This window comes from Corynebacterium sp. KPL4072, assembly GCF_037908395.1.
Taxonomy (GTDB): domain Bacteria; phylum Actinomycetota; class Actinomycetes; order Mycobacteriales; family Mycobacteriaceae; genus Corynebacterium; species Corynebacterium kefirresidentii.
Genome location: NZ_JBBMGE010000006.1, coordinates 1 through 200,710, shown reverse-complemented (window position 1 = coordinate 200,710; position 200,710 = coordinate 1). Strand labels below are relative to the sequence as shown.

Below are 200,710 nucleotides of genomic sequence, written 5' to 3'. Positions count from 1 at the left end.
GACTTAGCCCCCTCCCGCCCCGCCCTTCGCGCTCACCGGCGCGCGAATGGACGTCTCTTTTCGTCTCCCAGTGAGCGCGAGGGGGTGAGGTGCCCTACGCTCCGCCCGCCGCGCTCACGGGGAACGAATGGGGACGTCGGAAAGCTCTGCCGGTGAGCGCAAAGGGCGACGGCCTTTTCTACCGCTCCCGTCGCGCTCACCGTGAACACGGATCTCTGCCAAAGGGTGGCTGCCGGTGAGCGCGTGGGGCGGTTATCCACAGCGCTCCAGCCCCAGCGGCGGAAAATCGAGCCCCGTCCCTGAGTTATCCACAGGTTGCAGCGGGAAGCGTAGCCATCACGCACTGCGGCTGTTTACGTTTATTCCCATGGGGGAATGGACAACCGCGGAACTTCACGAGCAAGGTTTAAGCAAAGAGGCGATTCGCCGCAAGGTGCGTGAGAGGAAGCTGTATCGCGTGCATCGGGGGATTTATACCGATACGTGGACGCCCCTGGCGGTAGCGCGGGCCTTGGCGCATGGGCTCAGCCGAATCCATTTCACCGGAAAGACCGCGCAGGAGATTTATCTGGGCCGGCCAATAACATTTCCGTTGGAAGCAGAGGGACCCCGCACGTTGAAGGGAAAATGCTTCCGCGTGTCGCACTCGCGCCTCCGGGCCACACACAAGGTCAACGGCCTACCGGTGGTGCAACCGCTATGGGCTGCACGCAGAATTTCGCGTGCATGCAGGCCTTTATTGGAAGACTACTACCAAGGAAAGCACGGGCCCGGCCGCCTCGAAGAGGACCGTCGGCGAATGAGGCGCGTCCCGAAGCCTCTTAGAGAGGCGATACGACACGCTGCTATAGGCGCAGATAGCCCGCCGGAACGCACACTAAGTAGGCAGCTTCGCGCAGAAGGAATCTACCCCAAGCACAATGTTCTCATCGCCGGCTACCGCTTTGACCTGAAGATTGGCAAGTTGCTGGTGGAAGTTGACAGCTGGGAATACCACAAGCACAGTGTGGCCTTTCAAGCTGACCGTACCAAGCAGAACGCGGCTGTAGCTCACGGTTATACCGTTTTGCGTTTTACTGCCGATGACATCATCCACCACCTCAGCCAGGCCGTTTTGCTCGTCAAGGCCACGTTGGAGGTGCTAAAAGGTGGGAATCCGCAGCTCCCCACTTCAGCCACTGTGCCCTATTGGCGGTGGCACCTGTGCGTATACCCCTTGCCTTAGTGACAACTTTCCTTTACACTCGGTAATGTAAGAACGACAGCCCGTAAAGGAGAACAGGTGGCCGAGCACCCCAACATGGTCCGCAAATGGCGCCGCTGGCTCGAATTATCACAAGCTGAACTCGCCAGAAGAGTTGGCGTCTCCCGCCAAACCATCGCCAATATCGAACGCGGCAACTACTCGCCCTCCGTGCACCTCGCACTGGATATTTGCCACGAACTAGGAAAAACCGTCGAAGAAATTTTTGGAGCTGAACAACATGATTAACGCCATCGCCAATTACTCCCTCAAGGAAATCGATCGCGCGACTCGCGATGAATTCGAACGCGACACTCTTTACAAGGCCTGCGCAATCGGAATGACCCCAATCCCGTTCCTCGAACTCGTCGTCGCCGCAATTCTCGCCTGGGTCCTTCCTGGCCAAATGTCCATGCTGTGCTTCCTCGCGCTCGTGCCGTCCATCGTGGGCAACTCCATCGGTTCTGCTTGGATGCGCCAGCGCGTGGCCACCCCAATTGTTAGCCGCAATTGGACGGCTATCGCTGTCTACCTCATCCCTCTTATAGTCATGTTCGCCGGCATTGCCTATAACGCCTATGCGCCAGCCGACGGCCACGACCCCGTCTCCTACCTCATCGGTACCGCAGTCGGCGCCATTGCCGTGCTCGCCCTGACCCCCTTCATTCGTCGCCGCCAGCACCGCCGCGACCAAGCTCGCCTCGATGCCGAGTTAGAAGACTAGTTTCACTCCGGCACCTCACCCCGCCCTTCGCGCTCACCGCGGACGGCGGGTTTTCTTTGTTTTCGTTCCCCGTGAGCGCGGCGGGAGGTACTGTCCCCTTCGCGCTCACTGAGAGAAAGAAAAATCTCCGCCAGCCTGCGCTGGTGAGCGCGGGGGCGGAGAGGAAGGAAATACGGGACCTAGCTAGGCCGGCTCGGTTTCCTCGACAAGTTGAGGCGTCTTCGGCTGCGAGCGGAAGGTCCACAGCTTGTTCAAGATAAAGTTAATCGGCATAGCGACAATGATAGAAATGGCCGATGCCCAGTACACCTTTGTACGCAAACCGGTCGAATCATCCAGAATGTCTGTGGGCAAGTGCAGCGGCGAAGTCGGATTCATTAAGAGTGTCGCCACAACTTGACTTACGATAAAAGCTCCAATTCCAGCGAGAAGGAATGGGAAGAAACCGCGCAGCCAAGACACCTTCGCCACCGATCGGAAAGTCCACATGCGATTCAGCTGGTAGTTCCAAGTGTTGGCGACCAAGAACGCAATGGTCAAAAACACATGGTACCAACGGATATGGAAAACAGAGCCGAAGAGATTGATGAAGGGATCGTCCGCCTCGATGCCGCCAGACCACCAAGTAATCTTTCTGCACAAATAGACCACAAAGAGATTAACCGCGGCACCGGAGCCGCCAACAATTCCGAATTTGATAAACTGCCCAAAATTGGACACAAAGCGCGCGACGCTGAGGTCTGCCATGGGCCGCCTTTCTAGCCAGTGAATATATAACTATTCAATTGTAGTGCTTAAGACTTGCGAACTGAAAAATTGACGCTCGGATTGTGATAGAGGATCTATAAAAGAGATAGCCTCATGGAGTAGAGAGAGCGGGGCGCGAAAATCATACAGGTCGAGCTCGCGCGGAGCGGGATACGTGTCTTCCCCGAGAAGCGGGTGCCCCAGATGATTAAGCAGCACGCGCAGTTGGTGGGTATGGCCGGTGCGCGGCCACATGGTCACCTCCCGGCCGGCGGCGCGCACATACGTAGAGGTGGGCGTGCCATCGGAAGCAACGAGCACCCGGCGCGAGCCGCGGGGCTTGTGCATGTGCAGGGTGATTTCCCGGTCCACATAAAGCGGCCGCTTAACGACGCCCCGATACCTCTTCACTGCACTCCCCTCCCCAAAGATGCGCTGGTAAGCGGCGCGAGTGGCGGGATTGCGGGAACACAGCACAAGGCCGGCGGTCAAGCGGTCTAGGCGGTGCAGCGGCACGATATCGTCTTCACCGAAGTCCACGCGCAGCCGGGTTTGCAGAGTTTCGCGTTGCAGTCGGCCGTTGGTGGTCGTCGGCAGGAAGTGCGGCTTATCGGCCACGATGAGGTCGCGGTCGGCGTAGATGACTGAGTAGTCGAAAGGAATGGGGCGCTCGGCAGGCACAGTGGGGTGATACCAGGCGGGCACGGGACGCGGCAGCGCGGCCCCAGCCGGCAGCTGAGTCCCAGGCGGATAGGGGGAATCGCCGGCGCGGGCGGCGAAGTACTCCCCTTTTTCGGGCACGTAGCCGCGCAGGACCGTCTTGCGCGGGGATATGCCCTCGCGTGCGGGAGGCCTGCCGGAATTAGGCACCGGCGAGGCGGTCTACTGCAGCATCGATGCGCTCATCGGTGCCGTTGAGACCAATGCGCACGTGCTTCTCGCCAGCTGGGCCATAGAAGTCACCAGGGGCGGCGAGGATACCTCGCTCGGCAAGCCAGTCGATGGTCTCGCGGCAATTCTCGCCGCGGGTGGCCCAGAGGTACATGCCGGCATCGGAGTGGTCGATGGTAAAGCCGGCGTCGATAAGCGCGTGCATGAGCACCGCGCGACGGGAGGCGTAGCGGTTGCGCTGAAGCGTCTCGGTGTCGTCGTCGTTAAGCGCGGCGACCATGGCGGCCTGAATGGGCCCTGGAACGATGAGGCCGGCGTGCTTGCGCAGCAGCAGCAGCTCGTCGATGAGGTCGTTATCGCCCGCGAAGAAGCCAGCGCGGTAGGAAGCCATATTCGCGGTCTTGGATAGCGAATGCATGGCAATGAGCCCGGTGTTATCGCCATCGGTCACGCGCGGATCGAGGATGGACACCGGCGGATTATCGTCATTCCAGCCCAAGCTCATATAGCACTCATCGGAGGCAATGATGGCGTCGTTCTCGCGCGCCCACGCCACGATGCGGCGCAGCTCCTCTACCCCGAGCACACGGCCCGTGGGATTGGAAGGCGAATTCAAAAAGACTAAAGAGGCGTCTTGGAAATCGGAATCCGCACGCAGCGGAGTGGCTCCGGCGAGTAGTGCGCCTACCTCGTAGGTGGGATAGGCCACCGAGGGGAAGGCGACGGTCTCGCCGCGCATGCCCAAAAGTGTGGGCAGCCAGGCGATGGCTTCCTTGGTACCAACCACCGGCAGTACGCGATCGACCTGCATATTGTAGCGGCGGGTCAGCGCGGCGGCGATGGCCTCGCGCAGCTCCGGGGTGCCGGCGGTCTGCGGGTAGCCGGAGGCCTGCGCGGCTGCGGTCAACGCAAGCTGCACGCCTGGGGCTACTGGGTCAACGGGGTTGCCCACCGAGAGGTCAACGATTCCACCTGGATGGGCCTGGGCCTTCTTCTTGGCGCCGGCCAGCGAATCCCAGGGGAAGTCTGGAAGCGTCTTTCCTAGCGGTGTGCGTGCCATGTCTTACTCCTGATTCTGTGGTGGAAGCGCGGCAATCATCGGGACGTCAAAGTCCTGTGGCCCAAGGGCCGCCGCTCCGCCTGGGGAGCCCAAGTCATCGAAGAAGGCTGCGTTGGCGTCGTTGTAGTCCAGCCACTCATCGGGAACGTCATCCTCGTAGAAGATGGCCTCGACCGGGCAAGCCGGCTCGCAGGCGCCGCAGTCCACGCACTCATCCGGGTGGATGTAGAGCATGCGCTTGCCCTCGTAGATGCAATCAACAGGGCATTCCTCAACGCAGCCGCGGTCCATTACGTCAACGCAAGGCTGTGCGATCGTATAAGTCATGGAGATTCCTTGAAACTTCCTGATGTCTAGGATTTGGGGTGATTAATAGTATGTCACTTCTGCTTGAAAAATGGCCAAACGCCGCCGCCTATTCCCGCCAAAAGCAGGAGCAGACTGAGAATATTATTGGCCAAGAGCATGTCTCCAGTCATTGGCACCATCAGCATGAAGGCGAAAAAGCCCAAGCACCATACGATGAGCGGGATGGCGCTGACTACCGGCGTGCGGCTCCACAAGCGGGCGGTGCGGGTAAGCACGGAGTTGAACCACCACGCGATCACAATCGTAATGGGAAAGGCTACGCTCGCCCCATTGGATAGCGGGATGCGGGCGGTGAGATAAATGACCTCGAGAAATACCGAAAGCAACGCGCCAATAGCCAACCACACCAGGCCGGTTACCTGCTCGCCGCGGCTAAAATCCGTGCGCATCACAGCCCACCGAGCAAATCATCGGCCGGCTCGCCTTGACCCAGTTGGAAGTATTCGGCAGGCAGCAGCGGCATAACTAGCAGATTGGACAGGCCAAAGGCGCCGGGCACGCGCTCAGGTTCATGGAGCGCGGCCACAGCGGACGCGGGATTGGTGCGGGTGGTGGAGCCATCGGCCAACCAAATTTGGGAGGCGTGAGCGCGCATGGCGCGGCCTTTGGCGTCCAAGGCGGCGTCAGAAAGAGCGACAGTGACATCAGCACCCTCGTTGGTGAAATTGTCCAAGTACTCCTGGCTGGGCTTGGTCCATCCAGCTGGGGCATCGAGGGTTTCCAGGCCGCCGTAGTTAGCGGCGCGTTCAAAAATGCCGTACCAAATGCGTGTGCTTGGCGACGCCGCCTTCATTACCGCCTTATGCACCGCAATGTGGTCCGGGTGGCCGTAACCGCCATCAGGCCCGTAGGTCAAGATGACGTGGGGCTTAATCGTCTCGAGCTCGTCGCTCAGGAAATCGGCCGCCTCCTCGATGCGATTGACCAGCGCGCGCGAATCTTCGTGGGAGGGTGAGCCCGCCATGCCGGAGTCACGGAAGTGACCGAAGCCGCCGAGCTGGATTCCCTTTACTCCAAGAGCCTCCAGTGCGTTAGCCAATTCGCGAGCGCGAAAGCCGCCGAGCTGATCATGGTCGGCCAGGCCCTGGTAGGGCTCACCAATAACCTCGCCGTCCTCGCCCAAGGTGAGCGTAATAACGGTGACCTCGGCGCCGCGTGCGGCGAGGCTCGCCAGGGTACCGCCCATAAAAAGGGTTTCATCATCCGGGTGGGCATGGACTGCCACCACGCGATAGCCGGTTAAATCCTTAGTCTTCATCTATCCTCCAGCGGGGCGCGGTGATAAGACCCCCGTCCCAATCATCAATGCTTTGGCCGGGGCCTACAATACCCTTCCCGAGCGCGTGGATACGCGTCTCATCCATCAACGGCACGTAGAGCGCTTCTTTAGAGTTCACTTCTCGAATGCGGCCGAGCGCCTCCTTCGGGCTCATGGTCCCGGACAAGATTTCCTCGCGAATCTCGTCCGCATTCTCCGGACAGATTCCGGACAAATCGCCTGCCAGTGGTTGTTTATTATCGCAGCTAAAGATATTTGCCGCGGCCAACGAGTTCAAGGAGATATCTTCCCAAGTAACCACGGCATCCACATCGCCTTCTGGCAAAAGCTTGGAGGTTATTGTGGTCAGGCGCTCGGAAACCACCTCGGCATCTATCCCGTGGGCTTCCAGGACATCGTAGAGGGTATTTGCCGCGGCCAAGGCAGTGGGGCTAGTAGGGTCTACCGCAAAGCGAATCGGTTTTTTGCTGGCGCGTGCGCGCAACGCAGTAAGATCCGTGTCTTTGCTTATAGGGTTATGTCCGGGCTCCAGATTGGAAGCGCGGCCGGTGGCCAAGCGGGCGACCTGATCCGTATCAATCAGTGAGGCTAATCCGCGGCGCTCTGCCCTTTCTTCCAATGCGCCTTCTGCAGTAGACATATGCAGGCGCAATTGGCGTGGGCGAGTAAGTGCTTTTTCAGAGACATGTCCTAAAAGACCCAACGCCTCCTCTGAGGTTTGGTCCGGAGTAAAGTCCGCGAATCCGATCTGTCCGGAGCGCAGCATATTCAGCGCTTGGGTGCTATCGCGCACCTCACTGAGCTGGATGACATCCACTTGGGCCGGATTAGCGCCCCAGAACCTATCGTTTCGGTTCAAGGTAATGACTCCGCGTCCCCGGTCCACGCTATCGACAAGGAAGCGTCCGGCCGATGCCGGAATCTTATCCGCTAATGCGGAGCCGAAATTATCATCTTGCAATAAGTGCGAAGGCAGTAGGTTATGGAAGAGCAGGTGCCAGTCCTTAACCTTCTGGGAAAAATCCACCGTGACTACGCGACCACCATCAGAGGTATTCACGGCCGAGATGGCGTGGTAGCCAGCGGGATCTCGTACACCGGCGGTCGTGGTCATCTGCTTCCACAAGTAGCTAAAGTCCGCGCCAGAGATAGGCGTACCATCTGACCACTGCGCAGGTGAAGCAATAACGTAGCGCACTCGCTGCGCTACCCCCTTGGGGGCATTTACCTCGGCGGCGGATTCCAGGATATCGGCGTCCCTCTGACCGCCGTGGAAGGTTGAAGGCAACACCAGTTCCGCAATCTGGTCCACCAGCTCGGAATTATTGGCCACCAAGTGCGGGTTTAATCCCGCGCGCAAGGGATCTACGCCCACTGAGATAGTAGGACGCTTGGCGGAATCGGTGTCTTGGGGTGGCTCTTCTTGCTGTTTTGCAGTGGTGGTGGCCTGATCCTCTTGCAGCGCGGAGGCATTATCCTCCACCACCGGTGGAGGGCCAGGGTTAGCCGCGCAAGCGCTTAAGAAAACAAGGCTAGCGGCGCTCAGCACCGCCGCCATTGCCGACGCCGCGCGCCTTGTTGAAGCCGGATTCTTTTTCATCGCGGACTACTTTAGTCCCTCTACCCCGCCGGAACGAAGATATTCGGCGCTAGACTCAGGCTCAGACCGCAACTTTGAGGGAGGCACCATGCTGATTTGCCAAGAAATGTTCCTGCTATTAACTAAAGACAATGGCAAGAAAGAAGACTGGGTGTCCAATAATGAGGCCGCCCTACGCGCTACCGTCCTCGCGGACCTACTGCTGGGCGGGCACGTCGAACTTGCGGAAAAGAAAAAGGTAGTAACTACCACCCAGCGCCCGAAGAACCCAGTTTTGGCCTGGGCCTGGGAGGAGTTACAGCAGCGCAAGACCGCCAGTACGAAGGAGCTCTTGGAAGCTTCTTGGTTTACCCCACGGGAAATCATCGCCTTGGATTTCCACGCGAATGGCCAGCTCGACATAGAAAAAGCCAAGTGGTGGCAATGGGGCGGCGACCGCTACATCATGACGGACTTGGAATTAGAGCACCAACTGCGCGAGCGGCTGGTCGCGGTGCTGGAAGCACAACGTCCAGCCGAGGTTAATGACGTCATCATCCTCGATATCCTCCGCGAAGTCTCCGGTGCCTATACTCTGCTCAAAAATGATGCGGAGGGTATGAAGCGACGGGAAATGCGGGCACGCATTCAGGAGATCAAAAAGGAGGTGACATATGACAAAACCGCCTCCTCAGCGGTTAAGGCCGTAGTAGAGGAGGCGGCAGCAGTAGCGGCAGTGGTTGCCACTTCAGCGGCAATCACTACCACCTAAGGCGGTGCTCACTACTTATTCATCTGCTTCGCGCGAGCAGCCGCACGCTTGCGGTCGGTAGCGGAAAGCTCTACCTTGCGCACGCGCAGGACGTCCGGGGCGACCTCGACGCACTCGTCGTTGCCACAGAATTCCAGTGCTTCTTCCAAGGAAAGGGTGTGTGCCTTGGCCAGGGTGACCGTGGCCTCCGCAGTAGCGGAGCGCATATTGGTCAGCTTCTTTTCCTTGGTGATGTTGATGTCAATATCCTCATCACGGTTATTGGCGCCAACGACCATGCCCTCATAAGCCTCGGCGCCCGGCTCGACGAAGAAATTGCCGCGGTCAGCCAACTGCGTCAGCGCGTACTGGGTGATCTGGCCGGTGCGGTCAGCCACCAGGGAACCGGTCGGGCGGGACTTGATATCGCCGGCCCAGACATCCAGGCCGTCAGAGATGGAGTTAGCGATACCGGCACCGCGGGTCTCGGTCATGAACTGGGTGCGGAAGCCGATGAGGCCACGGGCAGGAACGCGGAAGATCATGCGTACCCAGTCGCCCTCGCGCACATCCATGGCCTGCATCTGGCCCTTGCGGGCGGCCAGCAGCTGGGTGATAGCACCTTGGTGCTCGGACGGGGAGTCAATGGTGAGGATCTCGTATGGCTCGTAGGTCTTGCCGTCGATTTCCTTGGTCACAACCTGCGGCTTGCCAATCGTCAGCTCGAAGCCTTCGCGGCGCATGGACTCAATCAGCACGGACAGCGCCATCTCGCCACGGCCCTGTACCTCCCAAGCGTCGGGGCGCTCGGTGGGCAGCACGCGCAGGGAAACGTTACCGATGAGCTCTTGCTCCAAGCGGGCCTTGACCATACGCGCGGTGAGCTTATCGCCGCCGCCCTGGCCTGCCATCGGGGAGGTGTTCACGCCGATGGTCATGGAGATGGCCGGCTCGTCTACGGTGATGCGCGGCAAAGCCTCAGGGTGCTCCGGATCGGCGATGGTGTCACCAATCATGACGTCAGAAATGCCGGAGATAGCCACGATGTCACCGGCGATGGCTTCCTCGGCCGGCTGACGCTCGAAGCCGACGGTGCGCAGCAGCTCGGCGACCTTCACGGTCTTGGTGTGCTGGTTGCCATCCTCGTCGTAGTGGATCCAGGCCACCTGCTGGCCCTTCTTAATGCGGCCGGCGTAGATACGCAGCAGCGCGATACGGCCTAGGAAGTCGGAGGCGTCCAGGTTGGTCACGTGCGCCTGCAGTGGGGCGTCGACGGTAGCGGAAGGCTCTGGGAGGACGTTATAGATGACGTCGAAAAGCGGCTGCAGATCCTCGCCCGCAGGGACGTTGCCATCGCCTGGGTTCTCGGTGGAGGCAACGCCGGCGCGGCCGGAAGCGTAGAGAACCGGCAGGTCCAGCAGCTCCTCGGCGGCGGCTGCAGCTTCCTCATCCTCCAGGCCGGCGGCGATTTCCAGCAGGAGGTCCTGGGACTCGGAGACAACCTCGTCGATGCGGGCATCCGGGCGGTCAGTCTTGTTCACGCAGATGATAACCGGCAGCTTGGCTTCCAGTGCCTTGGTGAGCACGAAGCGGGTCTGCGGCAGCGGTCCCTCGGAGGCATCGACGAGCAAGACGACGCCATCCACCATGGAAATACCGCGCTCGACCTCGCCACCGAAGTCGGCGTGGCCTGGGGTGTCGATGACGTTAATAATCAGGTCCTGGCCGTCCTTGCCTAGGCCCTTGCGGTGAATGGCCGTGTTCTTGGCCAGAATGGTAATGCCGCGCTCGCGCTCCTGATCATTGGAGTCCATGACGCGGTCCGTGTGTTCACCGTGGTCACCAAAGGCGCCGGACTGCTCCAGCATGCCGTTGACCAGGGTGGTCTTGCCATGGTCAACGTGCGCGACGATGGCAACATTACGGAACTCGGTATTACTCACTAGTGGGGTTCTCCTTCGGAGGATCTACAGCGCTTGCGCGCGCGAATTTGATCTTGAACGAGCTCCCACGATACCCCCTTAAAGGGCCAAGTGCAGCATTGGGGTTGGCTTTACCCGGTAACGCACCGTATAGGGCGAGCGAAGATTCTTATAGATCGCAAACACACTTGACACCTCCCTAGCTATCACTATCGTTACTTTAGGTACTATTGTTACGATTGTGACTAATGGGGTTTGAATGCCCTGACCGAGACCGCACCCAAGGAATTGATAACGTGAGCAACGCCCGCACCACCTGGCGCCTATCCGGCCGCATCGGTTATATTACCGCCGCCACGGCCGCGCTCATCGGCCTCGCCTCCCCACTCGTCGCCCCAGCGCAAGCATCTGCACCAGACCTTTCTACCCTGGTGCAGCAGGCTTCTTCCCATAGCCCCCTCGACGAGCTAGGCCGCCCCAATCAGGAAACCCAAGATCGCATCCGCGCTTTTGCGGCACAACCTTGGATTCCCGAGGATGTTCGCAACGCTATTCTCTCGGGCCTCGCGTTCTTCGCCGGCGGCGGCGATGGCAAGGGCGGCGTGGCTATGCCGGAGGGCAATAACCCGAATTTCCGCCAGTTTTATTGGCCCACCGTCTCCGCACATTGCATCGGCGGCACCAGCGATGCCATGGGCTCGGCCATTGCCGTACCTGGCCCCACGGAAATGCCAGCACCTGGTGCACAACCCGGCGAGACCGTCTTCCTCTTTACCGCTCTTGGCACCCCTCCGGCCGCGCGCGAGCAGGGCGGAATGAATGTGCAGTGGTTCAACCTAGATACCCTGCGCAGCGGCATCACCCCGCTGAATAACAACGGCATCAACCAGGATGGCCCCACTACCTTGTCCGGCACCGCCCAGACCGGCAAGGGTACCGTCATCGCGCTGCTATCCGGCGGCGTTAATACCCAAGAGTCCCACTGCAATTTCGCCCCCACTGCCGCTTTCCTTGAGGTGAAGTAAATGGCGGCGGACCTCCATCCGGTCAAGCGCGAGACCTTTAATACCGCCGATTACACCAACACCGACCCCAAAGGTTTCCTGCGCGAGGTCGATACCTACACCGAAACCGAGTTTGGTCTGTACATGGCCCGCGGCGCCGATCACCCACGCTTTGGTTACCTAGAATCGTGGCTGCTACCCGGCCTTAACCTGCGTGCCAATATCTTTCACTTCCGTCCGGGCGTAGACGTCCACCAAGATTTTTATATCGACGTTGCCGAAATCCAGCGCGATGGTGCGCTCTGGACCACCCGCGATCTTTATGTGGACCTGGTCGCAACGCGCGACGAGCCCATTTCCGTGCTCGACATTGATGAGCTCTCTGCCGCCACCTCCGCTGGTTTGATTACTGCCGAGGATGCAGAAAAAGCGATCGACACCACCCTAACCGCCGTAGAAGGCATTACTCGCAGGGGTGACGATGCGATGGCTTGGTTGGCACATCAAGGGATAAACTTGACGTGGTCCGATGACATTACCCTAGCCCCAGAAGGATAATTTATGGCCGGTGGCCTATTTGCACTGCTTGACGACGTCGCCTTGATCGCCCGCTCCGCTGCTTCCAGCGTTGACGATGTGGCCGCCCTCGCGGGCAAAACCTCGGTAAAGGCCGCAGGTGTAGTGGTCGACGATGCTGCCGTAACCCCGCAATACGTGGAAGGTATTAAGCCGCAGCGCGAGCTGCCGATGATTTGGCGCATCACCAAGGGCTCACTTATCAATAAGCTCGTCATCATCTTGCCCATCGCGATGATCCTTTCTTGGATCGCCCCGTGGGCACTCACGCCTATCTTGATGTGCGGCGGTACCTACCTTTGCTTCGAGGGTGCCGAGAAAATCTTGCACCACCTTCTTCCCCACCAAGAGAAAGAAACCGAGTCGGTGCAAGAAAAGGGTGCCGACGCCGAAGACAGCTTGGTCAAGTCCGCGATTACCACTGACCTCATCTTGTCGTCTGAAATCATGGTCATTTCCTTGAACGAGGTCATCGACCAGCCGTTCTGGATGCGACTCGGGGCCCTCATTTTCGTCGGCATCTTATTGACCTTGGGTGTCTACGGCGCCGTGGGCCTATTGGTCAAGATGGACGATATTGGCATGGCTTTAAATGAGCGCCACAATGGCAAGTCCACGGTGGGCAACGCGCTTGTCAAAGGCATGCCCATTGTGCTCGATATTATCGGCATCATCGGCACCGCCGCGATGCTATGGGTCGGCGGCCATATCGTGGTCAAGGGCTTGCACGAATTCGGCATGAATCAGCCGCACGAATTCATCGCTTCCGTGACCGAAAAGATTTCTAATGGCGCCCTGGCTTGGCTGGCAGAGACCGGCATGTCTATGGTTTGCGGCCTGGTTCTCGGCACGGTCATCGCCACCATCGTCATGGCAGTCAAAGCTTCCTTTGGCAAGTCCTCGAGCACCTCTTCCACGCCGGCAGAGGCTTAGGCTTCAAGCACAGTAGGCCTGCTACATAAATAGCATCAGCGAAACCGCCATTACGGCCATGCCGGCGATCAGGCCATAAATGGCGTGGTGATGCTCGCCGGTTTCTTCGGCGGTGGGCAAAAGCTCATCCAGTGAGATAAAGACCATGATGCCGGCGATGGCGGCGAAGCTGATTCCCATCGTGGCCGGCCCAATCACCGGCATGAGAATGCCGAAACCAATGAGTGCGCCAATCGGCTCCGCCAGCCCAGACAAGGTGGCCCACCAAAAGGCCTTCGTGCGTGATCCGGTTGCCTCCCGCAGCGGGACGGCCACCGCGATGCCTTCCGGGATATTGTGAATGGCGATTGCCACCGCCACCGGCACCGCGATTTCCTTAGACTCTAGGCCGGATAAGAAGGTGGCGAATCCTTCCGGAAAATTGTGCAGCCCCAGCGCGCAGGCGGTAAATACGCCAGTTTTCATCAGCTTTTTGCGGCGGGCCTCTTCGGCCGTCGTAGCCGGCTCATGGGGATTGATCTCTTCCGGCACGAGCCGGTCAATGATGGCGATAACGGCAATGCCAGCAAAGAAGGCACCGACGGCGGCCCAGGTGCCAGGGGTTTCTCCCCCGAGGGCGTCGGAAAGCTGGGAGGTGCCCTCAGGGAGAATCTCCATGAAGGAGACGTAGAGCATCACACCGGCCGAAAGACCTAGAGCTGCAGCCATGAAAGCCGGGCCCGGCTGGCGCTTTCCCACCGCCAAGGCTCCGCCAATCGAGGTCGATAGCCCCGAAAGCAGCACCAAGGCGAAGGCGAAAACAAAGGTACTAAGAGTCATAGCTGGCACCCTACCTGATAATAATTATCAGGTATTAACCCTCATCTTTGTCCTCAGGCACAGGAGAGATAAATTCGCCATTCTTGATAGAAGGATCATTATCCACGTACTCGCCTGTCTCGTAGTCATAGCCCACAGCGTGGCCTTCCTCGTCCGTGCGCGCGTACCAATCGGTCACCTCTGCTGCAGTGGAGTTAAAGTGCGCGCCCGTTGCATAGTCCCCCTCCGTCGGTTCAATGGACAAGGCAAAATTATCGCCATAATCGCGCACGCCACGCACAATCGCATTAGAAACCGCCTCATCCTCGTAGAAGTGACGGATAGAGATTGGATCATGGCGCAGCTCGCGCACCAGCGCGATACACATAAGCACAATGATGACCGCAAATGGCAGAGAGGTAATCGTAATAAGATTCTGCAGGCCCTGCAGCGCATTGCGTCCGCCAGCGAGCAAAATGACCACGGCGATGCCGGCCATGCACACCACCCAAAAGACGGTAACAATAGGGTTTGGCTTGGGGTTACCCCGCTGCGTGAGCTGCGAGTTCACAATGGATGCGGAGTCCGCCGTGGTAATGAAGAAGACAACCAGCATGAGAATGACAATGGGTGCCATCCACTCCGCACCTGGGAAATGGTCCAAGACCTTAAAGAAGATATCTTCTGCCGCCGGCATAGAGTCAATAGTGCCGTCCGGGGCGATATCGCCATCGCGGCGCTGCAGCCAAATGGTGGTGCCACCAAGAATGGTAAAGGCAGCAACAATGATGGCCGATGGAATAAGCAGCACGCCAAGCACGAACTGGCGGATGGTACGCCCGCGCGAAATCTTGGCTACGAAAACACCCACAAACGGTGACCACGATACCCACCAAGCCCAGTAGAAGGTGGTCCATGAGGAGAGGAATGCCACCATATCTTCGCCTTCGCCCATATTGGCAGAGAGCATCTGCGGCATCTCATCAAGATACTCAATCACCACTGCCGGCAACATGTTGATCAAGAAAGCGGTGGGACCTACCACGAAGAAGAACAGCGCCAGCGCAAGCGCTAGCACCAGGTTGATATTTGAGAGCCAACGAATGCCCTTAGCCACGCCCGAAACGGCCGAAAAAATCGTGCCGATAGACAACACCACGATAATGACCAGCGCCGCAGTATTGCCGGTGGTGGACCAGCCGCTAACCAATTCCACGCCGCGGCCGATCTGCAGCGCACCAATGCCCAAGGTCGCGGCGGTACCAAAGAGCGTGGCAATAATGGCCAGGCCGTCGATGATGCGCGCCGGCAGGGAATCCGTAGAACGATTGCCAAAAAGCGGCATCAAAATGGAACTCATCAGGGGAACGCGGCCGCGGCGGAAAGACACATAGGCCACGCACAAGCCCACGATGGCATAGATTGCCCAAGCATTAAATCCCCAGTGCATTGCGGCCTGAGCCATTGCCCCAAGCACGGCTTCATCGCTAGCCGCCTCGTACGCGCCCGGGCGCGGCGAAAGGTAGTAGCTCAGCGGTTCGAAGGGGCCGAAGAAAATAATGCCGATACCAATGCCAGCACCAAAGAGCATCGCAGCCCAGCTCACCGTGGAAAACTCTGGCTTCTCCCCATCGAGCCCCAGTGGAATCTTGCCGTACTTGGAAAAGGCCAAGATGAGGAGCAAAAACATCAGGAACGTAGCCAAGGCAGTAAAAATCCAACCCAAGTTGCGCATTACCCAATCCAGCGCGGCCGAAGAGGCATCAAAGACTTGCTCGGGCGCAACCACACCCCAAATGACGAAGGCCATGACCAGGCCGCCGACCGCCACAAGGATCGGCTTATCCACTCCATATTTAACCTTCTGATCCTCAATGGAAACGCCCGGCACCAGCGCAGGGTGGATATTATGCGGGTACATAATGTCTTTGAGAATGCGCTTGGCGTTACGGGTGCGTTTTTTACTTTCTTCCGAGCTATTTACCCCGCGCACAGGGCGGGATGAAGAAGACGGTGAAGAAGAGATGGTTCTACTCCTATTCTATTTTCAGGCGTCACTTTGAAAGAGCTGTCTACACATTAATAAAAACTCGCTGGATATAAAGCTGGCATCAGCCTTACCCCCATATGCGTAAAATGGGCTCAGCATTGTTTACCGGCCTTTAACCTTGGGAGTGACTTTCTATGGCGCTTTACCCGCTCGCGACTAGTTACTTCGGCGTGGAGCATGTCGCAGTCCTTGAGCACCCCGTGCTGGGCACCGCGTTGAGTATCCCCGGCGTGTCCGAGCACGCAGCGCTTGTCGATGTCTCCCTAGAACCCGATACCTACACCAACGGCTGGCGCATCCGCTCAGACTTCGGCTTCCTAGGTTTTTTGGACGAGGTCGAAGCCGCGGAATATCCCGCCCTAGAGCGTTTGAAAAACTCGTTTGCCCAGCCACAGACTATTGCCACAGTGGAAGTAGTTGACGGCGAGGTGGAGGTTGCCGTGTCCCTTGGCTTGTGGCCTTGGATGGTTCCGGTCAATGACCAGCCCCAAGGAACCGCGCTGCTAGCCGGTGGACGAGGCGTGCTTATCGACGTCGCCGCTGGCGACCTTTCCTCCCCCCAGCTGCAACGCATGGGTACGCAACAATTCTTCGTTACCCTGGAAGACCTTTCCGACACGGCTGTAGCTACCTGCGACGATATGGTTCTCGGCCCCTGCGGCGATATCGCCTCGCTGCCTGGTCTGCGTGCCGCATTCGAGGCTGCTAGTGCCTCCGGAGCGGGGCTGTCCGCCCGTGCCTACACGAGCCATGGCATGCTTGCAGTCGATATCCCCGCCGATACCGCCACCCCCGAGGAAATCTTCTCCCCCGCCGTCCCACCATTGCGCGTGCCTGCTCCCCAACCTGCGATTCCTGCCGCCGCGCCCGCATCCATGCCCACGCCGCCCGAAGTCTGGGATCACACAGTATCCGGCGAGACCATCGTCACTGCACTTCCCACGGGCTCGCGTCGTCCGCAAGGACCGCACGCGCAGCCAGCCGCACCCGCTGCGCCTTCCCAGACGGCTTCGCCACAACAAACTGCTCACTCGGCCACGCCGCCTAAAGCCAGCGCCAAGCTTGCAGAATTGGTCTCCTCTGTCCCAGGCGAGCAGAGTTTTAGTTGGCGCGTGCTCCCGGTAGCCGAGGAACCAGGCCGTTATTCTTCCGAATCCGCGCGCGTGCGGGCTCGGCGCGTAGCACGCGAGACTTCCCACCACCGCGGAGGAAACCACCGCAAATAGCTACCGGCCCCGCCAAAGTGTCCTTGCTAGCGCAAGGTTCTGCAGCCTCCCTCCCCCCGGCGAGTAATCCGCTGGGCATCTAAATATTCCAGGAGCGGAATGGCTACCCGTCGCGTCGTCCCCAAGGCCCGGCGGGCAGCAGAAAGCGTGAAGGGCTGTTCCAGCTCGGCCAAGTACCGACGCGCTTCCTCTGGTGCCGAGGGCAAAAGCACGATGCTGTGCTGAAGACGCAACAGGCGCCCGGCGCGCTCAGCGGCAGCAAGCTCCTTGGTACCCAGACCCAGCTCCGCTAAATCATCTGCCTCTGGTGCCGCAAAGGGTGACGCTTTAAGTCTCTTCTCGATAACAGCAATGCCCTGCTCAGCCGCGCCGAGATCCACCCGTTGCCCAGGCAGACGAAGCACTCCCTCACTGCTTTCTGCCTTCGCAGCGGCGATCGCAAGCCCTAGCAATCCTTCGTCGCGCATGCCGAGGGCATCCATGGCCGCCTTGCGAGGCATTCCCGGCGCCAAGGGATGTGCGGCAGCGTGGGCATGCAGAGCATCGTTGAGTGCTTCCTTCCACCGTGTTACCTGGGAAGCGGCTATCCACCACTCGCGGAAGGCGATGATGCCTGCGGGTGGCGCGGCAGTATCGAAGCCATCGCGGGCGAGGTCATCCAAGCGGGCGTAGCCGACGCGCCACAGATAGGATGCAGGATCCCTAAATGACTCCTGCGCGCTGAGTTCTTCTGCGCGACGGCGAGCGGCACCGCGACGGTTAAGCTCCGGCGGGCGGAGATCTACTGTTTCTACCCCGGCGACGACGTGGCGACCGCCGGGGCTGCGGACGACGAAGCGGTCGAGGAGCTGAAGGGGCAGCGGATGAGCCAAGCTAAGGCGCGCGAAATCGGGCGAAAGGGGCCGCAAGTGGCCCTCTACCCCGGCGGTACCGGTGTGGACGACGAGGTTATCTGGCAGCCCATCGAGCTCGGCGCCAAAGGTGCGGTGAATATCGAGGTGCTCCACCAGTCGCCATGCGCCTGGGCTCAGCACTACGTCGCCGCGGTGTATCTCGGCGGCATCTACTCCCCGCAGGTTGACGGCAGCGCGGGTGACAGGGCCAAGGGATTCCTGTGCGCTATTTTCGCTGTGCAGTCCCCGAATTTCCACCGTCTTTTCGCCCTCAGCTGTCACCACCTGCAGGCTATCGCCTACGCGCAAGCTGCCCGCGGCGAGTGTTCCGGTGACCACGGTGCCCGCTCCCTTCACGCTAAACGCCCGGTCGACCCACAGGCGCACTGGGGCTGTCGGATCGGGAGCAGGTACTTCAGCAAGCACATCATCCAGCGCCCGCCGCAGCTCTGCAATGCCTTCGCCGGTGGGGGCGGAGACGGGGATAATGGGGGCGTCGGCAAGCGGGGTATCTGCCAACTCCGCACGGATCTCGGCGGTGCGATCTACGGTGGCGCGGTCGCTGCGGGTAAGTGCGATAATTCCATGCTCTACGCCCAGGGCGCGCAAGGCATCGCGATGATCGGTGGACTGGGCTTGCCACCCCTCATCAGCTGCCACCACGAAAAGGACCACTGGGGCTGGGCCCACGCCGGCAAGCATATTGCCCAAGAATTTTTCATGGCCGGGCACGTCCACGAAAGCCACATCTGCACCAGAGGGCAAGGTGGTCCAGGCAAATCCTAGGTCAATGGTGAGCCCGCGGCGCTTCTCTTCTTCCCACCGGTCCGGGTCCATCTCCGTAAGTGCGCGCACCAAGGTGGACTTGCCATGGTCTACATGGCCGGCGGTAGCAACGACGTACACCTAGCCCACCGCCTTAATCGCGGCAATGACCACGGCGTCTTGGTCTGCGGGAACGCAGCGTATATCCACTAAGCAGTTGCCCTGATGCACCCGGGCTACCACCGGTGGTTCGTGGTGGCGAAGCGCGTCCGCAAAGTGTTCTGGCAGGCTAACCGCATAACCGGGTAGCGGGTATTCGGGCGCCCCGCCACCGCCTACGCGGCCATCGTGGGGCACTACGCGCGCACCGACTGCCTCCGCTATCGCTTCCGTGCGCGCGCGATGGGTCTCCCTGTCCAGATGCAGTGCATCTTGCACCGCATTCGAAGGCGTGGAAATGGCAGCCTCCAAGGCGTTGAGGCGCAGCTTGTCTATACGCACGGCGCGCGCAAGTGGGTGCTTTTTCACCGCAGCTATCGCCTCCTTGGTACCGAGCAAAATTCCTGCCTGCGGGCCGCCGAGTAGCTTATCGCCGGAGGCAATGACGATATCGGCGCCGGCGCGCAGCTGGGCCTGAATATCTGGTTCCTCTGGCAGCGCGGGATCATGATTTAGTAAACCAGAACCCAGGTCCACAATGAGCCGCGTATGGTGCTGCGCTGCTAGGCGGTGCAGCTCATCCACGCCGACTGCGGAGGTAAAGCCCTCAATGCGGAAGTTAGAAGGGTGCACCTTCAAAATGGCGCCGGTATTTTCCCCCAGCGCGCGCTCATAATCGGCCAGATGCGTGCGATTAGTCGCGCCGACTTCCTTGAGGCGCGTGGCCGTAGACTCGATGAGCTCCGGCAAACGAAAGCCCGCACCGATCTCAATAAGTTCGCCGCGCGAAATGATGACGTCTTTGCCCGGGGCGAGTGCGGCAGTGGCCAAGAGCAAGGCACTGGCGCCGTTATTGACCACGAGGGCATCTTCTGCACCGGGACAGGCCGCAAGCAGCGCAGCCGTGGCGCCAGCTCCGCGGTTTTTCGAGCGCTTGCCAGAATCAAGGTCCATTTCCACGTCGGTATAAGAGGCGGCGTCATGAAGGGCCTCTACTGCGGCTCCCGGAAGAGGGGCGCGCCCTAAGTTGGTATGGATGATGACGCCGGAGGCGTTGATGACCGGCCGCAGGGAATGCACCCTCTGCTGCCCCAGGCGTTGCGCAATTTCTGTGGGGATATCGTTGATAGGCAGCTCGCCGCGGCGTGCTTGGGCAACTGTGCGCTGAACAATTGCACGAATGGTGTGCTCGGCAAGGCGCTGTCGCGCGGTTTCTACTTCTGGCAGCTGGATCAGCTCATCCATGCGGGGAATATTCCGACGGGGATCGGGGCTGGCTGCAGGGGTGGGCGTGGGCACTGTGGCATTCCTCCTTGCGCGCGAATGGCGGAGACGGACAGGAATCGAACCTGCCAAACCGAGATGCTCGGCCTCACCGGTTTTGAAGACCGGGGCGCCCACCAGGACACGTACGCCTCCGTGTGCTCACCTTACACGCGCATTCCCCGGCGCCAATACACCTGTCATCCCTACGTCCACCAAGCCCCTCGAAGGCGAAACCTCGGCGCCCTCTGTCCTATCGCCACACGCCGCCGCAAGCGGGTTCCCGCCCTAGCTTTGCAGCCAGATACTCTCTGGAGATGAGTAAAATGGCGCTATGACCGAAGAAATTAAGCTCACCTCTTTCGCCGCAGGCGGCGGTTGCGCCTGCAAGATTCCCGCTGGCCAGCTTGAGTCTGCCGTCGAGGGCCTGGTAGGCAAGGCCGACCCTAATGTACTGGTGGGCCTAGATGATGGCGATGATGCTGCGGCAGTCAAAATCCAGGATGGTCTAGCAGTTATTTCCACCGCGGATTTTTTCACCCCGATGCTCAATGACCCCTACGATTGGGGGCGAGTGGCTGCGGCCAACGCGCTTTCTGATGTCTATGCCATGGGCGGCACCCCCGTTACCGCCATCAACCTCGTAGGCTGGCCCAATGAAAAGCTCGGACTGGACGTACTACGCGTGGTCCTGCGCGGCGGCATGGACGTAGCCACCGAAGCCGGCATCTCTGTTACCGGCGGCCATTCCATTACCGCCCCTGAACCACTCTATGGCATGGCCGCCACCGGTATCGTCGCGCCCGAAAAGCTCATGCGCAACGACGCCGCCGAGCCCGGCCTGCCCATTACCCTCACCAAGCCCATCGGCGTAGGCATCCTCAACAATAAACACAAGGCCACCGGCGAGGTATCCCAAGCCGCAGTCGATTCCATGACCACCTTGAATCGCGAGGCCGCCCGTGCCGCGGTGGAGGCGGGCGTGCGTGCGGCTACCGATGTCACCGGCTTCGGCCTGCTCGGCCACCTTTATAAGATGTGCCGCGCCTCTGGCATCGCCGCGGAGCTCGACTTTTCCGCCGTGCCCACCATCGACGGCGCGAAGGAGGCCTTGGCGGAAGGATTCATCCCCGGTGGCTCCCGCCGCAACCTCGACTGGGTACGCCCACACCTGGAAACCTCCTTGAGCGAGGAAGAGCTGGTGCTGCTTGCCGACGCCCAAACTTCCGGCGGACTCCTCCTCATCGGCGAGGTCCCCGGCTACCCCGTCATCGGCCACACCACCGAGCGCACGGGCGATGCTTATATCAAGGCCTAAATTTTCTCCTCCCCAGCGCCCCTAGCCGCGCTGGGGTTGATGGGGTGTGCAACCGAGGGGGCATCGCCAAGCGCATGCTCCCCTCCCCTTCGGGTCCACCGACCGGCACTTTTATTGCTCCGCAGCCGAGCAACAACGCAGGGAAGATATCGGCGCGGAACTCGCTCCCGCCCTACAGGAGGTGGACTAGTCCGAGCTCACCACATCGTGGTCGAGACCCTGCTCGCGCCGGCGCTTTTCCGCCCGGCGCTTTTGCGGGCCGATGGTAGTCTCCGGATTTTTCACTGCTTCTAGGCCGGCGTTGAGCACACCAAAGCGGGTGCACGCCGATCCTGCCAATAGCGATAGCCCCGCGGCCACCGATACCGCGCGGGACTTTGTGGCCGCAGCCAGCATGCTTCCCACGCCACCGGCCGCAATGAGGTATTCCGAAGCCTTCATCAGCGTGCCCGGCTTTCCCTCGTGCAGAGCCTGGCGCGGCTCCGGCTCCATGCCTTCTTCCAAGACCTTGGTCGCCGCTAGATCGCTGGCCGCGGCGGCCATGCCCGACACGCGGGCAGGACCTGCGTGCTCGACCGGGGTGGTCACCATAGCCATTCCTGATGACGCCGCCGCTGCCGAGGAAACAAAGACATACGGCAGGTGCTTTTTCATGTCATTCCACACCGGATTCGAGGTATTCGACAGCAATACCGCGGTATATCCCGCCAGCGGACCGCCGAGCACTCCCGCGACTGCGCCTGCCGGTCCAGCAGCTTTCTGCAGCGCCGTGCGCACGAACTTAGGCAGGGGCAGCTTATGTCCAGTCGCTGCATCCACTTCCGCTGCGGCCGGCAGCGCGGCCGCGCTCGCGAAGCCCGACAGGATCCACGATCCCAGAGACATCGGCGAGGTCACCTTGAAGACGCGGAACATATTCAGCGCGCGCTCCGGGCGGCCCAAATCCAGAATCAAAAAGACTGATCCTGCGGCCGCCGCGCCAAAGGCAGAAAGGCGGGTGGTACGACGCAGCGGTGCATTGCCCACGGCCTGTGCGCCGGCGGCCAAAAGCCCTGATCCGCCACTGACGCCGCCCAAGAAGAGATACGCACCGATTGGCCATTCCCACGGCGGCGCCTTAACCACTGGCCGGCCGTAGTAGGACGAGAACTCGAAATCCTGCGCCATGCGCTCTTCTTTGGAACCATCCTGCGCGCCCGCGCCTGGGCGCTTGCGCTTCTTTTTAGGCTTGGTGCCATCAAATTTCCGGTAGCGGTTACGACGCTCCGGCTGCGGCGGGCGGTACTCATCAAAGTTGCTCATTTACGTCCCCCAATCAGGAAGGAACCGGCCACGGCCAGCGCCATACCGCCGATAGCCTTCACTGCGGTCTTATACATCTGCGGCAAATCCGCCGTCGGCACGCGTGGATCAGGCGGAAGCCCATAGACCTCTGGCGAATCCAAAAGCAAGAAGATGGATCCGGTTCCACCGACACCATCGTCTTGATTAGCACCATAAAGCCGGGCCTCGGTAATCCCCTGCTCGTGCAGTACCCGCACGCGTTCCTTGGCGGCTGCCACCATCTCCTCATAAGGGCCAAACTGGATGGAATCGGTCGGGCAGGTCTTAGAACACGCTGGCTGCTCGCCCTGCTTCAAGCGGTCATAGCACATAGTGCACTTCTGGGCCACGCCCAAGTTCTTGATCGGCATCGCCTCGCCCGGTGTATGGTCCGGGCCTTGCGGGGCAAGCTGCTTGAGCTTTTTCAACACGTTGACGCCAGCATGGGAATTATCGACGTAATCCACCGTGGCGGTCTTGTCATATTTCAGCGCCACACCGCCATCATCGCGGCGTTCAATGACACCGAACGGGCAACCGGCTACGCATGTCCCGCAGCCATTGCACACGTCATCTTGCACTACCACAGTGCCAAATTCGGTGCGAAACAGTGCGCCGGTAGGACAGACATCAAGGCAACCTGCATGCGTGCAGTGCTTGCAGACATCCGAGGACATCAGCCACCGGAAGGTATCGGTATCTGGCGGAGTGGTATCAACTTCTTGCGGCTGCGCCCCGACCGAAGGCATGCCCAAAGAAATGAGCTTCTTTCCCTCCTCGCGGGCGTGCTCGATACGGTCATTATTTTGTTCCACGAAGGCCACGTGCCGCCAAGTATTAGCGCCCAGCGCACCGGTGTTGTCATAGGAATCACCGGTGACGTCATAGCCTTCTACCGGATTGCGGTTCCACTCCTTGCACGCCACCTCGCAGGCCTTACAACCAATACAAATGGAGGTATCGGTAAAAAAGGCCATGCGGCGGTACTTATCGTAGCCGTGCCGGCTCGCGTTCTCGGTCAGTAGATTTGTCATTTACTTACCTTCTTCGCTTTCCTCGCCCTTCTCGCCGGGCGTGTCCGCATCCACGGGCTGCTGCGGCTCTGGGTTATAAGTGAAGGAATCATCCACAGTGAGCAGATCATTACCGGAATCCAGATTCAGGTGCGCACGCTTCTGGTACTCCTTGAGCATCTCCACACGGGCCTCACCACGAGGACGACGCCCCGGCTGGATATCGCAGGCGCCAATCTTGGAATTCTGAATGAATACGTTCGGCTCCAGCGTGAGGCCCAGCAAATCATTGGCACCATCGCCAGCTACGGCTGTGGAATCGGACTCGCCATAGTGATACGGCAAACCGATTTGGTGGAACTCCTCACCATTGATCTTCATCATCTGCATGCGGTCAGTGACCAAGACCTGCGCCTCAATCACGCCGCGAGGCGAGACGATCGTGGCCCACTGACCATTTTCTAGCCCACGCTTTTCTGCCAAGGCCTTATCAACCTCGCAGAATAGGCCTGGCTGCAGTTCCGCCAGATACGGCAAACGGCGTGACATCGCACCCGAGGTATACATCTCCGTGAGGCGATACGTAGAAAAGACGAACGGGAAAACCTCCGCGCCCGGCTCGCCCGGCTCTGGACGCGACAGGTTATCTGGACGCTTAATAGTCAGACGCGTCGGCGACTGCTGCTGCTTGTACAGCACATTGTGTACCGGGGACTCGTGCGGCTCATAGTGGGTGGGCAAAGGGCCGTCGGAAAGCCCGGTCGGTGCAAAGAGCCAACCGCGGCCATCAGCCTGCATGATGAAGGCATCGGTGCCATCGAGGGCGTCCGGCCCCACGGCGTCGACCGGAGCCTTGTAGTCAGGGGCCTTAGTAACCGGGAAGTCCGGCACGTCATCGCCAACCCACTTTCCTTTGTCAGCATCCCACCACACATACTTCTTGCGCTCCGACCACGGAGTGCCATCCGGCTTCGCCGAAGCGCGGTTGTAGAGCAGGCGGCGGTTTGCCGGCCACACCCAGCCCCACTCCGGAGCAACCTCATTTTGCTCCGAACCAGGAACCTTGCGGGCGGACTGATTAATACCATCCTTAAACACGCCAGTGTAGATCCAGCAGCCACCCGAGGTGCTGCCATCATTTTTCATCTCCACGAAGGCAGGCAAAAGCTCGCCCTTCTTCGGGCCCTCAAGGTAATAACCATTGATCTCCTTGAGGACGTCCTCAGAATTCGGCTCACCTTCCTCGGTTTCCACATAATCCCACGTGACCTTCTGCAAAGGCAGATCTCGCGGATCAGTGGAATCGCGCAGACGCTCCTTAATCTTCTTGCCCAACTGGTAGAAGAACCACAGGTCACTCTTGGCATCACCTGGCGGCGGTGCCGCCTGGAAACGCCATTGCAACATGCGCTGGGTTTGGGTGAAGGTACCGGCCTTTTCCACGTGGGTTGCCGCCGGCATCAAGAAAACCTCGGTACCGATATCTTCGGTCTTGAGCTCGCCGTTTTTAATCTCCGGCGAATCCTTCCAGAACGAGGCAGTCTCAATCTCCTGGAAATCGCGCACAACCAGCCACTTTAGCGCCGCCAAACCACGGCGCTGCATGCCGCCATTAGACTGCGCCACTGCCGGATTCTGGCCGAAGACAAAATAGCCTTCCACCTGCTCATCCAGCATTGCCATGAGCGTTTCATAGGTCGAATGCGCACCAGAAATACGCGGCATGAGGTCATAACCCCACCCGTTTTCCTTGGTCGCTGCATCGCCCCAGTAGGACTTCATCAGCGAGACCGCATAGTTCTCTCCGATCTGCCAGAAGCCCTTCTGCGACTCATTGCGGATGCCATCTACATACTCAGGCCAGCTTTGCTTGTCGACGCCCGGCATAGGCAAATACCCCGGCAGCGAATGGAACAGCGTCGGAATATCGGTAGACCCCTGAATAGACGCGTGTCCACGCAACGCCATAATGCCCGAGCCGGGTCGGCCCACATTACCGGTCAGCAGCTGCAAAATTGCCGCGGTACGAATGAACTGCGCACCCAGAGTGTGCTGAGTAAAGCCCAAAGCATAAGCAAAGCACGTGGTGCGATCCGGCGTGGAATTCTGCGCAATCGACTCCGCAAGGTAGTAAAAGTCCTCTTGCGCAATACCGCAGGTCTCCTCCACTATCTCAGGCGTATAGCGTGCGTAATGGCGCTTGAGAATCTGGAAAACCGAATTGGGATGCTCCAGCGATTCATCGCGTTCCACATTCCACGACGCACCCTCGGGCTTCTGCACGTACTGCCACGAATCCGTGACGTATTTTCCGGTCTCTGGGTCATAGCCAGAAAACAAACCATCTAGATCCTCGGTGTCTTGGTAGTCCTCCGAGATAATCATCGGCGCATTGGTATACGCCACCACATAGTCATGGAAGTACAGCTCATTTTCCAGCAGATAATTAATCACTGCACCCAATAGCACTACATCCGTGCCACCGCGAATACCAATGTGGCGATTCGCAAACGCGGACGTACGCGTATAGCGCGGATCCACGTGAATGATGCGTGCCCCACGCTTCTTGGCTTCCACCACCCACTGGAATCCCACTGGGTGGCACTCGGCCATATTAGAACCCTCAATGACGATGCAGTCCGCATTCGCCATATCCTGCAGCGGTTGGGTTGCGCCGCCGCGGCCAAACGAAGTTCCTAGACTAGGAACGGTGGCAGAGTGTCATATGCGAGCCTGGTTCTCAAGCTGTATCGCACCAGCGGCGGTAAATAGCTTCTTGATGAGGTAATTTTCCTCATTATCCAAGGTCGCACCGCCCAAACCGGCGATGCCCATCGTGCGATTGAGGGTGCGGCCCTCATCGTCGACATCCTGCCAACCGTTGCGACGCGCCTCCAAGAAACGATCCGCAATCATCTCCATCGCGGTATCTTCATCAAGGTCCTGCCACTGCGAAGAATAAGGCGCGCGATATTTAATCTTGGTCAGGCGCGTAGCGGAGTTAATGAGCTGCTCCGACGCAGATCCCTTCGGGCACAATCGCCCACGAGAAATGGGCGAATCCGGATCACCCTCTACCTGGATGACACGGTCATCTTTGACATACACGCGCTGCGAGCAACCGACCGCGCAGTACGGGCACACTGACTGCACCACGCGGTCCGCTTCCACGGTGCGTCCATGTTTATCCTTGCTCTTTTGAGACTGCGTATTGACGTCCCTGCCAAAGGGATCGCCGCTGCGCAGCTGGCGCACAACCGGCCAGTTGAGAGGGCTAAAGCGAGACATATCCATAAATCTATATTTCGCTGGTTCAAAAAGCCACAAAGGCTACCCTAACTAGCCTGCACCGCCCAGAGTGCCTGCTTTATCCCCTCGACTATCTCAGCTAGCGCCATCATGGGCTTATCCGCTTTGTTCTGCTCCTGAATATAGGGAACATGCACAAATCCCGCGCGCACTTCCGTCCCCGCGAAGTGATGCAGGAGACCATACAGGAGCTGATTGCACACGAAAGTCCCCGCCGTATTCGACACCCGCGCCGGACAATCATCCATCGCCGCGACCATTTCCTTTACCGGTAGCGTGGAAAAATACGCCGCTGGGCCACCCTCCACGACCGGTACATCCACTGGCTGATAACCCGCGTTATCAGGAATCTCGGCATCCATCACATTAATGGCGACTCGCTCCGGGGTGATATGTTTCCGGCCGCCTGCCTGTCCCAAGCACACAATTGCATCGACTGATGATTCCTCTGCGAGTGCAATTACTCGGCGCAGGGATTCCCCAAACTTGGTCGGAATCACCGTCTTGACAAGCTCCGCTCCCCCAACCTCCTCTGGTAATAGCTCCAGCGCTTGTTCTGTAGGGTTAATGCTTTCTCCGCCGAAGGCGTCAAATGCAGTCACGAGGATTTTCATGCCGCCAGTATTCCAGAAATCGCAGCCCCTCCTCGCTCTGCACCTCGCGCTCCGCCCTTCCCCCCCTCCGCCCTTCGCGCTCACCAGCAGCGTAAAGGTGATGCTTCCACCCCGCTCTGGTGAGCGCCGAGGGCGCACACCGCAATTCCTCCTCCCCCTCGCGCTCAGTGGGAAAAGAACCCCAGGTATTAAGAAGCCACCCGGTGAGCGCGAAGGATGAGGTCGCAGCCACGGGAGAATCCCCACGTCTTGTGCCTAAAGACGTCGAAGGAATAAACTGAGCGAAGTTGAAGTTGAACAGGACAGTATCTGAAAACTAGTCCGATCTGTCCATTTTTATTTTCAAAGGAACCTTTATGTCTCAACAGGAATCTCCGCGCTCTAGGCTCCCAGGCTGGGCCACAGGATTCGGCGCGCAAGTTATTGGCGGCCTTATCATCGGCCTCATCTTGGGTTTCATCGCCTCCGGCATGGATACCGACCCAGACAATCCCGGTTGGTTGACCACCCTGCTCACGGGAGTCGGTAGCGCCTACGTCCAGCTGCTCAAGGTGATGATCCCGCCGCTGATCTTCGCCGCTGTTGTTACCTCTGTCGCCAATTTGCGCAAGGTAGCTAACGCTGCTTCCCTGGCGATTTCCACACTGGTGTGGTTCGCCATTACCGCATTCTTCTCTGTCTTGATGGGCATTTTCGTTGCCGTCATTATGAAGCCGGGCGTCGGCACGAGCGTCGATGCCGCCACTGCACAGGATCCTTCCCACGTCGGCTCGTGGACCGCGTTCTTTGAGCAGCTTCTGCCGCAGAACTTCGTAGGCCTTTCTGCCTCGCTTTCCGACGGCGAAGTATCCCTCAGCTTTGGCGCGCTACAACTGCTTGTCATTTCCCTGGCCATCGGTATCGCCGCGGTCAAGACCGGCAAGTCCGCCGAGCCATTCCTGCACTTTACCGAGTCCTTCCTCAAGGTCATCCAGGTCATCTTGTGGTGGATCATCCGCCTTGCACCGATTGGCACCGCCGCCCTTATCGGTAAGGCAGTAGCAACCTACGGCTGGGACGCCTTGGGCTCGCTGGGCAAGTTTGTGCTGGCCATGTACGTGGGCCTTGGTCTGGTTTTTGTCGTGGTCTACCCCGCCGTACTGAAGTTCAACAAGATTCCAGTCATGGGCTTTTATAAGCGCGTTTGGCCGGTCACCTCGCTGGGCTTTGTTACCCGTTCTTCCATGGGTGTCATGCCAGCTACCGAGCGCTTTAGCGAAAAGGCCATGGGTGTTCCTTCTGAATACGCTTCCTTTGCCGTTCCGCTAGGAGCAACCACCAAGATGGACGGCTGCGCCTCCGTATACCCGGCCATCGCAGCCATCTTTGTTGCCCAGTTCTACGACATTAACCTCGACTTCACCCAATACCTGCTCATCATCTTTGTTTCCGTCATTGGTTCCGCTGCTACCGCAGGCACCACAGGCGCAACGGTTATGCTCACGCTGACGCTATCTACACTTGGCCTTCCGCTGGCTGGTGTCGGTCTCCTGCTGGCCATTGAGCCGATTATTGACATGGGACGCACTGCACTCAACGTCACCGGACAGGTACTGTGCGCCACCGTCGTTGCTAAACGTGCCGGCATCCAAGACAAGGCAACCTGGGACGCAGCAGAAAGCGGCGTCAAAGACATTATGGATTCTGACTCGGCCGCAGCCATCGGTGCCAAGGCTTAAATAAGCCCTCAAACATAATAAACGCCCGCAAGGAAAACCTTGCGGGCGTTTAGCTATGCGCTTTTACTTCTTGAGGCCATCAACACCATCGGTGTCGATCTGCTCCTTGCGCAGCTCCTCGGTGTGAGTCTCGGTGTCGCGAACGGTGTCCTTCTTCAGGTTGATCTTCTCAACCGGAACGGTTTCCTTGTTCACGTTAACCTGCTCCTCGTGCAGGGTGACGGAAGCTTCCTCAGTGTCACCGGAGATGGTGCCGTTGTAGTTCTTGGCATCTTCAGCGCTGATCGGAGTGCGCTCAACGCTGACCTCTTCGCGCTCAACCGGAACCTCAACGGTCTCGGTGTCGGTTACAACGTACTTGCGCAGGCGAGCCTCGCCGGTAGCCACACGCTCCTTATTGACGTTCATCTGCTCCTCAGAACGGATGAGCTCGCCGTCATTGTTGGTGTGCGCAGCTGCGGTGTTCTTGGAAGCAGCGTTATCGGCAACGCCAGCCTTACGCTCAGCAGCAGCCGCATCAGTGGTGTGGGTAGCTTCCTTCTTCTCGTTAGCGTGTGCACCAGCAGCGCCTGCACCAGCGCCAGCAACGCCGGCACCTGCGGCCAAGTTGTGGTCCTTGTCAGCGCCAGCCTGAACGTCGCGCTTGGAGTCCAGGTTGGAGTCCTTGTAATCGGTAACGTCCTGTGCATTATCCAGGCCGTAGTGCTTGAAGATATCGGACTGTGCCTCTGGGGTCAGCGGCTTATCGGAATCGAAGTCTGGGGCGTCCTTGATGCGGTCCTTGGAGAAGCCCAGCTTCAGGTCATCGCCGGAGAAGTCGTGACCGCGCAGCGGAACGAGGCTGGAGTTCATACCGAACAGGCCGTGGTTAACCTCAACGAAGGTAGGCTGACCGGACTGGTCATCAACGAATACCTCGTTAACGTTGCCCAGCTTCTCGCCGTCCTTGTCGTATGCGGTTGCGTTAAACAGATCCTTAATGTTCTTACCCATTGTCAGTAAATCCTTTCTGCTATTGGTATAGCTCTCTTCAGCCAATCAAAAGGACATATTCTTGCCCCCACATGTGGAATGCGGGGGTGAGAATCGCTATTTGCTTGGTGTGACAACCACCATACGGAGAATTCAAAATTTTTCGACCGCCAGCAAGAAATTTTTGCCGTTTTATTCACCCAGAGAAGACTTCATGCAGCTCAGAGCAATCAATAACATTTTCATAACGTTAAGAATTCTGCACCATAAATGGCCCGAATCTAAAAAATAGATGTCGTTTCACGACCCCGCAGCGCCCTAGTCAACACCCTCGACTTTCTCCAAATCATTCAAGACTTACCCCACCCCCAAAAGGCGGTGCCACTAAACCCACAGAGTCCTTTCAGAAGGGTGTATGCTTTCTGCGGAAAAGCACAGGTTATGTACAGGCCCTATTCACTCGAACGGGTCTACACACATGTCGGTCTAAAAAATCAGCCACAGTGACCGCCCGAAAACTTAGAAAATTAAGGCCTAGCGAAATAGGTACGGGCGGCGGTTTTCCACGTCCGCCGGCTCCACGTGAATGAACGCACTGCAGCCTGGATACAGCTCATCTAGGGCGATTTCCACGGCGTCAGCAACCTCGTGGGAATGCATAACGCTCCACTCTCCTGGCACCTCCATGGTCAGGTAGACCAAGCGCTGACGGCCGGAAGCGACAGTACGCCGGTCCGTGAAGGTAACCGATTGCTCCTTTTCCAACCGGGCCAGCAGCTGGCGAATCTGCTGGCGCTCATCCGCGGGAAGTGCTTCAGAAAGCAAACTGCTCACGGAATCGCGCAGGAGGGTGTAACCAGTCCACAAGATATTGATACCCACAGCGAGGGCTACTACAGGGTCTAGCCACATCCAGCCAGTTAAATAAACGGCGGCGATACCGACAAGGACGCCGACGGAAGTCCAGACGTCGGTAAGCAGGTGATGCCCATCCGCATCCAAGGTGGCAGAACGGTAGCGCTTGCCGGCGCGGATGAGCGCGATACCCACCGCCAGGTTAAGCACAGACGAAAGCGTAGATAATGCCAAGCCCCAGCCTGCCTCAGCAATCGGCTGCGGAATAAAGAAGCGCTGGATAGCCGTATAGATGATCATGCCGGCCGCAATGAAAATCATCGCGCCCTCCACCAAGGCGGAGACGTACTCCGCTTTGCCATGGCCAAACTGGTGGTTATCATCGGCCGGCTTGGCAGCAATCCGGAGGGCATAAAAACCGGCGAAGGCCGCCACGAGGTTCACTACGGATTCGAGAGCATCAGATAGGAAGCCCACCGAGCCGGTAAGCCACGCCGCCAAAGCCTTGAGAACGATGGTGGCTAAGGCGGCAGCGATGGAAAGCTGCATGAAGCGCTCAAGAATGCGCTGCTCTGAGCCCATGGAGGACATAGTCACTTCTCCCTTCGGTGCGGTTGCTGACCGAAGGTCTCGTTCACGGCCGCGGGCACTGCGGGCGCTGGCTGGCCGGGCTAAACGCCAGTATGTCGACCAGTCATCTCGGAATTAACCGAGGGAACTACTCCCCTTCAAGAAATCCTAACTTTATAGGGCATGTGACACCGGCGCAAGATCGAAAAAGCCACGGGAAACTCCCGTGGCTTAAATTGTGGAGCCTTAGTGCTGGCCCTCTGCAAACTCTTCTACCAGCTTGGCGTTAAAGGCTGGCAGGTCATCTGGAGTGCGGGAGGATACCAAGCCCTGGTCACAGTGAACTTCCTCATCTACCCACGTGGCGCCCGCATTGCGCAGGTCGGTCTGCAAGGAGGGGAAGGACGTCAAGGTACGACCCTTAAGAGCTTCAGCATCGGCCAAGATCCATGCACCGTGGCAGATAGCACCAAGCGGGAGATCCTTGCTCATGTGGTTGCGCACGATTTCTACTGCGGCCTTGTCCAAGCGCAACAGGTCGGCATTGTCGGTACCGCCAGGCAAGATAATGCCATCGAAAGACTCGCCGGTTGAGTCAGCGGTAACGGCGTCAACGGAAATCTCCGTGCCCTTCTTGCCGGTAATAGTACCGGCCTTAGGGGCGATAACGCGCACGGTGGCGCCAGCGTTCTTCACGGCCTCCAGCGGAGAAGTCAGCTCAGAGTCTTCGAAACCATCGGTAGCGATAACAGCAATAATCTTGTTGTCTAGTTCAGCCATAATGTGACCTCCTATTATTTGAGTATGCCGCCCACAATAACGCGGAAGATTCTCAATCGCTACAATTTCTCCGCCTGCGCGGGCAGTGCCTTCTCCGTTAGGAGGCCCAAGACTTAGAAGACGCGGAATTAACCGCCGATCTTAAAGTCGCACACGTCGCCGTCTTGCATGATGTAGTCCTTGCCTTCTTGGCGGACCTTGCCGTGAGCGCGAGCTTCGGCCATAGAGCCAGCGGCTACTAGGTCATCATAGGAAACGATTTCGGCCTTGATGAACTTCTTTTCAAAGTCAGTGTGGATAACGCCGGCAGCTTGCGGGGCGGCAGAGCCCTGCTTGATGGTCCACGCGCGGGCTTCCTTCTCACCGGCGGTGAGATAGGTCTGCAGGCCCAGCGTGGCAAAACCCGCCTTGGCCAAAGTAGCCAACCCCGGCTCATCTTGGCCCACGGACTCAAGCAATTCGCGCGCTTCGTCTACTTCCAGCTCAAGCAGCTCAGTTTCTGTCTGGGCGTCAAGGAACACGGCCTCGGCCGGGGCGACGAGCTGGCGAAGCTCTTCCTTCTTTGCGTCGTCGGTAAGCACGGCCTCGTCCGAGTTAAAGACATAGAGGAAAGGCTTTGCCGTCATCAAGTGCAGATCGCGCACGAGCGAGAGGTCAATCTCGCCCTCCTTAGCTGCTGCGAAGAGGGTGCGGTCATCTTCTAGAATCTCCTGCGCCTTCTTGGTGGCTTCCACCTCAGCAGCCAGGTCCTTATTCTTGCGCGCATCTTTTTCAAGGCGCGGCAGAGCCTTTTCGATGGTTTGGAGGTCCGCGAGGATGAGCTCGGTATTAATAACGGAGATGTCATTGCGCGGGTCAACTTTGCCATCAACGTGGATGACATTGTCATCGGAAAAAGCGCGCACCACCTGGCAGATGGCATCTGCCTCACGGATATTGGCTAGGAAGGCGTTACCCATGCCTTCACCCTGCGAAGCGCCAGAGACGATACCGGCAATATCCACGAAGGACACGGTAGCGGGCAGGATACGCTCCGAGTTAAACATTTCCGCCAGGTGGGTCAGGCGGGAGTCCGGCAGCTCCACCAGGCCCACGTTGGGCTCGATGGTGGCAAACGGGTAGTTCGCCGCCAGGATCTCGGAACGGGTCAGGGCATTAAACAATGTGGACTTGCCCACGTTGGGCAGGCCGACGATTCCTAGTGTAAGACTCACGGGGCCAATCCTAACTCACCCACCTTCTTTTAAGGCAAGATGGTGGGGTGAGTTCTGATAACCAACCGCTGCCCGAGGCTCCCAAGACGGGCCTGGGCGATAAGTTTGATGAAAGCTTCGATACCAGCAAGCTGGAGGATGTATCGCCACATCCGCCGGGCGATCAGGTAGATCGCTCTGTCATTGCCGGCGAGGTAGTTAAGTCTGCGTCCCTATGGGCGGTCCGCCTGCTCATCATCTGCGTTTTCCTCTACGCCCTCTACCGCTTGCTCGGCAATTTCTGGCAGGGCATCTTGCCAGTGCTTTTGGCCCTCATCATCTGCACCGTCCTAGCCCCAGTGGCTAAGAAGTTGCGCAGCATTGGCCTCCCCGCCGCGTTGGCGGCTGCCGTAACCATTTTGGTTTCTTTCACGGCAGTGGGTGGACTCATTTCCTTCGTTGCCCCGGACTTCATGCGCCAATCCCGCTCTTTGTACTTGCAGACGGTCTCCGGCATCCAAAGCCTGCAGCTCTGGGCACAGGGCCCACCCCTTAACCTCGATAGCGAGGATATGAGCAGCTACATCGATGAAGCGGCTTCCTGGCTGCAGCAGCGCGCTGGCGCCATCGCGGGTTCCGTCTTTACCGGTATCGGCACCGCTACCTCCATCTTGGTCACCCTCTTCATTGTGTTGGTGCTGACCTTCTTCTTCCTCAAGGACGGCGCCAAGTTCCTCCCCTGGCTGCGCGATGCCACCGGCAAACGCGCCGGCTGGCACCTTACTGAGCTACTCACCCGCGCATGGACCACGCTTGGAGGCTTTATTCGTGCGCAGGCAGTTGTCTCGCTTGTCGACGCCGTCTTTATCGGCATCGGCCTCGCCCTCATCGGCGTCCCCCTGGCCATGGCTTTGGCAATCATCACCTTCATCGCCGGCTTTATCCCCTTCGTCGGTGCAATTGTGGCCGGTGCCCTTTCCGTCACCATCGCACTGGTGTCCCTTGGTATTACCAAGGCCTTGCTCGTTCTTGGACTGGTCTTGCTGGTCCAACAGCTGGAGGGAAATGTCCTTTCCCCTTGGCTGCAGTCCAAGGCCATGGACCTGCACCCCGTCATCGTCTTGGTTTCTGTGACCGTAGGCTCTGCGCTATTTGGCCTGGTGGGAGGTTTCCTCGCGGTTCCGGCAGCCGCGATGTTCGCGGTGGCCTATCGCTACAGCCAAGATATGATGAAGCTCCAGTCGGGCGAAAAGACCGCCGCGGAGCTGGACTTTTCCACCGTAGCTGGCTACCTCATCGGCCGTTATACGGAGGAACAAGGGCGCTATAAGCGCGAGGCGTGGCTTAAAATGCCGGACTACGCAGCCCCAGAAGGCGCAGTGGCGGACGTAGCCGCGGACGGCAACTCCAATTCCCTCGACGCTGCCCTCAACGTGGAATCCACCCCGAAAGAGCATGAGAAGCCCGGCGTGCGCTCCAACCTGCGCCGTGCCCGCGATGCCTTCGAGGGCCTTTTGAACGGAGATTCGAAAAAATAGTGGGCTGTGTCGGCTGTACGTGCCATGCTGGGTTCCATGACTTCCACATTGCCCGTGCTGCTACTTTTTATCGGCCTCACCCTCGGCGCGGTAATGGGTTGGTTGGCCCATTCCTACTCCGCTGCTCGTTCGGCGCCAAGTGCCGAACACCGCGCGCTGCAAGAATCGCAGCGTCGCCAAGCTGAGCTCCAGCCGCTGGAAAAGGCCATGGACCGCTTGGGGTTTCAGCTCCAAGAAATTGAGGAAGACCGCACCGCGCTGCTCGCTTCCCTTTCTAGCCAGGTCCAGGCGGTAACCCGTACCTCCTCTCGTCTGACTGAACGCACTGACAAACTTGTTAGTGCCTTGCGCTCGCCCAATACCCGCGGTCGTTGGGGCGAGGTGCAATTGGAGCGGGTGGTTGAAATAGGCGGCATGACCAAACATGTGGACTTTGACTGCCAGGTTTCTGCTCCGCTGGGTGGTCGCATCGTTCGCCCAGACATGGTTATCAAGTTGGCTGGTGGCCGCCATATCATTGTCGATGCCAAGGTGCCTTTTACTTCTTACCTCGACGCGCTGGAGACCGATGACCCAGAAGAACACGCCGGCTTCTTGCGCCGCCACGCACACTTGATGCGTGGCCACGTCCAAGCACTATCGCACAAAGACTATATTGAAGCGTTTCAACCTACACCCGAATTCGTCATCCTGTTTGTCCCTGCAGATCCTTTCCTCGATGCTGCATTGTCAGTGGACCCAGAACTCATCGAGTATGCCTTTGAACGCAATGTAGTAATTGCCACCCCCAGCTCGCTTTTCGCCCTCCTGCGCACGGTGGCTATGGGGTGGCACCAAGAAGACATCTCAGCCAAGGCAAAGGAGGTTCAGCGCCTAGGGCGCGAACTGTACACGCGCCTGAATACACTTTCTGATCACTATGGCAGGGTGGGCCACAACTTGGAAAAGGCAGTCGAAGCCTACAATGCCACACTGTCCTCGCTAGATTCCCGTGTCGGCGTCACCGCCCGCAAATTGCACGAGATGGATATCCCAGGCCGCACGGACCGCACGCCACGGGAGCCCATAGCCATCGATACGTGGCCGCGCGGGCATTCGCCACTATAAATCCGGCGACTTAGTGCGTGGAAATAGCCATGGGCAGGCACGAACCGGTAGGATCTTCCGACGTGTCACAAGCCAAGCAAAGAAAGTCTTCCGCCGCCCAAAGCTCTGGACTCCCCAGCATCACGCTGGGCACGGGCCTTGGGCTGCTCGCGGCAATTTTGCTCACCGGCGCGTTGATTTCCATCCTGATGGGTACCATCGGGTGGGCTTACCTCGCCTTCCTCGTCATCGGTTCGCTGCTGGTGGCGCTCATCGTAGAAGAACGCGGCCTCTTCCTCACGGTGGCTTCCATCCCCATCTTGTATGCCATCACGGTGGTACTGGCCGGATTCTTTATTACCAAGGCCAACTTGCCAGAGGGAGCATCACCGTTTTCCAAGACGGCTACCGTAACCGCAGCTTTCCCCCTTGTCCAAAGCTTTCTCTGGCTCCTCATCGCTTTAGTAGGCGCAGGAATCATCGGCTGGTTGCGATGGGTCCGCTACCGTAAGACGGCACGTCGCACCGCTAAAATGGAAACTTCCTCCCGCCGTTCCGATGCTGAGCAAGACCGCCGCAATCGCGCTGAGCGTTTATCGGTCGCTGACTTGATGGCGCGCGATAGGCTGGCAAAGGAACCTACTAAAACTCCAGCCACTCCGCAGCGCGCCCGCGCTTCTCACACGTTAAAGAAGTCCCGCCCCACGCCCAAAGATCGCCTGCGTGGGCGCGACCGAGAGGAACGCCGCCGCCTCCAGCAAGAGGAACGCGCAAATCCAATGCGCCCGGATCCAACCCGGCGCGCCGGCGATTCGGTACCGGCGTCTAAGGAGCACAAGCAAGCGCCCAAGCAAGGTTGGGACGATAACCTCTATGACGAGGACTAAAACAAAAGAAAGGCCCGGAAACGGGCCTTTCTTTTGTTTTAGATGTAGTTTAAGCGCGCGCCTGTTTAAGTGCGTGCTGGGCGCAGGTCGCGCGGCAGGGCGAAGGTAATCGTCTCCGTAGAGGTAGTTACCTGTTCTACGTCGCTATAGCCACGCGCATCGAGAAATTCCAATACCTCGCGTACCAGCAATTCTGGTACAGATGCACCACAGGTGACTCCGACGGTGCGCACGCCTTCCAGCCAGGCATCGTCGATCTCCTTGGCAAAATCTACGAGGTGTGAAGCCTTAGCACCAGCCTCGAGCGCGACTTCGACCAGGCGCACCGAGTTAGAGGAGTTTTTAGACCCCACCACAATCATCAGGTCGCACTTGGGGGCAATGGCTTTGACGGATTCTTGGCGGTTTTGGGTGGCGTAGCAAATATCGTCTGAAGGCGGATTTTCCAGATGCGGGAAACGCTCGCGCAGTTTATTGACGATGGTGATCGTCTCATCCACCGAGAGCGTGGTTTGGGACAGCCAAATAAGCTTCTCGTCCTGCAGGAAATCCGGCAGCTTGGCAACGCCCTCGACGCCGTCCACGAGGTGGGTAACCTCCGGTGCTTCGCCGGCGGTTCCTTCCACTTCCTCATGTCCTTCGTGGCCAACCAAGAGGATGTGATAGCCATCGCGCTGGAAGCGCTGGGCTTCCTTATGCACCTTGGTTACCAATGGGCACGTGGCGTCCAACGTTAGTTGCTTGCGCTGCGTTGCCTCTGCCCGAACGGCCGGGGAAATACCATGAGCGGAAAAGACTAGGTGGGCACCTTCTGGGGCCTCAGAGGCCTCGTCAACAAAGATGACGCCGCGTTCTGCCAAAGACTCTACGACGTAGCGATTGTGCACGATTTGCTTGCGTACATAAATGGGCGCGCCGTACTTTTCCAGCGCCTTTTCTACGGTTTCAACCGCGCGATCTACGCCTGCGCAGTATCCGCGCGGCGCCGCGAGGAGAACATTTTTACCTTCAGTCATGGCTCCCAGAGTATCGAAACAGCACCCAAAACAATAGTGGGGCCCACCGCCACCATTCCGGCTACCCCGAGCGGGGCAATCATCTGCGCTGGCCCCTAAACTAGGCGGAAGAATACGGCAGACTGAAGAAAGGGAGGCTGTGTGAATCAACCGGCAAATACTCCGGATACTCCCTGGCCCGTTGGTAAAGTCAACGACCAAGTCAAGGGCTGGATCGAGCGCCTGGGCTACCTGTGGGTAGAGGGTCAATTAACCCAAATTAATTTCAAACCCACCTGGAAGCTGTCCTATCTCACGCTGCGTGATGTACAGCAGGAAAAGTCCGTGCAGCTGACCTGCCCATCATCAATGTTGCAGTCATTGTCAGCACCGCTAAAAGACGGCGACCGCGTCATTGTCCATGGCAAGCCGGCTTTTTATGCCGGCCGCGGTTCTTTTTCACTGTGGACCACGGAGATTCGTCATGTGGGCATAGGTGATCTACTCGCGCGCATTGAGAAATTGCGCCAGCAGCTTTCGGCAGAGGGACTTTTTGATCCTGCTCGCAAGCGGCCACTGCCTTACCTACCGCACAAAATCGGGCTGATTACCGGCCGCGGTTCGGCCGCGGAGCGAGATGTGATGGCGGTAGCTCATGATCGCTGGCCAGCGGTACAATTCCGAGTTCTCAATACCGCGGTTCAAGGTGCGAATACCGTTCCAGAGGTTATCGATGCCCTCCAGCAGCTAGATGCGGATCCAGAGGTAGACGTCATCATCATCGCCCGCGGTGGTGGCTCTGTAGAAGACCTGCTTCCCTTCTCAGAAGAAGCGCTGCAACGCGCGGTCGCGGCTGCTGGCACTCCGGTGGTCTCCGCCATCGGCCATGAGCCGGATAGCCCGGTGCTCGATAACGTCGCGGATCTGCGCGCTGCCACGCCTACCGACGCCGCAAAGCGCGTCGTCCCCTCCGTGGCCGAGGAGCGTGCCGTTATCGCAGAGGCACGCTCCCGGATGGCTGCCGCCTTGCGCGGCTGGGTGGAAAGGGAGCGACGCGGCCTGGACAATATTCGTTCCCGGCCCGTCATGGCAGACCCCATGACCCCCATTCGTACGCGCCGCGAGGAAATAGAGCGGACTCGTGCCACCATGCGCCGGGAAATTGAGGTCATGGTAGAACGCGAGACCCGCCACGTGGAGTCGCTGCGTGCTCGCGTTTCAGCTTTGGGACCTTCAGCTACTCTCGCCCGCGGGTATTCCATCGTCCAAGTGGTACCCAAAGATGGCTCCGGCCCCGAAGTTGTCACCTCTTATGAGCAATCCCCTCCCGGCGCGCAACTGCGCATCCGCGTGGGCGATGGATCTATTACCGCTGTTTCTATGGCCTCCCAGGCCGCCGATTAACCACCAAACGAGGAGAAAATTATGTCAGATGACACCATTGGCACCGGTCAGCCAGGCCAGGATGCTTTTACCCCAGTAGAAGAATTGAGTTATGAGCAAGCCCGAGATGAGCTCATTGAAACTGTAAAGATCTTAGAGCTCGGGCAGATGGGTTTGGATGAGTCACTGAAGTATTGGGAACGCGGCGAAGCCCTTGCCCGTACGTGCGAGGCACATCTCGACGGCGCGGCAAAGCGCGTTGAAGCAGCGCTCGAGAGGGCCGAAGCAGCAGACGCAGAAGGAGACGAGTAGTGCAGATTTATGGGTATCCAGGTGAGCGGGTGGATTTTGTGTCGAAGTCTGCGGCCGCCGGTTCCATCATGGCGGGAGACTCCCGGGAATTCGTAGAGGAATTCTTTGGTCCAGCGCATACCCGCGATGATGACGAGGTAAGCTATTTTTCCCAATCCGTGGTGCTGCGCTTTACAGGCGATAAGGTACGCGAAATCGCTATTTATCCGCAGCGTTCCCAGCGTGAGCGCATCGATGTTTTTGTGGGAAAGACGCGCCTCAGCGGCTTAGATGAAAAATCCCTCGCAGAGGTCATTGCCCAGGCCGGCGATGGTCTTAGCGCCACCACTGCGGCAGAAGGATTGGGCGAGGTTATTTTTCGGCTATAGGTGCGGCGTCGATAAACGCAGCGGTAGCAGCCTCAAAATCGCTATCGTCTGCGGCACCGGAGATAATGAGGCGGGCGTCGCCCAAATCTGTCACCCACAGGCGGCGCACGGAGTCGTCATCACTTTCTAGTACCCGCACTTGGTGCCCTTTGACCTCACGGGCAGATTCGATGCCGCGGTAGTTGGCGTCGTATTCCTTACCCGCATCATCGGCCGCCACCTGTGTCTGAGTAGACTCCACAAACCCTTGGTCAGCGGTCACCCAGCTGACCACGGTGGCGTTTTCTCCTCCCATATCAACGCGGCGGGCAGCATTAGCCTCCCAGCCCTCTGGCATATCAGGATTGCGAATAGCGCCAATTCCTGCGCGAGCTTGGGTTTCAAGGAAGGTTTGTTCATCCACTTCCTGCACCGCTCCCTGTTGAGTTTCGGAATTGATCGAGCATAGGCCGGTCGCTCCTACGGCCAGCAGCATCATGATCACCACGACGGCGAGGGACAGGGAGATATCCTTCGCGCCTTCAAAAATCTTTGGTCTTTCTTCTGCAGCCACGCGCCTTAGTATCGCACGGTGTGCTTCCAAAAAGCCACACGGCCCATTCTCCCCCGAAAGTTTGATGAATCCCCCACAAATGGGGCGCAAAATCAGACCCATTAGAGCAAAAAAGTGCGAGAATGGAAAGGTAGAGCATCAAGGGGAACACCCCTCGATGAGAAAACTATGGAAGGCAACCACTACACATGTCCGAAAATACGTCTTATCTTCCTGACCGCAACCTGGCGATGGAACTGGTCCGTGTCACTGAGGCAGCAGCGCTCGCATCCGGCCGTTGGGTAGGCCGCGGCCAGAAGAATGAGGGCGATGGCGCGGCGGTCGACGCAATGCGCAAGCTCATCAATTCCGTAGCCATGAACGGCGTCGTTGTCATTGGTGAGGGCGAAAAAGATGAGGCCCCTATGCTATTTAACGGCGAAGAGGTAGGCACCGGCGAGGGCGCCGCCATGGATATCGCCGTGGACCCCGTTGACGGAACTCGTTTGATGGCAGAAGGCCGCCCCAACGCTATCTCCGTCATCGCGGCCGCAGAGCGCGGAACCATGTATGACCCTTCCGCAGTCTTCTACATGGAAAAGATTGCTGTTGGCCCAGAAGCAGTCGGCGCTATCGACATCAACGAGTCAGTGGAATGGAACATCAACTCCGTGGCCAAGGCGAAGAATATCCGCCCGGAAGATCTGACCGTCGTGGTCCTTGACCGCCCGCGCCACGAGCAGCTCATCTCTGAAATTCGCGCCGCCGGCGCAAAGGTGCGCCTCATTATGGATGGCGACGTTGCAGGCGCCATCGCCACCTGCCAGGATTCCAATTCCATCGACATGATGATGGGCATCGGCGGCACCCCAGAAGGCATCATCACCGCCTGCGCTATGCGCTGCATGGGCGGCGAAATCCAGGGCAAGCTGTGGCCAAAGGATGAAGAGGAAGCAGAAAAGGCCCGCGCAGCAGGCCACGATTTGGACCGCGTCCTTAAGACCACTGACTTGGTCTCCTCCGAAAACTGCTACTTCGCTGCCACCGGCGTGACCAATGGTGACATGCTGCGCGGTGTTTCCTACCGCAATTCCGGCGCTACTACCCGCTCACTGGTTATGCGTTCCAAGTCCGGCACCATCCGCTACATCGACTCCATCCATAAGCTATCCAAGCTGCAGGAATATTCCGTAGTGGATTACACCACCCCGACCAAAAACTAGGGGGCACCCCCGAAGGCGGCCCTCCTGGTAGATCTCCGCCATACTGGAAAGCACACACTACCCAATTAACTGAGGTGATCTTCACATGACTGAATACCGCATCGAACATGACACCATGGGCGAAGTAAAGGTTCCTGCAGATGCCCTGTGGCGCGCACAGACCCAGCGCGCAGTGGACAACTTCCCTATTTCCGGCCGTGGCCTCGAAAATGCGCAGATTCGCGCACTTGGCCTCCTTAAGGCAGCTTGTGCTCAGGTAAATAAGGATTCCGGCAAGTTGGACGAGGACAAGGCCGATGCCATTATCGCCGCCGCTACTGAAATCGCCGAGGGCAAGCACAATGATGCTTTCCCTATCGACGTTTTCCAGACTGGTTCGGGCACCTCGTCCAATATGAATACCAATGAGGTTATCGCCTCCTTGGCACACCAGAATGGCGTGGAGATTCACCCGAATGACCACGTGAATATGGGCCAGTCCTCTAATGACACTTTCCCCACCGCCACCCACGTTGCCGCTACTGAGGCCGCCGTTAATGACCTCATTCCGGGCTTGAAGGTTCTGCACGAGTCCCTGAGCAAGAAGGCCAAGGAATTCGCCGACGTGGTCAAGGCGGGCCGTACCCACTTGATGGACGCCACCCCGGTTACCCTCGGTCAAGAATTCGGTGGCTACGCCCGCCAGATTGAGCTGGGCATCGAGCGGATCGAGGCCACCCTGCCACGCTTGGGCGAGCTGGCCATCGGCGGTACCGCCACCGGCACCGGCCTGAATACCTCTGCGGACTTTGGCGCTAAGGTCACCGAAGAGCTCAAGAAGCTCACCGGTGTTGCGGAACTAAAGGAAGCAGAGAACCACTTTGAGGCACAGGCCGCACGCGATGGCTTGGTGGAGTTCTCCGGCGCCATGCGCGCGGTTGCTGTGTCCCTTAATAAGATTGCTAATGACCTCCGCATGATGGGCTCTGGCCCACTGACCGGCCTGGCAGAGATTCACCTGAAGGACCTGCAGCCAGGTTCCTCCATCATGCCGGGTAAGGTCAACCCGGTCATTCCGGAGGCCGTCACCATGGTTGCCGGCCAGGTGGTGGGCGATGACGCCGCAGTCGCCTTCGGCGGTGCCCAGGGCCACTTCGAGCTCAATGTCTTCATCCCGATGATGGCACGCAACGTGCTCGAGTCTGCTCGCCTGCTATCCAATGCCTCCCGCGTCTTCGCCGATAAGTGCATCGATCACATCGAGGCCAACGAGGAGCGCATGAAGCACTTTGCGGAGTCTTCCACTTCCATCGTGACCCCGCTCAACTCTGCTATTGGTTACGAGAACGCGGCCAAGGCCGCCAAGCATGCCTTGCATGAGAAGATCACTGTTCGCCAGGCCGTCATTGATTTGGGCTTTGTCGATGGCGAAAACCTCACCGAGGAAGAGCTGGATAAGCGCCTCGATGTGCTGAGCATGACTAACCGCGACCGCGATAACTTCTAAGTATCCGCCGCACCGCTACCCCGCCCGGGCAGGACCCGGGCGGGGTTTCGCATGCCTGGGGTAAGGGGGACGTCGGCAAGAGCAATGGCACATCTCACATAAAGAAGGATGCACCTCTAAAATCACCCTTTTTGCACTTGGTGCAAGTTTGCACCGAGTGTAAAGTTGCATGACGTGCAAGAAGAACTATCACTACGCGAGCAGAAACGTCTCGAGACGCGCCTGCGCATAGAGGATGCCGCCACAAAACTGGTGGATGAACAGTCCTTTAGCGCAGTCACCATTGAGCGGATCTGCGAAGTAGCCGGTATTTCTCGGCGCACCTTCTTCAATTACTTCGATTCCAAGGAATCCGCCGTTTTGGGCGCTCCAAGCACCGAGTTTACGGAAGAGATGCGGGAACTCTTCCTTAATGAGCCAACGACCAGCATGGTAGACCTCGTCCTTCAGTTGGTCAGACGGCATATGGAAGGCCACCACATCAACCCGACTATCCGGGATCGCCGCAAACGCATCTCCAATGATCCAGATGCAGCTGCGGCGGCAATAAGCCGGAAGCGAGCAAAATCCATTGAGCTCATCGATCTCATTGAAGAGCGCCTTAACAAAGAACCGGAGCTTCGCGTCCTTGACAGCTGCTCTTCTAGCACCGAGGCGATGCTCATCGTCGGCCTCGTCCGTGAGGCACTTTGGTTGGCGATGGCATCCCCGGATGCAGATTGCAGCCTAGACCTCGGCGCGCGTCTCGATACTTCCCTCACGCTAATAACAGACTTTATGAAAGGAATGCGATGGTAGATACGGCTGCTAAGGCCCCCTCACAGGGCCAGTCCCGCGCCGATAACCTCGGGCTTATTTTCTCGGCCCTAATGCTCACCATGCTGATGAGCTCCTTGGGCCAAATGATCTTCTCTTCTGCTCTTCCAACCATCGTTGGTGAGCTCGGCGGCGTCGACCACATGAGTTGGGTCATCTCCGCCTTCCTTGTCACCATGACCATCGCCATGCCTATCTCCGGCAAGCTGGGTGACATGTTGGGCCGCAAGTGGCTCTACATTGGGGGTATCGCCACCTTCGTCGTGGGATCCACCCTCGGTGGCTTTGCCAACTCCATGTCGCTGCTGATTATCGCCCGCGCCGTGCAAGGCTTTGGCGCTGGATTCATGATGATCTCTTCGCAATCCATCATCGCCGAGGTCACCTCCTCCCGTGAGCGCGGCAAGTTCATGGGCATCATGGGCGGCGTCTTTGGCCTGTCTTCCGTCCTCGGCCCCGTCCTCGGCGGCTGGTTCACCGATGGCCCAGGTTGGCGCTGGGGCATGTGGATGAACATCCCGCTTGGCATCCTCGCCATCATCGTGTGCACCTTGGTGCTACACCTGCGCGTCGGTGAGGCCGACATGAAGCGCTTTGACTGGCTCGGCGCAACCTTCATCGCCATCACCACCGCTTCCCTTATTCTCATGACCACCTGGGGCGGCACCGAGTACGAGTGGGGCTCGTCCATGATCCTCACCTTAGGTGCCATCACCATCATTGGCGCCATCATCACCATCCTGGTGGAGCTGCGCGCCAAGGAACCACTCATTCCAGTTCGCCTATTCAAAAACCGCAACATGGCCCTTACTACCCTGTCCGGCGTGGTACTGGGCCTGGCAATGTTCGGTGTTCTGGGCTACATGCCTACTTACTTGCAGATGGTGCACACCCTGACCCCAACCAAGGCGGGTCTGATGATGATCCCGATGATGGTGGGTCTTATCGGCACCTCCACTGGCGTGGGCTTCATCATTGCCCGCACCGGCCACTACAAGGTCTACCCCATCATCGGCCTAGCCATTACCGCTGGTGCATTGTTCTGGATGTCTCACCTGACCGTAGAGACTTCCCTGAAGCAGCTGGGCTGCGAGTTCTTGGTCTTCGGCATCGGCCTGGGCATGGTTATCCAGGTCCTCGTGCTCATCGTCCAGAACTCCTTCCCACTGTCCCAGGTGGGTACCGCTACCGCGGCGAATAACTTCTTCCGCCAAATCGGTTCCGCACTGGGTGCTTCCCTGGTTGGCTCCATGTTCATCCACAATATGAAGGATGAGATGGCCACCCGCATGCCAGAAGCCTTCCAAAAGATGGGCCCTGAGGGCGCCGCCTATGCAGAAAAGTTTGGCAATGCCGACGGCGGTGCCAATAGCCTCACCCCAGATTTGGTCGCGTCCTTCCCCAAGCCAATCGAGGAAGCAATCCTCAATTCCTATAATGACGGCCTGACCCCGGTCATCACCCTGATGGTTCCGTTGGTCATCGTCGCGCTCCTTCTCCTCCTGCCTCTGCGCGAGGAGCGACTGAAGGAAACCATTGACTAATGTCGCTCACACCTGCAGAAACTGAGGCTACAAGCCAAGAGCTGCATGCCTTGCGCGATGCACTCCCGCTTGCCGACGCCCCCATTGAATCCGCCCTCGGCTATGCTCCTGGCGGCCTGCAGGCGGCATTGAATGTCCAAGCCAACCCCATCGAGGTATGGCGCACTAGGGACTATCTAGTTTCCTTAGCCCGCGCACACGGTATCCCGATCCCGCGCTTTAGCCGCTTGAGCGATAACATGCGCTCATCGGCGCAGCGCTGGTTCGGCCCCTGGGACGTTCCTACGATGTAGCGGCCCCCACACCCCGCCCTTGGCGGGGTGTTTTTATTGCCAGAAACCCATCTGCCGCAAAACTTGGGCCCCAATTCCCAAAATGGCAACGATGGCGGCAATGATGCCGATCGCCGCGCCGGCGCTCGATCCTCCGCCACTGCCGCTTATCGCTGGCTTTTTGGTGACCGCTACCGTCTGGTTCAGTGCTTCTCCAGCCGGGCGAGTTTCCTCGTTGCGCAGCAGGTATGGAGTAATACGCACCTCGGCCGTGCCTTCCTGCAAAACCTCATATGTGCCGTCAGGATGCACCGCAAGAACCTCCGGATCGGACGAGGTTAGCGATGACCCCGGCACCCCTAACCGGGCACCGTCCCATCCCGCAATGCTTACGCCAATGCTGCCGGAATCGCCCACATGGGTACCGCCGCTAAAACGTATAGCCGCGCTTGCCAGAGCGGCTTCCGGTACCGCAATGGGAAATGCGTGCCGTCCTTCGAGGCGCTCTGGGGCGCCCGACGCCGCGTGCTCGGAATAATGGCCGGCCGTCGTGCTGCCAACCTGTGCCTGGGCAAATTAGTGGTTGGCTGGGTTAAGCAAGCTGTAAATATGCCCCGCACCGCCAGAATAGGAACCGTTAGAGCGAATGAGCTGATTCCACTCGCTGCCAGAACCGCCATCAGTAGACCAGTTAGCAATGGCGCGTTCCATCGGTGAAGAAGTGAGGTTTTCTGCGAAAAAGGCGCCGGACTTTACCGTTCACGGCTCCTCCCCGTCTCCACGGCGATGATCAAAATCGTAGTTTTCCTCCGCAGCGCGCTGCATCGCGGAGTGTTCCAATCCCCTGCTCCAGGATATGCCGTTGATATATGCGGTGCGGTCCGGTGCGACGTCGCGAAGCCTAGCACCAGCAAACGGAAGATTGGCATCCCAGGCCTTGGCGCGCAACTCATGCAACTGGCGGGTCACCGTCTCGATATGGGACTGTAGCTCAGGAGTGGCAAACACATAGGCCACACCACCATCAACCTGGGTGATGTCCAACTGGGCAACAGGCACCGAGCCTGCGGAGGGATAGGACAGCTCCCGCTGTAGGAACAGAAAGCGCCCCTGCCGTCATAGCCGCAACGGTGGACAAAGCAAGGGCACGAGTACGCACAGACATTTAAAAGCCTTAGAGAGATAGCGTACGAATACTCTCTTAACTTTATTCCTGTGCGCTGGGAAAAGCTAACGCTTCTTTTCCTCCGGCTTGGGCAAAAGCAGCTCGTATACATCAGTATCGCGCCACTGGCCCGCAAGCTCGCCGTAGGTCATCTTCGCCATGTGAGAGTAAGTGCCCACCTTCACGAATCCACGGGACTTATGCAGCCCCGCAGAACCGGCGTTTTCAGGGAAGATCCACGAGTGGATAGCCCACTTGTGCAGGTCCTTACATACCTCAATCAAGCGATCCAAAAGTGCGCCGCCGATGCCGCGGCCCTGCGCCTCGGAGCCCAAGTAAATAGAATCCTCCACTACTCCGTGGAAGACGGTGCGGGTAGATACCGGCGCCGCAGACACCCATCCCAAGACCTTCGAATCATCATCGGCTTCAACAGCCACATGCACCGAGGGCATGATTTTGCCGGCTTTGAATTCTTCAAAGGTCAGGGATCGGGTCTCGTAGGTGGCGTGCCCAGTATTGAGTCCCTGTTCATAGATCTCTCGCATCTGGGGATAGTCCGCCGCGGTAAAGGGGCGGATGCGGAAATCTTTCTTCTTTTCGTCCGAAGACGTCTGCTTGGCGTTATCGCTCATATGCCACATTATTACTAGGCAATGCCCAGCTTCGCCACGCTGTACACATCACGATCGCCATACGCGAACATGTCTGGCCTAATCGCCACCTTCCAGCAGGTCGGTGACGAGCTCCGCAATGGCGGAACGCTCAGAGCGCTGGAGCGTAATATGCGCAAATAGCTCGTGCCCCTTGAGCTTTTCAATCACTGCCTGGACGCCATCGTGGCGGCCCACGCGCAGGTTATCGCGCTGCGCTACGTCATGGGTGAGCACCACCCGTGAGCCCTTGCCTAGCCGAGAAAGCACGGTGAGCAAAACATTGCGCTCCAAGGACTGTGCCTCGTCCACAATAACGAAGGCATCATGCAGGGAGCGGCCGCGAATATGCGTCAAGGGCAAGACCTCAATCAGGCCGCGCTCATGTACTTCTTCCATCACGTTTTCAGACACCAAGCCTTCCAAGGTGTCATAGACTGCCTGCGCCCACGGGTTCATCTTGTCTGATTCGGTGCCCGGAAGGTATCCCAACGACTGCCCACCTACCGCATACATCGGGCGGAAGACTACGATACGGCGGTGTTCGCCGCGCTCGAGTACAGCTTCCAATCCGGCGCACAGGGCGAGTGCCGATTTACCAGTGCCGGCGCGTCCGCCAATGGAGACGATTCCGATATTTGGATCCATCAGCAAGTCCAAAGCTATGCGCTGCTCCGCGGAGCGTCCTTGCAGGCCGAAGGCATTGCTATCGCCGCGCACGAGCTCCACCACACCTTCCGCGGTGATGCGCCCCAGCGCGGACTGCGCTCCCGCTACTAGGGTAAGTCCGCAATGGACTGGTAGCTCCTCCACGGCAGTGCCCTTTTCAGTGTGAATGCCGTCTAGCATGACTTCCCCATCACGGTAGAGGGCGTCGATGACATCCGAGCTGGTTTGCACGGTTGCCATTCCGGTATAGCCGGTCAGAACCACATCCTGGGCGTGGTACTCATCCGCCTGTACACCCACTGCGCCGGCTTTCACGCGCAGTGGCACGTCCTTGGTGACTAGCACGGTATCTTTACCTTCGTGTGCAAGGTTGAGGGCGCAGGCCAGGATACGGTGGTCCCCCTCTGGGCCACGGAAGGCAGAGGGCAACAAGGATTGGTCTTGATGGTTCAATTCCACGCGCAGGGTGCCGCCATCTACGTTCACGGGGACCGGCTGGTCTAGCGCCTCATAGGTAGCGCGCAGTTCCTCCAAAAAGCGAAGAGCTTGGCGGGCGAACCAGCCAAGCTCTGGGTGATGACGTTTTCCTTCCAGTTCAGAGATAACCACAACGGGAAGGACCACATCGTGCTCTGCGAATTTGCGCAGAGCCCAAGGGTCAGAAAGCAGGACCGAGGTATCCACTACATAAGTCTTGGTAGCGACGGTGTTATCGGTTGTGGCAAGCGGAGTAGAAAGTACAGAGGGACGAGTCATGGTGGCAGGGTTCTCCCTTGAAATGCGGTAGATCAAACTTCTTCCGTATAGCCCCAAATTCCGGGGTTGCCACCCAACGTAGGCACCGAAGGTTGAAATTACATGGGTGCAAGATGAACTTTAAGAAAACGAAAAATCCCTCCGCAGCAGATGCTGCGAAGGGATTACCTCAAAAAGAGCTTTTTACTTCTCTACGGAAGAGGTGAACTTGCCGCTCTCATCCTGGAGCCAGGAGATAACGCCATTGTCGAACTGCTGGGTCCAGCCCTTGCCCTCAGTAGCCTTCTCCTCGGCAGCCTTAGGCAAGCCTACCTCTGCATCCAGACCGCCCTGCTCCTTCCAGGTTTCAGCGATCTTGCCGACGATTGGCTGAGCCTCATCGCCATCCTTAGCCATAGCCAGCAGGTTGCCGCCATCGAAGGTTGCCAAAGAGCCCTTATCGGAGGACTCTACGCTCTGTACGTCGCCCCACTCAGCCTTCTTCTCCTCGATGGCAGACGCCAGAGCTGCCGGAACCTCCTGGTCGCCATTGGCGGTGGAGACGGTCTTGGTGTCGCCGTCCTTGGAATCAGCATCCTCAGACTCGGAACCATCCGCATCCTCAGACTCGGAGGATTCCGCGTCCTTATCCTTTTCGGAGGTAGCTTCATCAACGGCGGAGCCAGCAGCGTCGGAAGCATCAGCTGCTACGGAACCGGCGGTGTCCTTAGCGTCGTTAGCTGCATCCTCGGCATCGGAGCAAGCTACGAGAGCAACGGACAGGGTTGCGGCAGCAAAGCCACCTACGATACGACGAGTCATCTTCTGCATTTCTGCATCATCCTTTCATCAAGAAAGTAAGTTAATTCTAATTTTTATTAAATCGCCCTTCATGACGAACGAAACCCACCGTAATGACACCACCCAGCGGGCGCCACCCACACGGACAGGAAGCAGACAGCAAATACTAAAGTACTACCTCCGTTTGCGCTGCTTAAAAGCCTTCTTTTTATTTTGTAACGAATTGTTAACGTTTCTTCGCGCTTGCTTAGCCCTCGCCTTTTCCCTGGCGCTTCGCTTCGGTTTCTCCTGCCGTGAGGACCGTGCGGTGCGGCCCTTGGCGACGCCCACGAAGTCCTGAATTGCCTCTCCGTCATCCTCCTTGCGCCATACCAGCGCAATCTCCGTCACCGGCACGGACTCATCCTTTAGCCCGAGTGGCACCACCTGTTTCTTGCTGAGCACCTTGAGCAGGGGGCGCGGTGCAATCGCGATTCCCACATTGGCTGCCACCACTTGGAGGGCATCGCGGACCGCGGGGACATCAACGAGCCCGGAATCGGCGAGGCGGTAGTTGAGGTGTTCATCTGCGACGTCGGCAAGCGTGAGTTCCTCGCCTACTTCGGCATAGACCGAGTCCTTCGGAACCGCAATTCCTGGAGCCTCTTTATAAAGGCGCACCACATGAAAGGAGTCATCCACGCGGGCATCCGGCAGACGCGCGAGGGCCACATCCACCTCTCCACCTAGCAGCGGAGCTAGCGCATCGTCTGCATCAACGGTGTATAAACCACCATGAGCAGTATTTTCTTCGAATCGGCGGAACCACTTTCCAGGCTCCGTACCGGTGGCAAAAGCTAAGCGCAGCATAGAGGACAGTCTACTGAAAGTGCTACGGTAATTACGTGACTGAAGAACATAAGCAACCATCCGGCACCGCCATGCGTGCCCAGACCGCAGCGAAGAAGCTTGGCATCTACCTGCCCGCTGCGCCGGACGAGTTTCAAAATAGTGCCATTAGCCACGAAGAGCTGCGCGAATTGCAGCATAACCCGCCCGAGTGGCTGCAGACCTTGCGTCGCGAGGGTCCTCACCCCCGCCCGGAAGTCGCCCATAAGCTGGGCATCTCCGTTACCGCGCTCAAGAAAAACGATATGGATAAGCCGCTAACCACAGCGGAAATCAATCAGCTCCTCCAAGAGCAACCAAAATGGCTCCAGCAGGCCCGCGCCACCATGGCGCAGGCCCGTGGGCATGAGGTAAAGGACTAGACCAGCTTCCAGTCCTCGAGGCCCTCATATAGTGGGTAGTGCTGGGCAATCTTATCCACGCGTGCGCGGAGGGCCTCCACATCGGCGTTCTTGCCCTGTACCAAGGCGGTGCCGATGATATCTGCGACCTCGGTAAAGGCCTCAGCATCCAGACCGCGGGTTGCCAGCGCAGAGGTACCAATGCGCAGGCCAGAGGTGACCATCGGCGGACGAGGGTCATTCGGGACGGCATTGCGGTTAACTGTGATGCCTACTTCATGCAGCAGATCCTCTGCCTGCTGGCCGTCCAACTCGGAATTTCGCAGGTCAGCCAAGACCAAGTGCACGTCGGTGCCGCCGGTGAGCACGTCCACGCCAGCCGCCTTGGCATCCTCCGCGGTAAGGCGCTCCGCCAGAATGCGAGCGCCCTCCAAGGTGCGCTCCTGGCGCTCCTTAAACTCCGCGGTCGCGGCAATCTTCATGGCGATGGCCTTTGCAGCGACTACGTGCATCAGCGGTCCGCCCTGCTGCCCTGGGAAGACGTTGGAATTGATCTTCTTGGCATACTCCTGCTTGGCCAAAATCATGCCGGAGCGTGGGCCACCCAGGGTTTTGTGCACGGTGGTGGACACGATATCAGCGTGCGGCACCGGGCTCGGGTGCAGGCCGGCGGCCACGAGGCCAGCGAAGTGAGCCATATCTACCCATAGGTAAGCGCCGACCTCATCAGCAATTTCACGGAAGGCCGCAAAATCCATGGTGCGCGGGTAAGCAGACCAGCCACCAATGATAACCTTCGGCTTCTCCTTCAGCGCTTGCTCCCGCAGCTTATCCATGTCCACGCGCATGGTCTCTGGGTCCACCTCGTAGGCGGCGACATCATAAAGCTTGCCGGAGAAGTTCAACTTCATGCCGTGAGTCAGGTGACCGCCGTGAGCGAGGGACAAGCCCAAAATCTTGTCTCCTGGCTCAGCAATGGTGGACAGCACCGCAGCGTTCGCCTGCGCACCGGAGTGGGGCTGAACATTGGCAAATTCCGCGCCAAAAAGCTCCTTCGCGCGGTTACGAGCCAGGTCCTCCACGACGTCGACATGCTCGCAGCCTCCGTAGTAGCGGCGGCCTGGGTAGCCTTCAGCGTACTTATTGGTGAGCACGGAGCCCTGCGCCTGGAGCACAGCGCGAGGCACAAAGTTCTCAGAAGCGATCATTTCCAGAGTTTCGCGCTGGCGGGAAATCTCTCCCTGGATAGCGCCGAATACGTCCGGGTCAAGGTCGCGGAGGTCAGAGGTAAAAGAAGCCATAAAGTGTGGTCCCCTTCTCAATATCAAGCGGTATGGGTTGCTGCATATCTTATCGTGCCCAGCACCCGAAGGGGGCATACTTTTACCCATGGATTAGGCAAGTGCGACAATAGAGCCATGGCGCGCACATTGGATTCGAGTCCCTACCTAGATTTTGACCGCGAGACCTGGCGTGGTTTGCGTAAATCCATGCCCCAGGTGCTCACGGAGACCGAGGTTGAAAAACTTCGCGGCCTAGGAGACCGCATTGACCTAGATGAGGTGGCTGATGTCTACCTCCCTCTCTCCCGCCTTATCCACATGCAGGTCACAGCGCGCCAGCAGCTCACCTCAGCTACTGAATCCTTCTTAGGAAATCCTCCAACGCACGTTCCGTTTGTCATCGGCGTGGCAGGTTCGGTGGCGGTAGGAAAATCCACCACTGCCCGTCTTCTACAGGTGCTTCTGCAGCGTTGGGATTCTCACCCCGAGGTCGCGCTCGTTACTACCGACGGCTTTCTCTTCCCCACCAAGACCTTAAAAGAACGCGGCCTCATGCAGCGCAAAGGCTTTCCGGAATCCTATGACCGGCGGGCATTGCTCCGCTTTGTCACCGACGTAAAATCAGGAAAGCCATTGGTCAAGGCGCCACTATATTCGCATATCAGCTATGACATCGTGGACGGAAAATACCAGGAAGTCCATCAACCTGACATCCTGATCCTAGAGGGGCTCAATGTGTTGCAAACAAGCCCTACGCTCACCGTGGCGGATCTCTTTGACTTTTCGGTCTACGTTGATGCCCGCACCGATGATATCGAGCAGTGGTATATTAATCGCTTCCTCACCCTGCGCCACACCGCTTTCCGCGAACCTAATGCCCACTTCTCTGCCTTTGCAGATATGGACGATGAGGAAGCGCGCGCCCAAGCCCGTGAAATTTGGCAGTCCATCAACCTGCCCAACCTCGTAGAAAATATCCTGCCCACCCGCATACGAGCCTCCCTCGTACTCAAAAAGGGCTCGCATCACTTGGTGGAACAAGTGCGGATGCGCAAGCTCTAGCGCTTATTTACCAAAGCGGCGCGAACGTTGGGAATAGTCCCGCAGGGCACGGAGAAAATCCACCTTTCGGAATGCCGGCCAGTAGGTATCTGTAAACCAGATCTCCGAGTACGCGGCCTGCCATAGGAGAAAGCCCGAAAGTCGTTGTTCACCAGAGGTACGGATAACCAGGTCTGGGTCCGGAAGCCCCTTAGTGTACAGGTGCTCACCAATAGATTCTGCGGTGACGCGATCCACCATCTCCGCAGCAGAGGTTCCTTTCTCGGCTTCCGCGCGCACCAAGTTCTGCACTGCGTCTACGATTTCTTGGCGTCCGCCATATCCCACTGCCACATTGACGATGACTCCGGTATTGTCCTTAGTTTCCGCTGCCGCCGCCACCATGCGCTGGCAAATATCATCCGGGAGCAGATCAAGGTGGCCGACAAGGCGGACTTGGCAACCGACATCGCTGTGGGATAGGTGCGTAACCACATCCGAGATGATGTCAAAGAGCAGCTCTACTTCTTGTTCGCTGCGCTTTAGATTCTCCGTGGACAGCAAATAGATGGTGACTACTTCGATATCGGTATCGCTGCACCATGAGATCATCTCTCCAATTTTCTTCGCGCCTTGGCGGTGACCGTGGCTGATATCGGTAAAACCAGCCTCGCGCGCCCACCGGCGATTGCCATCGGCCATGATGGCAATGTGTTTGGGCTGCGGCTTGCCTTTAATAAGGCGCGCCAGACGCGCTTCATAAGCCGGGTAAGCCAGCTGTTTGAGAGAACTCACGCTCATTAGTCTATCCGCCTAGAAAATGGACTTTTTGCGGTTATCGTAAATGCCAGCTTCTTTCATCGCCTCATCCACGGCTTCCTCATCAAATGGATCGATACCGTGGTCTTCCGCAAACATCATGCGGCGGCGGAAGCGTGAGTAACGGCGGTGAAAATTCCATCCCGCGATTAACACTGCAACTCCCATTAGGGCCAAGATCAGCAAGCCGATGGGCGAAGCTTTGCCAAATTCAGGACCCATTGGACCGCCTTCGGCGCCCTGGGTGCCTTGAGCAAGTACAAATGCATCATTTGCGGCTAGAACGAAAGAGCCATACACGCTCATGTCTTAAGCCTCCTCTTTTTCTTCGATGCCTGCAAAAAGGTTGGTTTCTGGCAAGGAGGTAGAAACGCGGGTTTTCGCCAGCTCAAACTCCTCGGTGGGCCACAGGCGTTGCTGTACCTCCACTGACGTCGCCAAGAAAGCACCAGCCGGATCAATCTGCGTGGCATGCGCACGCAGAGCCTCCTCGCGATTGCTGAAATAGTCTGCGCATTCCACCTGGGTCGTTACACGCGCCATGATATCTCCAAACGCGGTGTCCCAGCGCGCTAGCATCGGCCCATAGGGGCTAGTTTTGCCCTCCTCCAAGAGCAAATCATGGAATATCTTCATGCGCTGATAGACGAAGCCATGCGAGTAGTACAGCTTTAGCGGCGTCCACGCCTGACCCAACTCTGGGTGATACTCGGCATCGCCGGCCTTTTCCCACGCAATCATCGAGGCCCGATGCACCATCAAATGATCTGGGTGCGGATACCCGCCATTTTCGTCATAGGTGATGATGACGTGTGGGCGAAACTCGCGGATCACCTGGACAAATTCCTGCGCAACGGTGTCGTCTCCCTGCAACGCGAAGCAGCCCTCCGGTAGCAGCTCTTCCATAGACTTGCCTTCAACCGGATCCGGCAAACCGGAGTCGACGTAGCCCAGCCAGCGATGGTGCACGCCTAGCGCACGCGCAGCTTTAGCCATTTCTTCCCGACGAACCTCGCCCATATGTTCCTTGATCCCAGGGCGGTCCATGGCGGGGTTAATCACATCGCCGCGCTCGCCGCCGGTACAGGTCAGCACCAAAACCTCGTTGCCTTCTGCGGCATAGCGCGCGGTGGTTGCAGCCCCCTTGGAAGACTCATCGTCCGGGTGCGCGTGGATAGCTAGTAGGCGAAAATCGCTCACTGAAAATCCATCCCCTTATAAATCTAGGTTCTTTGAACAGATGATTATCCTAGTAGATAATTGGAAAACAGTGGTCCTCGGCTAGAGTGGGAAGCATGACTTCCGCCGGAAAATCTCGCTCAGCCGCCCGCTATGGCTCTCGGGGGCCTTCTGAAAAGAACTCAGGTAGCTGGACTAATAAGGCGCTGGTGCTGATCTTTATCGCCATTTTTATCGCGCTCATCTTCTTTGGCTTCCGGTACTTTCAACAAAAGGAGCGCGTGAACGCGCAGGTTTCCATCGTGACCCAAGAGGTTTTGAGCGATGACACCACCCGCGTCTGGGTCGACGTCACCCGTAACCACACCGATGAAGAGGCTTATTGCATTGTCCAAGCCTTTGATTATTCCAAGTCCGAAGTAGGCCGACGCGAGTTTCCTGTTCCCGCTGGCGGAAATGAAACCCAGCGTATCGCTGTTGACGTCCCGACCAACGCCCGCGCCGTCGCTGGCGGCGCTTATGGTTGCTCTGGCAATATCCCCGAATACTTGGATATGGATAACCCTGACTACGCGGAAAGCCGCTAGCCGCGTGTGCTAGGATTTGTAGCGCCTAGAACTGGGCATTTGCCTAGTTCCACTTTTACTTATGGCCCCAGGGACAACTAGGGGCTTTGACCACAATTCCTATCTACGGAAGGTTGCAGAATGGCTGAGCAGCAAAAGCAGTACATCACCCCAGAAACCAAGGCGAAGCTCGAGGCCGAGCTGCAGGAGCTTATCGATCATCGCCCAGTAGTCGCGGCTGAGATCAACGAGCGCCGTGAGGAAGGCGACCTCAAGGAGAACGCCGGTTACGATGCTGCTCGTGAAATGCAGGACCAGGAAGAGGCCCGCATCAAGCAGATCTCTGAGGTCCTCGCGAATGCCACCACCGAGCGCGGTGCTGTTCAGGAGGGTGTAGCCCACACTGGTTCCGTAGTTCACGTTTACTACAACGGTGACAAGGACGATAAGGAGACCTTCCTCATCGGTACCCGCGCCGCTGCTTCTGACAACAAGGATTTGGAAACCTATTCGGAGCAGTCGCCACTGGGCGCTGCCATCCTCGGCGCGCAGGAAGGTGAGACCCGCGAGTACACCGCTCCGAATGGCAAGACCATTTCCGTCACCATCGAATCCGCTGCGCCGTATGATTCTGCTAAGGCCGCTACTCCGCGCGAGTCCTAAACTTTAAGCCAATTACCACTTTGGAGAAAGAGCATATCCCCATGAAGAAGTTCTCCCGTTACGCTGCCGCTGGTCTCGTCTTCACCGCCGGCCTCTCCCTCGCTGCTTGCCACCCACCCAACCAGCAGGACTCTGATTCCAAGGTAGAAAATGCTTCTACCTTCACTGGTGAGGCCCCAATGCAAAAGGACGCTGACACCAGCTCTTCCGCACCTGAGTCCGTTGTTCAAGAGCAGCAGCCTGTAGTTGAGTCCGGTGTCCCTGAGGAGCCAGCACAGCCGCACCTGAATGGTACCGCCACCGAGCTGCCGCAGCAGTAAAAAGACGGAAGGGCCGAGGGTTTCCTCGGCCCTTTTTTCATGTTATTTTTCCACGTTTACTTCCCGCACCCAGTCCCCGATTACGCCGGGCACTACAGCGGGCGGCTCGCCTAATAGGTCGCGTTTATTGGGGTCCCTTTCGACCTGCGTAGTCACGGACTTTACGCGCTTTTTCTCACTATCCTTACCGCGCATCCCCATCATCGGGCCATAAGCCCGCGCCCCGCCAGTAGAACGACCGGCATTGCCCCCGCGCGTTGCCGCGCTGCTTTCGCCGCTTCCGGTTCCAAGACCAAGGCTGCCGCCCGCACCGGCACGCATACCGGGTCCTCCTACGGTTCCTGTACTGGCGCCAAGACCTGCGCGCGAACCAACTCCAGCGTAGGGAATTGCCGCGCCAGTTCCGCGTCCAAGGCTTTGGCCCAGTTGCGCACCTCTTCCGGCATGCCTTATATCGGCGCTACTGCTTAAGATTTCCGGGCCGGCTCCGAACCCACCTCGCAGCGGCTGTTGCTTGCCAAGGGCACCGCGACCGGCATCTGCAGGCCTTCCGGATGCCATCATTGGTGCCATACTCCCGCTCGCAGAATGTGCATTAACTGATGGCGCAACCGGGCCGCTACCGTTGAGCGCCCCCGTGCTCACTCCAGCACCAACGGGATGTGCTGTGCCACTAGGAACCTGCCCCATCACCCCATTCGCTGCGACAGCCCCCGGCATCGATGCCCCTTGGGTGGAAACTTCGTTACCCCCAATGGTTACTTGTTCTCCTAGCCCCAGCCTTTCCAGTGCATTCCTGCCACTGGTATGCATTTGTTGGTGAAACTCGCTGATTTCCTGCGGGCTCATCCCCACAGCATCCAACCCGTTTACGTTTCCATTGACAACGTCAAAGTTTCCGGGGCCCAAATCGCCTCGCGCAATCGCCTCCGCAATCTTTTTCGGCCACACCACTTCTTCGGTAGGGTAGCGCTGACCATCACCTTCCACTCCGGCAAGTCCCGCATCGACGCCTCCGCCTCCCGACGCCGGCGATTGCTCCATCAATGCATGCTGGTAAGGCATGGCCTCTATGGCGAATCGCTGCAGGTCTGGTTGCAGCATGGCCAATGCGGCCTTTTCCGCAATTTCACGCTCCACCGGTTCTGGGATTGCCATCACTTCCATAGCCATAGCCATCGCCGCCGGCTGCATCCCCATGAGCTTGGCATGGAATCCGGTTAGCTTCTCCCCCATGACCTTTGCATTTGCCACAAAATGGCTTCCCGACGCCGCCACCTCCCGAATCTTCGCCGCAGCCCGCGACGTAGCCTCGCTGTCATTCTCACTTTCCAAAGACCCGGCTGCTTCTTCTAACCCGCTGACAATATCGTCGACTTCCGACGCCAATGAGCTCCACCGCGCATTTGCCTCCGACACATTCCAAATCTGTGTCGACATCAGGTCCGTCGCGAGCTTCACGATGTCTGTACCCACATTCACCACCGGCATAGAAAACCCGAAGGGACTGTACCCTGGCTCCGGCTGGTTCATAATCGGCATAGTCTCAATGCCTATGTCCCCACCCGCATCCGCAATCTCCATTCCCCTGCTATTCGCGTCCTCCTGCGCCTGAAAGCCACGTGCTTCCCTCCCCAAAGAATCAAACAGCCACTCGACTTGCTCTGCATAGTTCAATAGCGACACCCTCGCTGATCCTGGATCACTATCCAACACTCGTTGGTGAATCCCACCAACGTGGTCTATGCCAGACACTGATGAAAAGCTAGAATTTAACGGGCTATCGGCTTTACTCCTCAATTCCTGCGCTCTGCGAAAAAGATCCCCGATGCTGCTCGTCGTTCTGCGTACGTTTGAAACATTTACGTGCATAATTCCCCCAATTATCAACTAAGCTGCTTTATTAATGAAGCTGTAAGATTGCACCGGTCTTCAGTGGTTGACTGCAGGCCAATGTCATTTACGCTGACTATAAGTGTTCCCCGTTTAGTAGACACGTATCCATCACACTGAGTGTTTTCGAAAATTTCTGATCGATAAATCTGTATTGGATTCTCTTCCTCCCCACCACTTTGTTGCAGTAATTCTTCTTTCAGATTCAAAGCATCTATTGAATTTGAGTCACTGGCCAGCGAAACCAGAACACCGTCCGGTAGAGCTGTCCCATTTGATTCAAAGTTGCAGAACGTGCTCCCCGAATCTCTTCGATAATCAAGTGCCTTCGGTCTCAATCCAATATTTTCTATCTTGTCACCAGAGATCTCTGTACACGGATCGAAAAGTTCAAAACTCGGATCAGTGGCATCAAATTCCCCCAGTGGCGGTAGGACACCGGATGATTCTCCCGGCCCCGTGGCGCCGGCCTCCCCCGGTTGGCCGGCGCCTTGCACATTTTCCTCGCCGTCGGTGCGTGCCGATTCCCCCCGATTGCTGTCCGCGTCATCCCCCAGGTCCCCGTTGGTTCCCCCTGCACCGTCGGCCGAACTAATGCCGCCAGTCTCGTCCACATTCGTGGTTTCCTCTGACGCGCTCCTCGTACCGATGTCCGCAACGCAGCTACCCAGCACAACGGAGCTACTGACCATCAACGTTGCTACGGTTACCTGACGCTTCACAACAATCCTTCGCGCACTCACTTTTCTGACGAGAGGAACAAGATAGTGAAGAAGAGAACTCTTCACTTCGTTTTCCTGTTCCGGTACACAGCATGCACGGAACTCCACGAATTTTCTACGCAACCAAGAAGGTTAACGGCGATTTAACAAAATTATTCGCCCCATATGTCACATCCATAACGCCTAAAAGGCGAAGTTTCCTGCTTATTAGCTGTACTACTCCTGAGACCACCCTTCTAGACCAAATAAAGCCTAAACCCTCACTTTATCCCCCGAACTACCCCACTAATTACACGCTTGTAAGCGTTTTATGGCAGCAAAAAGGCCCGCATCTCAGTGCGGGCCTACGTGAAAAGTTGATTAGTCTCGCTGGAAATAGCTCAAGAGACGAAGAATCTCAGTGTAGAGCCAGACCAAGGTCACAGCGAGGCCGAGAGCTACGCCCCAAGCATTGCTAGCGGGAGCGCCGGCACGGATCATACGGTCAGCCTGATCAAAGTCAGTCAGGAAGGACAGCGCACCAAGAACGATGCAAACAAGTGAAAAGATAATGGCAATCGGGCCGCCATCACGCAAAGGGTTGAAGTCGAAGAAGATTGCGCCCAAGAAGTTAACCAACGCCATGACAGCAACTCCGGCGACCAAGCCGAAGAGGATCTTGGTGAATTTCGGGGTCACCTTAACTGCACCGGTCTTGTACACGATCAACATGCCGATGAATACACCAATGGTTCCAACGATTGCCTGGCCGATGATTGCCATTCCGCCTTCACCTTGGAAGTTCACATTGGCAAACATGAAGGAGAAGCCACCAACGAATAGTCCCTCAAATACGGCGTAAATCAGTGTGACCGCAGCAGAACCCCACTTCTTGCCAAAAGAAGCAACCAGCACAGTAATGAAGCCACCGATGCCACCGACCAGAGTCAATGCCATGGCAATACCTGGATTTACCATTCCCAGCCCAAAATTGATGGCTGCGGCGACGATGATGACGCCGAGGGTGATGCCTGTCTTGGTGACGACGTCATCCACGGTCATTGGACGAGCAGCTTCGTCCCCGTATCCAGAATTTTGGCGGGTACTATTTTCGGTCAGAGAACTCATTACCGGATTGCTTGAACGCACGGTTGTCCTTTCTAAGAGAGGTGCAATTTAGCTATCTCAACCTGTTCAACGAGACACCGCCCTATAAAGTTCCGCAGTCTTTCCATGTAGCTAAAAGTTTTGCGAACAGTTTCCGCATAAAGGCTGTGGAGACTTACCAAAACAAAATCTCGAGACACCATAGGAACGATGTCTCGAGACTTCACACGGTGCCCCCAGTGGGACTCGAACCCACACTGAATCGATTTTAAGTCGACTGCCTCTGCCGATTGGGCTATGGGGGCAAGGCAAGGAATATTTTAGGCTACCTTCCCCCGCAAGAGTTAACGAGGGGTACCCTCTGCAGCAAGACCTGCAATAATGCCGTCGAGAATGTCCTTTTCACTAATGAAGAAACTACGCGCAGCGCAATTTCGCTCGATTAGTTGCATGATACCTTCCACGGCTACTGCCCCACCACCGATGACATCGGCACGGCCGGGGTGAATGACGGGGTTGAGGGCGCGGACGTCGGAAGGCAGGGCAATAAGCTGCTGCAAGAGCACGCGCAGGGCACCGAAACGGAGCTCAGAGCCGTGAATGGCATCGGCATCGTAACGCTCGAGGCCTTGCGCCAGTGCGGACAGTGTGGTGAAAGTGCCCGCACAGCCGACGATGGTACGAGCCTTAGAAATAGGTACTATGTCCTCGACCTCGGCTGTTCGCTCACCGACGTACTCCGAAGCGATCTCGATCTCCGATTCGGTAGGTGGATCGGTGCGCATGATGCGCTCGGTCAGCCTGACGCACCCCATGCGCGCCGAATGAGTACCCAAGATTTCGCCATCCGCCGTTCCTACAACGAACTCAGTCGAGCCGCCACCCAGATCAATCACGCAAAATGGACCGCGGTCCGGCTCTAAATCGGCCACAGCGCCATTAAAGGACAACAGGGCCTCTTCCTCGCCCGAAACAACTTCTGCCTGAGCACCTGGCTGGATTTGGCCGAGCAGCTCAGCGGTCATATCGAAGAATTCCTGCTGATTCTTGGCATCGCGAGTAGCAGAGGTAGCGACCATCCGCACCCGGGAGACCTTTTCAAACTTCATTTGGCGAACATAGCCCTCCAGGGCCACGCGTGCACGGTCAAGAGCCGCAGGGGCGATTTCACCTGTGGCATCCACGCCCTCTCCCAGACGGATGATTTCCATCGTACGAGTAATATCGCGGACCTTGCCATCATCTTGAACTTCAGAGATGAGCAGACGAATCGAATTTGTTCCGCAATCAATCGCAGCAACGCGAGTCATAGCATTCCTCCTATTCCGCGTTAGAAAACTCGAACTGCGCTAGGTCAATTCCCAAATCTTCTACCGTGGGCCAATCCTGGGGGATGGCACTTCCTCGAAGCTTGCCATGGTCGGCGGCCATAGCTACCGCTTCAGTTCCCAACCGGAAATGCTGCGGCCCCTCAGCCAGGGCGTAGGCAATGAGCACGTGCAGGCACTTCACGCGATCCGGCATACCTCCACCGGAGAAATCGGTGCCGAGATCTTCGATGTCATTGCGCTTGGACAAAAAGTATTCATGTGCACGCTGGTAATCAGCAGCCAAGTCCTCATCCTCACGCAGTCGGGATTCCATCCACTTCATGACGTGGGCAACTTCCAAGCGTGAAGCTTCGGCCGTAAGCCGTGGGTCAGTGAGGTAATAGAGGGTGGGGAATGGAGTGCCGTCGGCAAGCTTGGGCGCTGTCTTAATCACCGCAGGCCGGCCATCTGGCGTGCGATAAAAAACCTCCAGCACTCCGCGCGGAGTGCGGCCCAATTGCTCAGTTACTACAGCGATGTCTGCATCAGTGACGGTCATGCGGACAATTATCGCACATCCGCTTTCTCTTCCGGTGCCGGCTCAATCGGAAGATGATTTACCTGCTCGGATGGCGCTTCTTCTTTAGGGGGTTCAGCCACGGAATCCCACAAGACCTCATACCAGTCGCGGGAATCTTCTTCCTTCTGACCGTCTGTGGTGAGCTGGTCTTCCGGCTTAATCTGCGGGTCAATGATGCGATAGGCAGTTTCGCCCTCATCAACAACCCCGAATCGGCGCCGCGCCTCCTGCTTGATGTACTCATCGGATTTATATTTATCAATCTTTTCCAGCAAAGCAGCTTTTTCATCTTGCTTGGCAGCGATTGACTCATTCAAGCGGGCAATTTCGGACCGGCCATGATAGTAATTGCGCAGGGGAACAGCGATAACCAGCAATACAACCAGCACGATAGCCATGATCACGCCTACTCCGGCGATACTCATCCGGTCTGGCTTTTGCTTCTGCTTTAGTTGTGCGCGCTGAGCTTTACGGACATCTGCAGCACGCGAGGCTACCGGAACCCTAGTGCGGCTCCGGTTTCGCTGCATCTTTCTTTCGCGTGCCATAGGTTTCCAATCCTAGCGTCGTCACTCCCGTAACAGAGACTTGGCACGCGCATTTTGGGTACACTAAAAGAAATTCTCCCTCCCAGTAAGGAATTTTTATGTCCCTCAAGCGCCTCCTACCCGTACTTACCGCAAGCCTATTTCTCGCCAGCTGCAGTCCCTCTGCCCAAGACGGTGAGTATCCCGTCTACGGCGACGATTACGATCTAAGCACCCAAGACGGCATGGCCGACTACCTCAAGGAATATAAGACCCTGCCAGATGATTACATCGACCACGATGCTAAGGAGCTAGGCGGGAACGATAAGCCGGAGAGCTTTGAAGCCAACGCAGCGTCCGTCAAGAAGGCCGGCGAAGTTACCTGTAAGAATGACGAACTGCTGCAAATCGCAAAGGACTTCTTCCAAGGCGATACGGACAAGCTAGGTAAAGCTGTAACGTCAGCAGGCGGACCCGATGAAAAATATGGTGACGTTTTTGAGGCCCTCGACATCCCCGATGACGCACCTGATAATGACAAGTATATGGCCGCAGCGATGACCCCGCTGGGGGCTGTTATGTCCTGTGGCGATGAGTTCAGCGATGAAGAACTGGAAAAGGTCGCGGCGTCCATGCACACGAGCTAAAGGCTCGAATCATATTCCCCTCACTTAAGGAATAGTCATGCCCCTCAAGCGCCTTCTTCTACTAGTAGCCGTCGGCACTCTACTGAGCGCCTGCAGCATTTCCGACCAAGAGGAAGAATCTACCGCCCAGACTAAATCCTCCACGCCCAACAGCACTACCAGCAGCGAGGTTCCCACCACCACAAGCAGAAGCTACGATCTCAATACCAAGAGCGGCTTCATCTACCACATCAAAGAGCATGGGACGATTCCGGACTACTATTTGAATGTGTTCGCCTCCGGAGCTTCCGAGGCCGAAGAAGGCCCCACCAGCTACGAGGTCAATGCCACGACCCTGAAGAAGGCGGGTGCTGTTGCTTGCAACAATGATCAGATCCTGGACGACGCCAAGTATTTGCTAACCCATGGCGAAGGCGCACTTGCGGAGCTTGCCGCCAAGCCCGAAGAGTTTGATCAGAAATACGCCCCCGTCTACGAAGCGCTTGATATATCAGCCGATGCCCCTCCTGAAGACAGGCTATTCAGCCTATACATGGCCAGTGTTGGCTCTCTGGCAACATGCGGTGATAAATACACCGATAAAGAACTCGAAGCAGTCGCTGACGCTATCTTCAGCCTCTAGCCCTCCCCTGCAATTTCGCACACAATTTCGCTTTTGGCCTTGCAGGACTCGAATGAGTGTTTTAGACTAAGGGACGTAAATTCGATTAGGTGTGCGATTTATTTCAGGGGGACTATTTTGTGACAGCTACCGACACACCGTCAAAGAAGGCCTATTTTTCCACCAATAACCTCGACGACACCGTCTGCCTCCTGGCCTTGCTCCAGCGCATTCAATCTTGGCAGTTGTACCAATCTGTGCTTCCACGATTAGAGGACGATGTCGAATGCACCACCGCCGCTCTATCTAAGCGTGTGGGTCTGAGTTACTGGCGAGTTCTATCCGCGCTCCGCTCCCACCTACGCATGCAGGAATTGCCATTGACCACAGCGGTGCAAACCGAACATTGGATCCTAGACCTCCCGCGGCTGCACGTAATTGATGCCGAACTTGCCCCGCTTGGCGACGACGCAGAAAGCATCCAACTAGTCGATGCCGCCCTCGCGGACTTCCTTACCCCAAAGGAACCTGCTCAGCATGTCCCCACAGAATCCGAAATCCGGAGGTTCTTGCGTGACTATATCGACGGGATACTCATGCCAGATATTGAAAAGGAAATCGAGCGATCCGTTTCCATCTCCTATTCCAAAGGCCAAGCCACCATCACATTAAAAACGGATAAAGCCACCGCCAGCGCTATATCCCGCCATATCGACAAAGCAGCGCGAAAGAAAAACATCACCAAACCAGAGGCTTTGGAGGCGTTAATCTTTAACCGAACCCAGACAAAGGTAGTAATTAATACTTATGCATCTGGCGATGATGCATCTCGGGTGTATATCCCTTCGGCGGGGTGGTGCGTACTTACGGAGCAATTAAATAGTTACTCCATGACTCGTGAGCTGTGCCCGCAAGAAACTTCTTCTTACGTTCCCACCGAACAAATCAGAACATGGGTCCACGGTCGCGATGCCACATGTCGCTGGCCAGGGTGCTCAATGCCAGCGCATTATTGCCAGCTCGATCATCGAGTGGAGTATGCCGACGGTGGACCGACGAGCGTCGATAATTTGGTAACGCTGTGTCAGCACCACCACAACGTGAAGACCGATGGAAGAGCGCAGTACATCATGGATCCGATCACTGGGGACGTCGTCTGGCTCTTTTCGGACGGCACCTTCGAGATTGATCGCGCCCAAGGACCTTTGGCACCGCGCACCGTGAATTGGAAGCAAACTTGGCAACAATATCTGGACATGCGAAAGCGCCCCCGCAGTAATACGAGGGCGCTACACAAGGAGGCGATTAAGCCTTAAAGCGTGGGAATGCGGAGCGGCCAGCATAGACTGCGCCGTCGCCCAGCTCCTGCTCGATGCGCAGCAGCTGGTTGTACTTAGCTACGCGCTCCGAGCGGGCTGGAGCACCGGTCTTGATCTGACCACAATTCAGTGCGACAGCCAGATCAGCGATGGTGGTGTCCTCGGTTTCACCGGAGCGGTGGGACATCATGGTGCGGTAACCATTGCGGTGAGCCAGCTCGACAGCATCGAAGGTCTCGGTCAGGGTACCGATCTGGTTTACCTTCACCAGCAGTGCGTTGGCAGCCTTCTTCTCAATACCTTCCTGCAGACGGGCAGGGTTAGTAACGAAGAAGTCATCGCCAACAATCTGTACCTTTTCGCCAATGGCGGCGGTAAGGGCGGTGTAGCCGTCCCAATCGTCTTCTTGCAGAGGATCCTCGATGGAGACAATCGGGTACTCATCGATGAGTTCCTCATAAACCTTGGACATTTCTTCAGCGGTATGCTCGCCGCCTTCGAAGTGGTACTTACCGTCCTTGAAGAACTCGGAGGAAGCAACATCGAGCGCGAGGGCTACGTCCTTGCCCGGCTCGTAGCCAGCCTTCTTAATGGCGTCAACGATGACGTCCAGAGCAGCCTTGGTGGAATCAACGGAAGGAGCGAAGCCACCCTCGTCACCCAGACCAGTAGACAGGCCCTTGTCCTTCAGCACTGCCTTCAGTGCGTGGTAGACCTCGGCACCCATGCGCAGAGCTTCAGCGAAGGACTCAGCACCAATCGGGGCAATCATGAATTCCTGGACGTCAACGCCGGAGTCAGCGTGTGCGCCACCGTTGAGGATATTCATCATCGGCACTGGCAGTACGTGAGCATTGGGGCCACCGATGTAGCGGTACAGCGGCAGTGCAGCGGACTCTGCGGCGGCCTTGGCTACGGCGATGGAAACGCCCAGGATAGCGTTAGCGCCCAGCTCAGACTTGTTATCGGTACCGTCCAGCCTAATCAATGCTTCGTCAATGAGGCGCTGATCGTCAGCTTCGAAGCCAGCAATCTCATCGGAAATCTTCTCATTGATATTCTCAACAGCCTTCAAAACACCCTTGCCCAGGTAGCGCTCGCCGCCGTCGCGCAGCTCGTGGGCCTCGTGCACGCCGGTAGAGGCACCGGAAGGAACGCCTGCTACGCCGCGGGCGCCATCGTCAAGGAATACCTCTGCCTCAACGGTTGGGTTGCCACGGGAATCGAGAATCTCGCGGGCGAAAGTGTGGATGATATCAGCCATGCTGTTCTTCACTCCTCATCAAAATGTTCGCTCTGGACCAGCCGGCCCAGCCACGTTCTCAATTGTTGCAGAAAACGTAGCCGTGTGACACTACTTGGCACTTTGTGGAACTGAGTAAGCATTGGCGGCGTGCGCAACCTTATGCAAATAGTCGCTGGACTGATTGTAATTTAGGATTGCTTCCTTCCACTGATCTGGGTTAGAGAGATCTCTGTCACCGAAGCACAAAAGTCCGGCCGCCCCAACAGCGGCGTCATCGATTTGGTTGGGATCAGCCTTCCCATCACCATTGGCATCAGCGCCCACCGCTTCCCACGTGGTGGGGATAAATTGCATTGGGCCTACGGCGCGATCGTATTCGGAGTCTCCATCGATTTCGCCGTTATCGGTGTCTGGGGTGTGGGCCGTGTTGTTCAGGCCATCGAGGGCGATGCCGTTGATGGGGGGTTGGGGGTAGCCGGCGTCGTCAAGCTTGGAGTGCTTAAACCAATTGCCGTTATAGGTACCGTGGCGTGTTTCTACATAGCCCAAGCCGGCAAGGGTATTCCAACGCAGGTGGCAATTGGGCCACTTTTGCTGAGCAATGAGCTCAGCATTGCCATAGGCACGCAGGGCGGCCGGCGGGATGCCAGTGCGATCAGCTAAGTCAGAGGCCCAGTAGGTGAGTTTATCTGCGGTGCGCCCGGGCGCATTGACGTCAATGTGCGCGACCGCTTTACCTTCAACGGGCGGGATGTTTTCAGGTACGGGCTGCTGAGAAGTACCGTGCCCAGTCAATAGCCATGCTACTAGCGCGATGATCACGACTACGACTACCCCGCAGCCCCCGAATATCTGCAGCAGCCTCTTCATGGGAAGCTATCCTACATCTCCTTTGCCTGCGCGCCACAGCCGCTCTTGCGTGTCAACATCGACTATCTCAGTGGTGCCATCAAAAAGGTAAGGGGCGCGGGCGCGCATTTTGGTGACGAAGCTTTGGGCGACGTCGTCAAGCGAAAAGGCAGAGATTTCCGCATGGAAAAGGACCTGCAGGAAGATATCGCCCAGTTCCTTGAGAATCTCGCTTTCCGGCTCACGATTGCGCACGGCCGCGGCGAATTCGGCGGATTCTTCCTCAAGGTAGGGCAAAAGGGAGGCATGGGTTTGTTCACGCTCCCATTCACCAATGCGCCGCGCAGTGGCCATAGTCTGGCGCGCCTGCATGACGGGATCCGCGAGGGATTCGGCCCGGATGACCGACTCCCCAGTAGCTATGCGAGCGCGGGTTTCAGGATCACATTCGTCGGTGCTGACTAAGGTTCCGATGGAATCTTCCCCTACGAGGAGATCGGAAAAGTTCCACCGCACGGAAACCGGAACTTCACCGGTGAAGTAAACGGGGCCGCGTAGCTTCCCGTGTGCTTGCATGGGGATCATGGTGGGCCAGCGTTCATCGAGCAACAGCACAGTCATGTGCACAAAGTCTAGCCCGAGTTCCCATTATGGGGCTATTCAAGGTATTTTAAGCCAATGACCTCCAGCCAGAATAAATCCCACTCCGTGACGTTGTGGACCCTCGTCGCGCTCATTATCGGTTCCACCGTTGGCGCGGGTATTTTCTCGCTGCCGCAAAACATTGCCTCCGTTGCCGGCCCAGGCGCGATGCTCATTGGCTGGCTGGTAGCGGGCGTCGGCATGCTCTCTGTGGCTTTTGTGTTCCAGATTTTGGCCCGCCGCAAGCCGCACCTTGATTCTGGCGTCTATTCCTATGTGCGCGCCGGCCTCGGCGATTTTATTGGTTTTACCTCGGGCTGGGGTTACTGGCTGGGCTCCGTTATGGCGCAGGTGGGATATGCCACCCTCTTTTTCAATACGCTGGGCCATTACCTGCCGCTTTTCGACGCCGACCATTACTGGTCCTCCGCCATCGCCGTCTCCCTTTTGTCGTGGGGAATTTTCGCGGTACTCGCCCGCGGCATCAAGCAGGCCGCCTTCATGAACCTCATCACCACGATTGCCAAGATCGTGCCCATCTTGGCTTTCGTGGTGCTCATTGCTTTCCTCGGGTTCAGCTGGGATAAATTCACCGTGGATTTCTGGGGACGTGCTTCCGAGGCCAGCGTCTTCGAGCAAGTCCAAGGAATCATGCTCTTTACCGTGTGGGTCTTCATTGGCGTGGAGGGAGCATCCGTGTATTCCAAGCAAGCCTCCAAGCGCACCGATGTCGGCCGCGCGACCGTGATCGGCTTCTTTTCCGTGCTGGCACTGTTGGTCTCTGTGTCCACCTTGAGCTTTGGCGTCATGAGCAAGGAAGAATTGGCCGCGCTGCCAGATAATTCCATGGCCTCCGTGCTGACCGAAGTCACCGGCCCCTGGGGCGGCGCCCTCATCTCCATCGGACTGTGCTTGTCCGTTCTGGGCGCCTACGTGTCCTGGCAAATGTTGTGCGCCGAGCCCATCGTGATGATGGCCATCGACGGCCTCATTCCCCGGCGCATCGGCACCATCAACGTGGCGGGCGCGCCGTGGGTAGCGCAGCTGATTTCCACGATGTCTATCCAGCTGTTCATCATCGTCTTCTACCTCAACGAGGCGTCCTATAACGCCATGGTGCAGCTAGCGACCATCATGTATCTGCTGCCGTATATCTTTTCTTCCCTGTACCTATTGCTTCTGACGTTGCGTGGCAAGGGGCTGTCTCACCCGCAGGCGGGCATCAAGTTCGATCTTTCCGGACCAGAGGTAAGCCGTAAGGACAATCGCAAGCACTTGATGATCTCTTTGCTCGCGTTCATCTATTCCCTGTGGCTGATTTACGCGGCCGACCCCGTCTACGTCCTGCTCGGCGCGCTGGCCGTAGTACCCGGCCTTATCCCCTATGTCGGTACCCGTTTGTGGAAGAAGGAACGCATTTTTAACACGTTCGAGTGGTGCGTGGTGGCCATTGTCTTGGCCGGTGCCGCCGCCGCCATTTGGGGCTTGAGCACCGGCTGGCTCACGCTCTAGCTACTCCCCTACGCTCACCACGTTCGAGGAAGCGGGCTGGGCGCCGCTGACGTTGACGGGAGCGACGTCGAAAAGCGCGCTTAGGAAATCCGCCGCCCACTGAATGAGCTCGGTATCGCGCAGCTTCGGCGAGGTAACATTGCGCCCCGCCTTGGGGAATGGCACATTGATGGCCTTCGCCGCCGCGCGGAAGCTGGATCCTGGATACAAACGCTTGAGGCGCACCTGCTTGGAATCCGGCAGCTCCACTGGGTGGAACTTGATACGGGTGCCCTGCACAGTGATATCCGATACACCGGCGCGGCGCGCTTGGTGACGCAGGCGGGCGACGGACAGTAAGCGTAAGACCTCCTGTGGCAGCGGGCCAAAGCGGTCTTCCATTTCCTCAATGACGGCCTTGAGGTCATCGTTATCTTGCGAGGCTGCAAGCTTGCGGTAGACCTCCAGGCGCAGGCGCTCGGAATCGATATAAGCCTCCGGGATATGCGCGTCCACGGGGAGATCGATACGGATTTCTTTCGGTCCCTCATCCGTCACGGTAGGAGCTTCGCCGCGAGCGAGAGATTTGAAGGTTTCTACCGCCTCGCCAACAAGGCGGACGTAAAGGTCGAAGCCCACGCCGGCAATGTGGCCAGACTGCTGGGCACCGAGCACGTTACCGGCACCACGCATCTCCAAGTCCTTCATGGCTACTGCCATGCCTGCACCAAGGTCATTATTCTGAGCGATGGTGGCAAGGCGGTCATAAGAGGTTTCCGTAAGCGTAGCGCCCTTCGGATACAGGAAGTAGGCATAGCCGCGCTCACGGGAACGACCCACGCGCCCACGCAGCTGGTGCAGCTGGGACAGGCCCATATGGTGAGCGTTTTCCACAATGAGGGTATTGGCATTAGCAATGTCCAGGCCGGTTTCCACGATGGTGGTACACACCAGAACGTCATACTCGCGGTCCCAGAAGCCTTGGACGGTCTGCTCCAGCACTTCCTCGTTCATCTGGCCGTGCGCGACGACGACGCGAGCCTCAGGTACCAAGTCACGCAGCTCGCGGGCCTTCTTTTCAATATCAGAGACCTTATTGTGGATGAAGAAGGTTTGACCATCGCGCAGCAGCTCGCGGCGGATGGCCGCGGCGACCTGCTTGTCTTCATAGGCACCGACGTAGGTCAGCACGGGGTGGCGGTCTTCCGGCGGGGTAAGGATGGTAGACATCTCGCGAATGCCCGCCATGGACATCTCCAAGGTGCGCGGAATAGGTGTAGCGGACATGGTGAGCACGTCCACGCTGGCTTTAAGAGCCTTGATATGTTCCTTGTGTTCCACACCAAAGCGCTGCTCTTCGTCTACGACGATGAGACCAAGGTCCTTCCAGTGCACACCGGTCTGCAGGAGGCGATGCGTGCCGACGACGATATCGACGCTGCCATCGGCCAAGCCCTTAAAGATGTCTTTGGCTTCTTTCTTCGAGGTAAAGCGCGAGAGCACCTCGATCTTGACGGGGAAGCCGGTCATGCGCTCGCTGAACGTATCAAAGTGCTGCTGGGCTAGCAGCGTAGTGGGCACCAAAACGGCCACCTGCATGCCGTCTTGTACGGCCTTGAAAGCAGCGCGGATGGCCACCTCGGTCTTGCCATAGCCCACATCGCCGACGACGACGCGGTCCATCGGCACCGTAGATTCCATGTCTTGTTTGACGGCGTCGATTGCAAGCATCTGGTCTTCGGTTTCGACGAAGGGGAAATTATCCTCCATCTCCGCCTGCCACGGATTGTCAGGGGCGAATTGGTGGCCGGGTGCTGCTTGTCGCTTGGCATAAAGCTCAACGAGTTCGCCCGCAATTTCGCGTACTGCGGCGCGCGCCTTCTTCTTGGTGTTCTTCCAATCGGAGCCGCCCATCTTAGACAGGTGGGGCGATTCGCCGCCGGTGTACTTGCTCAGCAAATCCAGAGAGTCCATGGGGACCCAGAGCTGGTCGGCGGGCTGGCCACGTTTCGAGGGTGCGTATTCGAGCACGATATATTCGCGGCGGCTGGTCTCATCGCCGGACTGGATGGTGCGTTCGGCCATCTTTAAGAATTTGCCAATGCCGTGGGTTTCGTGCACCACAAAATCGCCCTGTTTTAGGGCAAGCGGATCGACCTTATTGCGGCGCTTGGCGGGGCGCCGCTTCGCTTCGGCGATATCGCCTACGCGGTTGCCGGTCAGATCGGTTTCGGTGACGACAACCAGCGGGAGGGCCTCGGCGTCCTTGGGCTTTTTCACCTTGGGGAACACCAATCCAGCATGGCTTAGCGCCTGATAGAGGGTGACTTCTCCGGCGGTGGGCTCCCAGCCAGGGGTAGCAACCTTAGTGCGGATGCCCTTTTCCGCGAAGCGATCCACCATGCGCTTGATAGCGCCCTGTGCCGGAGCGATGAAGGCCGCACGGCCCCCGGCGTTGGTATGCGCGAGGAGTTGGGCCATCATGGCATCGATTTCTTCGATATTGCCGCGCGGGGTGGGCCCTGGCTCGAATTCGAGTGGGAGGGTCTCTTCTTCTGGGGCGGCAAGCATTCCCGGTGGGGAAAAAGTCCACAGCGGCAGGTCGGACTCGCCGATGGAAACCTCGAGCGATTCATAGGAGCGGTAGCTCGAGGCCTCGGTATCGAGGCCTTCGGTGGCCAATGGGCCATCAGCACCCATAGCCGCGGCTTCCCAGCCAGCGGCGAGGAACTCAGCATCGGTCTTTTCTAAATCCGCGACGCGGCGGCGAATCTTCTCCGGGCCGACCATCACCACGTGAGTGGTGGGGCGGAGGAATTCGGGGAGGGTGATCATGGGGGCGTCGGAAAGCACGGGCAAAAGCGCCTCCATGCCTTCGGCCGGAATGTGCTCGCTCACCTTGGTCAAAAGCTCCACCAAGGCGGGATTACCGGGGTGCTTGACGGCAAGGTCGGCCGCACGCTGAGCAATAGCATCCGTAATAGGAAGCTCGCGGGCAGGGAAAATATCTACGCGGCCGACCTCGATTTCCGGGATGGTGCGCTGGTCAGCTACGGAAAATTGGCGGATATCGGTAATCTCATCGCCCCAAAACTCAACGCGGACCGGATAGTCCAACGTGGTGGGGAAAATATCGATAATGCCACCTCGGGTGGCGTACTCGCCGCGCTTGGCCACCATGTCTACGTGTTTATAGGCGCGGAACTCAAGCTCACGGACCACCTCATCGAAGTCATACTCATGGTCTTCTTCGAGGTGAATGGGAGCACGACCTTCCACTTCCTTGAGGATAGGCTGGGACAGCCCGCGGGCAGCGGTGACGATGACCTGCGCATTGTCCAAGTTGTGCAAAACCTGGGCGCGGCGGCCGATGATGTCGACGCCAGGGCTCAAACGCTCGTGCGGCAGTGTCTCCCATGCCGGAAACATGGCCACCTTTTCCCCCAGCATCGCCGTAAGCTCTGCGCTAAGGTCTTCCGCCTCGCGGCTGGTGGCGGTCACCACCAGCACCGGGGCGTGATGGGCCAAAGTTCCCAAGGCCCACGGCCGAGACTGATCCAAACCTGTGATGTGGAGGTCTTCCCCCACATGAGAAATCATGCCCTTAAGCTTGGGGTCCGAGGCTGCTACCTTGAGCAAGCCGGCCAGCATTGGGGTCGCCATCTATTTGCCTCCTAGCTTGGGCTTTAGTTCCATACCGGACAAACCATTCCAGCATAGATTGACAATATGCGTGGCGACGACTTCCTTGTCCGGGTTGCGCTCATCTAACCACCATTGCGCCGTGGTAGATACCATTCCTACCAGCGCTTGGCCATAAATATCCGCCAAATCCGGCTGGATACCACGGTGTTCAAACGCTTCTCGCAAAATATAAGACACCTGGCCTACCGCGGAATTTAACAGCGTGGAGAAACTGCGTTCATCGCCCGGCTTGGCATCGCGCACCAGAATGAGAAATCCATCGGTTTCTTCCTCAACATAGGTCAAGATGGCCATCACGGCCTGCTCGATGCGCTCGCGCCAGCTGCCGTTTTCCAAAGAATCAGTAATGACCTTTTCCAGTGCCAACATCTCGCGGTCAACAACGACCGCATAGAGGCCTTCCTTACCCCCAAAGTGCTCATAGACAACGGGCTTGGATACCCCGGCGCGAGCCGCGATCTCTTCGACACTGGCCCCTTCAACCCCTAGTTCCGCAAATGCGGTGCGTCCGATGGAAATGAGTTGTTCGCGCCGTTCTCGGCCGGTCATCCTTTGTCGAGCCATACCTTCTACCCTATCCCTCGCCCCGCAATTTGTGATTTACCCGGGTGCGTCAGGTACGCTATGCCTACAGCAATTTGCTGTGTTTCCCCATGGTGTAATCGGCAACACTACGGTTTTTGGTACCGTCATTCTAGGTTCGAGTCCTGGTGGGGAAGCTTTTTTAGTTTTTCTTCCTGCCGCGTCGAAAGCCTTTGAGCTCGGCTTTCTTCGCAATCGCCGCCACTTGGGCAGCGGTGTAGTTAACGGGGGCTACACCAGCGCGGGGCAACACCCAGCCGCGCCAATAAGACAAGATGGCCATGCCGCTTCCGACGATGGGGGAAATGATCATGCCGAGGGCAAATTGCCCGTTGTGGGCGAAGGTCACCATAACGATGCCGGTCAGGATGGACGGCACGGCATAAAGAGGGCTGCCGCCGAAGATAGAGGGGATTTGCCCAGAAGCTACGTCGCGAACCATTCCGCCGCCCACCGCGGTAAGCACGCCAAGGAAAACGCAGGGAATAAGTGGCATGCCGTGCGTGAGTGCTTTGACGCAACCGGTAGTGGACCAGACGCCGAGGATGATGGCATCACCATGTTCGCGGAAAAGCTCCCATGCCTTGCCCTTAAGATCGATAAGAAACGCAACGAGGGCTCCTCCACAGGCGAGTCCGAGGTACCACGGATCTGAAATCGCAGCCGCTGCCCCATCTGCGATGAGCATGTCACGAATCATGCCACCGGCCAGCCCAGAAAAGAGGGCGAGGAATACAAAACCCACGATGTCGAATTCGCGGCGGCGGGCAATGGTGCCACCAATGATGCCGTTTAGCACCACGCCAAGGAGGTCAAAGGCTTGATAGAGGGAATTGATGAGGGGATCAACATCATGCATGATTCTTAGGCCTCCTGCCCCACGGGTAGAATTTCAGCGTGACTGCGGCCGTGTTTTAGTCTCCGGCGTGTCAACATGGCTTTAATTTAACCAACTCGTTTCTCTGAAAGATCGAATTTCTCATGTCTCAATCCAATGCCCGGTATTTCATCTGGTCCAATGGCCTGCAAAATTTGGGTGATCAGATTGTGGCGGCCAAGACGGTGCTGCCAGCGCTTTTTAGTGCAGCCGGCGTGCCTGCGTTCTTTACCGGTTTGCTCACCCCTATTCGCGAATCTGGTTCTATGCTGCCGCAGGCGGCGCTGACCCCGTGGGTGACTACGCATAGGGCCCGTAAGCGCCTGTGGATTATCGGTTCGCTGGGCCAAGCGATATCCGCCGCGGTCATCGCGCTAGCAGCATTCTTCCTTCGTGGGACGGCACTGGGAGTAGTAACACTGGTGGCCCTAGCGGCGCTTTCGCTTTTCCGCGCACTGTGCTCGATTGCGGGCAAGGACGTACAGGCGCGCACGATTTCCAAAGGCGCGCGTGGCCGAGTAACCGGCAGCGCGGCAGCACTCGGAGGCGGCGCCACCCTGCTTACCGGAATTATCCTCTATTTTTTGGGTGAGCTCAGTATCCCCATGATGGGCACGGTCCTCGGCGTTGGCGCGGCCACGTGGGCCATTGCCGCGTGGGTATTTTCGGGCGTGGATGAGCCGGTGCCAGAGGAAACCGAAGGGGGCATCGATAAGCAGTGGTGGAAAGATACCTGGCAGCTTTTTACTAGCGACGGACAATTTCGTAACTTCGTCATCGTCCGCGCGCTTCTTTTGGTGTCGGCGCTTTCAACTTCTTTTATCGTGCTGCTCAGCAGCAACCTTTCCGGGCTGTACGGATTCGTGCTTGCCTCGGGCCTGGCCTCGTTGGTGGGCGGACGGATCTCCGGGGTGTATTCGGATAAATCCTCCAAAAACACCATGGCTGTAGGAGCGGCCGTGGCTTCCATCGTGCTGGTGCTCTTGGTCGCCAGCTCACATTGGGCCCCAGATGGGGTCAATGCCTGGGTCATGCCGATTGGTTTCTTCGCCGTGAATCTGGCGCACACGGCCATTCGAGTGGCGCGAAAGACCTACGTGGTGGATATGGCCGGTGGCGATAAGCGCACCCAGTATGTAGGTGCCGCCAATACGATGATGGGCATCATCTTGCTCATCGTCGGTGGCATTTCCTCCGTGGTGGCGCTGGCCGGGCCAGAGGCGGCCCTGCTATTCCTCGCCCTCATCGGCTTTCTCGGGGTGTGGCGCGCCCGCGGCCTGAAAGAGGTTTCTCACACATAAATCGCACTCGGGCTATAGGATGTAGTCCGGATAAGAATCAGACTCGACCCCCCAGGAGCTCAATAACCCGTGGTAGCAACAACCCCGTGTGCCGTAGTCGTCCTTGCGGCTGGTGCCGGCACCCGCATGAAATCCACCAAGCAAAAGACCTTGCACGAGATTGGCGGGCGCAGCTTGCTCGGCCACGCTCTGCATGCCGCGGCCGGGATTAATCCGGAACGCATTGTCACGGTGGTAGGCCACCAACGCGACCAGGTCTCCCCCGCTGTGGATGCCATCTCCCAGGAGCTGGACTGCGAGGTGCTGAAGGCAGTACAGGAAGAACAGCTGGGCACCGGCCACGCAGTGGCCTGCGGCTTGGAGCCGATTCCGGAGTTTGAGGGCACCATCATCGTCACTAATGGCGACGTACCGCTACTTACCCCAGAGACCATCGAGGGCCTGCGCGCTACCCACACCGAGCAGGGCAATGCGGTAACGGTGCTATCCATGCGCTTAGAGGATCCCACCGGCTACGGCCGTATCATCCGCGCTGAGGACGGCAGCGTGTCCGCCATCGTCGAGCAAAAGGACGCCTCCGAAGAGCAGCGCCGAGTCGATGAGGTCAACTCCGGCGTCTTCGCTTTTGACGGCCGCGTGCTTGCCGACGCCCTCCAGAAGCTCGACTCCAATAACGCCCAAGGCGAGCTATACATCACCGATGTGCTCGAGATCGCCCGCACCGCTGGACACGGCGTCGGCGCGCATGTGGCAGCGGATCCGGCCGAACTGGCGGGCGTCAATGACCGCGTGCAGCTCGCCGCTGCCGGCCGCGAGCTCAACCGACGCATGGTGGAAAAGGCGATGCGCGGCGGAGCCACCATCGTAGATCCGGAGACCACCTGGATTGGTGTCAATGTCACCGTGGGCTCCGATGTCATCATTCACCCCGGCACCCAGCTGTGGGGAGCGACCAGCATCGCCGATAATGCCGAGATTGGCCCCGATACCACCCTGACCAATATGCAAGTGGGCGAAGGTGCTTCCGTCGTGCGCACTCATGGCAGCGATTCTGTCATCGGCACCAACGCTAAGGTCGGCCCGTTTACCTATATCCGCCCGAAGACCGTGGTGGGCGAGGACGGAAAGCTCGGCGGCTTCGTAGAGGCAAAGAATGCGCAAATTGGTCGCGGCTCCAAGGTGCCGCACCTGACCTATATCGGCGATGCCACCGTGGGCGAGCAGTCCAATATTGGCGCCTCTTCCGTCTTTGTAAACTACGACGGAGTAAACAAGCACCACACCACCATCGGCAGCCACGTGCGCACCGGTTCTGACACAATGTTTATCGCTCCGGTCAATGTCGGTGATGGCGCGTACTCCGGTGCGGGTACAGTAATTAAGGACGATGTTCCTGCGGGAGCACTCGCAGTCTCCGGTGGCAAACAGCGCAACATCGAGGGCTGGGTTCAAAAGAAGCGTCCGGGTACTCCCGCGGCTGAGGCCGCAGCCCGTGCGCAGGACAACGAAAAGTAAGGGGCATATTCTCCCATGACTGGCAAGGTAACTGGTAGCAGCAAAAACATGAAGCTCTTCTCTGGGCGTGCACACCCAGAGCTGGCGGAGGCTGTGGCTAAGGAGCTGAAGACGGATCTGGTTCCTACTACCGCCCGCGATTTCGCTAACGGCGAAATCTTCATCCGCTTTGAAGAGTCCGTGCGTGGTGCAGACTGTTTCGTAATGCAGTCGCACACTCAGCCGCTCAATAAGTGGCTGGTGGAGCAGCTCATCATGATTGACGCTCTCAAGCGCGGCTCCGCGAAGCGCATCACTGCCATCCTGCCCTTCTACCCATATGCACGCCAGGATAAGAAGCACTTGGGCCGCGAGCCGATTTCCGCTCGCCTAGTGGCAGACCTACTGCAGGCAGCCGGCGCGGACCGCATCGTCTCCGTGGACCTGCACACCGATCAGATTCAGGGCTTCTTCGATGGCCCGGTTGATCACATGCATGCTCAGCCCATCCTGACCGATTACATCAAGTCCAAGTACGCCACCGATAACATCACGGTTGTCTCCCCGGATGCCGGCCGCGTAAAGGTTGCGGAAAAGTGGGCCCATGACTTGGGCGATGCCCCGCTGGCCTTCGTGCACAAGACCCGCTCCAATACCGAGGCCAATAAGACGGTATCCAACCGCGTAGTAGGCGATGTTGAGGGCAAGGACTGCGTGCTTCTCGACGACATGATTGATACCGGCGGCACCATTGCTGGCGCCGTGCGCGTGCTGAAGGACGCCGGCGCCAAGAAGGTCATCATTGCCTGCACCCACGGCGTCTTTTCTGATCCCGCCCGCGAGCGTCTGTCTGAATGCGGTGCGGAGGAAGTTATCACCACCGATACCCTGCCGCAGTCCACCGAGGGCTGGTCTAACCTCACGGTGCTGTCCATCGCACCGCTTTTGGCACAGACCATCCACGAGATCTTCGAGAATGGTTCTGTCACCACCTTGTTTGACCGCGCCTAAACATGATCTACTATCACTAGCCGCCGAGAATTTACTTCGGCGGCTTTTGATTTGCTAACGGTACGCGTGCTAATCTAACCCAGTCTCGGCGAGGGCGACCTCAGGATGAGGAAGCCGTTATCGACGCGATTGAAGTTAGAGCACGTTGCTTTTATATACGCCTGCGATGACTCGTCCAAGACGTCCATCGGCAGGCTTTCGTCGTTTTATCGCGTTGGCCGCGCCGCACTACTTTGACTAAGGAGAATGAAGCATGGCACAGCGCCCAGTAATCAAGGCTGAAGCACGTACCGAGTTTGGCAAGGGTGTCGCACGCCGCCTGCGCCGCGACTGGAAGGTCCCAGGCGTCATCTACGGTGCCCACCAGGAGCCGGTTCACTTCGCAGTTCCGCTGCTGGACATCCAGTCCCTCGTCCGCAACAACGGTGTCAACGCCGTTTTGGAGCTGGAGATCGACGGTGAGCAGTACCTGACCATGGTTAAGCACGTTGATCAGAACGTCCTGACCTTCGATATCGACCACGTTGACCTGCTTGCTATTAAGCGTGGCGAGAAGGTTGAGGTTGAGGTTCCGGTTACCTTGACCGGCGAGCCGGCCCCAGGCACTATGCACATCCAGGATGCTGACGTACTGCTGGTTGAGGCAGACGTACTGAACATTCCGGAGGAGCTCGAGGTTTCCATCGAGGGCCTCGAGGACGGCGCGGTTATCACCGCTGCCGATGTCACCATGCCGGAAGACACCACCTTGGTGGCAGAAGAAGACACCGTCATCGTATCCATCTCCCTGCCTGAGGTTGATGAGGAGCTCGAGGAAGCAGCCGAGGCTGCTGAGGAAGGCGGCGCTGACGCTGGTGCCGAGTCCGCAGATGAGGACGAAAAGTCCTCTGACTCTGAAGAGGAGTAATCCCTTCCCCTTCCTGTACGTAAACCGCCGTGAGAAATACACCTCGCGGCGGTTTCGCCGTTTTCCTTTCGCTGTATGAGACAATTGAGCGCGTGACTCCACTTCTCGTAGTAGGCCTTGGTAACCCTGGCCCCAGGTACGCAGGAACCCGCCACAATATCGGCTTCGCTGTAGCTGAAGAACTCGCTGGCGAGCTCATGAGCAGCTTTTCGGTGCACAAGAAGACCAATACCGAGGTCGCCGAGGGCATGACAGGTGGCCGTAAAATTATTTGTGCGAAGCCGCGGTCTTTTATGAACCTTTCCGGCGGGCCGATCAAAGCCCTAGCACAATATTTTCATCTCTCCGCCGCCAATATCATCGTCGTCCACGATGAACTGGAACTCGATTTTGGCACCATTAAACTCCGTGACGGTGGCGGCGACCACGGCCATAATGGTTTGCGATCCACCACCAAGTCCCTGGGAACAAAGGACTATCAACGCCTTTCTATAGGAATCGGACGCCCACCGGGCCGCATGGATCCAGCATCGTTTGTGCTCAAGCCTTGGACAAAGCAAGAAAAGGTGGAGATCCCCATTATCTGCGCGAACGCGGTGGATGAGATCCTGCGCGTAGGATAGTCGCCATGAAACTGGCTACCCTACGCACCGGCTTTGGCACTTCCGCTATCCGCATCGACGGCGATAACGTGGGTGTCGAATTGGATTATGAGGATGTGGGCCAGCTGCTACGCAGCGAGGACTGGCGAAAAGCCGCACAGCTTTCCGGCGAACCCGTGGTCTTCGACCACGCCGACTTGGAGGCCGTAGTCCCGAATCCCGGCAAAATTATCTGCGTCGGGCTTAATTACGCCAAACACATCCGCGAAATGGGCCGGGAATTCCCCGAACACCCCACCTTGTTCATCAAGTTCGCCGATGCCCTCACCGGCCCCTATGATGATGTCTTCATTCCAGAATTTGCCACACAGAAGCTGGATTATGAAGGCGAGCTGGCGGTCATCATCGGCGAGCGCGCCCACCGCGTGAACCGGAATGAGGCGCTCGACTATGTCGCCGGCTATGCCATCATGAATGACTACACGCTGCGCGATTTCCAGCGTCAGACGAGCCAGTTCCATGCCGGTAAGTCCTTCTATCGCACCGCAGGCTTCGGCCCGTGGCTCACCACCGCGGAGGAATGGGCACCTGGTTCTGGTGCTTTACTTACTACTACCGTGGGCGGCGAAGAAAGGCAGCGCGATAACACCGATGACCTTATCTTTTCAGTTGCTGAGCTGATCGAGTTTTGCTCGCAGCTTTACCCGCTCAATCCGGGAGACGTCATCGTTACCGGTACCCCAGAGGGCGTTGGATTTGCACGGGAGCCGCAGCAGTTTATTCAAGATGGTCAAAATGTCACCATTGCTATTGAGGGCTTGGGGCATATTTCCAATACAACTTTTTTCGGCGAACCAGGCTGCGGTCCAGGCTGTACCTGCTCTTAGACTGTGCCCAGATTCTCACTCCAACGAGGGCGGTGCAGTTTTCTCCCCTGCTATCAACGGCGGTTAAGCTGAGACAATGAGCACAAAGAGCAGTAAAGCCCCTAAGAAACTCAACAAGAAGGCCTACGAGAAGGAACTCGAGCGCCTTCAGGCAGAACTCGTGGACATGCAGCAGTGGGTCGTTGAAACCGGGGCCCGCGTCGTCATCATCATGGAAGGCCGCGACGCCGCCGGCAAAGGCTCTGCTATCAAGCGCATCACCCAGTACCTCAACCCACGTACGTGCCGCGTCGAGGCGCTGCCCGCCCCGAACTCCCGTGAGCAGGGCCAGTGGTACTTCCAGCGCTATGTGGAAAAGCTGCCAACGAAGGGCGAAATTGTCATCTTTGACCGCTCCTGGTACAACCGCGCCGGCGTCGAACGCGTCATGGGCTTTTGCACCGATCAGGAATACGTCCGCTTCCTCCACCAGGCACCTACCTTTGAGCAGATGCTGGTAGAAGACGGCATCATGCTGCGCAAGTACTGGTTCTCTGTCTCCGATGAGGAGCAGATTAAGCGCTTTGAGTCCCGCCGCAATGATCCGCTACGCCGCTGGAAGCTCTCCCCTATGGACCTGCAATCCATTACCCGCTGGGAGGACTATTCCCGCGCGAAGGATGCCATGTTCATTCACACCGATACCCCAACCGCCCCGTGGTACACCGTGGAATCGGAAGACAAGAAGCGCTCGCGTATCAATGTCATCTCGCACCTTCTCAGCACCATTCCCTACGAGAAGATCGAGCGCAAGATGCCTGAAATCCCGCAGCGCCCTGAATCTGATGGCGAGACCTACGAGCGCCCCGCCCGCGAAGAGTTCCGCTATGTGCCTGATGTAGCAGCCAAGCTGGAGCGCAAGTCCGAGCAGAAGACGGCGAAGAAAACCTCAAAGAAGGGCAAGAAGAAGGATAAGAAGAAGTAGCAGCACCGGCCGTATTACTATCTTCAATCATGAGCACTGACACCGTCGCGGAAGCGCGTTTAGGAGATAAAATCCTCACTGCGGTGGCGGTGCTCATTGCGCTATTTTATGTCATTTCTGCCGCGAAGAATCCCAGCATAATTGAGATTATTCAGGCAGGTCTATCGTTGCTATTCCTGCCATTTATGTGGGTCTGGCGGAGCCGTCCCGTGCTCAGCGCCACGGGCTTTATCGTGCTTCTCGCAGCTTGGGCGATGGCTTGGATGAGCCAGCTTCCCACTAACCTGGGAATTACCCCGTGGGCGCTTACTGCACCCATGGCGGTGTATGCCACCTCCCGCTATGTCACACGCCGCGCCATTCCCCGCACGGTACTGGCTCTCACTATTCCTGGCTCCTTCATTTCGCCATTCATGTGGCGCATAGATCCGGAGTCTTTCTTTTTGCATTACCAACTGGACCGCCGCTACTTGGCCATGTTGGTCGTGCACTGGGCGGTTCTAGGCAGCACATATTTTATAGCTGCGCGCTACTTCGATTTAGCACGCCAGCGCGAGCGGCTAGCGCAAGAGCGATTTCGCCAAGCCCAAGAAGAAGAACGCCTGCTCATCGCACGGGAGCTGCATGATGTACTCGCTCATTCCCTCACGTTGATCAAGGTTCAGGCAAACGCCGGGATCATTGCCGCTCGTGCAAACACTGAGGCTGCCCACGATGCGCTGGCCAGTATTCGTGATGGCGCGGATTCTGCTTTGGAAGAGGTCCGCGGCATCGTCACTGCACTGCGAAGCACCGGACCTACCTCACTGGAGCCCACCACGCAGCTAGAGCACATCGAGGGCATTATCGATGGCTTCCGAGCGGCAGGCTTGGACATTAACGCGCATATACCTGAGGCCTACGAGGCTCCAGCACTTACGCAATTGGCGTTGGTGCGCATCATTTCTGAGGGTTTGACCAACGCGTTGCGCCACCAGGGCCCAGGAACCCAGGTGGATGTGGAGCTTGCGCTTGCCGACGTCGCCCGACTCACCCTAATTTCTTCCACGCCCTCCCCGACTCCCAGCGAAGTCCCAGGTAGCGGCGTGGGCCTAATCGGTGTGGAAGAACGTGCCCTCGCATTGGGTGGAAAACTCGAAACCTGGGGTGATGCCAAAAAGTTCATCGTGCGCGCCGAACTACCGTTGCAGAAAGAGAGCCGTGTCTAAGATTCGTGTCCTGCTCGCCGATGACCAAGCGATGCTCGCCGCCGCTTTGTCCACCATTCTCAACGCACAGGATGATATTGAGGTCGTGGCCACCGCGCACACCGGCGCAGAAGCCGTTACCGCCGCGATAAGCAACCGCATTGACGTCGCAATTCTAGATATCCGAATGCCCGGAATAGACGGCATTGCCGCGGCTCAAGCCATCCTTTCTCGGGCGCCTGATTGCCGAATCATCATGCTCACTACGTTTAATGAAGATGATTTGGTGGCTCAATCTATCGCCGCTGGCGCGCACGGATTCCTCCTCAAAGACGCCGACCCGGATGTACTGGTGGGGGCGGTGCGGGACGTCGCCAAGGGCGAATCGGTCCTAGCCGCTAAGGTGACCGGCCCAGTTTTGCAGACCTACCGCGCCGCAATTGCGCGCGGGCAGCTGAGCGCGCAAGAGCGCCAGGGCTTAAGCCTTGTCACCCGTCGCGAGAGAGAAGTCTTAGCCCTCATCGCCCGCGGTGCCACCAACGGGGAAATTGCCCGTGAAATGGTCATCGCGGATACGACTGTCAAGACACATGTTTCCTCTCTGCTTTCCAAACTGGCTGCACGCGACCGCGTAGCTCTAGTGCTCTTGGCGCAAAAGGCTGGCATCGCCTAAGCCTCCTACCGTGGTAGGAGAACTTCGCGCTAAGGTCCATAGCCTAGGCGGAGGTTATTGCGGCGCTCTGCCGCGAGACTGGGCGGTATGAGTTTTGAGATCTCCTTTGAACACGTCACCAAATCCTTTGGTTCCCACGCGGTGCTGCGGGATGTGGACTTTCGCATTGCCCCTGGCCGCGTCCACGCCTCGCTTGGACGCAACGGGGCCGGAAAATCCACTCTCTTTTCCATCTTCCTTGGCCTGCTGCCGGCAGATTCCGGAATAGTACGCGTGGCTGGTGCCCCGTGGTCACGTGAAGTACTCGACCATGTGGGGGCATCCGTGAATGGACCCGCCTTCTACGGGCATCTTTCCGCCGCTGCCAACCTGCGCGTACATACCCGCTTGCTAGGTCTGCCGGAGTCTGAGGTAGAGCGTGTTTTAGCCATTGCGGGGCTCACCGAGGTCGGTTCCAAGAAGGCCAAGTCCTTTTCCACTGGTATGAAGGCCCGCTTGGCATTGGCGCAGGCTTTGCTAGGTGATCCGGAAATCTTGTTACTGGATGAACCTCAAAATGGTCTTGATCCACAGGGCATAGTGGAGCTGCGTACTTTGCTGCGAGACTTGGCAGCAGCCGGCCACACTGTTGTGGTCAGCTCTCATCAGCTTGGCGAGGTCCTTCATTTGGCCGACGACATCACCATTTTGTCTCAGGGCACCATTCGCTACTCCGGGTCCTTGCAGGAGCTTGCCCCCAGCGGACAATTGGAGTCCGAGTTCTTCCGCCTCACCTCTCCGGGTGGTGAGGCCGATGTTTAAGCGCTACCTTTCGGCAGAGCTGATACGCAGCCGCGGCAGCGCTGTGCAGTGGCTACCTCTTCTCGCCTTACCGCTTGCGCTAATGACCATAGTCTTTTCTGCTTTCGCTTCCCCGGCTAAGGATGCTACCGGTGTTCTCGGCTGGCAATCTATGTTTGTCACCGGCATGTACGCGCCGCTCATTGCGGTATTTGCCGCAGTTACAGAGCGCCGAGAGGTTCTCGCCCGTGGCGGCGGCACCTGGTGGCGCCGCCTCACTACTCGCTACGAACACACTGCACGCTTGGTGGTAGTGCTCGCGAGCTTGGCCGCGTTCCATCTCCTCAACTTTGGGGTGTCCTGGGCAGTAGTGTTCGCACAAGGCCGCGAACAGCACCACCTTGTGGCACTCGCCGGGCTCTATTCTTTCCTCGGTGCTATTGGCATTGCTGGCCTTGCCTCTGCCTGTTCGCGGCGCTATGGCCTTGGCGCGACACTAATACTCAGCGTTGTCTGGCAGGTTTTAAGCGTGACTTCCAAGGTCGTCGAAGGCCCTACGTGGTGGACTTTTCCACCAGCTTGGCCCATGCGACTCTTGCTTCATTCACTGCACATTCATCAAAATTCCGTGCCCTTGGATCCGGGCGATCCACTCCTGCAAGAAAATCCGCTGCCGGCCCTCGCTCTGACGCTACTTCTCGCAGTAATGGGCATCTATGCGGCCATCGTCACTCCGCGCCGCCTGCGCCGCCTCGCCTTACCTCGCCGCGGCCAGACGACCGCTGCCTCTAGTGGCGCCACTGCCACATGGCGCCCGGCCACAGCACCGCGTGCCACCGCCCGCCCCCGCTTGGTAGGCGCGCTGGTTGGTCTCCACCGAGCGGCGTGCAGCCCAGCGGTTATCGCCTGCTTGGCGTTAAGTGCCTTGACACTGCTATTTCTTGCCCTTTTCTATCCTCCGACTTATGTCCAGGGTTTCTATATTTTTCTGCTTCTCCCTGTAGGGGCAGGTGTGCTACCGGTTGTGGTGTGGCCATTACTCGCGCCGGTATGGCCGCTCAGCCACATGGAATCCCGCCATTGTTCCAGCGCCCTCCTCTGGTGGTTTTTCGAGATAGTATCCGCAGTATGCATGGGCGCTTCGCTCGCGCTTAGTGCTTCTGGCAGCCCGGCTTCAACGACGATCATCCAACTGCCTCTAGCCATTGGGGTGGGGTATGTGATTTCGGTATTCTCTCTTCTCATCGTGATTCGTCTGGGCATCATGAGTGGCCTGGCACTGTGCATCGTCTGCACTATCGTCTCCGTGACCTTGGGTGGCGACGTCCTCGCTAGAACCCCGCTGTGGTTGATCGCCTTCCCCGCATGGCCCATGAACGCGGATTCCCCTGCCCGCTATATTCTTGCGGTGGTGCTGACAGGAATCTTCGCCACGGCTGGTACGTGGATGGTCATCCGGCTGCTTAGGACTAAAGCGCTGCGGCCGGCAAACTAAGCCCCGTAAGAGTATCGCTCTGCTGACGGGTTGACCTGGCACCACCATCAGGAGACTGGAAGAATGCAGCTAGTTGAAAAAGGCGCACACAGAGCACCTCACAAAAATGGATTTAGCCTTTGGGGCAAGAAAGGATAAATAAATGAAACTTCCGTCAGACTTTTTCTCAATTAATGGCGATCCGTTTACTGAGGAGGAAATTTCAGAATTAAAGCGAACCGTAGATTCATCTCTGCCTGAAGACTATCTAGAATTTTTATCCCTTCATGGAGGTGGAGTCATTTCCGAGACCTACTCACATGTACAGCTCAGGACAAACGACTCAACTGCTCTCGAAGTTGAAGCAACCATGATTTTTGGAAACGCGACACCAATCGACTTATGGGAAAATGCCATTCAACTGGACCCTACTTGGCTCCATGACTGGGGATTTTACTTTTGCGAAGCAAGCAATCCCCCCGAGGACAAGTTTTTAATTAACCTCTCCAATGAAGAGTTTTCAATCGGAAGCATACTATATGAAGACGAAGGGAAAGTTTTCCAAGTATCAAAAGATTTTACATCCTTCATATCGCTTCTAATCAATAGCCGAGGGAAGGCACCCAAGGCACCGCAAAGGCGATCAGAGAAGTTTGGAAAATTCTTTTTTCCAAGCAAGACTGTCAAAAATATAGAATTTCCAAATGTCAATCTAGACCATTAAAAGTAGTCGCAGCAACTCTATTTCCTATCGATTAATTCCACTAATACATCTTGATCGATACCCTACTTAAAAGAGCGCTTACCGAACCTTTTATCTAGATGTTTATATTGCAACAATAAAGCCTTTTATAAATCGCAAGAAATTCATCAATTCTCCCAATCCCCCAATCTTTCCTAACAGAAGGACCACTGCTTCCAAATGGCCAATTTGAGGGGCCAGCCCTCGAAGTAAGCAAGTCAGCGGAACCAGAAGTTGCGCGTACCCTAGAAATGGCATTTCAACAGGGCCAACCGACCCTGCTTCAAAGAACGACCGGCAAATCAATCATCCGCCAAAAGCAGAGCCGAAGCAACCATAGGATGGGATTACAACTAAGGGAAGCCCCGATGAATTTCCATACACATCAACAATGCAAGGAGGTAAAGGGGCCACCGTAAACGGAGTTTCTCCGCTGACACAGAACAAGCGGAGTGGTCGCCTACGTGGCTTCTACAGGCGAAATAATAATCAGAACGGTGGCTTCTTCCGAGTGAAACTAACCGAATAGGACAATCAATGCTGAAAATAGAGTTAGACATTGAACCAGAGCTAGCTGGCGTGGAGTTTTTTGGATCTCAAGACGCGAGCAACGACCTCATCTGGCAAACCACTCCTCTAGTGGGCTTAGCAGACGGTGCGATAAGTCTCGGCATCAAAGAATTGATAGATGACGAAACTTTTCACGTATCAGTAGAAGTAACCTCCACACGGCGAATCCTCAAAGATGCATTTCTTTCACACGATCTTTTGATTGATTCTGAAGGTTTTGAGATAGCAGATGTTCTGAATTCAAATCCGAAAGGTAGAGAAGGAGTTGTTGGACGGAGCTTCCGTTTGCCTTGGACGGGAAAAACGACCCTGCAGTTTCAGTCTCCTACAGGTTTTGCGACCGATCGCGACGGGAATCTGGTTCCGACATCACTTTTCGTACTCGTCTGCCCATCTTTCAACTAGTCACGGCTAAAATATAACTTACCTTTTCCTTTTCACACATTTTTCGTCAACCCTCATTACTAGTACCCAAAAAGCAGTTTTAACTTTAATTCGATGAGGAAACCTAGATGCTAAAATTCTCTTTAGACAGCCCTAAAGGCAGCCGCCCTAAAGCGGGACAGCTCTACCTGATGAAAACCACCCTCGGTTACATCCCTGTTGGCGTCGCCTCCACCGAAGCATTCTTTGGTGCGGCCGCAATGCTCCACCCTTATCGCGCGCTCATCAGCGATCCATCAGATACAACCTGGTTTCCACTCGTCGAAAAGAACGAACTGCTTATTCCGCCAATTCAGATCGTCAAGAGTGACTTCAGAAAAGGCGGACCTTTTCAGAGAATCCCAGCGAAAAGCCATCCTAATACCATCCCTTTTGACAACTACTTCGACTACACACTCGCGAGCTTATGGTCACCCGAGGAGCAGGCATTCGTCCCCACAACAAAAGAAGATGAATGGGTGCCAAAGGAAAGACGGATCATCAACTACACGATCCACGACACAAATCCGCCGCAAGGCGGCACCACGGATGAAGCCCCAGAAGGCACCTACTTTATGACCCCTGTCCTAGGCGAGCACCGCGAAATCGAATATGCCCTTGAAGACGCACTCGCCTACTACGGTCTAATCGATACCCCGCGCCCCACGCGCCCCGACTTCATTGAAAGCCAGGAACACGACACTATGCAAACCGACTCACAGCAGGAAGACCAGCCACTCTTCCACCTCGCAGAAATCGACGGTATGACCACCCTGTTCGCCGCCATGGACACCATGCCAGAAGAAGCAGCCGGCGTCATAGAACAAGCAGGGCACACACCCAACGGCTACTTCTTCGACAACCTCGCCAAGTACCTACTCCGACAAGCAAACGTAACCACCAACGGCATCGAATTCGACAGCGAAGCAGGCATGTTCAGCCTCATTGGCACCACCAAGATCCTGCAACCACTCCACGACCAACTCACAGAACTCTTCAACAACACAAACGACCTACAACAAAGGCTCAAGCAAGCCGAAGCAGCAGGAATAGACTTCGACGACTAAAAAGAAGCTTTGTCCTGACACGTTAAAAACTAGTCAGCTGGCTGGAATGGTGCTGCGCATTATTACTGATATACCTACGACAGACTTGGCCGACATATAGCCAAAGACACCATCAATACCGGGCCTGACCCCTAGCAGAATCGTTGAATACCACCCTCAAGCGTGGAGTCTTGCGCAATAGGAAAGTCTTTGACAATCCGATCGCCTGAAGGCGGTGAAACCGAGACTTCAGCTACACCGGCTAGGGGTGCCCCAACCATTCAATCAGCATCCAAGAAGACCAAATCTAATCCCACCAACACGCTGAGTCACAAACGTTTAGCCCTGAGCCCTGGAAAACGACTTAAGCCCGCGGTTATCCGCGGGCTTAAGTTCATTGAGGCTTAAAGTTCAGCAGGAGATACGCGCTTCGGCAGAACAACCGGGCGGGTACCCGCCAGCTCTTCTACGATGCGTACTACCTGGTTGGAGTAACCGAACTCGTTGTCGTACCAGACATAGAGCACGAGGTGCTTGCAGGAGGCAATGGTGGCAACACCATCGACAATGCCAGCGTGGGTATTGCCGATGAAGTCAGAGGAAACAACCTCTGGGGAGGCAATGTAGGAAATCTGCTGGCGCAGGTCAGAGTGCAGCGAAACGTTGCGCAGGAAGTCGTTGACCTCTTCGCGGTCTACTTCCTTTTCCAGTTCAAGGTTAAGCACGGCCATGGACACGTCCGGGGTAGGAACACGGATGGCGTTGCCGGTGAGCTTACCCTCAAATTCCGGCAGGGCCTTAGACACAGCCTTAGCTGCACCGGTGGCGGTAAGCACCATGTTCAGGCCCGCAGCGCGGCCTCGGCGATCGCCCTTGTGGTAGTTATCAATGAGGTTCTGGTCATTGGTAAACGAGTGCGCGGTCTCCACGTGGCCGTGGGTGACACCGTAGCGGTCATTGATGACCTTGAGTACCGGGGTGATGCCGTTGGTGGTGCAAGATGCAGCGGAGAGGATCTGGTCCTCATCGGTAATCTTTTCGTTATTGATGCCGTAGACGATGTTCTTGATATCGCCCTTGCCCGGTGCAGTCAAAAGCACACGAGAGATACCCTTGGCCTTGAGGTGCTGAGACAATCCTTCGCGGTCGCGCCACGCGCCGGTGTTATCTACCAAGATGGCGTTGTTGATGCCATAAGAGGTGTAGTCAATCTCGGACGGATCGTTAGCGTAGATCATCTGGATCTTGGTGCCATTGGCCCAGATGACCTCATTTTCCTCATCCACGGAGATGGTGCCGTTGAAGGCGCCGTGGACGGAATCGCGGCGTAGCAAGGAGGCGCGCTTGAGGATGTCTCCATCGCCCTTCTTACGCAGGACAATGCCGCGCAGGCGAACTCCACCATAAGCTGCCTCGCGGGCGACGAGCAGGCGGGCCAGCAGGCGGCCAATGCGGCCGAATCCGTAGAGAACGACATCGGTGGTTTCCAGATCCACGCCAGCACCGACGATCTCGCACAGCTCGCCTTCCAGGTACATGCGGAGGTTTTCCTCGTTGGACTCCTCCCAGCCCAGAACCAAGCGGCCTAGATCCACGCTGGCGGCGCCTAGGTTCATGTCCGCCAATTCCACCAGGATTGGCAAGGTCTCCGCCGTGGACAGGTGGCGCTGCGCAATGCGGCGACCGTAACGGTGAGACTTGATGATGTCGATATCCGTCTGGCCCACCAGCGGGCGGCCGAAGATGGTGGTGACAACGTTATTGTTGCGGTGCAGCTGGTGGATGAGTGGAATCATCTGCTGCGCCAGCTCAAGGCGCTCGTTCCAATCATCATGGCCAACATGTGCGTTCGCGGTCACGTAATTCATTCCTTTTCTGTCACGGGGGTGGCATTGAATCTACAAACATAAATATTAGCGCCTACTAGTGTGGGTTTTGGCATAGTCGGTTAAGGATGTCGGCCACAGTACCCCCGTTTATTTTCTCCACTTCGGTTCCTACGAGGCAATAAGCTACGGCATCATCGTGCTGCGCACGGCGTTCCTTGAGCACGGGATTCAAAAGCGGATACACCGGTGGAAGATCGGGATGGCTACGGGTGTAATCGGTCTCTAGCCCGCGGGCATACCGGCCAGAAAAGGCACGGGTGGAAACGGTCTGTCCACCGCTGCCAATTAGCCGCCGGTTATAGTCGCTCGTTCCGGCTTCTCTAGCGAGCAATAAGGCAGATCCGCACGAGCAGGCGGTAACCCCTGGCCAAGATAAAGCGACGGCGATATCGTCTGCGGTGCGCAGTCCGCCAGCTGCGATAAGGGGAAGGTCAGGCACAGCGGCATGCACGTCGGATACTAGCTCTTCCAACTGCCTGGAATCAGGAGTCGCGGTTATGTCCCAAGTGCCGCGGTGACCACCGGCGGCGGGTCCTTGGACGCAGAGCACGTCGACGCCACTGCGGGCGGCCGCAATTGCCTCCCCCGGAGTCGTTACGGTGGTCCAGGCTTCTGCACCTGCGGCGTGGATGCGTTCTACGCACTCGGGGGTAAAGGTGCCAAACATAGACCACACCACGCGAGAGCCACCCTGAAGAGCTAGCTGTAGTTTTTCTTCAAACCCAAAGGAATAGTCGGGTTCAGGAAGCAGGTGGTTTTCCGCCCTTGCCAGCTCGCGCGCGGCTGCAAGGTGCGCATCAGTCAGTGGTTCCTGGGGGCAAAAGAGGTTCACCCCGAACGGTATGCCGGCGCACTGTTCTATCTGTGTGCGAGCGGAATCAATGCTGGCAGAGCCCAAACCTAGGGTGCCGAAAGAGCCGACGGCATGAGCTGCGTGCACTAGTTCCGGGGTGGTCGGGCCACCGGCCATTGGCGCGGGAATTACGCTACGGGAAAGGGAGCTAATAATCTGACTCATAACACCCCACCCTACCGAGAGAGGAAGCTAGCGCAGTGGCAGCTTTAGGAGATTTTTTCGCGCGGATCTTTGGCTCGAAGGATACGCAGCAACTAGGACTCACACCGTCCGAGCTTGAGGCAGACTGGCTTATCGTGGGCTTGGGTAACCCCGGCGCGAAGTATGCCGCTACCCGCCACAATGTGGGCTATATGGCCATCGATGATCTCCTCGCAGCTGGTGGAGATGTCCTCGAACCGGTGCGCGGGCTAGATCTGCAGGCAGCATCGCTTAATTGGGAGGGCCATAAAGTACTTGCCGTGCGTTCGGGCACCTTTATGAACCTCTCGGGGGATCCTGTGGCACCACTAGCGCAGCAATTAGGTATCGCTCCAGACCATGTGATTGTCCTCCACGATGAGCTCGATCTGCCGGCCAATAAGGTCCGGCTCAAGCAGGGTGGCAATGAAAACGGGCACAACGGACTCAAGTCCCTCACCGAGCGCTTAGGCACGCGCGACTACTTGCGTGTACGAATTGGCATTGCACGGCCGCCCAAGGGCTCGTCGATTCCAGACTATGTATTAGGCCCGGTGGATACCGGCGCGGACTTTGACGACGCCATTGCCACTGCAGCTAAGGCGGCTCGGCTCATCGTGACCGAAGGGCTAAGCAAAGCCCAAAACCAGATTCACTCGCGCTAGCACTGGGAGAATTTCTCTAGGGCCTGCGGGCTGCCGGCGGCGACGATGAAATCGGTGGGGGCAAGTTCGGTGGCGTCGGCAAGTGGGGCCCACTGCCCTTCCGCACAACGCACCGAAACCAATTGCACGCGGTGGGTGCGCCAGATGGCGGAAAGGTCGAGCGGTCGGCCCACCAATGAGCTAGGAACGGCCATTTGGGTCACGCCGTAATCGGTAGCGATTTCTGCGAAATCACGAAAGCGCCCGCCCAAAAGGTAGGCTACACGGCGGCCGGTATCGCGCTCCGGACGGATGACATGGTGGGTGCCAATCTGGCTCAAAATGCGCGCATGCGCCTCCGAATCTGCCTTGGCCCAGATATCTTTCACCCCCAACTCCACCAGATTAGACGCGGTAAGAATGGAGTCTTCTAGGTGGGAGCCGATAGCGACGATGACGCGCTCGACTTCCTCCACGCCCAGCTGACGTAAGGCTTCCGGGTCAGTAGTATCTGCCGCAATGGTCTCAGTGAGGTAAGGCGCTTCTTCGCGCACGCGCTTTTCGCTGGAGTCAATGCCAAGGACCTCAACGCCATTGGCCATCAGCTCATGGGCTAGCGAGGAGCCAAAGCGTCCCAAGCCGATGACGACGACGGGTGGAATATCGATGCCGGCGCGGGTGCGGCCCAGCGCCTTGAGAATATTAGCCAAGGAACGGCCTTTCTTCGGGATAGCTAAAACGCCGACTTACGGTTTTTGCCGCCAGCGCCGCTACCAAGGTGGTTGGGCCAACACGGCCCAGGTACATGATGAGGCACAGCACTATCTGCGAGGGTGCAGATAGGCTGGCGGTAATTCCGGTGGACAAACCCACCGTAGCGAATGCGGAGAGCACTTCGAAAGAGACTTGGTCACCACTGAATTCCGGATCAAAAAAGCGCAGGGCCGCCACGCCGAGTGTGACCACCATGACTCCGGCAAAGCTCAAAGCCAGGGCCTGGCGGGTTACCGAGCGCGGAAGGCTGCGGTGCCCGATGGTCGTGGTTTCGCGCCCAGTGAACTCAGCCGCCATCGCCGCCAAGAGCACGCACGCGGTGGTGACCTTGATGCCGCCGGCGGTACCGGCAGACCCGCCGCCGATAAACATCAAAATATCGGTGCCCATCAGGGTAATGGGGTGAGCCTGCCCGTAATCGATGGCATTAAAGCCGGCCGTGCGCGGAGATGCACTGGCAAAGAAAGAGTTGAGCAGTTTTTCTCCCAGCGACATGGACGACAACAGTCCGGTCCATTCCATGCAGGCGAAAAAGACCGCACCCGCTACCAAGAGCACGGTCGTAGCAACCAGAGTCATGCGCGCGGTAATGGAGATGCGGTGGACCACGAAACGGTTGCGGCGCACGAGGCGTACCAGCTCTGCCCATACCGGAAATCCCAAGCCACCACCTATCAGGGCGGCGGCCAGGGGCAGCAGAATCCAGGCATCTGCAACAAAGGGCACCAGATTATCACTATTGGTGCTAAAACCCGCGTTATTGAACGCAGAAATGGCGTGAAAGATGCCTTCCCATACCGCGCGCGGAAAGGAATGACCATAGCCAATCATCAACCGCGCAGCCACGATGAGAGCGATGATGATCTCTGCCACGGCGGTAAAGGCAAAGGTAAAAATCAGCGTCTTGCGAATTCCGCCAGGAGCAATGGGGCGCCCCTCATAGGCGCCCGTTTTGCGTGCTTTGAAGCTAATCCGGCCGGTAAAAAGCAGGCCGGATAGCGAGGCCAGGGACATGATGCCCAAGCCACCCAGTTGGATGAGTGCCAAGATGATCACTTGGCCGGCCGGGCTCCAAAAACTACCGGTATCCACCACGATAAGTCCGGTTAGCGATACCGCAGACGTAGCGGTAAAAAGCGCAGACAGAAAAGAAGCGCGGGCGGTGCCGGCCTCGGCGAACGGTAGCATGAGCAAAACCGTTCCCAGCAAAATGAGCAAAAGAAAGCCGGCGGCGGTTAAGCGCGCCGGTCCCCACTGCCGTATGGAAAGCAGATGTTTCACGAGCGGAAGTATAGACCTGCTTGGGGTGCAAGGAAACTGCTAGCAGGCACCACCCCCGCCGCGAAGTTAAGATTGGGGCTATGACTTCGCCACATAGCACTGCCAAGACGATTGTGATTACGGGCGCATCGGGCGGGCTGGGCGCCGCGGCCGCACGCCAGTTGCACCGCACCCGCCCGCAAGACAACCTGGTTATTATTGGCCGCAACCCGGAAAAGACTCGCGCGGTGGCACAGGAAGTGGGCGGCCAGTACTTCCTTGCCGATTTCGAGTCTTTGGGGCAGGTGCGCCGCCTGGCTGGAGAGTTGAGCGAGCTGGAGCATATCCATGCGCTAGGCAATAATGCTGGCGGCATTTTCGATGGCCCCTCCACCACTGCTGATGGATTTGAGCGCACCTGGCAAGTCAACGTGGTTGCGCCCTTTCTGCTGACTTCCCTGCTTCGGGACAAACTGCGCGAGGATAACGCGAACGTGGTCCAGACCGCTTCGCTGGCCAATTTTCTCATGTCCAACTTTGCCCCAGACGATCCCAATACCGTGGAGCACTTTAGCCCCGAGCGTGCTTATGGCAACGCGAAGTTGGGGGATATCCTGCTTACCCGCTATTTCGATGCCCACGGGCTTAATGCAGTCTCTTTCCACCCGGGCGTGCTGGCCACGGACTTTTCCAAGTCCTCGACGGGCATGATGTCCAAGATTTATTCAGGGGTTCTAGGCAAAACCTTTGGCAAGCCTGCCGAAGGCGGCGATAACCTCGCCTACTACCTGACCGGCACTGAGGGAATCCATTTTGAGTCCGGCGAATACTACAACGACAAGCGCAAACCCGGGCTGCAGCGCCCCATTGCGAAGAAGCTATCGGTAGCCCGCCGCGTCTTTGATGATTTGGGGCGCCGCCTCAATGTGGAGTGGTAGCGCAAACCCACTAGACTATGCCGCATGAGTTCTGTCGTTTCTGAGGCCTCACGCCGCCGCACGTTTGCCGTCATCGCCCACCCGGATGCTGGTAAGTCCACGCTGACGGAGGCGCTGGCGCTACACGCACACGTTATTAATGAGGCCGGCGCGGTCCACGGCAAGGGCAACCGCAAGTCCACCGTGTCTGACTGGATGGACATGGAGAAGGACCGCGGTATTTCCGTGGCTTCCTCAGCGCTGCAGTTCGAGTATGCGCCCGAGGGACACGAGGGCGAGCCCTACATGATCAACCTGGTTGATACCCCAGGCCACGCGGACTTTTCGGAAGACACCTACCGCGTGCTCACCGCGGTAGATGCGGCAGTCATGCTTATCGACGCCGCCAAGGGCCTCGAGCCCCAGACCCTCAAGCTCTTCCGCGTCTGCAAGGCCCGCGGCTTGCCCATCGTCACTGTGATCAATAAGTGGGACCGCGTGGGCCGCGAGCCCTTGGAGCTCGTTGATGAGATCGTCAACGAAATCCAGCTGCAGCCCACCCCGCTGTACTGGCCGGTGGGCATAGCCGGCGACTTCCGCGGCCTGGCACACATCAACGAGGATGGCGAGGCCGATGAGTATATCCACTTCATCCGCACCGCTGGCGGTTCCACCATTGCTCCAGAGGAACACTTCGACCCGGATTCCGCCGGTGAGAAGGAAGAAGATGTGTGGGAAACCGCGGTCGAAGAGGCCGAGCTCCTCGCCGCCGATGGTGCCCTGCATGATCAGGAGCTTTTTGAGCAATGCGTGACCTCCCCACTCATTTTTGCCTCTGCGATGCTGAACTTTGGTGTGCACCAAATCCTGGATACGCTGTGTGCCATTGCCCCGGCCCCGCACTCGCGCGAGTCTGATCCTAAGGCGGTTGAGGCTGCCACCAGTGCTATCGATGAGGTCCGCGAAGTAGGCGATGAATTCTCCGGCGTCGTCTTTAAGGTTCAGGCAGGCATGGACCAAAAGCACCGCGATAATTTGGCCTTCATGCGCGTGGTCTCCGGCGAGTTTGAGCGCGGCATGCAAGTGCACCACGCCCAGTCTGGCCGCAGCTTTTCCACCAAGTATGCCCTGACCGTCTTCGGCCGCACACGCGATACCGTGGACACCGCCTATCCCGGCGATATCGTGGGTCTGGTCAACGCCGGCTCACTCGCCCCTGGTGACACCATCTATTCCGGCAAAAAGGTCCAGTTCAAGCCGATGCCACAATTCGCCCCGGAGGCTTTCCAGATTCTGCGCGCGAAGTCGCTGGGCAAGTACAAGGCCTTCCGCAAGGGCCTGGATCAGCTAGCAGCCGAGGGCGTGGTTCAGATTCTCAAGAACGAAGCCCGCGGCGATGCCTCGCCGGTCATGGCGGCGGTCGGCCCCATGCAGTTCGAGGTCATGCAGGCCCGCATGGAATTCGAATACAACGTAGAAACCGTCACCGAACCCGTCCCCTATTCCGTGGCCCGGCGCACCGATGCTGAATCCGCCCCGGAACTAGGCCGTCAGCGCGGAGTGGAGATCTTTACCCGCCAAGATGGCGAGCTCATCGCGCTCTTTGGTGATAAGTGGAAGCTCGCCTTCATTGAGAAAGAACACCCAGAGCTGACCATGGAAACGCTGGTGGCGGATTAAAGCAGCACTGCTTTCTTTTCTCTACAAGACAAGCAAAAGGCCGCTTCCCATTCTTGGGAAGCAGCCTTTCTCGGTTGCCCGGTTAAAGCATCAACATCACTGGGACAACGGCGATTTTGACCACCTGTGCCACCACAATCGTGGCGGCGTAGCCGATCATAATACGCGAGTCGGAGCTAAGCCCCGTGGCGTAATTGACTACGGCTGGCTGGGCAAAAATGCCGGAGAGTCCGCCGACGGTGCGAGTTTCAGATTGCCCCATGAAGCGATTCGCCACGGCGAACAACACAGCAGCCACCGAGGTAACAATGGCAGCAAGGATCATGCACTTCAGCCCCATCCAGGAGAATGCGGTGGACAGGAATGCCTCACCAGAAGATAGGCCCACGGATGCCAAGAAGATGACGAGGCCCCACTGCTGGAAGGCGGTATTAATGGAGGCCGGAACCTGCCACGGGATGCGGCGGGTGCGGTGCAGCGCGCCGAGGATCAGGCCGGTAATCAGCGGTCCGAGTGCAAAGCCCAGTTCGAAGGAAGCGCCTCCCGGCATCGGTACTACGACCTGGCCGAGCAGGTAGCCCAAGAAAAGACCGCCGCCTAGTGCCACCCAGTTCAACTCGGAGTAGGACTTAACGGAGTCACCGAAGTAATCCCGGATATCGCCCAAACGGTCAAACTTCACGATGAGCTCCAGCGTATCGCCAGAGGCCAAGTGGGTTTCATTATTGGCTAGGAACTCCTCGTCGCCACGCTGTACGCGCACGATGCGGCCGCCATAGCGAGAAAACAGGTTCAACTCCTCTACGGTGCGACCGGCAATATCCTGGTTAGATACAGCCACGGTTTCGATGACCAGGCGCTTATCCACGAACGGAGTCTGCGGCTGGCGCTTGCCCAGCATTTGGGTGAGCTCACGGGCCTTAGCCTTGGTGACCATCACGCGCAGGATATCGCCCTTGTGCAATTCGGGGTGATCGCCGGCAACCCGGACCTTATTACCGCGGCGAATGGTAGCGATAACAAAGTGATCCTTGAACTGTTCTTCCAAATCATCGTAGTTCACGTCTTTGGTAACGCGAATGGTGCGGGAACGGAAGATCTTGGAGGCAGAATTGTCCTTATCGTGCTTGGCGGGCCAATTCTGCTTGAGCAGGAATGCCACGACCAAAATGGCCACCGCCACGCCCACGGGATAGCCCAGCGAGTAGCCCACGGCGGGTAGCTCTTCACCGGTTTGTTGCTGGGCAACTGCCAGCGACGGCGTCGAGGTCGTGGCGCCGGCAAATACACCAACGGAAGCCAAGGTATCCAGCCCCAGCATGCCACCAAAGAGGAGGGCTGCGCCCGCAGCCACCACAATCGCAATGGCCGCCGTGAGCATGTGCTTCATCTGCTTGGAAAAGCCCTTGAAGAAGCGCTCACCAGCGGAGAGCCCCTGCATATAAATAAAGAGTCCCAAGCCCAGCTCTTGCAGGGAGCTTAGGATGTCTTTGTCCAGGTCAATAAACGAGCCGAAGGCCAAACCCACAAAAAGCGTGCCGGCCGCGCCAAAGCGCAGCGGCCCGAAAGGAATCATGCCAAATAACGTGCCGAGCAGCACTATGAAAAAGATGCTCAGCCATATATTTCCATCAAAAATTGCTAACACGCTGGAATAGTTTAGGCATTTTCCAGCAAAGTGCCACGTGAAAGGCACATTCTTTAACGACCACCAATGGCATCGCTACTGCTTAAGCCCTTTTCGTCAGTGACCACCCACCCCCAGCAGCGGCACATCTCACAGGAAACGCTCATAGTGAACTAATCGAGGAGGAATTCCTTCCACCGTGGCCACTCCGTATAGGTCTGGGCTTTACCCGCCTGATAGTTCGCCCGCAGCTTGTACACATTGCGTTCGGTAGAGGACACCTGCATATCTTCCGGAAAAAATAATTGCGCTTTGCCTTGGCGCTCCAACTCCAAAAGCCGGTCTTTGGCTGCGTTATAGAGGGCGGGGCGGGCTATGAGGGCGTCGGCAATAGCGGGGTACCTGCGGAAGACGCGGCGGACAAAGGCTGGGCGCGCCACTTCAGGGCGCACATACCCACGCGGCTTAGTGCCGATAAACAGGAACTTCTCGTATCCGGCCTCTTCTGCTTGCGCAATGGTAATGCCACCGGAAGAGCCCAAAGCACCGTCCACGTACGGCGCGCCGTCGATAAATCGCATCGGCATAATCAACGGCAGCGTGGAAGAAGCGCGCACACGCACGAGGAGATCTTCCGGGGTGTGGATGTCCTGGCGCGTCCAGTAGACAGACTCGCCAGTATCGGCGCGCGCTGCAGCGAGCACCATATCGGCCGGATGGTCGCGGTAAGCCTGCCAATCAAAGGGAAAATCCTTGTCCGCGGCGCGCTCATAAATGTACTCGGCATTGAAATACCCGCTACCACGCACCAGCGAACCCACGCCGCCGAAGCTGGGGCTTTGAGCAAAGTCCGTAAAAGACTCTTCTGTGCGCTGGGCATCGCGCGAGAGGTAATTGATGGTGTGGGAAGCCCCGGCGGAGACGCCACCTACCCAGCCAAAGTCCACGCCCTCTTCGAGGAGCTTGACCATACAGGCTGCCGTATAGGAATTGCGCATGCCGCCGCCTTCAATAACGAGTGCGGTGTTGCTGGCATCAATCATGGTGCCCCATACTACGCTGGACCCAATGAAGCGCATTTTCCGGCAATTGCTCGCGGACGAGGAAGGCACCTTCGATATTGAAACCGGCCAGCAGCCCCGCACCGGGTTTGCCTACACTCCCACCGGGAAGGCGCTGCTGAAAGCAGATGAGCCCACTCCGGATGCAATACGCACGGCCCTCGCATTAGCCAGGCAAGAAGGTGCACGCTATCTCAGTACCTGGCGCCACCCAGACGGGCCTTTGGTATTTTTTGCCGCGGCGGTTACCCAGGACGAATCTCTAGCTCGCGAGCACGCTGCCGCTACGGGGCAGCGCACATACTTTGATCTAGAGCGCTGCCGCACCATTACCGTGCGCGCTTACTAGACTAAAGACTTATGGGATTAAAAGATGCACTTGCTCGGCTCACCGGCACGCAGTCCCCGCGCCTAGCGCACCCCGATTCCGCTGCCCCCACTGCCCAGGTGGAAAAGCTGGAAATCCACACCGCCGACTCATTGATCATAGTGGTCACAAATCAGCCCGGCGCGGAGGTGCTGCGCGAGGCAGCCCGCTCCCGCGAGTCGGCCACACTGGTTTCTCCCACCGCAACGGCTCATTTTCCGGCTGCGAAGAAGGATGCCCTACCCATCAAGGATCCCCGGCGCGGCTGGGTTATTCCGCTTACGCCCGCGCTTGCCGACGCCCTCTTAGACCACCTCCCCCACCCCGGCGAATATGAGCTCTCCCCCGCCTTGGCTTTAGTAGTCGAATAACTTCTGAAAGAGATCCTCACATGCTCCTTTTACCCTTTGCTGGAAAGAAGCCACGCATCCATCGCAGCGCGTGGATTGCGCCTAATGCCACCATCATTGGAGACGTAGAAATCGGCCCAAAATCCTCCGTATTTTATGGCAGCGTACTGCGCGGCGATGTAGGGGCAATTCGGATTGGCGCGCGGTGCAATATTCAGGACAATTGTGTCTTCCACGTGGAAGAAGATACCCCCTGCGTACTGGAAAATGATGTCACGGTGGGACACATGGCGATGGTCCACGCCGCACACGTGGAGTCAGGTTCTTTAGTGGACATGTCCTCCTCATTACTTTCTCGCTGCACGATCGGTGCGGGCTCGCTTATCGCCGCCGGTGCCGTGGTACTAGAAGGCACAAAAATTCCGCCGCGCAGCCTTGCCGCCGGCGTGCCGACCAAGGTCCGCCGCGAACTCAGCCCAGAGGAGTCGGATGCTTTCATCCCGCATGCGGCGCGCTACGTGGAGTGCGCCCAGCGCCAATCTAGTGAGGCATTAAGCCTGGATGAAGTCCTCTTTGATTAAAGCGACACTACGCCCATCAGGATAAGAAAGATCGCCACGAGGTAACCACCAAAGAGAGCCACTTGAGTGCTATTGGCACGGGCAGCGGCAAAAAGCCTGCCCGCCGCCGACTCGGGATGCGCGCGCACCACAGCGATAAATAGGCCACAGATGGTAGGCAAGGATAGCGCTAGGCTGGCATACCACACTAGGCCTCCATATTGTACTGCCGGAGAGATATCTTCTGTGGCCAAGTGCATGAGCCCGTAATAAAAAGGCACCGAGGTTAGTGATTGCACCACGCCCATCACAAAGCCGATGAGTGCAGTAATCAGCGACGGCGTGCGCAATGGTTCTAGTAGCCGGTTGACCAAGGCGTTGGGTTGCCCTTTGGAGCGCCACGAGCCGATAGCGACGGCGATGCCGACTGCGACCAACACCCAGCCAGCAATGGGCGAGCTCAAAATGGCCTCAATTTGATCTTTTACTCCAAGCAGAAAAAACATGACCACGGCCGCTGCAACGAGCACCCCGACCCAATCTCCTACCACCACCAATGCGGCGATGCGCCGGTACTTGCCGCGGGGCGAGATGATGCCGATGGCCACAAGGATGCCAATAAGTAAGGCATTAACGGAATCCAAAAGGGCGAAACTAACGGCATGGAGCATGCCGGATAGTCTACCGCTCCACGCCGAAATCTCCGACGCTGCAGAGATTGAATGTTTTATCTCTCGAGAGCGTCAATTTATGATGCACCACACGTACCTTTGCGTACACTCAGTAATTTTGCATAGACTGTGCAATGTTTCTTATGAAATGCAATCTTTGCTCGCGGATCGCATATCCGCGCTTATCCGCGCGCATAACATTGCCCGTTCACTCGACTAGAAAGCACGCATATGTCTAAATTTCTCTACCGACTAGGAAGTTGGTCATACCGCAAGGTATGGCCCTTCCTGGCCTTTTGGCTTATCGTCTTGGTGGCCATGGTGGGCCTAACCGCCGGCTTTGCCAAGTCGCCGAACCCCAACTTCTCCATGCCGGAGATGGATTCGACCACCACCCAAGACAAGATGATGGAACGCTTTGGCCAAGACACCGATGCCATGAGCGCTCCCGAGGGCACAGTGGTTATCCAAGCACCGGAGGGCAAAGACCTCACCGATAAGCAGGTGGCCGGCGAGGTGGATAACCTCCTCGGTGACCTCAAGGACACCGGTGCGCTCAAGGACCAAGACAAGCTGGTCAGCCCGGTTATGGCCGCCGCTGGCATGGAAAAGCAAATGGGCGAAAAAATGAAGGCCCAGCACATGCCGGAGGAGCAGGTGAAGAAGAACCTGCAACAGCTCTCCCCTCTCAGCGAGGATAAAACTACCGGTACCGTCACTATTACCTTCAACTCCGACAATGTCATGGACATCCCGGAAGAGGATATGACTGCGGTAACGGATGTGTTGAACAAGTACGACGAGGGCGAGCTCACGGTCAAGTACCAGGGCAATGCTTTTAACTCCGCTGGTCAAGAGATGGGTGGCAGCGCCGAAATTATCGGCCTTATCGTTGCCGCAATCGTGCTGCTGATTACCTTCGGTTCCTTCGTCGCCGCCGGCATGCCGCTTATTTCCGCCATCATCGGTGTGGGCATCGGCATCCTTGGTGTGCAGGTTTCCACCGTATTCACGGATACCATTTCCGATATGACCCCGACCTTGGCCTCCATGATCGGCTTGGCGGTCGGCATCGATTACGCACTATTTATTGTTAACCGTTTCCGCAATGAGCTCATTACCTCCTCTGGCCTCAATGATCTTTCGCCTAAGGAACTAGCCGCAGAGCTCAAGAAGATGGATAAGGCCACCCGTGCTCACGCCATGGGCATGGCGCTGGGTACCGCGGGCGGTTCCGTCGTCTTCGCCGGCACCACCGTGGTCATTGCCTTGGCCGCTCTGACCATCATCGGCATTCCGTTCCTGGGCACCATGGCGATCGCCGCGGCAGCAACGGTCATCATCGCAGTGCTCGTTGCCAATACCTTTATCCCTGCCCTGCTGGGACTTTTGGGCACCAAGATTTTTGCCGGCCGCGTCCCCGGCCCCAAGGTGCCGGACCCAGAGGACGAAAAGCCCACCATGGGTCTGCGTTGGGTGCGCCGTGTGCGCGCCCATCCGTGGCTGCATCTTATCGCCGGCGTCGTCTTGCTGGGCATCCTGGCTGTACCATTCGCCCAGCTGCGCTTGGCCATGCCCACCGATGGCACCGCGAAGCCGGGTACCCCGCAGCGCGAGGCCTATGAGATTACGGCAGATGCCTTTGGCCCAGGCCGCAATGCGCCAATGATCGCCTTCGTTGACGTAGCTAACGTGTCCGAACAGGATCGCATGCCGGCGTTCCAAGACCTGCTGCAGGAATTCAATGGCACTTCGGGTGTAGAAAACGCCCAGATCGTGCAGACCACTGACAACGGTGATGCTGCACAGATCATGATCACGCCAACCACTGGCGCCACCGATGAAGAAACCACCGAGACCCTCAACCACCTGCGCGATTACCAGGGTGAGTTTGAAAAGACCGGTGGCTCCTACGGCATCACCGGCATCACCCCCATCTTCGATGACATTTCTGAGCGCCTCAATAACGTACTCATTCCTTATGTAGCCATCGTGCTGGGCTTGGCCTTTGTCGTCTTGATGCTGGTCTTCCGCTCCATCTGGGTGCCGCTTATCGCCGCAGCCGGCTTCGCGCTCTCCATGGCCGCCACCTTCGGCATCACCGTAGCCATTTGGCAGGAGGGTATGTTCGGCATCGTCGATGACCCGCAGCCGCTTCTTTCCTTCCTACCCATCATGCTCATCGGCCTTACCTTCGGCCTGGCCATGGACTATCAGGTTTTCTTGGTCACCCGCATGCGCGAGGGATTTGTCAATGGCAAGACGGCTGGCAACGCTACCTCCAATGGCTTTAAGCATGGCGCCCGCGTGGTAACCGCTGCGGCCCTAATCATGATTTCGGTCTTCGCCGCCTTCATTTTGATGGATGAGCCGTTTATTAAGACCATGGGCTTTGCCCTGGCTGCTGGCGTGCTTATCGACGCCTTCGTGGTCCGCATGATGATCATCCCGGCCACCATGTTCGTGCTGGATAAGAAGGCATGGTGGTTCCCACGTTGGTTGGATAAGATCACCCCAAACATGGATATTGAGGGAGAGGCTTTGCACTCTGAGCGCGAGGAGCTCTTGCGCACCCAACGAGAAAAGGTAGGCGAAACACACCGTGACTAGTCTGCGCGAAGAAAAGAAGCGAGCTACTCGTCAGGCCATGGCCGATGCGGCAGCGCGCCTCGTCCTCGAGGGTGGCGCTGAAGCTGCCACGGTTTCGGGCATAACTGCCGCCGTCGGGGTTTCCCCGCGCACCTTCCATAACTACTTCTCCTCGGTTTCTGATGCGCTGTTGTCCTTTGGCACCAATGTGCTTGCCGAGTTTTCTAAGGAAGTGCCCACCGTCTTTCCTAACTCATCCATTTCTGAATTCTTCGAACAGGTAACGCTCGATGCCACCGAAAATGAAGGAAAAGAGTTGCATTCCATCACCTCTCTTTTCACTATCGGCGAGGCTTTAGAAAACTTGAGCCATACCACCGAAGAGCGCCAACAATTCCAGGTCGTATCCGAGCAGGTTTTGGAAGCTTTCCACCAACGCGTTCCGGATAAATCGCGCTTTGAGGTCGCGGTCATCCTCCAGGCCTGTGCGGGCGCCGCCGCGGTGAGCATGAAAGAAATCCACCGCCGCTCCCAGGCCGAAGAATCACTGAGTGCTCACGCCAAGCATGAGATAGTACGCACGGCCTTTGCTGCCGTGCGCGCCATCGACTAGCTAGCCTAATGGGCGCTTTAATCCGTATGCTCGGCAGTAGTTATGGATAAGAAAGCCCCTATATCGAGCACCGCGCATAACGCCCGCTTCATTCAGGCGGGCGTTAATGCCGCATTTCAAGACCGCATTGGGAAGGCGACCGACGTGGAATTTAATTTCCTCGGCCCCTCCACGGATGGTAAAGGCGATTTTGTCACCGATCAGCTAGTGGAGGCGAGGATAAGTTCCACGCAGCAGGTTTCTGATTTCCGTGGCGTGCGGCTAGCCGTCATTTCTGCCGACACCTGGCACTGGACCACCACGGCCACCGAGAATTGTGCTGATTTGCCACAGAGTATCTCGATGACGAGAGACCCTGAAAGCATGATTGCTTTAGCTTCCCTCATCGTGGGCAATATGCCGATACTTCGCGCCCAGCAGGGTGAGCACGTGGCTATCGTTGCGGTAGATTTTCACCCTCGCCTGGAGTTTCGCCAGGCCCTGCTGCACGGCCTGCGGCACAGCAGAGCGGACGAGGATGAAAAGGCCCCTACCCTCACCCTTGCTCGTTACTTGGACATGGACTCCACCGAGGAAGAGCCGTACGTGCATTTTTCCGATGGCACCACGGTGTGTTTCGAACCAGCCGACCACGGCGTGCACAAGATTTCCAGCATCACCCCGGGTTTTAGCGCCACCAGCATCCTCGAGGATGCCTTTTATCTCGGTGTGGAGAACCAACTCTATTTCCAGGGCCGTTTCCCCGCCGCCACAATTGACCTCGATGTAGACAAGGCCACCGCTACCGTGTCCTATCGCGGTGGGCAGTTTGCGGCGAAGGCGGTGCTTATAGCCACCATATCCGCTGAGGAATTCACCTGGGCTTGGGCCGATCCTTCGCTTAAGGACTCTGCGGCCGCCCGGTGGGCAGGCAGTTTGGCACGCTTTGGCATGAACGAGGTCGTCCCCGAGTTGGTTCGCCCACACCTTCCGCTCCAGCTGGCGCGCAGGCAACAACTGCCCCACCTGGCTTTGCCTATCCTTGGCATCTGGACGCTGGCTGGCACTACGCTTTCCGACGGCCGCGTGGGCCTCGTCCTCCTCGATGCGCCGGAGCTGCACTTGCCCAAGCCTACGCCCACCGCCACAGCGGCAACGTTAGAAGTTAGCCCTCCCGATTGGCTCGATGCAGATCGTGCCCGCGCCGCCTACGCGTCATTTCGCGGGGTGGACGTGTAGGGCGCTGCGGATGGCGTCCACGTCGACGTCGTCAAGCGCAGCTGGCTCAAACGCTGCATCGTTGGTTTTGTCTACCAAAACCGCACGCACTCCCTCGGCGAAGTCCGCCCGCCGATACATAAAGGCGCCCAGATTGGTTTCCATGTCCAGCGCCTCCCGCACGCTGCTGCACTCCTGCTCGGCGCGGAATAGCTCCATGGCTGCGACGATAGAGGTGGGGCAGGCCTGCGCAGTCAGCTCCCCTACCAGCTGCTTGAGCTCTGGGTGACTATCCAAGGCCGCGGTGATATCCTGCCAGGTCTCGTGGGAGAAGGCGTCTTCGATGGAATCAATAAGCTCAATCAAAGCGGGCTCACCCGCGGGTTCGGTGGCGTGCTGGGTTAGCGCTGCGGCCATGCCCTGCTCAATTACCGCGTGAGCAAAAGCCTCTGCGTCTGCCACGTAGTGAGTGGCCAACCCACTCCACAGGAGGTCTGCGGCGTACATGCGATACCCGGTAATACCCCAGAACTTCGCTAGCTCGGGCGAGGCCTTTCCGCGCGTTCCCACCGCGCGCTGGGCGGCATAGGCCATGCCTACGTCGGTGACGTAGCCGATATTCATCTCTGGCATAGAAGCAAAGGTCTTATCCGTAACTACTCGATGGGATCCATGGGCGGAGATACCCAGGCCACCTCCCATAGCGATGCCATCGATGAGCGCGATAACTGGCTTGGGATACTCCGCGATATCGCCGTTTAAGGTGTATTCATCCGCAAAGAACGTGTCGACTTCGCCTAATTTTCCTTCCAGGACCCCTTCGCGGGCATAGCGGACGTCACCACCGGCGCAATATGCCTTTGGGCTGGCCGAGAGAAAAAGCACCTGCTCCACCTCATCGTTTTCACGCCACTGCGCTAGCGACGCCGCGATGAGTTCTACCATCTCCGGGGTGAGGGAATTGAGAGCCTTGGGACGGTTGAGTTCAATCACTCCGGTATGGTTACGGATTGAGGACACGATGGGTGAAGCGTTGGTCATACCCCCTAGTGTGACACACAGCTCACCCCCTTAGCCACCATTGATTGATTCACAGATAGGTTCGGATTTTGCTCCCACAGCTCATCGCCCTGGATATGGACGGCACCCTACTGGACGGCAACGGCCAGCTTCCACCAGATTTTTCCGCGATCAGCACCCGCGCCCGCCAGCTCGGCGTCACCCTAGTACCAGCCTCGGGCCGCCAGCTTGCCACCCTGCAGGAGATGTTTCCGCACGAAGACACCTTCATTGCAGAAAATGGCTCCGTCGTCGTGCACGATAATCGGGTCATTAGCGCTACTACCCTGCCCACCGCGGCAGTGCGCGCCGCCGTTTCCGCTCTCCGCACTGTCGACGCCGCGCATACCGTAGTGCTGTGTACCCCAGATACCGCCTTTGTCCACAAGGGCGCCGATGAGCAGGCCCGCGCAGAAATTTCCAAATACTACAGGTCAGTGGAATGGGTAGATGATCTCGATGGCCTTCTCGATGCGGACATCATCAAAATCGCGGCTTACTGCGCCGACGGCAGCGAAAAGCACCTCCACCAGCCTCTCCTCGCGGCCGTTCCGGAGCACAATATCGCTATTTCTGGCGCCGTATGGCTCGACGTTATGGCCGCTGGCGTTAATAAAGGCGAAGCGTTACACACCATGGCCAAGCTCCTCGCGGTTCCCATGTCTCGCACCGCCGCCTTCGGCGATTTCCTGAATGACTATGAGCTCCTCCGCGAGGCCGGCACTGCTATCGCAATGGAAAATGCGCACCCAAAATTAAAAGCAATCGCCGATCTCATAGCCCCACCCAATACCGAATTTGGTGTCATGACAGTCCTGCGTCAGCTTTTTGACAGCGAAGAGTCCTAGAATCGAATTTTCGTCTCCGGCCCGCGTGCCGCTTCTTTACTTCACCCTCATGGGAGAAAACCTCGTACGCAGGCTAAAATAGTCCGTTTAGAAAATATACGTAGTGCTTTGGGAGTTTTTGTGAAGCAGATTTTGCGCTCACTGCTGGGCAAGAAGAAACCTGGGCGTTCAGATGAACCACGCCCATCGGTCTATCAGGCAGTAAAGCCCAAAGCTGGCTCCACCAGTACATCTCGCCCTTCTGAGAACAAGGCCTCCGCGCCCCAAAAATCAGACAACACCGAGTCCACCACCGGTGCAAAGCCCACGACGCCGCAAGGCAAGTCCAAGGACCAAGCCAAGGAGAAGCCTACAAAGGCCCCCGAGGCCAAACCCGCGGCTGAGGGCACCCCCCGCCCCAGCACCGCGAAACCGCACGCTTCTCAGACCAATTCCGCTCAACCGCAACAGGTTAAGCGGTCCGCGCAGACACCTGCAGCCAAGGAGCCAAAGGCCAAGCCTGCCACTCAAAAGTCTGCGCCTAAGCCTGCCGGCGCCAAGCAAGACGCGCCAGGGGTTTCTCCTAAAGCAGCTACAAAGAAGCAGGCAGAATCGCGCGCGCCGGAAAAGAAGCCACAGCGCAACGCACATGAGCCGGTTCAGCGTCCACGCCGCGGTGCGAATTTTAGTACCCCGCCTTCCCAGGCCGCCTCAAAAGACGACTCTGCCCGTGGTGCTTCCCCTAAACCTGCCGCAAAGCCTTCTCGGCAAGAGACCGGAAGGCCCTCACAGCAGGCTCGGCCTGCCACGCAAAAGCCAGCGCAGCCTCCCAAGCCATCCACTCCGCCTAGCGCAAAAAAGGCTTCCCAGAAAGCGGCGGCACCGCGCTCGTCCGCAACTGAAGCAAAGACGGTTTCTAAACCGGCCGCACAACAAAAATCCCAGCCGCAACAGCCCAAGCCTGCCACCACCAAACCGTCCCCAAGTAAACAGCAAACGCACAAGCCAGGCCCACAGAAACGCGTACAGGCACACCCGACAAAGGAACAGTCCAAGCCACAGCCATCATCACCTAAGAAGAAGGCTCAGCCTTCTAATCGTTCCCAGCCATCTCAAGGCAAAAGTTCATCGCGCACGCCTACGGCACCACAGCAGAAGTCTGCCCCAGCAGCATCATCGAACGCCCCAGCGCCGAAGAAGGGCACCACTGCCCCAAAGCCACAGGAAAACACCCCAAAGGGCGCAGCGAACGCTCCCCAAAAGCAAACTAAGCCGGCTCAGAATAAATCCGCCGCCAAGGAGGAGAAGGCAGCGCCAGCAAAGCCTCAGCAAGGCAGCCCTTCACAAACCAACCTCCACAAGCAGCAGCCGCAGGGACAGCAGCCACGGCCCAAGGAGTCTATGCCACAGGGCAAGGCCAAGAAGGCTACAAAGCTGCGTCCACAGGTAAAGCCAAACGATATCAGCCGCGGATTGGCCCGAAAGTCACAACAGGTAGGCACTCCCACCCCGGCTCAGCAAAATCCAGCACGCGCTGCCCAGAAGTCAAAGGATAAGCAACAGCCTGAACAGCCTCAGCCGAAGCAGGTAAAGCCCCAAGCTGCTTCTAAGGGAGCATCTGCCAAGGCAGGCAAGTCCGCGGCTGAGGGCGCCATCGCGGGCTCGGGTGCGGTAGCCGCTACCGCCGCAGAGAAGAAGCGCGAAAACGCGCAGTCGCCCCAGTCACAGCAACCAGCGTCCGATAAGAAAAAGGCCCAAGCTGTGGCGACGCAGGCACCAGCGGCTGCGAATAAACCTGCACCTCAGAAGGCTCCGGCTGGGCAGTCAGAAGGCAAGTCCAAATATCCGCTTCAAAAACAGACCAAGGACCCTGAGGCGCTGGCGACACCGCCGGAGAGCAAGGTAGTCAAGAAGAAGCGCCATGCCCGCCTCCGCCAGGTCAAGGGGCTTGACGGACTGCGCGGCCTCGCGGTCATTGCCGTGGTGCTCTATCACTTCTTCCCTGCCCTCCTTCCCGGAGGTTACTTGGGCGTTGACCTCTTTTTCGTCCTTTCCGGATTCCTCATCACCTCGTTGCTGGTGCGTGAATTCCGTACCTCCGGCAGGATTAGCTTGAAGGACTTCTGGGTGCGACGATTCCGGCGTATCCTCCCAGCCGCAGTATCAGTTCTCGTCATGTGCACCGCACTGGTGGCATGGATCGGCGGGGACTTAGCGGTGGGCTTGCGCCAACAGTTCTTGGGCACTTTGTTCTTTGTCAATAACTGGACACAGATTGCGACCTCCCAGTCCTACTTCGCGGACAATGAGATTCAGGTCTTTGCCCACTATTGGTCGCTGGCCGTGGAAGAGCAGTTCTATGTAATTTGGCCGCTCCTTATCACGGGCATTTTCCTCATTTCTCGCCATAAGCCGCGCCGACTTCCTATCCTCGTGTCCACGCTTTTAGCCCTCGGATCCGCCGTGGCCATGGCGCTTATCTTCGTGCCCGGTGAGGACCCGACGCGTGTCTACTACGGCACAGACACCCACGCTTTTGGCCTGCTCACTGGCGCCGTGCTGTCTCTCCTGATGACTTCTACCCAATCGAATCCACAGGCCGATTCTTGGGCCGCGGCGGGCAAGGCTGAATCCCGCATCGCTGGAGTCATCGGCACTTTGGCTCTCATCGGCTACGGTGCGCAGCTATTCCTCATGCCGGATGACGCGGAGTTCACCTACCGCGGTGGGCTCTTCCTCACCAGCGTGCTCGGTGTCCTTATGGTGTGGGGCGTGGTCCGCGAATACGGTCCTATGACCCCGCTATTTAGGACCAAGGTCATGCGCTGGTTTGGTCAGCGCTCCTTCTCGCTATATCTCTGGCATTGGCCGGTCATCATGATGCTCAAGGCGCTTTTCGAGGGCAACCAGAATTCCGATAAATCGTGGATTCTGGGCCTGGTGGCCGTACCTATTTCGCTGCTACTGTCCGAGATTTCCTACCAGTTCATTGAGAATCCTTTCCGCCGCGGCGGCTATAAGAAGACATGGAACACCTACTGGTCGTCCCGCCCAGGTTTTAGCGAATTGCGCGACGGATTTGGCAAAACCATGTGGCCGGTAGTCCCGTTCCTCGTCATCGCCTCGGTGGCCGGGGTAGTCTACGGCGTAATTAACTCCAGCGATAAGACCGAGTTGGAGCAGCAATTAGAGCAGCTTCAGCAGCAGAACCAGAGCAGCAACAATGCTCCGGCTCAACCTAATGATGCTGCCCCGCAGCCGCCTGTCGCGGGCGACGCCGACAAGGACGACTCGAAGAATACGAAGACCCGCCCCATGCCGCAGGGCAAGGACATTACCGCCATCGGTGACTCAGTGATGCTGGCTTCTAGCGGCGCCCTCAAACAACGCTTCCCGCAGATTTACGTCGACGCAGACGTATCCCGCCACTACACTGCAGGCATTCAGATTCTGCAGCAACTCAAGGATTCCGGAAAGCTGCGCAATACCGTCTTCCTCGGGTTCGGTACCAATGGCCCTGCCTTCCCGGATCAGATCAAGGAAGCTCTCGATATCATCGGCAAAGACCGCACCGTTGTCATGGCTGTACCCTATGGTGACCGTGAATGGATGTCCCAGTCCCAGCAGGATGTCCTCGACGCAGCCAAAGAATACGACAATGTATACGTCGCTGACTGGTGCGGACACGCTCAGAGCGACCCCGCAATCCTCTATTCCGATGGTGTTCACCCAATGCCAGAGCGCACCGGCGAGTACTCGGACGCATTCTACGATGCTCTGCAGCAGTACTCGAAATACGACAAGACCGTGTCCTCGCAGTGCGTGCCGCAGTAAGGCAAAGGCAATATGGGGAGGTAACGGCGTCGGCAAGCGCCTAGCCCCTCCCCCGCCCTTCGCGCTCACGGAGGGCTCGTGCTCCACGGATAGCAACGACCACAGTGAGCGCGAAGGGTAGTGAGCTAAAGGAAAAGGCTCGTCTTCTACCACGTGGTAGAGGACGAGCCTTTTCTCTTTAGGATTAGTCGACGGAAAATTCGCCCATCTTGTCCCAGCCGGTGCGGCCGTCAATATGGACGTTAATGATGTCTGGGGTTTCCACGAGGTACTTCGGGAACTCCTCGGTCGAGCGCTGGAAGTGCTCGCTCTGGACGTGCTCGACATCCTTGCCGTCGGCGTAGGACTCCAGAAGCAAGAAACGCTGACGATCTTCTGGATCGCGGAACCACTTGAAGTCGATGCAGCCCGGCTCTGCATTGCAGGCCTCGGTGTACCAGTTGATTTCATCGAGGAAGGTCTCTGCGTATTCGGGCTTGACGTGGAACTGTACGTTGATCAAAATCATGCCCCGATTCTACCGGCGCCGTGCGGCTTCGTCATCGTTGCAGATGAATGCTAAGAACGCGGCGGAATCGAGGCTTGGGGAAAAGTTTAGTTGAGGAAGAACTCCGCAACATAGATGTAGGTCCCGTCGTAGGCGGTTGCCACGCCAAAGCCGTGCTGGGGAGCAGCGTTGACCGGGACATCGCGGTTGAACCAGTTCAGGCGATCTTGCGCCTGCTGTTCGCTAAGGCGACGAACTGTGCCCTGGCCCTCGTCCTTGTGATTCAAACCGTGAGCAATGCCGCCCTTGTACTCAAGCTTGCCGGCAGCACCTTGATTGGCCCATTCCTGGGCGATAGCCGCTGCACGCGCATCTTTATGGTGCCCAGCCTTTTCGAGGTGGGCGGTGGTGGCGGCGCCTAGCTGGCCGGCAACCTTGGGCGCCTGGCCCACCGGTTTGGCGAGGAATTCTGGCAGCGGGATATTGTACTTCTCAGCCAGCTCATAGGCCTGCGGCGGCAGGGTGAGGCGGAAATCTTCTAAAGCGGCGAAAGGATCAGAAGAAAGCTGCTGAGCCTGCGAAGAAGCCTGCTGGATCTGTGGCGGCAAGGCCGGCTGAGCAGAGGCCACGGTGGAAGTACCGGTGACGACAAAAGCGGTGGATACGGTGGCTACGATTGCGCGGTGAGAAAGCTTCATGCCCTCCACCGTGCCATAAAGCACAAGCAGTGTGGAAGGCGTTTCCGTGGTGCTCAGGCATTTCGATACAACTTTGTTATGGTCCCCCGTGTCTTATGACCGACAGAGATAATGGGACAATTGCCCACAGCGAATTTTTCTTTAGTACTGCGAAAGGTTGTTGACTGTTGCTGGACGTATTGACCGGTTTTGCAATCATTTTCGTAGTCATCGGTGTGGGATTTGTGCTGGCGCACAGGGGCGTTATTGGCAAAGGCGAGGCACGATTGCAATTCAATCGAACGGCCTTTTGGGCGGCCACGCCGGCACTCATTTTCTCCAGCGTGGCTAAATCCGATACCTCTGCCTTCGTGTCCCCAGTGGTGGCTGTTATAGCTGCTGCATCCATCGCCACCATGGCGTTGTATTGGCTGTGTAGCCAGTTATTCTTTTCCCGCAGCGGTGCCGAAACCATGGCCGGTGCCGCAGCGGCAAGCTATTACAACTCAGTCAATATCGGTCTGCCCATCGCTACCTATGTCATTGGTGATGCCACGTATGCTATCCCGGCCTTAGTTCTGCAAATGGCGGTGCTTTCTCCGTTTATCATCGCGGGGCTCAATGCGCAGGGTACAAGCCTGCAATCTATATGGCGCTCCGTAGTCTCAGGGGTTACCGCGCCCGTAGTGTTGGCAGCGGTGGCGGGATTCATAGTCTCCGCGGCAAGGTGGCAGGTACCGGAAGTAGTAATGAAGCCACTGGAGATTCTGGGCGGCGCCTCTATCCCCATGATTCTCATGAGCTTTGGTGCCTCTTTAAAGGGCGACGCGCTGCTGGAGGAAGACCGCCTGCCCACCATTACCGCGACGGTATTGAAGTTGGTGGGAATGCCCGCTATCGCGCTGGCCGTTGGTGCAGCGCTAGGTCTTGACGGCGCGGAGTTGTATGCTGCGTTAATTCTGGCTGCCTTGCCCACGGCACAGAACGTGTACAACTATGCCGCCACCTATGAGGTAGGAGAAACCGTAGCCCGGGATACGGTTTTTCTCACGACCTTCCTCTCGCTGCCGGCGATGTTGGCGATCGCGGCCCTATTTGGCTAAACACCTAGTAAACGCCGACGTCGAGCGCGGCGAATTCGTGCTGTAGCTCATCGGGGTCGATGGCTCCTGCCACGTCTGGACCTGCGATGGCGGCAAAGCCATCAAGTACCGATGCTCCATAGTTGTGACCGTGCCCATCGGAAACGTCTTTTGCACCGGGCAGATCGGCCGCCACTTGGAGAGAGGAGATGATGGGCATCCATCGCATCACGCGCTCGGCAGAAGACGGCGTCCGTTCGCGCATCCAATCCGGCTCTTTGAAAGCCATCTGTGGAGACCACCAGGCCACTGGGTCCGAGGGATGTTGGATATAGAGCATGCGGGTGCGTCCCCACTCTTCTTCCGGCACCGGTCCCCACTGGCGTACCTGCGCGTCATCGTTAGCAAAACGCACCACGAGGCCCCCGGCGTATTCGGGGGAAATTTCGGAGGATCCGGGATCACGCCTTTCCACAAATTGCGTGCGTAGGCGATTGAAGTGCGGCGGGCCGGTAAGGAGGATTCCGTCCACAGAATTGGCAATATCACGCACTCCAGAAAACGCTGCTTCGATGCCCGTAGTACCCAAGGATTCGCCGTATAAGTAGAGCTTCGGGCGCTTGCGTTCTGGCAGACCGTTCCACCAGTCCACGATGGGGTTGATGAACTCTTCCCCGGCGCGCTCTACCTGGCCACCGCCCGATAGGAAGTGCAGGGCGGAAGGCATAGCGGAGTATTGGGCAGCCGCAATGGCGGTATCGCCACCGTAGAGTAGTTCGAAGGCTTGAGCAGAATAGGAAGACACCCAGCCCGTACCGGTGGTCATAATGAGAAGCAGGGCTTTGCGGTCTTGGGCGTGGGTGCGCTCGAGTTCGTCGATGAGCAGCTGCGCTCGCTCCTCATTCGAGTCACGATTGCCCAATCCGGCATAGGCGCGGATGGGTTCCTTGGCAGGCTTTCCGCTTACCTTCTCCAATTCCGCGCGGTGCGCACCGGAAGAAAGGAAACGCGAGCCCTGCAGGCCCACGCCGTTCCAGTCCACACGGGACTGCGGGGAACCACTGCGCTCTGCGGACATGGGCCGCTTCATGGCGGGATCGGGGTCGGCGTTTTGAGCGGTAAAGATCCTCTCGCCCACGCCAACGATGGCGCCAGGGATGAGGTTTTCCACGGTATACGTGCCCACTAGGGCAACGATGAGCACCGCACCCACGACGCGGTAGGCGGCGCGAAAGCGGTGGGGAAAGTGGCTGGAGAGCCAACGCACGCAAAAGCGCAGCACGCGCAGAATAAAAAGGAAAGCAGTGAATACTGCAAGAGCGAGCGGAACCACAAGAAGATAGCTGGCAATGGTCGGCGCTGGGGCGGCTAGGGCATCTGCAAGTTGACGCTGCCAGCGCACGGCGAAGACCGCAAAGCCCACCATCCACAGCACAAAAACTCCGGTGGCGATGCGAGAAGCAAGGCGGTAGCGCCGGGGCGGCCACGTGGTGGCATCGAGCCAGGAATACCGTGGTGCCGCATAACGCACTACGAGGCGGTACCACACGTGTTTGAGGGCAATACCCAGCGTATAACCAAGTCCTGCGGCAATGCCGGAGACCAGCCCTTGGTAGAGCCAGTCACGCGGCAGGAGGGATGGGGTAAGGCCTAGGGTAAAAAGCGCCGCAGCGCCGATAATGCCCCACAGGTCAAGGTGGCCGACGATATCGGCGATGCGGGCTTCTACCCTTCGAGCTTCTCCCCCAACTCTAGCCATTCCATCTCCAGTTCCTCGTAGGCGCTACGGTTGTCCTTTAGTTCTCCGTCTAGCTCGGTCAAGGCTTGAGTGTCGACCTTTTCCGCGGCAGTCGCCATCTTCTCATTAATCTGCGCGGCCGCCTTCTCGAGCTTGTGCATCTTGCGCTCCAGCGCGTTCATTTTCTTGGTGATTTCGCGCTCTTGCTGGGAAGAGAGCTTCTTTTCCGGCTTAGGAGCAGAGCTGTCTGGCTTCTTTTCGCCCAAGTTGAGCGCGCCGGAGTTGTGTTGCGCCTCAAGTGCGGCGCGCTTGCGCAGGTACTCATCGATGCCGCCGGGAAGGTTGGTGAGTTTGCCATCGCCAAAGAGCGCATAGGTATTGTCCGCGATGCGCTCAATGAGGTAGCGATCGTGCGAGATAACCACCATCGTGCCCGGCCAAGAGTCAAGGAGAGACTCCAGTTCCTGTAGGGTATCGATGTCGAGGTCGTTGGTGGGCTCATCGAGCAACAGCACATTGGGCTCGGCCATCAGTACGCGGGTGAGCTGCAAGCGGCGGCGCTCGCCGCCGGAGAGATCCCCCACCGGGGTGCGCTGGCGCTTGGCGGAAAACCCTAGGCGCTCAGCAAGTTGGGAGGCAGAAAGTTCCTTTTTGCCGAGCTGGACATAGGTGGCAACGTCCTCGACGGCGTCGATAAGCCGACGCTGCGGATCCAAGTCATCGAGCTCTTGGCGCAACCAGCCAAGGCGCACGGTTTGGCCCTCGATGCGCTTGCCGGCCGCCAGCTCGTATTCGCCGGCCATGGTGCGCAGCAGCGTGGTCTTGCCGGAGCCATTGACGCCTACCAAACCAATGCGCTCGCCGGGGGCTAGGCGCCAGGTAAGGTGATCCGCCAAGGTGCGACCGTCTGGGGACTTCACGGTGGCATCCTCAAGCTCGATGACCACGCGGCCTTGGCGCTGCTTAGAAAAGGCCATGAGCTCGACCTTATTGCGCGGCTCCGGCACGTCTGCGATGAGCGCCTCGGCAGCTTCAATCCGGTAGCGCGGCTTGGACGTGCGGGCAGGCGCGCCACGACGCAACCATGCCAGCTCTTTGCGGGCGAGGTTCTTGCGTCGCTGTTCCATGGCATCGGCCTGGCGGGCGCGCTCGGCGCGGGCGAAGGTCCAATCGTTGTAGCCGCCCTCGTAGGTATCAACCACGCCATCGTGGACTTCCCAGGTCCACGTGGCTACGGTGTCGAGGAACCAGCGATCGTGGGTGACCACGACTACGGCCAAGTTGCGCTTAAGGAGGTGATCTGCGAGCCACTGCACTCCCTCCACGTCAAGGTGGTTGGTGGGCTCATCGAGCACCACGAGATCCAAGTCCTGTACCAGCGCGGCGGCTAGGTTCACGCGGCGGCGCTCGCCACCGGAGAGTGAGCCAACTGGGGTATCCAATCCCAAATCCACAATGCCCAGGCCGCCCAAGACATCGCGCACCTTGGCATTTGATGCCCACTCATAGGTTTCCAGTTCGAGGGGTTCGATAATGACTTGGGCGATGGTCAGTTCATCGGGTAGATCGAAGCGCTGGGTGACCACGGCCATGCGTAGATCAGAGGTATGGGATACGCGGCCGGCATCGGGTGGTTCGATGCCGGTAAGTACCTCCAGCAAGGTGGTTTTGCCACCGCCATTAACGCCGACGATGCCGATGCGATCGCTGCTTTGCACACCTAGGGACACCCCGTCTAAAAGGGTTTTTAATCCATAAGTTTTGCTGACTTGCTCGAGGTTAATCAGGTTTGCCATAACGAGTGTCCATCTTAATACCTCCCTGCCTGTACCCCCGCATTTCTGCAAACTATTGCTATTGATTTTCAAGTCCAATACTCTGCCAATGTATGAAACGCTACACACTTTCTCTCTGCGCCGTGCTTTCCACTGCGGCGATAGCCATCGCTTCCTGCTCTGCCCCCACCGAGGAAGAAAAGGACTCACTGCACTCCCACGACCACGCACATAGCGAGGCCAAGCATGCCCATGAACACGACCATGACCATGACCACGAGCACGGCCATGACCACGCCGGACACTCACACGAAGGCTTTGAAGCCGAAGAGGGAGAAACCGAGGTAGCCCAGCTGCCCACCCGCATCGTTATCTCCCATGCGGATGGTCTAACCGCCTATGACGCCAAAACGGGCAAAGTAATCGGCGAGGACAAGATGAATGCCTTCCTTCGTCTCAGCGATGCCGGCGATAATCGCCACGTCATGGTGACTAAGGGCGATAGCTTCCTCACCTACGACACTGGGCGCATCACCAAGGGCCATGGCGATCACAACCACTACTACACCGCTGAGCCCGCGCTTGGCGACGCCCCCATTAAGGCACCGCATGCCGGCCACGTGGTCCACCACGATGGCTTTACCGCACTATTTTCCGATGGTGATGGCGTGGCAAAGATTTATAAGACCGAAGACATTGGCAAAAAGGACGCCCAGCCAGTCAATACCGTTGACACCGGGGCCGCACACCACGGCGTGGCCGTACCGCTGAAGGATGGCTCGGTGGTCATCACTAAGGGCACCGAGGACGAGCGCCACACCATCCAGCATCTGGATAAGGAGGGCAAAGTTCTTACTGAGACCACCAAATGCCCTGGTGTCCACGGCGAGGCTGCCGCTGGAAACGGCAATATTTTCTTTGGCTGCGAGGACGGCCCGGTGGTCTTTGATGGCAAGGAGTTCCACAAGGTAGACGCCTCTGCTTATGCCGGTGCAGGCGGCTACCAGCGCTCTGGCAATGCCGCCGGTTCGGAAGAATCCGATGTCATCCTGGCCGATAATAAGACCGACAAAGACGCAGAGCTCGAACGCCCTACCTCCGTAACCTTGGTAGATACCAAGGATTTTTCGGCCAAGAAGGTAGACCTCGATGCTTCTTATTGGTTCCGCTCCCTAGCCCGCGGCCCGCTGGGCGAGGCACTTGTGCTGACCACCGACGGCAAACTCAACGTCATCGACCCAGATTCCGGTGAAATCACCAAGCAGATTGATGCCATCTCCCGGTGGAAGGAAAACAAGGAATGGCAGCAACCAGGACCTATCCTTCAGGCTGCCGATGGCTATGCCTTTATCACTGACGCCCAGAAGAAGCAGCTCGTAGTCATTGACCTCTTGCAGGAAAAGGAAGTCAACCGCTTCGACCTCGACATCGAGCCCACCGAAATGACGGTGCTCTAGCTACAGCACCACGGCGCCGCTAGCTGGCCCCTTGGTAGCCACTCCCTTGGTTCCGGGAATCTCCACCGTCACTTGGGACACTACTTCCTGAGCTTCTTCTGCCCCAGCGCAAAGGAAGGCACAGGTCGGACCACTGCCGGAGACAATCCCTGCTAGGGCTCCGGCGGCCACACCGGCCTCCAGGGTCTTGCGCAGGTCTGGGCGCAACGACAGCGCTGCCGGCTGCAAATCGTTATGCAAGTGCTGCGCCACTCGGTGCGGATCGCCCGAGATGAGCGCCTGCGATACCGCTGCGGTGTCCATGTGTGGCTCACCTCCGCGGCCCTTTTCCCGCATCTCATCGAGCTTATGAAAGACCTGCGGGGTAGAAAGCCCACGGTCCGAGGCGATGAGCGCCCAATCGTAGGTACCGCGCGTCATCATCGGGGTCAGCTGCTCGCCGCGCCCCGTGCCGAGCGCGGTGCCTCCCAGCAAGGTGAAGGGAACATCCGAGCCCAATGCCGCGCCCAGCGCGTCTAGGATTGGCTCCCCCACCGAATCGATGCCGTAATAGCCGCCATAGCAGCGCTCGGCCAATCGCAGCGCGGCCGCCGCATCCGCCGAACCACCTGCCATGCCACCGGCGGTAGGAATGGCTTTGTGAATTTCCAGCGCTACCTCCGGCAGCGCCTTCGGCCCATGGGTGCTGTACAGGTACTGCATGATACGGTTTACCGCGGTCCACGCTAGGTTCGTATAGTCTTCTGGCACGCCCTGCGCGTGAGGGCCTGTAACCTTCAGGCCCTGAATGCGTGGCTTATCTACCTCGGGGTTCCCCAAGTCAGTCAGCGTTACTGTGTCATGTAGCTCTAAGGACTGAAAAACACTGGCAAGCTCATGAAACCCATCCTCTCGCGGTTCCTCCACTCCCAGGTGAATATTGACCTTGGAGTGAGCCCGCGCCGTGTAGACGAATGGTTCGTTATCGATGGGGGCGGTCATTAGATTCCTGCCAATCGTACGAAGTCCTCTACGGCGAGCTTTTCGCCGCGTTGCTTCGGATCGATGTCCGCAGCTCGCAATGCTTCCTCGGCGGCTGCTCCCGAACCAAAGTGACCCGACAATGCCGCACGCAGGGTCTTGCGGCGTTGGGCAAAGGCGGCGTCAATAACCGGCCAGACCTTAGCACGCGACTCGTCAGTGACGGGCCAAGGAGCAGAGTCGAAGACGTCAATACGCACCAGCCCAGACTCAATATTGGGCGCAGGCCAAAAGACGTTCTTACCAATAGTGCCCGCCTTGGAGACCTTGCCATAAAATCCCGCTTTGACCGAAGGCACGCCGTACACCTTGCTGCCCGGCTGCGCAGCTAGGCGGTCCGCCACCTCTAGCTGGACCATAACCAGCACGCGACGAATGGAAGGGAAAGTCTCCAATAGGTGCAGCAGCACCGGGACGGCGACGTTATACGGCAAGTTGGCTACCAGAGCGGTCGGCTCAGTGACGTCAGCTTCTGTTACCCGCAGTGCATCCTTTTCCACCACCCGAAGGCGCTGGGCATATTCCGGGGCGCGCTCAGCCACGGTATCGGGCAGCTGTGCAGCCAGGCGTGAGTCGATTTCTACCGCGGTAACTTCTTCCACAGCCTCTACCAGGCCGAGGGTTAGCGAGCCCAAGCCCGGCCCCACCTCGAGGACGCGGTCTGCGGGATCCAACTCGGCCGCAGCGACGATGCGCCGAATGGTATTCGGATCATGCAGAAAGTTCTGCCCTAGCTTCTTCGTGGGCACAATGTTGAGCTTCTCCGCGAGGGCGCGGATCTCTACGGGGCCCAAAAGCGCGGCGCCGGTGGAATCAGTCATGCCTTCTAACTTAGTAGAAGAGATGAAAAAGCCGCACACCACTTAGGTGTGCGGCGATAAAGCGCTTCAGTCTAGCGCAGGCCCAGCTTGGAAGTACATGCCGGCCAAGCGCCCCAACCCTGCGCCGCCTGCACCTTCTGTGCCACGGCAATCTGTTGCTCGCGGGAAGCCTGCCATGCCTCCGGTGCGTACTCGGTGCCACCGAATGCGGCCCAAGTGGATGGAGTGAACTGCAGGCCACCGGAGAAGCCATTGCCGGTATTGATAGCCCAGTTACCGGTAGCCTCGCACTGTGCGATGGAATCCCAGACGGAGCCATCGGCGACAGCCGGAGCAGCAGCACCAGAGTTACCGCCCTCCTCTGGCTTTTCTTCTTCGGCCTTCTTGGTGCCGCGGGCGATGGTGGCAGCCTTAGGCTCTACGGTCACCTTTTCTTTGATGACGTCATTAGATTCCTTGGCGCCGTCCTTCATCACCAGCTTGCGAGTGATAACGCGCTTGCCCTTAACGCCTTCCTCGCGGACCTCTTCGGTGCCCTCTTCCAGCTCCGGGTCATCAACAAAGTTAGGCTCGGCTTCGAACTCTTCCTCAGAGTCATAGGTCGTAGTGGAAACCTGATCCACCTTGATGGACATGCCATCGGTAACCTTGGTGTCCTTGGACGGGAAGACACGATCATCGTCATCAACGTCGATATTGCGCGCCTTAAGAACGTCCTCGACGGTCTTAGCAGCAATCTTGGTATAAGTTACCTTGCCACCATCATTAATCTTGACGATCTTCGGGGAAACGACCTCTAGGTCCATGCCCTCTTCCAGCTGGGCATCCTGGTCCACGTCAGCGTCACCGGACTTGACGGAAGCGCCCTTGGCCACGCCGCTCAAGTTACCCAATAGGTCAGAAACGGTGAGGTCGGTGGTGGACAACTGCTGCTGCACGCCGTCGATAGTCACGGCCACCGGCTTGGCGGTGCGAACGGAGATCTCATCGCCATCGCCCACAGACTCGGACGGTGCCGGGTAGACGATGTCTTCCTCGCTCACCTGAACGCCAGCTGCCTCCAGCGCGCCGTCAACGTCTTTGGCAAAGGTAGCCAGTTCCACCTTGTCGCCGTTAACGTCCACGGTGACATCCTTTTGTGCCGCAACGGCAACGACGCCGCCCACGGCCAAGGTACCCAAGACGCCACCCGTTGCCAGGCGCAGTGGCAGCGAGCGGGAGTTATTGATGCGCTTGATTTGATGAGGTGACATGCTGAATGAATCTCCGATAGTGCAGGTTTCAACAATTATTAGAGTTTAGGCCAGCAAGAATTTCCGCGCAGGCAATTGCATTGCTCAGATCTGCTGCTGCCGCACCGTGGGCGGCGCTGCGGATCCCTAAAACCTAAACGAACGATTAATAACAATACGATAACAGCAACATAAAGTCGAGAACCAATTCGCCACATGCCTCACTGAGCACACAACCGCCACACCAAACACCCACGCCACCCCTGGCCAGCGGGTTTTGAAATTGTGAAAACCATCACCCAGGAGTTAGCCCAGGCCGTAGACGCGGTCAAAGGTTTCGTTAACCTCCGCCGCTAGCGCCTGCACCGTCTGGTGGCGTACACGGGCGATGCATTCATATGTGTGCCCGATAAGAGCCGGTTCATTGCGTTGGCCGCGGAAGGGTTCTGGCGTCATATACGGTGCATCAGTTTCCACCAGCAGCTGGCCGGCCGGCGCCTTGGCAGCCGCCCGCCGCAGCTCGGCGTTGCGCTTAAAGGTTACGTTGCCGGCAAAGGACAACACGTAGCCGCGCTCCAAGGCCTCCTCTGCTACCTTCAGCGGCGAGGAGAAGCAGTGCAGCATGACGGTGTGGGGAGCGGGGGCGTCGGCAAGGATGCGCAGCAAGTCCGCATCCGCTTCGCGGTTGTGGATCATCAGCGTCTTGCCATGGCGCACTGCAAGGTCAATATGCCACCGCAGGGATTCCTCTTGCTGGGCCATGGTCGCGGTGGTCTCTGGCTCATGCTGCACCCAGTACGCATCCAGTCCGGTCTCCCCCACCGCGACGCAGCGCGGATCCGCCACCATCTCTTCCAGCGCTGCCTTGGTCGGCGCATCCAACTCATTAGCGCGCACTGGGTGGATGGCACAGGCAGCATAAACATCCGGGAAGGCATGTGCAGTCGCCAGAGCCGCTGCCGATTCGCGGCGGTCATCACCAACCGTCACCATGCGGCTGATACCGGCGGTGCGTGCGCGATTCACCAGCACTTCATCGGTGTCCTTGTGCGAGAAAAGATGCGTGTGCGCATCAATAAGGCCACTGAGGCCCGGTGCCGGAACGGGAGTGGGTCGTCGCTTCTTTTTAGCCATGCACGCAATTGTAATATTGGCTGCCATGTTGATCAGACCCGCCGGCCTTGCGGATGTGCCCGCCATGACCGAAACCCTCAACTGGGCCATCGCACACACCGACGTCATCTTCCGCGCTACCCCGGCCAGCATCGCAGAGCGCGAAGACTACCTACGCGAGCTGTGGGAAAAGGACTGCCCATGCCTCGTCGCGGAGTCCGATTCTGGCGACTACCTGGGGTGGGCGCTCTACCACCCCTACCGCGATCCGCAGGTATGGACAGGCTGTTATGAAACCACCATCTATCTTTCCCCCACCGCTCAGGGCCAAGGCGTAGGCACTGCTTTACTTGGCGCCTTGGTAAAGGCGGCGCGCGCCGATAAAAAGGTTCATTCGCTGCTCGCCCTCATCGTCTCCACCAATGCGGCATCACTTAAGTTGCATGAAAAGTTTGGGTTTGAAAACGTGGGTATTCTTAAAGAGGTTTGCTACAAGTTCGATCGTTGGCTGAGCCTCACCCACCTACAACTTCTGGTGTAAAGGAATTTCTATGCATATCCGCCCTGCCGAGCTTGCCGACGCCCCCGCGCTCACCGCCATCTACAACGCCGGCTCCGCAGCGAAACCCGCCGCCAACCTGGTCACCTGGCAAGAAGATGTGGCTGACCGTGAAAAGTGGCTCAAGGAGATGTTTGAGGCCGGCTCCCCGGTCTTCGTAGCCGTACACGATGATGAAATCATTGGTTGGGCCGCCTATTTCCAGTTCGTGACCCCTGCCATCTATTACGGCACCGTCGAAGATTCCGTCTACATTGCTCCCTCCGCCCAGGGCAAGGGCGTAGGCTCCGAGCTTCTCGACGCCCTCATGGACTACGCCGCTGATGACAGCTACGTACAGACGATGATCACCTATATCGTCGATACCAACGAAGGCTCTATCGCCTTGCATAAAAAGTTCGGCTTTACCGAGACCGGCCGTATGCCGAATATCCATACCAAAGACGGCGTCCGCCTCGGCCTGGTACACCTCCAGCGCGATTTCCAGCGCTAACCGCCAGGTTTTTCCCCGCCGCTCCGCGCCCCTCAGCACTGGAGCACACAAATAGCCGCGTTATGCCCTTAACTTCCTAAAAATCGGGCGATAACGCGGCTATTTATATGGTGTTACTTGGAGACAGGCGCCCACTCTGGACCGGTTTCACCCAGCTCTGGGTCCAGCTTGGAGACGAGCGGCTTAGGCTTTGCCAAAGCGGTGCCCGGCTCTACTTGGATGCGCTCCCACTTCGCCTGCTGCTGGGTGTAGTCACCCATGATAATCGGATATTCGTGGCCCTCTGGCGGTAAACCAGCGCCCACGAGTTCTACCGGAATATCGTCCTTGACGTCGTGTACCTCCGGCTGGGCTGCCCACACGCCGCTGCGGCCCAAGGTTTCGTGCACCTTCTGCGCGGTAAACGGCAGGTAGGGCGTGAGCATGACATTGCAGTCAGAAACGACTTGGAGGGCGGTCCACAGCACGGTGGCTAGACGCTCGTGCTGGGACTCATCCTTGGCTAGTTTCCATGGCTCCTGGTCTGCAATATAGGCATTGGCCTCGCCGACGACGTGCATGATTGCGGTAATCGCCTGCTTAAATTTGGACTGCTCCAGCAAACCACCGGCAGTGTCGAAGGTCTCCTCCGCCAGCTGCAGGATTTCTTTGTCCTTTTCTTCTAATGCTGCTGGTGCGGGAACCTCTCCGAAGTTCTTAAAGGCCATAGATACGGTGCGGTTGACCAAGTTACCCCAGCCATTTGCCAGCTCATTATTGATACGGCGAACGAACTCATCCCAGGTAAAGTCCGTGTCATTGTTTTCAGGGCCAGCCACGGCAATGAAGTAGCGCAGGGCGTCAGGGCCGAACTCCGCCAAGAAGTCCTTGACATAGATGACAACACCCTTGGACGAGGAGAACTTGGATCCAGACATGGTCAAGTACTCGGAGGAGACGATTTCCGTAGGCAAGTTGAGCTCGCCGTACTTGTGGAGTTCCCCGCCCTTGTTGCCCTTACCGGCATAGCCCAATAGCTCGGCCGGCCAGATCTGGGAGTGGAAGGTGATATTGTCCTTGCCTTGGAAGTAATAGTGGCGGGCGTCTGGGTTCTGCCAAAAGTCCTTCCAGGCCTCGGGCTGACCGGTGCGGTACGCCCATTCGATGGAGGAAGACAGATAGCCGATGACCGCATCGAACCACACGTAGAGTTTCTTGGCGTTATTGTCCTGCCAGCCCTCGACGGGGATAGGAATTCCCCAGTCAATATCGCGCGTCATGGTGCGCGGGCGCATATCTTCAAGCAGGTTCAGGGAAAACTTCAGTACGTTCGGGCGCCAATCTTCGCGGGTAGAAAGCCACTTTTGCAGCTCATCCTTGATGGCTGGCAGATCCAGTAGGAAGTGTTCGGTTTCGATGAATTTCGGGGTCTCACCGTTGATCTTAGATACGGGGTTGATAAGGTCCACGGGGTCGAGCTGATTGCCGCACTCATCGCATTGGTCACCGCGGGCGCCATCCGCACCGCAAATTGGGCAGGTGCCCTCGATATAGCGGTCCGGCAGGGTACGTCCGGTAGACGGCGAAATAGCGCCCTTGGTGGTCTCTTTGAGCATGTAACCGTTGGCATACAGGCCTTTGAACAGCTCCTGCACCACGGAGTAGTGGTTACGGGTGGTGGTGCGAGTAAAGAGATCATAGGACAGGCCAAGGTTGGCCAAGTCAGTAACGATCTGACGGTTATAGCGGTCTGCGAGCTCACGAACGGAAACGCCCTCTTTATCCGCCTGTACCAATAGCGGAGTGCCGTGCTCATCCGTACCCGAGACCATGAGTACGTTGCGGCCACGCATTCGCTGGAAACGTGCAAAGACGTCGGAAGGAACACCAAAACCGGCCACGTGTCCGATGTGGCGCGGGCCGTTGGCGTAGGGCCAAGCAACATTAACTACTACAGACTCAGTCATGGGTTCTACTTTATCGAAGCCGACTCCTATACACACGATTAGGGCAGACATTTCTCCCGCAGGTGAACTGCATTTTCAGCAGAAAGCGCCCACCGCTTCCCTACCACTAAGGAAACAATGGGCGCTTTAGAGCAGCCGCGAAGAAAGCGATTTACTTCCGCTTCATCGGGTGCTTCAGGCGTTCGTTGCGGCGCTTCTTCAGAACCTGCGTGCGCTGGTACTCGCGGTGCAGGCGGCGCTCGCGGGCCATCTTGCGCTGGAACTGCTGTGCCTCGCGGTATTCGAGGTAGATAACATCCTCGCTCAACGCCTTGTAGATGGCGAACATCAGTCCAACCACGATGAACAGGAATGGCAGTGCAGCAACGATGGTGACGTTCTGCAGGTTAGACAGTGCATCCTCATTGGCCAAGAGCAGGGTCAGGCCTACCAAGGCAGTCAATCCACCCCACGCGGCGGAAAGCCACGGCTTAGCAGTAGCGGCACCATTTTGGGACATGGAGCCCATCACCGTGGACGCGGAGTCTGCCGAGGTAACGAAGAAAGTAGCCAACAGGATTGCTGCAACGATGCCGGCAACGAAACCGCCAGGCATGGACTGCAGGAGGTTAAACAGCTCTTCCTCGGCAGATTCGCCGGTGATGGATTCGCCGTTTTGCTCCATGTGGATGGCGGTGCCACCGAAGATAGCGAACCACAGGGTGGATACGCCGGCTGGGATGAGCAGGACGCCCAAGCAGAATTCGCGGACGGAACGGCCGCGGGAAATACGAGCCAGGAACATGCCCACGAACGGGGACCAGGAAACCCACCAAGCCCAGTAGAAGATCGTGTAACCGGAAAGCCACTCAGCGGCGGCGCCGTTTTCGGACTCGGCGGTGCGGCCGATCATCTCGGTGAAGTAGTTGAGGTAGTTACCAATGGAGCCAGGAATCTGGTTCAGGATGGTAACGGTCGGGCCCAAGATGAACACGAAGATCGCCAACACTGCGGCGAGGACCATATTCGCATTGGAGATATACTGAATGCCCTTGCCCACGCCGGACATCGCAGACAGGATGAACGCGAGGGTCAGAACCAACACAATGCCGATAACCACGGAGTTGGTGGGATTATCGATGATTCCGGATGCCTTCAGTCCGGCCTGAATCTGCAGGGCACCCAGGCCCAGGGAGCAGGCGGTGCCGAAGACGGTGGCGAAGATAGACAGGATGTCAATGAGCTTGCCCACTGCACCATTAGCATTACGCTCGCCAATCAGCGGCACGAAAGCCTGGCTCAACAACTGCTTACGGCCGATGCGGAAAGTGGAGTATGCAATGGCCAAGCCAACGATGGCATAGACCGCCCAAGGGTGCAATGTCCAGTGGAACATTGCATAGGCCATGGAAGATCCAACGTTGCCGGTTCCCTCGCCTGGGGTGCCGTCACGGTAGTTAGCTAGCGGCTCGGAGGCGCCATAGAACATCAGGCCGATGCCCATACCGGCGGCAAACATCATTGCGATCCATGAGGGCGTGGAAAATTCCGGCTCCTCATTAATGCGGCCCAGCTTGATGGAGCCGAACTTGGAGGCGGCAATGAAGACAACGAACACCACAAAGACGGTGCCGAAGAGAATATATGCCCAACCAAAGTTGTCGACTACCCAGGTCAGGGCCGAAGCGGAGAAGTTGGCAAAGTTATCCGGGGCAGCCAAACCCCAGACAACGATCGCGGCAACAAGCACGCCGGCGATGCCGACGATGGACCAATCGATTGGCATATTGTCACGATCGGCCGCAATTTCTACCTCAGGATCGTCGTAGCGCTCCGGGTGGAAACCGTCGGAGTGAATCATATCCTGCAGCTGGCCGGTGGCAGATTGTGCGTCCAGCTGTTCGTCTACAGTCTGATAATTCTCAATAGGCTGCTCGCTCGAAGAAGCCGAAGCCGGCTGCGCATGTGCGCCGACCGGTTCCTTTCCTTCTTCTGGCACGCCTGTGCCCATATTTTCCGAGTTTGTCATGAACTATACAGTGGTGCGGAACTACTCAATTATCAAACGAAGCACGCATAAACTTCGCTGCTCAACGCCGTTTGCCAGGGATTTTCCACGAAAATCTGAGGGGTTTTTACGCTTCATTTCCCCATGTAGATAGCGCTTTAAGTCGCTCACACGCCCAAAAACTATAACAATTCAGTTACAAAGGGGTCATTAGTGAGGCTGTCTACCGGTGCTACAAGGTGTGTCGTAGTCGAAAAGACACTGCCGGTTAAGACTTGCGGACTTGCAAAGCGGCGTCGTAAAGCTCGCGGTTGGAAACCTCGGTGCCTTTCGCTACCTGCTTACACGCATCCTTAAGCCGCATTCCCCCTGCCGCCAATTCGAGCGCTTGGGGAACCAAATCTGCGGCGGTGGCAGCCGCGGCAGTACCGCCTTCAATTACCACGGTGATCTCTCCCCGGGCTCCTTCTGCCGCCCACTCGGCCAGCTCACCCAAGCTGCCACGGCGAACTTCCTCATAGGTTTTAGTAAGCTCCCTGCACACCGCGGCTGGACGCTCGGCGCCGAGAACCTCCGCGGCCTCTGCCAGTGTTTCGGCCACGCGGTGAGGCGATTCGAAGAAGACAATGGCGCGCTTTTCATTCTGCAATGACTCCAGCCAGGCTCTGCGGGGGCCGGGCTTGCGGGGAGGAAAGGCGTCGAAGATGAAATGCCCTACGCCTAGGCCAGACAGTGCCAGGGCTGTCGGCACGGCAGAAGGCCCGGGAAAGCAGGTCACGGGGATATCGCGCTCGGCCGCCGCAGCCACAATGGACAAGCCCGGATCAGAAATAATCGGCATACCGGCATCGGTGACAACAAGGACGGTGCCGGCCGCGGCGGCGTCGATAAGCTGCTGGGCGCGGTCTTTTTCATTGTGATCAAAGTTGGACACCACCCGCCCAGAAATCTCGATGCCCAAAGCTTGCGCCAAGTTCCGCACGCGCCGCGTATCCTCGGCCGCAATGACGTCCGCATGCTGCAAGGCATGCATTAAACGCGCGGAGGCATCTCCCACGTTTCCCAGCGGCGTGGCGGCGAGGATGACCCCGCGCGGTAATGGATCCAGACCTGAAACAGACATATCTCTAGCATTCCATACTCTCTAATGCGCGGGCGCGGTGCCTTGTCGCCTAGACTCAACCAAGTGACTATTGCTACCGCTGCCCCATCGCGCACCACGCACGACACTGTGACCCCGCCAGCGCCCCGCACCTATCAGTGGGGCAAGGCTGACTGGATAAGCACTAGCGTCGTTGGCGTACTCGCGCTCATTACCCGCTTTGCCGGATTGACCGCGCCCGTATCAAAGGGCACTCCTGTCTTTGATGAAAAGCACTACGTTCCGCAAGCCTGGGACATGGTGCGAAGCTGGGATAACCTCTTCATCGGAGGTATAGAATCCAACCCCGGTTATGGCCTGGTGGTTCACCCACCGCTGGGCAAGCAGATTGTGGCGCTGTCCGAATGGGTCGCTGGCTATTCCCCACTGGGCTGGCGTTTTATGACTGCCCTCTTCGGCGCAGCCACCGTGCTCTTGACGATGTCCCTGGCCCGCCGCGTCTCTTTATCCTGGCAGGTAGCAACCCTGGCTGGCCTCATCGCCGTCTTTGATGGTGTGCTCTTGGTCTCTTCCAAGTTCGGCATGTTGGACATTTTCCAGGTCTTCTTCGTTGTCTCGGCCGCCTGGGCACTTGCTCGCGATCATAATCAGATGCGCCAGCGCCTCCACACCGCTTTCCTTAAAAATCGTTTGGGCTCCTCCGCCTTCGGACCACGCTTTGGATTCCGCTGGTGGCGACTCCTCGCGGGCGTCTGCCTTGGCCTTTCCCTGGGGGTGAAGTGGTCCGGCCTGTACTTCATCATGTTCTTTGGCCTCATGTCCGTCTTTAGCGATCTTGCCCTGCGCAAGCGCTATGGCGTACGCCGCTACATAGTGGGCACTCTCGTGCGCGATACCCCTGCTGCCCTAGCCTCCCTCGTACTGGTGCCGGTGCTGCTCTACGCCTGGACCTGGCGAGCCTGGTTTTCCTCCGAAACCGCCGTGTACCGCCACGCCAAAGTAGATGGCACGATCGAGGACGGATCGTGGCTGATGCACCTGCCCGAATCCCTGGCAGGCTGGTTCTACTACCATTCCTCTGTCCTAGAATTCCACGCCAGCCTGACTTCCTCCGGTGGCCACCACCACCCGTGGGACTCTAAGCCTTGGGCGTGGCTGGTAGCCGCCCGCCCCATCTTGTACTACTCCTCCACCGACCTGCAATGCGGTGATGGCAGCAACGAGTGCCGCAAGATGCTCTACCTCTTTGGCACACCGGCTATCTGGTGGCTGGTCATCCCGGCCGTCCTGTGGGGCCTGTGGTCACTTATCATTCGCCGCAATCGCAGCTTCCTCATCCCCTTGGTGGGCTTTGGGGCAGGTTTCTTGCCCTGGCTTGCAGCCTTTGACCGCCAGATGTACTTCTTTTATGCCACTGCGTTTATCCCCTTTGTCATCGTGCTCATTGCCTTAGCGCTCGGCCAGCTCATCGGCCGTGGCAGGCCAGTGCAGTGGGGATGGCTCAAGAGTTTGGCAGGCGGCCCCGTACGCTGGGGAACAATCGCCGCCGTGTTCTACCTAGCCCTGGTAGTGGCGATGTTCTTCTATTTCTCTCCCATTTTGTACGGCTACAAGATTCCAGATTCTTGGTACCACTCCATGATGTGGCTGCCTAGCTGGACCTAGCCGCACGAAAGCGGGGCTTATTGAGGTTGCGCGTTGAGGGACCTCCACCAGGCGCGCACTAAGTAGCCCTTTTCTGCCGCCCAAGCCCACGCCAAGCTGAAGGTCGCCAGCGCGGTAGCGATAAGAAAATATACCTGTTCCATGGTTACGGTGCCCAGCGCAATATCGCGCATGCCGAACCCGAAGAGGAAAGCAAACATCGTGGCCGAGACTGGGAGCAGGCCAGTCACCGCCGCGGGGCGCCAGGCACAGAAAAATAGGCCGCAGGCCATGCCGAAGCGCACGGCTGCGCCTTCCATCAGCAGGTTGGCCCGTTCAGGATCCGCCGTGGGATCTAGTACCTTTCCTTCCTCACCCAACGGTACGAGCCCAGAGGAATGGACGATGAGCACTACTGCCCAGATCGCAAAGATGGCACCCATCAGCACCATGGCGGCACGCGCAACCGTCAGGTTGGCTTGGCGAGCGCTCGAGGTGCGCCGCCATTCCGGCTCCACGCCGGCCAAGATGACATCGGAGAGATCCGTTGGTGGCGCCATACCGGATTCCGCAGGCTCCACAAAACGCAATGATCGCGAAAGCGCGGCCGCCTTATCGCGAAAGGCGCGGCATTCGGCGCAGCTTTCCAAGTGCGCATCGATTACGTCCTCTGCTAAATCTGAGTGCTCACCATCCAGCTGCGCAGAAATCGCCGCTTGGACTTGGCTATGCGTCAACATTGCTGAGCACCCCGTCCATGCTGGCTCGACCGGAGCCAAAAATCACGATCATCAATAAGGACATCAGCAAAACCAGTGGGTATTCGATTCCGCCTTCGGCAGCAAAAAGACCATGTCCCAAATGCACAAAGTACAGTGCGCACCCCATCAGCAGGGCAAGCGCGCCGGCCACAAAAGTGGTGAGCAAACCGACGACGAGGAAGGCGCCCCCAACCATCTCCCCGATGGCGGCGATATAGCCGGAAAGCTGTGGCTGCGGCACCCCAAGGGCGGAAAATTGCCCCACGGTTTCGTCCATGCCGGTCATAAACATCTTATCCACGCCGTGTGCGACAAAGATTAATCCGAGGACCGCTCGAAAAATAAGCAAAGCAGCATCGCGTACGGCAGGTCTATTCATGCTGAACAGATTACCCTGAACCCCTCACCCGATGCGAAGGCAATGGCCTTCGCCCATACTCCTGGGAATTTCGCCCTTTGCCGGGGAAGGAACGGCATATAGTCACGCGGACTGTTTCAATGGGAACCACGCAGAAAGATTAAAGGAGAACACCATGAGCAAACCAGCTACGCAGTCCGAAAAGCGCACCGCCTTAGTCTATGACGATGATGGACTTGGCCGCCCGCCTTGGGCAATGTCCTCGCCGATGTTGAAGGAGTATTACGACACCGAATGGGGCCTGCCTATTTTTGATGAAGCGGCTCTTTACGAGCGTTTGAGCCTTGAATCTTTCCAGTCCGGGCTGTCCTGGGCGGTGGTTTTGAAAAAACGCGAGGCCTTCCGCGCAGCCTTTTGCAACTTCGATCCTGAAAAAGTCGCACAATTTACTGAAGCGGATGTTGAGCGATTGCTTGGCGACGCCTCCATTATTCGCAACGAGACCAAAATCCGCGCCGCCATCACTAACGCCAAAGCCACTATCGCCTTACGCGAAGAAGGCGGGCTGGCGGAATTCATTTGGTCCTTCCAACCGCCGGAGAACCTCTACCCCACCGCAATGGAAGATATTCCGAAAAAGAGCGACGAATCCAAGTTGATGTCACGCGAGCTCAAGAAGAAGGGCTTCCGCTTTGTTGGCCCCGTCACCTGTTTCGCACTCATGGAGGCGATCGGCATGATTGATACCCATCTCATCGGCTCTCACCGCCGCGGAACCTCCGGGGTATGGCACGACAGCGGTGTGCCGCATTATGGCCTAGCGCAGGAATACAACGCGCTCACGAACCCGCGGTCAGCGCCTTCCACTGAACTCCGGAACGCGGCCTGCTAAGCCGGCTTCAGTTCCTATCCAGCGCGACGGGCTGCTAAGTCATCGCGCCGGCTATAGCCGTCGGGCCCGGCGTGGGGGCCATCAAAATCGCCGTCTTCCCCATCGTTATAGCGCAGCGGAAGGTGCACAAAGTCAGGGCTTTCGTCATCGATCTCCACGATCACAGCGCCTGGGCGGCGCAAGTTGCGCGGAATCTTCAAAGCTTCATCCTCGGCGTTGCGCACGCCCAAACGGGCGCGGCGCAAGTGGCGCACACGGCGGCGCATCAGGGCTCGCTCCTGACGAACCTGAGCGCGAAGAGCCATCAGATAGACAACTGTGAGCACACCGGCCACCGCAGCCAACCACCAGGTCCAGCCGCCGGCCACGATCCCCAGTGCCACCGTGAGTACCACGGCCACGGCTAGGCCCAGCAGGGTGCGCTGACGGCGCTGGTAACGAGTAACAGACTTTTCCTTTTCTGCTACCGGGTCCCAGCCGCCACGGCCCATGCGACGCTGCGCGAATTCCACCTCATCCTCGGACAGGTTGGTATCCATACCGGCGTCCTCTGCTACAGCGGTTTCCATGAGTTCGCCAGAGTCCTCGGCCTCTGCCTTGTCCACGGATACCGGCTCAGCGTTAGCCGTGCCTTCCAAATCGGCAGAATCCTTCTCAGCGACCTCGGCCTTATCTACGGCACCGGGGTACATAAGGTCCACCGGCGAGGTATAAGTCTCGTCGTAGTCATAGGCATCACTTGCCACGGTAGAGACCGCGGGAGCGCTAAAGACCTCTGACTCGGCGGCAGCAATATCGGAAGAGTCATCTTTTGCGGCCTGGTCTGCGGCGTCTTCCTCGTCCTCAAGAAGTACGTCATCGGCATCATCGAATTCGGTGTCGTCACCAACCGCCGCCGTATCAGCCTGCTGGGAAGCCGGGACCGCGACTGCTTGGGGCTCAACTGCAGAATCGTCGCCTTCTACAGTCGCTTCCTCGACCAGTTCGCCGTCGATAGTATCTGCTTCTGTCTGAGTGTCCTCACCAGCTGCGGGGGCAGAGGCTGCAGAAAACGCACGGCTGCCGGTACCGAAAGGCTGGGACTTCGCGCGGCGGGCAGCACCGGCAATAGTCACGGAGCGCGAAGAGGACTTAGTAGCCTCGGCATCCGACTCATCCACACCGGTGTCTGCGGCCTCTACGACTTCATAGTCCGCCTCGTCCTGGTCCTCGCGGCGGTGCACATCATCGGCACACAGGCGTGGACGTCGGCGGCCAGCGACCTTGCCAGAATCTCCTTCAAAAAGGACGCGAGTATCTTCAAAGGCCTCACCAGTATGGCTCATTGGGCGGTTATTCCTGCCCAGAATCCATGGTGCGAGGACGAAGAGCCACACCACGATGATCGCGATAACCGGCACAGCTGTCGACACGAAAAGGACCTTCCCCTTGAATACAGATGATTACTCCACTCTAAACGGTGAAACCGCACCATAGCACCCCAAATTCCCACAAATTACAATGTTGTGACTTCTGTGAAAATTGAGGTTGAAATCCCAGCAACTGTGGAGCTATTTCACGCCAGCCGGCCAGCCTGGCGCAGGCGCTCGACAGCTGTGGAGGCATAGTCTTCTTTGACTAAAGCCACGTAATGGTGGTCTTGCCAGGCACCGTCTATATGCAGATTGCGACGCAAGTATCCCTCGTGTCGAAAGCCATTGGCGGCTAAGACGCGACCAGAGGCAGGATTGCTCTCTAGATACGTAGCGGTCACCCGGTGTAGGCCCACCCGTCCAAAGGCGTGGTCCACGCCTAAGGCGGTGGCAGCCGTAGCCACCCCGGCGCCATGGATCGCGGAATAAACCCAGTAACCAATCCAGCAATCGCGAATGCTGCCATGCTGAATATTCCCCAAGGTAATTTGGCCTACGAATTGACCCTCCACTTCAATGACGAGTGGGACCACCAGTGCCTCACGGGCGGCGGTACGCAGGTACATCAGATGATTCCACCACGCCTGCTGGCTATGCGCCGCCGCCCAAGGTGCTGCTTGGGTCGGCTCGACCGAGCGGAGGAAGCTTTCATCTTCGATACGTTGGCGCCGCCACTCATGCCCATCAGATCGCAGCAGCGGCCGCAGGCGCATCCGCGCCCCAGAAGGGAAGACAGCAGAAGCGGGAAGCCTAACAAAAGGAGTAGATTCCGGCCATCCCGGATGCATGTCATCCGTGGGGCCGGTAGCGGGAAGGCGAAACCTATCCGCCGCAGTACCGAAGGGATCGAGCATTAGCTACGCTGGGTCAAAAACAACACATCGACCACATCGCCCGGGCGGATTTCCGTTACCTCTTCCGGCACGCGAATCATGGCATTGGCCTCTGAAAGACCGGCCAATAGGTGCGCTGGGGCACCCGCGGCACCGCCCAGCCCTTCCACCAGATAATCCGCGGTTTCCGCATCGCGCATCAAACGAGCGCGGATGAAGCCGCGCCGGCCGGGGCGGGAATCGATGTGGTTCAGCGCGCGGGCACGCACCACACGGCGGTGCGCATTGCGTTTGCCCAGTGCCAAACGAATGAGCGGGCGGATATATACCTCGAATACCACGAGCGCGGATACGGGATTAGACGGCAGCAAGAAGGTAGGAATGCGTTCCTCGCCCACCAGACCAAAACCCTGGACGGAGCCGGGATGCATGGCAACACGAGAGGTATCGATATCACCAAGGTCATCAAGGATCTCACGGATGGCCTCGGCGCCGGCTCCACCAACCGCACCGGAGATGACCAGGACCTCGCTGCGAGCGATGTGCTTTTCCAGCGCTTCGCGGATGCGGCGCGGTTCACCCTCGGCGATGCCAACGCGATGCACCTCTGCCCCAGCCTCGCGGGCCGCGGCGGCGAGGGAATAAGAATTGACGTCAAAGACTTGGCCCAGTGCCGGCTCTTGGTCCAAATCAACCAGTTCGCGGCCAAAGGAGATGATGGTGATGCGCGGGCGCGGATAGACCAATACCTTAGAGCGGCCAACTGCGGCCAGCAGGCCGATCTGGGCGGGGCCCAAAACCGTGCCGGAAGATACAGCCACATCGCCAGGTTGGATATCGTCGCCTACCCGGCGAACAAAGTCACCGGAGCGCACCGGGCGATGGGCGGTGACGCGCTTGCGGCCGCGGTCGGTCCACTCGAGGGGCAGGACGGCGTCGGCAAGCGTGGGCAAAGGCGCACCCGTATACACACGCACGGCTTGCTTGGGCTGCAGGCGCAACGGTTGCTTGGAGCCGGCCGGAACCTCGCCCACCACGGGCAAGGAACGCTCGACCTCCGGTTGCTGGGGTGCCTTCTCTTCTTCCCCCTCCGCAGCCTGCTCCTCCTGCTCCTTGGGACGGCGGAGCCTTAGGCCGCGCTCGCCTCCAATATCAACGGCGCGCACCGCATAGCCGTCGATGGCTGCCTGCGGAAAGCCCGGCAGGGGCTGGTTAGCCTGCACCTCCTCGGCGCACATTAACCCCAACGCGTTGGAAATACCGATGCGCACCGGCTCCGGCGTATTCGCCGCATCCGTTACTAGCGCCAACTGGTCATCAACTGAACGCATAAGGTCTATGCCAGCCCTTTCTTCGCTTTCATGTCCTCTACCCTTGGGAAATCTCCCTAGTTTAGGCCGTGCTCATCCTCATACTCGGCCACAATCTGCTTAATCGCTTTATACAGCGTGGGGCCATACTTTTCATCGCGCAGACCAAAATCCACATTGGCGGGGATATACCCACCAGGATTTCCCAAATCATGACGCTTTCCTTGGTGGACTACCACGTGCACGGGCTCGCCTTCCTCGATGAGGAGCTCGATGGCGTCGGTAAGCTGCAGCTCGCCACCCTTGCCTGGCTTAATACGGCGGAGGGCATCAAAAATCTTGCGATCCAATAGGTAGCGACCGGTGGCCACGAGATTAGACGGGGCATCTTCCACCGCCGGCTTTTCCACCATGCCCACGACCTTCTTAACGCCGGGGGCATTGGTATCTTCTACGTCGAAGACGCCGTAGTTATAGGTCTGCTCGCGCGGGACCTCGAAGGCGCACAGCACGCTGCCGCCCAAAGCCGCGCGCACGCGAGCCATGTCTGCCATGACGGTGGCAGGCAGCACGATGTCATCTGGAAGCATGACGGCAAAGGAGTCCTCATCCTCGCCCAGCACCTCCTCTGCAAGGCCCACCGCGTGGCCCAAACCCAGGGGCTTTTCCTGCTCCACCGCAACTGGGTGAATGAGCTGATTAGCGCGCTTAACCTTGGCAACCTGCTCGTCCTTGCCGCGGGATTCAAGGGTGTCTACCAGTTCTGGGAAAGCTTCGAAGTGGCGCATGACTTCTTGCTTATCGGGCGCGGTAATCACCGCAAGGCGGCGGGCGCCTACAGAGGCCGCCTCCTCTGCGATGAGTTCGATGCCGGGAGTATCAACAACGGGAAGCAGTTCTTTGGGAACCGTCTTGGTGGCGGGCAAAAATCGGGTGCCCATACCTGCCGCTGGAACTACAACCGTGGTGATTCCGCGGGCGGAATCTTCGCGTTCTATAGCCATGCGTAATAGCGTACAACGCCACATTATTTTCCCGTGCACCGCTACGCCGCGGGGTTATGATTAATTTATGACCCCTTCCATGACTGCTAAAAACGAGCTGCGGGCCCGCTTGGTCCAGGCCCGCCGCGAACTTTCCGCCGAAGACCACGATACCTTTACCGCTGGCGTGCGTAAGCATCTCGAGTCCGAACTCACCGAGTCCATGACCGTGGCCGCCTACTGGCCTTTGGGTTCGGAGCCGGGCGGCGCCGATTTTGTGCCGTGGCTCAAGGATCATGTCTCCCGCGTCCTCCTGCCAATTTCCGGGGAGAATGGCACGTTGACCTTTGCCGAATACCGTGGCAAAGAGGCCATGCACGAAAGCCCACTGGGCTTGAATGAGCCCCAGGGCCCGAGCTTTGATAGCAGCGTACTAGCCGAGTGCGATCTGGTACTCGCCCCAGCCATGGCCGTAGATGCCAAGGGCAACCGCATGGGCAAGGGCGGCGGATACTATGACCGCGCACTAGAGCCGCTTCCCCACGGCAAGCCACCGGTCTTCGCCATGGTCTACCCCGCCGAGTTGGTAGATGAGCTACCTACCGAAGACCATGACCGCAAGGTCGATGCCGTCGTCACCGCCCACGGCATCACCCGCTTCTAGTTTCCGGGGTACGGGAACCATGAGCGGTTTTGGGAAGTCTAAAAAAGTATGCCCACTTCTCATTTTCCCCGCCTCGTTTATACCCTCCGCACCCCTGGCCATCGCCGCGGCGTAGTAGTGCGCCGCGCCATTGCGGTGGCCCTCCTTATTGCCGCGCTAGCCTCGGCCCTTTCAGCGGCCAAGGAGCTACCGCGCGTTCCCGTTTTTAGCCGCGATCTGCCGGCGGGGGCGGAGCTTGCGCTTGCCGACGTCGACTTAGCTCGGATTCCTGCCTCCTCTATCCCCGATTCTGCGCTAACGGAAAAGCCAGAAGAACTAAGTGGCCGCGTTATTACCGCCGCCGCCAACAAGGGCGAAGTGATTACCGATGCTCGCCTTCTAGGAGAAGACCTTGTCTCCAGCTTGGTGGGTGGCACAGGGGCCGAGGCCGGGCGGATGATTCCGGTCAAACTTGCCGAGCCAGACATCATCCCCCACTTGCATCATGGCGATACCGTGGACGTGGTCACCGCAGTTGAGGCGGGGGCGGCTGCCGCAACCCCTACCGCACGCGTTATCGCCTCAGGCGGACGCGTGGTGTCTACCTCCAGCCCGGAAGGCGAGGCTTCCTCGTCGACCGTTTTACTCGCATTGCCCCAAGATCACGCCAATGATGTTGCCGCGGCGTCGTTAAGCCAGCCGCTCACGGTGGTCATAGTTGGTGATCGCGCTCACCCGCAGCAACACTAGACCTTTTCAGCCACAACAGTTGTGGTCGGTTACCGGCTCCATTAAGGTTTCGCAGTGTCCATGGTTTTTACCTACCGTTAGTTATTCCCAGAAAGGTTTGTGCTTATCACCATGCTCAAGGGCTTCAAAGACTTCATTATGCGTGGCAACGTCATCGAACTTGCCACCGCGGTCATCATCGGTTCTGCCTTTACCGCAATCGTCAAATCCGTGACGGACTCTATTATCCAGCCGATCATTAACTCCCTTGGATCCGCCGAGGTTGGGGCCGTTGGCTTCCAGATCACGGATGCAAAGAACACCTTTGTGGACTTCGGCGCCGTCATCTCCGCGGCGATCAACTTCCTCATTATCGCCGCAGTAGTCTACTTCCTTATCGTGATGCCAATCAATAAGCTCACCGAGGCCGCTAAGCGCCGCCACGGTGTCGACCCTGAGGCTCCCGCTCCAACCTCCGAGGAGCTCCTAGCAGAAATCCGCGATCTGCTCGAAGCCCAGAATGTCTCTGATACGAACATCCCGGGAACCGGCACTAGCCGTTCCTCACACGCCGCGGAGGACGCCGACTACGGTTCCACCGGCGGCGGCCGCCACCAGGCCAAGTAGCCCTTCGCTGTACGCAGCGCAAAGCCCGCGGTTTCTGCTTCCTCGAAGGTAAAACCGCGGGCTTTTGTCTACTCCTTTACGGGGTGCGTGATTGCGCGCTTCTCTACGCTCTAGCCGCCATAGTGTGGGGGCTGGTTATCTCGGTAGAACTGCTCATCGCGCTGACCAGACTCCCCCTCTGCTGCGGTGGCCGATTCCGCGTCATCAACATTTACAATCCGATCCTCATCGACCCCGTGGGCAGCGGATGTGCCGGGCTTATCAGCACTACGGTCATAATCGGCAGCTTCCGATTGCCGGAAGACTCGCCGGCGATTTTTCCGGAACGTCATAGTCAATGCCTTGTAATTACTGAACGCTGGATTGTTGCAGCTGCTCAATGAGGTGATGCACCAGCGGTGCCAAGGTAGCCATGCCATCGCGAACCGCAGCGCGCGACGAGGCAAGGTTGACCACTACAGTCGAACCAGAAACGCCCGACAAGCCGCGGGACGTGCAAGCATCCACCGCGCCACAGGCTTGACCGGAAGAACGCAGCGCCTGGGCCACGCCCGGAACCATCTTGTCAATGACGGAGCGGGTAGCCTCTGGGGTCTTGTCGCGCGGGCCTACACCGGTACCACCCACGGTCAGCACCAAGTCCACGCCACCGACTACGGCGGTCTCAATGGCCTGGCGAATCTTGGACTTCTTGGAACGCACCACGATGGCGCCATCGACACGGAAATTAGCCTCCGCGAGCAACTCATTGACCAACTGAGAGGTGCTATCAGATTGCTCCCCAGGGTGATCGGTGACTATAACGATGAGAGCGCGGCGCGGGGCGGCTAGGCTATCCTCCTGCTCGCTCGCTAGCAGGAAGGCATCATCGGGTTCGGCAACATCCATCAAGGAATCGTGCTTGCCTTCGCCTTCCGGTTGCCCGGAGTCGGTCAAGTCCTGCTGCAAATCTGGCATTATTCTCCTTAAATTAAGGCAGTAGGGCCTTTCGGCGGTGTGAGGTACGGTGCATTCAGCACCTAATGAGGTCTTGCACAGTAATTTACTCGCCTGAGAGAGTTACCTCTACCTGACGAGACTCATCCGAGCCTTCGCGGGTAACCTCCAAGGTCACTGTCGCGCCAAAATCTTGCGACCGCGCCGCCGCAATCAAAGCATCGGCGTTTTCAATCAAGCGATCATTGACGCGGGTGACGATGTCACCTTCCTTCAGGCCCGCCTTATCTGCTGGGCCACCTGGCTCAACCCCGGCGATACGGGCACCATTGCCGTCGTCACGCGCCAGCACCTTCACGCCTAGGGTCGGGTGAGTGACCTTGCCATCATTAATGAGCTCGTCCGCCATGCGCTTGGCAAAGTTCGACGGGATGGCAAAGCCCAGTCCGATGGATCCGCCCTCCCCGGTGGAATTACTGGACAGCGAAGCAATCATGGAGTTCATGCCCACGATATTTCCGTCCCGGTCCACCAGTGGACCGCCGGAGTTGCCCGGGTTGACCGCGGCATCAGTCTGAATGGCGTCAATCAAGGAAGACTCGCCGCCTTCTTGGGAGGCGCGCACCGGGCGGTTTTTGGCAGAAACGATACCGGAAGTCACGGTCGCATTAAGGCCCAGAGGAGAGCCCACGGCCACAACCTCCTGCCCCACGGCGACGGAATCAGAATCACCGAACTGCAAGAACGGCAGGTCTTTGACATCCTTTATCTTCACAATGGCCACGTCAGTATTCGCATCGGAAGCCACCACGTCAGCGTCATGCTTGCTGCCGTCGTTCATAGTCACCTGCATCATGCCGCCGTGCTCAGCGCCTGCAACTACGTGGTGATTGGTCAGCACGTAGCCGTCCGGGGAGATAACGGAACCGGAGCCTTCTGCCCCGCCCGTCCGGGTCATCGTCTGGATAGAAACCACCGCCGGCAAAACCTTGGAGGCTACCTCTTCAACGGAGCCCTTTTCTGGTTCTTTGCCGGTGCTGTTATTGGCCGGCTGGGCCTTGAGCGCCTCATTGACCACTGACGTATCGTTGTTGCCTCCCCCAGAATTCATACCGACCACGGCTCCAGCGATTGAACCCGCGGCGATTGCGGCTACGGCAGCCAAGGCAGTTGCGGCGCCGAGGCCAATCTTTTTCTTTTGTTCCGGTTGCGGGGGCAGCGGGGTGACCATCGGACCTTCCTGACCCTGAGTATTAAAGCTTTGGGTCTGCGGGCCCTGCGGGTACGGCGCCTGTGAACCTAGCGCGCTGGGATCAGCTCCTTCTGCACCGCCGCGCGGCTGGTTCCAGCCTTGTGAATACGAGCCAGTCCCATATTCCTGCGCGCCGGAGTCGCTGCTATAGGGGCCGGCGGTGCCAGCGTTTGCGTTTGACTGCCCGGTGTCTCCAAAATTCGGACCACCGTGTACCGGCTCGGCCTTACCCGGCCCTTCTTGGGACGTTCCCTCCGGGAAGGAACCATCAAAGCCGCGGTAATCGTCATTCCTCATGTTCATGAGAAAACTATGCCTCACTTCGCTTAGTCAAAACTGTTACTGATCTGCCAACCTACTAGGAATTCCTGAAAGGTAGCTGTACGCGATTACCAGTATAAAGGGCCGCAGCCTACCCTTGGTTAAACCAGCGTTGAGCAAAGATTTCACCGCGATCGGTGGGATCTTCATTGCCTCCCGGCTGCCCCTCATGCGGCTCTGCCAAACCATCGACAAAGATTTCTCCGGACACGGGCTTGCCCGGCAGGACTACTTCCATGCGCGTGCCACCATCATTGGACTCACGGATCTTAATGGTACCGTCGTGGCGCTCAATCACCGATTTCACGATAGCCAGGCCCAAACCAGAGCCAGGCATAGAACGCGCCTCTGCCGAACGGTAGAAGCGCTCGAAAACCTTCTCCCGCTCCTCCGGCGCAATGCCCGGACCGGAGTCATCAAAGCGCAGGCGCACCTCGTGGGAAGATAGCTGTTCCATGGACACGCGTACCGTGCCAGTAGCCGGCGACCACTTAGCCGCATTGTCCATCAGATTCAACGTAGCGCGGCCCAATGCGAAGGGGTCACCATCCAGCTCCCACGGGATAAAGCGCACCAGAAATTCCACGTCTGGGCGGCGGCGACGGGCACGCTCTAAGGAAGACATCATGACCTCGCACAGGTCCACCGGTTCCGGTTCTCGTTCGTTGCCATCCTCGCGTGCCAAGTCAACGAGGTCACCAATCAAGGTGGAGAGTTCGTTCATCTGGGACATGACGTCATCTTCAAGGTCCTTGCGGTCCTCATCGCTCATGCCAAAGCCGCCACCGGCGCGATTAAGCATCATCAAAAGCTCAATATTGGTACGCATTGAGGTCAACGGCGTCTTCAGCTCGTGCCCGGCATCGGCGACGAACTGGGCCTGCTGCGACCGAGATTCTTGCAAAGCTTCCAGCATCTGGTTAAAGGATGTGGTCAGCTGAGCCATCTCGTCATTATTGGATACTTCAATTGGGCGCAGATCATTGGTCTGCGTCACGTAATCCACTGCGCGTTTCAAGCGCGCAATGGGTTGCATGCCGGTTTTGGACACGATTAGACCAGCAAAGATGGCGAGCAAAATGCCAAGCGCAACAATAATCAGCAAAACCGTGCCGAGGATGGCGATGAATTCTTGGGTCGGAGCCAGAGATTGCGCAACGATAACGGTAGAGCCTAGATCGTGGCGTTTGGCCAGAATACGCTCGCCGCCGACCGTACGCACGGAGGTATCTGTATAGTCTTCCGTCCGATGGAAGTCTCCACCGAGGGGAATAGTATCGCCATAGGACAAGCTCGTGGAGGGCGGCGATAAGGAAACGCGCGTATCAGGGTTATAGGACTTAAATTCTTCAATTTCCTGATCCACGTTGTCGATAAACCGCGGGTCCTGGCTCTTGCGCAACAAGGCATCCGCTTTGGCCTCCAAGCGGTCATCTACGGAGGCAGTCAGGGACATAGATACTACCCAGTACGTTGCCAAGGTCATTACGGCAACGGCTACCGCCACCACAAGGCCAGTAACAGTAGCAAGGCGCCACCGCAGTGGCGCCCGTGAAGCCCAGCTCCCTTGACTTTCAGAGAACTCAGTAAGAGGTGTGGGCTGTGCTTTCCCGGAAGCCACTGCAGGGGAAGCGGGCTTCCTTAAGATCACGGATGAGACTCCCTCAAGACATAACCAACGCCACGGACAGTGTGGATAAGACGCGAGTCGCCGTCTCCCTCCGTCTTCTTACGCAGGTAGCCAATATAGACCTCGAGCGCATTGCCAGAGGTAGGGAAATCATAGCCCCATACCTCCTCCAGAATCTTGCTACGAGAAAGCACCTTGCGGGGATTTTCCATAAGGAGCTGCAGTAGGGAAAATTCGGTACGCGTCAAAGAAATTGCACGACCGCCGCGGCTTACTTCACGAGTATCAGCGTCGAGTTCTAGGTCTTCGAAGCTAAGCTTGCTCTCCACCGGAGCCTCGGCAGCGATGGAATCTGCGGAAGCGCGGCGAACCAAGGAACGCACGCGCGCCAAGAGCTCTTCCAGTGCGAATGGCTTTGGCAAGTAATCATCGGCGCCAGCATCGAGACCAGCTACGCGGTCCGATACGCCATCGCGTGCGGTCAGCACGAGAATCGGACGGTCCCAGCCTTCGCTACGCAGGGTGCGGCACACCTCAAGTCCATCCATGTTTGGCCAGAATCAGCAATTCTGGATTCTCAGAGCGCACCGTCTCCACTGCCTCTAAGCCGTCGTTAGCAGTCAGCACATCGTAGCCGTTGAAACGTAGGGAACGGCGTAGCGATTCACGGACGGGTTGTTCATCATCCACCACAAGGATTTTCATGGTTCTAATTATTACTGATGAAAGGCAACTTCATGAAGTTATGAGAAATATTTACCCCCATAGCCCCCCAAATAATACTTAAGGTAGCAAAAATCCCCGCTCAACCCTCCTACAGAGAGCGAACGGGGAAAGTGCGAAACGAGCTTAGAACTGCTCTACGTCAACCAGACCCAGCTTGGCAGCCTTGACCAAGCGGCGCGGGATGCGGACGGTCTGTCCGTCGATGGTGACTTCCTGGAGGGCCACGTTGTCAGCCTTCCACTGGGAACGACGGGCGTGAGTGTTCGCACGGGACTTCTTAAACTTAGGAGTTGCCATTTTCTATTCTCCTCCTTACGCGTTCTTCTTCTTGCGGCGAGCCATGCCACCGAAGCGCTGGTTGAAGCGCTCGACGCGGCCGGCGGTATCCATAACGCGCTGTGCACCAGTCCAGAACGGGTGGGACTCAGCGGTAACGTCAACAACGATCAGTGGGTACTCGTTGCCATCTTCCCACTCCACGGTGCGGTCGGAGGAAGCGGTGGACTTAGTCAAAAAGGAGTGACCGGTACCAGCATCACGGAAGACTACCGGGTGGTAATCCGGGTGAATATCTTTCTTCATATATATTCCCTCAGGGTTGGACTACGGGTCGGTTCCACCCACTTATGGAGCGGATCGTGCCCGAGTTGGGACGTACAAATTTCACTCTGCTAACCGCGTGCCGTGCAGCACGGGTCAACAACCTGAATTATCCTACAGTCAACTACCCCAGATGCGAAATCCCCTCCCCGCTCCGACCACTCATTTCACACCAGTTTCTTGTAACACGTATGGCGGGGCGTTACAGCCAAATGCCACCCCACAACCACAAACAGCCCTACCAACCACAGCAAGGTAGCGATTAGGTAATTCGCGCCCAAGGCTGTAAGATTTTCCCTTGCTGTTGTCAAAATATACGTTTTACGCCCCGTCTACTGGCGTTCGACGATGGCGCCGCACCCGCTCACACCTCACTTTTGAGCACTGCCACCCTCACTCGGCAGTCGGCGTTTCATCGTCCATAGCCATGATGTGGGCGGCTAGGAGAAAGAAGACCCATGTCGGCTATTTGCCAGGTAACGGGCCGCAAGCCGGAATTCGGCAAGCAGGTCTCGCACTCGCACCGCCGCACTTCGCGCCGTTGGAACCCCAACGTGCAGCGTCGTCGCTACTACCTGCCCTCTGAGGGCCGTACCATCACCCTGAATGTTTCCACCAAGGGCATGAAGATCATCGACCGCGATGGCATCGAGTCCGTTGTGGCTAAGATTCGCGCACGTGGGGAGAAGATTTAAGTATGGCACGTAACGATATCCGCCCAATCATTAAGCTGAAGTCCACTGCGGGCACCGGTTACACCTACGTGACCCGTAAGAACAAGCGCAACAACCCGGATCGCATCACCTTGAAGAAGTTCGATCCGATTGCCCGCAAGCACGTCGAATTCCGCGAGGAGCGATAATCAATGGCTAAGAAGTCCAAGATCGCTAAGAACGAGCAGCGCAAGGAAATCGTCGCCCGCTATGCGGAGCGTCGCGCTGAGCTCAAGAAGATCATCAAGAACCCGAACACCCCGGATGAGGAGCGCCTGGAGGCTCAGTTCGAGCTGAACCGCCAGCCTCGTGACGCTTCCCCAGCCCGCGTACGTAACCGTGACGCTGCCGATGGCCGCCCACGCGGTTACCTCCGCAAGTTCGGCCTGTCCCGTGTCCGTATGCGCGGCATGGCTCACCGTGGTGAGCTGCCGGGCGTTCGTAAGTCCAGCTGGTAAAGGGGTAATTGCACAATGGCTAATAAGCGCAATAACCAAAAGAAGTTCCGTATGGAGCAGAGCCGTCGCCCGAAGAAGAACCCTTTGAAGGCTGAGGGCATCGAGAAGGTGGACTACAAGGACACCAAGACTCTGCGTCTGTTCATCTCGGATCGTCACAAGATCCGTTCCCGTCGCGTCACCGGTCTGACCCCGCAGCAGCAGCGTCAGGTTGCTACCGCCGTCAAGAACGCACGCGAAATGGCTCTCCTGCCGTTCACCACCCGCTAAACAGTAGCTGGGTATCAACAGCGCACTTTTGCCGCTGGCAAGTGTGACACGGTAAAAGATCCATAAGCTTTCGCCGCCTCCCTCCTCGAGGGGAGGCGGCGAAAGTCGTTTTCTCCCTCTTCCTCCCGCCTTCAGACCCGCATATCCAGCCCACGCGGCCAAGGTGTTAGATTTAAAGCATTCGTGCGCCCCGCAACCGCTGAGGGGAGCACCGGCTTCGCACTAGTGAAAGGCAGTGAGCAATGGCCCTACACCAATCCCTACTCGATCTCTCCGAGCTTGCCCCGCACTGCCAGTCCCGCGCTACGGCCCGCGGGCTGCTCGCAGAGGCCCAAGATATCTTGCGCAATGCGGTCGCTCACCAAGACAATGAGATTGAATTGGCTCACTGGTATTCCCACTTGTTGGTAGATATCGTTCGCTCCCCTGGGGTCAACTCACCGGTACGCCTTACCGGTGCTGCCGCTCGGGGCGACCAGCTGCCATCTATGCCTGTGGAGTGGATTGGCCAGGATTCCGATCTCCAGGAAGTTTTTTCTGATGTCGGCCTCCAGGCTCACGAGGCCGTCGATTCGATTGCCGCGCGCGTCGATGCCGGCCTCCCCCTGGGAAACGGCGGAGAACAAGCACTCCTGGAAGAAGCTTTGACCAAGCGCCCGCCTACTCTGAAAATGGTGGACGGCCTGCCGGACCGAGATGCTGCTGTGGACATCAAGGCGACACTGCTCTCCCCCATTGCAGCTATCGCCCGCTGGGCGGCGCCTGGGCCTCGCCCGACGGTAGATCGCCTGGCGATTGGCGTTGAGCGCGCTGTCCTCACCGCCACCGACGCAGAGTCTTTGGATCTAGCGTGGCGTACCGGCTATGCATTAGAGTTGCGCCGTTGGTACGAGCGCGTCAGTGACCGCCCAGCTACGCTGCGGGATCTTCCGCCGTTGGACCGCACTGCTTATGGCTCGGCGTGCCGTATTGTCTCGGCCGTGTTTGAGTCCATTACGCAACGGGCAGAAGAATATAAATAGTCCCTAAGGTGCGGATTCGGAAGCAGTACCTAGTCGGGCATAAGATTGTACAGTTGGTAATTAAAAGCAATTTCTTTTTGTGAAAGGAGGCGTCCCACCGCATGGCAGGCACTGTCGGTAGGCCGCGTAAACACAGCCCGCGGCGCAGGGGAAATAGCGCCCGAGAGGAGATCTTGGACGCCTCCTCGGAACTTTTCACTACTCAAGGGTTTGCTACTACATCCACGCACCAGATTGCAGATGCGGTTGGCATCCGCCAGGCCTCTTTGTACTACCACTTTCCGTCCAAGACGGAGATTTTCCTTACGCTGCTCAATTCCACCATCGAGCCTTCCTTGGAGTTGGCCGATGAGCTGGCCGGCACTGATGCGGATCCGGCTCAGCGCCTGTGGTCTTTGGTCGCCGCGGAATCGCGCCTGCTGCTTACCAGCGGCTGGAACGTGGGGCGCCTATACCAGCTGCCGGTAGCTAATTCTCCGGAGTTTTCCGAATACCATGAATCGCGCGACCGCCTGCAGAATCATTTCCGCTCTACCGCCGCCGCCATTGTGGGCGAGGAGGATCCCCGCGTGGAGCTTCCCTTCCACATTGCGCTATCCGTCATCGAAATGCGGCCCAATAACGGCACCCCGCCGTTCGACGCTTCCCAATCGGTGCCGAAGACGGCCGCTATGCTTGCCGACGCCGCCTTAGCCGTCCTCGGCGCCTCCGTTCCCGATAACGCCGAGGAAACTACCCTCGAGCTATTGAAGAATCGCAACGACTCCATCTCCGCAGCCGCCGCCGCAGCGGCCGACCGCAAGAAGAAGTCGCGCTAACCCCTCATCAGCGCTGCCACGACTCCGTGAACTCTCCCGTGGCGGCCAATCCGCCTCCTTCGCGCACGCTGACGCCACTCGGGGTCACCACGATAATCGAGGGATCCGCATTGACGTAGTAGTTATTCCCGTCTTGGGTAACGTCGCTCGTTTGGAACTGTCCGTCAAACATCGACGAGCGATAGAATTTGACTCCACCGCCGGTTTCACAAATGATGACCCTGCCGTCGGGACCAGAGCCGGCGAATAAGGCACGCTCAAAGCGCTGACAGTCGGCGTAGCCGCCATCCAGCCATCCGTACTCGTTGAAGTTGGAAATGTAGTTACCCACACCACTCTTCTGACCCCCGCCGGAAGAGGAAGGTAACTCCTGCTTTTCTGTCTGCGTGACCGTAACTACCGGTGGCTCCTCGGGGGTTTCCTCATCTTTCGTTGCGGTCTCTTGCGCAGCCGTGGTTTCCTCGCCACTCTTCTCTTCTTTATCGGCGTTGTCGACCGTGGTCATTCCACTACCCTGGCCTTTAAAGCTAGGGGCAGCTTCATCCTTGGCGTTGCTGCAGCCGCTGAGCGCGAGGCTGGCGGCCACGAGTGGGACGAACCCCGCGGCGATAAGCGGGCGGAGGCGAGAGCGAGAATTCATGAGTTTTCCTTCCTTATGACAGGCCTAGCAGGCGGGGCTGGGCCACTGCGTATCGGCTTGAGCGAGGTCTTCGGCAACGGATGTAAGAACCGCCTGAGCGGAGGCGTACTGCCCATCAGGGGACGAGGCAATTAATGCTACGGCGACGTCATGCCCGCCCAACCGGACGATACCCATCTGGCGCACATCGTAGGAACCGGCAGGGTTCGGTCCCCAGCCGCCCTTCATCAAGGCGCCCGGCTGGGTGCGTAGGCCATAGTTTTGTGCGGGATCGGCGACTCCCATGGCGTCGATTGTCGGCTGAGCTCCGTCCACGCAGCGCAACCCAGCCATAAACTTAGCCTGGTTGCCCACGCTCCACATGGTTTGACCAACGGCAGTAAATTCCGGGCGGGTGACCTGGGATTGGACTTGGGTGGCGGTATCGCCTGCCTCCGCAATAACGCTTTGGGCGGCGTGTGCGGCCACGGTCGGCTCCCCTAATGCTGCCCACGCGGCCTTGGCGGCCTCGTTATCGGAGTAAGTAATTGCAGAGGACACCAGCTGGCTATCGGCAACACCCGTACGATGCGCCGCAATAAGCACGGGCACCTTGGAGGTTGACCACGCGGCTTCGGGAGCGGTGCGCCCAGCCTCGACGGTAGAGGTGCCATCGGAGACCGCAATGCCCACATTTCCATGCTGCGCCACAATGCGATCAAGTACGGCTTGAACGTCATCGGCAGGGGCTGCGGCCGGAGGTTCCGTGGAGTCGGACGGGGCGCGCTCGGCAGCAGGGGCTGTGGATGAGGCCGCAGATGTTGCAGCCGTGGTCTCCCCGTAGAGGGGATCGGCTGTGCCGCGTGCCTCGGTATTGACAAAAGTAGGGGAATTATCCGCCGCATCCTCAGCGCCTGCGCACGCGCCCAAGGAGAGTGCGCAGGCGATGAGGGCAGCTGCCGGGCCCCAGGCCCGGCGGATAGGGAACGTCATGAAAACTAGCTTAGGCTAGTGCGCGAAGTGGCGGGTGCCAGTCAGGTACAGCGTAACGCCTGCTTCCTTGGCCGCTGCAATGACTTCCTCGTCACGGATGGAGCCGCCAGGCTGGACTACGGCCTTCACGCCGGCGTCGAGAAGCACCTGCAAACCATCGGCGAATGGGAAGAAGGCGTCGGAAGCTGCGAAGGAGCCCTTGGTGCGGTTGGCGCCATCCGCCAGGGTATTGGCACGCTCGACGGCGAGCTTGGCAGAGTCAACGCGGTTGACCTGGCCCATACCCACGCCCACGGTGGCATTGTCCTTAGCCAGCAAGATCGCATTGGATTTCACCGCGCGCACGGTGCGCCATGCGAACTCGAGCTCGGCCATATCGGACTCGTTGAGAGCCTCACCTGCGGCCAGGGTCCAGTTTGCTGGGTCATCGCCCTCGGCCTGGTAGGTATCTGGTTCCTGGGTGAGTACACCGCCAGAGATGTACTTGCGCTCTTCGTGCTGGTCTTCGTGTTCTGCTTGCAGCACGCGCAGGTTCTTCTTGGCCTTGAGGACCTCGATAGCGCCGTCCTCATAGGAAGGAGCGACGATGACCTCGGTAAAGATTTCCTTGACCTGCTCGGCCATCTCCACGGTGACCTCGCGGTTGACGGCGATGACGCCGCCGAAGGCGGACATCGGGTCACACGCATGCGCCGCGCGGTGGGCGGCGGCGATGGACTCTTCAGAAACGGCAATGCCACAAGGATTGGTGTGCTTAATAATTGCAACGCAGGGGCGCTCGTGGTCCCAAGCGGCGCGCCAGGCGGCATCCGCATCCTGGTAGTTGTTGTAGCTCATCTCCTTGCCGTTGAACTGGGTGGCATTGGCAAGGCCCGTAGAACCGATGCGGGTGATGGTGGCCTTTTGGTGGGAGTTTTCGCCATAGCGCAGCGGGGTGGTTTGGCCCTCCTCGCTCAGCTGGTCCACAAACCAGGCGGAGACGGCCGCATCATAATCCGCGGTATGCAGGAAGGCGTCGCGGGCCAAGCCGCGGCGCTGCTCTAGAGTAAAGCCCCCGTTGTTGATGGCCTCCACAGCCTCGTCATAGCGGGAGGGATCTACTACCACGGCAACAGACGGGTGATTCTTAGCGGCCGCGCGCACCATAGACGGGCCGCCGATATCGATCTGTTCCACGCAGCCATCGAAGTCCGCGCCAGAAGCGACGGTCTCGCGGAAGGGGTACAGGTTGACCACGACGAGCTGGAAAGGCTCCACCTCAAGCTCGGCGAGCTGGTTGAGGTGATCTTCCTTGCGTGTATCGGCCAGGATGCCGGCGTGAACGCGCGGGTGCAGCGTCTTGACGCGGCCTTCCAAGCACTCTGGGAAGCCAGTGAGCTTTTCTACCGGAGTGACCTCGATGCCTAGGTCCGCGATCTTCTTCGCGGTGGAGCCGGTGGAGACGATTTCTACGCCTGCCTTATCGAGGGCGCGGGCCAGATCCTCCAGCCCGGTTTTGTCGTACACGCTGATAAGGGCGCGTTTTACCTGCTTGCGGTCTTCGCTCATGAGGAGGATTAAGCCTTTCGAAAAGTCTTAGTCTGCGAGTTGAATAATAAGTTCCTCATTGTGGACGTCTGCTGCGCGCAGTACCTCCACGATGAGATCGCGCTCTACTTGTTTGATGCGCTCGTGGAGAGTGGACTCATCATCGTCCGCCTTGATGGCTACGGATCGCTGCGCGATGATGGGTCCGGTATCCACTCCCGAATCCACAAAATGGACGGTAGAGCCGGTGATCTTCACGCCATAGTCCAGGGCGTCGCGCACGGCGTGCGCTCCCTTGAAAGCTGGCAGCAGCGCCGGGTGGGTATTGAGGGTGCGGCCTTCGAAGCGGTCAAGAAATTCCTTTCCCAGGATCTTCATAAAGCCCGCAGAAACAACAACGTCTGGCTGCGCAGTATCTACTGCGTCAACCAGACGTTGATTCCATTCGGCACGATCGGCACCTAGCGCCACGACCTCGGTATCGATCCCGTGGTCCTGTGCGCGCGAAATACCGTGGCATTCCTTATCCGCCACCACCTTTACCACTTGGTAGTGCCCTGCTTGGGCATCCACGATGGCTTGAAGCAGTGATCCCGTTCCAGAAACGAGCACCACCACTCGGAGGCGTTCAGGGTCAGCGGTATAGCGCGGAGGCATCGGTGAAGTCACGCGCTATAGCCTAGTCTCTCTCCCCTTCCGCGGAGGAATTTTCGCTCGAGGAAGCCTGCTCGCTCTCCCCCGTTTGGTCCTTGAGCTGTTGGCTAACCGGCTTGGCGACGCCCCTTTTCTCCTCCTCAGCGTCCTCAGGTTCGTCCGATTCCTCGTGTTTCTCAGATTCCTCCGGTTCCTCCTGCTGCTTCGCCGCATCCTCAGCTGGGGTGCCTTCTTCCCCATCCGCGGCTGCGTCAGGGGCGGAGTCATCGGGCTCGTCCTCAACTACTTCGGCGTCAACGATCTCCGGATCGGTGATGGGCTCGCACTCCGGTTCAACTGGGGTCTCGTCGGTTTCAGCGGCGGCCTCAGGGGCGTCGTCTTCAGCGGCATCCGAATCGGGAGTATCAGGGGCCGTGACACGTGCCGTGCGCGCCGCGCGCCATGCCACAAAGGCAAAACCTGCGGCAACGGCGCTGCCGAAAACGGCCATCCACAGGGCGGTTAGGCCTGCGGCGGTCCATAGATTCGGGCCGGCGGCGCCGTAGTAGCCAAGGTCGCCGCTGACAAGGTAGCAGGCAATAAACATGACTACCGCGGAGGCCACCGTGGCTACTAGTACGTCCTGGAAGCTTGGCCTCTTTTTATATAGGGCGTAGATTGCGGCGCCGAGCGGGACAAGTAGAAGCACTACGGCCCAGCTAGGCGCGGAGGCCGGGATTCCACCGGTAATCGGCAGCGGTGGCAGCGGCACGAGGTGGGCACTAAAGAGGCTGACCGAACCTTCGCCGATGGAAAACTCTGAGCCCACCACCACCGCAGCGGTGCTGACGATGGCATTGGGAATGTATAGCAGGCTCACTAGCACTAGTCCGGCCACACCTAGACCGGAGACCGTGGGATATTCATCCATCATCTCGCCCTGGCGAGAAATATTGAGGAAGAAAACCACCGCAAAGACTACGGCGGCACCAATGGCTAGGTAGCCGAGGTAGCGAAGGGCGATCTGAGTGGCGTCGATAATCTGGCGCGGCACCCCATAACGCTTGGCCAATGCCCGCCACAAGCGCGAGCCCATGCCGGCTGCCATGGCCGCAAGATGTAGGACGATAACCCGCAGCAACGCCTGTGCCAGGTTTGGCGGGGAGACATCGTAGACCTTGCCCGCGTCCCACAGCATCAGCCAGGCGATGATGGTAAATACCACTGGCACGCCAAGGACGCAGCAGAGAAGAATAAGCAAGTCTTTGACGCTGACCTTGTGCTTAACCGCGTTGCGCACGCGGACTGCCACCACCGCAGCCAAGATGAGCGCGGGTAACGCGGGCAAGAAAGACATGTGCACTTCGGCCGCCGAGACTGGCGCGAGGTTAAAGACCATCCATGACTCCGCCACGATGGTGTACCACCACGCCATGGGTGAGCCGGCCAGCATAAGACCACCGAGGGCAATGGCCATAATGATAAGGACAATGACCACGTTGGGCACTGCCGCCGTGATAAGCATGCGTCGGATGCGGCCGGCCCTAGTCAGCGGCGCGGGAGTACGGCGCGCTTTGGCTTTAGATCCGGCCTTTCGGGCGACACGTTGCGCCGATCCAGAGGGCTGGCGGGCCCCGCTGGGATGGGGCGCGCGTGGGGTACGCTCCGTGCGCACCGTCCTGCCCCGCGCCTGGCTACGCGGGCGGGGCGTTGACCGAGAATGGGGGCTGGTGTTTTTGTTCATCGGCGTCCACTTTGCCACTTTCCGGCAGCAGATCTGGGGTGGCGCGACGAGGTAGCCATAAAATCACCGGCGACACCCCTGCACCTTGACCACACATATATATTAGGAGTATAAAATCTACCCTGGTTTCACACCTTTAACTCTGGCTGCAGTAACATGAATGAAAAGTCACCGGTTTTATATGACCCGCACGCAGCCCGAGTGGGATCTTGGTCGCAATAATAATATGCCATTCGGATTATGTTGCCTGCTCGTGGGCAATTCCCTCGAGCAACGTCTAAAAATTTCTTAATTTGGGTTGCTGTTATCTTTTCGAGACGCTACTGTTACATCTCGTTGGTAACAAGAAGGTCACAATCTCGTAACTAACTCGGTGGGGACGTAACACTCAGATTGCGCAGATTGTGAAAATGACGAAAGAAGACCTAATGCGAAGCAAAGTTCAGCGTGGCGCCGGTCGCCATCGCAAGATTGTCACCTCGCAGACCGCGAAGGGCCGCATCGCCGTAATGACGGTTGCGGCAGGTGCCGTATCCACCGCCGGCGTAGGTGGCGCAGCCGCTGCAAACATCCAGTCTGATGACGCGGCCACTACCAAGACGCAGTCCGTTGACTTCGAGCTCGCTTCTGATTCCACCCAGGTTGAGGACGCTGCTGAGGCCCCCGTTGATACCACTCCGCAGATCCTCAATGTAGCTGAAGCAAAGCCGGTTGCAGATCTATCCGATCAGCTCAACAAGGCCATCCAGGCTTCCGAGGAGCGCGCCGCCGCTGACGAAGCCGCTCGCGCACCGTCCGTAGCCCGCCCAGCCGAGGGCGCATTCACATCCCCATTCGCTATGCGCTGGGGCACCTTCCACAAGGGCGTCGACATCGCCAACTCTCCCGGCACCCCAATCCTTGCCGTCATGGATGGTACGGTCATCGACTCCGGTCCAGCTTCCGGCTTTGGCCAGTGGATCCGCATCATGCACGACGACGGCACCATGACCGTTTATGGTCACATGCAAACTCTTGACGTGGCCGTTGGCGAGCACGTGCATGCCGGCCAGAAGATCGCCGGCATGGGCTCGATGGGCTTTTCCACCGGCTCCCACCTCCACTTCGAAGTTCACCCGAACGGTGGCGAGGCAATCGATCCGCAGCCTTGGCTGGCTGAGCGAGGCATCGACCTCTAAGGCCCCCACCCCAACACCTTCTTGTTAAGCGCCGCAGTGGCTTTCCTGCGGCGCTTTTTCATGTCCACAATTGCCCCTAAAGACACCAGCGCCGGCTCCCTACCACCGCGGCTGCAGCCAACCTTCCCCAAGACGACTCAAATGCGTCCCAGCCTTCCCATTGCGCCTCCAGCAAAAGGCAAGCCCCGTCAAGACAAGCGCTCCACCACCGGACCCTAGACACAAATTGCGCCGCACAGCCAAGTCCAGTACGCAGCCTTGTCGCAGGCAAATACACATTTACGCTAATCACTGGGCTTGAACGCAACACGCCATTTCCAGAGCGGCACACCCACCCCCAAAGTCTACCCCCAGACCCTAAACCAACACTTTACACACGCCACTCTAGCCACATTCGTAACACGCGCAACAAGCTGGCATGTTCGAATAATTTCGAACTATTTCCGCCGCTACCAGCGATTTTTAAGATTGCGCGGGCCGTTCGGGCGGGCTAACTTTTAACTCGTTGCCACGAGCGATTTCGAACGCAAGCATTTCAGCTTTCGGCGTGTCGCGGTTGGCAGTTGCAAGACGCCGCCCTCACTAGGGCGCAAGCGTCCCGAGACCATGCACAGCCATGAAAAGGACTTTAACTATGAAGCGCATGAACCGCGCACGCAAGAACGTGGCGCTGAGCATCGTTACGCTCGGCACCGTACTTGCTACCGGCACCACCGCTTTTGCTGCAGAGCCAGTGGCTAGCGTGGACGTATCGGACGGCTCTTCCGAGCCCACCGCTACGAACGTAGATAACGCCGGTGTGGTCGACGCCCTCGTTGGCTTGGCCACCACTACCGTAGGCGTTCTCAACGGCGAGGCTACCCCGCAGGTAGATGGAAACGAATCCGGCGGAGTAAATATCGTCTTGGATCCTGGTTCTGTACCGGGATTGAAGGAAGCATTCGCTCCGCAAGGAAATCACTCCGGACTCACCACGAAGCGTGGCAAGGACTCCGCGGGCAATACTGTGGTCTTTCCTACCTCCGGCACGCTTACTTCTGGTTTCGGCCAGCGCTGGGGCGCGATGCACAACGGCATCGATGTGGCCAACTCCGTGGGCACCCCGATTCTGGCGGTCATGGACGGCACCGTCATCAACTCCGGGCCAGCACAGGGCTTTGGCAATTGGATCCGCATCCAGCACGATGACGGCACCATCTCCGTCTACGGCCACATGTCGGCAGACCAGCTCAAGGTAAATGTGGGCGACCACGTGACCGCAGGCCAAGAAATCGCCGGCATTGGCAACGACGGACACTCCACCGGCCCACACCTCCACTTTGAGATTCACCCAGGTGGAGGAGCACCCGTTGACCCAGTCTCCTGGTTCAACGAGCGCGGCATTTCGGTCTAGAGCTTTTCCATCGGCACTCCGCCGATGAGCATCAGCCGGACCTTACCGGAAGAACCAAAGTCCACGGTGACCGTGGCACGCTTACCGGAGCCGGACGTCTCAATGACGGTACCGAGCCCGTACTTAGCGTGATTGACACGGTCACCCACGGCCAGGTTGAGGTTATTGTTCTTAGGCATTGAGGTTGCCGCCGACTTGCTAGTGCGTTGCGATGGGGAAGACGCAGCGCGCTGGCTACCGCGGGATCCACCTCTGCCCCACCCAGACCAGTCGCGGCCGTAGGAACGACCATATTGGTAATCGTCCTCACCCCACGCACCGGTTAAGGAACTATCGGAGTCTTCGCGCTGCCAGTTGATGAGGTCTGCAGGGACCTCGCCGAGGAAGCGGCTGGCAGGATTAGTCACCGGGTTGCCCCAAGCCGAGCGCAAGATGGCACGGGTGAGATACAACTGTTCACGGGCACGAGTAATACCCACATAGGCTAAGCGGCGCTCCTCGCTCAACTCCTTCGGGTCACCGAGAGAGCGCATATGCGGGAATTGGCCATCCTCCCAGCCGGTCAAAAAGACCACGGGGAACTCGAGGCCCTTTGCGGTGTGCAGAGTCATCATAGTGACCACGCCGGTCTCAGAATCCGGAATTTGATCAGCATCAGCCACCAGCGACACCTTTTCCAAAAAGGCCTGCAGCGAGCCCGGCGCGGCCTCACCCTCCTCCACTAACTCGGAAGGATCCACTGCATCCGCGCCCGAAGCAGCCAGATGGTTCGCGGCCTCTGAGGTAAATTCGCGTGCCACCGATACCAGCTCGTTTAAGTTGTCGAGGCGAGCGCCATCTTGCGGGTCGTTGGAGTTTTCCAATTCCGCCTTGTATCCCGTGGCATCCAAAATGGCGGTGAGCAGCTCACCCAAATCCGGCTGGCCAGTAACCTCATCGCGCATGGAAGGGATCTGATTGCGGATGCCCTCCATCATCTCGTTGAATTTGGTGACCGCGTTAATGGCCCGGGTGGCTAGGCCAGGAACTTCGCCACGAGGGACATCGGCAAGCGCCTTGCCAAAGCTAATGCCATGGTTTTCTGCATGGAGGGCAATGTGTCCTTGTGCTTTATCCCCAATGGCACGCTTGGGCACATTGATAATGCGGCGCAGGCTCACCGTATCGTCCGGGTTATCCAGGATACGCAGGTAGGCCACCATATCGCGGATTTCGCGCCGCTCATAAAAGCGCGTGCCGCCGACTACCTTGTAGGGAATTCCGGAGCGGATGAAGATATCTTCCAGCGCACGGGAGGCGTTATTGGTGCGGTACATGACCGCGATATCGGAATAGCTGCGCCCCTTATCCGCCAAGGAATCAATCTCGGAGGCGATGAACCGTGCCTCATCGTGCTCATTATCGGCAACGTAGCCCACGATCTGCTCGCCCTCACCATGGGCGGTCCACAGGTTCTTCTCGCGTCGGTTCTCATTTTTAGCAATAACGGCGTTGGCCGCATTGAGAATGGTCTGGGTGGAGCGATAGTTCTGCTCCAGCAAGATGGTATGTGCTTGCGGGTAGTCGCGCTCGAATTCCTGGATATTGCGGATGGTCGCACCACGGAAGGCATAAATGGACTGGTCGGAATCGCCCACCACACACAGCTCGGGCGCGTCAGGGCCGAGCTCTCCCCTGCCCACGAGCGCGGCAACCAGCGCATACTGGGCGTGGTTGGTGTCCTGGTACTCGTCGATAAGCACGTGCTTGAAGCGCCGCCGATAAAACTCCACCACCTGCTGGTGCTGGGTGAAGATCCGCACCACCTCACCGATGAGGTCATCAAAGTCCACCGCATTGGCTGCGCGCAAGCGACGCTGATATTCGGCATAGACCTGGGCCACGGTGGTCTCAAACGGGTTCTTAGTCTGCTGCGCCTTCTCCAGCGCAGATTCAGGACCGATGAGTTCGTTTTTGTGGTTAGAAATCTGATTGGCCAGCACGCGCGGGGTGTATTTTTTCAGATCTAGCTGCATGTCCTTGGCGATCATGGACAAAAGCCGGCGCGCGTCATCGCCATCGTAGATGGTGAAGTTGGTATTAAGGCCTGGCACAAGCTGCGCGTTTTGGCGCAGGATGCGCACACAGATGGAGTGGAAGGTAGATACCCACATGCGCTCGGCCACAGGGCCCACTAGCCCGCCCACGCGCTCCTTCATTTCCGCGGCGGCCTTATTGGTAAAGGTAATGGCGAGGATCTCCCATGGATTCACCCCGCGGTGGCGCATGAGATAAGCAATACGCCGGGTAAGCACGGCGGTTTTTCCGGAACCGGCGCCGGCCACAATGAGCAGCGGGCTTCCAGAGTGGGTTACGGCCTCAAGCTGCTGTGGGTTAAGGCCCTCGGTCAAAGCATCAGGGGATTCGGGGTGCGGGCTCGCTCCGCGCGGTGCGCCGAAGCCGCCAAAGGGGCTTGGGGCGGGTGCACCGCCGGTAGACGGGGAAGGACTAAAAGGAGAGTTTTCGTTCATAATGCCTACCAACCTACTAGCCCCATCGGACACGCCCCGTATCCGCCGTGCGAGCTGCTATTTCCTTTTGCACGAGCGGGTGGCACAATATGGTTTTATGACCGCAGAAGATAAAAAGGACATCGTCAATAATGGCTTGGATATCCGCACGCCTTCAGGCACGGATGATCCCCTATCTGATGCGGAGATCCAACAATATCGCGAAGAAATCAACCGCATGGACCGCATCATTTTGGACGCCGCCAAGCGCCGCACGGAAGTCTCCCAGGCCATCGGCCGCACCCGCATGAGCTCCGGCGGCACCCGCCTCGTCCACACGCGCGAGATCGCAATTTTGAATCAGTTCCGCGATGAACTCGGCGAGGAAGGCCCCACTATTGCCTCGGCGCTGCTGCGCATGGGCCGCGGGCGGTTGGGCTAGCCGAATAATTACTGGCCAGCCGATACTATGCAGTATCCTGGCTAAGCATGAATGCAGTTCTCATCGCCGTCATAGTCATGCTCGTGCTCGCCCTTTTGCGCGTGCACGTGGTGGTGGCTCTCTTCTTGGGTGCCATCGTCGGCGGGCTCATGTCCGGCATGGGACTCGATGCCACCATGGTTGCCTTCCAAGATGGCTTGGGCGGCGGCGCCAAGATTGCGCTGAGCTATGCCCTCTTGGGCGCTTTTGCGATGGGCGTGGCCTCAGCCGGGCTGCCGCAAATCCTGGCGAACTTCCTCATTCGCAAGCTCGGCGGCAGCGGCGAAGCGGATCCCAAGGCGGCCCTAGCCACCAAGTGGATGCTCATCCTCGGCCTCATCGCCATGTCCGTGATGAGCCAAAACCTCATCCCGGTTCACATTGCTTTCATTCCACTTATCGTTCCGCCGCTGCTTAAGGTGATGAATAAGCTGCGCCTAGACCGCCGGCTCATTACCACCTGCCTGACCTTTGGCCTTATTACCACCTACATGTTCATCCCGGTGGGCTTTGGCTCCATCTACTTAAACGACATCCTGTTATTTAATATCCAGCAGGCAGGGTTGGATACCTCGGATATCAATATCATGCAGGTTATGGGTGTGCCGGCGCTCGGTATGCTCGCAGGCCTGCTCATCGCTATTTTCTTTAGCTACCGCAAGCCGCGTAACTATAAGGACCTACCCATCGCCGCTGCGGAGCACCAAGAGACCCCTTCTACCTATAAGGTCTGGGTTTCCGTCGTGGCCATCATTGCCACCTTTGCGGTGCAGATTGTCATGCAGGCGCTCGACTTCGAATCCGATGGCCTCATGGTCGGCGCACTGACCGGCCTGGGTATTTTGCTGCTGACCGGCGCGGTGGATTGGAAGCATGCCGATGACGTTTTCACCAATGGCATGAAGATGATGGCGCTCATCGGCTTCATCATGATCACCGCCCAGGGCTTTGCCTCGGTCATGACGGCCACCAATGAGGTCGGCCCACTGGTGGATGCCACCGCTAACCTCTTTGGCACCAATAAGGTCCTTTCCGCCGGTGCCATGCTGGTGGTGGGCTTGGTAGTCACCATGGGCATCGGCTCGTCGTTTTCCACGCTGCCCATTATTTCCGTTATCTACGTGCCGCTGTGCATGTCGCTGGGCTTTAGTCCCGCGGCCACCGTTGCGCTCATTGGCACTGCAGGCGCGCTTGGCGACGCCGGCTCTCCCGCCTCCGATTCCACCCTCGGCCCCACTGCTGGCCTCGGCGCGGACGGCCAGCACGACCACATCCGCGACTCGGTCATTCCCACCTTTATCCACTTCAATATTCCGCTGCTCATCGCCGGCTGGGCAGGCGCGCTCATCCTCTAGAAGGGCCCGACGCGGTTGCCCTTTCTGGACTACGGTGGGAGAGGTAAATGTTGCCAATGCGCTAGTTGCCAGAAAGGCCAAACATCATGGATATCACCGCATCTGCCCAGTGGAGCGAGCTCGCGAAAGTATATGAGGATAAAAAGGACCTCAACCTCCGCGAGCTTTTCTCCGCCGATGCAGACCGCGCCCGCAACTTCACCTTCGACGCCGCCGGCCTGCACGTCGATCTATCGAAGAATCTGATCGACGGGGACGTCGTCAAGCAGCTGGTGGAAGTAGCCAAGGCCGCCGACCTAGAGTCCCGCCGCGATGCCATGTTCGCCGGCGAGCACATCAATAACACCGAGGATCGCGCTGTATTGCACACCGCGCTGCGCATCCCGGTCGAAGATGACTTAAGTGTCGATGGCCAAGACGTCGCCGCCGATGTCCACGAGGTCCTAGGCCGCATGCGCGACTTCGCCACTGCACTGCGCTCCGGCTCGTGGCTGGGGCACACCGGTCACACCATCAAAAAGGTGGTCAACATCGGCATCGGTGGCTCCGACCTTGGTCCGGCCATGGCAGCTAAGGCATTGCGCTCCTACGAGGTCGCTGGCATCTCCGCAGAGTTCGTTTCCAACGTGGACCCCGCCGATATGGCCGCCACCCTCGATGGCCTGGATGCAGAATCCACCCTATTTATCATCGCCTCCAAGACCTTCACTACCCAAGAGACGCTGACCAACGCACACGCCGCGCGCCGCTGGCTCATCGAGCAATTCGATGGCGATGAATCCGCCGTAGCAAAGCACTTTGTCGCCGTATCCACCAATGCGGAAAAGGTAGCCGAATTCGGCATCGATACCGAGAATATGTTCCCGTTTTGGAATTGGGTTGGCGGCCGCTACTCCGTGGATTGTGCCATTGGCTTATCCCTTATGTGCACCATTGGTCCGATGGACTTCATGCGCTTCCTCGAGGGCTTCCACGCCATGGACGAGCACTTCCGCACCGCCCCGCTGGAAGAAAACGTCCCCGCGCTCATGGGGCTCCTTGGTGTCTGGTACACCAACTTCTTCGGCGCCCAGACTCACGCCGTGCTGCCCTATTCGCAGGACCTCGGCCGTTTCCCGGCCTACCTGCAGCAGCTGACCATGGAATCCAACGGTAAGTCCGTGCGCCGCGACGGCACCGCGGTCACCGTCCCGTCCACCGGAGAAATCTACTGGGGAGAGCCAGGAACCAATGGCCAGCACGCCTTCTTCCAGCTCATGCACCAAGGCACCCGCCTCATCCCAGCGGACTTCATTGGGTTTGCCCGCCCCAAGCAGGACTTCCCCACCGCCGATGGCTCCGGCTCCATGCATGATCTGCTCATGGGCAATTTCTTTGCCCAGACCAAGGTACTAGCCTTTGGCAAGACCGCGGAAGAAATCGCGGCAGAGGGCGTCGATGAGGCCGTCGTGCCGCACAAGGTCATGCCAGGCAACCGCCCAACCACCACCATCCTGGCTGAGGAGCTCACCCCGCAAACCCTCGGCGCGCTCATCGCACTCTACGAGCACATCGTGTTCACCCAGGGCGTTATCTGGGATATCAACTCCTTCGACCAATGGGGCGTGGAGCTGGGCAAGCAGCAGGCTAATGACCTGGCGCCGGCTGTCTCCGGTAAGGAGGAGGCCGCATCCGGCGACCAATCCACCGACGAGCTCATCGGTTGGTACCGCAACCACCGCTAAGCACTGCTTGGCGACGTCCTCCCGGCCCACCGGGAGGATTTTTTCATACAGTATGCACAGGATGTTCACTCAATATCCACAGTCCATAATGAACTTTGACTGTAGGCTCGATTGCACACAGGGCCCGTCCTGACTGTCAACCAGATCGATCACTCCCGAAATGGAGAGAAATGCGTTTCGAGTCAAGTCCACCACCTCAATTCTCTTTTTCGCAGGACGCCCATGCTCTTTTGGGAAACCTCTCGAATAGAACTTCTCGCGAAATACCTTTTTATTTCAGCACCCCAGCAGATAACATCGTGCGCCATGTTGGCCAAGCAGAATTCATAGATCCTGCCCGGCTAACCACTATCGAAGAACTGGACGGTGTAATCGCGGAAATTGGTATCCAAAAAGTCGTCAATCCGGATTCCTTTTATGACATCCCGCTGAAATTAGTTCCAAAGGAGTTTTGCGCAGAACTAGAAAAGGCCTCAATTCCCTTTTCAATAGTTTACGACGATATCATCGTTCTCTACGAGCATTGGACTAAGTTCTTCATCGAAGATGATGAAATAGTCAACATTTCTTGGATGAACCGCGACTATTACTCATATCTCGACGTCATTGAGATGGCATTTCCCAGCAACACTGATTCTAGTGAGTATCGCGCTAACTACAGTCCGAACAGTTCGTCTCGCTTAAGCGTTCCCCAAGGGACCGAAAAGACAGTAGTATCCCCAGTGCTACCGGTGGCTGGTGTCAATGAGAAAGTGTGGGACCTCACCAAGCAAGTACTGCCTGACGCTCCAGCCCTTGGAATGGGTTGGAGCAAAGAGATCATACGCCGCTCGACTCCAGAACAGCTCAACCACATCATCCAACTACTTAAGCCCCTTGCGACTGCAAGTTTCGAAGACCCCGCAACGCGACATTTTTTCGGCATCGCCATCAATCTCGGCGCCACCGACCTTGATATAACCCCCATTGTCGATGAAGCCGAGCACTACCAGGAGTCGACAGACCCAGATGTTCTAGACATGATCGACAACGACCAATGGTTTCTTCCCGACGTCATCTGCCCATCAAATTTCCAACAGTTCAACCGCTATCTAAGCCTCAAGGGGCCAGTACTCCTCGACAACCAAATTGAATTCCTGCGCAAAGCGGTAAGGAACGATGAATTTCGTATCGCACCAGAATTTCAATGGCTTTCTGCCTCCCGATTCGCCACTATTCCTGAATCGGCCTACGCCATATCTTTTATCGGGCAAGCAGGTCGAATCCTCTGGGATTCCGCGGAAGAAGAAGACCTTATAGAAACTCTCGAGGCGGAAAGAAAATGGCGCTCAAATTAGTCTTCGATTCCCCTAAGGGCAGCCGTCCCAAAGCCGGACAGCTTTACCTGATGAAAACCACCCTCGGATACATCCCCGTCGGCGTCGTCTCCACAGAGGCATTCTTCGGCGCAGCCGTGATGATCCACCCTTATCGTGCACTTATTTCTGATATCAAAGACACCACGTGGTACCCGCTTGTTGAAAAGAATGAATTACTTATTCCACCCCTTCAAATCATCAAAAGTGATTTCCGAAAGGGTGGCGATTTTTACCCAGTAAAAGACAAGAATTCGCCACATCCTGTCCCCTTTGATCGCTACTTTAACTACCGGTCGTCATTTCCATGGTCCCCAGAAGAACAAGCGTTCGTCCCAAGCTCAGAATCGCTACCGACAGACAAGCTCGGAACTTTTATTCCCAAGCAAGAAAGGCATATTGAATACACCCTTCATGACACCAATCCTCCCCAAGGCGGAACAGCTGACGAAGCTCCCGATGGGGCCTACTTCATGCCTGCGGGTCTACTCCAGGACCTTCATATTGAGTTCGCGCTAGAGGATGCGCTCTCCCACCACGGCCTGATCGACACCCCGCGGCCCACCCACCCCGACTTCAGCGACAATCAAGAACAGGAACAAGACACTATGACTGCTGAGACACCTCAAGAAGGCCAACCACTATTCCACCTCGCCGAGCTCGACGGCATGACTACCCTCTTCGCCGCCCCGGACGCCATGCCAGAAGAAGTCGTGAGCACCATAGTGAAAGCCGGACACAACCCCAACGGCTACTTCCTCGAAAACTTAGCCCAACAGCTACTGCTTGAATCCAATATCTCCACCGACGGCATCGAGTTTGACAGCGAAGCAGGCATGTTCAGCCTCATCGGCACTGCCGCCACCCTGCAACTACTCAAGAAGCAACTCACTGACTTGTTCAGCGACACACCCCAGCTGCAGCAAAAGCTCAAACAAGCCCAAGCGGCAGGCACAGACTTCGACGACTAAAAGCTCTTTGCCGACATACTGGCGGCATCGCCAGGTGCAGCACCGAGCCGCGTAAGCAGTCCTTGCCTGCTACTGCCTGCGCCACTGAAACGAACCCGTGAGCTGAAGCTAGAGTTTGACCATCGGCTCCCAGCCGAAGGGGATGTGATCAGAGTCCACAATCTTGCGGCCGAACGGGAAGCAGGTCACCGGGATCATCTTCAGGTTGGCCAGCGCGGCCGGAATGCCCACGATGGTCACTACCTGTGCCGCCGCGGTGGTTACGTGACCAATGGCCAGCCACAGGCCGGCGACGACGAACCAGACGACATTGGAGAAGGTGGACATGGAGCCGCTGCCCTTGACTGGCTGCACTACCGAACGGCCAAATGGCCACAGGGCGAAATTAGCCATGCGGAACGACGCCACGCCCGCGGGGATGGTGACGATGAAGATGCAGGCAATGATGCCAAAGAGGAAATAGGCAAGGGCTAGGAGGAACCCGCCGGTGATAAACCAAACGATGTTAAGAAAGGTACGCATGTCCCCCACACTAGCGCGGGAGTCTTAGTGCGCGGGGTGAAGTGGCTGACAATGTGGGCACCACCAGATGATGCGCTCGAGTTCGCCTTCATCGCCGCCGGCATCCACACCGCCGAGTGCGCCCTTGGTAATGAAGGTGCCGCAGCGGCGGCAGCGCTTGCGATTGCGCCCGAAGACATAGGTCGTCTCCCCGGCGCGGCGCACGCCGGTGGTCACGCGCACCGGGGAGGTGCGATTAGCCCACATGATGCGCCGAGAGATATCGAGGAGGCGGGCGGTATCCACCTCGGCTACTGGCGTGGCCGGGTGGACCCCCGCTAGGAAACAGGCCTCGGCGCGGTATTCATTGCCGATCCCCGCGACGACCTTTTGGTCGAGCAGCGCCGCGCCGATGTCGCGTTGGGGGCGGCTATTTAGCCGCCGCAGTGCTTCCTCGCGGTCCCAGTCGGGGTCGAGAATATCCGGTCCAAGGTGCGCGATGCGTTGGTGGTACTGGTCGGCGGGATAGATATCCACGAAGCCCAGCTGGTGACCAACGACCTCAATATCGCGCGGGGAGTTGGCCAGCTGCAGGACGATGCGCGCGGTATGTCCGGGCTTGCACCAGCGATCGCCTGCGTAATGGATGGCCCAGGTACCTTCCATCTTGAGGTGAGTGTGCACGATGGTCTGGTCGAATTGCATGAAGAGGTGCTTGCCATAGGGCCAGACGCGCTCGCACACCATGCCGTCTAGGTGCACGGTGGCATAGCGCGGCACGCGCACGGAACAGCCAGTGACCTCGCGTCCGGCCATGAACTGCAGGCGGTTGGATAGCTGCAGGACGGAATCGCCTTCGGGCATAACACCTCCAGTGGATCTTTAGCGACGGTACCCGCCGCGCGGGCGGAAGCCACCATTATTGCGCGGTGCAGGTGGCGGATCATCAAAGCTGAGTTCTTCGATGGCCTCGCTCGCGCGGCGTCCGGCACGTGGGGTGCGCGGAGCGGCGGCACGAGCGGAGATGCGCACGCCCTTAGGCGTAATTCCGGCACCAGCTTCGCGCAGGTGGGAGGCGGCATCGGTCTTATGAATGGGATTGCCATTGCACTTTTCGATAACCAACGGCGACAGCACTCCCCTTGCCACCATGTCTGTAAGCGCGCTTACCAGACGGGGATATACCTCCGCCGGTTCGATGCCACCCGGCAGCGATTCCAGGAAGGTGGTGAGGGTTTTCCCGCCGCGCGTGAGGTGGGCGATGGGTAGGCCGTCGATAAGCACTACCAAAGCGCCGGCCGAGCGGGTGGGCCCGCCGGTGGCTTTGCCGTCAGCGTCGTCGCGCTGCGGCCAGGGCAGGGCCGCACCGTAGGGATTGGCCGGGTCGCAGGCGGCGAGGACAAAGGTCTCGGGCTCGGTGGTACCAGACGGCCATCCGGTGACATCCGGGGAATCGGCCAGGCCGCGCAGGCGGTCGATGATGGCAGGCGTAGAAAACTGGGCAGCACCCAGCCCGTCGATCACGTAGCCGCGCATGGCCTTGCCGGATTCCTCAAAACCGGAGAGCACCTTATAGGCCAGCGCAAAGCCACCGAGCACGTCTTCGGCCACGACGGAACCGCGGGTGAGCACGCCATAACGGTCGAGCCAGGCCTCGCCGTGTGCCACGGAGCGGGAGGTGGCATCGGTAGCGGCAGACACAGCCAGCGACCATCGGCCCATGACATCGGGCGGAGTCTGCGCTGCCGCAGCGTTCTGAGCTTGGGCAAAAGAGGTGCGCCCCATGCGCAGGCGAGAGCGGGTGGGCCGCCGCTTTGAGCGATGCGCGGTGCGGCCTGAGCGCGAACCGCCGGAAGACAACCGGGTACGCAATGGCGCGAAGGAATCGGGGCTCACCAAGCCCATCTCCACCAAACCCCAGAGGGCCTCGCGGGTTTCCTCGGTAGTGCCGGGGACCTCGGCGGCGATATCGGCAAAGAGGAAACCGCCGCCGCGGCCCAGGACGTCGAGGATGGCACGTTGCAGCATGCTCACGCCCTCGGCATCGGTTTCCGGGGCGAGTTGGGCCGCGTAATCCGAGGGCAGCAGCATGATCCAGGGGTCTGCCGCGCCGGCCTTGCCGGCGCCGAGGATGAGCACCTCGCCATTAGAGGTAAGTTCATCGAGCATGGTGGGCGAATAATCTCCCACCCGCGCGGGCAGGATGAGCGATTCCCACGCGGAGGCCGGCAGGCGCACCCCGGCTAGCTGCTCGATGACGGAAAAGACACCATCGGCTCCGCGCAGGGCCGGGCGCTTTCCAGCTGGTGCGATGCTATGCCACTCCGGCAAAAAGCGGGCAAAAGTGGCACCCGAAACCGGCTCGGTAGCGGCACGCGCAGCGGCGAGCGAACGCGAGCGGATGGTCTTGAGCACGGCTGCGGCACAGTATTCCTGCTCGTCGACGCCCTGGCGGTAGCGGCCTTCCACTACCTCATCAAGCGCGCCGAGGACGGTATGCGCGGCAGAGACGGAAATGCCGAAGGCCGCAGTGAGATCGCGCAGCACGAAGGGTCCGCGGGTGCGCGCCCAGCGCGAGACCAGCTGCGGCAAGGCATCAGAAATGGTTGCCACTTGGGCGGGGATGCCGGGAGGAATGGGGATGCCGAGGGCGTCGCGAAGCAGGGGTGCATCCGGGGCCTGGGCTAGGTGCTCGCGCCCGCCAATGCGCACGCGCATAATCCGCGTGCCCAGCTGGTCCAGGGCGGAAAGCGGCACGTCGGTGTGCTCGCCCAGCTCGTCTACGGGAATCGGCCCGAGCACGCGCAGCAGGTCCGCTACCTCTTCGGTGGTGCGGGCCCGGCGCGAGGGCTCGGTGCGTTGGAGCTGTGCGTGGACCTCAGCGATAATCTCTGGATCGAGCAGCTCGCGCAGCTCCACCGTGCCGAGCAATTTGGCTAAAAGCGCGGGGTCAAGGGCCAGGGCAGCCGCGCGCTTTTCTGCCAATGGGGAATCGCCCTCGTACATGAACGCGCCGGTGTAATTAAACAGCAGCGAAGAGGCAAATGGCGAGGGCTGTTCGGTGGTGACCTCCGCAATGCGGATGCGGCGGTGGCCCAGCTCCCGTATGACTTCCGTAAGCGCGGGGACATCGTAGACGTCCTGGACGCACTCGCGCACCGTCTCCAAGATGATGGGGAAGGACGGGTACTTGCGGGCAACGTCCAAAAGCTGCTCGGCGCGCTGGCGTTGCTGCCACAACGGCGCGCGCTTGCCCGGGTTACGGCGAGGCAAGAGCAGCGCGCGGGCCGCGCATTCGCGGAAGCGGGAGGCAAAGAGCGCGGAATTGCCCACTTGCTCGGCCACGATATCGGCAATCTCATCAGCGTCGAAAGCGAAGATGGACCCATCAGGTTCGGATTCTGCTTCCGGCAGGCGCAGCACGATGCCATCATCGCCAGCTACGGCCTGCGGATCCATGCCGGTGCGCTCGCCTACCCTGGCCCCCACCGCCAACGCCCACGCGGAGTTGACCGGCCGACCAAACGGGGTATGCAGCACCACGCGCCAATCGCCTAGCTCATCGCGGAAGCGCTCGAGCACCAAAGTCTTTTCATCCGGGATGACACCAGTGGCCTCGTTCTGCTCCTGCAAATAGGCCACGATATTGGAGCGCGCATTATCGTCGGCATCCGCAATGATATCCGGCGAGGAAAAGACCTCGCGGCGATACTCACCTAGCGCCTTACCCAGCTCATAGGGGCGGCCCGCGCCATCGCCATTCCAAAACGGCAGGCGGCCGGTATGCCCCGGCGCGGGTGTGACCAACACCTGGTCGCGCGTGATGTCCTCGATGCGCCAACTGGTAGCGCCCAAGGTGAATACATCGCCCACCCGGGACTCATAAACCATCTCCTCATCCAGCTCGCCCACCCGGCGCGGAGCGCCACCGAAGCCCTCGCCCGAGCCGGTATAGAGGAATACTCCAAACATGCCCCGATCCGGAATCGTGCCACCGCTGGTGACAGCTACCCGCTGGGCACCAGGCCGCGCGGTCATCACTCCCGCCACACGGTCATAGACCACGCGGGGTTTAAGTTCCGCAAAGTCCGTGGACGGGTAGACGCCGCTTACCAGGTCCAGCACGGAGTCATAGACCTCGCGCGCCAGATCGCGATAGGGCCAGGCCCGGCGGACCATCTCGTACCACTCATCGGCATCAAGCCCGTCCTCACCAGCCGCGGACACCGCCGCCACCGTCTGCTGCGCCAGCACATCCAACGGGTTGCGCGGGGTATGCATCTCTTCAATGAGCCCGGCGCGCATGCGCGATACCGTCAGCGTGGACTGCACTAGATCCGCGCGGTGCTTGGGGTAAAAGGAGCCATGCGAGACCGCGCCCACAAAGTGGCCGGCGCGGCCCACGCGCTGCAGGCCGGAGGCCACGGAGGGCGGCGATTCCACCTGTACGACTAGCTCCACTGCACCCATGTCGATGCCCAGCTCCAACGAGCTTGTGGCCACCACGGCCTTGAGCGTTCCTTCTTTCAGCATGGTTTCAGTCATCGCGCGCTCATCCTTAGACACCGAGCCATGGTGGGCGCGGGCGATAACCGCCGGGGCCTTGCCGGCGACGTCGACCTGCTTCATCAGCTGGGCTGGGTCCCGGCGGGTTTCGGGCGACAGCGAATCCGGATCATGCTCTTGCGCATAGAGCTCATTGAGCCGGCTGGTCAGCCGCTCGGCCGTGCGCCGAGAGTTGACAAATACCAGTGTGGAGCGATGCGCCATGATTTCCGCATAGAGGTCATCTTCAATAAACGGCCAGATGGACTTGGCCGTGGGCAGCGCGGACTCATCCACGGAAGGAGAGCTGATGCCAATCGCATCATCCACCGTCATCTCCCCGATGGTGGAGCCTTGCTCCGGTGTGGGCAAATCGGACATATCCTCTACCGACACATGCACGTCCAGCTGCCACTTCTTCTCCGCGGCCGGCGCGACAATTTCTACTGGGCGGTTGCCGCCTAAGAAATTCGATACCGCAGACAGCGGACGCACGGTGGCGGAAAGTCCAATGCGCTGGAAGTCCCCTGCCACCTGCTGTAGGCGCTCTAAGGTCAGCGCCAGGTGCACGCCGCGCTTGGTGCCAGCCAGGGCATGAATCTCATCGATAATGACGGTATCCACCGTCTTTAAAATCCCCGCCGCCTTAGAGGTAAGCATCAAATAGGCTGACTCCGGGGTGGTAATCAAGATATCCGGCGGCTTGCGCACCTGCCGCGCACGCTCCGCCGAGGGCGTATCTCCCGAGCGCACGCCTACCGAGATATCCGGTACATCCAGCCCAAGGTTCTCCGCGGTGCGCGCGATACCGGTCAGCGGGGCGCGCAGGTTATTTTCCACGTCCACGCCGAGTGCCTTAAGCGGGGAGATATACAGCACCTTCACCCCAGCAGCGGAACCCGAGGCGCCAGAGCCCACCGGCAGCGCCAGCTGGCCTTCGCGTTCAACCAAATTATTCAGCGCCCACAAGAACGCGGCGAGGGTCTTACCGGAGCCGGTAGGAGCCACTACAAGGGCATGCTCACCGCGGGAAATCTTCTCCCAGGCCTGCGCCTGCACTGCGGTGGGGGCGGCAAATACATCCCGAAACCACTGCGCTACTTGGGGCCGGAAGCGGTCGAGGATGTTTTCTGGCATGCCCACACTCTAGTCCGCGTTGTAATGTGGGCACCATGACCGTCGAAATTTCTGATTCCCGCCTGACCAATTCCCTCGCCCAGGGCTGCGGCGAGATCCTGAAAGGCGTGCGCAACGGGGGCCTGCTACGGGGCCTTTCGCTTGGCGACGCCGGCGATGAAGCCGCCCAAGAATGGATCGCTCGCGTGCTTGAACAGCACCGCCCCCAGGACGGCATGCTCTCTGAGGAAGCCTCCGATGACCTGGCCCGTTTGAAGAAGGACCGCGTGTGGATCGTGGATCCGCTCGACGGCACCAAGGAATTTGCCACCGGCCGCCAAGACTGGGCCGTACACATCGCCCTGGTAGAAAACGGTATCCCCATCCACGCGGCGGTGGGCCTGCCGGATCTCGGCGTTACCTTCAAGTCCTCGGACGTTCGGGCGGTCACCGGCCCGCTGTCTAAGAAGTTCGTCGTCTCCCGCAATCGCCCGCCCAAGGTAGCCGACTATATTGCGGAGAAAATGGGCTATGAAATCGTGGGCGTCGGCTCCGCGGGTGCCAAGGCCATGCACGTGCTGCTCGGCGATTATGACGGTTATATCCACGCCGGTGGCCAGTACGAGTGGGATCAGGCCGCCCCGGTGGGCGTCGCACAAGCTTCCGGTCTGCACTGCTGCCGCCTCGACGGCTCCGAAATCCGCTTCAATAATGAGGACACCTTCATCCCGGACATCCTCATCTGCCGCCCCGAGCTCAAGGATGAAATCTTGGAGCACGCCCAGGCCTTTGCCGCGGAGAACGGCGGCTTTTAAAGACCTAAATCGGTAGCCAGGCGCGATACTGCCCTTGTGTGAAACTCATCGTAATCGCTAAGGGTATCCCGGCCGAGATAGCCAAAGACCTCGGCGTTGATCAGCCCAATAATCCTCGCCCAAGCCTCCAGCGCCTTTTCCATCGCATCCTCGGTGAGCTCTGCACCGATGTCCTGCGCGGCGGCTGCCAGATCCGCAGCAAACTGTGGCGAACGACGCCTTAGCGGCGCACTGGAGGCTCCTTCCAGCAGAGCAGCTATCCGGCGGCTCACTTTCGTCCCAGCTACAACAGTCTCTGCAGCCGGGGCTCGGTAGCCCACGATCGGCGTGCCATAAATCAGGCCCCAACGTTGCGGAAAATCCAGGGCCCACCGCCGCATAGCGCTCACCACTTCCACGAATCTCTCGCGTGGTTGGGCTCGTAGGTCATCACGCTGCGCCACGGCATTATCGAGCCCATCAAAGGCATCGACGATAAGCAACGTAATCAGTTGCGCCCTATCGGGGACGTAGCGATAAATACCGGAAGAGACTATCCCTAGCTCGCGGGCTATGGCCCTCAGGTTCAGCGCCTCCACGCCACCGTTTGCGAGCTGCTTCCGCCCCAATTCGATGATGCGGGTCATCGTCTCTTCGCGGGCGCGCTCTCGTGGGGTTTGTGCCATGAATAAACTATAGCAACTCACAAATGAGAGCACTGCTCTTGTCTTCGTGGGAGAATTCCTATACCTTGAGAGAGCACTAGTCACTAAATTGAACAGGAATCTTGGAAATGAAATATCTCATCACCGGAGCGGGCCCCGTCGGCCGCGTAGTTGCCCGTGAACTCGCCTCCCGGGGACATGAATGCCTCATCATGAGCCGACACGCCACCACGATTAACCTCGGGCCCCGCGTCCAGCACATCACCGGCGATGCAACCAGTAAAGAGTCCTACCCTGCCAATATCGACGGCATCGCGCACTGCATTCACGCCGCCTATAACGCCGAGCAATGGCGAAAGCTCCTCATCCCCGCCGAAGAAACCGCGCTTCACATCGCTGCGGAACGCACCATCCCCATCGTGTTCCCCGAATCCACCTATGGCTTTGATCCAAACCGCGAAGAAGTCTCGCCGACTACTCCCTTGACCGGCTCCCGGAATGGAAAGCCCGGCGTGCGCGCGCAGCTCATCGACGCCCGTCTCACCTCTCGCGCCCACACCGTATCCGTCATCGCGGCCGATTTATTTGGTCCCGACTCCGGGCCGGGTTGCGTCTACCACCAGCTGATAATCGGCAAGCGCTTCCCCCTAGCTCTAATCAACCCACATGCGAAGCACTCGGTGACCTACCTGCCAGATTTCGGCCGCGCTCTTGCCGATGCCCTCCTCGACCCCACCAGTGCTCCCATCGTCGCAACACCGTGCGCTCCGGCGCTAACGCAGGCGGAATTCGCCGACCGCGCGGGGTGCCACCGCACCCCGATAACGATCCACCCCTGGATGCTCAAGCTCGGTGGACTCTTAAGCACCGATCTGCGTGGGCTGGTTGAGATGACCTACTTATGGGAGCGCCCCTCCATCCTCACCGGCGCCACTGCACGGTGGAAAGCTACCCCCATAGAACAAGCGCTACGCGAAACAGTCTCCTGCGATAATGCCACTGCCAGCGCCAAGAGGAAATAAACGCTCCAACTACTCCAATGTTTTTCTAACGCTCTACACTGGAGCACCATGAGTGATACGTCCACCGTTTCTAGCGCCGCTATTGCCACTCCGTACGAGGATCTGCTGCGCCGCGTTCTCGACGAAGGCACGCCGAAAGGCGATCGCACCGGCACCGGCACCCGCTCTATTTTTGGCGCGCAGCTCCGCTATAACCTGGCCGAGTCCTTCCCGCTGCTGACCACCAAGAAGGTCTATTTCCACGCGGTATTGGGCGAGCTTTTATGGTTCCTCAAAGGCGAGTCCAATATTAAGTTCCTGCAGGACAATAAGGTCCGCATCTGGAATGAGTGGGCGGATGACAATGGCGAGCTAGGGCCGGTCTACGGCGTGCAGTGGCGCTCCTGGCCCACCCCGGATGGCCAGCACATTGATCAAATCCAGCAGGCGCTCGACACTCTGAAGAATAACCCGGATTCTCGCCGCAACCTGGTCTCTGCATGGAACGTCGCGGAGCTGGACAAGATGGCGCTGATGCCCTGCCACCTGCTCTTCCAGCTCTACGTGGCCGATGGCACCCTGTCTATGCAGGTCTACCAGCGCTCGGCCGACATGTTCTTAGGCGTTCCGTTCAATATCGCCTCCTATGCGGCGCTGACCCACATGTTTGCCCAACAGGCCGGGCTCAAGGTGGGCGAGCTCATCTGGACCGGCGGCGATTGCCATATCTATAACGATCACGTGGAGCAGGTCAAAGAGCAGCTTTCCCGCGAACCCCGCCCGTACCCGCAGCTCAACCTGCGCAAGGCGGAAGATATGTTCTCCTATGACTTCGCCGACTTTGAGATTGAGGGCTACGATCCCCACCCCACCATCAAGGCTCAGGTATCCGTCTAATGTTGGGCGCAATCTGGGCGCAGTCCCTCGACGGAATCATTGGCGATGGCGAGCAAATGCCCTGGCACGTGCCGGAAGACCTCAAGCACTTTAAGGACGTGACCATGGGCGCGCCGGTCATCATGGGCCGAAAAACCTGGGAGTCACTCAACCCTAAATTCCGCCCCCTTCCCGGCCGGGAGAATTACGTGCTCTCCTCCCGCACACCCGGCCAGTGGTCCGCCGGCGCCCAGGTCATCACCGCTATGCCCCCGCTTTCCGACGCCTGGGTTATCGGCGGCGGCCAAATTTATACCGCCACCTTGGATCAGGTCGACCGAATTGAGGTCACCCTCATGGGCGTCAATATCGGTAGCACCTACGGCGATAAATCCATCTACGCCCCCGAAATCCCCGAGGAATTCGGCCTCGCCCACAGCACCGACTGGCTCACCTCCGACAAGGGCCACCTAGAGCTCCCGGAGCAATCCGCCAGCGATCTCCCCATGAAATACCGCTTTTTAACCTACGACCGAAAGGATGCAGCCTAATGTCTGTTGCTACCCCAGAAACCAACTCCGACGTCACCATCTTCTACGCCGACTGGTGCCCATTCTGCGCCAAGCTAATCAAGAACCTTGACCGCACCGAAACCCCGTACGAGCTTGTCGACGTCGAGGCCGACAACACCGAAGACATCAATGCCTGGATCGAATCCGTCAACGACGGCAACCGCATCATCCCCACCGTCCTCTACTCCGACGGCACTCACGAGACCAACCCACCGGCGTCCTCCGTACGCAATAAGCAGAAGGAATTGGCCGAGAGCTAATCCAAGCCCCAGCCATTTCGGGGCACCCCTGCCCCACTGCTATGATTAGCCAAGTTGCACACGCAACCCCGCCCCAGTAGCTCAGGGGATAGAGCACGGCTCTCCTAAAGCCGGTGTCGGTGGTTCGAATCCACTCTGGGGCACCATGTGAAGTCTCGAGACATCGTTCCGATCGGCGTCTCGAGACTTTTCCGATTATTCAATACTCCGATATTGCTGCCCCAAGCATATAAGGCGCTCACGTAGACTAAACCTATGCACTTACTCCTCGCCTCATACCTACACCCAGAAATCAGCAAATACATTTCGGGTCGAGTGCTGTACATCGATGATGCTGCCGCGGGAATGAGCCAAGCCCCGTTCGCCCAAACAGAGTTGACAACCATTCGCAATGCGGCAGAGGAACTAATCCCCTTAACCGTGGCGCAGGCGCAACCGAGCGACATACGCAATGAAATCAACTTAGCCGACTGCATCTATGTTGCGAGCGGCGAGGCATTCCGTCTCCTTGATGCGCTGAGACTCACTGGTACCGACCACCTGCTAGTTGAAGCGGTCCAGAACGGCACGCTTTACGCTGGAAGTTCTGCCGGCGCAATGGTTGCAGGACCTTCAATCGAACCGGCATCAATCATGGACGATCCGCGGACGGCACCGCAGCTCACCGACCACACAGGACTAAATCTCACTCCGTATGTCATTATTCCCCACGCCCAAGGAACAACTGGTCCTTATTCTATAAACGTCATCAGTGAAACTGTTGCGCAGTACGGACAAGATTGGAATCTCCTACTGCTGAGGGATGGGCAAGCCCTCGTAGTTGAAGGTGGAAAAACTATGCTCATCTAATCCGCCCAGGAAAACAACAGACTTACACTAACTTTCTGGCAATAAATCAGTTCGATTGCTCCATGGAACTGCTTTCGTTCGCAGCACGGCGAACCCGCATCGCACTAATAAAGCCCAGCACCAGGAATGCCGTTGCAGCAAGAATCGAGTATCGAACGGCTTCGGTCATGCCATCGCTAAGCGCCTGCACCACAACGCTGGTCTGCTCGCCAAGGGGGGGGCTATGCCCACCTTGAGCGCGCAGTCCTGCAATAGCGGAACCGGCTGATTGACGCGTTGCTTCTGCTATGCCATCGGCCCCCAGCCCCATGATGCCGGCCGACTCGAGCGTCTTCGGCAACGTTAACCCAAGGGCCCTGAAATATACCGACCCAGAAACCGCGGTACCCAGCGCGGAACCGACCTGGTGGACCGTACTCTGGGTAGCCGAAGCCTGACCGGAACTTTTCACCGGAGTCTCGCTGAGCAGCGTGCCCGTTAACTGCACAGGCACAAAGCCCAAGCCGTAGAGCGTCAATGGCAAGGCAATGATCCAACCGCAGCCACGCCAGAAATGAACGTTTGCGACCCCAGCTATCGGTAATCTTTCCTGAGGCCTACAACAGCGCTGCAGGCAGGACGATAAACGAACTCCTGCCCCATCGCGCCTTAGCTAAATCCAGTCTCGCCGTGGAGACACTGCGCCTATTTAGTAACCATCTCGCTCATCATTAGTCACCTGCTACGGGTTGGGCCTAAGCCTCTTGAGCCTCGCTGATGGCGTTGCCTAGTGCTGCAATGAATGCAATCAGGCCAATCGTAATGAGGATATGACCAAGACCAGCGATCCCGGAGATCATTGCAGTGGACTCGTCCCCCAATACGGTCAAGCTTCCGTGCCAGATCATGACGCCGACGGTGACGACCACGCCGACGTTATACAGCCAGAAAAACGCGTTGAACTGACCGCGACTGCGTGACAGACCAAAGACCTTCTCCAATAGCAAGAAGATAAGGCTCATCATGAAACCGAGCGCCAGCAGGTGAGTATGCGCCACGCTCAGCTGAGTGAACTCCCCCTCGGGGAAGTCATTGGCACGCGTGAATTCGCGGTAGAAGACCCCGGCCCCCAATCCCAAGACAAGGTAGAAAATAGATGCCCAATACAAAGCTTTCATGGTCATTCTCCTTCCCAACCGCTGCCACGGCCGGAGTAGCGATGAATAAAATATTCTAAGGACTTATCTTTCTACATGCGTCCCCGTTTTGAATCACAGAGCTGGTTGAAGCTGTGGTCAACCAGTTGGTTGACTATTAGGTCCGGTAGCTTAATATTCAAAGGCCTGCGCCGAGAAATACAAGCGCTGAATGCCAGGCCGCTTTTGTTTCAACAAGAACCCGAATCGTTGAAGTGGTCTTCGGTAACTCCAGCTAGTTTGAACAGGCCCACGCCTGAACCATATTCATATGTTCAACGAAGGCCGCTTCTGTTCTTTGCTCATGCAATTGAATCCAAGCGTCCACGACATCATCTGGGTAAACGCCCGCCGCGCGCAATACCGCCGCGGTGAATGGCACTGGAGCCAAGCCTGAAGCTGTAATCACTCCACCATCAAAAACTGCATCTTCTTCTTTATAGCCATCGATATTGGCGTAGTTCACTGAGGCAAGGAAGCCATGCGCGTTTGAAGTGTGTTTGCAGTGGTCAAGCACCCCAGCACGAGCGAAGGCCACAGTTCCACCACAGATTGCTGCCAAGAGCACTTCATTCTTCTTTAAGACCTTAATCGTCTCCAACAGCTGTTCGTGCCCGTCAAAGTATGTATCCGCTCCTGGCACCACGAACGCCGCAATATCAGTCCTATTCTGGATGTCCTGCAAGGTCAGGCCTGGAACTATCTCGATTCCGCCCTTGGAGCGAACGGGTTCTAGCGATTCGCCAACAAACAAGACCTTGAAGCGATCCGGTACTTGGGCCTCAGCTTCAGCTACCTGCGTTGTGAGGTAGGCATACTCCCAATCAGACATGGTTTCCGTCGCGTAAATAGCAATGACCTTCATGGAATTCACAATACGCAGACTTTCTAAATCACTACTAAACACGCGGATATTCCGATAAGTGTGTCCTTGGACCACTCGAATGACCTAATCCCTCGCCTTAAACTGGCCACATGTCTGAAGTAGTAAAGCAGTACACCGTAGACCTCACCCGCCTCGACACCGCCGTATACCGCGCTACCAATTCCGCCGGAGCCAGCATTGAGTTTGGCAGTGGTGAGGGACTCCTCTCCCCCGTTGAACTTTTGCTTGCAGCCGTTGCGGGGTGCTCCGCGGTAGACGTGGATGTGGTGACGTCCCGGCGCGCGGAGCCGGAATCTTTTGATGTGCATGTGGAAGGCGACCGCGTAAATGAGGACGGGGCATCGCGCCTGTCAGAGGTTCGCGTGGGGTTCGATCTATCGTTCCCGGATACGCCAGAGGGTAACCAAGCTCGCAGGCTCGTGGACAACCTGATTCGCATCTCCCATGAGAAGGACTGCACGGTATCGCGCACGGTTGAGAATCCCACACGAGTGTTGTTTAGCAACGACTCAAAATAGTTTCCCAAAGTAAAAGCGCGACATGCGGTTGCGTTCCGGCTGGGGCGCTAGACCTCTTGCTATGGTGCAATTGTTAACTACTGTGACAAATGTGATTACTGCAGGAGCTCAACATGTCACCATCTTTCTCCCGTCGCGGCCTCTTTAAGGTCGGCGCTCTCGCCCTGACCGCAGGCGCCATCGGTGCTGCCGCTCCCCATGCAACGGCCCTCGGACGGGTGCGCGGCACCATCATCGATTATTCTGCCGGCGTTCCTTCCCCGCAGGCAATTAAGAATGCCGGCCACATGGGCGCGATTCGCTACGTCTCCGACAAGCGCCCTGGCGCAGCGTGGATGACCGGCAAGCCGGTAACCCTCAAGGAAACTAAGGCCAATGCAGCAGCAGGCCTGCCCACCGCTTCCGTATACCAATTTGGCCGCGCGGAGACCGCGGATTGGAAGCAGGGCGCAGCAGGTGCTGCAATTCACGCACCGAAGGCGATTGCACTACACAAGAAGGCAGGCGGCCCAACCAACCGCCCCATCTACATTGCTATCGACGATAACCCCACCCGCGAGCAGTACACCCGCCAAATCCGCCCATACCTGCAGGCATTCTCCAAGACGCTGGAGCTAGCCGGCTACCAGACAGGTGTCTACGGCAATTACAACACCATCGAGTGGGCAATCCAGGACGGCATCGGCAAGTACTTCTGGATGCATGACTGGGGTTCTAACGGCAAGATCCACCCGCGCACGACTATTCACCAGCTGCCGCACGGCAAACAGCAGACCATCGGCGGCGTCATCGTAGACGTTAACGAGGTCTACGCTGATGACTGGGGCCAGTGGACACCAGGCAAGTCCGCGGCACCCGCACCGGCAAAGAAGCCAACCACTAAGAAACCACAGCCAAAGCCGCAGCCGCAGACCACGGCCCCGAGCAATGGCTCATCCGACCTGGTAAATCAGCTGAGCTCACAGCTACAGAGCAAGCACCCAGAGCTGCCAGAACTGCCGCAGGTAACTGCAGATGGCGTAACTTTCAATGGCAAAACGTTGAGCAACGATCAAATTCGCCAGCTAGCGAAGATCATTGCAGAAACGGTTGCTAAGGCGCGGTAGTACTACTTCTTAGAGGGCTCGGAGGTTTTCTCCGAGTCCTTCTTTTTGTCTGTGGACTTCTTATCGGAGCTGCCTTTATCCTTCTTTTTGGACGTAGTGGACTCGCTGGTAGGTTCCTTCGACGCGGATTTATCCTTCTTCCCTGTGCCGGGTTTTTCGTCCTTATCCTTCTTGCTAGACGACGTCGTGGAGGTCTCCGAGGTAGTGGTTTCAATCGGCGGCACGTCCTCGCCGTCTTTGTACTTGAGGAAACGCTCGGTAGCCTTGCCCAGGCTCTTTCCGGTGACCTCATCTTTTACGTAATCAGTAAGCTCATCGGACGAGCCATTGATTGAGGCTGCGGCTACGAAGTTCTCACCAAAGGAGACGGAAGAGTTGATGGACTTATCATTGGACCAGCCCCACTTGCTGCCCACCACGTTAGAGAGCTTGGCGGTGCCATAGTCCTGGCGGTAGCCATCCTCAGAGATGGGATCGGCATGTGCCATAGCTACGAGCACTGGGTGGGTTTCATCGCGCTCGATGAGCTGCGAAATGAAGCTGGCAACGTCATACGTAGAGGTCTGCGAGTAACCCCATTTCTCGCCGGCTTTGGTAGATTCCAACTTGAATTCATCGGCAATGGTGTCGATGGACTCTGGGTATTTTTCAAAAAGGTCCTCGGCGGACTTATCGGAGGAGCTAGCGATCATATCCAGCGCCTCATACTTATCTTCGTACTCGCCCTTTTCCATGACGTAGGTGGCGATATAGAGTTTGATGAGGCTGAGCGCCGGGCGAGCCTCGTGCTCCGAGGCAGAACCCATATGCATGCCATCATGCAGGCGAATATAGGTAACGGAGCGCCCCTCATCACCTTTTAGAAACTCATTGATTTCTGGTGGGACGTCGCGGTTGGTGTCTGTTGCGCCCGAGGGGGCGTCGGCAAGCGCGCCGCTATCGCTTTCGCTGGTGCTGCACGCGGTGGCGGTCAAGGCGAGCATACATACGGCTAAAGCGGCACCAGCCTTGGCTGATGCCGCCTTGCGAGTCAACGACGTTCTAAACACGTCGATACATGTTACCGGTTGAGTGCACTATCTAGGCAATTAATGCTGGACGGGTGCCTCCACCCCTACGCCGGTAAGCGAGCGGACTTCCATTTCTGCAGAAAGCTCCTCCAAGTCGTCTGGCTTGGTCATGATGGAGACCAACCAGCCGACGAAGAAGGACAGCGGAATGGATACCAAGCCCGGCGAGGAAAGCGGGAAGATAGCCCAGTCCGCGCTCGGGAACATGGAGGTCTCAGAACCGGAGACTGCTGGGGAGAAGAAGATGAGCACCAAGCAGGACACCACGCCGGTGTACATGGAGGCCACTGCACCTGCGGTATTGAAGCGGCGCCAGTACAGGGAGTACAGGATCGTCGGCAGGTTGGCAGAAGCCGCAACCGCGAAGGCCAAGGAGACCAAAAATGCCACGTTCTGGGTCATGGCCAGGATGCCCAGGATGATGGAGACGATGCCGAGGACCACCACGGTGGCCTGGGAAATGCGAACCTGCTCGGCCTCGGTGGACTTACCGTTGCGGATGACCGCATGGTAAATATCGTGGGCGATGGATGCCGAGGCGGTAATGGCCAGGCCAGCAACCACGGCAAGCACGGTGGCGAAGGCCACTGCGGAAATAACCGCCATGAAGATAGAGCCGCCAATCTCCAGCGCAAGCAGTGGTGCCGCGGCATTAGCCCCGCCCGGCGCGGCGAGGATGCGGTCCGGACCGACCAAGGCGGCGGCGCCGTACCCCAGGACCAAGGTCATGAGATAGAAGGCGCCGATGATAACGATCGCCCAGGTAACAGAACGGCGGGCTTCAGTAGCGGTAGGCACGGTGTAGAAGCGCATCAACACGTGCGGCAGACCGCCCACACCAAGCACCAGCGAAATGCCTAGGGAGATGAAATCCAGCTTGGTGGCGGTGGTGGCGCCGTATTTCAGGCCAGGGGCCATGATGTCTTTAGCTTCATAGCCCTTCTCCTTAATCTGTTCAGAGGCGGCGTGCATATCAATGGCGTTATTGAACAGGGTGCTAAAACCGCCGCGCAGTGCAATGAATACCAAGAAGCACATGATGACCACACCGGCTACCAGCAGTACGGCCTTGATCATCTGCACGTAGGTGGTGCCCTTCATGCCGCCGACCAGAACATAGACAATCATGAGCACACCAACGACGCCCACGACGACCGCCTGCCACTTAAAATCGTGGATATCCAGCAGCACGGCCACTAGAGATCCTGCGCCTGCCATCTGTGCGATGAGGTAGAAGAGCGTGACAAAGAGGGTGGCGATGGACGCTGCTACGCGCACGGGCTTCTGCTTCAAACGGAAAGACAAGACATCCGCCATGGTGAAGCGGCCAACGTTACGCATAGGCTCGGCAACGAGCATGAGTGCTACCAGCCAGGCAACAAAGAAGCCGACTGAGTACAAAAAGCCGTCGTAGCCATTGAGCGCCACAGCGCCAACGATGCCCAGGAACGATGCAGCGGAGAGGTAGTCACCAGAGATGGCGAGGCCGTTTTGTCGGCCGGAGAAGGTGCCGCCGCCGGTATAAAAGTCCGAGGCTTTCTTCGTGGTCTTTCCGGCGCGCAGCACCACCGCCATGGTGATGAAAAGGAAGATGCCGAAAATGGAGATGTTCAAGATGGGATTGCCAGCGGAAGATTCGGCGGCGAGGGTGGTGGTAATCATTACATGCCCTCCAACTCTTCACGGATGGCGGCCGACTTAGGCTCGATATTCTTATTGGCATACTTCACGTAGATCCACGTGATAATGAAGGTGGTGAGGAACTGGGCTAGGCCGAAAACCAGTCCGATATTCCAGCCGCCACCAAGCTCGATTGCCATAAAGCTAGGGGCAAACACGGCAGCTAGAACGTAGACCACGTACCACACAAAGAAGGCCACGGTCATGGGAAAAGTAAAACTCCGGTAGGTACGGCGCAGCTCGCCGAATTCGGCGGAGTCGCGCATCGCGATGAACTCGCTACCGGTGGGTTCGCGGCGCGAGACAGGAGTTGCAGCTACGTCACTCATAGAGCTTCGTCTCCTTGGGTGAGAGGAACTTAGGTCACACGAGATAGTGTGGGATTCATCACTATACACGTTGACATGTAAGTTACCGAACATTTTCTGCAAGGTTGTGAACTCTGCCAAGAAAACACCTCACCTCTCCACCCTTTCAAGCTCATAGGTTCCGCCGAGCTGGATCAACGTCTTTAGCCAACTACCCCCATCGGTGGAAACAACCCCCTTTTGCGAAGATTGTTAACAGTCGCTTGACAAAAGAAAAGCCCCCGGTGAGGGGGCTTAAACTGCGGGTGAGACTATTCCTCGTCGCCAGGGAACTCGCGCGGGTCGTTAAACATGCGACCAAAGCCCTCCTGGCCTTCCAGGGCATCGATGGCGGATACTTCCTCCGCCGTAAGCTCCAGCTCGGTGGCGGCGAGGTTTTCCTTTAGCCGCTCGGTGCGCGCGGACTTCGGAATCACGGACATACCCTTGGACATGAGGTAGGACAGAACTACCTGGCCCTCGGTGGCCTCGTGGTCAGCGGCAGCTTGCTCAATCACTGGGTTATTGAGCACTACCCCGCGTGCCAACGGGGCCCATGCCTCGGTGACGATGTCGTTATCGTGATGGAAGGCGCGCAAGCCGGACTGAGTAAAACCCGGGTGAATCTCCACCTGGTTAAGCACCGGAGAAATACCGGTGGTGGAAATCAAGTCCTTGAGCACGTCCTCGTAGAAGTTGGCCACGCCGATAGACGCAATCTGGCCCATACCTTGCAAGCGAGCGATAGCCTCAAAGGTCTCGTTGTATAGGCCACCCTGCGGCCACGGCCAGTGGATGAGATACAGGTCAAGATAGTCCAGCTGCAGATCCTTCAGCGACTGCTGGAAAGCTTCTTCTACCTTGTGCGCGCCCTGGTGAGAATGCCAGACCTTGGAAGTAACAAAGAGCTCATCGCGGGTGACATCGCCGGCATCCATTGCCTGCTTGAGGGCGGTGCCTACCGCCTCTTCGTTCTTGTACAGCGTAGCGGTATCGAAGTGGCGGTAGCCCAAGTCGATGGCCTCACGAATAATGCGGATACATTCCTCGTCATAGAGCTTGTACGTACCTAGGCCCAGTTGGGGCATTTCGCGGTCATCATTAAAAGTTACGGTTGGCACAGTCATGCCCTCCATTGTGCCGCAGTTTTTAAAGCCGCGCCGAAAACGACGAAACCCCAGGGCGAACCTGGGGTTAAGCGCTTCTAGTCGGCACGGATGAGGTCAATGATAAAGACCAAGGTGCGGCCGGATAGCGGGTGCGCACCGCCGGCAGGACCATAGGCCTTTTCCGGCGGAATGATGAGCTTGCGACGGCCGCCCACCTTCATTCCCGGAATGCCCTCCTGCCAGCCGGCAATGAGACCGGTCAGTGGGAACTCGATGGACTGGCCACGGTCCCACGAGGAATCGAACTCTTGGTTGGTCTCGTATTCAGCGCCGACGTAGTGGACCTCCACTACGGCACCAGGCTGTGCCTCAGCACCGTCGCCGACGACGATGTCTTCTACGACAAGGTCCGTCGGCGCTGGGCCAGACTGGGCTTCAATAACAGGCTTATCCATGGGGATTATTCTCCTTGGGAAATCTAGTTTGTTCGTGCGGTCGCATTAAAAACCGAACCGAGCTGCACCTATTATAGGTGCTACCACCCGATTCGGCTTAATTCGGCGAACCCGCGGGGCGCTTTAGCGCTCGTTACGTGGGGTAACCTTACGCAGGGACTCGCCGGTGTAGATCTGGCGCGGACGGTTGATCTTGGTGTTGATCTCCAGCTGCTCGCGGTACTGAGCAATCCAGCCCGGCAGGCGGCCGATAGCAAAGAGGACGGTGAAGAAGTCCGTCGGGAAGCCCATGGCGCGGTAGATCAGGCCGGTGTAGAAGTCCACGTTCGGGTAGAGCTTGCGGGAGACAAAGTAGTCATCGTTCAGCGCAATCTCTTCCAGCTTCATGGCCAGATCCAGCATCGGGTCGCCACCCAAGTGATCGATGATCTCGTGTGCGGTCTCCTTGACGATGGCAGCGCGTGGGTCGTAGTTCTTGTACACGCGGTGGCCGAAGCCCATGAGGCGAACGCCCTTTTCCTTATTCTTCACGCGGTTCATGAAGTCGGTAGCGTCACCATCGTGGTTGTTCTGGATATCTTCCAACATCTCCAGAACGGCTTGGTTTGCACCACCGTGCAGTGGGCCGGACAGAGCGTTAATGCCGCCAGCAATAGAGACGAACATGTTCGCCTGCGCGGAACCAATCATGCGCACGGTGGAAGTAGAGCAGTTCTGCTCGTGGTCAGCGTGCAGAATGAGTAGCTTATCCAGGGCCTTAGCTACGACCGGGTCAACCTCGTATTCCTCGGTTGGGTAGCCAAACATCATGCGCAAGAAGTTCTCGCGGGCGTTCAGGCTATTATCCGGGTACATATAAGGCTTACCCTGGGAAGCTCGGTAGGCATAGGCGGCCAGCATTGGCACCTTAGCCAGCAGGCGAACGGTTGCCTTATCCAGCTGCTCTGGGTCCAGCGGGTTGAGCTGGTCCTGGTAGTAAGCGGAGAGAATGTTAAGGGAGGAAGCTAGCACCGCCATCGGGTGTGCGTTGCGCGGGAAGATGTTGAACGCGGCCTTGAAATCCTCATCCAGCAGGGTGTGGTGGCGAATTTCCTTATTAAAGTGGCTGAGCTCTTCCTCGTTGGGCAGGTGACCCTTGATCAGGAGGTAAGAAACTTCGTTGAAGGAAGCATTTTCTGCAAGGTCTGCAATGTCGTAGCCACGGTGGCGCAGGATGCCCTCTTCACCATTAATGAAGGTGATCTTGGACTCGGTGGAACCGGTGGAGGTGTAACCAGGGTCGAAGGTAACAAGTCCGGTTTCGTTACGGAGCTTGGAGATGTCAAAGCCGGAGTCACCCTCGGTGGACTGCTTGATGTCCATCTCGTACTCGCCGCCTGGGTACTGGAGCACTACTTTGTTGTCTTCAGAAGCCACGGAAGTTCCTTTCTCTTTGTGAGAGTCATTATTAGGCACTAACTTAAAGAAGCTAGTTGGATAGCTCTTCACAGTTTAGCAAACTTTGTGACGCCGCCTACAAGTTTCGGTCGACTAAAATAACTGCCGTTCGACCGGAACTGTCCTACACTGACACTCATGAGCACTCCAGAACTTTCGCTGCCCGCCCATCTCCTGCCTGCCGACGGCCGCTTTGGTTGCGGCCCCTCCAAGATTCGTCCCGACCAACTTGCGGCCATAGACCCCGAGGTTATGGGCACCTCCCATCGCAAGCCAGCGGTCAAAAACCTCGTAGGTTCGGTACGGGAAGGATTAAGCACTCTCTTCTCGTTGCCAGAAGGCTACGAAATTGTCCTCTCTGTGGGCGGCGCCACCGCTTTCTGGGATGCCGCCACTTTCGGACTCATTGAACGCCACTCCGCGCACCTTACCTTTGGCGAGTTTTCCACTAAGTTTGCAAAGTCTGCCGCGGGTGCCCCTTGGCTTGATGCCCCGTCCATCGTGGAGGCTCCCGCGGGCACCGTGCCCGACGTAGGCGATCTCTCCGCGGAGGCGGACGTGGTTGCTTGGGCGCATAATGAAACCTCCACCGGTGCGATGGCAGAGGTCACCCGCCCACACCCGCGCAACGACCAACAATTAGTGGTTGTAGACGCCACCTCTGGTGCAGGCGGCCTGCCCGTAAATATCGCCGACACGGACGTCTACTACTTCTCGCCGCAGAAATGCTTTGCCTCTGACGGCGGCCTGTGGCTAGCCGCCATGTCCCCCGCCGCCCTAGAGCGGATTGAAAGGATCAACGCCTCTGAGCGCTATATCCCTAACTTCCTCAACCTTCAAACAGCAGTGGATAACTCGCGCAAGAACCAGACTTATAACACCCCGGCGATTGCCACCCTGCTCATGCTGGATAACCAAATCCAGTGGATGAATGAGAACGGAGGCTTGGACGACATGGTAAAGCGCACCACGCAATCCTCTACCACCCTGTATCGCTGGGCCGAATCTCGCCCGGAGGCCACTCCATTCGTCGCACATCCTGCTTCTCGTTCGCTCGTGGTGGGCACTATCGACTTTGCAGACTCCGTCGATGCCGCAGCGCTCGCCGCCACCCTGCGCGCCAACGGCATCGTGGACGTGGAACCGTACCGCAAGCTGGGCCGCAACCAACTGCGCATCGGTATGTTCCCGGCCATTGATCCGGAGGATATCGCTAGGCTCACCCAGTGTATTGACTACGTCTTGGATGCAAAGTAACGCATCACTCTCTCAACATGCCCCACCACCTCGCAGGCCGTGGGGCTTTTTCACGTTATAGTTGAATGCATCACAGAATTGTCCGCCGTCGATAGGCAAAAGGAGCGCCCTATTATGCGCGAGCTGTTCCCAGTTGACAGCGAATCGACTGAAACCTCTTTGGTGCTGCGCACCGAAGACGGCGAAGAGTTTTTCCTCTCCATCACCGATGAACTGCGCGAGGTCCTGCAGGGTGAACAGCAGGAAACCCCGGAAGAAGAGCCGGCGGCTCCCGCCATCAGCCTTGCCAAGCCCGCCAAACCGGAGCCGGTTGAAGAGGCAAAGATTCGCCCGGCGGAGATCCAAAACCGCATCCGCGCCGGTGCCTCCGCGGCGGAAGTGGCGGAAGAAATGGGCGTGCCCGAGTCCCGCATTGAACCCTTCGCCTACCCGGTCATGCTGGAGCGCAACCGCATCGCGGAGATTGCCAAGCAGGCTCACCCGGTACGCGAGGACGGCCCAGCCAAGCTCACCCTGTGGGAGGTTCTTGCTACCGCCTTTGCCGCTCGCGGACACTCACTGTCCGAGTCCACCTGGGACGCCTACCGCCACCAGGGCGAGGCCTGGATCGTGCGCGTGACGTGGAAGGCCGGCCTGTCCGAGAACGAAGCCGAGTGGTACTTCAAGCAGTCCATGTCCTCGCCCGCCACGGTGGAGGCCCGCAACTCGGTGGCCGCAGACCTAACGGACCCGGACTTCGTACAGCCGGTGCGCTCGCTGACCTCGTTGGGCAGTGGCCGCTACGACGAAGCTATCGACGGCGATCAGCCCAGCAACGTCACTGACCTCACTGCGCCAACCACCCCGCCGGAAGAGCCCGAGGAAGAGGAGTTCCTACAGAACCCCTCCCCGGAAGAAAAGCCCGCCAAGCGCCGCCGCAAGGCCGTCACTCCGCATTGGGAGGACGTACTCCTCGGCGTTCGCTCCAATACCAAGCGCCCTAGGGACTAATCGTGGACATCTCTCACGCAGTACTCACTCTCTGGTACATCTCTAAGCCCAACGCAGAAGAGGTGCTAAAGACCGAACCCAAGGCGGATCGCGGCTTTGGGCGAAAATTCCTCGCCCAATTAGACCCGACCTTCCCGGTCACCCCGATTGGGCAATTCCCGCTTAACCGCTCCGCGCAGACGGATCCACATGAGTACTACATCGGCGGCTACCCCGGCATCACCGTGGTACAGACGGTGTGCGAAGGTGACTCTGTCCTCCTCTCGCAGCTGCCGGAAACCCTACTCAATGCGGTCCCCGCCCAGCGCGTCATTGCGCTGGCGAGTAATGAAAAGGAAGGCTATGCGGGCTTCGCCCTGTGGGAGGGCGGCCAGCTCAAGCGCTGCCTGTGCGCTACGCGCGAGCACCTTTATGAAGACACTGGCCTGCCAGAGCCTTTCGAGGCGCCCTACTGGGCAGGAGAAAAGTACGAACCGATCGGTGGCATTTCCCTGCCCTTCGAGCCGCAGGGCATCATGGAGGCGGCCCAGGAGTACTGGCTCGGCATCGAGGTAGGACACGATGGCCCGGATCTGGACGTCGTAGGCTACGCGGTTGACGGCCGCCCAGAGCCGAAGATCGACCCGCCGAAGCCGAAGCGGACCGTGGGCGAGCTAGCTGCGCAGTCGGCCAATAAGCTGGGTCTGAACGATTATGACGATTACGAGGACCACAGCGCCGAGCCGGAATCCACTGGCGAGGAGATCATCTCCACTGCGAAGCATCTGGGCTCCCTCATCGGCAATTGGGGCGCTCAGACGTTTAGGTCGCTCAAGGAGCGCTGGCGTTCATAAAAGGAAATGGCGGCGGCCGTCGCCACATTGAGGGAATCCGTACCAGGGGCCATCGGTATGCGTGCGCGCACGTCGGTGGCCTTCATTGCGTGTTCGGTAAGGCCAGGGCCTTCCGCACCGACGAGCATGGCCACCTTATCCAAGCCATGCATGGCCTCGGCCAAATGCACCGCGTGGGGGTTGGGGGTTAAGGAAATGAGGGTGAAGGAGGCGTCGGCAAGCGCCTGCAAGGAACGCTGCCACGTGGTGAACCCGCCTTCCAAATGGGCAAAGGGCAAGCGCAGCACGTGCCCCATGGATACGCGCACCGAGCGTCGATAGAGCGGATCTGCGGCCCCTGAGCCGAGCAGCACCGCGTCCACCCCCATGCCGGCGGCGTGGCGGAAGATTGCGCCAATATTCTCGTGATCGCCCACGCCCTCCAGCACTGCGATGGTTTTCGCGGTCTTCAAAATCTCTCCCAGATCCGGCTCTGGGGCGCGGTCCGCGGCGGCGACAAGCCCGCGGTGCATATCAAAGCCCGCTACCTCTGCGAGGGTCTCGCGGGAGACCTCGTAGATGGGGCACTCAGGCTCGCCATACTCGGAAACGTATGCTTCCAGCTTCTTAGGAAAGCCCACCAAGCAACGCATGGGGAACCGGGATTCGGCCAGCCGGGAGACCACCAGCGGGCCCTCTGCAATGACGAGACCCTCGCCGGATTTATCGGATTTGTTGAGGTTCCGAATATCGTCCAGGCGAGGGTCCGCAGGGTCAGTAATCAGCATGCCTTTAGGCTAGCCGATGGCATTGGATATCGGATCCATGCCAAAGAAAATCACGAAGAGGCCGGCCAAGAGCCACATGATCCAGTGCACTTCCTTGGCCTTACCGGCAAAGGTGGACATGAGCGCGAAGGAGATAAAGCCTACGCCAATACCGTTGGCAATGGAATAGGTAAAGGGCATGGTCACAATGGTCAGGAAGGCCGGAATGGCGATTTCCATCTTGGTCCAGCGAATCTCGGTCAACTGCGCGGCCATCATCACGCCGACGATGACCAGCACTGGGGAGGCGGCCTCGATGGGCACGATTTCATAAAGCGGGGTCAAAAACATCGCGGCGAGGAACAGAACACCGGTCATGAGGTTGGCCAGGCCGGTGCGGGCACCATCGGCAATGCCGGCGGAGGAATCCGCGAAGACGGTATTGGAAGAAGCAGAGCCTAAGCCACCGGCCACTGCGCCAAAGCCCCCTACGACGAGGGCCTTTTTCATATCGGGGAGGTTGCCGTCGGCGTCGACAAGCTTGCCTTGCTTGCCTAGGCCGGTCATGGTGCCCATCGCATCAAAGAAGTTGGTAAGCAGCAGGGTAAAAATGAGCAAGACGGTGGAAACCACGCCGATCTTGGTAAAGGCGCCTACCAGGTTCACATCGCCCACAATGGATAGGTCCGGAATCCCACCGAGCGCTTCTGGTTTGACGGGCGCGGCCATGCCCCAGTCCTCGGAGCCGGTAAATGCCTGCACGATAAAAGCGATGATGGTGGTGAGCACGATGGCGATAAAAAGCCCGCCCGGCACGTTCCGGATGACCATGAAGGAACAGATAATAAGGCCGATGACAAAGACCAGCGCCGGCCAAGTGGAAATCGATCCATTAATGCCCAAGCCCACCGGCACGGTGGTATGCGCAGCGTCCGGCACGCGGGTAACAAAACCACCGTCCACAAGGCCAATCATGGCGATGAACATGCCGATGCCTACGCCCATCGCCGCCTTCATGGACTGCGGTATGGCGTCAAAGACGGCGGTGCGGAAACCGGAAATGGCCAGCAGAACGATGATGATGCCCTCGATAACCACCAGGCCCATCGATTCTTGCCAGGTCAGCCCACTGGTGGCAACCATGCTCACGCCCACGAAGGTATTCATGCCCAGGCCGGCGGCCATGGCGAAGGGGTATTTGGCAATAGCGCCGAAGAGGATAGACATTACGCCCGCGACCAGCGCGGTGGCGGCAGCAACCTGCGGCACGCCCAGCGCGTAGCCGTCTGCATCCTCGGTGGTGCCGAGGATCAGCGGGTTCAAGAGAATGATATAGGCCATGGCGAAGAACGAGACCGTTCCCGCGCGTAGCTCGGTTCCAATGGAGGAACCACGTTCAGAGATATGGAAGTAGCGATCGAGAGTGGCTTTCAACGCCTGCGCCTTTCACGTACAGCGAGTCTTACGCCATAAGTGTGCTGCCTTAATCCTCGAAATCAAAATCCTGGAAGATGGGTTTTTCATCATCGAAGGCAACTTCGGGGTTCTTTTCTTCCCGCACCCGTGTCTGGGAATGCGCGCCACAACCATAACGCGAGTGCACTACCCGTCCGTCCGCGGAATACTCATTGGCACAGACGCCGTAGTTTTCCATCAGCTCTACATAAAACGCACAGGTGCGGCATTGCAGGCGCGCCTTGGCCGCCATATCCGTATTCGGGCCACGCTCGGTGCGCCAGCGCTTCTTGGCGTCGTCCAAGCCGGACTTGGAAAGTTTGTCGCCGTCCAGGCGGGAATCATCTACGGCCGGTGGCATCAAATCACCCGGCCCAAGGTCGCCCGGCCGCACGCGATCCTCATAGGGCACCCATTCCGGCGGCTGCAGAGCCTCCCCGCCTGGCACCAGCGCCACTTCATTGACGGTGACGTAGCGCGATCCCTCCGCACATGCGAGCACCGCCTGCCATTCCCAGCCGGGGTAGCCAGGCATCTCTGCTTCAAATCGGTGGGTAGCAACGTTTCGGCCCATCCCAGCGACGCCGATATGCTTGCCGACGCCCCCTTCCCCCACCTCATCCAGCGCCTCGCGCGCAATGCGCACGGCGCGGGAATCGATCAACGGATTTGCTTTTCGCTTACTCACGCCCCTCATTATTCATTATGGGGCGTACGCGGTGGTACATATGGTGCATGTCGTTTCTTTCCCGCGCCGCCTGCATTCTCCTGCCCTGCACCCTCGTTGCCTGTTCCTCTACCCCTGCAGAACCCGAAGTTGAGCACCTCTCCGTCGAGGTCTTAGGCACCGCTTCCCTGCCGGCCAATTCCTTTACTCAAGGCCTCGAAACCGATCCGGACGGCAACCTGCTCCTTGGCACCGGCCAATGGGGCGAATCTCGCCTGGAACGCTTCTCCCCCGAAACCGGCGAAACTTTAGCCGAAACGCGCCTGGAAAACCGCTACTTTGGCGAAGGCATCACTCAGGCCGGAGATTCCATCTGGCAGCTAACCTGGAAGTCCGGCCAGGCCCTGAAATACGACCAGGACCTGCGCCAGGTCGATACCGCCTCCTACACCGGTGAAGGGTGGGGGCTGTGTAATAACGGCGAAGATCTTCTCATGTCCGATGGCTCCGCTACCCTGCGGCATATGGATCCGGAAACTTTTGCGGAGCGCTCGACCACCGACGTCAGCCTGGAAGGAAAACCCCTCGAGGACATCAATGAACTGGAGTGCGTGGGCGATTCCGTCTATGCCAATGTGTGGATGGATGACAATATCTACCGCATCGATCCTTCCACCGGCCGAGTAACCGCCGTCATTTCCACCGACGCCATAGATAAATCCCGTTATACCGACCCCGATGACGTTCTCAACGGCATCGCGCACATCAAAGACGATGAGTTCTGGCTTACCGGCAAGCGGTGGAAAGAACTCTTCCACGTTCGAGTAAGGTAAAGGCCCATGGCAACCCGTAAGGAAGCAAGGAAAAAGTCGCTGCTGCAGATCTTGGCCCTCATCGTGGTCGTGGCAGTCATCGTCGCCGCCGTAGTGATCTTCCAGAACTGGTGGAACCAACGTCCGGGCCCAGATCCGCGCGACATCAAGGTGACCGCCACCGTGGGCGATAATTCCCTCGAGGTCAGCCCCTATATCGCGTGCGAGCCCGGCGCCGATTGCCCGGAGGGCGAGGTCCCGAACCTCACCGTGGGAGAAGACGACACCCTCAAGTTGGATATCCCCGAAGAGATTTCTGATCACGAGTGGAAGATTCTTTCCATCTACGATGACCCCGCCGCCAATGATGAAACCGCACACGGCGCGAACGAGACTACTGAGGTATCAATCCCCGGCTCCGTAGAGCCCATCAAGGCCTCCACCGGCAAGCGCCCCCGCCTCAAGGTGGTAGAGATTTCCTCCATGATGATCGGCACCGATGACAATGGTGACGAAACCCCCTTGGCCACCGTGTGGTCGCTCACCACGATGACCGATAAAGAACGAGAAGCCTCCGCGGAGGAATCCACGAAGGCTTCTAACTAGCTATCCAAATCCTTCGCAATTGCGCGAAGGATTTCTGCTACCTGGCGGCCGGTCTTGCGCTCCGGGTAGCGGCCGGAATTGAGCACCGGCTGAATCTGTGACTCCAGCAAAGTCATCACATCAGAGACCATGCTGCCGAGTTCCTCGGGCTTGCGGGCCGGCGTGCGACGACGCGGCTTATCCAATACCTTGACGCGCAGCGCCTGCGGGCCGCGGCGCCCAGCCGCGAAATCGAAATCGATGCGCTGGCCTGGGAACAGTTCCTCTACTCCCTTAGGCAACACGTTGCGGCCGACATAGACGTCTTCATCGCCCGGGTTGCTGACGAAACCGAAACCTTTCTCGGCGTCATACCACTTCACTTTGCCAATAGGCATAGGTACCCACCTCTTCTCTAGGGGAAAATCTTTATTTTAGCTGCCTGGTCAAAACAACAGAAGTCGCGCACGCTAACGCGACACACCTCCGCCATGTGTCACAGATCACACATTGCCACTCACCTGCACAAATGCCCTCGCACGCGCCACATTCGCCCCATTCCTTTCCCATTTAGTGCCCATAACGTGACACTTTCGTTATAAACCGCTACGCTGTCCCCCAGACATTTAAGAGCCGTTAAGAAAGTTGCCCTCGCCCGCCCTTTCTTTTTGGTACATATTCTTTGCACTTAATGCGGGCACACAGAGAGGACTAACTATATGGGACGCCACTCCGCTAAGAACCGCATGGCCGCTAAGTTCACCGCCGGCACCGTCGCCTTCGGCGCCGCTGCTGCCATCATGGCACCAACCGCATCTGCTGCCCCGGATTCCGACTGGGACCGCCTGGCACAGTGCGAGGCCGGCGGCAACTGGCACATCAACACCGGCAACGGCTTCTACGGCGGACTGCAGTTCAACCCGCAGACCTGGCAGGCTAATGGCGGCGGCGAGTTCGCAGCTACCGCTGACCAGGCTTCCCGCGAGCAGCAGATCGTTGTTGCTGAGCGCGTGCTTGCTTCCCAGGGCTGGGGCGCATGGCCGGCTTGCTCCGCTTCCCTAGGCCTGAACTCCGCTCCTACCCAGCGCACCGCTCCGTCCGCTGCACCTAAGGCTCCGGCCCAGGCACCGGCTCCGGTTAAGCAGGCTGCTGCCCAGAAGTCCGACGAACTGGCCGTTGATGCCCTGTACAACACCATCAAGAACGCCGCTAACTCCTACGGCCTGGCTCTGCCTCCGCAGTTCACCGAGCTGTACAAGGCTAACCGCCACGACTTCAACAACTTCTACTCTGCCAACCGCAACGTCATCGACCCGATTGCGCAGATGATTGAGAACATCACCCGCTAAGACACAGCGACGAAAGGCCCCTTGCATGCGCAAGGGGCCTTTTCTGCGTGAGGGAACGCTAGATACAAATCTTCCCCCGCACCGAGGCGGGGGAATGCTTTAGCGGTTGATGCGAGTATAAGGGTGAACGTAGTTCAGCTTCTCTGCCGGCATCGGCAAAATCAGATCATCGCCGTAGGGGCTGGATGCACCAGCAAAAGGCGCAGAGATTTCCGTGATTGCGTGCTCGCGATTTTCGTTCTTCGGCCAAGCCGGGGAAACGTGACCCTTCTTCTCATTCGACATAGTCCCCATTATTTCAAACCTTGCGCAAAAACGTAACTCAATCGATAGCTAAACTGGGAAGTCATCATGACTCAGTCTTCCCATCTTCCGCATTTCCGCACGTGGCTTGCCTCCCTTGAGGAAGAAGAGCTGGCAACAGTCCTCCGCAACCGACCGGATGTGCTCAATCCACTACCCCCAAGTATCGCCGCGCTTGCCACTAGGCTCCTGCTGCGCACCTCTATAGCACGAGCCCTTATGGACTGCTCCGCGGAACTGCTCGCGGAGATCGAGGACATCGCGCGCCGTGGTGGAGAGCTCGAGGAGGTAGAAGATCTGCATCCGGAGACCACCCGCCAGCTCAAGGAGCGCGGACTAGCATACGGCAACGTCCTCATTCCGCCCGAGGTAATGCCTGCCCTACCTACGGGCTGGTCCCTCCTCGAACAAATACGAGTAAGCCCGGAAGACATCGCCGAGCTGCCAGCTGAAGAGCGCAAGGTCCTAGAGACCTTGGCTCGGTCCAATGGCCTCGGTACCACGCGGGACGCAGCCGTTGATGCGGATCCGACCCGGCCGATCCCGCGGCTCATCGCCAAGCAGCTGCTCCACCGCGTTGACTCAACCACCGTCCGCCTGCCACGCGCCGTGCACTTTGCGCTGAACGGCAAAGCCACCGCGCCTATCCCAGTGGAGGGAATCACCGAATCCCCCGCTCCTGATTCCAAGGCCGATGATGCTGGCACTGCAGCCGGGTTATCCGTCGTGCGCGGCATGCAGCGTGTCCTTGACTCCCTAGGCGCACGGCCGGTAGAACTCCTCAAAGACAAGACCGTCGGCGTTCGCCAGCTCACCGGATTAAGCAAGACCCTTAACATTGGCGAGGAGGAGTTGCGGCGCCTCATCGAACTCGGCATGAGTGGCCGCCTGCTAAGCCGCGGCGAGCCGAAAAACATGGAGGGCAATTTCCTCGCCCCGACAGAACTCGCCCAAACCTGGCTCGATGCGAACCTCGCCGAAAAATGGCAGCTCCTGCTCGAGTCATGGACAACCTCCACATGGACCAACGAAGGCCGCACGCTGGCGCACACCAATGACCGCCTGCCGAGCTTTAGGGAAAAGGTCCTGCAGGTCTATCTGCGCGGGGCGAAACCCACCTTCGAGGAAGCCCTGCGCTTCCATTTCCCACTCTTCGCTACGCATACCTCAGATGAGACCATCGCCGAGCTCCGTGCGGAAGCCGAGTGGATCGGCGCAATCGCCCTCGATCGCCCCACCAGCGTGCTTATCGAGGGTCCCGAGGCCGCCGCCCGCCTGACCCCAGATACGGTTGACTATTTCCTAATTCAGGCAGATATGACCGTATTAGTTCCTGGCCCGCTCGATCCAGAGACCCACCAACGGCTCGAATCCGTCGCGGACCTTGAATCCCCCGGCTTGGCCAGTGTCTACCGCATCTCGGACGCTTCTTTGCGCCGCGGCCTTGATCGCGGGATGACCGGGGAGGAAATCCACGCCTTTTTCGCGGCACACGGCGAGGTGCCGCAGACACTGGAGTTCCATATTGGGGACGTCGCCAAGCGCCATGGCACCCTGCGCTCCGGCCCGGCACTGTCCTACCTGCGCAGCGAGGACCCAGCCCTCCTGCAGATTGCGCTCAAGGCCGCGCCTTTGCGTCTGCTCGCTCCCACCGTCGCTATTTCTCAACTGCCGGTACACGACCTGCTGGAGCGGCTGCGTGATCACGGTCTTTCTCCCGCGGCCGAGGACCACAACGGCGCGAGCCTCACGGTTGCGCCGGAACCAGCCACCCTGCCGACCCCCACCGCGCGTCGGGCCCCCGCTTCCCCGGACATTGCGAAAGCCATGCGCAACCTGCGCGATGACTCCGCGCCTGCCACTCCCAGCCTCGATATAGTCCACGCCGCCGCACGCACTGCCCGGCCGATCACCATTGGTTATGCGGATAAGAACGGCAACGAAAAGCACCGCACCGTCACCCCGCTGACGGTCGCGGGTGGGCAAATCGACGCCCGCGCGGCCGATGGCTCCACTATCCGATTTCCCTTGCACCGGATCACCTCCGTTACGCTGGAGCCATGAATGGACCATTAATTGTGCAGTCGGATAAGACCGTCCTGCTCGAGGTGGATCACGCCCAAGCCGCCGAGGCCCGCGCCGCGCTCGCTCCCTTTGCGGAGCTGGAGCGCGCCCCCGAGCACGTGCACACCTACCGCATCACCCCGCTCGCGTTGTGGAATGCCCGCGCGGCCGGCCACGATGCCGAGCAGGTCGTCGACGTCCTCGAAAACTACTCGCGCTTTCCGGTCCCCCAAGCCCTGCTTATCGACGTCGCCGAGACCATGTCCCGCTACGGTCGCGTCCGCCTGCACGCCCACCCGGCCCACGGCCTCATTCTCGAGTCCGAAGAGCCACCTATCCTGGAAGAACTCTCCCGTGGCGCAACCGGAAAGCTCCTTGGTGCTCGCATCGACGAGCATTCCATCGCCGTCCCGCCCTCCGAGCGCGGCCGCCTCAAGCAGGCCCTCCTCAAGGCAGGCTGGCCGGCAGAGGATCTCGCCGGCTACGTCGATGGCGAGTCCCACCCCATCGCCCTGAATCATGACGGCTGGCAGCTGCGCGATTATCAGCAGTACGCCACCGAGGCCTTTTGGTCCGGCGGCTCCGGCGTCGTAGTACTTCCCTGCGGTGCTGGCAAAACCATCGTCGGTGCGGCGGCCATGGCCAAAGCAGAATCCACCACGCTCATCTTGGTCACCAATACCGTCGCCGGCCGCCAATGGCGCGATGAACTCCTGCGCCGTACCACCCTGACCGAGAATGAAATCGGCGAATACTCCGGCGAAAAGAAGGAAATCAAGCCGATCACCATTGCCACCTACCAGGTGGTCACGCGCAAAACCAAAGGCGAATACCGCGCCCTCGAGCTCTTCGACTCCCGCGATTGGGGCCTCATCATCTACGACGAGGTCCACCTCCTGCCCGCGCCGGTGTTCCGTATGACTTCGGACCTCCAATCGCGGCGTCGACTAGGGCTCACCGCCACCCTCGTGCGCGAGGACGGCCGCGAGGGCGACGTCTTTTCCCTCATCGGACCTAAGCGCTACGACGCCCCATGGAAAGAGCTCGAGATGGCCGGCTATATCGCCACCGCCGAGTGCATCGAAGTCCGCGTAGACATGGACGACGAGGAGCGCATGCTCTATGCCACCGCCCAACCTCGCGACCGCTACCGTATCGCTGCCCAGGCTGCCGCCAAGCTACGCGCGGTCGACAAAATCCTGGCCCACCACCCACAGCAGGCGCTTATCATCGGCGGCTACGTCGACCAGCTCAAAGAACTCGGCGCGCATCTTGACGCCCCCGTAATCGATGGCTCCACCTCCACTGCTAAGCGCGAACGCCTCTTCCAGCAATTCCGGGATGGCAGCCTTCCCGTTCTGGTGGTGTCCAAGGTCGCCAATTTCTCCATCGATCTCCCCGAAGCCGCCCTAGCCATCCAGGTCTCCGGCACCTTCGGTTCCCGCCAGGAAGAGGCTCAGCGCCTTGGCCGGCTACTCCGCCCCAAGGAAGAAGAGGCGCTCTTTTATTCGCTGGTCACCCGCGATAGCCTCGATGCCGACTACGCCGTGCACCGCCAGCGTTTCCTCGCCGAGCAGGGATATGCCTACCGGCTTATCGACGCACTAGACTTAGAACAATGAAAATCTTCAAGTTCGACGTAGACGAGTCCTTTGCCAAGGCCAATAACGAGCTCTTGCGCGATTCCAACCGCCTTCGCCTCTCCGGCCTCGTACTGGGCATCCTGCTCATCATCGGCGGCGCGGCGATCTGGTGGGGATTTTCCTGGGGCATTACTATCGGCCTGGGCATGATTCTATTCGGAATCATGGTGGCCATCGTCGGCTTTGCCGCCGCCCGTAAGGTTGGCACCGCCCAGCAACTCTATGACTCCTATCCCCTTGCTCCGGCCGTCATCGCCGAAGTAAATGAGCGCGATATGGTCTTGCTCGCATTGGTTAATACAAACGTGGATCCCTCCTTGCCTCCCCGCTGGGCTGCATGCCTGCGCACTGTGACCGCCATCCCCGGCACCCAACGGACCGTAGGCACCAAGGTTCCCGTTGCGGCTGTTTCTGGCCGCGCGGACAACAACCGCTGGCAGCAAATCACCCCGATGCCCATCGCTTGGGGCACCCCCGACGCCGAGACCGTCACCATCGCTCGCAAATCCATCCCCCAAGACCAGTGGCAGCGCCTCGAGCGCGCCCGCAAGCGCCTTTCCGACGTGAAGGCTACTAAGTTCGACCTGCTGGTTCTCTAGAGCTCCAAAAGCCTTTCTGGATACAGCACTGCTTCAAGGAATGGCCACGTACTAAGCACCTGCTTTGCGACGTCCTCCTCGCGCTCGGGATACCATTTCCTCGCTAAATCCACCCAGTATTGTCCGCAGGACCGCGCTTGCCAGTCTGAACCAGATTCGGTTCCACGCTTCGCGTACTCCCACGCGGCATCATACTCACCGATTTCTTCCAAGGCTCTAGCTAACCCTTCGAAAAAGACCACGTAGCCGTCCTCAGCCAAGTGTGTTCGGACGATTGCTTCGACGTTCTGTTCTAACACCGCAAAACGCTTCTCCATATACTTGCGTCGGAAAGCATCTGCGTTTTCCGCCCAAGCTCGGACACGAGCCAGTCCATCTTCTCCGAGGACCTTTGAATAAGCAACGGGGTCGAGCTCGAAATAATCAACCTCAGTGGTCTCATGGAAAGCGATAAACCATTCCGCCAGCACGAGCGGATCAGGCTTCGCTCGCTGTGCGCTCTTAGCGTGCAGCTCAATGAGCTCTTCAACCACCTCACTCAGCATGCCAAGTGAGTCATCCGCGTTAGCGATCACACCGACGGCAATCTCCAGCGCCTCTTGCACAATCGAGAATACTTCGGCTGAGTCCTCCGATGAGTCCTCTACGGCAAAATCGAGCACGCAAATTCCATCTTGCATCTTCAGCGCGCGCCTAGCTGCCCGATCCTCATCGAGAAAGGATCGGGTCCGACTCCGAAAAGATGGCAAGACGACATCAGCCAATGAGCTCATGTGTGCAGCCTCCTCGCTACGCTATTAGTCCACTTTAACGAGACTCTCTGCCCTCCGGCACTCTTCTTTTTGTTCTTTGGTGTTGTAGCGCGAGGTATTGTGCCCAGGTGTGGTTCCAGTGTGTTTGGTGTGTGGCTAGGGGCCCGGTGGCGTGGTCTAGTTGGTAGGTGCCGTCTCGGTGGAGCCAGGCGATGGTGCCGGTGATGTGGTCGAGGATGTAGTGGACGC

Annotated in this window: 196 protein-coding genes, 3 tRNA genes and 3 pseudogenes; 97 read left to right on the top strand and 105 right to left on the bottom strand. The window is 58.3% G+C overall.

All coding sequences use genetic code 11. The annotated features are described in order from the left end of the window. Positions 1-799: 799 nt before the first annotated feature. The 3 genes from WMP97_RS08250 to WMP97_RS08240 are packed head-to-tail and all read left to right on the top strand — an operon-like array spanning position 800 to position 1,967. On the top strand, positions 800-1,225 hold the full coding sequence (locus WMP97_RS08250; RefSeq protein ID WP_340440265.1) for an endonuclease domain-containing protein: 426 nt from the start codon (positions 800-802) through the stop codon (positions 1,223-1,225). Between the two features lie 57 nt (positions 1,226-1,282). Beyond that, on the top strand, positions 1,283-1,492 hold the full coding sequence (locus tag WMP97_RS08245; protein ID WP_023021845.1) for a helix-turn-helix transcriptional regulator: 210 nt from the start codon (positions 1,283-1,285) through the stop codon (positions 1,490-1,492). After that, positions 1,485-1,967, top strand: a complete 483-nt coding sequence (locus tag WMP97_RS08240) for a transcriptional regulator (RefSeq protein ID WP_301732702.1) — start codon at positions 1,485-1,487, stop codon at positions 1,965-1,967. The genes WMP97_RS08245 and WMP97_RS08240 overlap by 8 nt, the downstream gene beginning before the upstream one ends. 183 nt (positions 1,968-2,150) lie before the next feature. Here WMP97_RS08240 and WMP97_RS08235 read toward each other — a convergent pair whose 3' ends face one another. From WMP97_RS08235 to WMP97_RS08205, 7 genes are read right to left on the bottom strand one after another with little or no spacing between them, the layout of a single operon-like run. Then, a complete protein-coding gene (locus WMP97_RS08235; protein WP_086588090.1) occupies positions 2,151-2,714 on the bottom strand; it encodes a GtrA family protein in 564 nt (187 codons plus the stop codon). A 30-nt stretch (positions 2,715-2,744) separates the two neighbouring features. Next, the gene (locus WMP97_RS08230) at positions 2,745-3,584 is read right to left on the bottom strand and encodes a pseudouridine synthase (protein ID WP_340440262.1); all 840 of its coding nucleotides are present in this window, start codon (positions 3,582-3,584) and stop codon (positions 2,745-2,747) included. Further along, entirely contained in the window at positions 3,577-4,665 is a 1,089-nt protein-coding gene (dapC, locus tag WMP97_RS08225; protein ID WP_301716344.1) for a succinyldiaminopimelate transaminase, read from the bottom strand. Before dapC ends, WMP97_RS08230 begins: the two co-directional genes overlap by 8 nt. 3 nt (positions 4,666-4,668) lie before the next feature. Further along, positions 4,669-4,992: a ferredoxin gene (gene fdxA / locus WMP97_RS08220; RefSeq protein WP_005327491.1), complete on the bottom strand. Its 324-nt coding sequence runs from the start codon at positions 4,990-4,992 to the stop codon at positions 4,669-4,671. A 53-nt stretch (positions 4,993-5,045) separates the two neighbouring features. Next, entirely contained in the window at positions 5,046-5,423 is a 378-nt protein-coding gene (locus tag WMP97_RS08215) for a hypothetical protein (RefSeq protein WP_049361462.1), read from the bottom strand. Then, entirely contained in the window at positions 5,423-6,292 is an 870-nt protein-coding gene (locus WMP97_RS08210; protein WP_200287786.1) for a PIG-L family deacetylase, read from the bottom strand. The genes WMP97_RS08215 and WMP97_RS08210 overlap by 1 nt, the downstream gene beginning before the upstream one ends. Further along, positions 6,282-7,913 (bottom strand): ABC transporter family substrate-binding protein, encoded by a 1,632-nt coding sequence (locus tag WMP97_RS08205; protein ID WP_034656438.1) that lies wholly within the window; start codon positions 7,911-7,913, stop codon positions 6,282-6,284. The genes WMP97_RS08210 and WMP97_RS08205 overlap by 11 nt, the downstream gene beginning before the upstream one ends. A gap of 88 nt (positions 7,914-8,001) precedes the next feature. Here WMP97_RS08205 and WMP97_RS08200 point away from each other — a divergent pair, with 88 nt between their 5' ends. Further along, positions 8,002-8,664: a GOLPH3/VPS74 family protein gene (locus WMP97_RS08200; RefSeq protein ID WP_023021852.1), complete on the top strand. Its 663-nt coding sequence runs from the start codon at positions 8,002-8,004 to the stop codon at positions 8,662-8,664. An 11-nt stretch (positions 8,665-8,675) separates the two neighbouring features. Here the strand turns inward: WMP97_RS08200 and typA are convergent, their stop codons facing one another. Beyond that, on the bottom strand, positions 8,676-10,586 hold the full coding sequence (gene typA, locus WMP97_RS08195; protein ID WP_086588097.1) for a translational GTPase TypA: 1,911 nt from the start codon (positions 10,584-10,586) through the stop codon (positions 8,676-8,678). Between the two features lie 227 nt (positions 10,587-10,813). Between typA and WMP97_RS08190 the strand changes: the two genes are divergently transcribed. From WMP97_RS08190 to WMP97_RS08180, 3 genes are read left to right on the top strand one after another with little or no spacing between them, the layout of a single operon-like run. Next, a complete protein-coding gene (locus WMP97_RS08190; protein WP_340440260.1) occupies positions 10,814-11,590 on the top strand; it encodes an Rv1157c family protein in 777 nt (258 codons plus the stop codon). Further along, positions 11,591-12,127, top strand: a complete 537-nt coding sequence (locus WMP97_RS08185) for a DUF402 domain-containing protein (RefSeq protein ID WP_301716341.1) — start codon at positions 11,591-11,593, stop codon at positions 12,125-12,127. 3 nt (positions 12,128-12,130) lie between these two features. Next, positions 12,131-13,078 (top strand): DUF808 domain-containing protein, encoded by a 948-nt coding sequence (locus tag WMP97_RS08180; RefSeq protein ID WP_340440259.1) that lies wholly within the window; start codon positions 12,131-12,133, stop codon positions 13,076-13,078. A gap of 21 nt (positions 13,079-13,099) precedes the next feature. Here WMP97_RS08180 and zupT read toward each other — a convergent pair whose 3' ends face one another. Beyond that, the gene (gene zupT / locus WMP97_RS08175; RefSeq protein WP_340440258.1) at positions 13,100-13,897 is read right to left on the bottom strand and encodes a zinc transporter ZupT; all 798 of its coding nucleotides are present in this window, start codon (positions 13,895-13,897) and stop codon (positions 13,100-13,102) included. A 34-nt stretch (positions 13,898-13,931) separates the two neighbouring features. Beyond that, positions 13,932-15,869, bottom strand: coding sequence for a BCCT family transporter (locus WMP97_RS08170; protein WP_023021858.1), 1,938 nt, complete (start codon positions 15,867-15,869; stop codon positions 13,932-13,934). A gap of 191 nt (positions 15,870-16,060) precedes the next feature. On the opposite strand from WMP97_RS08170, the gene WMP97_RS08165 reads away from it, so the two are divergent. After that, the gene (locus WMP97_RS08165; RefSeq protein WP_340440257.1) at positions 16,061-17,152 is read left to right on the top strand and encodes a hypothetical protein; all 1,092 of its coding nucleotides are present in this window, start codon (positions 16,061-16,063) and stop codon (positions 17,150-17,152) included. A 26-nt stretch (positions 17,153-17,178) separates the two neighbouring features. On the opposite strand, the gene selB is transcribed toward WMP97_RS08165, so the two are convergent. The 3 genes from selB to WMP97_RS08150 form a co-directional block, all read right to left on the bottom strand. Continuing rightward, positions 17,179-18,951 (bottom strand): selenocysteine-specific translation elongation factor, encoded by a 1,773-nt coding sequence (gene selB, locus WMP97_RS08160; protein WP_340440255.1) that lies wholly within the window; start codon positions 18,949-18,951, stop codon positions 17,179-17,181. Then, a complete protein-coding gene (gene selA, locus WMP97_RS08155) occupies positions 18,952-20,214 on the bottom strand; it encodes an L-seryl-tRNA(Sec) selenium transferase (protein ID WP_239208057.1) in 1,263 nt (420 codons plus the stop codon). It lies immediately after the preceding gene. A 79-nt stretch (positions 20,215-20,293) separates the two neighbouring features. Beyond that, positions 20,294-20,388 (bottom strand) — tRNA-Sec (locus WMP97_RS08150). 178 nt (positions 20,389-20,566) lie between these two features. Here WMP97_RS08150 and selD point away from each other — a divergent pair. Then, positions 20,567-21,550 (top strand): selenide, water dikinase SelD, encoded by a 984-nt coding sequence (gene selD / locus WMP97_RS08145; protein ID WP_340440252.1) that lies wholly within the window; start codon positions 20,567-20,569, stop codon positions 21,548-21,550. A gap of 186 nt (positions 21,551-21,736) precedes the next feature. Here the strand turns inward: selD and nrfD are convergent, their stop codons facing one another. Genes nrfD through pcp form a run of 4 tightly spaced genes read right to left on the bottom strand, consistent with a single transcriptional unit; the run spans position 21,737 to position 27,809 of the window. Further along, complete coding sequence (gene nrfD / locus WMP97_RS08140) at positions 21,737-22,852, bottom strand: NrfD/PsrC family molybdoenzyme membrane anchor subunit (protein WP_023021863.1); 1,116 nt, start codon at positions 22,850-22,852, stop codon at positions 21,737-21,739. After that, complete coding sequence (locus tag WMP97_RS08135; RefSeq protein WP_023021864.1) at positions 22,849-23,907, bottom strand: 4Fe-4S dicluster domain-containing protein; 1,059 nt, start codon at positions 23,905-23,907, stop codon at positions 22,849-22,851. Before WMP97_RS08135 ends, nrfD begins: the two co-directional genes overlap by 4 nt. Further along, positions 23,908-27,174 carry a formate dehydrogenase-N subunit alpha gene (gene fdnG, locus WMP97_RS08130; protein WP_248099022.1) on the bottom strand — a complete coding sequence of 1,089 codons (3,267 nt, stop codon included), beginning with the start codon at positions 27,172-27,174 and terminating at the stop codon, positions 23,908-23,910. 47 nt (positions 27,175-27,221) lie between these two features. After that, complete coding sequence (pcp, locus tag WMP97_RS08125) at positions 27,222-27,809, bottom strand: pyroglutamyl-peptidase I (protein WP_200287811.1); 588 nt, start codon at positions 27,807-27,809, stop codon at positions 27,222-27,224. Positions 27,810-28,165: 356 nt separating this feature from the next. On the opposite strand from pcp, the gene WMP97_RS08120 reads away from it, so the two are divergent. Then, positions 28,166-29,527, top strand: coding sequence for a dicarboxylate/amino acid:cation symporter (locus tag WMP97_RS08120; protein WP_340440250.1), 1,362 nt, complete (start codon positions 28,166-28,168; stop codon positions 29,525-29,527). Between the two features lie 63 nt (positions 29,528-29,590). On the opposite strand, the gene WMP97_RS08115 is transcribed toward WMP97_RS08120, so the two are convergent. From WMP97_RS08115 to ychF, 4 genes are all read right to left on the bottom strand, one after another. Beyond that, a complete protein-coding gene (locus WMP97_RS08115) occupies positions 29,591-30,520 on the bottom strand; it encodes a PRC and DUF2382 domain-containing protein (protein ID WP_023021869.1) in 930 nt (309 codons plus the stop codon). 513 nt (positions 30,521-31,033) lie between these two features. Continuing rightward, entirely contained in the window at positions 31,034-31,945 is a 912-nt protein-coding gene (locus WMP97_RS08110) for a cation diffusion facilitator family transporter (RefSeq protein ID WP_340440249.1), read from the bottom strand. Between the two features lie 225 nt (positions 31,946-32,170). After that, complete coding sequence (locus WMP97_RS08105; RefSeq protein WP_340440248.1) at positions 32,171-32,704, bottom strand: type 1 glutamine amidotransferase domain-containing protein; 534 nt, start codon at positions 32,702-32,704, stop codon at positions 32,171-32,173. A 128-nt stretch (positions 32,705-32,832) separates the two neighbouring features. Next, on the bottom strand, positions 32,833-33,918 hold the full coding sequence (gene ychF, locus WMP97_RS08100; RefSeq protein ID WP_200287819.1) for a redox-regulated ATPase YchF: 1,086 nt from the start codon (positions 33,916-33,918) through the stop codon (positions 32,833-32,835). 47 nt (positions 33,919-33,965) lie between these two features. Between ychF and WMP97_RS08095 the strand changes: the two genes are divergently transcribed. The 3 genes from WMP97_RS08095 (at position 33,966) to WMP97_RS08085 (ending at position 37,408) form a co-directional block, all read left to right on the top strand. Continuing rightward, positions 33,966-35,435 carry an AI-2E family transporter gene (locus WMP97_RS08095; RefSeq protein ID WP_023021873.1) on the top strand — a complete coding sequence of 490 codons (1,470 nt, stop codon included), beginning with the start codon at positions 33,966-33,968 and terminating at the stop codon, positions 35,433-35,435. Between the two features lie 36 nt (positions 35,436-35,471). Beyond that, a complete protein-coding gene (locus tag WMP97_RS08090) occupies positions 35,472-36,542 on the top strand; it encodes a DNA recombination protein RmuC (protein WP_034656472.1) in 1,071 nt (356 codons plus the stop codon). A gap of 62 nt (positions 36,543-36,604) precedes the next feature. After that, the gene (locus tag WMP97_RS08085; RefSeq protein WP_316331032.1) at positions 36,605-37,408 is read left to right on the top strand and encodes a Yip1 family protein; all 804 of its coding nucleotides are present in this window, start codon (positions 36,605-36,607) and stop codon (positions 37,406-37,408) included. A gap of 65 nt (positions 37,409-37,473) precedes the next feature. Here WMP97_RS08085 and WMP97_RS08080 read toward each other — a convergent pair whose 3' ends face one another. Beyond that, complete coding sequence (locus WMP97_RS08080; protein ID WP_023021876.1) at positions 37,474-38,424, bottom strand: 4-hydroxy-3-methylbut-2-enyl diphosphate reductase; 951 nt, start codon at positions 38,422-38,424, stop codon at positions 37,474-37,476. A gap of 141 nt (positions 38,425-38,565) precedes the next feature. Between WMP97_RS08080 and xseA the strand changes: the two genes are divergently transcribed. The 3 genes from xseA to WMP97_RS08065 are packed head-to-tail and all read left to right on the top strand — an operon-like array spanning position 38,566 to position 40,466. After that, positions 38,566-39,807, top strand: a complete 1,242-nt coding sequence (gene xseA, locus WMP97_RS08075; RefSeq protein ID WP_023021877.1) for an exodeoxyribonuclease VII large subunit — start codon at positions 38,566-38,568, stop codon at positions 39,805-39,807. Between the two features lie 21 nt (positions 39,808-39,828). Then, positions 39,829-40,098: an exodeoxyribonuclease VII small subunit gene (locus WMP97_RS08070; protein WP_340440246.1), complete on the top strand. Its 270-nt coding sequence runs from the start codon at positions 39,829-39,831 to the stop codon at positions 40,096-40,098. Continuing rightward, the gene (locus tag WMP97_RS08065; protein WP_248099037.1) at positions 40,098-40,466 is read left to right on the top strand and encodes a hypothetical protein; all 369 of its coding nucleotides are present in this window, start codon (positions 40,098-40,100) and stop codon (positions 40,464-40,466) included. The genes WMP97_RS08070 and WMP97_RS08065 overlap by 1 nt, the downstream gene beginning before the upstream one ends. On the opposite strand, the gene WMP97_RS08060 is transcribed toward WMP97_RS08065, so the two are convergent. Further along, complete coding sequence (locus WMP97_RS08060) at positions 40,450-41,019, bottom strand: DUF4245 domain-containing protein (protein ID WP_034656435.1); 570 nt, start codon at positions 41,017-41,019, stop codon at positions 40,450-40,452. The two genes, WMP97_RS08065 and WMP97_RS08060, sit on opposite strands and share 17 nt — an antisense overlap. A gap of 188 nt (positions 41,020-41,207) precedes the next feature. Here WMP97_RS08060 and glpX point away from each other — a divergent pair, with 188 nt between their 5' ends. The 5 genes from glpX (at position 41,208) to WMP97_RS08035 (ending at position 46,360) form a co-directional block, all read left to right on the top strand. Further along, positions 41,208-42,221 carry a class II fructose-bisphosphatase gene (gene glpX, locus WMP97_RS08055; RefSeq protein WP_023021881.1) on the top strand — a complete coding sequence of 338 codons (1,014 nt, stop codon included), beginning with the start codon at positions 41,208-41,210 and terminating at the stop codon, positions 42,219-42,221. An 85-nt stretch (positions 42,222-42,306) separates the two neighbouring features. Further along, on the top strand, positions 42,307-43,707 hold the full coding sequence (locus WMP97_RS08050; protein WP_340440245.1) for a class II fumarate hydratase: 1,401 nt from the start codon (positions 42,307-42,309) through the stop codon (positions 43,705-43,707). A 174-nt stretch (positions 43,708-43,881) separates the two neighbouring features. Beyond that, a complete protein-coding gene (locus tag WMP97_RS08045; protein ID WP_239205330.1) occupies positions 43,882-44,505 on the top strand; it encodes a TetR/AcrR family transcriptional regulator in 624 nt (207 codons plus the stop codon). Then, positions 44,499-46,067: an MDR family MFS transporter gene (locus WMP97_RS08040; RefSeq protein WP_340440244.1), complete on the top strand. Its 1,569-nt coding sequence runs from the start codon at positions 44,499-44,501 to the stop codon at positions 46,065-46,067. The genes WMP97_RS08045 and WMP97_RS08040 overlap by 7 nt, the downstream gene beginning before the upstream one ends. Next, positions 46,067-46,360, top strand: a complete 294-nt coding sequence (locus tag WMP97_RS08035) for a DUF2316 family protein (RefSeq protein ID WP_340440243.1) — start codon at positions 46,067-46,069, stop codon at positions 46,358-46,360. The genes WMP97_RS08040 and WMP97_RS08035 overlap by 1 nt, the downstream gene beginning before the upstream one ends. 33 nt (positions 46,361-46,393) lie before the next feature. Here the strand turns inward: WMP97_RS08035 and WMP97_RS08030 are convergent, their stop codons facing one another. From WMP97_RS08030 to WMP97_RS08000, 7 genes are all read right to left on the bottom strand, one after another. Further along, a complete protein-coding gene (locus tag WMP97_RS08030; RefSeq protein WP_340440242.1) occupies positions 46,394-46,756 on the bottom strand; it encodes a hypothetical protein in 363 nt (120 codons plus the stop codon). A gap of 159 nt (positions 46,757-46,915) precedes the next feature. After that, positions 46,916-47,050 (bottom strand): hypothetical protein, encoded by a 135-nt coding sequence (locus WMP97_RS08025; protein ID WP_259824423.1) that lies wholly within the window; start codon positions 47,048-47,050, stop codon positions 46,916-46,918. Between the two features lie 48 nt (positions 47,051-47,098). Beyond that, a complete protein-coding gene (locus WMP97_RS08020; RefSeq protein ID WP_239205326.1) occupies positions 47,099-47,398 on the bottom strand; it encodes a hypothetical protein in 300 nt (99 codons plus the stop codon). A 171-nt stretch (positions 47,399-47,569) separates the two neighbouring features. Next, a complete protein-coding gene (locus WMP97_RS08015) occupies positions 47,570-48,139 on the bottom strand; it encodes a GNAT family N-acetyltransferase (RefSeq protein WP_049361538.1) in 570 nt (189 codons plus the stop codon). A 78-nt stretch (positions 48,140-48,217) separates the two neighbouring features. Continuing rightward, entirely contained in the window at positions 48,218-49,582 is a 1,365-nt protein-coding gene (locus WMP97_RS08010) for a PhoH family protein (protein ID WP_340440241.1), read from the bottom strand. 183 nt (positions 49,583-49,765) lie between these two features. Further along, complete coding sequence (locus tag WMP97_RS08005) at positions 49,766-50,392, bottom strand: LGFP repeat-containing protein (protein ID WP_023021889.1); 627 nt, start codon at positions 50,390-50,392, stop codon at positions 49,766-49,768. A 144-nt stretch (positions 50,393-50,536) separates the two neighbouring features. Then, on the bottom strand, positions 50,537-51,211 hold the full coding sequence (locus WMP97_RS08000; RefSeq protein ID WP_023021890.1) for a LysR family transcriptional regulator substrate-binding protein: 675 nt from the start codon (positions 51,209-51,211) through the stop codon (positions 50,537-50,539). Between the two features lie 71 nt (positions 51,212-51,282). Here WMP97_RS08000 and WMP97_RS07995 point away from each other — a divergent pair, with 71 nt between their 5' ends. Continuing rightward, a complete protein-coding gene (locus tag WMP97_RS07995; RefSeq protein WP_275436430.1) occupies positions 51,283-51,612 on the top strand; it encodes a DUF5997 family protein in 330 nt (109 codons plus the stop codon). On the opposite strand, the gene glyA is transcribed toward WMP97_RS07995, so the two are convergent. After that, entirely contained in the window at positions 51,609-52,892 is a 1,284-nt protein-coding gene (glyA, locus tag WMP97_RS07990; protein WP_340440240.1) for a serine hydroxymethyltransferase, read from the bottom strand. The genes WMP97_RS07995 and glyA overlap by 4 nt on opposite strands. Before the next feature lie 117 nt (positions 52,893-53,009). On the opposite strand from glyA, the gene coaA reads away from it, so the two are divergent. Continuing rightward, a complete protein-coding gene (gene coaA / locus WMP97_RS07985; protein ID WP_023021893.1) occupies positions 53,010-53,936 on the top strand; it encodes a type I pantothenate kinase in 927 nt (308 codons plus the stop codon). Positions 53,937-53,939: 3 nt separating this feature from the next. Here the strand turns inward: coaA and WMP97_RS07980 are convergent, their stop codons facing one another. The 3 genes from WMP97_RS07980 to mca are packed head-to-tail and all read right to left on the bottom strand — an operon-like array spanning position 53,940 to position 55,934. Beyond that, positions 53,940-54,716, bottom strand: coding sequence for an isoprenyl transferase (locus tag WMP97_RS07980; protein WP_445293089.1), 777 nt, complete (start codon positions 54,714-54,716; stop codon positions 53,940-53,942). A 12-nt stretch (positions 54,717-54,728) separates the two neighbouring features. Then, complete coding sequence (locus WMP97_RS07975) at positions 54,729-55,040, bottom strand: hypothetical protein (RefSeq protein WP_023021895.1); 312 nt, start codon at positions 55,038-55,040, stop codon at positions 54,729-54,731. A gap of 3 nt (positions 55,041-55,043) precedes the next feature. Continuing rightward, on the bottom strand, positions 55,044-55,934 hold the full coding sequence (mca, locus tag WMP97_RS07970; protein WP_239208016.1) for a mycothiol conjugate amidase Mca: 891 nt from the start codon (positions 55,932-55,934) through the stop codon (positions 55,044-55,046). A gap of 95 nt (positions 55,935-56,029) precedes the next feature. Between mca and WMP97_RS07965 the strand changes: the two genes are divergently transcribed. From WMP97_RS07965 to WMP97_RS07955, 3 genes are all read left to right on the top strand, one after another. Continuing rightward, positions 56,030-56,500 carry a DUF4307 domain-containing protein gene (locus tag WMP97_RS07965; RefSeq protein ID WP_023021897.1) on the top strand — a complete coding sequence of 157 codons (471 nt, stop codon included), beginning with the start codon at positions 56,030-56,032 and terminating at the stop codon, positions 56,498-56,500. 120 nt (positions 56,501-56,620) lie between these two features. Then, complete coding sequence (gene greA / locus WMP97_RS07960; RefSeq protein ID WP_023021898.1) at positions 56,621-57,142, top strand: transcription elongation factor GreA; 522 nt, start codon at positions 56,621-56,623, stop codon at positions 57,140-57,142. Between the two features lie 41 nt (positions 57,143-57,183). Then, positions 57,184-57,462, top strand: a complete 279-nt coding sequence (locus WMP97_RS07955; RefSeq protein WP_023021899.1) for a hypothetical protein — start codon at positions 57,184-57,186, stop codon at positions 57,460-57,462. A gap of 42 nt (positions 57,463-57,504) precedes the next feature. Here the strand turns inward: WMP97_RS07955 and WMP97_RS07950 are convergent, their stop codons facing one another. From WMP97_RS07950 to WMP97_RS07920, 7 genes are all read right to left on the bottom strand, one after another. Further along, positions 57,505-59,148 (bottom strand): hypothetical protein, encoded by a 1,644-nt coding sequence (locus WMP97_RS07950; protein WP_340440238.1) that lies wholly within the window; start codon positions 59,146-59,148, stop codon positions 57,505-57,507. A 200-nt stretch (positions 59,149-59,348) separates the two neighbouring features. After that, complete coding sequence (locus WMP97_RS07945) at positions 59,349-59,969, bottom strand: DUF3558 family protein (protein ID WP_248099056.1); 621 nt, start codon at positions 59,967-59,969, stop codon at positions 59,349-59,351. Positions 59,970-60,437: 468 nt separating this feature from the next. After that, complete coding sequence (locus tag WMP97_RS07940) at positions 60,438-61,205, bottom strand: Bax inhibitor-1/YccA family protein (protein ID WP_023021902.1); 768 nt, start codon at positions 61,203-61,205, stop codon at positions 60,438-60,440. Between the two features lie 189 nt (positions 61,206-61,394). After that, positions 61,395-61,468, bottom strand: a tRNA-Leu gene (locus WMP97_RS07935). A 39-nt stretch (positions 61,469-61,507) separates the two neighbouring features. Beyond that, positions 61,508-62,473 (bottom strand): Ppx/GppA phosphatase family protein, encoded by a 966-nt coding sequence (locus WMP97_RS07930; protein ID WP_023021903.1) that lies wholly within the window; start codon positions 62,471-62,473, stop codon positions 61,508-61,510. 10 nt (positions 62,474-62,483) lie between these two features. Further along, positions 62,484-63,032 carry a DUF501 domain-containing protein gene (locus WMP97_RS07925; RefSeq protein WP_340440237.1) on the bottom strand — a complete coding sequence of 183 codons (549 nt, stop codon included), beginning with the start codon at positions 63,030-63,032 and terminating at the stop codon, positions 62,484-62,486. Between the two features lie 8 nt (positions 63,033-63,040). Continuing rightward, a complete protein-coding gene (locus tag WMP97_RS07920; RefSeq protein ID WP_239205314.1) occupies positions 63,041-63,601 on the bottom strand; it encodes a septum formation initiator family protein in 561 nt (186 codons plus the stop codon). A gap of 98 nt (positions 63,602-63,699) precedes the next feature. Here WMP97_RS07920 and WMP97_RS07915 point away from each other — a divergent pair, with 98 nt between their 5' ends. The 3 genes from WMP97_RS07915 to WMP97_RS07905 all read left to right on the top strand — a co-directional run bounded on the left by WMP97_RS07915 (position 63,700) and on the right by WMP97_RS07905 (position 66,144). Further along, positions 63,700-64,227 carry a ribonuclease gene (locus tag WMP97_RS07915; protein WP_340440236.1) on the top strand — a complete coding sequence of 176 codons (528 nt, stop codon included), beginning with the start codon at positions 63,700-63,702 and terminating at the stop codon, positions 64,225-64,227. Positions 64,228-64,264: 37 nt separating this feature from the next. Beyond that, positions 64,265-64,849 carry a hypothetical protein gene (locus WMP97_RS07910; RefSeq protein WP_301732730.1) on the top strand — a complete coding sequence of 195 codons (585 nt, stop codon included), beginning with the start codon at positions 64,265-64,267 and terminating at the stop codon, positions 64,847-64,849. A gap of 119 nt (positions 64,850-64,968) precedes the next feature. Beyond that, positions 64,969-66,144 carry an HNH endonuclease signature motif containing protein gene (locus WMP97_RS07905; RefSeq protein ID WP_340440234.1) on the top strand — a complete coding sequence of 392 codons (1,176 nt, stop codon included), beginning with the start codon at positions 64,969-64,971 and terminating at the stop codon, positions 66,142-66,144. Here WMP97_RS07905 and eno read toward each other — a convergent pair. The 3 genes from eno to WMP97_RS07890 form a co-directional block, all read right to left on the bottom strand. After that, positions 66,134-67,411, bottom strand: a complete 1,278-nt coding sequence (eno, locus tag WMP97_RS07900; RefSeq protein ID WP_340440233.1) for a phosphopyruvate hydratase — start codon at positions 67,409-67,411, stop codon at positions 66,134-66,136. The two genes, WMP97_RS07905 and eno, sit on opposite strands and share 11 nt — an antisense overlap. A gap of 90 nt (positions 67,412-67,501) precedes the next feature. Then, positions 67,502-68,263 (bottom strand): lytic transglycosylase domain-containing protein, encoded by a 762-nt coding sequence (locus WMP97_RS07895; RefSeq protein ID WP_340440232.1) that lies wholly within the window; start codon positions 68,261-68,263, stop codon positions 67,502-67,504. 6 nt (positions 68,264-68,269) lie between these two features. After that, complete coding sequence (locus tag WMP97_RS07890) at positions 68,270-68,863, bottom strand: MazG nucleotide pyrophosphohydrolase domain-containing protein (RefSeq protein ID WP_239205309.1); 594 nt, start codon at positions 68,861-68,863, stop codon at positions 68,270-68,272. Positions 68,864-68,920: 57 nt separating this feature from the next. Here WMP97_RS07890 and WMP97_RS07885 point away from each other — a divergent pair, with 57 nt between their 5' ends. After that, on the top strand, positions 68,921-70,396 hold the full coding sequence (locus tag WMP97_RS07885) for an amino acid permease (RefSeq protein WP_340440231.1): 1,476 nt from the start codon (positions 68,921-68,923) through the stop codon (positions 70,394-70,396). Here WMP97_RS07885 and mfd read toward each other — a convergent pair whose 3' ends face one another. The 3 genes from mfd to WMP97_RS07870 all read right to left on the bottom strand — a co-directional run bounded on the left by mfd (position 70,397) and on the right by WMP97_RS07870 (position 75,521). Further along, positions 70,397-74,038 (bottom strand): transcription-repair coupling factor, encoded by a 3,642-nt coding sequence (mfd, locus tag WMP97_RS07880; RefSeq protein WP_340440230.1) that lies wholly within the window; start codon positions 74,036-74,038, stop codon positions 70,397-70,399. Beyond that, a complete protein-coding gene (locus WMP97_RS07875) occupies positions 74,039-74,644 on the bottom strand; it encodes a TetR/AcrR family transcriptional regulator (RefSeq protein WP_239208004.1) in 606 nt (201 codons plus the stop codon). A 160-nt stretch (positions 74,645-74,804) separates the two neighbouring features. Then, a complete protein-coding gene (locus tag WMP97_RS07870; protein WP_023021917.1) occupies positions 74,805-75,521 on the bottom strand; it encodes a trimeric intracellular cation channel family protein in 717 nt (238 codons plus the stop codon). A gap of 122 nt (positions 75,522-75,643) precedes the next feature. On the opposite strand from WMP97_RS07870, the gene WMP97_RS07865 reads away from it, so the two are divergent. From WMP97_RS07865 to WMP97_RS07800, 16 genes and pseudogenes are all read left to right on the top strand, one after another. Continuing rightward, a complete protein-coding gene (locus WMP97_RS07865) occupies positions 75,644-76,840 on the top strand; it encodes an MFS transporter (protein ID WP_023021918.1) in 1,197 nt (398 codons plus the stop codon). A gap of 69 nt (positions 76,841-76,909) precedes the next feature. After that, on the top strand, positions 76,910-78,355 hold the full coding sequence (gene glmU, locus WMP97_RS07860) for a bifunctional UDP-N-acetylglucosamine diphosphorylase/glucosamine-1-phosphate N-acetyltransferase GlmU (RefSeq protein WP_340440229.1): 1,446 nt from the start codon (positions 76,910-76,912) through the stop codon (positions 78,353-78,355). 15 nt (positions 78,356-78,370) lie between these two features. Next, a complete protein-coding gene (locus WMP97_RS07855) occupies positions 78,371-79,345 on the top strand; it encodes a ribose-phosphate diphosphokinase (RefSeq protein WP_005323655.1) in 975 nt (324 codons plus the stop codon). A gap of 253 nt (positions 79,346-79,598) precedes the next feature. Then, positions 79,599-80,252 (top strand): 50S ribosomal protein L25/general stress protein Ctc, encoded by a 654-nt coding sequence (locus WMP97_RS07850; protein WP_023021920.1) that lies wholly within the window; start codon positions 79,599-79,601, stop codon positions 80,250-80,252. Positions 80,253-80,344: 92 nt separating this feature from the next. Then, positions 80,345-80,875, top strand: a complete 531-nt coding sequence (gene pth, locus WMP97_RS07845; RefSeq protein ID WP_034656468.1) for an aminoacyl-tRNA hydrolase — start codon at positions 80,345-80,347, stop codon at positions 80,873-80,875. A gap of 5 nt (positions 80,876-80,880) precedes the next feature. Beyond that, entirely contained in the window at positions 80,881-81,741 is an 861-nt protein-coding gene (locus WMP97_RS07840) for a fumarylacetoacetate hydrolase family protein (protein ID WP_023021922.1), read from the top strand. A 76-nt stretch (positions 81,742-81,817) separates the two neighbouring features. Next, positions 81,818-82,705 (top strand): polyphosphate kinase 2, encoded by an 888-nt coding sequence (ppk2, locus tag WMP97_RS07835; protein WP_086588148.1) that lies wholly within the window; start codon positions 81,818-81,820, stop codon positions 82,703-82,705. A 29-nt stretch (positions 82,706-82,734) separates the two neighbouring features. Next, on the top strand, positions 82,735-83,913 hold the full coding sequence (locus tag WMP97_RS07830; protein WP_340440228.1) for a sensor histidine kinase: 1,179 nt from the start codon (positions 82,735-82,737) through the stop codon (positions 83,911-83,913). After that, positions 83,906-84,565, top strand: a complete 660-nt coding sequence (locus WMP97_RS07825) for a response regulator transcription factor (protein ID WP_340440227.1) — start codon at positions 83,906-83,908, stop codon at positions 84,563-84,565. The genes WMP97_RS07830 and WMP97_RS07825 overlap by 8 nt, the downstream gene beginning before the upstream one ends. A gap of 87 nt (positions 84,566-84,652) precedes the next feature. Then, complete coding sequence (locus WMP97_RS07820) at positions 84,653-85,366, top strand: ATP-binding cassette domain-containing protein (protein ID WP_340440226.1); 714 nt, start codon at positions 84,653-84,655, stop codon at positions 85,364-85,366. 82 nt (positions 85,367-85,448) lie between these two features. Beyond that, entirely contained in the window at positions 85,449-86,840 is a 1,392-nt protein-coding gene (locus tag WMP97_RS07815; protein WP_340440225.1) for a hypothetical protein, read from the top strand. A gap of 24 nt (positions 86,841-86,864) precedes the next feature. Then, positions 86,865-86,978, top strand: a pseudogene (locus WMP97_RS11860) (HNH endonuclease); the annotation flags it as partial. A gap of 4 nt (positions 86,979-86,982) precedes the next feature. Further along, positions 86,983-87,543 (top strand): SMI1/KNR4 family protein, encoded by a 561-nt coding sequence (locus WMP97_RS07810; RefSeq protein ID WP_340440224.1) that lies wholly within the window; start codon positions 86,983-86,985, stop codon positions 87,541-87,543. 364 nt (positions 87,544-87,907) lie between these two features. After that, positions 87,908-88,090, top strand: coding sequence for a NucA/NucB deoxyribonuclease domain-containing protein (locus tag WMP97_RS11855; protein WP_445293090.1), 183 nt, complete (start codon positions 87,908-87,910; stop codon positions 88,088-88,090). An 8-nt stretch (positions 88,091-88,098) separates the two neighbouring features. Further along, on the top strand, positions 88,099-88,536 hold the full coding sequence (locus tag WMP97_RS07805; protein WP_340440223.1) for a hypothetical protein: 438 nt from the start codon (positions 88,099-88,101) through the stop codon (positions 88,534-88,536). Between the two features lie 107 nt (positions 88,537-88,643). After that, positions 88,644-89,621, top strand: a complete 978-nt coding sequence (locus WMP97_RS07800; RefSeq protein WP_086588159.1) for an Imm51 family immunity protein — start codon at positions 88,644-88,646, stop codon at positions 89,619-89,621. A gap of 383 nt (positions 89,622-90,004) precedes the next feature. Here the strand turns inward: WMP97_RS07800 and WMP97_RS07795 are convergent, their stop codons facing one another. Further along, a complete protein-coding gene (locus WMP97_RS07795) occupies positions 90,005-91,459 on the bottom strand; it encodes a glyceraldehyde-3-phosphate dehydrogenase (protein WP_445293088.1) in 1,455 nt (484 codons plus the stop codon). 64 nt (positions 91,460-91,523) lie between these two features. Continuing rightward, positions 91,524-92,507 carry a nitronate monooxygenase gene (locus WMP97_RS07790; protein WP_340440219.1) on the bottom strand — a complete coding sequence of 328 codons (984 nt, stop codon included), beginning with the start codon at positions 92,505-92,507 and terminating at the stop codon, positions 91,524-91,526. A 35-nt stretch (positions 92,508-92,542) separates the two neighbouring features. On the opposite strand from WMP97_RS07790, the gene pth (WMP97_RS07785) reads away from it, so the two are divergent. Continuing rightward, entirely contained in the window at positions 92,543-93,190 is a 648-nt protein-coding gene (pth, locus tag WMP97_RS07785; RefSeq protein ID WP_340440218.1) for an aminoacyl-tRNA hydrolase, read from the top strand. On the opposite strand, the gene WMP97_RS07780 is transcribed toward pth (WMP97_RS07785), so the two are convergent. Continuing rightward, positions 93,187-93,879: a potassium channel family protein gene (locus WMP97_RS07780; RefSeq protein ID WP_023021931.1), complete on the bottom strand. Its 693-nt coding sequence runs from the start codon at positions 93,877-93,879 to the stop codon at positions 93,187-93,189. The two genes, pth (WMP97_RS07785) and WMP97_RS07780, sit on opposite strands and share 4 nt — an antisense overlap. Further along, positions 93,872-95,224 (bottom strand): TrkH family potassium uptake protein, encoded by a 1,353-nt coding sequence (locus tag WMP97_RS07775; RefSeq protein ID WP_340440217.1) that lies wholly within the window; start codon positions 95,222-95,224, stop codon positions 93,872-93,874. The genes WMP97_RS07780 and WMP97_RS07775 overlap by 8 nt, the downstream gene beginning before the upstream one ends. A gap of 80 nt (positions 95,225-95,304) precedes the next feature. Here WMP97_RS07775 and WMP97_RS07770 point away from each other — a divergent pair, with 80 nt between their 5' ends. Both WMP97_RS07770 and WMP97_RS07765 read left to right on the top strand, forming a co-directional pair. Next, entirely contained in the window at positions 95,305-96,141 is an 837-nt protein-coding gene (locus tag WMP97_RS07770; protein WP_340440216.1) for an SDR family NAD(P)-dependent oxidoreductase, read from the top strand. A gap of 24 nt (positions 96,142-96,165) precedes the next feature. Continuing rightward, positions 96,166-97,800 carry a peptide chain release factor 3 gene (locus tag WMP97_RS07765; protein WP_340440215.1) on the top strand — a complete coding sequence of 545 codons (1,635 nt, stop codon included), beginning with the start codon at positions 96,166-96,168 and terminating at the stop codon, positions 97,798-97,800. An 82-nt stretch (positions 97,801-97,882) separates the two neighbouring features. Here WMP97_RS07765 and WMP97_RS07760 read toward each other — a convergent pair whose 3' ends face one another. Both WMP97_RS07760 and WMP97_RS07755 read right to left on the bottom strand, forming a co-directional pair. Continuing rightward, positions 97,883-99,448, bottom strand: coding sequence for an aspartate-alanine antiporter-like transporter (locus WMP97_RS07760; RefSeq protein ID WP_248099087.1), 1,566 nt, complete (start codon positions 99,446-99,448; stop codon positions 97,883-97,885). Positions 99,449-99,600: 152 nt separating this feature from the next. Beyond that, a complete protein-coding gene (locus WMP97_RS07755) occupies positions 99,601-100,470 on the bottom strand; it encodes a patatin-like phospholipase family protein (RefSeq protein WP_200287898.1) in 870 nt (289 codons plus the stop codon). A gap of 25 nt (positions 100,471-100,495) precedes the next feature. On the opposite strand from WMP97_RS07755, the gene WMP97_RS07750 reads away from it, so the two are divergent. The 3 genes from WMP97_RS07750 to WMP97_RS07740 are packed head-to-tail and all read left to right on the top strand — an operon-like array spanning position 100,496 to position 101,786. Next, complete coding sequence (locus WMP97_RS07750) at positions 100,496-100,837, top strand: hypothetical protein (RefSeq protein ID WP_248099090.1); 342 nt, start codon at positions 100,496-100,498, stop codon at positions 100,835-100,837. 11 nt (positions 100,838-100,848) lie between these two features. Continuing rightward, positions 100,849-101,226: a hypothetical protein gene (locus WMP97_RS07745; RefSeq protein ID WP_248099092.1), complete on the top strand. Its 378-nt coding sequence runs from the start codon at positions 100,849-100,851 to the stop codon at positions 101,224-101,226. 20 nt (positions 101,227-101,246) lie between these two features. After that, on the top strand, positions 101,247-101,786 hold the full coding sequence (locus tag WMP97_RS07740) for a gamma carbonic anhydrase family protein (protein WP_248099095.1): 540 nt from the start codon (positions 101,247-101,249) through the stop codon (positions 101,784-101,786). Here the strand turns inward: WMP97_RS07740 and WMP97_RS07735 are convergent. Beyond that, complete coding sequence (locus WMP97_RS07735) at positions 101,783-102,436, bottom strand: hypothetical protein (protein WP_248099098.1); 654 nt, start codon at positions 102,434-102,436, stop codon at positions 101,783-101,785. The genes WMP97_RS07740 and WMP97_RS07735 overlap by 4 nt on opposite strands. 231 nt (positions 102,437-102,667) lie before the next feature. Here WMP97_RS07735 and WMP97_RS07730 point away from each other — a divergent pair, with 231 nt between their 5' ends. The 3 genes from WMP97_RS07730 to WMP97_RS07720 are packed head-to-tail and all read left to right on the top strand — an operon-like array spanning position 102,668 to position 106,856. Beyond that, positions 102,668-105,046 (top strand): MMPL family transporter, encoded by a 2,379-nt coding sequence (locus WMP97_RS07730; RefSeq protein WP_340440214.1) that lies wholly within the window; start codon positions 102,668-102,670, stop codon positions 105,044-105,046. Continuing rightward, positions 105,039-105,638 (top strand): TetR/AcrR family transcriptional regulator, encoded by a 600-nt coding sequence (locus WMP97_RS07725; protein ID WP_239207993.1) that lies wholly within the window; start codon positions 105,039-105,041, stop codon positions 105,636-105,638. Before WMP97_RS07730 ends, WMP97_RS07725 begins: the two co-directional genes overlap by 8 nt. Positions 105,639-105,680: 42 nt before the next feature. Further along, complete coding sequence (locus tag WMP97_RS07720) at positions 105,681-106,856, top strand: DUF6882 domain-containing protein (protein ID WP_239207992.1); 1,176 nt, start codon at positions 105,681-105,683, stop codon at positions 106,854-106,856. Here the strand turns inward: WMP97_RS07720 and WMP97_RS07715 are convergent. After that, positions 106,833-107,876, bottom strand: a complete 1,044-nt coding sequence (locus tag WMP97_RS07715; RefSeq protein WP_340440213.1) for a 3-hydroxyisobutyryl-CoA hydrolase — start codon at positions 107,874-107,876, stop codon at positions 106,833-106,835. The genes WMP97_RS07720 and WMP97_RS07715 overlap by 24 nt on opposite strands. 68 nt (positions 107,877-107,944) lie before the next feature. Here WMP97_RS07715 and WMP97_RS07710 point away from each other — a divergent pair, with 68 nt between their 5' ends. Together WMP97_RS07710 and WMP97_RS07705 are read left to right on the top strand one after the other, a co-directional pair. Next, complete coding sequence (locus WMP97_RS07710; RefSeq protein ID WP_340440212.1) at positions 107,945-108,742, top strand: HAD family hydrolase; 798 nt, start codon at positions 107,945-107,947, stop codon at positions 108,740-108,742. Positions 108,743-108,862: 120 nt separating this feature from the next. Then, on the top strand, positions 108,863-112,555 hold the full coding sequence (locus WMP97_RS07705) for an acyltransferase family protein (RefSeq protein WP_340440211.1): 3,693 nt from the start codon (positions 108,863-108,865) through the stop codon (positions 112,553-112,555). Between the two features lie 184 nt (positions 112,556-112,739). Here WMP97_RS07705 and WMP97_RS07700 read toward each other — a convergent pair whose 3' ends face one another. Together WMP97_RS07700 and WMP97_RS07695 are read right to left on the bottom strand one after the other, a co-directional pair. Continuing rightward, entirely contained in the window at positions 112,740-113,063 is a 324-nt protein-coding gene (locus WMP97_RS07700) for a putative quinol monooxygenase (RefSeq protein WP_023021947.1), read from the bottom strand. Between the two features lie 86 nt (positions 113,064-113,149). After that, positions 113,150-113,740: a hypothetical protein gene (locus tag WMP97_RS07695; protein ID WP_340440210.1), complete on the bottom strand. Its 591-nt coding sequence runs from the start codon at positions 113,738-113,740 to the stop codon at positions 113,150-113,152. A gap of 167 nt (positions 113,741-113,907) precedes the next feature. On the opposite strand from WMP97_RS07695, the gene WMP97_RS07690 reads away from it, so the two are divergent. Next, entirely contained in the window at positions 113,908-114,822 is a 915-nt protein-coding gene (locus WMP97_RS07690) for an AEC family transporter (RefSeq protein WP_284798989.1), read from the top strand. Positions 114,823-114,826: 4 nt separating this feature from the next. Here the strand turns inward: WMP97_RS07690 and WMP97_RS07685 are convergent, their stop codons facing one another. Together WMP97_RS07685 and WMP97_RS07680 are read right to left on the bottom strand one after the other, a co-directional pair. Then, entirely contained in the window at positions 114,827-116,560 is a 1,734-nt protein-coding gene (locus WMP97_RS07685) for an alpha/beta hydrolase (protein WP_340440208.1), read from the bottom strand. Next, positions 116,527-118,335, bottom strand: a complete 1,809-nt coding sequence (locus WMP97_RS07680) for an ABC-F family ATP-binding cassette domain-containing protein (protein WP_340440207.1) — start codon at positions 118,333-118,335, stop codon at positions 116,527-116,529. Before WMP97_RS07680 ends, WMP97_RS07685 begins: the two co-directional genes overlap by 34 nt. 92 nt (positions 118,336-118,427) lie before the next feature. Here WMP97_RS07680 and WMP97_RS07675 point away from each other — a divergent pair, with 92 nt between their 5' ends. Next, positions 118,428-119,771, top strand: coding sequence for a hypothetical protein (locus WMP97_RS07675; protein ID WP_200287925.1), 1,344 nt, complete (start codon positions 118,428-118,430; stop codon positions 119,769-119,771). Here WMP97_RS07675 and WMP97_RS07670 read toward each other — a convergent pair whose 3' ends face one another. The 4 genes from WMP97_RS07670 to WMP97_RS07655 form a co-directional block, all read right to left on the bottom strand. Further along, positions 119,772-120,752, bottom strand: coding sequence for a 4-(cytidine 5'-diphospho)-2-C-methyl-D-erythritol kinase (locus WMP97_RS07670; RefSeq protein WP_200287928.1), 981 nt, complete (start codon positions 120,750-120,752; stop codon positions 119,772-119,774). Beyond that, positions 120,752-121,612, bottom strand: a complete 861-nt coding sequence (rsmA, locus tag WMP97_RS07665; RefSeq protein WP_301732748.1) for a 16S rRNA (adenine(1518)-N(6)/adenine(1519)-N(6))-dimethyltransferase RsmA — start codon at positions 121,610-121,612, stop codon at positions 120,752-120,754. Before rsmA ends, WMP97_RS07670 begins: the two co-directional genes overlap by 1 nt. 71 nt (positions 121,613-121,683) lie before the next feature. After that, entirely contained in the window at positions 121,684-122,865 is a 1,182-nt protein-coding gene (locus WMP97_RS07660) for a resuscitation-promoting factor (protein WP_023021955.1), read from the bottom strand. A gap of 285 nt (positions 122,866-123,150) precedes the next feature. Beyond that, positions 123,151-123,978 (bottom strand): TatD family hydrolase, encoded by an 828-nt coding sequence (locus WMP97_RS07655; RefSeq protein WP_232212582.1) that lies wholly within the window; start codon positions 123,976-123,978, stop codon positions 123,151-123,153. 25 nt (positions 123,979-124,003) lie between these two features. On the opposite strand from WMP97_RS07655, the gene WMP97_RS07650 reads away from it, so the two are divergent. Continuing rightward, a complete protein-coding gene (locus WMP97_RS07650) occupies positions 124,004-124,498 on the top strand; it encodes a GNAT family N-acetyltransferase (RefSeq protein ID WP_239205262.1) in 495 nt (164 codons plus the stop codon). Positions 124,499-124,508: 10 nt separating this feature from the next. Then, the gene (locus WMP97_RS07645) at positions 124,509-125,009 is read left to right on the top strand and encodes a GNAT family N-acetyltransferase (protein WP_023021958.1); all 501 of its coding nucleotides are present in this window, start codon (positions 124,509-124,511) and stop codon (positions 125,007-125,009) included. 113 nt (positions 125,010-125,122) lie between these two features. Here WMP97_RS07645 and metG read toward each other — a convergent pair whose 3' ends face one another. From metG to rsmI, 3 genes are all read right to left on the bottom strand, one after another. Beyond that, on the bottom strand, positions 125,123-126,955 hold the full coding sequence (gene metG, locus WMP97_RS07640) for a methionine--tRNA ligase (protein WP_340440206.1): 1,833 nt from the start codon (positions 126,953-126,955) through the stop codon (positions 125,123-125,125). 151 nt (positions 126,956-127,106) lie between these two features. Then, a complete protein-coding gene (locus WMP97_RS07635; protein ID WP_023021960.1) occupies positions 127,107-128,963 on the bottom strand; it encodes a BCCT family transporter in 1,857 nt (618 codons plus the stop codon). A gap of 247 nt (positions 128,964-129,210) precedes the next feature. Beyond that, positions 129,211-130,065, bottom strand: coding sequence for a 16S rRNA (cytidine(1402)-2'-O)-methyltransferase (rsmI, locus tag WMP97_RS07630; RefSeq protein WP_340440205.1), 855 nt, complete (start codon positions 130,063-130,065; stop codon positions 129,211-129,213). A gap of 24 nt (positions 130,066-130,089) precedes the next feature. Between rsmI and WMP97_RS07625 the strand changes: the two genes are divergently transcribed. Next, positions 130,090-131,709, top strand: coding sequence for a dolichyl-phosphate-mannose--protein mannosyltransferase (locus WMP97_RS07625; protein ID WP_340440204.1), 1,620 nt, complete (start codon positions 130,090-130,092; stop codon positions 131,707-131,709). 17 nt (positions 131,710-131,726) lie between these two features. On the opposite strand, the gene WMP97_RS07620 is transcribed toward WMP97_RS07625, so the two are convergent. Further along, positions 131,727-132,428, bottom strand: a complete 702-nt coding sequence (locus tag WMP97_RS07620; protein WP_284835672.1) for a zf-HC2 domain-containing protein — start codon at positions 132,426-132,428, stop codon at positions 131,727-131,729. Next, entirely contained in the window at positions 132,415-132,828 is a 414-nt protein-coding gene (locus WMP97_RS07615; protein WP_239205252.1) for a DoxX family protein, read from the bottom strand. Before WMP97_RS07615 ends, WMP97_RS07620 begins: the two co-directional genes overlap by 14 nt. Positions 132,829-132,982: 154 nt before the next feature. Between WMP97_RS07615 and WMP97_RS07610 the strand changes: the two genes are divergently transcribed. Continuing rightward, complete coding sequence (locus tag WMP97_RS07610) at positions 132,983-133,699, top strand: DNA-3-methyladenine glycosylase I (protein WP_340440203.1); 717 nt, start codon at positions 132,983-132,985, stop codon at positions 133,697-133,699. Between the two features lie 14 nt (positions 133,700-133,713). Here the strand turns inward: WMP97_RS07610 and sepX are convergent, their stop codons facing one another. The 4 genes from sepX to WMP97_RS07590 all read right to left on the bottom strand — a co-directional run bounded on the left by sepX (position 133,714) and on the right by WMP97_RS07590 (position 138,258). Continuing rightward, positions 133,714-135,111, bottom strand: coding sequence for a divisome protein SepX/GlpR (sepX, locus tag WMP97_RS07605; RefSeq protein ID WP_340440202.1), 1,398 nt, complete (start codon positions 135,109-135,111; stop codon positions 133,714-133,716). A gap of 143 nt (positions 135,112-135,254) precedes the next feature. Beyond that, the gene (locus tag WMP97_RS07600; protein ID WP_023021967.1) at positions 135,255-135,965 is read right to left on the bottom strand and encodes a GNAT family N-acetyltransferase; all 711 of its coding nucleotides are present in this window, start codon (positions 135,963-135,965) and stop codon (positions 135,255-135,257) included. Next, positions 135,965-137,275: a molybdotransferase-like divisome protein Glp gene (gene glp, locus WMP97_RS07595; RefSeq protein WP_023021968.1), complete on the bottom strand. Its 1,311-nt coding sequence runs from the start codon at positions 137,273-137,275 to the stop codon at positions 135,965-135,967. The genes WMP97_RS07600 and glp overlap by 1 nt, the downstream gene beginning before the upstream one ends. A 56-nt stretch (positions 137,276-137,331) precedes the next feature. Further along, positions 137,332-138,258, bottom strand: coding sequence for a UTP--glucose-1-phosphate uridylyltransferase (locus WMP97_RS07590; RefSeq protein ID WP_034656428.1), 927 nt, complete (start codon positions 138,256-138,258; stop codon positions 137,332-137,334). Positions 138,259-138,337: 79 nt separating this feature from the next. Here WMP97_RS07590 and WMP97_RS07585 point away from each other — a divergent pair, with 79 nt between their 5' ends. The 3 genes from WMP97_RS07585 to mscL all read left to right on the top strand — a co-directional run bounded on the left by WMP97_RS07585 (position 138,338) and on the right by mscL (position 140,236). Beyond that, positions 138,338-138,901 carry a 5-formyltetrahydrofolate cyclo-ligase gene (locus WMP97_RS07585; RefSeq protein WP_340440201.1) on the top strand — a complete coding sequence of 188 codons (564 nt, stop codon included), beginning with the start codon at positions 138,338-138,340 and terminating at the stop codon, positions 138,899-138,901. A 48-nt stretch (positions 138,902-138,949) separates the two neighbouring features. Then, positions 138,950-139,630 carry an SAF domain-containing protein gene (locus tag WMP97_RS07580; RefSeq protein ID WP_340440200.1) on the top strand — a complete coding sequence of 227 codons (681 nt, stop codon included), beginning with the start codon at positions 138,950-138,952 and terminating at the stop codon, positions 139,628-139,630. Between the two features lie 111 nt (positions 139,631-139,741). Continuing rightward, entirely contained in the window at positions 139,742-140,236 is a 495-nt protein-coding gene (gene mscL, locus WMP97_RS07575) for a large-conductance mechanosensitive channel protein MscL (RefSeq protein WP_301716348.1), read from the top strand. 110 nt (positions 140,237-140,346) lie between these two features. On the opposite strand, the gene WMP97_RS07570 is transcribed toward mscL, so the two are convergent. The 7 genes and pseudogenes from WMP97_RS07570 to WMP97_RS07540 form a co-directional block, all read right to left on the bottom strand. After that, a complete protein-coding gene (locus WMP97_RS07570) occupies positions 140,347-140,568 on the bottom strand; it encodes a hypothetical protein (protein WP_239205235.1) in 222 nt (73 codons plus the stop codon). 16 nt (positions 140,569-140,584) lie between these two features. After that, a complete protein-coding gene (locus tag WMP97_RS07565; RefSeq protein WP_394286582.1) occupies positions 140,585-141,193 on the bottom strand; it encodes a MogA/MoaB family molybdenum cofactor biosynthesis protein in 609 nt (202 codons plus the stop codon). Between the two features lie 85 nt (positions 141,194-141,278). Next, positions 141,279-142,727, bottom strand: coding sequence for a S1C family serine protease (locus WMP97_RS07560; protein ID WP_340440199.1), 1,449 nt, complete (start codon positions 142,725-142,727; stop codon positions 141,279-141,281). 109 nt (positions 142,728-142,836) lie between these two features. Beyond that, positions 142,837-144,396, bottom strand: coding sequence for an ATP-binding protein (locus tag WMP97_RS07555; protein ID WP_445293087.1), 1,560 nt, complete (start codon positions 144,394-144,396; stop codon positions 142,837-142,839). Then, positions 144,393-145,080 (bottom strand): annotated as a pseudogene (locus WMP97_RS07550) (response regulator transcription factor). The gene WMP97_RS07555 and the pseudogene WMP97_RS07550 overlap by 4 nt, the downstream one beginning before the upstream one ends. A 144-nt stretch (positions 145,081-145,224) precedes the next feature. Then, positions 145,225-145,398 (bottom strand): 50S ribosomal protein L32, encoded by a 174-nt coding sequence (gene rpmF, locus WMP97_RS07545; RefSeq protein WP_005279913.1) that lies wholly within the window; start codon positions 145,396-145,398, stop codon positions 145,225-145,227. A 15-nt stretch (positions 145,399-145,413) separates the two neighbouring features. Further along, positions 145,414-145,683: a type B 50S ribosomal protein L31 gene (locus tag WMP97_RS07540; protein ID WP_005323793.1), complete on the bottom strand. Its 270-nt coding sequence runs from the start codon at positions 145,681-145,683 to the stop codon at positions 145,414-145,416. Positions 145,684-146,159: 476 nt separating this feature from the next. On the opposite strand from WMP97_RS07540, the gene rpmB reads away from it, so the two are divergent. From rpmB to WMP97_RS07510, 6 genes are all read left to right on the top strand, one after another. After that, positions 146,160-146,396, top strand: coding sequence for a 50S ribosomal protein L28 (gene rpmB, locus WMP97_RS07535; RefSeq protein WP_005279911.1), 237 nt, complete (start codon positions 146,160-146,162; stop codon positions 146,394-146,396). A gap of 2 nt (positions 146,397-146,398) precedes the next feature. Further along, positions 146,399-146,563, top strand: coding sequence for a 50S ribosomal protein L33 (gene rpmG, locus WMP97_RS07530; RefSeq protein WP_005279910.1), 165 nt, complete (start codon positions 146,399-146,401; stop codon positions 146,561-146,563). Between the two features lie 3 nt (positions 146,564-146,566). After that, the gene (rpsN, locus tag WMP97_RS07525) at positions 146,567-146,872 is read left to right on the top strand and encodes a 30S ribosomal protein S14 (protein WP_005279906.1); all 306 of its coding nucleotides are present in this window, start codon (positions 146,567-146,569) and stop codon (positions 146,870-146,872) included. Between the two features lie 15 nt (positions 146,873-146,887). Further along, positions 146,888-147,142, top strand: coding sequence for a 30S ribosomal protein S18 (gene rpsR / locus WMP97_RS07520; protein ID WP_005279904.1), 255 nt, complete (start codon positions 146,888-146,890; stop codon positions 147,140-147,142). A 242-nt stretch (positions 147,143-147,384) separates the two neighbouring features. Next, positions 147,385-148,164, top strand: coding sequence for a putative nucleotidyltransferase substrate binding domain-containing protein (locus WMP97_RS07515; protein WP_340440197.1), 780 nt, complete (start codon positions 147,385-147,387; stop codon positions 148,162-148,164). A 101-nt stretch (positions 148,165-148,265) separates the two neighbouring features. Then, positions 148,266-148,982, top strand: a complete 717-nt coding sequence (locus WMP97_RS07510) for a TetR/AcrR family transcriptional regulator (RefSeq protein ID WP_301716281.1) — start codon at positions 148,266-148,268, stop codon at positions 148,980-148,982. A gap of 7 nt (positions 148,983-148,989) precedes the next feature. Here WMP97_RS07510 and WMP97_RS07505 read toward each other — a convergent pair whose 3' ends face one another. The 5 genes from WMP97_RS07505 to WMP97_RS07485 are packed head-to-tail and all read right to left on the bottom strand — an operon-like array spanning position 148,990 to position 154,279. Then, positions 148,990-149,622 (bottom strand): hypothetical protein, encoded by a 633-nt coding sequence (locus WMP97_RS07505; protein WP_239205223.1) that lies wholly within the window; start codon positions 149,620-149,622, stop codon positions 148,990-148,992. A 24-nt stretch (positions 149,623-149,646) separates the two neighbouring features. Then, positions 149,647-150,594: a hypothetical protein gene (locus tag WMP97_RS07500; RefSeq protein WP_301716732.1), complete on the bottom strand. Its 948-nt coding sequence runs from the start codon at positions 150,592-150,594 to the stop codon at positions 149,647-149,649. A gap of 15 nt (positions 150,595-150,609) precedes the next feature. Further along, positions 150,610-152,142 carry a bifunctional phosphoribosylaminoimidazolecarboxamide formyltransferase/IMP cyclohydrolase gene (gene purH, locus WMP97_RS07495; protein WP_340440196.1) on the bottom strand — a complete coding sequence of 511 codons (1,533 nt, stop codon included), beginning with the start codon at positions 152,140-152,142 and terminating at the stop codon, positions 150,610-150,612. 27 nt (positions 152,143-152,169) lie between these two features. After that, positions 152,170-152,778 (bottom strand): phosphoribosylglycinamide formyltransferase, encoded by a 609-nt coding sequence (gene purN / locus WMP97_RS07490; RefSeq protein ID WP_340440269.1) that lies wholly within the window; start codon positions 152,776-152,778, stop codon positions 152,170-152,172. 22 nt (positions 152,779-152,800) lie between these two features. Beyond that, positions 152,801-154,279, bottom strand: coding sequence for a cell division protein PerM (locus WMP97_RS07485; RefSeq protein ID WP_340440195.1), 1,479 nt, complete (start codon positions 154,277-154,279; stop codon positions 152,801-152,803). A gap of 647 nt (positions 154,280-154,926) precedes the next feature. Here WMP97_RS07485 and WMP97_RS07480 point away from each other — a divergent pair. Next, positions 154,927-155,676, top strand: a complete 750-nt coding sequence (locus WMP97_RS07480; RefSeq protein ID WP_023021985.1) for a M23 family metallopeptidase — start codon at positions 154,927-154,929, stop codon at positions 155,674-155,676. 634 nt (positions 155,677-156,310) lie between these two features. Then, positions 156,311-157,069, top strand: coding sequence for a M23 family metallopeptidase (locus WMP97_RS07475; protein WP_340440194.1), 759 nt, complete (start codon positions 156,311-156,313; stop codon positions 157,067-157,069). On the opposite strand, the gene pcrA is transcribed toward WMP97_RS07475, so the two are convergent. Continuing rightward, complete coding sequence (pcrA, locus tag WMP97_RS07470) at positions 157,066-159,579, bottom strand: DNA helicase PcrA (protein WP_340440193.1); 2,514 nt, start codon at positions 159,577-159,579, stop codon at positions 157,066-157,068. The two genes, WMP97_RS07475 and pcrA, sit on opposite strands and share 4 nt — an antisense overlap. 97 nt (positions 159,580-159,676) lie before the next feature. Between pcrA and WMP97_RS07465 the strand changes: the two genes are divergently transcribed. The 5 genes from WMP97_RS07465 to WMP97_RS07445 all read left to right on the top strand — a co-directional run bounded on the left by WMP97_RS07465 (position 159,677) and on the right by WMP97_RS07445 (position 165,444). Then, positions 159,677-160,000, top strand: coding sequence for a chorismate mutase (locus WMP97_RS07465; protein ID WP_086588683.1), 324 nt, complete (start codon positions 159,677-159,679; stop codon positions 159,998-160,000). A 47-nt stretch (positions 160,001-160,047) separates the two neighbouring features. Further along, positions 160,048-161,394, top strand: coding sequence for a Na+/H+ antiporter family protein (locus WMP97_RS07460; RefSeq protein ID WP_239205209.1), 1,347 nt, complete (start codon positions 160,048-160,050; stop codon positions 161,392-161,394). 86 nt (positions 161,395-161,480) lie between these two features. Then, on the top strand, positions 161,481-163,118 hold the full coding sequence (gene pgi, locus WMP97_RS07455) for a glucose-6-phosphate isomerase (RefSeq protein WP_340440192.1): 1,638 nt from the start codon (positions 161,481-161,483) through the stop codon (positions 163,116-163,118). A gap of 170 nt (positions 163,119-163,288) precedes the next feature. Beyond that, positions 163,289-164,455: a hypothetical protein gene (locus WMP97_RS07450; protein ID WP_340440191.1), complete on the top strand. Its 1,167-nt coding sequence runs from the start codon at positions 163,289-163,291 to the stop codon at positions 164,453-164,455. Next, positions 164,440-165,444 (top strand): Imm51 family immunity protein, encoded by a 1,005-nt coding sequence (locus WMP97_RS07445; protein WP_340440190.1) that lies wholly within the window; start codon positions 164,440-164,442, stop codon positions 165,442-165,444. Before WMP97_RS07450 ends, WMP97_RS07445 begins: the two co-directional genes overlap by 16 nt. A gap of 108 nt (positions 165,445-165,552) precedes the next feature. Here the strand turns inward: WMP97_RS07445 and WMP97_RS07440 are convergent, their stop codons facing one another. The 3 genes from WMP97_RS07440 to WMP97_RS07430 are packed head-to-tail and all read right to left on the bottom strand — an operon-like array spanning position 165,553 to position 171,627. After that, positions 165,553-165,966 carry a YccF domain-containing protein gene (locus WMP97_RS07440; protein ID WP_086588638.1) on the bottom strand — a complete coding sequence of 138 codons (414 nt, stop codon included), beginning with the start codon at positions 165,964-165,966 and terminating at the stop codon, positions 165,553-165,555. Between the two features lie 24 nt (positions 165,967-165,990). After that, the gene (locus tag WMP97_RS07435; protein ID WP_340440189.1) at positions 165,991-166,809 is read right to left on the bottom strand and encodes a DNA-formamidopyrimidine glycosylase family protein; all 819 of its coding nucleotides are present in this window, start codon (positions 166,807-166,809) and stop codon (positions 165,991-165,993) included. Between the two features lie 18 nt (positions 166,810-166,827). Beyond that, positions 166,828-171,627 (bottom strand): ATP-dependent helicase, encoded by a 4,800-nt coding sequence (locus WMP97_RS07430; protein WP_340440188.1) that lies wholly within the window; start codon positions 171,625-171,627, stop codon positions 166,828-166,830. Between the two features lie 35 nt (positions 171,628-171,662). Here WMP97_RS07430 and WMP97_RS07425 point away from each other — a divergent pair, with 35 nt between their 5' ends. Next, the gene (locus WMP97_RS07425) at positions 171,663-172,421 is read left to right on the top strand and encodes a 3'(2'),5'-bisphosphate nucleotidase CysQ (protein ID WP_340440187.1); all 759 of its coding nucleotides are present in this window, start codon (positions 171,663-171,665) and stop codon (positions 172,419-172,421) included. On the opposite strand, the gene WMP97_RS07420 is transcribed toward WMP97_RS07425, so the two are convergent. Beyond that, entirely contained in the window at positions 172,418-173,086 is a 669-nt protein-coding gene (locus tag WMP97_RS07420; RefSeq protein ID WP_340440186.1) for a TetR/AcrR family transcriptional regulator, read from the bottom strand. The genes WMP97_RS07425 and WMP97_RS07420 overlap by 4 nt on opposite strands. Before the next feature lie 107 nt (positions 173,087-173,193). Here WMP97_RS07420 and WMP97_RS07415 point away from each other — a divergent pair, with 107 nt between their 5' ends. The 6 genes from WMP97_RS07415 (at position 173,194) to WMP97_RS07390 (ending at position 176,623) form a co-directional block, all read left to right on the top strand. Next, a complete protein-coding gene (locus tag WMP97_RS07415; RefSeq protein ID WP_340418510.1) occupies positions 173,194-174,087 on the top strand; it encodes an NAD-dependent epimerase in 894 nt (297 codons plus the stop codon). Positions 174,088-174,135: 48 nt separating this feature from the next. After that, positions 174,136-174,963 carry a thymidylate synthase gene (locus tag WMP97_RS07410; protein WP_340440185.1) on the top strand — a complete coding sequence of 276 codons (828 nt, stop codon included), beginning with the start codon at positions 174,136-174,138 and terminating at the stop codon, positions 174,961-174,963. Further along, entirely contained in the window at positions 174,963-175,493 is a 531-nt protein-coding gene (locus WMP97_RS07405; RefSeq protein ID WP_023021996.1) for a dihydrofolate reductase, read from the top strand. The genes WMP97_RS07410 and WMP97_RS07405 overlap by 1 nt, the downstream gene beginning before the upstream one ends. Further along, the gene (locus tag WMP97_RS07400) at positions 175,493-175,774 is read left to right on the top strand and encodes a glutaredoxin domain-containing protein (protein WP_086588986.1); all 282 of its coding nucleotides are present in this window, start codon (positions 175,493-175,495) and stop codon (positions 175,772-175,774) included. Before WMP97_RS07405 ends, WMP97_RS07400 begins: the two co-directional genes overlap by 1 nt. A 70-nt stretch (positions 175,775-175,844) precedes the next feature. Next, positions 175,845-175,920: transfer RNA gene (locus tag WMP97_RS07395), tRNA-Arg, on the top strand. Between the two features lie 109 nt (positions 175,921-176,029). Next, positions 176,030-176,623, top strand: a complete 594-nt coding sequence (locus WMP97_RS07390; protein ID WP_239205195.1) for a Type 1 glutamine amidotransferase-like domain-containing protein — start codon at positions 176,030-176,032, stop codon at positions 176,621-176,623. Between the two features lie 46 nt (positions 176,624-176,669). On the opposite strand, the gene WMP97_RS07385 is transcribed toward WMP97_RS07390, so the two are convergent. The 3 genes from WMP97_RS07385 to WMP97_RS07375 all read right to left on the bottom strand — a co-directional run bounded on the left by WMP97_RS07385 (position 176,670) and on the right by WMP97_RS07375 (position 178,663). Beyond that, entirely contained in the window at positions 176,670-177,146 is a 477-nt protein-coding gene (locus tag WMP97_RS07385) for a hypothetical protein (RefSeq protein ID WP_340440184.1), read from the bottom strand. 211 nt (positions 177,147-177,357) lie between these two features. Beyond that, complete coding sequence (locus WMP97_RS07380; RefSeq protein ID WP_340440183.1) at positions 177,358-177,780, bottom strand: DUF2871 domain-containing protein; 423 nt, start codon at positions 177,778-177,780, stop codon at positions 177,358-177,360. 253 nt (positions 177,781-178,033) lie between these two features. Next, on the bottom strand, positions 178,034-178,663 hold the full coding sequence (locus tag WMP97_RS07375; RefSeq protein WP_340440267.1) for a DJ-1/PfpI family protein: 630 nt from the start codon (positions 178,661-178,663) through the stop codon (positions 178,034-178,036). 110 nt (positions 178,664-178,773) lie between these two features. On the opposite strand from WMP97_RS07375, the gene WMP97_RS07370 reads away from it, so the two are divergent. Both WMP97_RS07370 and WMP97_RS07365 read left to right on the top strand, forming a co-directional pair. After that, positions 178,774-179,202: an OsmC family protein gene (locus WMP97_RS07370; RefSeq protein WP_239205187.1), complete on the top strand. Its 429-nt coding sequence runs from the start codon at positions 178,774-178,776 to the stop codon at positions 179,200-179,202. A gap of 113 nt (positions 179,203-179,315) precedes the next feature. Then, entirely contained in the window at positions 179,316-180,308 is a 993-nt protein-coding gene (locus WMP97_RS07365) for a DUF1906 domain-containing protein (protein WP_340440182.1), read from the top strand. A 2-nt stretch (positions 180,309-180,310) separates the two neighbouring features. Here the strand turns inward: WMP97_RS07365 and WMP97_RS07360 are convergent, their stop codons facing one another. From WMP97_RS07360 to WMP97_RS07335, 6 genes are all read right to left on the bottom strand, one after another. Continuing rightward, positions 180,311-181,357, bottom strand: a complete 1,047-nt coding sequence (locus tag WMP97_RS07360; RefSeq protein WP_340440181.1) for a hypothetical protein — start codon at positions 181,355-181,357, stop codon at positions 180,311-180,313. A gap of 39 nt (positions 181,358-181,396) precedes the next feature. After that, positions 181,397-183,040 carry a solute symporter family protein gene (locus WMP97_RS07355; RefSeq protein WP_340440180.1) on the bottom strand — a complete coding sequence of 548 codons (1,644 nt, stop codon included), beginning with the start codon at positions 183,038-183,040 and terminating at the stop codon, positions 181,397-181,399. After that, positions 183,040-183,387: a DUF485 domain-containing protein gene (locus WMP97_RS07350; protein ID WP_049360629.1), complete on the bottom strand. Its 348-nt coding sequence runs from the start codon at positions 183,385-183,387 to the stop codon at positions 183,040-183,042. The genes WMP97_RS07355 and WMP97_RS07350 overlap by 1 nt, the downstream gene beginning before the upstream one ends. A gap of 290 nt (positions 183,388-183,677) precedes the next feature. Then, positions 183,678-184,541, bottom strand: coding sequence for an aldo/keto reductase (locus WMP97_RS07345; RefSeq protein ID WP_301716739.1), 864 nt, complete (start codon positions 184,539-184,541; stop codon positions 183,678-183,680). 68 nt (positions 184,542-184,609) lie between these two features. Further along, entirely contained in the window at positions 184,610-184,969 is a 360-nt protein-coding gene (locus WMP97_RS07340; protein ID WP_005323855.1) for an FKBP-type peptidyl-prolyl cis-trans isomerase, read from the bottom strand. A 123-nt stretch (positions 184,970-185,092) separates the two neighbouring features. After that, the gene (locus WMP97_RS07335; RefSeq protein WP_023022010.1) at positions 185,093-186,385 is read right to left on the bottom strand and encodes a citrate synthase; all 1,293 of its coding nucleotides are present in this window, start codon (positions 186,383-186,385) and stop codon (positions 185,093-185,095) included. Between the two features lie 159 nt (positions 186,386-186,544). Between WMP97_RS07335 and serC the strand changes: the two genes are divergently transcribed. From serC to WMP97_RS07320, 3 genes are all read left to right on the top strand, one after another. Then, positions 186,545-187,663 (top strand): phosphoserine transaminase, encoded by a 1,119-nt coding sequence (serC, locus tag WMP97_RS07330; RefSeq protein WP_239205173.1) that lies wholly within the window; start codon positions 186,545-186,547, stop codon positions 187,661-187,663. 114 nt (positions 187,664-187,777) lie between these two features. Next, the gene (sepH, locus tag WMP97_RS07325; RefSeq protein ID WP_023022012.1) at positions 187,778-188,653 is read left to right on the top strand and encodes a septation protein SepH; all 876 of its coding nucleotides are present in this window, start codon (positions 187,778-187,780) and stop codon (positions 188,651-188,653) included. A 2-nt stretch (positions 188,654-188,655) separates the two neighbouring features. Continuing rightward, positions 188,656-189,486: a DUF6928 family protein gene (locus WMP97_RS07320; RefSeq protein ID WP_023022013.1), complete on the top strand. Its 831-nt coding sequence runs from the start codon at positions 188,656-188,658 to the stop codon at positions 189,484-189,486. On the opposite strand, the gene WMP97_RS07315 is transcribed toward WMP97_RS07320, so the two are convergent. The 3 genes from WMP97_RS07315 to WMP97_RS07305 are packed head-to-tail and all read right to left on the bottom strand — an operon-like array spanning position 189,447 to position 192,384. Beyond that, positions 189,447-190,253: a TrmH family RNA methyltransferase gene (locus WMP97_RS07315; RefSeq protein ID WP_239205171.1), complete on the bottom strand. Its 807-nt coding sequence runs from the start codon at positions 190,251-190,253 to the stop codon at positions 189,447-189,449. The genes WMP97_RS07320 and WMP97_RS07315 overlap by 40 nt on opposite strands. Before the next feature lie 9 nt (positions 190,254-190,262). After that, the gene (locus WMP97_RS07310; RefSeq protein WP_340440179.1) at positions 190,263-191,666 is read right to left on the bottom strand and encodes an NCS2 family permease; all 1,404 of its coding nucleotides are present in this window, start codon (positions 191,664-191,666) and stop codon (positions 190,263-190,265) included. A 49-nt stretch (positions 191,667-191,715) separates the two neighbouring features. Beyond that, positions 191,716-192,384, bottom strand: a complete 669-nt coding sequence (locus WMP97_RS07305) for a DUF3027 domain-containing protein (protein WP_086588971.1) — start codon at positions 192,382-192,384, stop codon at positions 191,716-191,718. Positions 192,385-192,422: 38 nt separating this feature from the next. Between WMP97_RS07305 and WMP97_RS07300 the strand changes: the two genes are divergently transcribed. Then, positions 192,423-193,187, top strand: a complete 765-nt coding sequence (locus WMP97_RS07300; RefSeq protein ID WP_208612481.1) for a glutaminyl-peptide cyclotransferase — start codon at positions 192,423-192,425, stop codon at positions 193,185-193,187. Positions 193,188-193,193: 6 nt separating this feature from the next. Continuing rightward, positions 193,194-193,772 (top strand): DUF2771 domain-containing protein, encoded by a 579-nt coding sequence (locus WMP97_RS07295; RefSeq protein WP_301716745.1) that lies wholly within the window; start codon positions 193,194-193,196, stop codon positions 193,770-193,772. On the opposite strand, the gene WMP97_RS07290 is transcribed toward WMP97_RS07295, so the two are convergent. Continuing rightward, entirely contained in the window at positions 193,769-194,149 is a 381-nt protein-coding gene (locus tag WMP97_RS07290; protein WP_005323875.1) for a cold-shock protein, read from the bottom strand. The two genes, WMP97_RS07295 and WMP97_RS07290, sit on opposite strands and share 4 nt — an antisense overlap. A 321-nt stretch (positions 194,150-194,470) precedes the next feature. On the opposite strand from WMP97_RS07290, the gene WMP97_RS07285 reads away from it, so the two are divergent. Continuing rightward, positions 194,471-195,100 carry a resuscitation-promoting factor Rpf1 domain-containing protein gene (locus tag WMP97_RS07285; RefSeq protein WP_049360602.1) on the top strand — a complete coding sequence of 210 codons (630 nt, stop codon included), beginning with the start codon at positions 194,471-194,473 and terminating at the stop codon, positions 195,098-195,100. Positions 195,101-195,199: 99 nt separating this feature from the next. On the opposite strand, the gene WMP97_RS07280 is transcribed toward WMP97_RS07285, so the two are convergent. Further along, positions 195,200-195,385, bottom strand: a complete 186-nt coding sequence (locus tag WMP97_RS07280; protein ID WP_023022020.1) for a hypothetical protein — start codon at positions 195,383-195,385, stop codon at positions 195,200-195,202. A gap of 66 nt (positions 195,386-195,451) precedes the next feature. On the opposite strand from WMP97_RS07280, the gene WMP97_RS07275 reads away from it, so the two are divergent. Genes WMP97_RS07275 through WMP97_RS07265 form a run of 3 tightly spaced genes read left to right on the top strand, consistent with a single transcriptional unit; the run spans position 195,452 to position 199,709 of the window. Further along, positions 195,452-197,467 carry a helicase-associated domain-containing protein gene (locus tag WMP97_RS07275; RefSeq protein WP_340440177.1) on the top strand — a complete coding sequence of 672 codons (2,016 nt, stop codon included), beginning with the start codon at positions 195,452-195,454 and terminating at the stop codon, positions 197,465-197,467. Further along, positions 197,464-199,089, top strand: coding sequence for a DNA repair helicase XPB (locus WMP97_RS07270; protein WP_340440176.1), 1,626 nt, complete (start codon positions 197,464-197,466; stop codon positions 199,087-199,089). Before WMP97_RS07275 ends, WMP97_RS07270 begins: the two co-directional genes overlap by 4 nt. After that, positions 199,086-199,709: a DUF3239 domain-containing protein gene (locus WMP97_RS07265; RefSeq protein ID WP_301732785.1), complete on the top strand. Its 624-nt coding sequence runs from the start codon at positions 199,086-199,088 to the stop codon at positions 199,707-199,709. Before WMP97_RS07270 ends, WMP97_RS07265 begins: the two co-directional genes overlap by 4 nt. On the opposite strand, the gene WMP97_RS07260 is transcribed toward WMP97_RS07265, so the two are convergent. Next, positions 199,706-200,389: a hypothetical protein gene (locus tag WMP97_RS07260; protein WP_301732786.1), complete on the bottom strand. Its 684-nt coding sequence runs from the start codon at positions 200,387-200,389 to the stop codon at positions 199,706-199,708. The two genes, WMP97_RS07265 and WMP97_RS07260, sit on opposite strands and share 4 nt — an antisense overlap. 127 nt (positions 200,390-200,516) lie before the next feature. Then, a pseudogene (locus WMP97_RS07255) lies at positions 200,517-200,710 on the bottom strand (HNH endonuclease signature motif containing protein); the annotation flags it as partial.

Excerpts from the sequence above, each read along its gene's own strand:
- WMP97_RS07500 (WP_301716732.1), bottom strand. The coding sequence starts at position 150,594 with ATGACGTTCCCTATCCGCCGGGCCTGGGGCCCGGCAGCTGCCCTCATC.
- WMP97_RS07610 (WP_340440203.1), top strand. The coding sequence starts at position 132,983 with ATGAGCAAACCAGCTACGCAGTCCGAAAAGCGCACCGCCTTAGTCTAT.
- rpsR (WP_005279904.1), top strand. The coding sequence starts at position 146,888 with ATGGCTAATAAGCGCAATAACCAAAAGAAGTTCCGTATGGAGCAGAGC.
- WMP97_RS07480 (WP_023021985.1), top strand. The coding sequence starts at position 154,927 with ATGCGAAGCAAAGTTCAGCGTGGCGCCGGTCGCCATCGCAAGATTGTC.
- WMP97_RS07435 (WP_340440189.1), bottom strand. The coding sequence starts at position 166,809 with ATGCCCGAAGGCGATTCCGTCCTGCAGCTATCCAACCGCCTGCAGTTC.
- WMP97_RS07685 (WP_340440208.1), bottom strand. The coding sequence starts at position 116,560 with ATGGCTAGAGTTGGGGGAGAAGCTCGAAGGGTAGAAGCCCGCATCGCC.
- purH (WP_340440196.1), bottom strand. The coding sequence starts at position 152,142 with ATGAGCGAAGACCGCAAGCAGGTAAAACGCGCCCTTATCAGCGTGTAC.
- serC (WP_239205173.1), top strand. The coding sequence starts at position 186,545 with ATGAGCACTCCAGAACTTTCGCTGCCCGCCCATCTCCTGCCTGCCGAC.
- WMP97_RS07870 (WP_023021917.1), bottom strand. The coding sequence starts at position 75,521 with ATGCATGATGTTGATCCCCTCATCAATTCCCTCTATCAAGCCTTTGAC.
- rsmA (WP_301732748.1), bottom strand. The coding sequence starts at position 121,612 with ATGACTGATTCCACCGGCGCCGCGCTTTTGGGCCCCGTAGAGATCCGC.
- WMP97_RS08135 (WP_023021864.1), bottom strand. The coding sequence starts at position 23,907 with ATGACAAATCTACTGACCGAGAACGCGAGCCGGCACGGCTACGATAAG.
- WMP97_RS07540 (WP_005323793.1), bottom strand. The coding sequence starts at position 145,683 with ATGAAGAAAGATATTCACCCGGATTACCACCCGGTAGTCTTCCGTGAT.
- WMP97_RS08015 (WP_049361538.1), bottom strand. The coding sequence starts at position 48,139 with ATGAGCGATAACGCCAAGCAGACGTCTTCGGACGAAAAGAAGAAAGAT.
- WMP97_RS07800 (WP_086588159.1), top strand. The coding sequence starts at position 88,644 with ATGCTAAAATTCTCTTTAGACAGCCCTAAAGGCAGCCGCCCTAAAGCG.
- greA (WP_023021898.1), top strand. The coding sequence starts at position 56,621 with ATGGCTGAGCAGCAAAAGCAGTACATCACCCCAGAAACCAAGGCGAAG.
- WMP97_RS07390 (WP_239205195.1), top strand. The coding sequence starts at position 176,030 with ATGCACTTACTCCTCGCCTCATACCTACACCCAGAAATCAGCAAATAC.
- WMP97_RS07810 (WP_340440224.1), top strand. The coding sequence starts at position 86,983 with ATGAAACTTCCGTCAGACTTTTTCTCAATTAATGGCGATCCGTTTACT.
- WMP97_RS07265 (WP_301732785.1), top strand. The coding sequence starts at position 199,086 with ATGAAAATCTTCAAGTTCGACGTAGACGAGTCCTTTGCCAAGGCCAAT.
- WMP97_RS07865 (WP_023021918.1), top strand. The coding sequence starts at position 75,644 with ATGTCTCAATCCAATGCCCGGTATTTCATCTGGTCCAATGGCCTGCAA.
- WMP97_RS07700 (WP_023021947.1), bottom strand. The coding sequence starts at position 113,063 with ATGATTTTGATCAACGTACAGTTCCACGTCAAGCCCGAATACGCAGAG.
- WMP97_RS08040 (WP_340440244.1), top strand. The coding sequence starts at position 44,499 with ATGGTAGATACGGCTGCTAAGGCCCCCTCACAGGGCCAGTCCCGCGCC.
- WMP97_RS07660 (WP_023021955.1), bottom strand. The coding sequence starts at position 122,865 with ATGTCACCTCATCAAATCAAGCGCATCAATAACTCCCGCTCGCTGCCA.
- rpmG (WP_005279910.1), top strand. The coding sequence starts at position 146,399 with ATGGCACGTAACGATATCCGCCCAATCATTAAGCTGAAGTCCACTGCG.
- WMP97_RS07275 (WP_340440177.1), top strand. The coding sequence starts at position 195,452 with ATGACTCAGTCTTCCCATCTTCCGCATTTCCGCACGTGGCTTGCCTCC.
- glpX (WP_023021881.1), top strand. The coding sequence starts at position 41,208 with ATGTCCGAAAATACGTCTTATCTTCCTGACCGCAACCTGGCGATGGAA.
- WMP97_RS07515 (WP_340440197.1), top strand. The coding sequence starts at position 147,385 with ATGGCCCTACACCAATCCCTACTCGATCTCTCCGAGCTTGCCCCGCAC.
- WMP97_RS08090 (WP_034656472.1), top strand. The coding sequence starts at position 35,472 with ATGACTTCCACATTGCCCGTGCTGCTACTTTTTATCGGCCTCACCCTC.
- WMP97_RS07510 (WP_301716281.1), top strand. The coding sequence starts at position 148,266 with ATGGCAGGCACTGTCGGTAGGCCGCGTAAACACAGCCCGCGGCGCAGG.
- WMP97_RS07305 (WP_086588971.1), bottom strand. The coding sequence starts at position 192,384 with ATGAGGGGCGTGAGTAAGCGAAAAGCAAATCCGTTGATCGATTCCCGC.
- WMP97_RS07380 (WP_340440183.1), bottom strand. The coding sequence starts at position 177,780 with ATGAAAGCTTTGTATTGGGCATCTATTTTCTACCTTGTCTTGGGATTG.
- WMP97_RS07410 (WP_340440185.1), top strand. The coding sequence starts at position 174,136 with ATGAGTGATACGTCCACCGTTTCTAGCGCCGCTATTGCCACTCCGTAC.
- rpsN (WP_005279906.1), top strand. The coding sequence starts at position 146,567 with ATGGCTAAGAAGTCCAAGATCGCTAAGAACGAGCAGCGCAAGGAAATC.
- WMP97_RS08190 (WP_340440260.1), top strand. The coding sequence starts at position 10,814 with ATGGGGTTTGAATGCCCTGACCGAGACCGCACCCAAGGAATTGATAAC.
- WMP97_RS07420 (WP_340440186.1), bottom strand. The coding sequence starts at position 173,086 with ATGGCACAAACCCCACGAGAGCGCGCCCGCGAAGAGACGATGACCCGC.
- WMP97_RS07565 (WP_394286582.1), bottom strand. The coding sequence starts at position 141,193 with ATGCCAGATTTGCAGCAGGACTTGACCGACTCCGGGCAACCGGAAGGC.
- rpmB (WP_005279911.1), top strand. The coding sequence starts at position 146,160 with ATGTCGGCTATTTGCCAGGTAACGGGCCGCAAGCCGGAATTCGGCAAG.
- glyA (WP_340440240.1), bottom strand. The coding sequence starts at position 52,892 with ATGGCTTCTTTTACCTCTGACCTCCGCGACCTTGACCCGGACGTATTC.
- rsmI (WP_340440205.1), bottom strand. The coding sequence starts at position 130,065 with ATGTCTGTTTCAGGTCTGGATCCATTACCGCGCGGGGTCATCCTCGCC.
- WMP97_RS07590 (WP_034656428.1), bottom strand. The coding sequence starts at position 138,258 with ATGGCTATAGAACGCGAAGATTCCGCCCGCGGAATCACCACGGTTGTA.
- WMP97_RS07890 (WP_239205309.1), bottom strand. The coding sequence starts at position 68,863 with ATGACTGTGCTGTTGCTCGATGAACGCTGGCCCACCATGATCCCCATG.
- WMP97_RS07300 (WP_208612481.1), top strand. The coding sequence starts at position 192,423 with ATGTCGTTTCTTTCCCGCGCCGCCTGCATTCTCCTGCCCTGCACCCTC.
- mscL (WP_301716348.1), top strand. The coding sequence starts at position 139,742 with ATGCTCAAGGGCTTCAAAGACTTCATTATGCGTGGCAACGTCATCGAA.
- WMP97_RS07290 (WP_005323875.1), bottom strand. The coding sequence starts at position 194,149 with ATGCCTATTGGCAAAGTGAAGTGGTATGACGCCGAGAAAGGTTTCGGT.
- WMP97_RS07655 (WP_232212582.1), bottom strand. The coding sequence starts at position 123,978 with ATGGCTAAAAAGAAGCGACGACCCACTCCCGTTCCGGCACCGGGCCTC.
- coaA (WP_023021893.1), top strand. The coding sequence starts at position 53,010 with ATGGCGCGCACATTGGATTCGAGTCCCTACCTAGATTTTGACCGCGAG.
- WMP97_RS07965 (WP_023021897.1), top strand. The coding sequence starts at position 56,030 with ATGACTTCCGCCGGAAAATCTCGCTCAGCCGCCCGCTATGGCTCTCGG.
- pgi (WP_340440192.1), top strand. The coding sequence starts at position 161,481 with ATGGATATCACCGCATCTGCCCAGTGGAGCGAGCTCGCGAAAGTATAT.
- WMP97_RS07920 (WP_239205314.1), bottom strand. The coding sequence starts at position 63,601 with ATGGCACGCGAAAGAAAGATGCAGCGAAACCGGAGCCGCACTAGGGTT.
- WMP97_RS07765 (WP_340440215.1), top strand. The coding sequence starts at position 96,166 with ATGAGTTCTGTCGTTTCTGAGGCCTCACGCCGCCGCACGTTTGCCGTC.
- WMP97_RS07885 (WP_340440231.1), top strand. The coding sequence starts at position 68,921 with ATGACCTCCAGCCAGAATAAATCCCACTCCGTGACGTTGTGGACCCTC.
- WMP97_RS07910 (WP_301732730.1), top strand. The coding sequence starts at position 64,265 with ATGCCCCTCAAGCGCCTTCTTCTACTAGTAGCCGTCGGCACTCTACTG.
- WMP97_RS07820 (WP_340440226.1), top strand. The coding sequence starts at position 84,653 with ATGAGTTTTGAGATCTCCTTTGAACACGTCACCAAATCCTTTGGTTCC.
- zupT (WP_340440258.1), bottom strand. The coding sequence starts at position 13,897 with ATGACTCTTAGTACCTTTGTTTTCGCCTTCGCCTTGGTGCTGCTTTCG.
- mfd (WP_340440230.1), bottom strand. The coding sequence starts at position 74,038 with ATGGCGACCCCAATGCTGGCCGGCTTGCTCAAGGTAGCAGCCTCGGAC.
- eno (WP_340440233.1), bottom strand. The coding sequence starts at position 67,411 with ATGGCTGATATCATCCACACTTTCGCCCGCGAGATTCTCGATTCCCGT.
- WMP97_RS07770 (WP_340440216.1), top strand. The coding sequence starts at position 95,305 with ATGACTTCGCCACATAGCACTGCCAAGACGATTGTGATTACGGGCGCA.
- WMP97_RS08240 (WP_301732702.1), top strand. The coding sequence starts at position 1,485 with ATGATTAACGCCATCGCCAATTACTCCCTCAAGGAAATCGATCGCGCG.
- purN (WP_340440269.1), bottom strand. The coding sequence starts at position 152,778 with ATGCCTCCGCGCTATACCGCTGACCCTGAACGCCTCCGAGTGGTGGTG.
- WMP97_RS08200 (WP_023021852.1), top strand. The coding sequence starts at position 8,002 with ATGCTGATTTGCCAAGAAATGTTCCTGCTATTAACTAAAGACAATGGC.
- WMP97_RS08005 (WP_023021889.1), bottom strand. The coding sequence starts at position 50,392 with ATGCAGAAGATGACTCGTCGTATCGTAGGTGGCTTTGCTGCCGCAACC.
- WMP97_RS07285 (WP_049360602.1), top strand. The coding sequence starts at position 194,471 with ATGGGACGCCACTCCGCTAAGAACCGCATGGCCGCTAAGTTCACCGCC.
- WMP97_RS07315 (WP_239205171.1), bottom strand. The coding sequence starts at position 190,253 with ATGCTGATTACTGACCCTGCGGACCCTCGCCTGGACGATATTCGGAAC.
- WMP97_RS07720 (WP_239207992.1), top strand. The coding sequence starts at position 105,681 with ATGGATAAGAAAGCCCCTATATCGAGCACCGCGCATAACGCCCGCTTC.
- WMP97_RS07850 (WP_023021920.1), top strand. The coding sequence starts at position 79,599 with ATGGCACAGCGCCCAGTAATCAAGGCTGAAGCACGTACCGAGTTTGGC.
- WMP97_RS07695 (WP_340440210.1), bottom strand. The coding sequence starts at position 113,740 with ATGAAGCTTTCTCACCGCGCAATCGTAGCCACCGTATCCACCGCTTTT.
- WMP97_RS08235 (WP_086588090.1), bottom strand. The coding sequence starts at position 2,714 with ATGGCAGACCTCAGCGTCGCGCGCTTTGTGTCCAATTTTGGGCAGTTT.
- WMP97_RS07855 (WP_005323655.1), top strand. The coding sequence starts at position 78,371 with ATGACTGGCAAGGTAACTGGTAGCAGCAAAAACATGAAGCTCTTCTCT.
- WMP97_RS07580 (WP_340440200.1), top strand. The coding sequence starts at position 138,950 with ATGCCCACTTCTCATTTTCCCCGCCTCGTTTATACCCTCCGCACCCCT.
- WMP97_RS07925 (WP_340440237.1), bottom strand. The coding sequence starts at position 63,032 with ATGACCGTCACTGATGCAGACATCGCTGTAGTAACTGAGCAATTGGGC.
- WMP97_RS07675 (WP_200287925.1), top strand. The coding sequence starts at position 118,428 with ATGAAACGCTACACACTTTCTCTCTGCGCCGTGCTTTCCACTGCGGCG.
- WMP97_RS07930 (WP_023021903.1), bottom strand. The coding sequence starts at position 62,473 with ATGACTCGCGTTGCTGCGATTGATTGCGGAACAAATTCGATTCGTCTG.
- WMP97_RS08025 (WP_259824423.1), bottom strand. The coding sequence starts at position 47,050 with ATGGAACGCGCCATTGCTAACTGGTCTACTGATGGCGGTTCTGGCAGC.
- WMP97_RS07840 (WP_023021922.1), top strand. The coding sequence starts at position 80,881 with ATGAAACTGGCTACCCTACGCACCGGCTTTGGCACTTCCGCTATCCGC.
- dapC (WP_301716344.1), bottom strand. The coding sequence starts at position 4,665 with ATGGCACGCACACCGCTAGGAAAGACGCTTCCAGACTTCCCCTGGGAT.
- WMP97_RS07400 (WP_086588986.1), top strand. The coding sequence starts at position 175,493 with ATGTCTGTTGCTACCCCAGAAACCAACTCCGACGTCACCATCTTCTAC.
- rpmF (WP_005279913.1), bottom strand. The coding sequence starts at position 145,398 with ATGGCAACTCCTAAGTTTAAGAAGTCCCGTGCGAACACTCACGCCCGT.
- WMP97_RS07670 (WP_200287928.1), bottom strand. The coding sequence starts at position 120,752 with ATGACCGCCCCCATCGATAACGAACCATTCGTCTACACGGCGCGGGCT.
- WMP97_RS07295 (WP_301716745.1), top strand. The coding sequence starts at position 193,194 with ATGGCAACCCGTAAGGAAGCAAGGAAAAAGTCGCTGCTGCAGATCTTG.
- pcp (WP_200287811.1), bottom strand. The coding sequence starts at position 27,809 with ATGAAAATCCTCGTGACTGCATTTGACGCCTTCGGCGGAGAAAGCATT.
- WMP97_RS08110 (WP_340440249.1), bottom strand. The coding sequence starts at position 31,945 with ATGTCCTCCATGGGCTCAGAGCAGCGCATTCTTGAGCGCTTCATGCAG.
- WMP97_RS08215 (WP_049361462.1), bottom strand. The coding sequence starts at position 5,423 with ATGCGCACGGATTTTAGCCGCGGCGAGCAGGTAACCGGCCTGGTGTGG.
- WMP97_RS07830 (WP_340440228.1), top strand. The coding sequence starts at position 82,735 with ATGAGCACTGACACCGTCGCGGAAGCGCGTTTAGGAGATAAAATCCTC.
- WMP97_RS07915 (WP_340440236.1), top strand. The coding sequence starts at position 63,700 with ATGTCCCTCAAGCGCCTCCTACCCGTACTTACCGCAAGCCTATTTCTC.
- WMP97_RS07430 (WP_340440188.1), bottom strand. The coding sequence starts at position 171,627 with ATGCCAGAAAACATCCTCGACCGCTTCCGGCCCCAAGTAGCGCAGTGG.
- WMP97_RS07425 (WP_340440187.1), top strand. The coding sequence starts at position 171,663 with ATGACCGTCGAAATTTCTGATTCCCGCCTGACCAATTCCCTCGCCCAG.
- WMP97_RS07340 (WP_005323855.1), bottom strand. The coding sequence starts at position 184,969 with ATGGATAAGCCTGTTATTGAAGCCCAGTCTGGCCCAGCGCCGACGGAC.
- WMP97_RS07895 (WP_340440232.1), bottom strand. The coding sequence starts at position 68,263 with ATGAAGAGGCTGCTGCAGATATTCGGGGGCTGCGGGGTAGTCGTAGTC.
- WMP97_RS07625 (WP_340440204.1), top strand. The coding sequence starts at position 130,090 with ATGCGCGGGCGCGGTGCCTTGTCGCCTAGACTCAACCAAGTGACTATT.
- WMP97_RS08185 (WP_301716341.1), top strand. The coding sequence starts at position 11,591 with ATGGCGGCGGACCTCCATCCGGTCAAGCGCGAGACCTTTAATACCGCC.
- selD (WP_340440252.1), top strand. The coding sequence starts at position 20,567 with ATGACCGAAGAAATTAAGCTCACCTCTTTCGCCGCAGGCGGCGGTTGC.
- WMP97_RS07975 (WP_023021895.1), bottom strand. The coding sequence starts at position 55,040 with ATGAGCGTGTATGGCTCTTTCGTTCTAGCCGCAAATGATGCATTTGTA.
- WMP97_RS08050 (WP_340440245.1), top strand. The coding sequence starts at position 42,307 with ATGACTGAATACCGCATCGAACATGACACCATGGGCGAAGTAAAGGTT.
- WMP97_RS07445 (WP_340440190.1), top strand. The coding sequence starts at position 164,440 with ATGGCGCTCAAATTAGTCTTCGATTCCCCTAAGGGCAGCCGTCCCAAA.
- WMP97_RS07680 (WP_340440207.1), bottom strand. The coding sequence starts at position 118,335 with ATGGCAAACCTGATTAACCTCGAGCAAGTCAGCAAAACTTATGGATTA.
- WMP97_RS08010 (WP_340440241.1), bottom strand. The coding sequence starts at position 49,582 with ATGACTCGTCCCTCTGTACTTTCTACTCCGCTTGCCACAACCGATAAC.
- WMP97_RS07815 (WP_340440225.1), top strand. The coding sequence starts at position 85,449 with ATGACCATAGTCTTTTCTGCTTTCGCTTCCCCGGCTAAGGATGCTACC.
- WMP97_RS08070 (WP_340440246.1), top strand. The coding sequence starts at position 39,829 with ATGTCAGATGACACCATTGGCACCGGTCAGCCAGGCCAGGATGCTTTT.
- WMP97_RS07465 (WP_086588683.1), top strand. The coding sequence starts at position 159,677 with ATGACCGCAGAAGATAAAAAGGACATCGTCAATAATGGCTTGGATATC.
- WMP97_RS07450 (WP_340440191.1), top strand. The coding sequence starts at position 163,289 with ATGCGTTTCGAGTCAAGTCCACCACCTCAATTCTCTTTTTCGCAGGAC.
- WMP97_RS08115 (WP_023021869.1), bottom strand. The coding sequence starts at position 30,520 with ATGGGTAAGAACATTAAGGATCTGTTTAACGCAACCGCATACGACAAG.
- WMP97_RS08080 (WP_023021876.1), bottom strand. The coding sequence starts at position 38,424 with ATGACTGAAGGTAAAAATGTTCTCCTCGCGGCGCCGCGCGGATACTGC.
- WMP97_RS07415 (WP_340418510.1), top strand. The coding sequence starts at position 173,194 with ATGAAATATCTCATCACCGGAGCGGGCCCCGTCGGCCGCGTAGTTGCC.
- WMP97_RS07365 (WP_340440182.1), top strand. The coding sequence starts at position 179,316 with ATGTCACCATCTTTCTCCCGTCGCGGCCTCTTTAAGGTCGGCGCTCTC.
- WMP97_RS07995 (WP_275436430.1), top strand. The coding sequence starts at position 51,283 with ATGCGTGCCCAGACCGCAGCGAAGAAGCTTGGCATCTACCTGCCCGCT.
- WMP97_RS07750 (WP_248099090.1), top strand. The coding sequence starts at position 100,496 with ATGAAGCGCATTTTCCGGCAATTGCTCGCGGACGAGGAAGGCACCTTC.
- WMP97_RS07635 (WP_023021960.1), bottom strand. The coding sequence starts at position 128,963 with ATGACAAACTCGGAAAATATGGGCACAGGCGTGCCAGAAGAAGGAAAG.
- WMP97_RS07585 (WP_340440201.1), top strand. The coding sequence starts at position 138,338 with ATGACTGCTAAAAACGAGCTGCGGGCCCGCTTGGTCCAGGCCCGCCGC.
- ppk2 (WP_086588148.1), top strand. The coding sequence starts at position 81,818 with ATGAGCACAAAGAGCAGTAAAGCCCCTAAGAAACTCAACAAGAAGGCC.
- WMP97_RS07270 (WP_340440176.1), top strand. The coding sequence starts at position 197,464 with ATGAATGGACCATTAATTGTGCAGTCGGATAAGACCGTCCTGCTCGAG.
- WMP97_RS07280 (WP_023022020.1), bottom strand. The coding sequence starts at position 195,385 with ATGTCGAATGAGAAGAAGGGTCACGTTTCCCCGGCTTGGCCGAAGAAC.
- WMP97_RS07650 (WP_239205262.1), top strand. The coding sequence starts at position 124,004 with ATGTTGATCAGACCCGCCGGCCTTGCGGATGTGCCCGCCATGACCGAA.
- WMP97_RS07735 (WP_248099098.1), bottom strand. The coding sequence starts at position 102,436 with ATGCTCCATGCCGTTAGTTTCGCCCTTTTGGATTCCGTTAATGCCTTA.
- WMP97_RS08000 (WP_023021890.1), bottom strand. The coding sequence starts at position 51,211 with ATGCTGCGCTTAGCTTTTGCCACCGGTACGGAGCCTGGAAAGTGGTTC.
- WMP97_RS07260 (WP_301732786.1), bottom strand. The coding sequence starts at position 200,389 with ATGCAAGATGGAATTTGCGTGCTCGATTTTGCCGTAGAGGACTCATCG.
- WMP97_RS08105 (WP_340440248.1), bottom strand. The coding sequence starts at position 32,704 with ATGGCTGAACTAGACAACAAGATTATTGCTGTTATCGCTACCGATGGT.
- WMP97_RS07485 (WP_340440195.1), bottom strand. The coding sequence starts at position 154,279 with ATGCTTATCACGGCGGCAGTGCCCAACGTGGTCATTGTCCTTATCATT.
- WMP97_RS07980 (WP_445293089.1), bottom strand. The coding sequence starts at position 54,716 with ATGAGCGTGAGTTCTCTCAAACAGCTGGCTTACCCGGCTTATGAAGCG.
- WMP97_RS07475 (WP_340440194.1), top strand. The coding sequence starts at position 156,311 with ATGAAGCGCATGAACCGCGCACGCAAGAACGTGGCGCTGAGCATCGTT.
- WMP97_RS08120 (WP_340440250.1), top strand. The coding sequence starts at position 28,166 with ATGTCTCAACAGGAATCTCCGCGCTCTAGGCTCCCAGGCTGGGCCACA.
- WMP97_RS08035 (WP_340440243.1), top strand. The coding sequence starts at position 46,067 with ATGTCGCTCACACCTGCAGAAACTGAGGCTACAAGCCAAGAGCTGCAT.
- fdxA (WP_005327491.1), bottom strand. The coding sequence starts at position 4,992 with ATGACTTATACGATCGCACAGCCTTGCGTTGACGTAATGGACCGCGGC.
- WMP97_RS07505 (WP_239205223.1), bottom strand. The coding sequence starts at position 149,622 with ATGAATTCTCGCTCTCGCCTCCGCCCGCTTATCGCCGCGGGGTTCGTC.
- metG (WP_340440206.1), bottom strand. The coding sequence starts at position 126,955 with ATGACTGAGTCTGTAGTAGTTAATGTTGCTTGGCCCTACGCCAACGGC.
- glp (WP_023021968.1), bottom strand. The coding sequence starts at position 137,275 with ATGCGTTCAGTTGATGACCAGTTGGCGCTAGTAACGGATGCGGCGAAT.
- WMP97_RS07460 (WP_239205209.1), top strand. The coding sequence starts at position 160,048 with ATGAATGCAGTTCTCATCGCCGTCATAGTCATGCTCGTGCTCGCCCTT.
- WMP97_RS07375 (WP_340440267.1), bottom strand. The coding sequence starts at position 178,663 with ATGAAGGTCATTGCTATTTACGCGACGGAAACCATGTCTGATTGGGAG.
- WMP97_RS07560 (WP_340440199.1), bottom strand. The coding sequence starts at position 142,727 with ATGAACATGAGGAATGACGATTACCGCGGCTTTGATGGTTCCTTCCCG.
- nrfD (WP_023021863.1), bottom strand. The coding sequence starts at position 22,852 with ATGAGCAACTTTGATGAGTACCGCCCGCCGCAGCCGGAGCGTCGTAAC.
- WMP97_RS07370 (WP_239205187.1), top strand. The coding sequence starts at position 178,774 with ATGTCTGAAGTAGTAAAGCAGTACACCGTAGACCTCACCCGCCTCGAC.
- WMP97_RS07350 (WP_049360629.1), bottom strand. The coding sequence starts at position 183,387 with ATGAGTGACGTAGCTGCAACTCCTGTCTCGCGCCGCGAACCCACCGGT.
- WMP97_RS07875 (WP_239208004.1), bottom strand. The coding sequence starts at position 74,644 with ATGGCTCGACAAAGGATGACCGGCCGAGAACGGCGCGAACAACTCATT.
- WMP97_RS07715 (WP_340440213.1), bottom strand. The coding sequence starts at position 107,876 with ATGACCAACGCTTCACCCATCGTGTCCTCAATCCGTAACCATACCGGA.
- WMP97_RS07790 (WP_340440219.1), bottom strand. The coding sequence starts at position 92,507 with ATGAGTCAGATTATTAGCTCCCTTTCCCGTAGCGTAATTCCCGCGCCA.
- WMP97_RS07745 (WP_248099092.1), top strand. The coding sequence starts at position 100,849 with ATGGGATTAAAAGATGCACTTGCTCGGCTCACCGGCACGCAGTCCCCG.
- WMP97_RS08250 (WP_340440265.1), top strand. The coding sequence starts at position 800 with ATGAGGCGCGTCCCGAAGCCTCTTAGAGAGGCGATACGACACGCTGCT.
- WMP97_RS07955 (WP_023021899.1), top strand. The coding sequence starts at position 57,184 with ATGAAGAAGTTCTCCCGTTACGCTGCCGCTGGTCTCGTCTTCACCGCC.
- selA (WP_239208057.1), bottom strand. The coding sequence starts at position 20,214 with ATGGATGAGCTGATCCAGCTGCCAGAAGTAGAAACCGCGCGACAGCGC.
- WMP97_RS07440 (WP_086588638.1), bottom strand. The coding sequence starts at position 165,966 with ATGCGTACCTTTCTTAACATCGTTTGGTTTATCACCGGCGGGTTCCTC.
- WMP97_RS07620 (WP_284835672.1), bottom strand. The coding sequence starts at position 132,428 with ATGTTGACGCATAGCCAAGTCCAAGCGGCGATTTCTGCGCAGCTGGAT.
- WMP97_RS08180 (WP_340440259.1), top strand. The coding sequence starts at position 12,131 with ATGGCCGGTGGCCTATTTGCACTGCTTGACGACGTCGCCTTGATCGCC.
- WMP97_RS07615 (WP_239205252.1), bottom strand. The coding sequence starts at position 132,828 with ATGAATAGACCTGCCGTACGCGATGCTGCTTTGCTTATTTTTCGAGCG.
- WMP97_RS07355 (WP_340440180.1), bottom strand. The coding sequence starts at position 183,040 with ATGATTACCACCACCCTCGCCGCCGAATCTTCCGCTGGCAATCCCATC.
- WMP97_RS07740 (WP_248099095.1), top strand. The coding sequence starts at position 101,247 with ATGCTCCTTTTACCCTTTGCTGGAAAGAAGCCACGCATCCATCGCAGC.
- WMP97_RS07345 (WP_301716739.1), bottom strand. The coding sequence starts at position 184,541 with ATGGAGGGCATGACTGTGCCAACCGTAACTTTTAATGATGACCGCGAA.
- WMP97_RS07600 (WP_023021967.1), bottom strand. The coding sequence starts at position 135,965 with ATGCTCGATCCCTTCGGTACTGCGGCGGATAGGTTTCGCCTTCCCGCT.
- WMP97_RS07755 (WP_200287898.1), bottom strand. The coding sequence starts at position 100,470 with ATGATTGATGCCAGCAACACCGCACTCGTTATTGAAGGCGGCGGCATG.
- sepH (WP_023022012.1), top strand. The coding sequence starts at position 187,778 with ATGCGCGAGCTGTTCCCAGTTGACAGCGAATCGACTGAAACCTCTTTG.
- WMP97_RS08165 (WP_340440257.1), top strand. The coding sequence starts at position 16,061 with ATGGCGCTTTACCCGCTCGCGACTAGTTACTTCGGCGTGGAGCATGTC.
- WMP97_RS07805 (WP_340440223.1), top strand. The coding sequence starts at position 88,099 with ATGCTGAAAATAGAGTTAGACATTGAACCAGAGCTAGCTGGCGTGGAG.
- WMP97_RS08205 (WP_034656438.1), bottom strand. The coding sequence starts at position 7,913 with ATGAAAAAGAATCCGGCTTCAACAAGGCGCGCGGCGTCGGCAATGGCG.
- WMP97_RS07570 (WP_239205235.1), bottom strand. The coding sequence starts at position 140,568 with ATGACGTTCCGGAAAAATCGCCGGCGAGTCTTCCGGCAATCGGAAGCT.
- WMP97_RS08210 (WP_200287786.1), bottom strand. The coding sequence starts at position 6,292 with ATGAAGACTAAGGATTTAACCGGCTATCGCGTGGTGGCAGTCCATGCC.
- WMP97_RS07730 (WP_340440214.1), top strand. The coding sequence starts at position 102,668 with ATGTCTAAATTTCTCTACCGACTAGGAAGTTGGTCATACCGCAAGGTA.
- WMP97_RS07405 (WP_023021996.1), top strand. The coding sequence starts at position 174,963 with ATGTTGGGCGCAATCTGGGCGCAGTCCCTCGACGGAATCATTGGCGAT.
- WMP97_RS07645 (WP_023021958.1), top strand. The coding sequence starts at position 124,509 with ATGCATATCCGCCCTGCCGAGCTTGCCGACGCCCCCGCGCTCACCGCC.
- pcrA (WP_340440193.1), bottom strand. The coding sequence starts at position 159,579 with ATGAACGAAAACTCTCCTTTTAGTCCTTCCCCGTCTACCGGCGGTGCA.